The sequence below is a fragment of the Salsuginibacillus kocurii DSM 18087 genome, assembly GCF_000377705.1.
Lineage (GTDB): Bacteria > Bacillota > Bacilli > Bacillales > Marinococcaceae > Salsuginibacillus > Salsuginibacillus kocurii.
On sequence record NZ_KB898629.1, the window covers coordinates 1 to 192,352 of the forward strand.

Annotated in this window: 176 protein-coding genes; 118 read left to right on the plus strand and 58 right to left on the minus strand. The window is 44.4% G+C overall.

The window, feature by feature from the left end; translation table 11 throughout:
- The coding region (locus D469_RS0113465; RefSeq protein ID WP_018923921.1) for an IS3 family transposase at positions 1-257 on the plus strand (257 nt) is incomplete at its 5' end.
- A 177-nt stretch (positions 258-434) separates the two neighbouring features.
- On the opposite strand, the gene D469_RS0113470 is transcribed toward D469_RS0113465, so the two are convergent.
- The gene (locus tag D469_RS0113470) at positions 435-1,436 is read right to left on the minus strand and encodes an LLM class flavin-dependent oxidoreductase (protein ID WP_018923922.1); all 1,002 of its coding nucleotides are present in this window, start codon (positions 1,434-1,436) and stop codon (positions 435-437) included.
- Between the two features lie 143 nt (positions 1,437-1,579).
- Between D469_RS0113470 and D469_RS0113475 the strand changes: the two genes are divergently transcribed.
- Positions 1,580-1,816: a hypothetical protein gene (locus tag D469_RS0113475; protein ID WP_018923923.1), complete on the plus strand. Its 237-nt coding sequence runs from the start codon at positions 1,580-1,582 to the stop codon at positions 1,814-1,816.
- Positions 1,817-1,939: 123 nt separating this feature from the next.
- Here D469_RS0113475 and D469_RS0113480 read toward each other — a convergent pair whose 3' ends face one another.
- Positions 1,940-2,740, minus strand: coding sequence for an SDR family NAD(P)-dependent oxidoreductase (locus tag D469_RS0113480; RefSeq protein WP_018923924.1), 801 nt, complete (start codon positions 2,738-2,740; stop codon positions 1,940-1,942).
- Positions 2,741-2,890: 150 nt separating this feature from the next.
- On the opposite strand from D469_RS0113480, the gene D469_RS0113485 reads away from it, so the two are divergent.
- The 8 genes from D469_RS0113485 to D469_RS0113520 all read left to right on the plus strand — a co-directional run bounded on the left by D469_RS0113485 (position 2,891) and on the right by D469_RS0113520 (position 10,184).
- Complete coding sequence (locus D469_RS0113485) at positions 2,891-3,967, plus strand: ethanolamine utilization protein EutH (RefSeq protein ID WP_018923925.1); 1,077 nt, start codon at positions 2,891-2,893, stop codon at positions 3,965-3,967.
- Positions 3,968-4,140: 173 nt separating this feature from the next.
- Entirely contained in the window at positions 4,141-4,287 is a 147-nt protein-coding gene (locus tag D469_RS22130) for a hypothetical protein (RefSeq protein ID WP_018923926.1), read from the plus strand.
- Between the two features lie 395 nt (positions 4,288-4,682).
- Complete coding sequence (locus D469_RS0113495; RefSeq protein WP_018923927.1) at positions 4,683-5,483, plus strand: hypothetical protein; 801 nt, start codon at positions 4,683-4,685, stop codon at positions 5,481-5,483.
- 221 nt (positions 5,484-5,704) lie between these two features.
- The gene (locus D469_RS21260) at positions 5,705-6,226 is read left to right on the plus strand and encodes a hypothetical protein (protein WP_018923928.1); all 522 of its coding nucleotides are present in this window, start codon (positions 5,705-5,707) and stop codon (positions 6,224-6,226) included.
- A gap of 524 nt (positions 6,227-6,750) precedes the next feature.
- Entirely contained in the window at positions 6,751-6,921 is a 171-nt protein-coding gene (locus D469_RS22135; RefSeq protein WP_018923929.1) for a hypothetical protein, read from the plus strand.
- Positions 6,922-7,029: 108 nt separating this feature from the next.
- The gene (locus D469_RS0113510; RefSeq protein WP_018923930.1) at positions 7,030-7,899 is read left to right on the plus strand and encodes a hypothetical protein; all 870 of its coding nucleotides are present in this window, start codon (positions 7,030-7,032) and stop codon (positions 7,897-7,899) included.
- Positions 7,900-8,650: 751 nt separating this feature from the next.
- Positions 8,651-8,806 (plus strand): hypothetical protein, encoded by a 156-nt coding sequence (locus tag D469_RS22140; RefSeq protein WP_018923931.1) that lies wholly within the window; start codon positions 8,651-8,653, stop codon positions 8,804-8,806.
- A 328-nt stretch (positions 8,807-9,134) separates the two neighbouring features.
- Complete coding sequence (locus tag D469_RS0113520) at positions 9,135-10,184, plus strand: tetraprenyl-beta-curcumene synthase family protein (protein WP_018923932.1); 1,050 nt, start codon at positions 9,135-9,137, stop codon at positions 10,182-10,184.
- Between the two features lie 441 nt (positions 10,185-10,625).
- Here D469_RS0113520 and D469_RS0113525 read toward each other — a convergent pair whose 3' ends face one another.
- From D469_RS0113525 to D469_RS21265, 8 genes are all read right to left on the minus strand, one after another.
- Positions 10,626-11,324 (minus strand): cytochrome c biogenesis CcdA family protein, encoded by a 699-nt coding sequence (locus D469_RS0113525; protein WP_018923933.1) that lies wholly within the window; start codon positions 11,322-11,324, stop codon positions 10,626-10,628.
- 256 nt (positions 11,325-11,580) lie between these two features.
- Positions 11,581-12,006, minus strand: a complete 426-nt coding sequence (locus tag D469_RS0113530; RefSeq protein WP_018923934.1) for a PH domain-containing protein — start codon at positions 12,004-12,006, stop codon at positions 11,581-11,583.
- A 186-nt stretch (positions 12,007-12,192) separates the two neighbouring features.
- Positions 12,193-12,606, minus strand: coding sequence for a GNAT family N-acetyltransferase (locus tag D469_RS0113535; RefSeq protein ID WP_018923935.1), 414 nt, complete (start codon positions 12,604-12,606; stop codon positions 12,193-12,195).
- Positions 12,607-12,822: 216 nt separating this feature from the next.
- Positions 12,823-13,158: a PTS lactose/cellobiose transporter subunit IIA gene (locus D469_RS0113540; RefSeq protein ID WP_026286243.1), complete on the minus strand. Its 336-nt coding sequence runs from the start codon at positions 13,156-13,158 to the stop codon at positions 12,823-12,825.
- A gap of 10 nt (positions 13,159-13,168) precedes the next feature.
- The gene (locus D469_RS0113545; protein WP_018923937.1) at positions 13,169-14,485 is read right to left on the minus strand and encodes a PTS sugar transporter subunit IIC; all 1,317 of its coding nucleotides are present in this window, start codon (positions 14,483-14,485) and stop codon (positions 13,169-13,171) included.
- A 25-nt stretch (positions 14,486-14,510) separates the two neighbouring features.
- Positions 14,511-14,828 (minus strand): PTS sugar transporter subunit IIB, encoded by a 318-nt coding sequence (locus tag D469_RS0113550; protein ID WP_018923938.1) that lies wholly within the window; start codon positions 14,826-14,828, stop codon positions 14,511-14,513.
- 23 nt (positions 14,829-14,851) lie between these two features.
- Positions 14,852-15,103, minus strand: coding sequence for a hypothetical protein (locus D469_RS0113555; RefSeq protein ID WP_018923939.1), 252 nt, complete (start codon positions 15,101-15,103; stop codon positions 14,852-14,854).
- 179 nt (positions 15,104-15,282) lie between these two features.
- Positions 15,283-17,976, minus strand: a complete 2,694-nt coding sequence (locus D469_RS21265) for a sigma 54-interacting transcriptional regulator (RefSeq protein WP_018923940.1) — start codon at positions 17,974-17,976, stop codon at positions 15,283-15,285.
- Between the two features lie 292 nt (positions 17,977-18,268).
- Between D469_RS21265 and D469_RS0113565 the strand changes: the two genes are divergently transcribed.
- The 10 genes from D469_RS0113565 to fba all read left to right on the plus strand — a co-directional run bounded on the left by D469_RS0113565 (position 18,269) and on the right by fba (position 31,727).
- Positions 18,269-19,204 carry an NADP-dependent oxidoreductase gene (locus D469_RS0113565; RefSeq protein WP_018923941.1) on the plus strand — a complete coding sequence of 312 codons (936 nt, stop codon included), beginning with the start codon at positions 18,269-18,271 and terminating at the stop codon, positions 19,202-19,204.
- A 179-nt stretch (positions 19,205-19,383) separates the two neighbouring features.
- A complete protein-coding gene (locus D469_RS0113570) occupies positions 19,384-21,168 on the plus strand; it encodes a S9 family peptidase (RefSeq protein WP_018923942.1) in 1,785 nt (594 codons plus the stop codon).
- A 471-nt stretch (positions 21,169-21,639) separates the two neighbouring features.
- Positions 21,640-22,698, plus strand: a complete 1,059-nt coding sequence (locus D469_RS0113580) for a LacI family DNA-binding transcriptional regulator (protein WP_018923944.1) — start codon at positions 21,640-21,642, stop codon at positions 22,696-22,698.
- Positions 22,699-23,005: 307 nt separating this feature from the next.
- Positions 23,006-24,466, plus strand: coding sequence for a CoA-acylating methylmalonate-semialdehyde dehydrogenase (locus D469_RS0113585; protein WP_018923945.1), 1,461 nt, complete (start codon positions 23,006-23,008; stop codon positions 24,464-24,466).
- 257 nt (positions 24,467-24,723) lie between these two features.
- Positions 24,724-25,545 carry a 5-deoxy-glucuronate isomerase gene (iolB, locus tag D469_RS0113590; RefSeq protein ID WP_018923946.1) on the plus strand — a complete coding sequence of 274 codons (822 nt, stop codon included), beginning with the start codon at positions 24,724-24,726 and terminating at the stop codon, positions 25,543-25,545.
- Between the two features lie 62 nt (positions 25,546-25,607).
- Positions 25,608-26,594 carry a 5-dehydro-2-deoxygluconokinase gene (iolC, locus tag D469_RS0113595; protein WP_018923947.1) on the plus strand — a complete coding sequence of 329 codons (987 nt, stop codon included), beginning with the start codon at positions 25,608-25,610 and terminating at the stop codon, positions 26,592-26,594.
- A 13-nt stretch (positions 26,595-26,607) separates the two neighbouring features.
- Entirely contained in the window at positions 26,608-28,521 is a 1,914-nt protein-coding gene (iolD, locus tag D469_RS0113600; protein WP_018923948.1) for a 3D-(3,5/4)-trihydroxycyclohexane-1,2-dione acylhydrolase (decyclizing), read from the plus strand.
- A gap of 116 nt (positions 28,522-28,637) precedes the next feature.
- Positions 28,638-29,537, plus strand: a complete 900-nt coding sequence (gene iolE / locus D469_RS0113605; RefSeq protein ID WP_018923949.1) for a myo-inosose-2 dehydratase — start codon at positions 28,638-28,640, stop codon at positions 29,535-29,537.
- Positions 29,538-29,643: 106 nt separating this feature from the next.
- Positions 29,644-30,489, plus strand: a complete 846-nt coding sequence (gene iolI, locus D469_RS0113610; protein WP_018923950.1) for a 2-keto-myo-inositol isomerase — start codon at positions 29,644-29,646, stop codon at positions 30,487-30,489.
- A gap of 365 nt (positions 30,490-30,854) precedes the next feature.
- Entirely contained in the window at positions 30,855-31,727 is an 873-nt protein-coding gene (gene fba, locus D469_RS0113620; RefSeq protein WP_018923952.1) for a class II fructose-1,6-bisphosphate aldolase, read from the plus strand.
- Between the two features lie 57 nt (positions 31,728-31,784).
- Here the strand turns inward: fba and D469_RS0113625 are convergent, their stop codons facing one another.
- Together D469_RS0113625 and D469_RS0113630 are read right to left on the minus strand one after the other, a co-directional pair.
- Positions 31,785-32,591: a TatD family hydrolase gene (locus D469_RS0113625; protein ID WP_240473343.1), complete on the minus strand. Its 807-nt coding sequence runs from the start codon at positions 32,589-32,591 to the stop codon at positions 31,785-31,787.
- 186 nt (positions 32,592-32,777) lie between these two features.
- Positions 32,778-34,106 carry a 6-phospho-beta-glucosidase gene (locus tag D469_RS0113630; protein WP_018923954.1) on the minus strand — a complete coding sequence of 443 codons (1,329 nt, stop codon included), beginning with the start codon at positions 34,104-34,106 and terminating at the stop codon, positions 32,778-32,780.
- 386 nt (positions 34,107-34,492) lie between these two features.
- Between D469_RS0113630 and D469_RS0113635 the strand changes: the two genes are divergently transcribed.
- The 6 genes from D469_RS0113635 to D469_RS0113660 all read left to right on the plus strand — a co-directional run bounded on the left by D469_RS0113635 (position 34,493) and on the right by D469_RS0113660 (position 41,322).
- Positions 34,493-36,424 carry a BglG family transcription antiterminator gene (locus D469_RS0113635; RefSeq protein WP_018923955.1) on the plus strand — a complete coding sequence of 644 codons (1,932 nt, stop codon included), beginning with the start codon at positions 34,493-34,495 and terminating at the stop codon, positions 36,422-36,424.
- A gap of 300 nt (positions 36,425-36,724) precedes the next feature.
- Positions 36,725-37,036, plus strand: a complete 312-nt coding sequence (locus D469_RS0113640; protein ID WP_018923956.1) for a PTS sugar transporter subunit IIB — start codon at positions 36,725-36,727, stop codon at positions 37,034-37,036.
- Between the two features lie 73 nt (positions 37,037-37,109).
- Positions 37,110-38,432 (plus strand): PTS cellobiose transporter subunit IIC, encoded by a 1,323-nt coding sequence (gene celB / locus D469_RS0113645; protein ID WP_018923957.1) that lies wholly within the window; start codon positions 37,110-37,112, stop codon positions 38,430-38,432.
- A 182-nt stretch (positions 38,433-38,614) separates the two neighbouring features.
- The gene (locus D469_RS0113650; protein ID WP_018923958.1) at positions 38,615-38,920 is read left to right on the plus strand and encodes a PTS sugar transporter subunit IIA; all 306 of its coding nucleotides are present in this window, start codon (positions 38,615-38,617) and stop codon (positions 38,918-38,920) included.
- 18 nt (positions 38,921-38,938) lie between these two features.
- Positions 38,939-40,336: a glycoside hydrolase family 1 protein gene (locus D469_RS0113655; RefSeq protein WP_018923959.1), complete on the plus strand. Its 1,398-nt coding sequence runs from the start codon at positions 38,939-38,941 to the stop codon at positions 40,334-40,336.
- 101 nt (positions 40,337-40,437) lie between these two features.
- On the plus strand, positions 40,438-41,322 hold the full coding sequence (locus D469_RS0113660) for a vanadium-dependent haloperoxidase (RefSeq protein WP_018923960.1): 885 nt from the start codon (positions 40,438-40,440) through the stop codon (positions 41,320-41,322).
- 184 nt (positions 41,323-41,506) lie between these two features.
- Here D469_RS0113660 and D469_RS0113665 read toward each other — a convergent pair whose 3' ends face one another.
- Positions 41,507-42,520 carry an LLM class flavin-dependent oxidoreductase gene (locus tag D469_RS0113665; protein ID WP_018923961.1) on the minus strand — a complete coding sequence of 338 codons (1,014 nt, stop codon included), beginning with the start codon at positions 42,518-42,520 and terminating at the stop codon, positions 41,507-41,509.
- A 144-nt stretch (positions 42,521-42,664) separates the two neighbouring features.
- On the minus strand, positions 42,665-42,835 hold the full coding sequence (locus D469_RS22145) for a hypothetical protein (RefSeq protein ID WP_018923962.1): 171 nt from the start codon (positions 42,833-42,835) through the stop codon (positions 42,665-42,667).
- Positions 42,836-42,975: 140 nt separating this feature from the next.
- Between D469_RS22145 and D469_RS0113675 the strand changes: the two genes are divergently transcribed.
- Complete coding sequence (locus tag D469_RS0113675) at positions 42,976-43,227, plus strand: YkuS family protein (RefSeq protein WP_018923963.1); 252 nt, start codon at positions 42,976-42,978, stop codon at positions 43,225-43,227.
- Positions 43,228-43,455: 228 nt separating this feature from the next.
- Here D469_RS0113675 and D469_RS0113680 read toward each other — a convergent pair whose 3' ends face one another.
- Positions 43,456-44,688 (minus strand): helix-turn-helix domain-containing protein, encoded by a 1,233-nt coding sequence (locus D469_RS0113680; protein WP_018923964.1) that lies wholly within the window; start codon positions 44,686-44,688, stop codon positions 43,456-43,458.
- Between the two features lie 425 nt (positions 44,689-45,113).
- On the opposite strand from D469_RS0113680, the gene D469_RS0113685 reads away from it, so the two are divergent.
- The 14 genes from D469_RS0113685 to D469_RS0113750 all read left to right on the plus strand — a co-directional run bounded on the left by D469_RS0113685 (position 45,114) and on the right by D469_RS0113750 (position 60,907).
- Entirely contained in the window at positions 45,114-47,402 is a 2,289-nt protein-coding gene (locus tag D469_RS0113685) for a beta-glucosidase (RefSeq protein ID WP_018923965.1), read from the plus strand.
- Between the two features lie 238 nt (positions 47,403-47,640).
- Positions 47,641-49,050 (plus strand): MFS transporter, encoded by a 1,410-nt coding sequence (locus tag D469_RS0113690; RefSeq protein ID WP_018923966.1) that lies wholly within the window; start codon positions 47,641-47,643, stop codon positions 49,048-49,050.
- A gap of 455 nt (positions 49,051-49,505) precedes the next feature.
- Positions 49,506-50,081: a biotin transporter BioY gene (locus D469_RS0113695; protein WP_018923967.1), complete on the plus strand. Its 576-nt coding sequence runs from the start codon at positions 49,506-49,508 to the stop codon at positions 50,079-50,081.
- Between the two features lie 54 nt (positions 50,082-50,135).
- The gene (locus tag D469_RS20380; RefSeq protein ID WP_018923968.1) at positions 50,136-51,653 is read left to right on the plus strand and encodes an AMP-binding protein; all 1,518 of its coding nucleotides are present in this window, start codon (positions 50,136-50,138) and stop codon (positions 51,651-51,653) included.
- Complete coding sequence (locus tag D469_RS0113705; RefSeq protein WP_018923969.1) at positions 51,646-52,797, plus strand: thiolase family protein; 1,152 nt, start codon at positions 51,646-51,648, stop codon at positions 52,795-52,797. The genes D469_RS20380 and D469_RS0113705 overlap by 8 nt, the downstream gene beginning before the upstream one ends.
- A 14-nt stretch (positions 52,798-52,811) precedes the next feature.
- Positions 52,812-53,276, plus strand: a complete 465-nt coding sequence (locus D469_RS20385; RefSeq protein WP_018923970.1) for an FAS1-like dehydratase domain-containing protein — start codon at positions 52,812-52,814, stop codon at positions 53,274-53,276.
- A 2-nt stretch (positions 53,277-53,278) separates the two neighbouring features.
- Entirely contained in the window at positions 53,279-53,680 is a 402-nt protein-coding gene (locus D469_RS20390; RefSeq protein WP_018923971.1) for a MaoC family dehydratase, read from the plus strand.
- Between the two features lie 218 nt (positions 53,681-53,898).
- Positions 53,899-54,711: an energy-coupling factor transporter ATPase gene (locus tag D469_RS0113720; RefSeq protein ID WP_018923972.1), complete on the plus strand. Its 813-nt coding sequence runs from the start codon at positions 53,899-53,901 to the stop codon at positions 54,709-54,711.
- The gene (locus tag D469_RS0113725; protein WP_040606882.1) at positions 54,696-55,562 is read left to right on the plus strand and encodes an ATP-binding cassette domain-containing protein; all 867 of its coding nucleotides are present in this window, start codon (positions 54,696-54,698) and stop codon (positions 55,560-55,562) included. The genes D469_RS0113720 and D469_RS0113725 overlap by 16 nt, the downstream gene beginning before the upstream one ends.
- Complete coding sequence (locus D469_RS20395; RefSeq protein WP_018923974.1) at positions 55,562-56,380, plus strand: energy-coupling factor transporter transmembrane component T family protein; 819 nt, start codon at positions 55,562-55,564, stop codon at positions 56,378-56,380. Before D469_RS0113725 ends, D469_RS20395 begins: the two co-directional genes overlap by 1 nt.
- A 789-nt stretch (positions 56,381-57,169) precedes the next feature.
- Positions 57,170-57,925, plus strand: coding sequence for a metal ABC transporter ATP-binding protein (locus D469_RS0113735; protein WP_018923975.1), 756 nt, complete (start codon positions 57,170-57,172; stop codon positions 57,923-57,925).
- Positions 57,925-58,794, plus strand: coding sequence for a metal ABC transporter permease (locus D469_RS0113740; RefSeq protein WP_018923976.1), 870 nt, complete (start codon positions 57,925-57,927; stop codon positions 58,792-58,794). The genes D469_RS0113735 and D469_RS0113740 overlap by 1 nt, the downstream gene beginning before the upstream one ends.
- Positions 58,795-58,845: 51 nt before the next feature.
- The gene (locus D469_RS0113745; RefSeq protein ID WP_018923977.1) at positions 58,846-59,817 is read left to right on the plus strand and encodes a metal ABC transporter solute-binding protein, Zn/Mn family; all 972 of its coding nucleotides are present in this window, start codon (positions 58,846-58,848) and stop codon (positions 59,815-59,817) included.
- A gap of 187 nt (positions 59,818-60,004) precedes the next feature.
- Positions 60,005-60,907 carry a cupin domain-containing protein gene (locus tag D469_RS0113750; RefSeq protein ID WP_018923978.1) on the plus strand — a complete coding sequence of 301 codons (903 nt, stop codon included), beginning with the start codon at positions 60,005-60,007 and terminating at the stop codon, positions 60,905-60,907.
- Positions 60,908-60,993: 86 nt separating this feature from the next.
- Here D469_RS0113750 and D469_RS21270 read toward each other — a convergent pair whose 3' ends face one another.
- From D469_RS21270 to D469_RS0113770, 4 genes are all read right to left on the minus strand, one after another.
- Positions 60,994-61,830 carry an STAS domain-containing protein gene (locus D469_RS21270; RefSeq protein ID WP_018923979.1) on the minus strand — a complete coding sequence of 279 codons (837 nt, stop codon included), beginning with the start codon at positions 61,828-61,830 and terminating at the stop codon, positions 60,994-60,996.
- A 155-nt stretch (positions 61,831-61,985) separates the two neighbouring features.
- Positions 61,986-62,564 (minus strand): MEDS domain-containing protein, encoded by a 579-nt coding sequence (locus D469_RS0113760; RefSeq protein ID WP_018923980.1) that lies wholly within the window; start codon positions 62,562-62,564, stop codon positions 61,986-61,988.
- 68 nt (positions 62,565-62,632) lie between these two features.
- Positions 62,633-63,427, minus strand: coding sequence for a helix-turn-helix domain-containing protein (locus tag D469_RS21705; protein WP_018923981.1), 795 nt, complete (start codon positions 63,425-63,427; stop codon positions 62,633-62,635).
- A 750-nt stretch (positions 63,428-64,177) separates the two neighbouring features.
- Positions 64,178-65,299 carry a DUF418 domain-containing protein gene (locus tag D469_RS0113770; RefSeq protein WP_018923982.1) on the minus strand — a complete coding sequence of 374 codons (1,122 nt, stop codon included), beginning with the start codon at positions 65,297-65,299 and terminating at the stop codon, positions 64,178-64,180.
- 648 nt (positions 65,300-65,947) lie between these two features.
- On the opposite strand from D469_RS0113770, the gene D469_RS0113775 reads away from it, so the two are divergent.
- Positions 65,948-67,255, plus strand: coding sequence for a hypothetical protein (locus D469_RS0113775; RefSeq protein ID WP_018923983.1), 1,308 nt, complete (start codon positions 65,948-65,950; stop codon positions 67,253-67,255).
- Between the two features lie 404 nt (positions 67,256-67,659).
- Here D469_RS0113775 and D469_RS0113780 read toward each other — a convergent pair whose 3' ends face one another.
- Entirely contained in the window at positions 67,660-67,938 is a 279-nt protein-coding gene (locus tag D469_RS0113780) for a hypothetical protein (protein ID WP_018923984.1), read from the minus strand.
- 431 nt (positions 67,939-68,369) lie between these two features.
- Between D469_RS0113780 and D469_RS0113785 the strand changes: the two genes are divergently transcribed.
- The 3 genes from D469_RS0113785 to D469_RS0113795 are packed head-to-tail and all read left to right on the plus strand — an operon-like array spanning position 68,370 to position 71,417.
- Positions 68,370-69,326, plus strand: coding sequence for an ABC transporter substrate-binding protein (locus tag D469_RS0113785; protein WP_240473344.1), 957 nt, complete (start codon positions 68,370-68,372; stop codon positions 69,324-69,326).
- A 49-nt stretch (positions 69,327-69,375) separates the two neighbouring features.
- Positions 69,376-70,386: a FecCD family ABC transporter permease gene (locus D469_RS0113790; protein ID WP_026286246.1), complete on the plus strand. Its 1,011-nt coding sequence runs from the start codon at positions 69,376-69,378 to the stop codon at positions 70,384-70,386.
- Positions 70,383-71,417, plus strand: coding sequence for a FecCD family ABC transporter permease (locus D469_RS0113795; protein WP_018923987.1), 1,035 nt, complete (start codon positions 70,383-70,385; stop codon positions 71,415-71,417). The genes D469_RS0113790 and D469_RS0113795 overlap by 4 nt, the downstream gene beginning before the upstream one ends.
- Positions 71,418-71,905: 488 nt before the next feature.
- On the opposite strand, the gene D469_RS0113800 is transcribed toward D469_RS0113795, so the two are convergent.
- Positions 71,906-72,349 carry a GNAT family N-acetyltransferase gene (locus tag D469_RS0113800; protein ID WP_018923988.1) on the minus strand — a complete coding sequence of 148 codons (444 nt, stop codon included), beginning with the start codon at positions 72,347-72,349 and terminating at the stop codon, positions 71,906-71,908.
- A gap of 140 nt (positions 72,350-72,489) precedes the next feature.
- Here D469_RS0113800 and D469_RS0113805 point away from each other — a divergent pair, with 140 nt between their 5' ends.
- On the plus strand, positions 72,490-73,074 hold the full coding sequence (locus tag D469_RS0113805; protein WP_018923989.1) for a DJ-1/PfpI family protein: 585 nt from the start codon (positions 72,490-72,492) through the stop codon (positions 73,072-73,074).
- A gap of 263 nt (positions 73,075-73,337) precedes the next feature.
- Positions 73,338-74,117, plus strand: a complete 780-nt coding sequence (locus D469_RS0113810) for an alpha/beta fold hydrolase (RefSeq protein WP_018923990.1) — start codon at positions 73,338-73,340, stop codon at positions 74,115-74,117.
- A gap of 68 nt (positions 74,118-74,185) precedes the next feature.
- Here the strand turns inward: D469_RS0113810 and D469_RS0113815 are convergent, their stop codons facing one another.
- The gene (locus tag D469_RS0113815; protein WP_018923991.1) at positions 74,186-74,476 is read right to left on the minus strand and encodes an MGMT family protein; all 291 of its coding nucleotides are present in this window, start codon (positions 74,474-74,476) and stop codon (positions 74,186-74,188) included.
- Between the two features lie 219 nt (positions 74,477-74,695).
- On the opposite strand from D469_RS0113815, the gene D469_RS0113820 reads away from it, so the two are divergent.
- From D469_RS0113820 to fosM, 6 genes are all read left to right on the plus strand, one after another.
- A complete protein-coding gene (locus D469_RS0113820) occupies positions 74,696-75,124 on the plus strand; it encodes a GNAT family N-acetyltransferase (RefSeq protein ID WP_018923992.1) in 429 nt (142 codons plus the stop codon).
- Between the two features lie 73 nt (positions 75,125-75,197).
- Entirely contained in the window at positions 75,198-75,395 is a 198-nt protein-coding gene (locus D469_RS22605) for a DUF6007 family protein (protein ID WP_026286247.1), read from the plus strand.
- A gap of 76 nt (positions 75,396-75,471) precedes the next feature.
- The gene (locus tag D469_RS0113830) at positions 75,472-75,720 is read left to right on the plus strand and encodes a MazG nucleotide pyrophosphohydrolase domain-containing protein (RefSeq protein ID WP_018923994.1); all 249 of its coding nucleotides are present in this window, start codon (positions 75,472-75,474) and stop codon (positions 75,718-75,720) included.
- Positions 75,717-75,899: a hypothetical protein gene (locus D469_RS0113835; protein WP_018923995.1), complete on the plus strand. Its 183-nt coding sequence runs from the start codon at positions 75,717-75,719 to the stop codon at positions 75,897-75,899. Before D469_RS0113830 ends, D469_RS0113835 begins: the two co-directional genes overlap by 4 nt.
- Before the next feature lie 193 nt (positions 75,900-76,092).
- The gene (locus D469_RS0113840) at positions 76,093-77,727 is read left to right on the plus strand and encodes an AMP-binding protein (protein WP_026286248.1); all 1,635 of its coding nucleotides are present in this window, start codon (positions 76,093-76,095) and stop codon (positions 77,725-77,727) included.
- 382 nt (positions 77,728-78,109) lie between these two features.
- Entirely contained in the window at positions 78,110-78,532 is a 423-nt protein-coding gene (gene fosM / locus D469_RS0113845) for a FosM family fosfomycin resistance protein (RefSeq protein ID WP_018923997.1), read from the plus strand.
- 144 nt (positions 78,533-78,676) lie between these two features.
- On the opposite strand, the gene D469_RS0113850 is transcribed toward fosM, so the two are convergent.
- On the minus strand, positions 78,677-79,111 hold the full coding sequence (locus tag D469_RS0113850; protein WP_018923998.1) for an SRPBCC family protein: 435 nt from the start codon (positions 79,109-79,111) through the stop codon (positions 78,677-78,679).
- Positions 79,112-79,258: 147 nt separating this feature from the next.
- Between D469_RS0113850 and D469_RS0113855 the strand changes: the two genes are divergently transcribed.
- Positions 79,259-79,780: a GNAT family N-acetyltransferase gene (locus D469_RS0113855; protein ID WP_018923999.1), complete on the plus strand. Its 522-nt coding sequence runs from the start codon at positions 79,259-79,261 to the stop codon at positions 79,778-79,780.
- 213 nt (positions 79,781-79,993) lie between these two features.
- Here the strand turns inward: D469_RS0113855 and D469_RS0113860 are convergent, their stop codons facing one another.
- Positions 79,994-80,662, minus strand: a complete 669-nt coding sequence (locus D469_RS0113860) for a type 1 glutamine amidotransferase domain-containing protein (protein WP_018924000.1) — start codon at positions 80,660-80,662, stop codon at positions 79,994-79,996.
- Between the two features lie 195 nt (positions 80,663-80,857).
- Between D469_RS0113860 and D469_RS0113865 the strand changes: the two genes are divergently transcribed.
- Positions 80,858-81,346, plus strand: a complete 489-nt coding sequence (locus tag D469_RS0113865; RefSeq protein ID WP_018924001.1) for a metallophosphoesterase family protein — start codon at positions 80,858-80,860, stop codon at positions 81,344-81,346.
- A gap of 114 nt (positions 81,347-81,460) precedes the next feature.
- On the opposite strand, the gene D469_RS0113870 is transcribed toward D469_RS0113865, so the two are convergent.
- The gene (locus tag D469_RS0113870) at positions 81,461-83,737 is read right to left on the minus strand and encodes a CocE/NonD family hydrolase (RefSeq protein ID WP_018924002.1); all 2,277 of its coding nucleotides are present in this window, start codon (positions 83,735-83,737) and stop codon (positions 81,461-81,463) included.
- A gap of 331 nt (positions 83,738-84,068) precedes the next feature.
- Between D469_RS0113870 and D469_RS0113875 the strand changes: the two genes are divergently transcribed.
- Positions 84,069-84,449 carry an FAS1-like dehydratase domain-containing protein gene (locus D469_RS0113875; RefSeq protein ID WP_018924003.1) on the plus strand — a complete coding sequence of 127 codons (381 nt, stop codon included), beginning with the start codon at positions 84,069-84,071 and terminating at the stop codon, positions 84,447-84,449.
- 174 nt (positions 84,450-84,623) lie between these two features.
- Here D469_RS0113875 and D469_RS0113880 read toward each other — a convergent pair whose 3' ends face one another.
- Positions 84,624-86,084, minus strand: coding sequence for an aldehyde dehydrogenase family protein (locus tag D469_RS0113880; RefSeq protein WP_018924004.1), 1,461 nt, complete (start codon positions 86,082-86,084; stop codon positions 84,624-84,626).
- A gap of 387 nt (positions 86,085-86,471) precedes the next feature.
- On the opposite strand from D469_RS0113880, the gene D469_RS0113885 reads away from it, so the two are divergent.
- A complete protein-coding gene (locus tag D469_RS0113885; RefSeq protein WP_018924005.1) occupies positions 86,472-87,422 on the plus strand; it encodes a glycine betaine ABC transporter substrate-binding protein in 951 nt (316 codons plus the stop codon).
- A gap of 451 nt (positions 87,423-87,873) precedes the next feature.
- Here D469_RS0113885 and D469_RS20410 read toward each other — a convergent pair whose 3' ends face one another.
- The 3 genes from D469_RS20410 to D469_RS0113910 form a co-directional block, all read right to left on the minus strand.
- On the minus strand, positions 87,874-88,449 hold the full coding sequence (locus D469_RS20410) for a phosphatase PAP2 family protein (RefSeq protein WP_018924007.1): 576 nt from the start codon (positions 88,447-88,449) through the stop codon (positions 87,874-87,876).
- A gap of 698 nt (positions 88,450-89,147) precedes the next feature.
- A complete protein-coding gene (locus D469_RS21275) occupies positions 89,148-89,885 on the minus strand; it encodes a copper amine oxidase N-terminal domain-containing protein (protein WP_018924008.1) in 738 nt (245 codons plus the stop codon).
- 650 nt (positions 89,886-90,535) lie between these two features.
- Positions 90,536-91,828: a globin-coupled sensor protein gene (locus D469_RS0113910; RefSeq protein ID WP_018924010.1), complete on the minus strand. Its 1,293-nt coding sequence runs from the start codon at positions 91,826-91,828 to the stop codon at positions 90,536-90,538.
- Positions 91,829-92,214: 386 nt separating this feature from the next.
- Between D469_RS0113910 and D469_RS0113915 the strand changes: the two genes are divergently transcribed.
- The 14 genes from D469_RS0113915 (at position 92,215) to D469_RS0113980 (ending at position 110,166) form a co-directional block, all read left to right on the plus strand.
- Positions 92,215-93,048 (plus strand): AraC family transcriptional regulator, encoded by an 834-nt coding sequence (locus D469_RS0113915; RefSeq protein WP_240473345.1) that lies wholly within the window; start codon positions 92,215-92,217, stop codon positions 93,046-93,048.
- 214 nt (positions 93,049-93,262) lie between these two features.
- Positions 93,263-94,414: a Gfo/Idh/MocA family protein gene (locus D469_RS0113920; protein WP_018924012.1), complete on the plus strand. Its 1,152-nt coding sequence runs from the start codon at positions 93,263-93,265 to the stop codon at positions 94,412-94,414.
- An 18-nt stretch (positions 94,415-94,432) separates the two neighbouring features.
- Positions 94,433-95,614 carry a dihydrodipicolinate synthase family protein gene (locus D469_RS0113925; RefSeq protein ID WP_018924013.1) on the plus strand — a complete coding sequence of 394 codons (1,182 nt, stop codon included), beginning with the start codon at positions 94,433-94,435 and terminating at the stop codon, positions 95,612-95,614.
- Positions 95,611-96,432, plus strand: coding sequence for a sugar phosphate isomerase/epimerase family protein (locus tag D469_RS0113930; protein ID WP_018924014.1), 822 nt, complete (start codon positions 95,611-95,613; stop codon positions 96,430-96,432). Before D469_RS0113925 ends, D469_RS0113930 begins: the two co-directional genes overlap by 4 nt.
- A gap of 33 nt (positions 96,433-96,465) precedes the next feature.
- On the plus strand, positions 96,466-97,509 hold the full coding sequence (locus tag D469_RS0113935) for a Gfo/Idh/MocA family protein (RefSeq protein WP_018924015.1): 1,044 nt from the start codon (positions 96,466-96,468) through the stop codon (positions 97,507-97,509).
- A gap of 14 nt (positions 97,510-97,523) precedes the next feature.
- Positions 97,524-98,762, plus strand: coding sequence for a Gfo/Idh/MocA family protein (locus D469_RS20420; RefSeq protein ID WP_018924016.1), 1,239 nt, complete (start codon positions 97,524-97,526; stop codon positions 98,760-98,762).
- Positions 98,759-99,970 carry a cupin domain-containing protein gene (locus D469_RS0113945; RefSeq protein ID WP_018924017.1) on the plus strand — a complete coding sequence of 404 codons (1,212 nt, stop codon included), beginning with the start codon at positions 98,759-98,761 and terminating at the stop codon, positions 99,968-99,970. The genes D469_RS20420 and D469_RS0113945 overlap by 4 nt, the downstream gene beginning before the upstream one ends.
- A gap of 203 nt (positions 99,971-100,173) precedes the next feature.
- Positions 100,174-101,196 (plus strand): TRAP transporter substrate-binding protein, encoded by a 1,023-nt coding sequence (locus tag D469_RS0113950; RefSeq protein WP_018924018.1) that lies wholly within the window; start codon positions 100,174-100,176, stop codon positions 101,194-101,196.
- Between the two features lie 58 nt (positions 101,197-101,254).
- Positions 101,255-101,761 carry a TRAP transporter small permease gene (locus D469_RS20425; protein WP_420834857.1) on the plus strand — a complete coding sequence of 169 codons (507 nt, stop codon included), beginning with the start codon at positions 101,255-101,257 and terminating at the stop codon, positions 101,759-101,761.
- Complete coding sequence (locus tag D469_RS0113960) at positions 101,761-103,068, plus strand: TRAP transporter large permease (RefSeq protein WP_018924020.1); 1,308 nt, start codon at positions 101,761-101,763, stop codon at positions 103,066-103,068. The genes D469_RS20425 and D469_RS0113960 overlap by 1 nt, the downstream gene beginning before the upstream one ends.
- A gap of 796 nt (positions 103,069-103,864) precedes the next feature.
- A complete protein-coding gene (locus D469_RS0113965; RefSeq protein WP_018924021.1) occupies positions 103,865-104,914 on the plus strand; it encodes a LytTR family transcriptional regulator DNA-binding domain-containing protein in 1,050 nt (349 codons plus the stop codon).
- A 113-nt stretch (positions 104,915-105,027) separates the two neighbouring features.
- Positions 105,028-105,867, plus strand: a complete 840-nt coding sequence (locus D469_RS0113970; protein ID WP_018924022.1) for an ABC transporter ATP-binding protein — start codon at positions 105,028-105,030, stop codon at positions 105,865-105,867.
- Complete coding sequence (locus D469_RS0113975) at positions 105,864-106,577, plus strand: ABC transporter permease (RefSeq protein WP_018924023.1); 714 nt, start codon at positions 105,864-105,866, stop codon at positions 106,575-106,577. Before D469_RS0113970 ends, D469_RS0113975 begins: the two co-directional genes overlap by 4 nt.
- 514 nt (positions 106,578-107,091) lie before the next feature.
- Positions 107,092-110,166: an efflux RND transporter permease subunit gene (locus D469_RS0113980; RefSeq protein WP_018924024.1), complete on the plus strand. Its 3,075-nt coding sequence runs from the start codon at positions 107,092-107,094 to the stop codon at positions 110,164-110,166.
- Positions 110,167-110,312: 146 nt separating this feature from the next.
- Here D469_RS0113980 and D469_RS0113985 read toward each other — a convergent pair whose 3' ends face one another.
- The 4 genes from D469_RS0113985 to D469_RS22150 form a co-directional block, all read right to left on the minus strand.
- Positions 110,313-110,540: a serine hydrolase family protein gene (locus tag D469_RS0113985; protein ID WP_018924025.1), complete on the minus strand. Its 228-nt coding sequence runs from the start codon at positions 110,538-110,540 to the stop codon at positions 110,313-110,315.
- Between the two features lie 210 nt (positions 110,541-110,750).
- Positions 110,751-111,083, minus strand: coding sequence for a hypothetical protein (locus D469_RS0113990; RefSeq protein WP_018924026.1), 333 nt, complete (start codon positions 111,081-111,083; stop codon positions 110,751-110,753).
- A gap of 45 nt (positions 111,084-111,128) precedes the next feature.
- A complete protein-coding gene (locus D469_RS0113995) occupies positions 111,129-111,452 on the minus strand; it encodes a hypothetical protein (RefSeq protein ID WP_018924027.1) in 324 nt (107 codons plus the stop codon).
- 76 nt (positions 111,453-111,528) lie between these two features.
- Entirely contained in the window at positions 111,529-111,681 is a 153-nt protein-coding gene (locus D469_RS22150) for a hypothetical protein (protein ID WP_018924028.1), read from the minus strand.
- A 242-nt stretch (positions 111,682-111,923) separates the two neighbouring features.
- Between D469_RS22150 and D469_RS0114005 the strand changes: the two genes are divergently transcribed.
- Positions 111,924-113,468, plus strand: a complete 1,545-nt coding sequence (locus tag D469_RS0114005) for a PTS transporter subunit EIIC (RefSeq protein ID WP_018924029.1) — start codon at positions 111,924-111,926, stop codon at positions 113,466-113,468.
- Positions 113,468-114,166 carry an N-acetylmannosamine-6-phosphate 2-epimerase gene (locus tag D469_RS0114010; protein WP_018924030.1) on the plus strand — a complete coding sequence of 233 codons (699 nt, stop codon included), beginning with the start codon at positions 113,468-113,470 and terminating at the stop codon, positions 114,164-114,166. Before D469_RS0114005 ends, D469_RS0114010 begins: the two co-directional genes overlap by 1 nt.
- Positions 114,167-114,212: 46 nt before the next feature.
- Here D469_RS0114010 and D469_RS0114015 read toward each other — a convergent pair whose 3' ends face one another.
- Positions 114,213-115,019: a MurR/RpiR family transcriptional regulator gene (locus D469_RS0114015; protein WP_018924031.1), complete on the minus strand. Its 807-nt coding sequence runs from the start codon at positions 115,017-115,019 to the stop codon at positions 114,213-114,215.
- 160 nt (positions 115,020-115,179) lie between these two features.
- Here D469_RS0114015 and D469_RS0114020 point away from each other — a divergent pair, with 160 nt between their 5' ends.
- A complete protein-coding gene (locus tag D469_RS0114020; protein WP_018924032.1) occupies positions 115,180-115,866 on the plus strand; it encodes an AIM24 family protein in 687 nt (228 codons plus the stop codon).
- 99 nt (positions 115,867-115,965) lie between these two features.
- Here D469_RS0114020 and D469_RS0114025 read toward each other — a convergent pair whose 3' ends face one another.
- Positions 115,966-116,853, minus strand: coding sequence for an SDR family oxidoreductase (locus D469_RS0114025; RefSeq protein WP_018924033.1), 888 nt, complete (start codon positions 116,851-116,853; stop codon positions 115,966-115,968).
- Between the two features lie 492 nt (positions 116,854-117,345).
- Here D469_RS0114025 and htpG point away from each other — a divergent pair, with 492 nt between their 5' ends.
- Positions 117,346-119,229 carry a molecular chaperone HtpG gene (gene htpG / locus D469_RS0114035; RefSeq protein ID WP_018924035.1) on the plus strand — a complete coding sequence of 628 codons (1,884 nt, stop codon included), beginning with the start codon at positions 117,346-117,348 and terminating at the stop codon, positions 119,227-119,229.
- A 68-nt stretch (positions 119,230-119,297) separates the two neighbouring features.
- Here the strand turns inward: htpG and D469_RS0114040 are convergent, their stop codons facing one another.
- The gene (locus D469_RS0114040; RefSeq protein WP_018924036.1) at positions 119,298-120,539 is read right to left on the minus strand and encodes a pyridoxal-phosphate-dependent aminotransferase family protein; all 1,242 of its coding nucleotides are present in this window, start codon (positions 120,537-120,539) and stop codon (positions 119,298-119,300) included.
- Between the two features lie 14 nt (positions 120,540-120,553).
- Positions 120,554-121,786, minus strand: coding sequence for a Zn-dependent hydrolase (locus tag D469_RS0114045; protein ID WP_018924037.1), 1,233 nt, complete (start codon positions 121,784-121,786; stop codon positions 120,554-120,556).
- 275 nt (positions 121,787-122,061) lie between these two features.
- On the opposite strand from D469_RS0114045, the gene D469_RS0114050 reads away from it, so the two are divergent.
- From D469_RS0114050 to D469_RS0114060, 3 genes are all read left to right on the plus strand, one after another.
- Positions 122,062-123,702: a PucR family transcriptional regulator gene (locus D469_RS0114050; protein ID WP_018924038.1), complete on the plus strand. Its 1,641-nt coding sequence runs from the start codon at positions 122,062-122,064 to the stop codon at positions 123,700-123,702.
- A gap of 423 nt (positions 123,703-124,125) precedes the next feature.
- A complete protein-coding gene (gene allB / locus D469_RS0114055; protein WP_018924039.1) occupies positions 124,126-125,451 on the plus strand; it encodes an allantoinase AllB in 1,326 nt (441 codons plus the stop codon).
- A 146-nt stretch (positions 125,452-125,597) separates the two neighbouring features.
- Positions 125,598-127,064: a YfcC family protein gene (locus D469_RS0114060; protein WP_018924040.1), complete on the plus strand. Its 1,467-nt coding sequence runs from the start codon at positions 125,598-125,600 to the stop codon at positions 127,062-127,064.
- A 537-nt stretch (positions 127,065-127,601) separates the two neighbouring features.
- On the opposite strand, the gene D469_RS0114070 is transcribed toward D469_RS0114060, so the two are convergent.
- Positions 127,602-127,955 carry a hypothetical protein gene (locus D469_RS0114070; RefSeq protein ID WP_018924042.1) on the minus strand — a complete coding sequence of 118 codons (354 nt, stop codon included), beginning with the start codon at positions 127,953-127,955 and terminating at the stop codon, positions 127,602-127,604.
- A 157-nt stretch (positions 127,956-128,112) separates the two neighbouring features.
- Positions 128,113-128,679 carry a DUF2812 domain-containing protein gene (locus D469_RS21280; protein WP_018924043.1) on the minus strand — a complete coding sequence of 189 codons (567 nt, stop codon included), beginning with the start codon at positions 128,677-128,679 and terminating at the stop codon, positions 128,113-128,115.
- A gap of 717 nt (positions 128,680-129,396) precedes the next feature.
- On the opposite strand from D469_RS21280, the gene D469_RS0114080 reads away from it, so the two are divergent.
- From D469_RS0114080 to D469_RS0114140, 12 genes are all read left to right on the plus strand, one after another.
- Positions 129,397-130,107 carry a phosphoadenylyl-sulfate reductase gene (locus tag D469_RS0114080; protein WP_018924044.1) on the plus strand — a complete coding sequence of 237 codons (711 nt, stop codon included), beginning with the start codon at positions 129,397-129,399 and terminating at the stop codon, positions 130,105-130,107.
- A gap of 31 nt (positions 130,108-130,138) precedes the next feature.
- Entirely contained in the window at positions 130,139-131,275 is a 1,137-nt protein-coding gene (gene sat / locus D469_RS0114085) for a sulfate adenylyltransferase (RefSeq protein WP_018924045.1), read from the plus strand.
- A 21-nt stretch (positions 131,276-131,296) separates the two neighbouring features.
- A complete protein-coding gene (locus tag D469_RS0114090) occupies positions 131,297-132,376 on the plus strand; it encodes an inorganic phosphate transporter (RefSeq protein ID WP_018924046.1) in 1,080 nt (359 codons plus the stop codon).
- Positions 132,377-132,394: 18 nt separating this feature from the next.
- The gene (cysC, locus tag D469_RS0114095) at positions 132,395-133,003 is read left to right on the plus strand and encodes an adenylyl-sulfate kinase (RefSeq protein ID WP_018924047.1); all 609 of its coding nucleotides are present in this window, start codon (positions 132,395-132,397) and stop codon (positions 133,001-133,003) included.
- 1,093 nt (positions 133,004-134,096) lie between these two features.
- Complete coding sequence (locus tag D469_RS0114100; RefSeq protein ID WP_018924048.1) at positions 134,097-135,206, plus strand: acyltransferase family protein; 1,110 nt, start codon at positions 134,097-134,099, stop codon at positions 135,204-135,206.
- 319 nt (positions 135,207-135,525) lie between these two features.
- On the plus strand, positions 135,526-136,509 hold the full coding sequence (locus D469_RS0114110; protein ID WP_018924050.1) for an MBL fold metallo-hydrolase: 984 nt from the start codon (positions 135,526-135,528) through the stop codon (positions 136,507-136,509).
- 378 nt (positions 136,510-136,887) lie between these two features.
- Positions 136,888-137,883, plus strand: a complete 996-nt coding sequence (locus D469_RS0114115) for a LacI family DNA-binding transcriptional regulator (RefSeq protein ID WP_018924051.1) — start codon at positions 136,888-136,890, stop codon at positions 137,881-137,883.
- Between the two features lie 236 nt (positions 137,884-138,119).
- The gene (locus tag D469_RS0114120) at positions 138,120-139,415 is read left to right on the plus strand and encodes an ABC transporter substrate-binding protein (protein WP_018924052.1); all 1,296 of its coding nucleotides are present in this window, start codon (positions 138,120-138,122) and stop codon (positions 139,413-139,415) included.
- 79 nt (positions 139,416-139,494) lie between these two features.
- Positions 139,495-140,355: a carbohydrate ABC transporter permease gene (locus D469_RS0114125; protein WP_018924053.1), complete on the plus strand. Its 861-nt coding sequence runs from the start codon at positions 139,495-139,497 to the stop codon at positions 140,353-140,355.
- The gene (locus D469_RS0114130) at positions 140,355-141,173 is read left to right on the plus strand and encodes a carbohydrate ABC transporter permease (RefSeq protein ID WP_018924054.1); all 819 of its coding nucleotides are present in this window, start codon (positions 140,355-140,357) and stop codon (positions 141,171-141,173) included. Before D469_RS0114125 ends, D469_RS0114130 begins: the two co-directional genes overlap by 1 nt.
- A 23-nt stretch (positions 141,174-141,196) precedes the next feature.
- Positions 141,197-141,886, plus strand: coding sequence for a YesL family protein (locus D469_RS0114135; protein WP_018924055.1), 690 nt, complete (start codon positions 141,197-141,199; stop codon positions 141,884-141,886).
- Between the two features lie 14 nt (positions 141,887-141,900).
- The gene (locus D469_RS0114140) at positions 141,901-143,571 is read left to right on the plus strand and encodes a glycoside hydrolase family 13 protein (protein ID WP_018924056.1); all 1,671 of its coding nucleotides are present in this window, start codon (positions 141,901-141,903) and stop codon (positions 143,569-143,571) included.
- A 146-nt stretch (positions 143,572-143,717) separates the two neighbouring features.
- Here the strand turns inward: D469_RS0114140 and D469_RS22155 are convergent, their stop codons facing one another.
- Positions 143,718-143,882 carry a hypothetical protein gene (locus D469_RS22155; protein ID WP_018924057.1) on the minus strand — a complete coding sequence of 55 codons (165 nt, stop codon included), beginning with the start codon at positions 143,880-143,882 and terminating at the stop codon, positions 143,718-143,720.
- Positions 143,883-144,307: 425 nt separating this feature from the next.
- On the opposite strand from D469_RS22155, the gene D469_RS20435 reads away from it, so the two are divergent.
- From D469_RS20435 to D469_RS21710, 4 genes are all read left to right on the plus strand, one after another.
- On the plus strand, positions 144,308-144,703 hold the full coding sequence (locus tag D469_RS20435; protein WP_018924058.1) for a hypothetical protein: 396 nt from the start codon (positions 144,308-144,310) through the stop codon (positions 144,701-144,703).
- Between the two features lie 76 nt (positions 144,704-144,779).
- Positions 144,780-146,945, plus strand: coding sequence for a DUF1430 domain-containing protein (locus D469_RS0114155; protein WP_018924059.1), 2,166 nt, complete (start codon positions 144,780-144,782; stop codon positions 146,943-146,945).
- A complete protein-coding gene (locus D469_RS0114160; RefSeq protein ID WP_018924060.1) occupies positions 146,942-147,565 on the plus strand; it encodes an ABC transporter ATP-binding protein in 624 nt (207 codons plus the stop codon). The genes D469_RS0114155 and D469_RS0114160 overlap by 4 nt, the downstream gene beginning before the upstream one ends.
- 16 nt (positions 147,566-147,581) lie before the next feature.
- Complete coding sequence (locus D469_RS21710; RefSeq protein WP_083910821.1) at positions 147,582-147,764, plus strand: bacteriocin-like WGxF protein; 183 nt, start codon at positions 147,582-147,584, stop codon at positions 147,762-147,764.
- A 503-nt stretch (positions 147,765-148,267) separates the two neighbouring features.
- Here D469_RS21710 and D469_RS21715 read toward each other — a convergent pair.
- From D469_RS21715 to D469_RS0114180, 4 genes are all read right to left on the minus strand, one after another.
- Complete coding sequence (locus tag D469_RS21715; protein ID WP_083910827.1) at positions 148,268-148,483, minus strand: helix-turn-helix domain-containing protein; 216 nt, start codon at positions 148,481-148,483, stop codon at positions 148,268-148,270.
- Between the two features lie 748 nt (positions 148,484-149,231).
- The gene (locus tag D469_RS20440; RefSeq protein WP_051081201.1) at positions 149,232-149,726 is read right to left on the minus strand and encodes an NUDIX domain-containing protein; all 495 of its coding nucleotides are present in this window, start codon (positions 149,724-149,726) and stop codon (positions 149,232-149,234) included.
- Positions 149,727-149,869: 143 nt separating this feature from the next.
- Positions 149,870-150,247: a fluoride efflux transporter CrcB gene (gene crcB / locus D469_RS0114175; RefSeq protein WP_018924063.1), complete on the minus strand. Its 378-nt coding sequence runs from the start codon at positions 150,245-150,247 to the stop codon at positions 149,870-149,872.
- Positions 150,244-150,648, minus strand: a complete 405-nt coding sequence (locus tag D469_RS0114180) for a fluoride efflux transporter FluC (protein ID WP_018924064.1) — start codon at positions 150,646-150,648, stop codon at positions 150,244-150,246. Before D469_RS0114180 ends, crcB begins: the two co-directional genes overlap by 4 nt.
- A 350-nt stretch (positions 150,649-150,998) precedes the next feature.
- Here D469_RS0114180 and chrA point away from each other — a divergent pair, with 350 nt between their 5' ends.
- Positions 150,999-152,177 (plus strand): chromate efflux transporter, encoded by a 1,179-nt coding sequence (gene chrA, locus D469_RS0114185; RefSeq protein WP_026286252.1) that lies wholly within the window; start codon positions 150,999-151,001, stop codon positions 152,175-152,177.
- Positions 152,178-152,334: 157 nt separating this feature from the next.
- On the opposite strand, the gene tlp is transcribed toward chrA, so the two are convergent.
- Positions 152,335-152,565, minus strand: coding sequence for a small acid-soluble spore protein Tlp (gene tlp / locus D469_RS0114190; RefSeq protein ID WP_018924066.1), 231 nt, complete (start codon positions 152,563-152,565; stop codon positions 152,335-152,337).
- 270 nt (positions 152,566-152,835) lie between these two features.
- On the opposite strand from tlp, the gene D469_RS20445 reads away from it, so the two are divergent.
- Positions 152,836-154,905 carry a 5'-nucleotidase C-terminal domain-containing protein gene (locus D469_RS20445; RefSeq protein ID WP_018924067.1) on the plus strand — a complete coding sequence of 690 codons (2,070 nt, stop codon included), beginning with the start codon at positions 152,836-152,838 and terminating at the stop codon, positions 154,903-154,905.
- Positions 154,906-155,056: 151 nt separating this feature from the next.
- Here D469_RS20445 and D469_RS0114200 read toward each other — a convergent pair whose 3' ends face one another.
- Positions 155,057-155,569, minus strand: coding sequence for a GNAT family N-acetyltransferase (locus D469_RS0114200; RefSeq protein ID WP_018924068.1), 513 nt, complete (start codon positions 155,567-155,569; stop codon positions 155,057-155,059).
- Between the two features lie 346 nt (positions 155,570-155,915).
- Between D469_RS0114200 and D469_RS0114205 the strand changes: the two genes are divergently transcribed.
- Positions 155,916-157,070: a thiolase family protein gene (locus tag D469_RS0114205; protein WP_018924069.1), complete on the plus strand. Its 1,155-nt coding sequence runs from the start codon at positions 155,916-155,918 to the stop codon at positions 157,068-157,070.
- 277 nt (positions 157,071-157,347) lie between these two features.
- Here D469_RS0114205 and D469_RS0114210 read toward each other — a convergent pair whose 3' ends face one another.
- Positions 157,348-157,557, minus strand: coding sequence for a hypothetical protein (locus tag D469_RS0114210; protein WP_018924070.1), 210 nt, complete (start codon positions 157,555-157,557; stop codon positions 157,348-157,350).
- Between the two features lie 304 nt (positions 157,558-157,861).
- On the opposite strand from D469_RS0114210, the gene D469_RS0114215 reads away from it, so the two are divergent.
- The 9 genes from D469_RS0114215 to D469_RS0114255 all read left to right on the plus strand — a co-directional run bounded on the left by D469_RS0114215 (position 157,862) and on the right by D469_RS0114255 (position 167,402).
- Positions 157,862-158,434 (plus strand): beta-class carbonic anhydrase, encoded by a 573-nt coding sequence (locus tag D469_RS0114215; RefSeq protein ID WP_018924071.1) that lies wholly within the window; start codon positions 157,862-157,864, stop codon positions 158,432-158,434.
- A 55-nt stretch (positions 158,435-158,489) separates the two neighbouring features.
- Entirely contained in the window at positions 158,490-159,371 is an 882-nt protein-coding gene (locus tag D469_RS0114220) for a gamma-glutamylcyclotransferase family protein (RefSeq protein ID WP_018924072.1), read from the plus strand.
- Positions 159,372-159,533: 162 nt separating this feature from the next.
- Complete coding sequence (locus D469_RS21285) at positions 159,534-159,833, plus strand: TIGR04104 family putative zinc finger protein (protein WP_018924073.1); 300 nt, start codon at positions 159,534-159,536, stop codon at positions 159,831-159,833.
- Positions 159,834-159,896: 63 nt separating this feature from the next.
- On the plus strand, positions 159,897-160,412 hold the full coding sequence (locus D469_RS0114230; protein ID WP_018924074.1) for a GNAT family N-acetyltransferase: 516 nt from the start codon (positions 159,897-159,899) through the stop codon (positions 160,410-160,412).
- Complete coding sequence (locus D469_RS0114235; RefSeq protein ID WP_018924075.1) at positions 160,409-161,212, plus strand: class I SAM-dependent methyltransferase; 804 nt, start codon at positions 160,409-160,411, stop codon at positions 161,210-161,212. Before D469_RS0114230 ends, D469_RS0114235 begins: the two co-directional genes overlap by 4 nt.
- Positions 161,213-161,366: 154 nt before the next feature.
- Positions 161,367-162,101, plus strand: coding sequence for a futalosine hydrolase (locus D469_RS0114240; protein WP_018924076.1), 735 nt, complete (start codon positions 161,367-161,369; stop codon positions 162,099-162,101).
- The gene (locus D469_RS0114245) at positions 162,098-162,925 is read left to right on the plus strand and encodes a 1,4-dihydroxy-6-naphtoate synthase (RefSeq protein ID WP_018924077.1); all 828 of its coding nucleotides are present in this window, start codon (positions 162,098-162,100) and stop codon (positions 162,923-162,925) included. Before D469_RS0114240 ends, D469_RS0114245 begins: the two co-directional genes overlap by 4 nt.
- A gap of 81 nt (positions 162,926-163,006) precedes the next feature.
- Positions 163,007-166,270 carry a DEAD/DEAH box helicase gene (locus tag D469_RS0114250; protein ID WP_018924078.1) on the plus strand — a complete coding sequence of 1,088 codons (3,264 nt, stop codon included), beginning with the start codon at positions 163,007-163,009 and terminating at the stop codon, positions 166,268-166,270.
- A 235-nt stretch (positions 166,271-166,505) separates the two neighbouring features.
- Entirely contained in the window at positions 166,506-167,402 is an 897-nt protein-coding gene (locus D469_RS0114255) for a helix-turn-helix domain-containing protein (protein ID WP_018924079.1), read from the plus strand.
- A gap of 211 nt (positions 167,403-167,613) precedes the next feature.
- Here the strand turns inward: D469_RS0114255 and D469_RS0114260 are convergent, their stop codons facing one another.
- The 3 genes from D469_RS0114260 to D469_RS0114270 are packed head-to-tail and all read right to left on the minus strand — an operon-like array spanning position 167,614 to position 169,465.
- Positions 167,614-168,303, minus strand: a complete 690-nt coding sequence (locus D469_RS0114260; protein ID WP_018924080.1) for an ABC transporter ATP-binding protein — start codon at positions 168,301-168,303, stop codon at positions 167,614-167,616.
- Positions 168,296-168,679 carry a GntR family transcriptional regulator gene (locus D469_RS0114265; RefSeq protein WP_018924081.1) on the minus strand — a complete coding sequence of 128 codons (384 nt, stop codon included), beginning with the start codon at positions 168,677-168,679 and terminating at the stop codon, positions 168,296-168,298. Before D469_RS0114265 ends, D469_RS0114260 begins: the two co-directional genes overlap by 8 nt.
- Positions 168,680-168,682: 3 nt before the next feature.
- Positions 168,683-169,465, minus strand: coding sequence for a hypothetical protein (locus D469_RS0114270; protein ID WP_018924082.1), 783 nt, complete (start codon positions 169,463-169,465; stop codon positions 168,683-168,685).
- 288 nt (positions 169,466-169,753) lie between these two features.
- On the opposite strand from D469_RS0114270, the gene D469_RS0114275 reads away from it, so the two are divergent.
- Together D469_RS0114275 and D469_RS20455 are read left to right on the plus strand one after the other, a co-directional pair.
- Positions 169,754-170,305 carry a GNAT family N-acetyltransferase gene (locus tag D469_RS0114275; RefSeq protein ID WP_018924083.1) on the plus strand — a complete coding sequence of 184 codons (552 nt, stop codon included), beginning with the start codon at positions 169,754-169,756 and terminating at the stop codon, positions 170,303-170,305.
- 41 nt (positions 170,306-170,346) lie between these two features.
- Positions 170,347-171,507 (plus strand): CapA family protein, encoded by a 1,161-nt coding sequence (locus tag D469_RS20455; protein ID WP_018924084.1) that lies wholly within the window; start codon positions 170,347-170,349, stop codon positions 171,505-171,507.
- 154 nt (positions 171,508-171,661) lie between these two features.
- Here D469_RS20455 and D469_RS0114285 read toward each other — a convergent pair whose 3' ends face one another.
- The 3 genes from D469_RS0114285 to egtB form a co-directional block, all read right to left on the minus strand.
- Positions 171,662-172,102, minus strand: a complete 441-nt coding sequence (locus tag D469_RS0114285) for an OsmC family protein (RefSeq protein ID WP_018924085.1) — start codon at positions 172,100-172,102, stop codon at positions 171,662-171,664.
- Positions 172,103-172,261: 159 nt separating this feature from the next.
- Positions 172,262-172,873, minus strand: coding sequence for a flavodoxin family protein (locus tag D469_RS0114290; protein WP_018924086.1), 612 nt, complete (start codon positions 172,871-172,873; stop codon positions 172,262-172,264).
- A gap of 249 nt (positions 172,874-173,122) precedes the next feature.
- Entirely contained in the window at positions 173,123-174,379 is a 1,257-nt protein-coding gene (gene egtB, locus D469_RS0114295; protein ID WP_018924087.1) for an ergothioneine biosynthesis protein EgtB, read from the minus strand.
- 374 nt (positions 174,380-174,753) lie between these two features.
- Here egtB and D469_RS0114300 point away from each other — a divergent pair, with 374 nt between their 5' ends.
- From D469_RS0114300 to D469_RS0114310, 3 genes are all read left to right on the plus strand, one after another.
- Positions 174,754-175,203, plus strand: coding sequence for a MarR family winged helix-turn-helix transcriptional regulator (locus D469_RS0114300; RefSeq protein WP_018924088.1), 450 nt, complete (start codon positions 174,754-174,756; stop codon positions 175,201-175,203).
- 78 nt (positions 175,204-175,281) lie between these two features.
- On the plus strand, positions 175,282-178,647 hold the full coding sequence (locus tag D469_RS0114305) for an efflux RND transporter permease subunit (RefSeq protein WP_018924089.1): 3,366 nt from the start codon (positions 175,282-175,284) through the stop codon (positions 178,645-178,647).
- Between the two features lie 695 nt (positions 178,648-179,342).
- A complete protein-coding gene (locus D469_RS0114310) occupies positions 179,343-180,695 on the plus strand; it encodes an alanine/glycine:cation symporter family protein (RefSeq protein WP_018924091.1) in 1,353 nt (450 codons plus the stop codon).
- Positions 180,696-180,751: 56 nt separating this feature from the next.
- Here D469_RS0114310 and D469_RS0114315 read toward each other — a convergent pair whose 3' ends face one another.
- A complete protein-coding gene (locus D469_RS0114315; RefSeq protein ID WP_026286253.1) occupies positions 180,752-181,972 on the minus strand; it encodes an MFS transporter in 1,221 nt (406 codons plus the stop codon).
- 209 nt (positions 181,973-182,181) lie between these two features.
- Between D469_RS0114315 and D469_RS0114320 the strand changes: the two genes are divergently transcribed.
- The 3 genes from D469_RS0114320 to D469_RS0114330 all read left to right on the plus strand — a co-directional run bounded on the left by D469_RS0114320 (position 182,182) and on the right by D469_RS0114330 (position 183,727).
- The gene (locus D469_RS0114320) at positions 182,182-182,475 is read left to right on the plus strand and encodes a hypothetical protein (RefSeq protein ID WP_018924094.1); all 294 of its coding nucleotides are present in this window, start codon (positions 182,182-182,184) and stop codon (positions 182,473-182,475) included.
- 62 nt (positions 182,476-182,537) lie between these two features.
- Positions 182,538-183,146 (plus strand): nucleotidyltransferase family protein, encoded by a 609-nt coding sequence (locus tag D469_RS0114325; RefSeq protein WP_018924095.1) that lies wholly within the window; start codon positions 182,538-182,540, stop codon positions 183,144-183,146.
- Positions 183,147-183,175: 29 nt separating this feature from the next.
- Entirely contained in the window at positions 183,176-183,727 is a 552-nt protein-coding gene (locus D469_RS0114330; RefSeq protein WP_018924096.1) for a GNAT family N-acetyltransferase, read from the plus strand.
- Between the two features lie 520 nt (positions 183,728-184,247).
- Here the strand turns inward: D469_RS0114330 and D469_RS0114335 are convergent.
- Complete coding sequence (locus D469_RS0114335) at positions 184,248-184,703, minus strand: MnhB domain-containing protein (protein WP_018924097.1); 456 nt, start codon at positions 184,701-184,703, stop codon at positions 184,248-184,250.
- Positions 184,704-184,945: 242 nt separating this feature from the next.
- Here D469_RS0114335 and D469_RS0114340 point away from each other — a divergent pair, with 242 nt between their 5' ends.
- Positions 184,946-185,284 carry a hypothetical protein gene (locus tag D469_RS0114340; protein ID WP_018924098.1) on the plus strand — a complete coding sequence of 113 codons (339 nt, stop codon included), beginning with the start codon at positions 184,946-184,948 and terminating at the stop codon, positions 185,282-185,284.
- A gap of 48 nt (positions 185,285-185,332) precedes the next feature.
- Here the strand turns inward: D469_RS0114340 and D469_RS20460 are convergent, their stop codons facing one another.
- Positions 185,333-186,112, minus strand: a complete 780-nt coding sequence (locus tag D469_RS20460) for a M50 family metallopeptidase (RefSeq protein WP_018924099.1) — start codon at positions 186,110-186,112, stop codon at positions 185,333-185,335.
- Positions 186,113-186,536: 424 nt separating this feature from the next.
- Here D469_RS20460 and D469_RS0114350 point away from each other — a divergent pair, with 424 nt between their 5' ends.
- Positions 186,537-187,982 (plus strand): aldehyde dehydrogenase family protein, encoded by a 1,446-nt coding sequence (locus D469_RS0114350; RefSeq protein ID WP_018924100.1) that lies wholly within the window; start codon positions 186,537-186,539, stop codon positions 187,980-187,982.
- A gap of 81 nt (positions 187,983-188,063) precedes the next feature.
- On the opposite strand, the gene D469_RS0114355 is transcribed toward D469_RS0114350, so the two are convergent.
- Entirely contained in the window at positions 188,064-188,693 is a 630-nt protein-coding gene (locus tag D469_RS0114355) for a hypothetical protein (protein ID WP_018924101.1), read from the minus strand.
- Between the two features lie 1,088 nt (positions 188,694-189,781).
- Positions 189,782-190,723: a DUF6612 family protein gene (locus tag D469_RS0114365; RefSeq protein WP_018924103.1), complete on the minus strand. Its 942-nt coding sequence runs from the start codon at positions 190,721-190,723 to the stop codon at positions 189,782-189,784.
- Between the two features lie 470 nt (positions 190,724-191,193).
- On the opposite strand from D469_RS0114365, the gene D469_RS22790 reads away from it, so the two are divergent.
- Both D469_RS22790 and D469_RS20465 read left to right on the plus strand, forming a co-directional pair.
- Positions 191,194-191,376, plus strand: coding sequence for a VOC family protein (locus D469_RS22790; protein WP_083910826.1), 183 nt, complete (start codon positions 191,194-191,196; stop codon positions 191,374-191,376).
- 144 nt (positions 191,377-191,520) lie between these two features.
- Positions 191,521-191,901: a DoxX family membrane protein gene (locus D469_RS20465; RefSeq protein ID WP_018924104.1), complete on the plus strand. Its 381-nt coding sequence runs from the start codon at positions 191,521-191,523 to the stop codon at positions 191,899-191,901.
- The last annotated feature ends 451 nt before the right edge of the window (positions 191,902-192,352 follow it).

The window sequence follows — 192,352 nt, forward strand, 5'->3', positions numbered from 1 at the left end:
ATAAACAAATTGAAGACACATTACACACCTTCGGTATAGAACGTTCTTTAAGTCATAAAGGAACTCCCTATGACAATGCTGTAGCTGAAGCTACATTTAAAACCATTAAAACAGAATTCGTACATAATCAAACGTTCCCTAACCAACAAGAACTTGACCTCCAATTGTTTGATTATGTTCATTGGTTTAATCACATTCGTTTACACAGCTCATTAGGTTATCAGTCTCCCATGGAATTTAAAAAAGCAACTTTATAAATGTGTCCAGTTTGGTGTTGACATACCACGGAGACGCGGCACTCAAGAGGAGCGACGCCACAACAGAAAGGAGTGACACTGCACTCAAGAGGCACGACGCGGCACTCCTTTGATCCTTTCAACCATGCACCTCTGTTTCCATCCCATGTTAAACCTCCCCCTCCCCCCGGTTACCATCTAGTCGTCGTTTAATCCAAAGGCCTCCGCGAGCAATTGGTAGGAACGGATACGAGCTTCAAACCCGGCTATATTGGTAATGACCAAAAAATCATCGGTCGCGTACCGTTCGCTTAGCTTAAGCAATTCTGCTTTTACTTCCTCCGCCGTTCCGACTACCATGCGTCTGCGGTTTTGCTCGATTTTTTCCTGATCCTCCGGCTTGATTTCTGTACGGTGCACGTCTTCTAGGGAGGGGATTTTCGTGTTTCCTTTTTCCACCCCGAGCAGCCAATGGTCCAGGGTAGTGGCCAGTTCCTCTGCCCGTTCACTTGACTCGGCACAAACGACGAAAACACAAACGGTGACGCTCGGCTCTTCCTGTTGGGAGGAAGGTATGAACTGGTCCCGATAAGCAGTCAACGTTTCTTGCCAGCGGTCCGGTGAAATGAAATGGCCGAAAACAAGCCCCAGTCCGTTCGCTGCCGCCACTTGGGCGCTTGGCTTGGATAAAGCAAGAATGGAAAGAGGCGGAGCTTCCGCGAAACGAGGAGAAGTTTTCACGGTGCGAAACGAGTGCTGGCGGGGCAACTCATCACGCAAGAATCCGTACAGGTCTGTTACTTGCTGAGGAAACGCCTCAAGATTATTTTCAGCGTCATTGGTGAGTGCACGCCTTGTTCGTTCACTACCACCCGGAGAGCGGCCGACGCCAAGCTCAATTCGGCCCGGGAATAGCGCTTCAAGCAGCTTAAAGTCTTCAGCTACTTTAAAGGGGGAGTATTGTGGCAGCAGCACGCCCCCGGAACCGACTTTTATGGAAGTTGTAGCGGAGGCTAAGCGAGGAATCATAATTTCAGGAGAAGTGCTTAACAGGCCATTTGTGTTATGATGTTCAGCTAACCAATAGCGCCGATAGCCAAGACGTTCGGCTTCTTTTGCGAGCTGGATTGTATGTGTGAACGTCTCATCAACGGAAGAGCCGCGTGGGAGCGGGATTTGATCTAGAATCCCTATATTCATAACAGTCACCTCATTTCTTTCTCTTCATAAAGTGTCTCATATTCCTTTCTAATGCGCAGATGATTTGTTTGTTTGATTTCAAAATACTGGATGTACATGTTAACATATAGTTAAGATAAGTTTTGCTAGAAAGGATGCAAACGATGTTTATCTTTCCAGAATGGAAGAATGTGAGGTTTGTTAAATTAGCCTTTCATTTTGTGTTGTTTACGATGATATTCACTTTTATGGTCGAATTCGGTTCTGATTTAACCACGTGGTTGCTTGGCTATCACTTGGAAAGCAGCGGCACCATTATCATGATGCTTTCGCTCGTCTGGCTCCTCTATGCGATGCAGCGGCCCGGATATCAGAAAGAAGAGACAGGGACATATTCATAAGGAAAAGAAAAAGCTGACTTCTCACCTGTGATGTGAGTCAGCTTTTTCTTATGTCAAATTGGCTCCTCCCGTTGCATAGTTACCTATTTTGATTTAAACGATCGTTTAAAACTCTGAAAACAGTTAGCGCATAACAGCGCCTCCGGAGATTTTCATCGATTCTCCGACGATGTTTTCGGCAGCTGTCGTTAGTAAAAAGAGAATGCTAGTTGCGACTTCTTCGGCGGTGGTGATGCGTCCGGAAGGGAGGTTGTCTTCGACTAGCTTCACTTGCTCGTCATATGAGCGCCCGGCTTTCTCCGCTTTTCGTTCTAGGATGTCTCGAGCCATTTCAGTATTTACAAAGCCTGGACAAACCGCGTTTACACGGATGTTATGTTCAATTGCTTCTAGCGCAAAGGATTGTGTGAAGCCGATCAAAGCAAATTTAGAAGCGCTGTAAGCTGTATTGCCGTAAGTGCCGCGCAAGCCAGATAGCGAGGAGACATTTACGATTGAACCGGTTTTTCGCTCTTTCATGGAACGATAGACCAACTGGGTTAGTAATACGGTGGCGGTATAATTTAGTTCCATTACGTGCCGCAAGTCTTCAGCTTGCACGTTTTCCACAATATCACCGCCGGTAATTCCGGCTGAATTGACGAGGCCAGTGATTGGTCCTGCTTCGTTTTCGGCAGCCTCCACTAGCATTTCCCGGCTTTCATCTTTCCTGATATCTGCAGGGCAAACAAAAACGTTAGCCTTGTCGTTCGTTTCAATACATGCTGCCTTTAATTGCTGAAGTTTTTCTTCATTTCGGCCTGTTACGGTACAAGTGGCGCCAAGCTCCACTGCCTTTTGGGCCGTAACATAGCCAATGCCGCCGGTAGCACCGGTAATCAGAATATGTTCATTTTCTAGGGCCTTACTATTGAAGATAGTCATTGTTTTTACCTCCTGTTTCCCTGATGGTTACCTTTCCAGGTTTACCCGTCCTGCTTGCCTTCTAACCTATCTCTAAAGAAGATGGACGGTTCATCCCTTTGCTACTTTCGCCAGGTGACAATTTTCTTCCTTCTGGCGTACACTAAATCTATGAATATCAATGACCTTATTTTACTTATACTTACCGTTATACTTGCCATAAGTGCTATAGATTACATCATCGGCTCGAAGTTCGGCCTGGGGAAAAAATTTCAGGAAGCGTTTCAAATGATGGGGTCGCTCGCTTTAATTATTGTTGGGATTATGACGATTGCCCCGCTGCTTGCTGAAGGTGTGTACTGGTTTAGTAGCCCCGTTTATCAAGCAGTTGGCATTGATCCGGCGGCGCTGATTAATACGATATTGGCATTGGATATGGGCGGGCATGCCTTGGCAATGGAAGTCGGCGAAAGTGAAGCAGCTGCGGTCTTTGCCTGGGTGTTTATCGGTACGATGTACGGACCGACGATTACGTTTACCGTGCCCATCGCATTTGGTATGCTCTCGAAAGAAGATAGACCGTATTTCACGAAAGGAATTTTACTCGGCCTGGTTTGTGCGCCGCTTGGCTGTTTAGCTGGAGGGCTGACAGCAGGACTGCCGCTTGAGCTGATGCTTCTCAATTTAGTGCCGGCGCTTTTCTTTTCCTGCCTGACTGTATTTGGGCTCACCTTTTTTCACCTAAGGACCCTTTACGTATTTACGACTATAGGGCAAGTCGTTACAAGCCTTGCCGTCATCGGGATTGTACTGCTTGCATTCGATACCTTGCTGCCGTTCACACTGGTTGCTGGCCTGACTCCGCTTGCCGAAAGCATGTCCATTATCGGGCAAATTGTGCTAGTACTTGCTGGAGCGCTACCGCTCGTTCATTTGTTAAGCCGGTTGCTCGAACGGCCGCTGGCACGCTTCGGCAACATCATATCAATCAATGGTAAAGCAAGCGCTGGCTTAATGGCCTCACTTGCTCATACTATACCAGCGTTTTCTCTTTTTCCAGAGATGAATCCGCGTGGAAAAACAGTGGTGGCTGCATTTTGCGTAAGCGGCGCCTTTGTGTTTGGTGGGCATTTGGGGTTTGTTGCCGGAGTGGATGCCAGTTACGTATTTGCGATGATAGTGGGGAAACTAACAGGTGGCGTGTGTGCTATACTGCTTGCAGTTTTCTTCAGCAAAGAAGGGAAGTAAAATATTGAGAAAACAAGATGGGGCAAGGGAGCCCCATCCACCGTTGAAGTAGAGTTGTACGACCACCTTTACTCATCTTACAAAGGTCTACTTCGTCCAGCAGCACGTGACGCACATACTGGATCTAAAAAACGGTTAAGCTTTTCTTTCTAAAAAAGAGAAATGAAGGTGAAATGGAAGAGGGCACCGTAGATCTGCTGGCGCTGGAACTGGAGATGGCCGAGGTGATGAGCCGGCTTCAGGGTACGGCTGGCGAGGAGAAAGACCGGTTGGAAAGGTTTGAAGAGTTAGTGAAGGTAAAGCAGAAGCATAAACGTTAGCTTCAACAGCAAAACCCCCGGGGAATTCGGGGGCTTTTGCATGGGCTGAACAATTCGCAGCCTCCTGCCTAGTAATAAGGAAGAGACCTTTATTAATGGATAGTCCCCGCTCTTCTCCTCTGTCTATGCAGGCTTCAAGCAGCTCAAGCAGAGGGAATATAAAGTTAACCAGACTTATTAACTAACAGGGGTCCCACTATTTAAGTGAAAACAGGTGGTTTGGCGAATGTTACGGGCCATATTTAGGAGATATGATAGGGATTGGACCAGAAACAAATGAAGTTTGAAAAGCAATATTTGAAAGAAATCAGCTATATCAATAGTTTACCATTTTTTGTCGAATGTACGTTTGATATAATGGAAATATGTTGAAGTAATTCCAAGGGGGTACATACATGAAAAAAACCTTCATGACCGGAATGTTTGCGATTTCATTGTTACTTGCAGCTTGTGACACAGAGGAAGCTAATGATCAAGAAGCTCAAGCAAAACCTATGAATAGCAATGACAAATCCAACGTTGAAGATTCTGTGTTTACAGAACAAGAACAAGAAATTGGGCAAACATTAGCTTCTTTTGAATTACCGCAGGAAGGTCGTTTATCTCATGAAGAAGCTGTAGAACAATTTCCAGGAGGGGAAGGTTTTGAACCTCAACCCGATGAGATCGCTTTTGACAACTTCTTTCGCTTTGAGGAAGATACAAATAAAGCAGTACGAATTAGACGTGTTAATTATGAAGGTCTTGGATATGAAAAACCAGCTGATCCGTATGGAACGCAAGCTTTAGGGTTATTCATGTCTACTGTTGAGCATGTTTCTGAAATCATGACCAATGTTCATGGAGAACAAGGCGGCTCATTTGAAGATCTTACAGAAGAAGATCATGAATTATTACAAATTGAAGATGAAGATAAATTAATAAGTAGAGAGGCTAGAAAGCCTGTACAAGCAAAGGGATGGCCTGCGCTTGAAGGAAACCATGGGGCTGTTGATTACTATTTCGGTAGGATAGATCCGTATCTTACGGATTATGAAGAAATTCATGAATGGACGCAGGAAACACGCCAATATTTTAAAGAGATGAAGGATCTTGGCCAAGATAACTATGAAGATGCCTATGAAGTTCTTCTAGATGGTAAAGAAAAGGTTGATGATATGGTTAAAGTGATTGATCATTACGTTGATGAAAAATAACACATAAGGCCGTTCTTTATACCATGACCTTGATATTCATGGATGACGCCATATTTGGTGTTACTTATTATGGAGAGGGAAACTCAATTGATTTTGTAGAGTAAGAAGGCAGCGATTTATCTGCTGCCTTCTTTCTTTGTTTAATTATAATATTAAGGCTGTTTGTACAATGATTTCCAGTAATGATAGGAATAATTTATACACTGTCTGGGGGAATGTTCATGAAGAAAATAATAGCTCTTACATCTATGTTAATACTTAGTTTAGGTATTGGTTTAGGTTTATATATAACCAATTTGGTTTTAGGAGAAGACCCAGGAGCTTCAGAAGGTAACGAACAAGAACAAGAAGAAGAGAAAGCAACTCAAGAAGCTGAAACAAATGTAAATGAATTTATAGAAGAAAGACACGAACGATGGAATGAACTTGTTCTACATGGGCATATTAATGTATTTCATACTGGTTTAGTTAGGGGATTAGAAGATAACATTGAAAAAGCTCGATCTTACTATGAAGAAATAGGCAGTGAGGATTTACAAAAAGACCTTAAAAACATTATAAATCATAAAGAAAAATTAAATAGTAATGATTTAGATGAAGAAGAAGAACAAGATATAGCAAAAAAACTCCATCGCCTTTATCATGATCTAGATATTCACAGAAATGGTTATTCAGATCATACGATCTATGGAGTTACTCATTATGAAGATGATGATATTGAGGTTGATGATGAATATGAGTAAAGAGTCAGCAGAGTAATCTGATGCATGACCAGAAGATAATGAAACAATACATTTAGTACCATTGAGACATACATTGAGAACTTAAACCGGAAACGTTTATTTGATAGCATTTAAGATCCACACATGGGTATTTATGTAGGTTTATTACAGTAGATCGTAGAAATTATGGAACCATCAGAATGTGTAAGAATATAAGGTACTGAGTAGATAATAATGAGGTTGTTTTTACTACTCCTGCTAGACTTCTAAACTAGGAACGATTTATATATAGGTCTATTATTTATAAACTTTCCAGAAAATCCTTTATTTGTTAGTATAATAATGGTTCTAATCATGCAGGTTATAGATATCTATCAAACGTAACAGAGGCTCAAAGTAATATTATAAGTGAAGTCTTATCTGTAAGTGGTGGTACGGATTACACATAGTAGTGGTTCTATTACCTATTGGGGAGCTACTTTTCACCGATACATTGGAAACATGATCCGGGTTTATGGGGAGGTTCATAAGGAAAGGAGATAAACATGATAGAAACGGTAAAAGACGGAGGTAAACTCCTTTTGTTTTTCGGTTTACTTGCAGGAGTATTTCTATTATCTATTTATCTATTTCAGGAATTTACCTACTTTCTTCAAGATTATTCACGGCATTGCGGAATCGCTGCAGACCCGCCATGGTATTGTCTTCCGTGGTAGTAAGTGATAAATAGCCTCTTATTTTTCCTCTACAGAAAATATAAGCATGGTAATAGTTAAAATGAATGAAGTTTATTTTTGAATAATGCGGCAAAAGGAGAGTCTTACATGAAAAAGATTTTGATTCTTTTTTCATTTCTTTCAAGTTTATTAATTTTATCAGCATGTAATGAAGGAAATGAACAAAGTGCAAATAGCAATGAAGTTAATGCTAAAGAGGTAGGGTCAGAAGCACAAGTTAACTCTAGTAATCTTCAAATACGGAATCAGGAAAAATTTGAAGAAGACGCTGCTAATAATTTCATGGAAAAAGATGAACGTATTGCAGAAACTTTAGCTGAATTTGAATTACCAGAAGAAGGGCGCATATCTCACGAAGAGGCAAAAGAAAAGTTTGACCATCGTCCATATCTTCTAGACAGTAATAGTATTGCTTTTAATAATGCCTTAGTATTTAATAAAGAAACGAAATTGTCAGAGAATTATATTGATGTAATAACTGCGGGAACGGGGATTAACTCTTCTGATCATCCTTATAATGAACAAGGTGGACTTTATGAGACACAGGTATTAGGTGCGTTTATAACAAGCGTAAAATCACTGTCTGAATATAGAAGCACTGTATCTGGAGAACTTGGTGAGTCGCTTGAAAAGTTAACAGAAGAAGAGGAAGAATTGCTAAACATTGAACCAGGGTCAGAGGAATTGAGAGTTAGCAATGAAGGAGAACAACCATCTGTAAAAGGTTGGAGATCGATTGAAATGAATATTGCCCAGGCTCAAACATATTTAGGTGAAGTTCAGGAGCACTCCGATGAATATGAAGATATACAAGAGTGGACGGAAGAGACAGTGAAGTATTTTAATGAAGCAGAGGAATTAGGATATGAAAACGTTGAAAAAGCATATGAAAAAACACGAGTAGGCATGAAGAGAATTGATGATATGAAAGAAAAGATTGAAAATAACGTTTTATAGAATGAATGAACCGTGCCTTCCGAGGTTACGGTTTTTGTTTTCAAACTCCTGAACATTATGTCTGCCAGCTATAAAATTCATACAGAAAGTGGAAAAATAGAGGGTGACTCCATTCAGTTGTTCGTTTTCAAACTTATAACGATAGTAGCTTAATGAAACATCATTAAAACGAGTTTAGAGTTGCCGACAGAAAATAAGAAGAAAAAGCGTCGGAAGCACATGCCATAAAACTTTAACATGGGACATGCTGCGCCCGTAATAAAATTTTTATCTTGAGCAATTATGCTCTTAATCCTTTCATAAGTCACATCATGGTTTAGACGTTGATGGTATTGGACAGATCTTTACTAAAGCGTTTGATTCAAATTTTACAGACGAAGAGTGTTTGCCTGTGGCCAAAAAAATATGGAAAAAAACCAAACAGCTATAATCAATTTCATCATGACGTTTTAGGAGCAATAAAACGAATACGATCTATTTACTTTTTATTTACTATACGGAATTTCAAAAGTGACTGAAACGTAAGACGGCGACTCCCAGAGGAGAAAGCGCAGTCTGAATATCCACTTTTTCGCATGGTTACATCGAAAAAGGTAGCTGAAGACAAGCCCTCGGGAAAGCGTCCGTCTAAAGTGAAGGTCATATTCATTATTCGGATTTGAGTATCTTATTTTGAATGATGAAATTGATTCAGATAAAGTAATTTTTTCTTAAATTAAAGGGGAGTTAGTTCTAAAGAGGGGGAGCATTTGTGATTTATATTCTGCTATCATTTGTTACTATTGGATTGGTTGTTTGGGGGATATATGATTCAAAAAAGAAAAATGAAGTAAAACTTGAACAAATTAAATTAGAGCGAGAAAAAATAGCCTTAGCACAAAAGCGTTTAGAAAGGGAAAATAAATAATTTAAAACAAATTCTTCAACTAACGGGTGCGTAGTTTAATATGGGAAGAAAATATGAGTGAAAACGCACAGCTCTAATTTATGGGCGTTTTTGTAGGTTACTTGTATTGTTAATTCTTTTATGGTTGGAAGGCTAAATATTCTGCTATTTCAGTTGAGAATGAACGTTTTCCCTCCCAAAACTGAATCTATTAGGGGAAAACATGTGTGTGTGTTTTTTTTACAAAAAAAGTTCCAATATTTAGAATTTTAACCTATATTAGTATATAGCATGTACAACTAAGAGGTGCATACACTATTTAAAAATAATCTAAGTGAGGCGATCTATTATGAAGTTGCCTACGAAGCCGTGGACCTTGTTATATCAAATTTATCGGCAGGTACTGCCTCAAGTTCGAACGGAGCTTGCCGCATGGGAAAAGATCGCGACGCAAATTCCGGATGAAGAATTGCGCAATCAGGCCCTGGCCAGTTTGAAAGACAAACGGTTTCATTGTGAAGGGGGAGCGGTATATGGCTTGTTAGCTAGGAATAAGCAAAAAGATATCATTCGTTTTATTGTAGCGTACCAAACGATTAGTGATTACTTAGATAATTTATGTGACCGCAGTACTTCGTTAAGCGAACAAGATTTTAGGCGGCTCCATGAATCTCTTCTACATGCCCTTGACCCTGAGGTGGAGCCGGGCAATTATTATGCATTTAGAGAGGAACAAGAAGATGGGTACTTATGTTCTTTAGTTACGACTTGTCAGGAGGTCTTGCGGAATTGTCCGGGTTTTTTGAACGCACAGCCATATATGCAGCAGTTGGCAGGGTATTATTGTGACTTGCAAGTTTATAAGCATGTGGCTGAGGATAAACGGGAAGCCCTGCTTGAAAGTTGGTTTGCTCGGGTAGAACAGGAAGTGCCGCAGATGAGCTGGTACGAGTTTTCGGCGTGCGCTGGTTCAACCCTTGGTGTGTTTTGCTTGGCAGCTTATGCAGCAGAGGATGGGAGGAGCGGGACCGATTTTGAGCAGGTGAAAGAAGGGTATTTCCCGTGGCTTCAGGGTCTTCACATTATGCTGGATTATTTTATTGACCAAGAAGAAGATCGCATCGAAGGCGACTTGAATTTCGTTTCTTATTATCAATCGGAAGAAGAAATGACGGAACGGATGCGTTATATTAAAGAACAAGCAGACCGCCATGTGTTAGCCTTGCCGGATGCTTCCTTTCATCGCATGATAAATAAAGGGCTACTCGCGATTTATTTGGCAGACGAGAAAGTCCAGGCCGACCCAAAAGTCAAACGTCAAGCTAGACAGTTTATCCGATTTGGTGGCATGCCAACTGTATTCTTTTACATGAACATGTGGATGTATCGCGGTGCGTAAACGAAAAAGGTAGGTACAATGACGTGGTCTAAGCAGTGGAAAGATAGAAAGAGTAGACCCTTTTCGTTAAAAAGACCAGCCGCAACAGAGCGGCTGGTTTCTTATGACACCGTAAGAATGTACAAATAGTTGAAGGGAACGGTATACGTGCAACGAAGGTTCAGCCACGCCGTAGGCTGGGCTTTGGCAAGTTTTCTTTATAAGTCAGTCGGTAATTGAATGTATAGCTCCCGGCTACACATTCTTCCGTCTTGATCTATATTGTTGTTCGATTTTTTGTGGAAGCACCTTTGTAACGGATACTGTTCCGCTATCCCCACGCAACCGGGGCTTTGCCTCTTCTTTTCGTGATGTCCGCTATTGTTTGAAAAACGCTGAAAACAGCAGTGAAATGGAAAAAGGACCGTTTGCTCATTGAACTCCATAACCTACGTGATGGAATTAACCTAAGTTAAACGGTAGTTGGTTGCTCCAAATATTGAGGTAATACATCAAGTCAAAGAAGACCATGAAGCCAATGATGATGATAAACACACCGCCGATCTTCATTAGAAGACCGGAGTATTTTGTTATCACTGACACTTTACCGAGCGCAAAGCCCATTGCGATAAACGGGAGCGCAAAACCAACGGAGTATGAAGTGACGTTTATAAACGTTTGCTCAGGCTGGGCAGCACTTTGCATCATGATTGCGCCAAAGATTGGTCCGATACAAGGGGTCCAGCCGGCCCCAAAAATGAGACCGATAAGCAGGGTGTTGAAGGCACCGGTTTTTTTCGGCGTGTAATTCAGTTTTTTACTGCTCATCAGCAGGCTCGGCTTTATTATTCCAGTTAAGAAAAGTCCAACTAGAATAAGGAAAATTCCACCCAGCTGTTGGATTAACCCTTGATAACTGTAGAAAATGTTTCCAATCGCCCCTGCTGAGAAACCGAGAATATAGTAAATCACAGAAAAGCCTAAACAAAAGAGAATCGAATGCTTAAGTGTCACCGGCCATAAGCTTTTGTTTGTTTTAAGTTCGTTCACCGACACCCCTGTAATGTAGGAAATAAACGAAGGGTACAAGGGGAGGGTGCATGGCGATAGAAACGCCAGCATGCCGGCTCCGAACGCGAGTAAAATAGTAACTTCGGTCATACTTTACGAACCGCCTTTTTATATTTCACATATGTTCTTGCTGAAAGTGTAACATGCCACGGCAAAAAAAGGATTGAGGAATTCGTGAACAATCCGTTTATTACAATGATATGAAAGAAGAGCTAATCGAAGGACAAACAAATTTAACATTGAAGCTTTTCGAACTTACAGCCCACGAAAATATTTGGGTAATGCTACTATCATACCATAAATGACTGGCGTGATGCTTTTGCAATCCATAAGGTATACAGGGTAGTTACGTTTCTTTATGCTGGTGAGGATATTCGACCTGAATGCCGGCTTGGTCCATTTGCATAAAAAAGTCAGTTTCAGGCTTTGGTTTTGAATATAAGCAATATTCACTGGTGGTAGTAATTTTAAGCCGTGTAAATGTCCAGGCATAAGCGTTAATAAGGTTGTTCGTATAATTAACCTGTCTGATCTCTTGTAAGGGAATCGTTTTTTTATACCAACCATAACGAATGACTAACATCTCGTCGGTAAGAATGAAATAGGATGTAAACAGAGCATATAATAGCATACTACCGAAAACAGCAAGGGTAATGCTGATAAGAAGCGTTAAGAAAGAAAAGCCTTCATCAACCAATATAAACCCAGCCAGGAATAGAAACAAATAGGGAAGGATAACAAGAAAAGGGTTCTTTTGGGTGTTAAATTTCACTCGTTTCTCCTCCTCCCTTAGGTTGCCCGTGTAATTATGTACGGAAGCAAAGGGAATTTGTTTCACTTCAAGCTTGTATAGTAACATATTAATCAATGCCGGGGGTTTTATGCAAAAGAAAGATACTCAAAAGAGTTAGCTTTAAAAGAAGAGATTTTTATACAGGGGAGGTAGATGATAAATACCTTAGGCTTTTAAGTTTACAAAAGCGACTAAATCGCCTTGGTCACAAGAAGAGAAGTCTTGCTTTTCGTAAAAGGCGCGTACACTCGGGTCTTCTTCAGTAAGCAATACGTTTTGCCGGACGTGGGCATAGCGCTGAAGCAGGCGCTGAACTAATTCCGAACCGATGCCTTGATGTTGATAGCTTTTTAAAACGAGAAGATCCTGGATATAGAGAATGGTAAGCCCATCGCCGACGGCACGAATCAGACCGACTAGTCGGTTCTCCTCCCAGGCGGTAAGCACGGCCAGCGAAAGGTCAATCGCATTCATTAATAGGTCCAAATCTTCTGTATATGCAGCCCAGTTAGCGTCTTCATATAACGCAAAAACCTGATCAGGTGGAAGCGGTGCATCCCACTTAAATTCAGTTGCCATTCTATGTACCTCCAACTTATCTTATCTTATAAAGGATAGAATACCGCAATGAAAGGTAACTCGTCCACCTTTTGCCTAGAGTGACCGTAAAGTTGTTGGTGGCGAGGAAGTGTAGGAGCAACCAGAGTATCTGAATGAACGTCTGGGGTTTTCTTTCATTTTTGGCGCATGCCACAAAACGGCCCGCTCTCATGATGCAAGAGCGGGCCGTTGTTATCATTCCACTGCTTCTAATCGTGCTTCAATAGCTTGTGTTTTTTTAAGTTGAACAATTAAGCGTTTAATAAGCGCAAGTTCTGCTTGAGCTGTCATGAGGTGATCCTGGGCATGAATCATAAAGAAGCTTGGGACTGTACCGTCATTTTCGTTTTGTATTAGCTCAGTCTGATATTTGTGTCCTTTGAGAAATTCATCGTTGGCTTCCTCTAGCTTACTTTCTGCTTCTTCAAACTTATATTCTTCAGCCTCATCTAATGCTTCATATGCAGCACCACGAGCATTCCCCCCATGCAGGATCAGCTGCATCATTGTTTCTTCATAATTCATAGAAATCCCTCTCTTGTTACGTAATCTGTGATTCTGCGCTCTCTTCAGATTCTTCTTCACGTTCCTGCTTGGCAAGTTGCTTTTCATATTGCTTAAAGAATGGATAGTAAATGAGGGTAGCGACAATGACATTACCAATTTGTACGAGCCCCGCTAAGAGTGAACCGCCAGTAGCTAAAAATCCACCAAAGAAAATCGGCAACGTAAATGGTGGTTGAACAACGACTGGAGGTAAGATCCCAGATGCAAACAGGAAGTAATTTGAAGTTACAATTACGACCGGAGCAATAACAAATGGAATAAAAAGTATTGGATTTAGCACGATCGGCAAGCCGAAAATTAACGGTTCATTAATGTTAAACAAAGAAGGAATAATCGCTGTTCGGCCGACCTGTTTGATCTGCACTGAAATCGAAAACATTGCAAAGATGGCTAACCCTAACGTGACCCCAGAACCTCCAATGTGTGTAAACATGTGGAAAAAAGGTTCTGTTACAATTCCATCCGCCTGCTCCCCGGCGTTAACAGCTTCCGCGTTAGCCACAAGCTGACTCGTCCAGAAGGGATAGACTACTGAGGAAACCACGTTCATCCCGTGAATTCCCATTCCCCACAGCACCATCATAATTAAAATCATGCCGAGCGCTGCCCAGTATGTGTTGGATGCAGCTACAAGCGGTTGGAAAATTTGCAGAACACCTTCCGGAATGGTTACGCCTGTATTGGCATATATAATCCAGGCTAAAATCCAAACAAGCGGTAATAGGATTAAAAATGGCAACAAGGCACGAAAGGTTCGCATAACATAAGGTGGCACGCCGGCAGGCATTTCTACCGTCACACCTTTATTAATTAAAAAGCGCATCGCTTCCGTCACGAGAATTCCCAATATGATTGCGACGAAGAGTCCTTGCCCTCCGAGGTTCTCTAAAATTTCTCCGAAAGCTACTTCTTCAATATCAACGACTGGAAATGTTGTCATGAAAAAAGCAAGCATTGATAAGATACCGGCCATAACAGCATCGATTTCCCGACGCTGCCCCAAACTATATCCGATACCAAAAGCCACCATCAATGCCATCAGGCCAAAGGTTAAATGATGGGGGAACAACAGTTGTGCTTGTATTGGCTCTACGGCGTTCACCCATGCATCAATAATTCCCCAATTTAATGTGTCCGGTGGATTCGCTACGATAAGAAATAAGGAGCCAGTTATAATAACCGGCAGCGCAAAGATAACGAACGCATCACGAATGGATTGTAAGTAAATGTTTTGCGCGATTTTACTCAAAGGACCCATTAAATGGTCCTCGAGCCATTGCACAGCATTCATAGAAATCTCTCCTATTAGCTTTGAATTATTGTTTCAACTTAAGGACTTGGTCGAGGACTTTGTCACCATCCATCAAGGCGAATGCACGCTGGTCCACAAGTTCAATCGGAATGTTGTATTCATCGGCTACCTTCGTCATTTCTTTACGTAGATGCCTGACTTGGGGCTCTAGCAAAGCGACATTGTATTGCGCGGCTTTTTCTTTAAACTCTCCTGTGCCACCCGCATAGGCTTCCAGGTTGACTTCGCGCTTCTTAGCAGCCTCCTGAACTTTTTGAGCAAGCTGGCTGGAAGTTGCTCCCCAGCTGCATAGAATGACAAGTTTAATTGGTTCGTTTGACATTCGTTCATCTCTCCTTTTATGAGTTAGTTTCTACCTTTATTGGCAGTGGCTTGAGCTTTCTTTGCTAAGATTTCTTTTGCTTGTTTGTCTACATGCCGGTAATGCTTCATGAGCCAGTTGGAAAACCAGGCTGTAGCAAATAATACGAGTGTGAATCCAGCGCCAATGGCTAGAATCAAATAAGCAGATGGCTGATTCGTTAGTATTGAATAAAGACCATAGCCAAGCCAAATTACTGCAAACGCTAAAGCATACCATATAGGTACACGTGTCATAGTCATCCCTCCTTTTTAAATGAATAAATATTGAATAAAAGTAGCAAGGAGTATATGAGCTTGCTTGCCTAAATAAAATGCAAAAGGTGTGCCAACTTATATAAGGAACAAAAAAACCCTTGCGGACAAGGGTTTTAAGAAATCTTGCTTTTAAAATCAGTTTGCACAGATTGCACACATTATCTTGATAAACCGGCTAAATGTTTTTTAAGAAATTCATCAAATGAAATGTGAAAGGAGGTTTCCAACTCTTCTAGCAGTGGAGTCCAGACGGTTTCTTCCCGGGTTGTCAACGGCTGCGGTTCATCTTTAAGGTGAAAAGAAAAGAGGTCGGCTGATTGTCCATGCAATCGCTCTAAGATCAGACGGTCGACAACGCCTCCTAAATGCATACCCATACCTAGTTCGCGCGCTTCATCCCAGGCGTACAAAGCTGATATGTCCGGGAAACGCTTTTCTAAGATGGAACAAAACAATATAGGATTTAAGCAGGTAACAATTTGTGCTAACCCTTCACTCAACAAATGAAATGAGCTATCTTCTGAGTCTTCATGTAGTGAGCTAAGCTCTCGGGGCCTTGTCACTTCAAGTAATTTTAGTAATCGCGATAAACCTTCTTGATTTAATAGTTCCCAAGCAGGGATAAATGGAATTTCTTCAATTTGAATAGGTACAGTGCCAATGATAGCAATCAAATCATAATAATCGCGTAGATGCTGCAAAAATGAAGCGTCCTTAGAGACGGGGTCAATTCGTATCGAGCGAATTAACACATCTTCATCAAAATTAGATATCTGTGTTTCGATCCAGCCTTCAAGGAGTTGGGCAGCTCCTTCACCTGTAAAACAAACGGTAGCAATTAAGCGTTTTTTTCGTGGGACGGCACTTTGATCACTTTCTTTAACAAAAGCGGACATAGCAGCTTTACTAGATTGATAGATTTCTTGCAGCGAATTCTCTGGCACAAGAGCCTTCCGTCCAGCTTCAAGCACCATTGGCAGATTTACGCTTGAAAGTGTGCGGATCGGCATGTCGAGTTCACGGGCTAAGGTTTCTCCCATTGTTACGAGTGAACCGATGTCTACAAGCAGCAAAATACCGGTGCTTGCTTGAGCGGAGATGATCTGGTCACGGACTTGCTGATACGTTTCTTCAGCAGAGACGTGCAGCGGCATATCAATGCCGGTAATAATGTGTTCTCCGAGAAGGTGATTTGTAACCGCTGCCATCGAACTGGCGGTTGCGTCGCCATGATTGATAAGAAAGATCGTAATTCGTTCTTCATCTTCGCTGGAGAAGAATAGTGGTGTGAAAAAATACGCGATTAAATTAACTTCTTCCTCTGGTAAGCACAGCTGAATGTCTTGTTCGAGATGGAGAGCTAATTTTTCTGAAAGCTCACTGTACTCACTTTTATTCTCAGATATAAGAGGCAATTTCGCTGGCTTCAGATGATATTGATGTTGATGACGGTAGGTTTGTAAATGTAAGCCAATAATATACAGCTGATTTTCATCAAAATGCGGTGGGAATTGATCTCTCATGGTGTTGTATGCCTGCTGCAGGCTTTCGAGTAAGTCGGCATCCAATAGTTCGCGCCACCCTTCAAGAGCAAGAGTGGGGTGCTGAGAATTTTCCAGTAGTTCGGTTACATAGGTGTTAACCACAGTTTGCAAGGCTTGTTCAACTTTTTTTGGCGACTGTTCTTGCAGTTCTTGGCTTTTTTCATCGAGCTGTTGATAAATATTCGGGAAGACTATGCTATTCTTATTCGCATCTGTTTTATCCGCACATTTATGTTCAACATTTAATGTATGTTCTTTTCGCATAGCGGTTTTGATGTGTTGCTTTACTTCATCTGGAAGGTCCTGCGGCTTAATGATGACGCTTTCTTCATTGTGATTGACGAAACGCATAAATGCGCGGGCACATGCTATTTGTACATCGCTTTTTAATTGGCCCACGTTGCCAGGGCAAGGATAGTGTAAAAATGCATTGCGACAATCTTCTTGGATGAAGAGGCCTCGTTCCATCTTTTCCGATTCTTCTTCAAGCAACCGCTCTAACAGGTCTTTCCTTTCATTGATTGAACGTTCGCGTAAAGGGGGAACCGTCAGTTTAACTGAAAACCGGCGCAGGAGTGTAGGTAAAAGAGAGGTGCTAGGTTCTTCCGTCGTAGCACCAATAATATTAATAAAGGCTTCACGCTCATTTGAAGATTCTCCAAGTCGACGATAGTGACCTTTATCAATTAAATAAAAGAGCATTTCCTGACCGGACGAAGGCAGACGATGAATTTCATCTAAAAATAATATACCGCCATTTGCACGTTCTACAAGACCGGGTTGGTCCTGTTCAGCCCCTGTGAACGCTCCTTTTTTTATACCGAAAATATGTCCCATTAATAGTTGTGGATTTTGCGCATAATCTGCACAATTAAACGATACAAACGGGGTCCCTTCACTAATATAATTTTCTGTTAATGCTGTTTGATGAAAAAGCTCTGCTAAATAGGTTTTCCCAGTTCCCGTCTCTCCAGATAAAAGAATCGGAAGCGGCTGAGATGGGTAAAGTAGGGCAGCAAGTCCTTTCTCGAGTAAGGGCTTTAAACTTTCGTTAACGCTAGCAGAAGTCGGAAGAGGGCCGGAAGCTAAGTTATCAACTTGCTCGTTAGGTTCCTGCAAAGCAACGTACTTAACAGGTTTTCCTGGTATCTTCTTTGCTTTGTGCTCATGAACTAATTGATTTAAGTAGCGGCTGGTAGTAGATCGATTTAAATTCAATTTCTTTGAAAGGTCTGCTGCTGTTACACCCGTTTCATTTGATTGACTAAGTTTACGTAATAGAGTATGTACATGATCTATTGCTTTCAATGTTTCACCTCAGTTCACTTGAAAAAGGTTTACTTTATTTCCAACGTGCCACTCTTTATTATGCAAATATTGTACCATTTTCTGAAAGCCACATGCTCAGGTGAATAGGTGGCCTACGAAGGAAGTGTGTAAGCTGATAGCCGATGTGTGCAACTCAAATTGCACACATTTCAGTGCTTATTTAGGCTTCTTTTGCGAAAGAAACGCCCTCTTTCACGTTATTGTTTACGAGGGGGAAAACAGGGGAAACTAAGGAGCGGGCTCACTGATTGATAAAGAGGAGGCATTTACAATGAAAGCGATCGTTATAGATGAATACGGTGGACCAGAAACGTTGCAAGAGCGAGAGGTTGAAACGCCGGGCATTGACAGCGACCAAGTACTGGTGGAAATTCAGGCGACTTCGATTAACCCGATTGATTGGAAAGTACGCAGGGGATATCTCAAGCAGATGCTAGGTTTTCAATTTCCTATCATTCTCGGCTGGGATGCGGCTGGCATCATTCGGGAAGTGGGAGCGAATGTTAAAGACTTTGAAGTAGGGGACCGGGTGTTTACGCGTCCGGAGACGACGGATAAAAGCACATACGCTGAATATGTGGCGGTGGATGAGGAGCTGCTTGCGAAAATGCCTGAGAGCATGAGTTTCGAACAGGGAGCGGCTATTCCGCTGGCCGGTTTGACAGCTTATCAATGCCTGATGGACTTTGCCGAAATGAAAGAAGGCGACCATGTCTTAATTCATGCCGGCAGCGGCGGGGTCGGCCACCTCGGCATTCAGCTTGCTAAATCGTACGGTGCGTATGTCTCCACCACCGCGAGCAGCAAAAATGTAGACTTTTTAAAAGAGCTTGGCGCCGACCACGTGATTAATTACGAAAACGAAGACTTTAGCGAAGTGTTGTCAGATGTTGATTTTGTCCTTGATGGTGTGGGCGGCGACGTTCTAGTAAAAAGCTATGAGGTTTTAAAGCCTGGCGGCAAGCTCGCTTCCATTGTGGAGCCTCCGAATGAAGAGGAAGCCAAAGAGAGGGGCGTGAAAGCAAGTTTCCAGTGGCTCGAGTCGAACGGCAAGAAGCTGGAGGAGTTTGCCCGCCTGTTTAAAAGCGGCGAAGTGGTGCCGACTATTCAAGAAACCTTGGAATTTACGGAACAAGCGTTGCAAGAAGCGCACCAGAAAAGCGAAGACGGGCATGTGCGGGGTAAGCTTGTGGTAAAAGTAAAATAAAGCAGCAGCGACCTGGAACCGCTCTGTCGCCGGCAGAGCGGTTTTATTATCAAAAAAGCCGAACATGGCCGCTTTTTTTACAAAAGAAACGGTTGAAATGTTATAGTTTAAGCAGGATATTTCGCAAGGCGAAGAGAATAACCAACGAGAAGTCATTACATGCGAAGGAGAGATCAGGTGTGGATTTTCCAAAACCGAAAGTAGAACAATTTTTTCAAACGTTAGTCATTCAAGATTTTGCCGTTTCTCCGGATGAATCACAGCTTACGTACAGTACAAATATAAACGGAGCTTTTAATTTATGGGCGCTGGACCTGCCGCATACATATCCGTATCCGCTGACCACCATTAATCAAGGTTCTCACGGGATCCAATATGATAAAAATGGTGAATTTCTCGTTGTCGGTTTTGATAACGATGGTGATGAAAATGGCCAGCTCTATGCGATGGCTCCAGCCGGGGAACCGCTTAAGCCGTTGCGCGTAAAAGAAGGCGAGCGCCATATGCTCGGAGAACTTACAAAAGACGGGAAACAGCTCTATTACACCACGACAAAAGAAAACCCGACCTATTTGAATATCAACCGTTACGATATTGAAAAAGACGAGGAAGACACCGTTTTTAGCGGGAAAGATGCGGGCACCTTTTTTTATAAGCTGAGCCCGGAAGAAACCACCTTCACATTTGTGAAGCATTTTGCTAATACATATGTGTTGGGCTATGTGTACCAGGACGGCCAGCCTGTACGGCTCACCCCGGAAACAGAAGAACAGCATACGGTGAGCGACATCGTCTATACAAGTGACACAGACATTTATTTCTTAACGAACTATGACGCTGACCGTTCGTATCTAGCGCATTTTTCCTTAACGGACCATACGTTTTCGAACGTGCTCGAACTCGAACGTGGTTCGGCTGAGGGGCTTAAATATGACAAATCAAATGACCTGCTCTATATTATTGCGACTGAAGGCGTCGTTGATGTGTTATACAGCTATGATCTAAAGGCGAACAAGCTGCAGGAGGTCCAAACCCCGCTTGATGTGCTGGAGAAACTGGTGGTAGCTGAGAGCGGCACGCTTTATCTTTTGGGGCGGGGCGCCACGCTTCCTTTCAACATTTATCAAAAGAAAAGCGGCGAAGGCTGGAAGCAGCTGACCAATCACGGTGTGCCGGGCGTGAATCGTGAAGAAATGGTGGAGCCGGAAGTGATTACCTATCCTTCCTATGACGACCTCGAAATTGAAGCGCTTTATTTTAAAGCAAAGCCGGAAGTAGATAACGGACACTTGATTCTCTGGCCGCACGGCGGGCCGCAGGCATCTGAGCGGAAAATGTTCCGCTCGCTCTTTCAGTTTTTAGTCTATCAAGGCTATAGCATTTTAACGCCGAATTTCCGCGGCTCTTCGGATTACGGCTTGTCTTTTATGAAAATGGTCGAAGGCGACTGGGGATACGGGCCGCGTTGGGACAATATAAAGGCGCTTGATTACTTTATCGAAAACGGATATGTCGACCGCGATAAAATTCTCCTTATGGGCGGAAGCTACGGCGGTTATATGGCGCTGTTGTTACACGGGCGCCATGCGGATTACTTCAAAGCAGTCGTTGATATTTTCGGAGTTTCGAACTTATTCAGCTTCGTTAAATCAGTACCGGACCACTGGAAGCCGATTATGCAGCAGTGGGTGGGCGACCCTGAAGCGGATTACGACCGCTTCGTCGAAGACAGTCCGATTACGTATTTAGACGGGATGACCAAGCCTATGCTCGTCATCCAAGGAGCGAATGACCCCCGCGTCGTTAAAGAAGAATCCGACCAAATCGTCGAGGCTTTAAAGGAAAAAGGGACCGATGTAGAATATCTCGTGCTGGATGATGAAGGCCATGGCTTTTCGAAAAAACAGAACGAAATCGAAGTATATAAGCGCGTGCTGAACTTCTTTGACCGTTTTATAGATTAACAGAATGATTAAGACAGCTTCTCTTTACGCATGTTGGGGGAGCTGTTTTTCTGTTTCTTAAGGTGGGATCTGTGTAAAAAATTATTCAGAAAAATGTTTACAAAGGCAAGCTGGTAGTATAGGCTAAGAAATATTAGGGGAAGCGCTTGTACACCTTTGGTGATAAATAGTGATATATTAAATTGGAATTCGATTTGTAATCGATTGCAACGACACTTTCTCCGTGTAGGGTGGGGTGGTTGAATGAAAACTTATGCAGCTTTCTGCCGGCATTAAAAAAGAAGGAGACGGGTGGGGTCGCTGTTCTACGGTCAGCCAGGCTTTTTTTATGAAAAATCCTTTATTTTAAACGCCGCGTTAGCAGCCACCTTTATTGCTAAATTGGGAAATTACGATTACTATTAAGGGAGAAGAAGTTCCGGAAGTCCAAATACTGTAATCGGTTACAATAAAGGTGCGTGAACAGAGCCAATGAAAATGCAGGATGTAGCCAAACGGGCGAACGTCTCTACCGCTACGGTGTCCAGAGTTCTCAGCAACCCGGACAAAGTGAGCGAATCGACCAAAAAAAGAGTACTTGAAGCAATCGATGAATTGAATTATCAGCCACATGTCGTGGCCAGACAGTTTCGGACGATGCAGACAAAAATTATTCTTGTGGTCGTGCCGGATATTACGAGCGCGTTTTTTTCCCAGATATTAAGGGGGATAGAACACGTAGCGATCGAACACGGCTACCAGGTTATTCTGGCGGATACGGAAAATAAAACCGAACGCGAACGGGAGTATATGAATATTCTTCACCAAAAACAGGCAGACGGCATGGTTTTGTTAACCGCCCGGATGAACAAGCATGAACTCGAAGAAATTTCTGATGCTTTTCCGGTGGTGCTCGCCTGTGAATACATGGACGAACTGAACACGCCCACTGTTTCCATTGACAATATTAGCAGCTCCCGAAAAGCGATCCAGCACTTTATCGACATGGGCCACAGGAAAATTGCCCATATTACCGGCCCCATGGATGTCATTTTAAGCCGGGACCGGCTGAGAGGGTACCAGCAGGCCATGTACAGCAATGACCTCCCCATGGATTCTCTGTATATTCAAGAAGGGAACTTTACTATAGAATCCGGATACAACCAAATGAAGAAACTGCTTTCCTTGGATGAACCGCCGACAGCCGTATTTGTGTTTAATGACGAAATGGCGATAGGGGCGATTAATGCTGTTCGCGACCAGGGCTTGTCCGTACCGGAAGATATAGCTGTCATTGGCTTTGACAATATTAATATGGCGCCGATATTCACGCCAAAATTAACAACGATTGACCAGCCAAAGTACGAAATCGGGCAGAAGGCGATGAATTTATTATTAAGCTTAATAAATAAAGAACCGCTTGAGAAAAGAAAATTTGTATTAAAAGATGAGCTTGTGATTAGAGAAACATGCGGCTACACACTGAGCAGAAACAATGACAGCCGAGACAAAGACGGCAATGCGATAAGCACCAAGATATTAGAGCATTAACCGACCTGATAAAAAATATAATGACTAGTCAATTCATCATAAGCTTATCGACAAAAAAATCAAAAAATTTATAGTGAAGCGTTTACACAAAGGGAAAAATAAGTTAGTATTCAGTATATAGAGAAAACAATGCAATCATTTTGCAATCGATTACATCGAAAGAGAGCAATTAAAGGGATTAAATGCTGTAAATGATCTTTTTTATCAAGAGTTTTGCAATCGTTTTCATGTTCACCCTCGGCTTCCCATGGTCTTTGAAAAGTTGAAGCTGAGAAACTCTTATTATTTAAGTGGAAGGGGTTATCATATGGCACAGATGCAAACAGCTGAAAAACTGAAAAATTACATTGGCGGCAAATGGGTGGAATCTACATCAGGGAAAATAGATGACATTCCAAATCCGGCCACTGGTGAAACGATTGCCCAAGTGCCAATTTCCAGCCCCGAAGAACTTGACCGCGCCGTCGAAGTTGCCCAGGAAGCATTTAAAACGTGGAGCAACACCGCGGTACCGCGCCGAGCCCGAATTCTATTTAAATACCAGCAGCTACTCGTAGAAAACTGGGATGAGCTGGCGCGCCTGGTTACGTTGGAAAACGGCAAAAGCTACAATGAAGCGTATGGCGAAGTTCAGCGCGGGATTGAATGCGTAGAATTCGCGGCTGGCGCTCCTTCTCTAATGATGGGTAAACAGCTGCCAGATATCGCGACTGGCATTGAATCCGGCATGTACAGATACCCGGTCGGCGTTGTAGGCGGAATCACGCCATTTAACTTCCCGATGATGGTTCCTTGCTGGATGTTCCCGCTCGCGATCGCCTGTGGAAACACCTTTGTGCTGAAGCCATCCGAGCGGACGCCGCTGTTAGCGAACCGATTAGTTGAATTGTTCACGGAAGCAGGCCTGCCGGATGGCGTTTTAAATATTGTCCACGGCGCTCACGACGTGGTAAACGGGCTGCTCGAACACCCGCAGGTAAAAGCAATTTCTTTCGTCGGTTCCCAGCCGGTAGCTGAATACGTGTACAAAACGGGTGCGAATTACGGCAAGCGCGTCCAGGCGCTCGCAGGAGCTAAAAACCATTCCATTATCATGCCGGACGCTGACTTAGACAATGCGGTACAGCAGGTGGTAAGCGCGGCATACGGATCGGCCGGGGAGCGCTGCATGGCTGCGGCTGTTGCGGTAACCGTGGGCGATGTTGGCGAAAAATTCGTGGAAAAGCTAAAAGAAGAAGTAGCCAACTTAACGATTGGAAACGGCCTCGATGAAGGCACCTTCTTAGGCCCGGTCATCCGCGAATCACATAAACAAAAAACGGAAGAGTACATCGAGATTGGCAAGCAGGAAGGTGCGGAACTCGCTTATGACGGGCGCGATAGAACTGTGAATTTAGAAGAAGGCTATTTCTTAGGACCGGTTGTGTTCGACCATGTGACAACGGATATGACGATCTGGAAAGAAGAAATTTTCGCGCCGGTTCTTTCAGTTGTGCGCGTAGATACATTAGATGAAGCTATCGAACTTACCAATCAATCTGAATTTGCGAATGGCGCCTGCATCTACACAGACAGCGGCAGCAGTGTCCGCCAGTTCCGCCAGCAGATCGATGCCGGCATGCTCGGTGTGAACCTGGGAGTGCCAGCCCCGATGGCTTTCTTCCCGTTCTCCGGTTGGAAGAACTCCTTCTACGGCGACCTGCACGCAAACGGAACAGACGGCGTTGAATTCTATACGCGCAAGAAAATGCTCACCTCTCGTTGGTAAAAACAAGGAAAAAATACATCCGCCCAATTTTACGTTAGAAATCATCAGTAAAAAGATTGACGATACTAAAGACAAACTATTATAGTTGAAATATAATCCAATAGCATGAATGTTGTGCAAAGAAATAATATGCTGACTTTAAGGCAAAAAACAGGAAGCAGATACATTCTTTGCACTTCTTTTTCTCTTTTATGTAATCGATTGCAACCACAACCACAGAATTTGCTTTTTTTTAAATTTTGCTAGGAGGTTTTACTTTGAGTCATTTATTAAAAAAACCGCTGCTGGAAAAAGAGGCAGACGGTGTAACGCTCGTACATGAAGTGACGAAGGAAAATTCGGAACTTGAATATGTAAGCTTTAAAATGATTGACCTTGCATCCGGAGCAACGATCAATGAACAACTGACTCAATTAGAATGCTGCATCGTTGCAGTAACGGGAAAAATCACGGTATCAGATGGATCGGAAACCTTTGAACATATCGGTACCAGAGAATCGGTCTTCGAAAAAAAACCAACAGACAGCGTCTATGTCTCTAACGACCGTGAGTTTACGGTGAAGGGAGAAACAAATGCACGGGTAGCTTTATGTTATTCCCCATCAAAAGACCAGCGGCCAACAAAGCTTATCTCTGCAACTGACATCAATGTGGAGCACAGAGGGCAGGGTACCAATAAGCGCATGGTACACAATATCCTCCCTGATTTTGACCCGTCCGCAAACAGCCTCTTAGTGGTGGAAGTATACACACCAAGCGGCAACTGGTCCAGTTACCCGCCGCATAAGCACGACCAGGACAATCTACCGGAAGAATCCATGCTTGAAGAAACGTACTATCATGAGCAGGACCCGGGCCAGGGCTTTGTGTTTCAACGCGTCTATACCGATGACCGCTCTCTGGACGAAACCATGACAGTAGAACATGGCGATATGGTAGTGGTGCCAAAAGGCTATCACCCCGTGGGCGTACCGGCCGGGTATACGGCTTATTATTTGAACGTAATGGCAGGGCCGGAGCGGGTCTGGAAGTTTCAAAACGACCCGGACCATGAATGGGTACTTAATGCTGAGAGCTGATAGTTTGTCAGGTTAAGCGCTTAATTAAAATTTGCAAAGTTTAAAGGAGTTGTTTAGGTCCTATGACGATTTCATTTCAGGAAGGAAAAGAATTTGACTTGATTGCTATCGGCCGTGCCTGCATTGATTTAAATGCCGTTGAATACAACCGCCCGATGGAAGAAACGATGACCTTTCAAAAATACGTCGGCGGCTCGCCTGCGAACATAGCCATTGGAAGTTCGAAGCTTGGCCTAAAAGCAGGATTCATCGGGAAAGTTCCTGACGACCAACACGGACGCTTCATTGAGCAGTACATGAGCGATGTGGGCATCGACACTTCCAACATGGTCACAGACACAGAAGGCCGCAAAGTAGGCCTTACCTTTACTGAGATTAAAAGTCCGGAAGAGTGCAGTATTTTAATGTATCGTGAAAACGTGGCCGACCTCTATCTTGAACCAAATGAAGTAAGCGAAGAATATATCACGCGTACGAGAGTATTGCTCGTCTCGGGCACAGCCCTTGCGCAAAGCCCTTCCCGCGAAGCGGTTTTGGAAGCGGTTAAATTGGCGAAAAAGAACGAAGTGAAAGTGGTATTTGAACTCGACTACCGCCCGTATACGTGGCAGTCCCAACAAGAAACTGCCGTCTATTATACGCTCATTGCCGAGCAGGCGGATGTAGTCGTTGGCACCCGTGATGAATTTGATGTGATGGAAAACCTAGAAACTGAAGGCAACAACGAAGATACGGTGGAGAAACTGTTTAAGCATGAACCGGAACTTGTCGTCATCAAACACGGGGCCGACGGTTCGTACGCCTACACCCGCACTGGCGAAACCTTCCGCGGCAGGGCATACAAAACAAAAGTGTTGAAAACGTTCGGTGCCGGGGATTCATTTGCTTCTGCCTTTCTTTACGCGCTGTTAAATGGAAAGGATATTGAAACAGCACTTAAATTTGGAAGCGCTTCGGCCTCCATTGTGGTAAGCAAGCACAGCTCATCTGACGCGATGCCGTCTCTTGCAGAGATTGAAGCCTTGATTACTGAAAATGTCACAATCTAAGGAAGTGTATAAAATGGAAAAATACCGATTAACGACCTCACAAGCCCTCGTGAAATTTTTAAATCAGCAATACGTATACATTGATGGCGAAGAAAAACCGTTCGTGGAAGGTGTTTTTAATATTTTCGGCCACGGCAACGTGCTCGGCATCGGGCAAGCGCTCGAACAAGATGCCGGTCACTTGGAAGTCATCCAGGGAAAAAATGAACAAGGAATGGCCCACACTGCCATCGCTTACAGCAAACAGATGAACCGCCAGAAAGTGTATGCTGTCACGACTTCTAGCGGACCGGGTTCAGCTAATTTAGTGACAGCGGCGGCGACCGCGCTTGCAAACCAGCTTCCGGTGTTGTTGCTTCCATCAGACACCTATGCAACAAGACAGGCCGATCCGGTGTTGCAGCAGATTGAACAAGAATACAGCACTTCGGTCACCACTAATGACGCCTTGCAGCCGGTTTCCCGCTATTGGGACCGGGTGACAAGGCCGGAACAGCTGATGAGTGCATTGATTCGGGCGTTTGAAGTGATGACTGACCCAGAAAAGGCGGGACCGGCCACGATTTGTATATCCCAGGACGTGCTTGGTGAAGCATTCGACTTTGAAGCTGAATTCTTTCAAAAGCGTGTTCACTATATGGATCCAAAACTGCCAACTCAACGTGCTCTTCACGAGGCAGCATCGCTTATTAAAACAAGCAAAAAGCCGCTGATCGTTGCAGGCGGCGGTGTGAAATACGCAGACGCACGGGAAGCGCTCATGCAGTTTTCGGAAAGTTTAAACATTCCCATCACGGAAACGCAGGCTGGCAAATCAGCGGTGGAACATACCTTTAAAAACAACCTTGGAGGTCTGGGCATTACCGGTACTCAAGCTGCTAACAAAGCTGCTGCAGAAGCCGATCTTATTATCGGTATCGGCACGAGGTACACCGATTTTGCCACCTCTTCGAAAACGCTGTTTAACTTTAACAATGCTAAATTTTTAAATATTAATCTCAGCCGCATGCAGGCCTACAAGTTAGATGGCTATCAAGTGGTGGCGGACGCGAAGGAAACGCTTGAACAGCTGCACCCGCTGCTTGAAGGATATGGAAGCGAGCACGGCAAGAATATTCAAGCGCTTAATGATGAATGGATGAAAGAAAGAGAGCGTCTCGGGAAGATTGAATTTTCCAGGGAAGATTTCGATCCTGAAATCAAAGGGCATTTTTCTCAGGAAACAATGAATGAATATGCTGATACGCTAGGGACGGAATTTCCGCAAACCAATGCACTACTGACGATTAACGACACCATTGATAAAGACAGTATTATCGTTTGTTCGGCGGGTTCGCTTCCTGGTGATTTGCAGCGGCTCTGGTATACGGAACAGCCGAACAGGTATCACGTTGAATACGGTTACTCCTGTATGGGCTATGAAATATCCGGCACCCTCGGAGCGAAATTGGCAGAGCCGGACAAAGAAGTATATGCCATCGTCGGAGACGGCAGCTTCTTGATGCTTCATTCTGAACTGATCACATCGATTCAGCATCAGAGAAAAATCAATATTTTGCTCTTCAATAATTCTGGCTACGGCTGCATTAACAATTTACAAATGGACCATGGCGGGGGGAGTTACCATTGTGAATTCCGCACTGCCGGCCAAAACGTATTAAATGTCGATTATGCCAAGGTCGCAGAAGGTTATGGAGCCAAGACCTACCTTGCTACAAATGAAGAAGAATTAAAGGCAGCGATCGCAGAGGCGAAGAAACAAGACACGTCGACTTTGATTGAGATGAAAGTACTGCCTAAAACAATGACCGACGGCTATGAAGGCAGTTGGTGGAACGTTGGGGTCGCCGAAGTATCGGAGCAGGAAAGCATTCAAGAAGTATACGCTGAAAAAGAAAAAATGCTTGCCTATGCGAAAAAATATTAAGCGAGGGCTGTAAACCGTGGATGCGGTGCGCGGTAGAAGAGCAAACCAGTTCTGCCGCAGCCTTTCCGTTTGCCGACAGGGTAAACTCATTGTACGGATTTATAAGGGGGGGTTGCATGAGCACCGAAATGATTAAATGGGGTATTGCGCCGATCGGCTGGCGCAATGACGATATCCCTGAGATCGGCAAGGAAAACACACTCAGCCATGTGCTGGGCGACGTCTATATTTCCGGGTTTCAAGGCACGGAAGTGGGCGGTTTCTTTCCTGAGCCGGACATTTTAAATAAAGAAGTACAGCTTCGGAATTTACAAATCGCGAGCAAATGGTTCAGCAGCTTTATTGTTGAAAACGGGATTGAGCAAACCGCTGAAGAATTCCATGAGCACTGTGCGTATTTGCAAGCTGTGCATGCTGATTGCGCGGTGGTATCCGAACAATCCTACAGCATTCAAAAAGAAGATAAAAACGTCTTCACTGAAAAGCCTGCTTTCACAGATGAAGAATGGGACCGACTTTGTTCAGGCCTTAATGAGCTGGGGGAAATTGCAGACAGTTATGGTTTGAAACTGGTTTTTCACCATCACCTTGGCACAGGCGTGCAGACGTTGGAGGAAGTGGACCGGCTGATGGACCATACCGACCCGGCTCATGTACACCTCGTGTATGATACAGGCCATATTTACGTCTCAGATCTGGATTATATGACGATGCTCAAAAAGCACATGCCGAGAATTAAACACGTTCATTTTAAAGACGTGCGCAAGGTAGTTATGAAAACGTGTGAAGATGAAAATAAATCATTCCTCGATTCATTTTTGGCCGGCATGTTTACCGTTCCGGGAGACGGGGACCTAGATTTTGTTCCTGTCTATGAGGAACTTTTAAAGCATGACTATGAAGGTTGGATAGTCGTAGAAGCTGAGCAGGACCCGGCTAAAGCCCATCCGTTGGAATACGCGCTGATGGCGCGCGACTACATTGACACCAAACTACTAATACAATCGCAAACTTAAATGCTATTCTTGGTCGGCTTTTCGCTCAGTTGCCGACCCTGCGTATAAGCCTAAGAAGATGACTGAATTGCAGACGAGATTAATATAAAAATGAAGGAGGCATGTGATGAAACTGTGTCATAATCAAGCAACCACCTTGGAAAATTCGAATCTTGAAAAAGACTTGGAACTTTGTGAAAAGTACGGCTACGACTATATAGAGATCCGGACGGAGGACAAACTCCCGGAATATCTCAAGAGTCATTCATTGAAAGACTTGCAAGCTTTTTTTGCAAATAGCAGCGTCAAGCCATTAGCTATGAACGCGCTCGTCTTTTTCAACAACCGAAATGAAGAAGACCGCCAGGCACTCCTTGACGAATTCAAACAAACGCTTGAAGCAGCGGATGCCATTGGGGCGTCTTACATTGTCGCCGTTCCGCTCGTGACAGAAGCCAAGATCTTAAAGGAAGATATAAAAACGAGCAGTGTAGACATGCTGACTGAACTCTCCGACCTGGCTCGTCCGTATGGCATTAAAGTAGCGCTTGAATTCGTCGGCCATCCGCAGTGCACGATCAATACGTTCGGACAGGCCAATGAGATTGTGGAAGCGGTAAACCGAGACAATGTTGGTCTCGTGCTCGACTGCTTTCACTTTCACGCGATGGGGTCAAAAATGGAAGATTTACAGAAAGCAGACGGTTCGAAAATTTTCATCGTCCATATTGATGACACCGATGATTTCCCGGTCGGCTTTTTAACAGACGAAGATCGCGTCTGGCCGGGGCACGGCGCAATTGATTTAGACGGCATTCTCTCCACCGTGTTCGAAAAAGGTTATGACGGCGCCATCTCCGTTGAATTGTTCCGCCCGGAATATTACAAAATGGACCCGGATGACGTAATAAAAAAAGCAAAAGAAACGACCGAAGAAGTATTGGAAAAAGTGGGAGCTGACGCCCGCGCGTAAAAACAGCACCACAAACCACTCAAATCTGGAGTTCTCCATTCCCTGCATTGAGTGGTTTTTAATTGGGGGAGATTATTAACAAAGTACAGAGCAGGCCGGAAGGTTATAATAGTCCTTTAATAAACTGGCCTTCGCCCATGACGGAACTCCAGTCCGCTGCTGTTATTTTCTATAACATTTATCATTACGTCCCCCGGCGCGATTCCGCAGTCCGCTTCCAGCCGTTCCACAATATAGCATTAGAGCAAGCTGTCCTCGATTTAGTGACAAATGTAGATCATTTGTATAGATACGGGCACGGCAACGGTCTATGTGGCGGAATATTTGAAAGAAAAAACAAATATATGAGCAAAGGGTGAAGGCACATGGCACTTGTATCGATGACAGAGATGTTGAAAACGGCCAAAGCAGAAGGATATGCTGTCGGACAGTACAACATTAACAATCTCGAATTCATTCCGGCATTCCTGCGGGCGGCCGAAGAAGAAGAAGCGCCGATTATCATTGCCGCTTCGGACCGTCTGGTTGATTTTTTGGGAGGGTTTAAAAACATTGCCGGCATGGTAAAAACGCTGCATGAAGAAGTTGAGACCACCGTTCCGGTAGTGCTTCATTTGGATCACGGCCAGAGCGTGGAGCGCTGCAGGCAGGCTGTGGAAGCTGGTTTTACTTCCGTCATGATTGATGGATCGCACCATCCGATTGAAGAAAACATTGCGATGACCAAAAAAGTGGTGGCTTTTGCCCACGCGGCGGGCTGTTCAGTTGAAGCGGAAGTAGGCACAGTCGGCGGTCAGGAAGACGGCATGGTTGGCGGGGTTACATATGCCGATGTCAATGAATGTGAGATGTTAGTCAAAGAGACGAACGTCGATGCATTGGCGGCCGCCCTTGGTTCTGTGCACGGTCCTTATCAGGGAGAGCCGAAACTCGGCTTTAAAGAAATGGAAGAAATCGCAGAACGTACCCAGATTCCACTTGTGCTACACGGCGGTACCGGCATTCCGGAATATCAAATTCAACGAGCCATTAAACTGGGACATGCGAAAATTAACGTAAATACAGAAAGTATACAGGCTTGGACGAACTCGGTCCGGGACGTTTTAGCCAATGATGAATCCGTTTACGAACCACGCTTGATTTTAAAACCGGCGATCGAAGCAGTCGTGCAAACCGTGAAAGAAAAAGAACGGGAATTCGGAACGAGCGGGAAAGCAAAAGGCGCGGTAAACAGCTGAAGGAACGCATCGGTGCAGAAGTAGTGCGCGCTTTTGATTTAAGCGCGCCGCTCCTTTTTAACCACCATAAAATTGAACGGCATTTACCTGGAGCTGGTGAGAGGCATCAGCTAGTGCCACGCCTTTGACTTCCGCTATTTTCTCAATTAATGGGATAAGCAAAAGAGGCGTGGTTTCTTTATTGGAAAAGGGCCCATTAAACGGCCACGGCCCGTCCGTTTCTACTAACAGCTGTTTCATGGGAACTTGAGCCGCTAAGCGCTGGTCACGTTCACGGTAGCAGGCTTCAGGCGTCACAGAGACCATATAGCCGGCAGCTGTGATTTTTTCCAGAGCTGGACGCGGCGCTTTCAGCCAATGAAAATGGGCGGGGGTGTTCGGAGCGTATGTTTGTAAACTGTCATAGACGAGCTCGGCTTTGTTGTGGACCGCATGGAGAGCTACCGGCAGCTGTTCCTGTTCAGCTGTCGTAAGAAATTCAGCCAACCGTTCCTGGTAGCTTTCGAGCGGTTGGGGGAGATTCGCTGCTTCATAATGCGGCAGGCCGATCTCGCCGATGCAGGAAAGCAAAGCACGTTCAGCGCGGACCAACCGCCGCCATTCATCAACCTCGCTTCTTGTCGGCATTTGCTGCTCGGGATGGAAGCCGATAGCCACGTAAATAAAGTCTGGATAGTTCGTTTTAAGTTCAAGCGTGCGGTAGGACGAAGCGAGATCATCGCTGACTGCCACCACACCTTGAATCCCGGCCGCCTGCCAGGCTGGGATTCGCGTGTCTAAATCATTATAACGGTGAAGATGTAGGTGAGCATCAATCATACGTTGGATCGCTCCTTTACTCAGCGTATGTCTTGACTGTACCATACCTTTGAAGCGCTCCCAAGGAAGTGTGCTATGCTTGCACTAAGCCTATTGATCGAAAACAGGACAGAGCTTTTGCTAGCGGATGTCTATTCCGTTATTTTGCTAAAATCAAGCTTTTTCAAAACTAGCAGAATCAGTGTCCGTTACGTGCAATAAAGCCAGCCACAAAAAATGTGGCTGGCTTTTTTAGGCCCGTTCTGTTGCGAAGAACTGCGGCAAATGCTCTTTATGTGCTTCTAACATTTCATCAAGCAGTGGTTTGGCTACCGTATCAGATGGAACGAGCGGATTAATAGTCATGGCGCTCAGTGCTGTGTGATAGTCCCCGGTTACGGCTGCTTCGCAGGCCACGCGTTCGAATGATTTGATTTGTTGGACAAGTCCTTGTACAGCCACGGGTAATTCGCCGACAGCCAGCGGTTTAGGGCCGTCTTTTGTAATAACACAGTTTGCTTCAATAGCCGAATCATACGGAAGGGAAGCGATGGCTCCAGCATTTAACGTATTCACAGGCTGGATATCTCCTTGATCCGTATAAATCGAATGGATGAGGTTACAGGCCGCTTCACTGTAGTAAGCACCGCCGCGTTCTTCTAGTTGCTGTGGTTTATGATCAAGCGCTTCATCTTCATACAGTTCAAATAATTCTTTTTCTACTTGTTGCACGACTTGGGCACGAGTACCTTTTTCAGAAGCAGCTTGTTGTTCTTCGGCGAGCATGTCGCTTGTTTTGTAATAATAGCGGTGGTACGGACAAGGTATAACGCCTAGGCCTTGAATAAAGTCTGGCTCCCAGCCTAATGCTGTTATGTTTATCATCGATTGCTGATTGTCAGGATCACAAATGGCGGCGAGGGCTTGATCTTTAATACTTGTACCATCTAAAAAGACATCCAGACCGTAGACCATATGATTTAAACCGGCAAATTGTACGTCTAATCGCTCTGCGTTGACCCCCAAGCTTTCAGCTACGCCCATTTTCATGCCGAGCGGTACGTTGCAAAGGCCAATTATTTTCCGGTGGGAAGTGTAACGGAGAACGGCTTCTGTCACCATGCCGGCAGGGTTGGTGAAGTTAATCAACCATGCCTTTGGACAACGTTCTTCCATTTCACGCACAATGTCCAGAATCACAGGGATGGTGCGCATGCCTTTGAATAATCCGCCTGGCCCATTGGTTTCCTGGCCAATCACACCATATTTTAAAGGAATGCTTTCATCTTTCGCCCGGGCGTCTAATAGACCGACCCGAAATTGGGTGGTGACAAAATCGGCGTCTTGAAGCGCTTCTTTCCGGTCCAAGGTTAAATAGATTTCCATATCAATTCCTGCAGTTTGAACCATTCGTTTTGCTAGTCGACCGACAGTTTCTAATTTCTCTTTTCCTTCTTCTACATCTACCAGCCATAATTCTTTTATTGGAAGGGTGTGATGGCGTGCAATCAATCCTTCAACTAATTCTGGTGTGTAACTGGACCCTCCGCCTATGGTAGCTACTTTAAGCGAGTGACTCATATTCCTACCTCCTTACTTTCTTTTAATTCCTATTACTTTACCAAGAAAGCGCTATCATTTACAGCTAATTTATTTCCTCTCCTCTCCGGAAATAATATATTTACATGTTAGCTTCTTATTAGTTTAAAGAATGATAGGATAGGCTTAACTGGGAAGGCATAAAGCATAGTCGCAAAAGTTATGGAGCAGTAGCGGGCAAACCTGAGCTGGTTAAAGCTTCATAAAATGCTTGCGCATCAATTTTGTGTCTTGTACTGTATATAACTAACTCTGACTGTTTACCCATTTAAGGGAGGCACCAACAGATTACTAAAAGGTGGAAAAATGAACGGATACAAGTAGTGCATGAAATAAAGGAGCGCTTCAGCAGGGAAGGAGGGAAGACGATGGAACCACGGTTAATTGCTTTATTGCGGGAACTAATGGCATCAGAAACACCTTTGACCAGTACGTACTTGGCCAATTTAAATCAAGTGACCTCACGAACTACGCGCGAAGATATTAAAAATTTGAATGCCCACTTAGAAGAGCACGGGGCTTTAATTAAATCGCAGCGAGGAAAAGGTTACATTTTTGAAATTGAAAACGAGCACTTATTTCGGGCATTTGTAGAAGAAGTGATGGAGGAAAGCAGTAGAAATCAACTTAATAATCCTGCCCTCCCGGAAGAACGTGTTCACTATTTGGTCAAGCGCTTGCTACTTTCAAACGATTATGTGAAGCTAGATGATATGGCAGATGAAATGTTGATCAGTAAATCAACCATTCAAAACGATATACGTGCCGTAAAAGATATTCTAGACGCTTATGATATTAAATTGGAAAAACGGCCGAACTATGGCTTAAAAGCTATTGGCAGCGAAGTGAAATTACGTTTTTGCATGTCAGAATATATTTTTAATCGCAGTGAAAAAAGCGGAGAAGAGCTTTTCCATAAACAGCTGCCATCATTTATTTCTGAAGATTTGCATGACGTGTGGACGATTATCCTTGAACAAATTAAGGATCATCACATTACGCTCTCTGATATTGCTATTAATAATTTGTTTATTCATATCGCTATCACGTATGAACGAGTCCAGTCCGGGCATTATATCTCGTTATACCCAAAAGAGTTTGATGAAATTGTCGAGCAGAAAGAGTACCAAGTAGCTAAACAGATCATTGAAAATGTAGAAGATAAGCTAGAAATGACGTTTCCCGATGTGGAAGTTGCCTACATCGCCATTCACTTATTAGGCACAAAAATGCTGTCGCAAACGAACCTCTCCCATGAAGGGGTCGAACACGTATTGGACGAAAGCGTCTATCATATGACGCTTTCTATTCTAGAAACGATAGAGAATAAGTTACATCTTGGTATTAAACAAGACCAGGAACTCATTGTCGGTCTAGGCCTGCATTTGAAGCCAGCTGTTAATCGTTACCACTACGGTATGAACATTCGCAATCCAATGCTTGATGACATTAAGAAAAATTACCCGGTGGCCTTTGAAGCGGCGATTATCGCCGGCATCGTACTTGAAGACATTGCCGGTGTTATGATCGAAGAAAGCGAAATTGGCTATATAGCCCTTCATATCGGGGCAGCGATGGAACGAAAAAAGCTGCAGAAAGGGCCGCAGCGTTGCATGGTCATTTGCGCATCGGGTGCCGGAAGTGCCCAGCTTATTTATTATAAACTAAAAGCCCAGTTTGGCTCGAAGCTTGATGTCGTAGGAACAACCGAATATTATAAGCTCGCGCAAATGAGCTTTGAGGATCTCGATTTTGTTGTCAGTACCATTTCGTTACCTGATGAGCTGCCAATCCCCGTGATTGAAGTGAATACGATTTTAGGGGAAGGAGACTTGCAAAAGGTAGAAGACTACGTTCAAGAGAGTAAGGAAAGTATTTTCGAGTTCATAAAAGAAGAATTGGTGTTTTTGAACCAATCCTTTCAATCGAAAGAGGAAGTTTTAACCTTTATGAACGACAAACTGCTACACTTAGGTTATGTCGATGAAACGTATTTAGAAAAAGTGTATGAACGGGAAGCAGTCGCTCCTACAAGTTTTGGGAATCTAGTCGCTATTCCGCATCCCATCAGCCCCCATACTTCAGAAACACACCTTGTGATTTGCACACTGCAAAAGCCTATTATGTGGGAAGATAAGCGCGTACAGTTTGTTTGTTTCTTGAATGTGGAGAAAAACAGCAGTGCAGATTTGCAAATTCTATATAAAGTACTAGGAAGTATTGTCGATGATCTGGAGAGGGTGCAGCAATTGCTTAAGTGTAAAACGTATGAAGATGTATTGCGGCTGCTCGTGCGATAAAGGATACCTTTTGACCTTAAAAACAAGCTGTGGTTGTAGAGCATATCAGCCTATGATCTCGGCTTGTTTTTGTATGTAGAGAAGGGTACATAATCATCGTGACGTAAAACTACCAACCATAGCTCTTTCTTATCCCCTCTTTATTCAAGCACATGCTATATTCAAGCATTCGCGCCAAATGAAGAAGGGGGGACACAATCTATTTCCACTTCGAAGCGGAAAAAGTATGCGTTTTCATGAAAGCGGTTTTACCATACACTAAATTTACACAAACGAAGCCAAACTTTGGGAGGAAATAAAATGACTAAAATTTTACTAGCGTGTTCTGCGGGAATGTCTACAAGTCTACTTGTTACAAATATGCAGGAGGAAGCAAAAGCAAGAGGGTTGGATGCTGAGATCTGGGCTGTTGCTCAAGATAAAGCAGAATCCGATATGGAAAAAGCGGATGTCCTGTTAATTGGGCCGCAAATGAGGTTTATGAAACGAAAGTATGAAAAAGTAGCAAAAGACGTCGGTATTCCGCTGGACGTGATTGATGCCCAAGCGTATGGAAGAGTGGATGGTAAAGCGGTCATCGACCATGCCCTTAACTTAATTGAGTCGAAGTAATTGTTATAAAAGAGAAAAAGCCCCATCTATTAAGGGGCTTCTATCATTTTTATGAAATTGGGGGAGGGTACGCATGAATAATAGTAAATTTATGGATCTATTAGAACGGATCCTCATGCCTATCGCGGAAAAATTAAATAATAACCGCTATTTAACGGCATTAAGAGATGGATTTTTAGTCGCACTTCCACTTATTATTTTCGGTTCTATTTTCGTAGTTATTGCGAATTTTCCGTTCTTAGATCAGATGATTAGTGAAGAAGCATTTGCTGCCTACCAGGAAGCCTTGGGCCCTGCATCCGATGCGACTCTTACGATAATGGGAGCCTTTGTTATCGTGGGGATAGGGTATAAATTTATAGCGAATCAAGGCGGAGAAGGAATTTATGGTGGAGTTGTGGCCCTGGCTGCCTTTCTTATTTTAACGCCACAAGTGGTTGAGGATGTTGAAGGTGGAATTCCAATCTCAGCACTAGGGGCAGAAGGTCTATTCGTTGGAATTATTACAGCTTTTCTAGCATCAACACTTTATCAATATTTTGTAAATAAAGATTTAACCATCAAGATGCCTGCGGGTGTCCCGGATGCGGTGAGCCGCTCATTTAGCGCTCTTTTCCCAGTATCCCTGACACTTACTCTGTTTTTAGTCATCCGTATTATTTTTGAATTTACCCCTTTTGAAACAGTTCAGAACTTTATTTATACGGTTTTGCAGGAACCGTTAACAGCTCTTGGTGGCGGACTGCCGGCTACTATTATCGCTGTATTAATGATTCAGCTTTTCTGGTTCTTCGGTCTGCATGGGCAAATTATTGTCAATTCAGTACTCGACCCAATTTGGTATACGTTAAATAACCAGAACTTAGAGGCCTTTCAAGCAGGCACAGAACTACCTAATATTGTAACCAAACAATTTATTGATACGTTTATTGTAGGTATTGGTGGTTCAGGGATGACGCTTGCCGTCATTATCGGGATTTTCCTAATCGGACGCAGCCGTCAGTTAAAACAAGTTGGTCGTGTTGGTGCTCCAGCCGGTATCTTTAATGTAAACGAACCCATTATTTTTGGGTTGCCGATTATCTTAAATCCACTCGTTATTGTGCCGTGGTTATTAGCGCCCGTAGTGGTAGCTGTAGTCACTTATTATGCGATGTTCTTTGGACTGGTGCCAAGGCCGGCTGGAATTATTGTACCGTGGACGACCCCACCATTGCTCAGTGGCTTTTTAGCAACCGGTAATGCGTGGCAAGGTGCCGTCATGCAAGTGGTGAGTATGGTAATCGTCTTTATGATCTGGTGGCCGTTCCTAAAGGTTATGGATAAGCAGTACTACGAACAAGAAAAAGAAGAAGATAATAGCTCTTCAGCAAGCAGTAATGGTACGGAAAGTTAAAAGACTCCCTCATTTTAGAGTCTGCTAACTTTCATGAAGGGTGACAATGTTCATCTGCGTTGCGGGGCGGGCTGCAGTTCTGCCTGCCCACTCTGCGGCGACGGATGCAGGTAGCCACAACCCATCCATTCATGAGCTGAACGTAAACTTACATTTTGGACCCCAGGAGAGGATCGGTTTTCATGGAAAAAATAACAGAAATCGCTTTTCAAATTATACTTTATGCAGGCAACGGTAAATCGAATGCAATGGAAGCCATACAAGAAGCAAAAGAAGGGAATTTTGAAGCTGCAGATGATTTGATTGTGCAGGCGGGAGAAGAATTAAGTAAATCGCACCACTATCAAACGGAGCTTCTGCAGCAAGAAGCAAGCGGAGAGGAGTCCCCGGTGAATGTGATGCTTATCCATTCGCAGGACCACCTTATGACCTCAATGACAGTCCGTGATCTGGCAATCGAAATTATCGAAATTTATCGGAACAAGTAAGAGAGAGGAGACTAACGAATGGTTACAGAATATACGTTTCCTGAATATTTTTGGTGGGGAGCAGCTACTTCGGCTACTCAAATCGAAGGCGCAGCTGACAAAGACGGGAAAGGAAAGAACATTTGGGACAAATGGTTCGAAGAGCAGCCTGAACGTTTTTTCGACCAAGTAGGTCCTGGGCAGACGTCTGATTTCTATCATTTGTATAAAGAAGATATTGAGCGCATGAAAGATATTAATTTTAATAGTTTTCGTCTATCGATCTCCTGGTCCCGCTTAATTCCGGATGGAGATGGTGAGGTGAACAGCGAAGCGGTGGAGTTTTACAATAACGTCTTAGATGAGATGATCGCACAGGGTGTTGAGCCATTTGTCTGTCTTTATCATTTTGACATGCCGCTTTCGATGCAGGAAATTGGGGGCTGGGAAAATCGGAAGGTTGCGGAAGCATTCGCCCGCTATGCTGAAATATGCTTTGAAACGTTTGGCGACCGGGTGAAAAAATGGTTCACTCACAATGAACCGATCGTTCCAGTTGAAGGCGGTTACCTTTACAATTTCCATTACCCCAATGTTGTCCACTTTCAACGAGCTGTGCAAGTCGCGTATCATACGATGATTTCTCACGCCTTAGCAGTGAAAAACTTTCGCAGAGTGGCAAACGGAGCAGATGGGGAAATAGGCATTATATTAAACTTGACCCCATCTTATCCGCGCAGTAATCATCCAGCTGACTTGAAAGCATCGCGAATTGCCGACCTTTTCTTCAATCGCAGCTTTTTGGACCCGTCTGTCTTGGGCGAATATCCGCAAGAGTTGATTGATTTGCTCGGGGAGTATGAAGCACTTCCGCAGGTCGAATCTGGAGATGCAGATTTATTAAAAGAGAACACGGTGGATTTGTTAGGGGTTAATTATTATCAGCCACGGCGGGTAAAGGCTAAAGAAAATCTGCCGAACCCAAACAGTCCAATGATGCCTGAATGGTTCTTTGATCATTATGAAATGCCGGGGCGGAAAATGAATCCGTACCGTGGCTGGGAGATTTATGAAAAAGGTGTTTATGACATCATGATGAATCTAAAAGAGAACTATGGTAATATTCCATCCTTCATTTCCGAAAACGGGATGGGCGTGCAGAATGAAGAACGCTTTCTTGAAAATGGCGAAATTCAAGACGATTACCGAATCGATTTTATTAAAGAGCACCTTAAATGGCTGCATCAAGCGATAGAAGAAGGGGCTAATGCAAAAGGCTACCACTTATGGTCGTTTATGGACAACTGGTCCTGGATGAATGCCTATAAAAATCGCTACGGCTACTTTTCGGTCAATCTTGAAACAATGGAACGTACACCGAAAAAGAGTGCGCATTGGATACGAGAAGTAGCAAAGCAAAATGGTTTTTCAGAGTAACTATTCATTATGCGTTAAAAGAAAGAGAAGATAAATTTGGAGATGTCCTTTAGTAGGACATCTCCTTTTTGCATAGAATGGCAGCAAAGGAGGGGAAAGCTGTGACAGATGAATACTTGCGTTGGTCAGAAGTGCCTTACGCTGGTGAAAAGGAGCCGCCAACGAATCCAGTTACGCTCGATGCTGGCTCCTGGCCGCTTTTCTTTTTAAAAAGGGGAAGTGACGGCTCGCTTCTGAAGCCGGATGGGGAAAAGCTGCAACTTCCTATCGTGACACCGGACCGCGTTGACTTTCTAGCAGAGCTGGAGGTTGTGCAGCATTCCTTGAAACATTTACGTTCGAATCAAGAAGAGATTGCGAAATATTATGGGACCGGAGTGCCAACAAAGCAGTGGACCCCGGTGATTGACCGGCTCATTGATACGTACGGCAGGTCTCCTGTAGAAGCAGCGCGCATTCTGGCGGTAGTGCAGGCAGCCATTCAAGATACAATGGTTGTGGTCTGGGATATTAAGTATAAATATGATGTAGCCCGGCCTAACCAATATGACCGGAATATGGAAACGGTGATCTGTACGCCCCGCTTTCCAGCTTATCCTTCCGGCCACGCGACGATGTCTGGCTGCAGTGAAGTTGTGCTAAGCTACTTTTTTCCTCCGGAAGCAGAAAAATTGTATCAAATTGCAGAAGATAATGCGGTAAGTCGTTTGTTCGGTGGTGTACATTTTCCGGTTGATAATGACGAAGGGCTTCGCTTAGGGCGTTATATAGGAAGCTTGGTGGTAGAGGAACTGGAAATTCAAAACGAGTACCGTTCTGTACCAATAGACGTGGCTCCGAGGGAGTACCGGGACGCTGACCTATTTCCATATTACTATCGTCAATTTATTCCTTTTGCTTTCCCCAGAGATTGTACCTCGCTGGTTCGTGACCAGAAACGGCGGAAGCAGGATGTATCGGCTTCTAAGCCAAAATTGTATTTGTAACTAAAGGTGAAGATGGTTATAACGTACAAACTAGAAGACATTAGATCAGGAGGGCACGGCTAGGGCGAATGGTCGCAAAAGCTGCAACAGAGGAAGAGGGTCAAAAAAACAGGAGCTGCCTTTTAAGACGGCTCCTGCGTGTATATTAAAGGGATTTACTACCTCTACATACCGAATTCTGCTTTTATGGATTAAACAAATCAGAGACAAGCTCAAATGATTTGAGCCGGGCATTGTGGTCATAAATCTGGGCAGTGATCATCATTTCATCAACCTGCGTCTCGTCCAAGAAGACCTGAAGCTGTTCTCTTACTGTTTCTTTGCTGCCAAATATGGAAGAACTAAGTTGTTGATCGAGCGCGATTTTTTCTCGCTCTGTCATGAGCTCATCAATGTTTTCAATCGGTGGTTGCAACGGTTCTTCGGTGTTACGGATCAAGTTCAAGAATTGTTTTTTGAGCGTGGAGCCTAACCAGTTTGCTTCTTCATCTGTTTCTGCTGCAACCACATTTAAACCTACCATAGCGTATGGTTCATCTAAGACCTCTGAAGGCACAAATGAGCGGTGGTATAAATCAAGCGCAGGGATCGTATTGTTCGGTGAAAAGTGACTGGCAAAAGCAAACGGCAGGCCGAGCTGGCCGGCAAGCTGGGCGCTGAAGCCGCTTGAGCCAAGCAGCCAGATTGGCACGTCTAAGCCCTGGCCTGGAATGGCGCGAATCGGCGCGGCATGTGGAGAATCGGCCGGCTCAAAGTACGCACGCAATTCATTTAATTGTTGCGGGAAGTCGTCCCCTCCGCTCATATTGTTGCGCCGCAGTGCCTGCATCGTACGTTGGTCGGTACCGGGTGCGCGGCCAAGGCCAAGGTCAATCCGACCCGGGTGAAGGGATTCAAGCGTGCCGAACTGCTCTGCGATAACAAGCGGGGCATGGTTAGGCAGCATAATGCCGCCTGAACCAACGCGAATATGGTTCGTATGTGAAGCGACATGGCCAATCAGTACAGAAGTAGCTGAGCTTCCAATGAAAGGCATGTTGTGATGCTCAGCCATCCAATAACGGGTATAGCCTAAATTTTCCGCGTGTTGTGCTAAGTCAACGGTATGTTGAAATGACTCTGTTGCACTACTTCCTTCTAGAATCGGTGAAAGATCCAGGAGGGAGTAATTAATATCTGTAAGCTGTTTATCGCTCATGTTCTCAACTTCTTTCTATAATTAGGATTCGAGATAGCTCGTATACATATTAGATTGTATCAATCCTGTTTCGAGAACCATAATAACTTGCTTATAGTCTGCCTGAACGAGATATGAGACAACTGCTTTTACTAGTACTATGTACTATTGGACGGAATCATCATCGAAACTTTCCGTGTGCTTCTTTTTATCGTTAATGCCAAGTTCTTTTTTGATTATAGCAAGCTCTTCTATAATAAATTTTGTGTTGAGCCAAGCGGCAATGGAACCAATAATAGCAAGCCCCAAAATAATAAGAAGTACTATTTCAAACATTCGAGTCCCTCCCTATGTACGTTTTAACTTAGTGATTGCAGATTTTCCCCCTTTTCTCATAGAGGCAAAGCCAAACAAATGTATAAAGATGGAATTTGTGTACATAGTAAAAGAGAAACCGATTATAGGAGGGTGATTGCATGGCACGAGTAGGTGTAGAAGAGTCGCTTACCGATGTACGTCAAGGTTTGATGGAAATGGGAATGGACGTGAAAACCTTAAAGGAAAATAACGATGCCGAAGATTGTGATTGCTGTGTGGTGTCAGGCCAGGATGAAAATATGATGAACATGCAGGGAACCAATTTCCAAGGTTCTGTCGTAAACGCGGATGGTGCTACTGCGGAAGAGGTCTGCCAAGAAGTAAACACTCGTTTAACGGAAGGCCAGTAACTAGCAAAGAGTTGCACTGAATACGTGGGCCACACATATGAAAACCAGCCGTGGGAGCGATCGCGGCTGGTTTTTTGGTTTGAACGCAAATAAGAGTAGCCCGAAACGGACTTCTGTTCGTCTGTTCAGCTTATCATTGGTTTAGCAGAACGTAACGAACTTTTGTTCCGCTTCTCGTCTTCCCGCATCTCTCTTATACCCTGATTGGCCCAGTTAATGATTTCTTCACTAAAGCAAATCATCGCCGCTGAATGATTGCTGTTTCCGATAGACGGAAGGAGTCATTCCGGCGCTACGCTTAAATATCTTTGTAAAATAGCTTTGGTCGTGAAAAGAAAGCATTGCGGCGATTTCAGGAATGGAATGTTCGGTTAGATGGAGAAGCTTTTTTGCTTCCTCTATTTTTTCTTGGTGAACATACTCAATGAGCGTCTGGCCGACTTCTAGCTTAAAAGTAGTGGATAAATAACTGGGGTGAAGATTGGCGACTTCAGCCAGCTTCTCTAACGTGAGCTCCTCGTACAAATGCTGATAAATGTAAGTTAGGCATTGATTTATACTACGGGAAAACTTCTTCTGCTTCACCACGCGTACCCTGCCCGCGAATTCTCCAATAGCTTCAGCTAACACCTTATTCGTATCGTTTACGTTATAGGTGTCTTCAATATGCTGAATATACAAATCACTAATGGAGTAGGCCAATTCATAGTGAAGGCCGCCCTTCATCGCAGCTCGGCATGCTAAAGTGATTCCACTAATAGCTAAGTTTTTTTGACTGCGGACGTAACTATTACGGGCAAGCACACCCAGATCTCCTTCAGGAGGCGGGGCTAATATTTGCTCCATCGCCGCTTCTTTCCTTCCTTCTTTTACAAGCTGCAATAGGATCTGCTCATGAAGCGGATCAGCGTGAAAATTTAATTCTTTTCGTTTGGAAGCCACATGAAGGTCAGCTTCTGTCTTCGCTAGCATTTCAACTTGTTCATTTTTTAACACTTCACTCGTTTCAAGAGTTTTTTGGTACAAGCTGTAGTATAGTAGCTTTCCTGCCTGGACGAGTTTATGGCGGGAAACGACTGGGAGCTGTTCATAATACGCACGCACGGTATCGCCACTATGTGAAAAGGTGTAATCATTCATAAGGCCGGAGATCAGCTGCTCTGTTATTGGTGAAAATAAAACAGGGCCAAGGCCAATCCAGCTGTCATTTATAAGCTCGTCAGTCTTTAATACCAAACTGTTCTCGATCGAATAGGAATGAATCAGAGCAGGGAGCGCTGTACCTTCCGACTTTGCAGCCATGTATTTAATACTTTGTTCCATGAGCGGATGTTGGCCGCCAACGGTTAATGGGGCTGAGAAAAAAGCTCTTGTTTCATTGTTGCTCACATAAAAAAAGACTGGCAAATCAGTGCTTTCAGCCATGATTTTACATAGATAAGATAGTTCATCTTTATTCATTTCCGCACATGCCCCTTTGTTTTTGGCTATTTTCTAAAAGGCTGGTGTTTTTTAAAGGAAGAGTGAACGTCGTCAATTTGCTCCAGGAAGGCATTTACTACTGGCCTACGTGCGGCATCGGTTGCATTCACTTCGTTTGAGGCGCCACCTCTTCTTTGCCGAGGAGGGCGTATCAGCCTCCGTGAGAAAAGACCTGCCTGTGGAACCAGGAGTTTTGCTTTTCCCGCTGGATCATTCCGGAGGTCGTCGCAGTACTTGCTCCCTGCAGAGTTTAAACAACACAACATCGTTTGCGAAAATAGATTTGCATGTAAAATACCTTAAGAAAATTATAAATATATAAATATTATACCATAAATGCAAAGTGAAAACGGATACAATATATTCATGTTGAAAGCGTTTTAGATATGAAAGAGGTGGATGTAATGGTTGAAAAGATTGAAGCAGTCATAAACGAAATGACCCTGGAGGAAAAAGCGAGCCTGTGTTCAGGTTCTCATTTTTGGTATACCCAGCCGCTTGAAAGGCTGAATATTCCTCGCCTTATGGTAACCGACGGACCGCATGGGCTCCGCAAGCAGCCGGAAGGAAGTGACCATCTCGGTGTTCATGACAGTGTGCCGGCTACATGTTTTCCATCAGCTGCCGGGCTTGCTTGTACGTGGGACCGTGAGTTGATTGCAGAGGTCGGTCGCGCACTGGGGGTAGAATCTCAAGCTGAAAATGTCTCTGTGCTGCTGGGACCGGGCGCTAATATTAAACGTTCCCCGTTATGCGGCCGTAATTTTGAATATTTTTCTGAAGATCCGTATCTATCCACGGAAATGGCGGCTCATCATATCCAAGGTGTGCAAAGCGAAGGGGTTGGAGCATCGCTTAAACACTTCGCGGCTAATAACCAGGAGCACCGTCGCATGTCGGTAGATGCAGTGATTGATGAGCGCACGTTGCGCGAGATTTATTTGGCCAGTTTTGAAGGCGCCGTTAAAAAAAGTCAGCCCTGGACGGTTATGTCTTCGTACAACCGGCTAAATGGCGAGTATTGCTCCGAACATCCTGTTCTTTTGACGGATATTCTCCGTGAAGAATGGGGATATGACGGCATTGTCGTTTCGGATTGGGGTGCGGTGAATGAACGCGAAGCTGCTTTAGCAGCAGGATTGGAACTGGAAATGCCGCCGGGAGATAAGTCCGGAGACGATAAAATTGTAGCTGCTGTAAAGGACGGTTCATTGCCGGAAGAGACATTAAATGAAGCGGTGCGCCGTTTGTTAAAACTCGTTTACCGCGCGCTTGAAAACAAGCAGGAAGGTGTAACGTTTAACGAGGAAGACCACCATCAGCTGGCCCGGCAAGTAGCAGGTGACAGCATGGTGCTGTTGAAAAATGAAGATGATATTTTGCCGCTTGAAAAGAATGAAGACGTGGCAGTTATTGGTTCTTTTGCAAAGGCGCCCCGGTACCAGGGCGGCGGCAGCTCGCATGTGAACCCGACAAAGCTTGATGAAGCGCTAAATGAGATAAAGCAGCACACATCCGCAGGCATCACATTTGCGCAAGGTTTTGATGCCACAACAGATGTAATTGATGAAACGCTTATGCAAGAAGCGAAAGAACAAGCCGAAAAGGCGGAAAAAGTCGTCATTTTTGCCGGCCTTCCCGACCACTATGAATCGGAAGCTTATGACCGCACGCACCTCCATTTGCCGACGAATCAAGTAAAGCTAATTGAAGAAATAAGTGCCATTACCTCCGAAGTAGTGGTCATCTTAAGTAATGGTGCCCCGGTGGAGATGCCTTGGATTCATAATGTAAAAGCAGTGCTAGAAGGCTACCTTGGCGGCCAGGCTGTTGGAGGGGCTGCAGCTGACGTGCTTTACGGCGCCGTTAATCCTAGCGGCCGTTTGGCGGAAACCTTCCCAGAAAAATTGAGCCACACACCAGCTCACCTCCACTTTCCTGGAGAAGGCGATAAAGCGGTTTACAGTGAAGGGCTGTTTGTGGGCTACCGGTATTACGATGCAAAAGAAATTGCGCCACTATTCCCCTTTGGCCACGGTTTAAGCTATACGACCTTTTCTTACCGGGATCTGCGCGTCTCGCAAACGGAGATAACGGACCAAGATGAGCTGGATGTTTATGTAACAGTGAAAAATACAGGGGACCGGGCTGGTAAAGAAGTCGTTCAGTTCTATGTTAAAGAAGTTGACAGCCCTGTGATCCGGCCGGAAAAAGAACTGAAGCAATTTACGAAAGTTCAGTTGGATCCGGGGGAAGAAAAAGAAGTGAAAGTCACACTCGATAAACGGGCCTTTGCTTACTACGACACTGACCGCAAAGACTGGATAGTGGCAAGCGGCGAGTTCCAATTGCTAGCGGGACATTCGGCAGCGAATATTGCCGAGCAAGCGAGTGTTCAAGTAACGTCCACCGTGCCAAAAAGCCGCCCGGTGTTCCACCGCAATACGACCATTGGTGATATTTTGGTAGACCAGGAAGCAGCAAATACGTTCACGTCTTATTTAGCTTCCTTAGATTCAGACTCGGGGCTCCTTGGTGCGGTAAAAACTCAAGAAAACCGGGATGAGATGATGGATGCTATGGTTCAATATATGCCGCTGCGCGCGTTAATTCCATTTAGCCAGGGGGCATTCAACGAAACACATCTGAAAACGCTGCTTGAAGAATTAAATGCGTATCAATTAAGTTCATAAAACTATAATGTGAGCGGCCGCTGGAGGCTGGCGGCTGCCACGCTTTCAATTGTCCTTTTCTATGGAGCTCTGTTAACCAAGAGGATGAGAAAGCTGGCTTTAGGCGGGTGTGATGCAAACGGACCGAAGTGCATGATCTTTAGACAAGGCGTAGGCTTTCTTTGGCTCGAATGTGACAGGTCTTAATTTTCGAACGATATGAAAGCGCTTTAAAAAAGAAAGAAAGGTGGTTATCGCAATGGAAGCAAAAGTAAAAAAGGAAATAGAAAGCGGAGGCCAACCACCTGTCCAGGGAACAACAATTGGGTTCGGGGAGCGGCTGGGTTATGGAATGGGAGACTTCGCCAGCAACATTGTGTTTGCGGCAATCGCAACATTTTTGACGTATTATTATACCGACGTGGTCGGAGTGTCTGCTGCGATTGTCGGTACTATTCTATTATTTTCGCGCGTGTTTGATGGCGTTACTGATATCGGAATGGGTTTTGTCGTCGATAAAACCAAATCAAAGCACGGAAAAGCGAGGCCTTGGCTGTTATGGCTGGCTCTTCCATTTGCTCTTCTAACGGTTCTTTTATTCAGCGTTCCCGAGATGGGCACAGCGGCGACTATTATTTATATTGTGGTTACGTATAACCTTTTAAACCTTGTTTATACAGGTATTAATATTCCTTATGGTGTATTGAACTCATTGCTTTCCCAAGATCAATACCAGCGTTCAGTCTTAAACATCTTCCGAATGTTTATGGCAATTGCTGCGACGCTTTTAATTAGTGTAATGGTTCTGCCGATGGTCGATTTTTTCGGCGGCGGCTCAATCGGCTGGCAAATCACGTTCGCGCTGTTTGCACTGCTGGCTTTTGGCTTTTTTCTTACAACCTTCTTTACGACCAAGGAACGAGTACAAGCCGCTGACCCAAGTAAGGAAAGTCAAAACATTCCTTTGAAAAAAGGATTAAAAGCGTTATTTAAAAATAAATACTGGTGCCTGATGGTTTTCTTTATGATTGCTACTTATTCTCTCCAGGGCCTTAACACAGGCGTAAATGTATATTACGCTGAATATATTTTAAATGACCCCGGTCTAGTTGGATTATTGACCGCAGTCTCTCTGGTTCCAATGCTTGCGACGATGCTTGTAATGGCTCCATTTATAAAACGTGTTGGCAAACGGAACGCAATTATTTCAGGCTGTATCGGAATTGGGATTGGAACGGCCGTGATTGCGGTCAACCCTGAAAGCTTGACTTTCGTCATTATTGGTACGATTATACGTGGAATTGCTATGGCTCCAGTCACCGGCTCGATGTTTGCCATGCTTGCGGATACGATTGAATATGGGGAATGGAAAACCGGAGTCCGTACCGAAGGACTTGTTTATAGTGCAGGGAGCTTCGGGACAAAAGTAGGGAATGGCCTGGGCGCGGCTATGATTGGTTGGATTCTGGCGTTCGGTGGCTATTTAAGTGGGACAGCAGGAGGACAACAGCCTGAATCGGCCTTAATTGCAATTGAATTCATGTTTATCTACATGCCGCTCATTTTCGCGTTGATTCAACTCGTGCTTATGCTGTTTTACAAACTTGATAAACTTTATCCGCAAATTGTTTCCGATTTGAAAGATCGTTCAGAAACGATACGAGAATAAATGTCGTAGAAAAACCAATGAGACAGTGGCTTTGAAAGAGAAGGCCGCTGTTTTTTTGGTAGAAAAAGAAATAAAGAAAGTAGAGGGAAGGCATGGAGCACCTCTCATCACAGCTAACGGATCCATATGTTCCGCTAATCTTTAAAAATGCCAAATTGGAGCAAATAACGACATAAATGTCCATCACGAAAGCATGTCTGCTCGGTGCGGCATGTTTTTTATCTTTGTCATAACATTCTAACCTCATCTCATCGATCAACTCGCTGCATCCTTTAATTCTTTGCTCAAAATAGTTTATTTGCAATTGACAGTCTACTCAAAATCTTTTATTGTCATAAAGTACAAACGTTAACTTGTTCGTTTTTTAGGTTAACAAATGGGCTGTGTCCTTGCCACCTTAGTCTTGGTCATTATACGCCTATTTACATAACTTTTTTAAAAAGGTGGGTCTACATATGACAACAAAAGAGATGGTATTGGCTGCGTTGTTTGCTGCAATTATTGCTGTGTTAGGATTGCTGCCGCCAATCCCGCTTCCGTTCACCCCGGTTCCGGTTACAGCGCAGACGCTCGGCGTTATGTTGGCAGGAAGTTTCTTGGGTATGAAGCTAGGCGGGATGAGTACGGGGTTGTTTGTTTTGCTCATCGTTCTTGGCGCCCCGATTTTAGCTGGTGGACGAGGGGGGCTCTCTGTGTTTGCGAGTCCGTCTGGTGGCTTCGTGCTTAGTTATCCATTTGCTGCGATGCTAATGGGGTATATGGTTGAACGTTTATGGGTTTCGTTGAAAATATGGAAGCTTTTATGCGTCCATATTTTTGGTGGGATTTTGTTTATTTATGGAATTGGAGCTCCGTACCAAGCCTTTATTACTGATGTGCCGATTGAAGTTGCCTTTCTGGCCTCAGCTGGATTTTTGCCAGGGGATTTGCTTAAGGCTGTGTTGGCAGCCGTGGTTGTTTACCAGATTCGTTCCTTCAGTCCAATCGAAGAAAAGCGTTGGCTTAAAGAGCGAGAACAGCAGGCTGCGTAAAGCAGCAATGCTAACGTAGAAGTTAGAAAAAGTAAGCGTCTGGAGGGAAGCATCGTGAGCATCACTGCCCTTATTACGAGAAGTAAAGAAGTGTCTCCTCATAAAATAGCCCTACAGCTTGGGGTACAAATGCGAACATATGCTGAGCTGGAACAAGAGATTAACCAGGTGGCAAATACTCTTCACAACAGGGGGTACAGGCCCGGTGCGCATGTGGCATTGCTGCTTGAAAATTCGATAGAGTTTGTCACGATTTTTTTAGGAGTGGTCAAAGCAGGCGCTGTTCCGATACCGTGTGATCCAAAGTGGAGCAGCCGAGAAGTGACAGCTGTACTCGCACGTTGTGAACCTGACGTTCTAGTTTGTGATCAGCCCGAGCGGTTTTCCGGTCAAAAAAGTGTGTCAACAAGGGGACAGATTCATGTTTATCACCTCGGGCCATCAGGAGAGTTTGGGGCTGGGGCACCTTTCAAGGACTGGCTGAACCAAGCTTCTGCCTGCTTCCCAAATCAGTCCAACACCACGGACACTTTATTTATTGGTTTTACCTCAGGAACAACTGGGCGTCCGAAAGGTTATGTCCGCTCCCAGCAGTCGTGGCTGGATAGCTTTGATGCGGCCAGGCAAGAACTAGGTCTCCATTCCGAGCATACGATTATCGCTCCCGGGCCACTTGTCCATTCGCTTACACTATTTGCTGTAATGCATGCGTTAACAATGGGAGCAACGGTTCGATTAATGGCTTCATTCCAGCCGTTTCAGCTCCTTAACCATCTTCAGCGCCATAAGCAAACGGTGCTGTTTATGGTACCAACGATGACCGAGGCCTTGCTTCAGATAATCAAAAAGAAAAAGCAGGACGTGTCCCCACCTAAGAAACTAATCTCTTCTGGAGCGAAATGGCCGGCCCCTTCAAAAGAAGAAGCACGCAAGCACTTACCGGGCGTGCAGATCTATGAATTTTATGGCTCGTCTGAAGCGAGCTTTGTCTCCCTGTTAAACCCGGCAGATAATCAAACGAAACCTAATGCCGTCGGCCGTCCGTTTCCCGGCGTCCAGCTGTCCATCCTTGCTGAAAACGGAAGAGAAGTCGAAACAAATGAGGTTGGCCGCTTGTACGTCAAAAGCCCGATGATCTTTTCTGGCTACTATCAGGAAGCGCTTGCTACAGCAGAGGCCATTAATGGGGACTGGCTTAAGCTAGAAGACTACGCGCGCATCGATGAAGACGGTTTTCTATATATCGTCGGCCGGGCCAAACATATGATTATCAGCAGTGGGTTGAATATTTATCCAGAAGAAATCGAAACGGTGCTTCGCTTGCGTGAAGAGGTGGAAGAAGTGGTGGTGACAGGAGTAGCTGACACAAGTCGCGGCGAGAAAGTCGTCGCTTATGTCAAATGGAGAACCGAGCCGCTTTCGCTGAAAGAAATCAAAGACCATTGCCGGATGTATCTAGCTTCCTATAAGGTTCCGCAGGCTATTGAACAGGTGAGTGAATTTTCATATACGTCCAGTGGGAAAATCGCGCGCGAGCATGTAAAGAGAAAGGGGGAGGACTCCTATGCGTGAAGCCGTAGTCGTCGCAGCGAAGCGTACGCCGGTTGGAAAAGAAGGCGGGGCGTTGAAACACGTAGAACCTGAAGAGCTGGCTGCTTCGCTGATTCAACATATCTTAGAAATGAATGAGATTAATGGTGGTGAGATCGATGAAGTTATCCTCGGTAACGCTGTCGGCCCAGGAGGCAATATCGCCCGGAAAACTGCCTTAAAAGCAGGGCTGCCTGAGAGTGTGCCGGGCGTTACTATCGATAGACAGTGTGGATCGGGGCTAGAAGCGATTACAATAGCAGCTCGACTTATCCAAGCCGGGGCTGGCGATCTTTATTTGGCCGGAGGCGTGGAAAGCACGAGCCGCGCCCCGTGGCGCATTCATAAGCCTCGCTCGTTGTACGGACAAGGGCCGGAATTTTATATGCGGGCACCGTTCGCACCTGAAGAGACAGGGGACCCGGAAATGGGCGAGGCTGCTGAAAATGTAGCTGAGAAATACGGTATTTCCAGAAGCGAGCAGGATCGGTTTGCGGCCAATAGTCATGCCAAGGCATGGAGCGCCCAAGCAGACGGACGTTTTGCATCAGAAATTGTCCCCGTACCTGGCGTATCCGCTGAAATAGATGAAGGGCCGCGCGCGAATATGAGTGAACGCAGGCTGCGCCGTTTGCCGCCAGTATTTATTGAACAAGGTACAGTGACGAGCGGGAATGCCTGTCAAATAAACGACGGCGCTGCAGTAGTGCTGCTGATGTCTAAGGAGAAATGCAGTGATCTTGGACTGAGTCCCTTACTTACGTTTGTAGATGCAAACACTCAGGGAGTGGACCCTAATTATTTAGGCATCGGCCCCGTTCCAGCCGTGCAAAAACTATTAGAACGCCAACAGCTTACTAGTACTGATATTGACCTGGTCGAATTTAACGAAGCCTTCGCTTCTCAAGTGCTGGCCTCATTGCACGAGCTTAAGATACCGGAAGAAAAAGTGAACGCAGGTGGAGGGGCGATAGCATTTGGTCATCCGTACGGGGCTTCGGGTGCGATTTTGGTGACACGGTTGGTGACAGAAATGAACACGCGGGCAGGACTGAATTACGGACTGGCAACCCTCGGAATTGGCGGAGGTATGGGCAGTGCAGTTCTTTTTCAAGCAAGTGAATAGGAGAGGATGCTGAGATGATAAAGATTACCCCAGGTACACGCACTGAGCGTTTCAAGGTGCATATCACCAGAGAAGACATCCAGCTCTTTGCCCGCAGTATAGGGTTTATGAGCGGCATTCATGTGGAAGAAGACGCGGCTCAAGCAGCAGGGTTTAGCAGTCTTGTAGCCCCGCCTACATACCCGGTCCTATGCTGGCACGAAGTTGAAGTGCCATGGCTTGCACGAATTACAGAACCACTTCTGCATGGCAAACAGTCGTTTCATTATGACTCTCCCATAACGGCAGGAAATACGTATGTTTGTCAATTACAGCTTGTAAACGCTACCCAGCGTTTCCGCGGAGAAGGGCAGTTGATGACAAGGCTTGAACAGCGATTAGAAGGGTTTAGAAAAGATGAACAATCGGAGCGGGTATTTACGGCTGATTCAACGTTTATTTCGTTTCAGCAAAACCTGAAGATTGAAAAGGAGATGTAGCCATGGAGCAGCTAGAAAAAGAAGCCGTCATTGGGCCGCTCTACAGTGAGGCGTTTGATAAGAAGCAACTGAACGCGTATGCGTCAGCATCGGCTGACAAGAATCCAATTCATCTCGACGAAAAAGCCGCTCAAGCGGCAGGTTTTGATAAAGAAATAGCACACGGCATGCTCGTAATGGCAGCAGCCCATGCCGCGTTGAATCGGGAACTTAACCGTGTTTCAATTGTGGATTCGTATGAGACCCGCTTTTATAACCCGCTTTATGCCGGGGGGCAGCTTACGTTCTGGTTTGTGGTGAAAGCAAGCGAAGAAAACAACGCTCTCGTTTCGTTTCAGTATGTTGGCAAGGACCAACAAGATAGACGAATTGTCACTGGCAAGATCGTACTCCGCTTTTTATAAAAAACTCTCTTAAAAAGACGTTATTGCTTACGGCCGTTACTATGCAAGGAATGGCCGAGCTTCCTGCGAGCAGCACGCCGAACGAGCGGCCATGGAAGGAAGAGTACTACTACATGTAATAGGGCCATGTGAAACCTGTCGTTCAGGCAAGCGGCGTTCCCGTGCATAAGAGCTGGCCCGCCGGCCGTCATGCTATAACTATAAAGAAGGTTGATACCGTGCTTACATTTACAAATGTATCATTTACCTATCCAGGAGGCCGTCACGTACTGAATGACCTGACATTTCATGTCCAAAAAGGGGAATTCATCAGCATCGTTGGGCCGAACGGGTGCGGCAAATCAACAGCAGCGAGATTAATGAATGGGTTGTTACTGCCGACAAGCGGAAGCATCCATGTAGACGGGTTTCAGCTAACAACAGCAAGTCTACAAGACGTTCGGCAAATGGTGGGCATGGTGTTTCAAAATCCAGAAGACCAACTCATTACGACCACCGTCTTTGATGAACTCATTTTCGGACTTGAGAACATAGCGTGTCCGCGCGAGGAAATGGATGAACGGGCAGAAAGAGCGCTACGGCAGGTAGGAATGGAGCACTTCAAAGATCGACAGCCTCATCAGTTATCAGGCGGCCAAAAACAGCGGGTAGCGATTGCTGCAGTACTTGCCATGCGGCCAAACGTACTCATTTTTGACGAAGTTACTTCGATGCTGGACCCAGCCGGCAAACAGCAGGTGATGGAGTTGATGAAAGCATTGCATGAGGACGGGTTTACCGTTATCAATATTACACATTGCATGGAGGAAGTGCTCTTTTCTTCGCGTGTGCTGCTTTTGGACCAGGGAGTTGTACAGGTAGACGAGCCATCCAAAGAGTTGCTGCAACAACCTGGCACCCTGCGTGAACATCAGCTGGAAGCTCCATTTGTTGTTCGAGCCAATGAATCGCTGCGGCAAGCAGGTCTGCCGCTCCCCGTCGGCATTACGACATACGAAGGATTGGTGGAAGCATTATGCAACTTGAATTAAAAGAGGTCAGCTATTTCTATCATGAAATGGGGGCAGAAATGAAGGGGCCGGCGGTAGATGCCATTTCTTTAACCATTCCACCGGGGCAGTGGTTGTCAGTGATCGGTCATACCGGCTCCGGAAAGTCAACGCTCGTTCGCCTGCTAAAAGGATTGCTTCAACCTGCGGCAGGTACTATTTCACTTGACGGGGACGTGGTCGCTTCAGCGCAACAAGGGAATATCCTTTCAACGATCGGCTTTGTTTTTCAACGACCGGAACATCAATTGTTTGAGTCTACCGTACACAAAGATCTCAGTTTTGGCCCCAAACAGTTGGGCTGGAAGAAGAAACGAATTGAACAAGCGATCCGTGAAGCTCTCCTGGCAGTGGGCTTACATGATGCATACCTTGAGCGGGCACCATTTCATTTAAGTGGTGGGGAAAAGCGGCGAGTTGCGCTGGCTGGTGTTCTGGCGATGGACCCGCGCGTTCTTATTCTAGATGAACCAACCGCCGGCCTGGACCCAAAAGGAAAAACTGAAATGTTGCAAATGATTGATAACTGGCGCCGGCAAACGAAGCGGACCGTCATATTGGTCTCTCACCATATGAATGATGTGGCTGAGTTCTCCGATTCTGTTGCTCTTTTACAGAATGGAACACTAATGGCACACGCCGATCCGGTCACGCTGTTTCTAAAGCAGGGTGAACTGCTCCGGCAGGCCGGCCTGAATGTGCCCGACTGTGTGAAATTGATTAAAGGGCTGGAACAGGCAAGCGGGAAACAAATCCCGCTCCGTACGTTGCAAGAACAACACGTCTTTACACAAATCAAAACGATATTCAGCAAGCAAACGAGGCATGCGTAATGGCAAACGTATTAGTTGGACAATATGTACAAGGACAATCAGTTTTTCACACGCTCGACCCGCGCACGAAAGTGATGAGCATATTTTCGTTTATGGTAGCCATTTTGTTTGTCGATGATGTTGTGGGCTATGTAACAGCCGCTTTAATTGTAGCGGGGGCTGTTGTAGCGAGCCGTATTCCACTTCGCTTTTTCTTCAAAGGGCTGCGCCCGATGCTATTCTTTTTGCTCGTTCTCGTTATGTTTCACATCGTATTTAGCCAAGGGCAGCAACCGCTTTTTACCTTGGGTTGGTTTACAGTATATGTGGAAGGGATAAAGTCCGGGATGGAAATGCTCGTGCGGATTGTGTTGTTAGTAGTTATGGCCTCCATTTTAACCCTTACGACAAAGCCGCTCGACTTATCTTTTGCGCTTGCCAAGCTGTGGCAGCCGCTCGAACGTCTCCATCTGCCCGTCCAGCAAATCTCTCTCATGGTCTCGCTAGCGCTTCGCTTCATTCCTACGCTGCTCCAAGAAGCTGAAAAGATCATCGAAGCTCAAAAAGCACGGGGCGCGACGTTTGCTGACAAAAATCTGTTCAAACGAGTCTATCTTTATGTTCCCGTATTGATCCCGCTGATTATATCTTCGCTGCAGCGAGCGGAACAATTAACGGATGCCATTGATTCCCGTGCGTACGGGACGGGGGCGAAACGTACGACTTATCGTACTCTTCAGTATACGCGTTTGGATTATATGATGTTGGTTTTATTTGCTGGGTTTATTGTTTTGCTTGTAGGTGATTCAGTTCTAGAGGCCTGGTTTTTGAGACGGTAGGCGTTTCTCCCTGTAGTGGGTAAAAAATAATACATGAAAAGTTCATTTCTGTTTTCTCATACACCTCTTCGCCCTTGGGCGCATACAGTAGATGAAAAGCTTTAAACGAAGCACAGATGGTTGAACAGAAGGTGGTGATATAAGCCAAAGCCCAACGTTTAAGCACGATTGTTGTTTTTTACTAACTATTGAATCAATGTCATAATTCAAAATAATGTATTCAAATCGGAAAAATGAATGTGATCTTCACTTCAGACGGACGCTTTCCCGAGGGCTTGTCTTCAGCTAACTTTTTCGATGTAACCATGCGAAAAAGTGGATCTTCAGACTGCGCGTTATCCTCTGGGAGTCGCCGTCTTACGTTTCAGTGACTTTTGGAATGCCGTATAGTAAAAAATTTGTATTATTCGTTTTATTGTTCATGAAACGTCATTATGAAATTGATTCTATTTATAAAAAATTGTGCTAGACATAGGAGGTTGCCATCATCTATAATGACACTAGGTTTTGCACAAGGGAAAAACTTCATAGGAATCTCTTTCTAAACAAGAAGGTAAAACAATTGCCTGCATCAACAAAGGGAACATAATTGAATGTTTAACTTTTTTGTATCTAAAAGTTGGTCTGGGGCAAATTACTTCGCTCTGGACAAAACTAGGTGCTATGTAATATAAATAATGGTTTGAACCTATTTTTTTTCGATAAAAGTTGCCTTTGCGCAAATTACTTGTCCTATACAAAAAATAGCTGACTTTTATTGACGAAGCAGGCGAAAAAGGAGGCTTTATTATGACATCTGCAGTGCAAGTAAAAAACTTGTCCGTTACGTATCACGGGCATACTGCGCTTGAGAATATATCTTTTGATGCTTCTCCGCAACAATTAGTAGGGATTATTGGACCGAATGGGGCCGGTAAATCAACCCTGATTAAAGCGATGTTAGGCATGGTTCGTAAAAACCATGGAGAAGTGACGGTTTTTGGAAAGTCGATTTCCAAAGTGAGAAAGCAAATTGCTTATGTTCCGCAGCGCAGCATGATTGATTTTGATTTTCCTGTATTGGTAGAGGATGTTGTGCTGATGGGAAGTTATCCTCATTTAAAATGGTGGAAACGACCGGGCAAGAATGAGCGCAAACAGGCGCTGGACTCGTTAACGCAAGTTGGCATGATCGATTACCGGAAGCGCCAAATTGGTGAATTATCCGGAGGCCAACAGCAGCGCGTCTTTTTAGCCCGGGCTTTGGCGCAGGGAGGAGACATTCTCTTTTTGGATGAACCGTTTGCCGGCATTGATATTTCTTCAGAAAATATCATCATTGAATTGTTAGGAAAGCTGCGAGACGAAGGGAAAACCATTTTTGTCGTTCACCATGACCTCAGTAAAGTGGATAAATATTTTGATAGCCTGATGTTATTAAATAAGACACTGATTGGCTTTGGGGAAAAGGAGAAGGTCTTTCAGCCCGAGTTGGTGAGCAGAGCATATAACGGCAATATTGCGTTGTTGTCTGATAAAGATGGCAAGGTGGTGGTGACCGGATAATGGAGGAGCTCAGCTACTTTTTAGAAGCAGTAAGCACGTATACCTTTTTACAAAATGGCTTGATTGCAGGGGCCTTAGTAGGGGTTCTTTGCGGTGTTGTCGGCTGTTTTATCATTTTAAGAGGCATGGCGTTAATGGGCGAAGCGATCTCGCATGCCGTCCTGCCCGGTGTTGTCATCTCTTATATGTTAGGAAGCAGTGGGTTTTTTATCGGTGCTGTAGCTACCGGGGCTCTGGCTGCTTTAGGGATTGGCTTTATTAGTCAAAACAGCAAAGTAAAAGATGATTCCGCCATCGGGATTTTGTTGACGGCTACATTTGCCCTTGGAATTGTCATGGTAACCACGCTCAGCGGAACCAGTATAGATGTGTGGCACATTTTGTTCGGAAATGTTCTAGCTGTCTCACGCCAGGACCTGTGGGTGACCTTAGGGATCACGGTCGTTGTCCTGCTGGCTATTATGCTGTTTTATAAACAATTAGTATTAAGTACATTTGATCCCACGATGGCACAAGCAATTGGTCTGCCAACCAAACTTATTCATTATATTCTTATGATTGTGCTCTCTCTTGTTACGGTCGCATCTTTAAACACAGTGGGAATTATTCTGGTCGTTGCCATGCTGATCACTCCAGGGGCGACTGCCTATTTGCTAACGGAACGGCTGCCGGTTATGTTGGTGTTATCCTCGTTGTTCGGCGTTATTTCAGCCGTGAGCGGCGTCTATTTCTCCTATATTTATGATGTAGCAACAGGAGCATCCATTGTTGTTGTGGCATCGATCTTATTTACGCTGGCCTTTTTCTTCTCACCGAAGCAAGGCGTGGCACTTCGGTGGTACAAAAAGCTATCTACAGGTAGAGCTTAACCGCTCGCCTGTTGTTATAGAAAAATAAGCAGTAAGGAGAGGAGAATCAACATGAGTAACACAAAGCCTTTTTTTAAGATGCTCGGGTTACCACTTGCCTTGAGCTTCATTCTTATCGGGTGTGGAGAAGAAACGGACAGCCCAGAAAATGAAGAAGTGGACGAAGGCGAAGAAGAAACTGGAGAAGAAGGTGAAGAAGCCGCGGAAGAAGAGCTTCAGATCACCACCAGTTTCTCTGTATTAGCCGATATCGTAGATCAGGTAGTAGGGGAGCGCGGAACGGTAGACTATATTGTCCCGCGTGGCGAAGAGCCTGAAGAGCATGAACCAACGCCTAGTGACTTTGAACAAGTAACTGATTCTGATCTGTTTATTCTTAATGGTCTTGGTTTAGAAAGCTGGTTAGAATCGTTAATGGATAATGTCACCGACACCTCGGCGGTGGAAGTGTCTGAAGGGATTACCCCTATTCCATTATCTGACGGAGACGTGGATGACCCACATGTATGGCTGGATCCAACCTTAGTAAAAACACAAGTTGATAACATTGTGGAATACTTGGTTGAAGAAGATCCAGAAGGAGAAGACACATACACGGAAAACGCCGAACGTTTTAAAGAAGAGTTGGCGGAATTAGACGAGTGGATAGAAGAAGAGACTGAAAACATACCAGAAGAACACCGTTTCATTGCTATTAGTGAAGATGCTTTTGTCTATTTTGGCGAAGCATATAATTTTGAAACCGCAGGCATTTGGGAATTGAATGCTCACGAAGAAGGAACGCCGCAACAAATATCTAGGCTTGTTGATAGCTTAGAGGAGCAAGACGTGCCGTACGTCTTTATCGAAACGAGTGTAAGTCCTGACTATATGGAGTCCGTTTCGGATAGCTCCGGGGTGCCGATTTATGATGATGTTATTTATTCTGAAGCACTTGGTGAAGAAGGAAGCGGTGTAGATACGTACATTGATATGATGGAACATAATGTCAATGCATTTGTGGATGCACTAGGAGAGGAATAAACAAATCTTGTTATGTTAAATAAAAAATAAGAAGTGAAACAGACCGGGGAATGCTATGCACCGGTCTGTTTTTTTATGGGGAAGTGTTACTACAATCAGGGAGCCGAGCAGATTCTTCTAGTTGAACGTACACTTTCAGCAGCTAGGCATATGATAGCTTTAGCACATTGAATAGGAGATGATGAGAATGTACTATGTTCCTTACATGGATCCTTATTTCGGCCAAATGGTCCCAGCGCCAGTTCAGCCAGAGTATATGGCGCGAACTCATCAAGAAGAAGGTCAACAAGTCGAAGCTGCTATACTTGCTGGGATCGAACGAGAAGCTTCTGCCATTGATCTCTATCGGCGCTTGGTTTCTCTTGCCCCAAACCAAACGCAGCGAAATGCCATACTCCATACGCTTGAAAACAAAACTAATCAGCTTCAGCAGTTTCAACATCTCTATGTCACACTTACAGGAAGAGCTCCAGACTATCAAATTGAACAAGAAACGTTTCATTCCTTCAGGGAAGGTCTACAAAAGGCTAATCAAGCTGAAGCAGAAGGTCAGGAAGACTATCAAAAGGCTTGTTTACTTACACAGCACCCCCTCGTGCGAGATGTATTTGTGCGAGCCTGTACAGCTGAAACCGACTATGCGGACCGCTTCAGACCTTATCACGAGCAAGCCTTGAAAGACTATGGAAGCGCACCGTTTGTCGTGGATATTGAAGAGGCTACGACACAAAACAATACGTTTCGTACAGCATTATGGACAGGGGATCATTTACAATTAACAGTAATGAGTATCGAAGCAGGTGATGATATCGGGTTAGAAGTTCATCCAGACCATGACCAATTCCTGCGGGTGGAAGCAGGGCAAGGATTTGTACAAATGGGGGAACGTCAAGATCAACTGGACTTTGAAGCAGAAGTATATGCAGATTACGCCATCTTTGTCCCGGCGGGAAGCTGGCACAACCTAACGAATACGGGATATAGCCCGCTTAAACTGTACACGATTTATGCGCCGCCTGAACATCCCTACGGCACTGTTCATGAAACGAAAGCTATTGCCATGGCTGCAGAAGAAAATCACCACTACTAGGGAGAAGGCGAATGTTCACGTTTCTCATTATAAAGAAACCCCGCTGGAAGCTCGGGGTTTCTGTTTGTTATTCAGCCTGCTGTCAGTTAAAATGTATAGTTTAGTTTTGATAATGCGGTTGATAGGGTTGAATAGATCTTAAATCGGCTGTTAATAGGTAGTTCTAGATTGACGGATGTTTGGGCAACCGCCGGGGAAATACCAGTTAAAATCACTTCAATTCCTACTAACTTTAAGGCGTTGCTTAGTGTAAATATATGCTGTGCCACCATTGTATCAATATGAGAGATACCAGAAAGCTCAACAATTAAGGTGCTGATCTCTAAATCTTGAGCCCGTGCTAAAATCGTAGAGTCATTTAACAAAGGTGGGATATCCGTTTCTCCAATTAAGGGCAAGATCGCTAAATCCTTAGATACTGGAATAAGTGGAGCAGATAACTGCTTAATTTTTTCTTCAAAAGTGGAGAATATACTTTCGGTATCTTCAAGGAATTTTGTATCAAATTGATTTCTTATATTCTCGACACAATCATCCACCTGTTGAACAAACGTAAAAACATCGAGAACTGCAGTTTGTTCTTCATTTATTTTATTGTAAGCATACTTCCAAATCGCTTTTTTACAAAACGGTAACACTTCTACTAATATTGAAGCAATTTCCCGGCTGTTCAACAAGTGAAAACCAAATTCTTTCTCCCAATCAATCGGACATTCATGTTCATCTGCCTGAGGGTCGCCGAGTAATCTAATAATCCCAGAAATAAAGGAACTAGAGTGATGAATAAACGCCTCTTCCCCCAGGTCTCCTTTTAGCATAGAATGTTGCTGTTCACGTGCAAGGTGGTAAGCCTCAGTTACTATTTCATTTACATTTAACTCTAAATTTTCGCGCAATCTTTCGCTTTCATTTCCTTTAAGCATTCCTGTCACCAACTTTTATCAAGGTTACTGCTTCTTTGTGTTCTGTATTTTTTAAAACGTAAACTAGACTATGAATAGAGTCTGATATCCCGCTTCTTGTATGCGTCGTCTTTCATTATAGGAAGTGAAAAAGCTTCGACTGGATGGAAAGATTGCTACTTTCTTAAACTAGGCTTTTTGTATAAGGAAGACCGGACCAACTCTTTATCAGTCATCAAGTATTCGTGACTGCGCATCATTGCCGTCTGCAGCGAGGCAGAAACAGCTGAAGCAGGATAGGCACAGACTGAGACAAGCCCCATCTCGTTCACACTACAATCCGCCAATTGCTCAAATTCATCAAGTTGACGTTCGATATCCTCTTTTGCCTCCCATTCAACATGAGCCCACGTGCGAACGGTAACATTGCTGGTTAAAAAAGGTTCTAAGGTATTATGAAAATGTTCTACTATACTATGAATATGATAGTCCTGATGGTAGCTGTAAAAGGAGTGGTTATCGATATAATGAATATATGTTAACTGCTCCTCTGAGAACATTTCGGTTGCTTTTTTCTCTATTTGTTCGTAAATCACATTGTTTTCTATAATAAGAAGATGATCTCCTTTTTCGATCCCTCTGCAAATATAAGCCAAAACATTCTCGATATAATCGTTCTCGTCTTCAAAAAAATACACGATATGTGCAGCGTCCGGCACTTCTATATATTTTGTTAAAGGAATTTTTCGTTTCATTGCTGGTACGTCCCTCTCTCACGTTAGTTTATAAAATTCCTGTGAATAGCCTTCGTAACAACTAGTTCTTATTCCATGTTCTCTTGGATATAAAATGATGGGAAAACGTAAGATTTATTACTCGTTGTACAGAATGGGGAGTCTACGATCTCCGTATCAGTCATAAGATATGGATAGTTTCGCATCATTTGGATGTGGGTGCCTGCTGAAATCAATTCAGCGTCATATGAATGAATAAATAAAATGTTTCGATTGCTCAAGTTTACAGCTTGTCTATTTAGGAGGTTTCCTAAATCCAGTAGCGCTTGTTTGTAATCTGTATCTTTTTCTGCCAGCCAAATACGCAGAGGCTTGTCAACAGCGTACTGATCTCTTAAAAAAGGAATCACGTTAGCAGGCATGTCCAAGTTCATGTCTTCTTTATTTATAAAACATATCTTATTTTTTATTATGTCTTTACTTAAAAGGTTAGATAACTTTTGTTGAATATCGAGAATATTCTTTGTCGAATCAATAATTACACAATAGCTGCCTCTTTCTATACCACTGGAGAGAAATATTAAGATGTGATGAACTTTGACCTCAAAATTATCGTAAAGGTAAAGAATTTCACCTATATCCTCGTTCTTAAAGTATTCATTTATTTCATTCTGGAGTGTTTCCTGGTTCAAATGTTCACTAAAAAACAAAGTCGGTTCAAAGTCCAGCGCCTTAGCAATATTGATGGCAATACTAAGCCCAGGATTTCGTTTTCCTGTTTCAATTTGTGAATAATAACCTCTGTTAATGAAAGCTTTCGTGGCTACTTGTTCTTGTGTCAATTGTTTATCAATTCTCAGTTGTATTAACCAATCTCTTTTCATAGATCCCCACCATGTACTAACAATCTTTGTTTACGGCTGCGGTGCATACGTGTGATCCTTGCCTCATCGTTCACATAAGGGTCGATATGTGAAGTTTTTTTACTAATGCTTTTCCAAGGTCGTATATAATTTTACCTTTTTAAAAGGTGATATTCAGATATTGTGGCAATTTGACGCATTTTTTCATCACTGTCCGTTAAACTTTTTTACTTTGTAAGAAAATCAAGGTCGTTCACTTTAGGAACTGTCAGTAAGTTGTTTGAGCAGGAGGGTTACAAACCTTCCAAATACGAAGTCACAAATGGGTTAGTGGCACGTGTAATGAAGTGTAGAACTGTTGGGAAAGAGCTGCATTCAAGTGGACAAACACTATGTTGAAGTACATGGCGATAAAGGGAAGATGTACCTTTTGTTTTTTCGGTAGCTTCTACAACGTTTCGCTGTGTAGTGTTTCAGTTTTGTATGAACAGTACGTAATGTCTACTAAGTAAACTACCAAAAACAAGCCACGGTCCGGTATAAACACCTGAAAGGCAGCTGGGTTAACGTTCAAGATCGAGGAAGCCCGGTTAAAGCTAGCTGTTACTTGCTAAAGAGGGCGAGGTGCTTGATGTAAGAGTCAAGTGGAGAAATATGATGAGTAGATAGGCTAGGTCGTTAGGGTGCCGTATATGCTGAGTGCTGAATCCTTTTCATACTCATTTTTCTTCGATGTCGCCCTCTATTCACTTTGTAACCGGTCTTCAATGGTTAGTTTTTTCGTCTTAATGCCACATATCTTCCATGTGTTCCGATTCGCCATATCCATTCAAGCGGGCCGTAATAAAACATTTTAAGCCAGAGATGACTGAATATCATTTGTACAATAAATAGAGAGATGCCTAGACCAAGAGCAAAATAGTAGCTTGGTTCCGTCCATAGGCCGAGCTCTTCAAAAATAGATTGGCCGCTAAGGGAGAACAGGCTGACAAATACAAGCGATTGCATCAAGTAATTGGTAAATGCCATTTTGCCAATTGCAGTAAATGGTACTAGCGCTTGAGCTGCGATCGTTTTAGTCGCCCCTAACAGGACTATGATAAGTACCATTCCGAGGGTAACAAGGAACTGATAAAAAACATCCAGACCATTCACTAAGACCGAGTCAACATTGTAATAAAGAGCTGTTTTACCGGACAGTCCCACTGCGAGAAGAATGGTTGCAAGCACCCCGGATATCATTTTACGTTTTTCGACGGCTGAAAAGATGTGCATGCGATAGGCGTACATCCCAAACAGGAAAAACCCTAAATGAGTCACTACAGAAGAAAATTCGCCCATCAGATGCTCGGTGCCCATAGGTTTTTCTCCAGAGCCGAACCATCCTAAAAGCCATTGCTCTAAAGAAAAGTCAAACGCTGTGTAAAAGCCGAGAAGGTCCTTCCCTACCGTGTAGCCGAGCCAAAACAACAAGGCCGATAGAAGCAGCCATGTACGAGATAAACTCACAAACAATAACAATACAAAGCCGGCACTGGCATATAACAGTAAGATGTCGCCGGACCAGATGAGATACCCATGCACAGCACCAACAAAAAACAGTAACAGCATTCGTCGAAACAACGTTGGGTATGGATTGATGCCTTTGTCCTTCAGCCGGTCATAAATCAGTATAAGACTGATCCCAAACATAAAGGCAAACAATGGTCGTGCACTTTCGTTTAACAGAATATTAACTACATCATTTGTGGAGATGATAGAAGCTGTGTCTGTCGTAATTGCAGCAGACAAACTCGGTATATTGACTAAAAATATGGCAAGTAGTGCCAACCCGCGCATTTGATCTAAAATTTCGATTCGCTGAATTTGATTACCACTTTTCATTGCTGACATGTGAGAACCTTCTTTCCTGGAGAAGAACTGACGTTGTACAAGCGTTATTCATTAAGAAAACAAGGTTAGAGGAGTTTTTCTCGTTTTCGTTGAATGTCAAGATAAGCTCATTCTCTATTGGAAAAACAGATAAGCAAATGAATACATTCTTTATTCGAACGTTTCCTCCAAGCATTTTTCTACCAAAAGACATTGTAAATTAATATGTATAACCAGATTACCCTCGTTAAAATGCTTTAAACGCCTAAGCTACAATTTGACGCTTGTATGCATGATTTCAATCTAAATTACGAGAAGCAGTGTAGAATGTCAATATCCTGTCTTACAAGCAAAAATACTAGTTCCTTACGTTTTGAAAATTTAAGGTCCACTGTTTTATAGAAACCGCTATGACCGCTACCGGCCGCGGAGATATACAATCATTCAAACTGCTGTCACAATATAAGTAAGCTCATCTGTTTTAATCTCTTTTCGAAACAAGCAGGTTGAGAATTAAGCTTAGAAAAACCGGCCATCTATTTAGCCAAGGGGAAGGAACCACCAATGTATAATCTGTTGTTGCGATATGGATTTACCGTTTGTGTGCTTAGCTACGCACTGTTACATATATTTTCATTGATGATAAGTGCAGCGTGGGTGTTTCACCTTATGTCAGCGGCAGGACTTGGGGCGTTAGTACTTGCATTGATTCATCTTGGCCCGGCTAAAGGACCCGTGCCTTCCTTATTGACGTCCGCTTCTTTAGTTATCGGTTACGCCGCGCTTGGAAATGAATTGTGGAGCATGATGTGGGAAGGCATACGCGAGATGAGCAGCGTCATATTGCTGCTTCTTGTGGTCCCTGCTATCGGCTGGGTGCTGCGGGAAGAACATTATATTGAAGCGCTCGTCGGCTCAGCCAAACAGTTATTTAATACGAGCAAACGATTTTATGCCGGTTTAATGTTTATGACACAGTTCGTCGCATACTTTCTTTTATTTGGTTCCATACCGATGTTGTTTCAATTTGTTCAAGTTTTGCTCGGGGACAAAAAAGGCGAAGACTGGGAGTATTTTAAAGGAACGGCCTTGCTGCGAGGCTTCGGCGTTAGTACGATCTGGGTTATCAGTATTCCAAGCGTCGTTTTTATCATTGAAAGCACGGGAGCGTCTCTCGGTTTCACCTTAATCCAAGGTTTTTTCATCGCGGTTTTAGGAGTGGGACTTTCCTTATTATTTCTACTGATTCATGAAAAACGAAGCGGGATTGATTATACCACCGGAATTTTAGCAGAGCTGGAAGAAAAGATGGCTGCATCTGATTCATCGCGCCACCAGTCTCTGGCTAAAGAATTTATCATCTTATTTCTCACGTTGTTCGGTCCGATTCTTGTCATCAATAGTATAGTGGACTGGGGATTGCTCCTTACGATTTCCATGTGGGTGCCTGTCTGGTCGCTCAGCTATTACTGTTTGAAAAAGAAGAGCCGCCCGTTCGTCAGCAAGACGCGTACGTATCTTCAATCTGGCTTACTTCAAAAATCGCAGGAACTAGGGATCATGCTTTCAGCAGGCATGCTTATTACGATTGTGCATGAATCGGGAGGCGGTACCTGGGCAATCAACATGATAGTAACTATTTCGGAGACGACATTCCTGCACATATTGTGGATTCTTCCATTTTTAGTGATTTTTTTAGGCTTTGTCGGACTTGGTCCGTTGACGGTGATGGTTCTTGTCGGGGGAATACTTGAAGGCGCCGGGCTGCCTTATCCGCCGGAACTCATTGTGCTCAGCTTGACGCTTGGAAGTGCCATTACCGTCTTTTTATCCCCATTAATCTTACCTTTAATCGTCTTAAGCCAGTCGAACGGACTGAGTATGTGGAAAAATGGACTTCGCTTTAATCTCGGCTATTCGATTTCATTTTACGTGCTCGTGCAAATCTATATGATGATCATGCTTGCAATTTGGTAGCAGGACCAGAGCTTTAATAGGTAGAGTTTTAACAGCGCGCACCTAAACGTGGCATGTGAATGCCATACTGCACCTTTTGCGGAATCGAATCTGAAACGGGCAGCTGAACTGCTAGCTAGCGCTGGACCTTTCTAAAAGAAGGTTCAGCATTTTTTATGTGAAAATCTCTGACCATGCCAGAGGTTCGAAGATTATCAAGTCAGGAATTGAAAGTCGAAAATTCTCTCGTTCTTACATGAAAAGGAAACGTAGAAACGTGAAGGCGAGGTGAGGAAAAGCGGTAGCAGAGGCAGCAGCAAAAGGTAGGACGTATTTTCCGCCAAATTCTGATAGCTCCTCGTCATTTTCTTGCTCAACTTTTTTGATATGTGGTACTTCATAAGTCTATGAATCTGCTCTACATGTTAGCTTCCCTTTTCTTTAAAGAGACCGATTATTAATATAATAAGTCCCGTACCGAAAATAAGAGGGAAGATATAAAATATGGAGCCAGCAGCCCACATGTTTTCTTCTGTTCTCGCAATGCTTCCGCCAATGGCAAGAGACAATAAGGGTGCTATCACTAGCATTGTCGTTACGCCCCAGATGATGAACCTCAGTTTTTTCGTTTGATTTTTTAGCAATAGGAAAGCTGTTACTATCACAAGCAGAGAAGCGAGATACAAACCAAACATCACATCCATAAAAGAAGGTTCCTTTCATTCATTAAGTTTAAGAATAAAAGCAACAATTAGTAATCGTGACAATAGTGTTACTGTACCATGCAGAGCTTTATTTGTTAATAATTTCCTTGCGGGGGCCATTTAGGTTTGAGTTGTAATGTTGTTTGTGGAACATGAGATGAAAATGCAAGCTGAGCAGCTAATAAGTGCTGAGCCTCTCTACTATAAAGGCTCAGCATTTTGTCGTATCAAACATTTAAAATGAAGTGGGACAAGGTTTCAAATACATTCACAAGTTAGTACTTGAATCAAATAGAAAAAGAGTGGTACAATTCCAACATAAAGTGATAATGATTATCATTATCACTTTATGGACGGAACAAAGGAGGTACAAAATGCAGTCTTTTATAAAAAATAAAAGGAACAGGCGAGCCTTTATATATATAGGAGGAGTGATATTAGCCACACTTGCTGCTGGTTGTGGAAATGAAGGAGCTGAGAATGAAGAGGAGGCTTCAGGTGAAGAACAAACCGATACCATAGTAGTGGAACATGAAATGGGAACCGCCGAAATTGAAGAAGAACCTGAGCGGATTGTAACACTTCACCAGAGTGCTACGGATACTGCTGTTGCGCTTGATATACAACCGGTAGGGGCGGTGGAATCATGGGTGGAGCAACCCATGTATGAATACTTAAGAGATGACTTGGAAGGAACAGCAATAGTTGGAGATGAAATTCAGCCCAACCTTGAAGAACTTGATGCGTTGGACCCGGATGTAATCGTTGGAGGACTAGTACGCCATGAAGAAGTCTACGAACAGCTCGAACAAATTGCTCCTACCGTTATTACTGATCCTATTAATGACTTTGAACATACGCTTGAAATGGTCGGTCAAGCCGCTGATAAAGAAGAAGAGGCAGAAGAACTCCAACAAGACTGGGACAATCGTGTAGCTGAGTTCCGTTCGCAAGCAGAAGATGAAATGGGAGAAGAATGGCCCCTTTCTTCCTCGGCACTAAATATTCGATCGGACCAAGTGCGGATGTTTATGGGAGGTTTCCCGGGGAAGGTTCTGGAACAGGCTGGCTTTGCTCAGACCGATATTCAGGAGGAAGGCTTAGAGAATGAAGAAGAGTTCATCGAATTTACGAATACAGAATCTATTCCAGAAATGGATGCTGACGTGTTCTTTATCTTTACCCAAGGCAATCAGGAAGATGATGAGATCGAAGAAGCGATGGAACAATGGACGGGTCATCCTTTATGGGAAGAGCTGACAGCAGTGGCAAATGAACATGTATACATGAAGGATGAAGTAATTTGGAGCATGGGCGGAGGCATCATTGCTGCTAATCACATGTTGGATGATTTATATGAAACATTTGATTTCGACATGGATGAATGATGAGAAGGAACGAATAGATAGAAGCTTATGAGAAAGTGGGGAGTGGAGTTTGGCATATTTATTATCATCAACGAAAGGAAAGTTTTGGGGATTGCTGCTAAGTCTTTTCCTTTTCCTCCTCGCTTTTTTTCTAAATGTCCGATTAGGCCAGCTGTCTGTACCAGGGGCGGTAATGGGTGAGGTGATACTGAACTTTAATGCGGACTCAGCGGATCATGTCATTATATATGAACGGTTCTCGCGGGCGGTTACAGCTGCGATTATTGGGGGTAGCTTGGCTGTTTCCGGTGCCCTTCTGCAAGCATTAACGCGAAACCCGCTTGCTTCTCCTGGAATTTTTGGTATTAATGCCGGTGCTCTTTTTTTTGTTGTGTTTGCAGTTGTTTTCTTGTCGGTCTCTTCGCTCTCAGCGCTTATATGGATTGCATTTTTGGGAGCGGGAATAGCTGCTGCTATTGTGCTTTCTTTAGGGTTCGTAGGTAAAGATACTCTTTCTCCTATACAGATTGTGTTAGCAGGAGTGGCGATTACCGCGCTTTTTACATCAATGACTCAGGGTATGCTGGTAGTGGATGAGGCGAATTTAGACCGGATGCTGCTTTGGATGGCTGGAACAGTATCAGGGCGTACGCTTGATGTGTTGCTGCCACTATTACCTATACTAATGGGGGCTTTAATCTGCGCGTTTTTGCTCGCCAAACCGGTAAATATTTTAGTGACAGGGGATGATATTGCCAAAAATCTTGGACAGAAAACCATGCTGGTCAAGCTCCTGGTCGTATTGATTGCTGTACTGTTGGCAGGCGGGGCAGTGGCTATTGGCGGGTTAATTGGTTTTATCGGCTTAATTGTCCCTCATATGGTCCGTGCATTGGTCGGAGATGACCATTCCTGGCTTATTCCTTATTGTATTTCTCTAGGCGCTACGCTTCTTATTTTCGCAGATTTAGTCTCCAGGTTTATGATTAGACCACAGGAAATACCCATTGGGATTATGACCGCTATCATTGGCGCTCCTTTCTTTATTTACTTGGCTAGAAAGGGGTTTCGCAAAGAATGAACAAATATATGATATTTCGCAATCGCTTTGTTTCAGGCAAGGTTGAAAAAAAACCTGTAGCATTTATCGCACTTCTTGTTCTCTTTCTTTGTTTCTCCATGGTTATTGGATTGTCGGTAGGAAGTACATGGATTTCCCCGCTTGAAGTTTTACAACACTTGTTCGGGGCAGAAAGCATAAACCATGCGTTCACTATTGATGTTCTTCGGCTGCCTCGTATGGTTCTTGCACTCTTGGTAGGTGCCTCATTAGGAGTGGCAGGCTTGATATTGCAGGAAATGGTGCGCAATCCATTGGCTGCGCCAGATATTATTGGGATTACAAGTGGTGCCTCTGTAGCAGCAGTAACCTATATTGCACTATTTAGCGGTGTGTTTTCTTTAGGTTATTTGCCACTTGCAGCTATGGCAGGGGCCGGCCTTGTTTCAATTATGATATATTTATTGGCATGGAGAAATGGTGTGACGCCGATAAGGCTTGTTTTAATAGGGATTGGGGTTGCAGCTGTAATGGATGCGCTAACGACGATGATGATCGTTTTCAGTCCAATTAATACGACGAGCCAGGCGTATACGTGGCTAACAGGAAGTGTTTATGGTACGAGTTGGGAAGATGTTACCGCAATGGCACCGTGGGTACTTATCATTATGCCACTTGCTTTTTTATGTACACGGGCCGTTTATGTTCAGCAATTTGGGGATGATGTAGCCATGAGCCTTGGTGCAAAAATTCAAGCGCAGCGGTTTTGTATGATTTTAATCAGTGTCGGGCTGGCAGGTTTGGCGGTGGCCTATGCAGGAGGGGTAGGTTTTGTCGGATTAATGGCTCCTCACATCGGCAGATTTTTCGTGGGACGATCCTTTGCAGCCCTTGTGCCTGTCTCTGCTCTCATTGGAGGCTGGATGGTTATCTCAGCTGATGTCATTGCTCGTACTGCTTTTCTTCCTCTCGATTTGCCTGTAGGGGTTCTTATTTCAGGAATTGGTGCTCCGTTCTTTTTGTATTTACTATACAGAAATCGTCGCAGGTAGGACAAAAGGGAGTGTGAGTAGATGGCAGGGCAAACATGAACTGAGAAGAAGATCAAGAGCTATTGATAGCGCCGACCTCGACGTGTTCTTGCCTGCCGTGGAGATTACCGCTTTTGTCGGTGGTCATGGATGCAGCAACTCCCTTTCTATGCCTCTTAGTCCAGTTTGTTATAACCACTAACTGAAGAGGTTATGCTGGCAAAGCAACTACTCCATGACATGTGAATGACATTGTAAAGCAACAACCATTCGTCCCCAAGGCGCAGTGGGTGGCTATGGTGTATCAGCCTGTAAAGTAAGGTGGACCTACCTCCAAGCACCAGTCATGAAGCACAAAGGAGGAACAGTATGTAAAACAAACATGAAACGCTAATCAGACTGATTACTAAATTGAGATGCTATTTCAGAAGCTTACAGAAGAGCAAGCCTAGCATGTTTGGTTTCTATGTCATTAAAAATTCCTGGTACCTCTATCGCCCTGGTGCTTTTTAAGCAAGTGCTAATTCATAATGATAAAAGTCCACATCTTTCACAAAGCCCATCTTTTCATATAACGCTTGTGCGCTGATATTGTTGGTGGCTGTACTTAAACTTAAGCTGGCTGCATTCAGCTTTTGCGCGTATGTTATCGCCTCTTTTATCAGTAATTCTCCCGCACCTTGGCCTCTAGCTTCTTTATCTACATATAAGTCATTTAGAATGAGATCTTTCGACATCGAGATAGAAGAATAAGTAGGGTATAATTGCGTGAAACCTATGTACTTATCAAGGTCCTTTGCCACTATAATAATAGAATCCTGCTGTTCCAGCCGCTCTGCTAAAAACTCACGGGCTCCCTCTTCATCCGTTGGCTGCTGATAGAATTCTCTGTATAAATTGAATAAGCGTGTGATGCCGTTTAAATCGTCATTTCTCGCATATCTAATCTCCATGAAAGCCCCTCCTTCGAATTATCAATACTATAAATCTTCTGTTGTTAAAAATCAACAGAACATAATCTTTTTACCAATGTTTTGTTATGAAAAAGAAACAAATATGGTTTAATAGATAAAAAGGCAAGGAGTTGCGCGCTATGAAAGAAATAGGTATATACATATTTGACGAAGTGGAAGTGCTCGATTTTGCCGGTCCATATGAAGTGTTTTCGGTCGCATTTGCTTCACCAGAAGAGAAGGAGAAGAAATTGTGCAATGTTACGAACATCTCAGAAACGGGCGAGATGATTACTGCTCGAAACGGTCTCCAAGTCGTACCGGATGTAAACTTAGAAAGTGCGCCAGAGCTTGATGTTATTATCATTCCCGGCGGACGGGGCGCGCGGGAAAACGAAATGCACAATGAAAAGCTTTTAGCCTGGATCCGTGAACGCGAGCAGACTGTCGACGTTTTGGCCTCTGTTTGTACCGGCGCTCTTGTCTTGGCGAGTGCTGGTATATTGGATGGAAAGAAAGCAACGACGCACTGGGGTTCCTACGAACGATTGGCTGCATACGAAAGCGTTCAGGTTGAACGAGACGTTAAATTTGTAGACGAAGGGCACATCATTACATCAGGTGGCATATCAGCTGGCATCAATATGTCGTTTCACCTGCTTGAACGATTCGCAGGAAAGCAAGCTGTGCAAGAAACAGCGAAATGGATGGAGTATGATGTGTAGAGGGTATTGTCGGGGGGGGGGGGGGAGTGAGAAGGACGGTGATTGTTCCAGTATAAGCATTTATCGCCAATCCTTTGCGTTATCAATGGGGTATTGTTTCCCCAAATACTCCGTCTAAAAAGTGGATGATGGTCTTAGATCCACAGCATAATCACCTATATAAGACTACTCTGCCGAACTTTAAAATGGGAAGCAGGTGTTCACCTACCTTCACATAATTGAATATCTTAGGCTTAAAAGATACATCTAGTGGAGGGATCGTTGTGGGCTACTATGTGACCGTTGAGGACGGCGTAAACTTATATATAGAAGATATCAATCCGAAAGGAAGCAAGACTATTGTGTTTATACATGGGTGGCCGTTAAGTCATAAACAGTTTGAATACCAATTTAATGTGTTGCCAGCTAAGGGATACCGCTGTATCGGTATAGATTGGAGAGGGTTTGGCGATTCGGATAAACCGTATCATGGGTATACGTATAACAGGCTAGCTGATGATATTCGAACGGTTGTGGAGACCCTTCGATTAGATCATTTCACGCTTGTTGGTCACTCTACAGGAGGAGCGATTGCGATTCGGTATATGTCTAGATACAACGGTTTTGGCGTAGCTAACCTTGTCCTCGTTGACGCAGCTGCTCCTATCGGTTTTTCCAAGTCGACCGCTGCTCAATTACTTAATGAGACGTTAAATGATCGTCCTAAAATGATGCGTGGGGTAACGGAAACCTTTTTCTTTCAATATATTTCTGAACCGTTTTCAAATTGGTTTATTCAAATGGGATTGGAAGCTGCTAGCTGGTCAACCGCGGCTGTGATCACGTTACTGCGAGATGAAAATCTGTATGAAGACCTGCCGCAAATCACAGCTCCGACCCTTATTATACACGGGGTTCATGATCAGGTTATTCCTTTTTCGCAAGCAGAGGAAGTGCATCACAGCATCGAGAACTCACAGCTCGTGCCGTTCCAATATAGCGGCCATGGTGCTTTCTGGGAAGAACGTGATATGTTTAATCAATTATTAATGCAGGTAGTGTAAAAGCTCTAGAGATTGATACGTAGCTAGTTGACAGTGCCAAAGAGTAAGAACTAGCGTTTTGTGGTCTGCTAGAGTTCCCAATTGTAAATATGCATCAATACCCGGCCTTTCTTGTCAAAAGCAACGCCTTCTCCTTCCAGAAGGCTTCTTTGTTCGCTGAAGCCTGGAGCCAGCTCTCCGCTTTTTTTCACGACCCGGTGAGCGGGCACATGCGTTGGCGCTTGCCGCATCGCCCAGCCTACCACCCGTGCATTATGAGGCTGTTCAAGGCGCGCAGCAATCTGGGAATAACTCGTTACTTTTCCGGTTGGAATTTCATTTACGAGTTGATAAACTTGCTCAAAAAATCCATTGCTCATTCGAATACATCCTTTTTTGGGTGCAACTCATATATACATAAATAGATAGTTAGCTCTTCTAACAGAAAGCACCTTTATAGATTTATAATGTGACAATCTATTGTTATATCATATCAAAAAATAATCGACCGGCGAAGCTTGTGAATGAGAGGTTAGCATGATTAAGATTAGGTTTAGTTTTTCTTACAACATATAGCTTTTAGGGAAGGAAAGAGATAAATGCTAATACGAGAAGCAGGTGAAGAAGATGTACCTTCGCTAGCTGGGTTAATGGGAGAATTAGGTTATGAAACGACGAGTGAAGAAATGAGAAACAGATTTAATAAAATTCAGGAGACCCCAGGTTACTGTACATTTGTAGCTGATCATTGTGGGAAAGTGGTTGGTATGATTGGTTTATGTACGAGTTATTTTTATGAAAAAGAGGGGCAATATGCCAGGATCGTAGCTTTGGTCGTTGACTCGCGCTATCGCAATAGCGGAGTGGGCAAAAAATTAATTCAGCAAGCGGAACAGTGGGCCAAACAACATGATGCTGTTACTATCGGATTAAATAGTGGCATACGGGAGGAACGTACGAATGCTCACAATTTCTATCTGAACATGGGTTATAAAGAGGTGAGCAAAGGTTTTTTCAAATCGTTATAAAGCTGTTTTGTGTTTAGGGAAGTTATAGAGGAACGTATTGACGGAGAAGAAGGATGGAAAAAAAGGAGAAAAAATGACCTTGCACAATGTATTTAAGGAAATGACAGTGTATGACCTCGCTTTTTTAATTCCGGCAGCGTTTTTGTATGCTTATCTGCCTGTTTATAATACGTTTAGCATTTTTTTGAATGCTCTACTTATTATTTGTTGTACGGCAGGGTTGTATTGGATTACGCATGGTTTAAGAAAGGCATTTAAGGGTTCAAAATAGCTGTGCTTTAGCAGATTTGAAAGAAAAAGCAAAGAGGTAGTTCCTAGTTAGCTAGACGTAAAGAGGGGGAGAATAAATGGGTTGGAAGGAAGAACAGAAAAAAGTAGAAGAATTCAGCAAACAAAAAGGGTTTGAGGTGACTTTAGAAGAGAGGTTGGCTTATTTAACGGCAGAAGTAGGAGAGTTGACGGAGGAAGTGTTGAAGTATCGCCGCAAGGAATCATCTAAGGAAAATGTTGGTGCTGAAATTTATGATGTTGTTTGGAATGCGATAGATTTGGCATCGCTAACTGGTATAGATATTGAAGAAGCATCAGCATTATGAAAAGAAACACCGTAACGATGATGACGATAAAAAGAGAAAGAACAAAAAAGCAATTTGATCAGATGATTGGCGAGATGGATAAATCACATCGCCCGCACAATCACAAAACTGAAGATATGCGTCCTAAAGAAGTTAAAGAAGAGAAAACTCAAGATAAACCATGGATTTTATCATTATAAAAAGCAGTGGATACTACCGCTGCTTTTTTACGCCGTGGGAATGTATAAAGGGGAAATACACTATTCTTGTAAGCGGTTTCTTATCGAGAGGTAAAGTGATAACATATAAAGTATGAAGTGGAAATGACTACCTTATTTTTATAGGGAAAATGTTATTTTCTAAAAGACTAGCAGGGGGGCTCTCAGGGGAGAGATTTTAAACATAACGGTAGGTGAACTGTTGGAGCAAACTAGTGCCCAGTATGGCAGTAATGAAGGAATGGTCTATAATGACCGAGGGCTTCGTTATACGTATAGCGAATTTAACGAAGCATGTGATCGCCTGGCCCGAGGATTTATGGGGCTTGGCATTGAAAAGGGAGAGCATATTGCGATATGGGCTGCGAACAAGCCGGAGTGGTTGCTCTCGCAATTTGCTACAGCCAAGATGGGCGCGGTGCTTGTAACGGTGAATACAAATTACCGTGCGGCCGAATTGGAGTATGTATTGAAGCAATCGGATGCTTCCACATTAATTTTGCAAAAGTCTTATAAGGCTCTCTCCTATATTGATGAGTTATATGAGGTATTACCGGAGTTAAAAGAGGCCAAGCCTGGTGAGTTAAGGAGTGACACGTTTCCGTATTTAAAACGTGTCATTTTAGTAGGGGATGAACGGAAGCCAGGCATGCTGTTATGGGAAGAAGTTGAACAAGCAGCCGTGGCTGTTAGTGACGAAGCTTTGCACGAACGAAAAGCAACGCTTGCCCCGGATGATGTGATTAATATGCAGTATACGTCGGGGACGACTGGTTTTCCGAAAGGGGTTATGCTTACGCATTCGAACCTCGTCAACAATGCCAACAATATTGCCGACTGCATGAATTTAACGGCTGAGGACCGCTTATGCATCCCGGTGCCATTCTTCCACTGTTTCGGATGTGTATTGGGAACTATGGCTTGTGTTTCCAAAGGGGCAGCGATGGTTCCTGTTGAAGAGTTTAATCCGCAAGCAGTACTGAAGACGGTGGAGGCTGAACGTTGTACCGGCTTACATGGTGTGCCGACTATGTTCATTAGTGAATTAAATCAGCCGGATTTTTCAGCGTATGACCTAAACAGTCTGCGAACAGGCATCATGGCTGGTTCAAATTGTCCAAAAGAAGTCATGAAATCCGTCATGGAAGAGATGGGGGCAAGCGAAATCACGATTGCTTACGGCCAGACAGAAGCATCACCTGTCATCATGCAGACTCGGGTAGATGACTCGATCGAGCGCCGCGTAGAAACGGTGGGGCGGGCGCTACCTGCAGTTGAAGTAAAAATAGTGAACCCAAAAGACGGCAAAGAACTACCGGCTGGTGAACAGGGAGAGTTATGCACACGGGGTTATCATGTCATGAAAGGGTATTATAAAAATCAAGAGGCTACCCAAGCCGTTCTTTCAGCTGATGGGTGGCTCCATACAGGAGATTTGGCTGTAATGGATGAACATGGCTATTGCAGGGTCACTGGCCGATTAAAAGACATGATTGTTCGGGGTGGTGAAAACGTCTACCCACGCGAAATCGAAGAATTTCTATATGCGCACCCGAAAGTTCAAGACGTGCAAATTGTAGGGGTTCCAGACCCTAAGTACGGAGAAGAAGTTTCGGCCTGGGTGCAAGTAAAAGAGGACGAAGTGATGGATGAAGAAGAATTGCGTACGTACTGCCAGGAGCGTATTGCTCGTTATAAAGTGCCACGCTATATTGCTTTTGTAAATGAATATCCGATGACGGCTTCTGGCAAAGTGCAAAAATATAAATTGCGTGAGCAAGCAAAAGACAAGTTCGGCATTACCGTGTGATAGGTTTTGGTGCAGCCTAACCCAGGCTGTGTTCGGCTCCATCTCTGTCTGTTCCAACGGACCGAAGGCTAAAGCCAGCTCGGTCCGTTATTTATCGTTGTCGCTTCACTCGTATAAACTTGTAGCTTTAGCATAAGTGGTCTTATAAAGCCTCTCTGGGTAGTTTTCGGGAAAAATACCCCCGATCAGTCATGCTTGCTATCAGTACTCTTGTGACCAATATACCAACATCGGCAGCAGCAGTCTGTAGAGTAGGTAGCCGCGCAAACGTAAGGGAGAGACGGCAAAATTACGTGGATTAAAATAGAGATAAGTAGCGGGCACATAACGTTTAATAGGTTTAGCAAGAATCTATAGGAGTGGGAGAGGAGCAGTGGAGCAAATGATTAAAGGCTTAAACCATTTCTTGTTTTCCGTTTCTGATCTAGACCGGTCAGTCGAATTTTATGAGCAGGTATTTGAGGCGAAGCTGCTTGTAAAAGGAAACCAAACCGCTTATTTTGATTTGGCTGGTATGTGGCTGGCACTAAATGAAGAGAAGCATATTCCCCGCCGTGAGATCTGGGAGTCCTATACCCATACCGCTTTTACTATTGAAGAGGAAGAGATTGAACAGATATATGAAAAGTTAGAGGCGCTCGGTGTAAACATTTTAACAGGCAGGCCGCGTGATGAACGTGATAAAAAGTCAATTTATTTTACTGATCCAGATGGCCATACATTTGAGTTTCATACCGGGACGTTGGCTGACCGCTTATCTTACTATAAAGAGGAAAAGCCGCATATGGAATTTTTCAACGAATGAAATGAAGTTTCTACAGGTAGTAGCAACCAAGAATGACCTGTATTTGACAAAATGTTCCTTATGCGTTTGAGCAATCCTTCTATTTAAGTGCAGCAGATAAGTGGCTCAGCAACAGTCGTCCTTTCGCTTACTAAGCTAGAGCCATTATGCTTCCACTACTTTGCGCAGATCTTCATAAACGATTGAGTCCCAGCCGTTATCCATACGGTTGCGGATTTCCTCGTTCGTTTGGTCCGGCCCTGGTCCGGGAACAATGTCTTCTGCTGCGCCCCAGCCCGAATGAATAAGTGTGAACTCTGTTTTACCATTGAGTTCTTTTAATAAAAAGCTGACTTCCCAGCCGTTGTCATTCCAAGAAAAGGTAAGCTCATGCGGAGGGTTGAGAGTAAGTACTTTGCAAGGTGTCGGTCCGAAAGGGGACTCGAGTGTGAATTCAGCGCCTTGTTCGCGGCTGAAATCATTTGGCATAAACCAAGACGCAATGCCCTCGGCTGTGGCTACGGTCTCCCACACCTTATGAATGTCAGCGTTTAAAACGAGTTGTTTTTGAATGTCTGCTGGTAATGGGTTTACATCCATGTGATTTCCTCCTTCATATGTAACCATGGGTATTCATCCTAACAATACGTAACTTTTAGGTTAGGTGTCAATTACTATTGTAGCATGTGGTGGGTCTATGCAAAGAGAGATTGTTAAGTAACCGCCTTTACCTAAAGGAGGAGCTATATGCAGATTGAATTACGTCCATTTACGAGAGATGATTTCAGCCAATTGATCGCCTGGGTTGATTCACCCGATTTATTGCTGCAATGGGGTGGGCCGATGTTCACCTACCCGTTGGATCATGAACAGCTGCAAGACTATTTAACGCTGCCAGATAATCAAGTGTATAACGTCGTGCAGTCCGAGACAGGCAGGACGGTAGGGCACATTTCATTAGGGAAGATTGATCACGTAAACTCTCGGGCCCGGGTGGGGAAAGTGTTGGTGGGAGAACCTTCAGCTCGTGGGAAGAAAGTAGGGGAGCAAATGATGGAGAAGATTACGCAGCGGGCGTTTGAGGAGTTAGGGTTGAAGTGGCTCACCTTGGCTGTATTTACAAGGAATACCCCTGCCATCGTTTGTTATGAAAAAGCAGGCTTCAAGAAAACGGCCTGTCGCCTGGATACGTATCAATTATACGGGGTGGAGTCGCGACTGTGGGAGATGAGTCTGTCTGTACACGATTGGAGGGAACACCGGGCATAGAAAGTGCAATCGTTTGTTGCTTAGTTGCACGCCTCCTTTCAACGAAAAGGGCGACGTTTAGACTACCATCTCCTGCGTATCCCTTTATAGTTGGACGGGTTTACATCTACTTCCTCCGCGAGTGAGCATCCATTGCGTATTTCTTTGAACCTAAAAAAGGCTGCCATAAGACAGCCTTTTCTAAAAAACCTTATAAAATAGTGCCGTTATTCCCTATGAATTGGTCATATACTGAAGAGCTTGCACCATTTTTTCAGCCGTACTTTTACTGGACTGCGGGTTCTGGCCGGTGACAAGGTTGCCATCTGCTATCGAAAAGTCTGTCCATTTTTCCCCGCGTTCAATATTAGCTCCTTTGTCGCGCAGCTTGGTTTCGAGCATAAAGGGCATGTGCTGGTCTAATTGCATTTCAATCTCTTCTTCATCCGTAAATGTAGAGACGTTTTTCCCTTGTACAATCGGGGTGCCGTCTGCGTACGTGGCGTTGACTAAACCAGCCGGCCCGTGACACACTGCACTGATGACTTTATTATTTTCCACAAAGTGCTGAAGTACGGTTTGCAAGGTTTTGTTGTCTGGGAAATCGAACATGGTTCCATGCCCGCCCGGGAGGAAAATCCCATTAAAGTTTTCCGTGTCGTTTTCACTTAATTTGGCAGTATTTTTCAGTTCTTCTTCTGCCTGTTTCCATTCTGCTCGGTCTTCGATGCTGTTAGGGTCAAGCGGAACTTCACCGCCGTTAATGCTTGTTACTTTTACGTCATAGCCTTGTTCTTTAAAGACGTTATACGGAACGGCAAACTCTTCAAGCCATAACCCAGTTTTGTGGTCGTCGGTGATGGTGGTGTGATTGGTTACTACCATGAGAATGCTTTTTGACAAAAGAAAAACCTCCTTAATAATATTACGTTGTGTATGGTGTCCACACGGCTAGAAATCCAAATTCCAACCATCTTCAGCTTAATACACAACGGATTCCGCTGTAAAAACATGTGCTCAGGTTCTGCAGCATGAATCGTATTCTGTACTATATTATTTCTGTTAGTATGCTAAACTAAACGGAAGAGAGGTTAAAAAATGAAATGGCTTGTTATATCTGACACACACATGCCAAAACGAGCAAAGCAGTTCCCCGACACGCTGGAAGATGAATTAAAAAAGGTAAATCACATCATCCATGCTGGTGATTTTCAGACGATGGATGTGTATGAAAAATTAAGCCAGTACGGCAAGCTTCACGGAGTATACGGCAATATCGACGAGGAAGATTTGAAGGAGCAGCTACCTGCGAAAAAAACATTAGAGATCGAAGGATTCAGAATCGGCCTTGTGCATGGCCATGGTGAAAAGAAAACGACCGAAAAGCGAGTGCTAGAAGCCTTTGACGAAAAAATGGATATTATTATTTTCGGACACTCGCATATGCCCCTGCTCCGCTATGTTGGAAAAACACTTCTATTTAACCCTGGATCTGTGACAGATAAACGGAAGCTGCCTTACTATTCGTTTGGCCGTTTACATATTGGTGAAGAACTGCAGGCAGAGCATGTGTTTTTCAATAGATAAGGAGAAAACGCACGTTGTGAGGTGTATTATGAATAAATGGCGATGCGCCCACTTTTGAAAAAGCGGGAGGCTGAACGTAGCCTTCCGCTTTGTTTAATTGCAGGTGAAGTCCCGTTACTGTACCCGCTCATATCTAGAAGCTGCTTCGATTTCTTCAAAGCCCCAATAGTCAAAAGGAACGTCTTCCCACCGTTCGATATTAATAGTACTTGGAGGCTCAATCTCCAGCATTTCATTAATGATGCTTACTGCTTCGGCCCGGTTGAGGTCATTATTAGGGCGAAACGTCCCATTTGGGTAGCCATTAATAATTCCCGCTTCATAGCTGGCCTGAATTCCGCGTTCTCCCCAGTGCCCCGTAGCATCATCAAAAGGATGCGTATATGGAGTAGAGGAAGAGAGTTCAAGGAAACGCGTAGCAATTGAGGCCATTTCTACTCGGGAAATCTCATCATTTGGCCGGAAATTGCCATTTGGGTCACCGCTCATCAGTCCGACACCTTGCATGAAGGTAATGGCACTAGCCGCCCAGTGGGAACTGTCTACATCATTAAAAGAAGTATACGAGCTGGTTTTTTCATCTTCTTCATTGATGGTTCTGGCAAGCATCGTAGCAAGTTCTGCCCGGGTGGTGGAGGAACTTGGCTGAAACGTGCCATTGCTGTATCCACTAATATACGGTGTACGGATTTCTCCTTCTTCAGTGGGCAAGAGTGCTTCACCAATTACGGGAAGGTCAAGCTTGGAAGGGTGCTCCCTGTCATGATGAATCGTTACATTCGCTGCATGTTCATTTAGACCGGGGCCTTGCGGAGAACGCTGCTCTGCTAATGCTTTTGTGCCGCCGGCTAGGCTGAGTCGTAGTTTATGTCCTTGGGGTATCACATAAGAAGTCGGCAGTATCTCCATTTCATACTGCTTGATCTCACTCGCTGTTACCGGTTGTGCTGTCTCCCGTGTGTCCGAGCGTCGCGCGTTTAAATAACCGGCAGTAAGCTGAGTGGAAGTACCATCCGGTGCTACAGATGAAAGTTGCGCTACGAAATCAGCATCTTCCCCAGCGATTTCTGCAAAAAAGGCAAAGCTGATCTCTCCGGTAATCTCAGTCGGTGCAGCAAACGATTCGGTCGTCCAGGTTACGACTTCTTGTTCGCTGCGTGTTTGGTCTGCTTCCGAGCGGCCACGATATTGTTCAAGTAACGTATGAAGGAACGGGCCATTTGCTTCAGCATACTGATAGCTGGTGTTTGCCGCCTCCTCAGCCGGTTTTGCAGCTTGGAGGGTGCCGTCATTTAAGCTGTTGATACTGCCGCTTGGCTGTTCGCTTAAATAAAGCGATGCTTTGCGCGTGTCTGGAAGTGGCCAGTCTTGTTCAAACCGCCATTCTTCAGCTCCTTGCACATATAAAAGAACATCTTCGTCGTCTTCAATGCCATTCTCTTCTTGGAGTAAATGATGGTCAAACCACATTTTCTCCAAGTCTTCAAAGGCATAAGGTTGTAGATCTGCCACATTGCTGTGGGCATTAGGTCCAATCACCATTCGGCTGTCACCATCTGCTTGACGGAGGCGGGCAAAGCTGTCGATATTGCCGGGTGTAATATAATCTTCCCAACCGCCGGAAACTAACACTGCAATGTCACCCGCTGCAATCTGTTCGTAGTCCTCGGGGCTAAGAGAGCGTTCTTGCCACCACTCGTTCAAATCTCGGTTCTCAAGAGCTGCAGAATAACCGGCTCCGCCGAAAGCGGTGCGCCCGGGTCCAATGTTCATCCCGCCTGGATACCAAAGATATTCATAACAATTCCCGCAAGCGAGCGCTGGACTGATCGCTTTTAAGCTCGGCGGCGTTTCCTTTGCTGTCAGCCATTGACTAATCCCTTGGAGCGACGGGCCTATCATCCCGACATCTCCATTACTCCAAGGCTGATCGGCCGCCCATTCTACCAAATCATGCCCATCTTCTGCATAATGGTTGTACAATGTCGACGTGCCTTCAGAACCGCCCACCCCTCTTGTGCTAACGTGAAGAGCTGCATAGCCCCGTTCAACATAATCTTCCAAGCGGGGATCATAGCTGTTACCAGTTGAGCCGGTATGTCCATATCCGTTAAAGATAATGAGCACTGGAGCTGTTTCAACTCCGTCTGGCAAAAATAAACGGGCATTTAAGCTGGTACCGTCCCGCATCGGAATAGAAATGTCTTCTTGTTTTTCAACAGAGTAGCTGTTTGGAACGAGGCTTGGGCTTTTTTCGGTGGTCACCCAATCACGGTCTTCGGTATCTATCCCGATTGAAGAAGCAAATGTCTCCTGCGGGGGTAGTAAAAGTAAAGTTAAAGCAACTAGTATGATAACTGTTCTCGTAAAATTAAAGTATGTAGTTTTCAATGTCTTCGGCTCCCTCGTGAAATATGATGTTAAAGTGTAATGACCTGCATCCCATACTTTAGAAATGGATTGAAAGATAATATTGGAAATCACTATTGTATATTAGCAGGTATTATAGTAAGAATATAGGAAATACGGCATTTGTAATCGTATTGTTAAGAACGTCATAAAAGCCCACGAATTTACCTGCTATAAACATGAGAGACGTGCTTATTGTATGCACAAAAGGCTGGTTTGAAACAGGAACGTAAACGAATAGAGGCTTACGTCCATCCGCAAACGTGATAGCATAAAATAAATGGCTTGATCCCACTAACGAAGGAGAGAGATGATGACACTTCAAATTGGAGAGGTTTTTAGCTGGTCGAAGTCGTTTACCGAAGAAGAGACACTTCAGTTTGCAGAGTTGTCAGGTGAGAAAGGCCGGCATCTCATGGAGCGTGATGAGAATGGACGTTTCATGGTGCCCGGGCTGTTCACTGCTAGTTTAGGGGTAAAAATCGGAGGCGAATTGAACGTCGTTATAAAAGAAATGGTTAACGAGTATATCCGTCCCGTTTATACAGGGGACACCATCACGTGTAAGCTGACTGTTACAAATGTAGAACAAAGAAATGGCTATCAAGAGGTGACTTTCTCTGCGCAAAATTATAATCAACAGGGAAAAGATGTACTGCTCGGCTCTAGCCAGGGGATTATTTGGGACAAGTAGTATAAAAACCAAACGATCGTTTAATTTAAGAAGCATATGGTGTCTATATTGCCTGGGTAAAGCTGCTATTGCATCTTACCCATGAAAAAGAGGCTCGTTTCCGAAGGGAACGGCCTCTTTTTACGTGTGATTAAAGCTTATGCTAGCTTGTTGACGTCCTCCTAAAGCACCTGCTTAAAATGGAAATTCCCGATATTCTTCTTGAACTGACACCCACTTCGTTGTCGTGAATTTATCAACGATCCATGGATTGCCGAAACGCCCCATGCCGCTTTCTTTCGTACCGCCAAAGGGTACGGTTGGGTTGTCATTTACGGTTTGGTCGTTGATATGAGTCATGCCGCTGTTGATTTCTAACGCCAGGTTTTTGCCTCTTTCAATATCTTCAGTGAAAATAGCTGAGCTTAAGCCAAATTCTGTGTCATTAGCCAGTTCAATCGCGATATCATCAGTTTCTGCTTTTATCATCACTGCGATCGGCGCGAATTGTTCTGTCTGCGCAATTTCACTATCATTTTTAACATCTCCGAAGACATACGGCGTGATCACTCGGCCTTCTTGTTTCCCTTCGAGCTTCACATCGGTTCCTACTTCTTTCGCTCTGCTGATTAATTTTTGTGCTTCTTCAACTTGCGTATCATTAATGAGCGGACCAATGATGGTCTCGTCATCCCGCGGGTCCCCGCACGGAATCTCGCTCGCTTTTTCGACGAACTTCTTCACAAATTCATCGTACTTGCTTTTATGAATAATAAAACGGTTAATAATCATGCAGATTTGACCTTGATGAATAAACTTCCCGAAAATAGCTGCTTCAACGGCTCGGTCAACGTTTGCATCCGACATGACCAGAAACGGGTTGTTGCCACCTAGTTCAAGAGCAACACGTTTTAATTTGCTGCCGGCAATTTCTCCGATATGTTTTCCGACTGGGGTGGAGCCGGTGAAACTGACTAAGTGTGAATGTGGGGTGGTCAGCATATCATCACCGATTTCTTCTAGGTCGGTTTGGACCACATTTAGCACGTCGTTTGGGAGACCGGCGTCTTCGAAGGCTTTTGCTATTATAATTCCACCAGTATAAGCCACTTGCAGATCAGGTTTATGAACGACGCAGTTCCCGAGCGCGATAGCTGGGGCAATCGTGCGCATCGACAAATTGAGGGGAAAGTTAAATGGAGAGATGGAAGTAATGACCCCGAATGGCAGGCGGATGAGACGGTTTTTCTTTCCTTCCACTTGAGCGGGAAGTTCCTCTGCCTGGAAGATTTCATTTGCCATTTCGGTAGCTTCCTCCACAATCCCGACGGTTAGGTCAACTTCTACATTGGCTTTTATTTTGCTGCCCCCGGTCTCATGAACAATCACATCTACGATTTCTTCTTTGTTCGTTTTTAAATATTCGGCTACTTTATTTAAGATATTTACTCTTGTATCCGCCGTCGATTTTGCCCATTTTTTTTGTGCTTTTTTTGAAGCAATGTATGCGTCTTCTAGCTGCTGTTTCGAAGCAATCGACATCGTTTGAATCAACGCATCATCGTAAGGATTCGTGTTCTCATACGATCGGCCACTTGTCCCTTCAATCCATTCCCCGTGTAGAAAACTGTCCTTATAGTTTATGAATTTTTCCAACAACATCACCCTTTGTGTATGCATTCGACTATATTTTGTACCACAAGTGTTGAGAATATCAGAAGCAATAATGAAAAATATGAGGTGGGCAATAGAAGCAGAAGGTGGGATGGCAATCCTATGCTAATCATCAGGTAGCATTATCAATGTACGTGTAGTAGAGAAATCACTATCTTTCCTTCATTGGTTAACGAGGAAGGAAGAGGCCTTGACATAGAAGGGCGGAGCGATAGTATGGAGAAGTAGAGGGTAGTTAACAATAGCTCCATTGCCAAAAATCCTCTCGTCAATCTTTGACAAGAGCAGAGAATATGTTATAGTTTTAGTTAAGGATGTTAAATTTATATTTAACAAATAGTACATTTTTAATTTTGTGGGAGGATGAACATGTTAGCTATGTATATGAAAAGAAAAGCAGTACTTCCTTTAACATTAAGCGCGTTGGTACTTGCAGCCTGCGGTGAAGCAGATGATCAAGAAGAAACGGGCGCTGACGAAAATGGCACGGAGGCTGAAACAGAAGAAGCTGAAGAAGACGGAGAGGGAGAAGCTAGTGGAAATGTAGAAGGAGAAGAGATTGAGCTTGTGTATGTTGCCTGGGAATCTGAGCTTGCTTCTACGAATGTTATCACTCAAGTACTTGAAGAATACGGGTATGACGTCGAAATGACTCAATCTGACCAGTCACCAATGTGGCAGGCAACAGCCGATGGAAGTGCAGATGGATTTGTTGCTGCATGGCTTCCATCTGATATGGCAGACGATTACGAGCGTTATGGCGACGAGGTAGTTGACCTAGGGGCTAACCTTGAAGGTGCGAAAACTGGCCTGGTAGTACCTGAATATATGGAAGATGTAAACAGCATTGAAGATGTAACGTCAGAACATTTTGATGAAATCACCGGAATTGATGCTGGTGCGGGTGTGGTAATAACAACTGAAGAAGTCATTGAAGAATACGACCTTGATGTGGAAATGACTACAAGTACAGATGCAGCCATGACAGCTGAACTTGATTCCCGCTACCAAGAAGAAGAACCTGTTATTGTTACAGGCTGGGAGCCGCACTGGAAGTTTTATGAGTATGACTTGAAATTCCTCGAAGACCCTAAAGAGGTTTATGCCGATGGGGAAGAAATCCGCACGATGGTTCGTGAAGGACTAGAAGAAGACCACCCAGAAGCCTATCAAATTCTAGATAACTTTCACTGGACACCAGACGACATGAACGAAGTCATGCTTGATATTTCTGAAGGCGGTATGGACCCAGAAGAGGCTGCCGCAGAGTGGATTGAGAACAACCGTGAGCAAGTCGACGAATGGCTCGATATTGATTAATGGTATATTAATAAGAAAACCACCGACCGAGTGTCGGTGGTTTTTTCGTGCATTATGTAGAGAACAAGGAAGGAGCGCCGTTCGATTTATCGACTACTAGCAGTGGAGGGAGAGCTTCATTGCTATTTTCAGTTGCCGATCTCAAGGCAGAAGTTCACGCAGGGACGTGTAACGGACATGAGGCACGATATTTTAGCCAAAATAGGATATTTTTAAAATTTTTAAAATAAACGGACATAAGTGCCACTAGTTGGGGGAAACAGCCGATATATGGTTCGGATGTATAAATAGAGGAACAGGTGTCTGTTAATTTGTGAAAGCCCTAGATTTTGAACAACTAACGGAACAGATGTCTGTAAGCCAGTCAGGAGTGGGGCAGCCAGCTTCTAAGAGCCTGCATGTGGGGGACACTGTCCGAAAAGGGCCCTCTGAAGTTACTATGCGGATGCAGCTATGAACTGAGCTTTTCTTCATGATGGAAGGTAGTTTTAACTAGGGTGCCTTCTTTAGCGATCCACCCTTTGCGCAAAAAGGAATGATAGACGGCATAACTGATTAAGCCTGCAATGATTACACTAGCCAATACATCGAAAGGGTAATGATGCCCTACGTAAATTCGAGAAATGCCAGTTAGAAATGCTGCTGCCAAAAAGAGCCGCCCCATGTTTTTATGCATGAACCAAACGGCAAAGGCGAGAGCAAAGGCCGCCAGAGTGTGATTGCTCGGGAAAGAAGAAGCCCCGTTATGAGTTAAAAGCAGCTCCATTTCCAGGTCGGTCATAAAAGGACGGGGACGAAAGAACAGTGTTTTGATAAGAAATCCCGCCGCCATCGAAGCGGCCACCGTAATAATTCCGATCAAGCCAGTATGTAACCACAACCTTTTTTTAATGCCAGTAACGAGCATAAAAAAGAGAGCTATTAAAAAAAAGGTAAGGGAATACTCCGTCATAAAAACCATGAAGTTATCTAAAAATGGAAAACGTCCTGCCAACCCATTAATTTCTTTAAACACAAAGGTATCCATGTCTCGTTACGCTCCTTCAGTACATTCTTTGACCAAAAGTGGGCAATTACCAGTATACAGTAGATATGTACAGATAAATTGAAGGTTTTGGCCATGCTTGTTTTTACTGAGATATATTTATAAATTGAAATAGTATTCCCAAGAATAGAGGAATGGTAAAGGTTATCACCGGAAAGGTCACTACCTCTGAGGCTTTGGATAAAGGGAATAGAAGCCCTGGCAAGCCGTCGAAGAAACACGGCATACCGCTGAGGTTATTTAACTGTCGTCAACGAAAGGGAAGAAAGCAATTAATCTCAGCGGAATGTTCGGTAGATTCATTGTCGAATTATTGCTGAAATATAAACGACTTTAGTTTACAGGGGCGGGGCAGTGCAGCGAAAAGTCGTGCGGCTTCCAAAAAAAAGCAGTTCCACCTCATGAATCTCCTGGCCGCGAGTCACCAGGAGATGACCAAAAAAAAGCGCTCAAAAGAAGAGCGGCAAATGAGTAAGAACTATTAAACTTGTCATTTAGATAAACCGGCTACCAATCCGCCGAAAAGGTTCAAAGTGCCAGGACAGGCGCGGTGTTTTTCATTTCGGTATGTGATGTCCTCCAAAGCAGTTGAGTAACTAAGCCTGCATCTTCACCGAGAGGAATGGCGGGGATTTAAAATCAAAGATGTTGTAAAAGAGATTGTATTGAATATGGAGGGTCTACCCAAAAATTCCTTGTCTAAGACGGTCTACATAGTCATAAAACTCCTGTTGTGTTAAGTCGTCATCAAACAGCCAGTGCCTTATTTTGAGAGGCTGATGCTCATAAGACCGTCCTACAATGGCCCGGTCTACCACAGGTGCCAAACCATAATCCGTGTTCACCCTGACCTCGACTAAATAAAATATTTCAGGATACAATTCTTCGACTTCAAAATAATGGTCCGGTTGATCAATTTCTTCAGCTACCAAGTCTGCAACGCGGTCGCGAGGGTCCATCGGGGAGCCGTGATACGTATCGCTTTCAATTTCCACTAAAGAAGCCTCGGGCACATAATTCACATTTACACCGAGCGCATCACCAACAACCCGTAACGGAACCATCGTACGACCGTTTATGATTTGGCTTCCGACATCCAATTTAACCGTTTCCCCATTAATGACAGCGCTGTTTTGTCCCACTGGGAGCACAATCTCCCGGCCGTCTTTTTCACCTGCAACTTGATGATTCGCACTATCCCAGGTGACACTTGCGCCTAGCGACTCAAAGATCCCACGCATCGGGACCAACGTCCGTCCATCATGGACTACAGCCGGTTCATCGTATGTCTGTGTCTCATCGTTAATAGCCACCCCAATGTGTGGTGAACTGTCCGCATCCGCAATCGTTGGCACCGCTATGATTGCTAACAGTCCTGCCGTAACCGAGCCTACGATTTTCTTCTTTAACTGCTTCACAAATTCGCCCCCCCATTGTTTTATGCACAGTAAAATTTTAACATAAAATTTTGTATATTGTTACTAAAAGACTACTGACCAACCAAAAAAACCCTGTCTTTTATAGAGAAGGACAAAGGCTTTTGGAGATCACGTTGACTCTTCATTTATGTGTAGTGAAAGCGTTACGCTTTTCATGTCCAGCTGCGGCGCCTAGAGGCTCGAGGTTTTTTCTGCCCCTGACTTCGAGGAGCAGGGTCCTCTGCGCAGGTGCTGAAAAACTTGTCGCCTCTAAGCCAGGCGCCTCCGCTTTTCTGTCTAGCTCCGGGCACCATTGGCTTGTGATCCCTTTTCCCCGCCCTGCGGCGGCAACAGCCTCCTCGGCGATGAAGAAGGGCCCTGCGCCAATGGTCAGGCGCCCTCCGCTTTTCTGTCTAGCTTCGCGGGCTAACGACTTGAGATCTCTTTCTCCCACCCTGCGGCGGCAACAGCCTCCTCGGTGGGAGAGAAGAGCTCTGCGTCGTTAAGCAAGCCCGCTCCGCTTTTCTTTGTCCAGCTGCAAGCGGCAGGGGCTCGAGGTCAAAAGTCGCGCCCTTTCAAAGCCAAAAAGCGGCTTTGGCAGCGCTCGCCTTTTGCTTGACGCCCCTGAGCGCCGCTTTCCGCTTTTCTTTCTATATATCTTTGATGGCGTGGTTTAGTTGGTCCGCTCGGTTGGATAGTTGGTCGATGGTGCCGTTTATTTCATCGATAATGGTGGAAACTTGTTTGATTTCTTGTTCTACGTTGGTGCTTCTAGAGGAGGCTGTGTTGGTTTTAGCTACGATTTCATTGAATAATTCACTTGTTTCATGTAAACCGCTCGCGCTATGTTTAACGAAGTTATCAATGTTGCTCATATGGGTAGAGACTTTTTTGATTTGTTCATTTGTTTGGTCAATCAGCCCAGTTACGCGGTCAATCGAATCTTTCGTTTGCTCTGAAAGCTTGCGGACTTCTCCGGCTACGACGGTGAAGCCTTTTCCAGCCTCGCCAGCACGGGCAGCCTCAATCGCTGCGTTTAAAGCAAGCAGGTTGGTCTGGTCGGCGATGGCTTCGACAATGCTTACGACTTCATGAATTTCTGTCGCAGCATGCTGTAAGGTGTCAATCTCAGTCATCATCGTTTCCATGTCGGTGTTTAATTGACTGACGCTTTGATTTTGTACATGTAACTTTTCTGTGCCATCTTTAGAAAGGGTGGCGATTGCTTTTGTATCCTGATTGCTTTCTTGGCTGTATGTTACAACATCGCTAGCTTTTTGATTTAATTCTTCCGTTGAAGCACTCGTTTCTTCAGAGATTGCTGCTAGTTCTTCTGAGGTTTCACTTACCTTCTTGATTAATTCCAATTTGTGTTGTTCCTGTTCGTTTCGTATTCTTTCATTTTCTTGTTCGAAGGCTTCTAACACCAGTTGTTGTTCTAAGTTAATGAGTTTTGACACGGATTCAAGCGCATCCATTGCCACGTACGGATCCTGAACGTTCGTCCGAATATGAGAAGAAATGGATAAAAGCATGTCCTGAAACGCGGATAAGTACCATTTTGGCTGCAGACCGATTCGCACATGAGTTTTAGCAATTTGTAGGCGTTTCTCCACGAAGGCAGTATCAATAACCCCATTAAACAGTTCTTGAATATGGACTGTTAGTGTTTGCTTTAGCCGTTCGGTTGAACTATGGTCATCGATAATAAATTGTAAATCTGAGTTTTTTGCTAAGTTATCATAAAATTGATCGACAACCTCCTCAATATGTTCGGTAATAATTGGCTGTAATTGTTGGATATGTGCTAAATCTGCTTTTGTTAGATGGATCATATCTAGTTGCAGTTGAAGTTCTTCATCTACATCTATGACGGCCGTTGAGCTGTCGATCGTTACTTCAGCGTTAGTCTGTTCTTGTCGTTTTTTCGTAAATAACCCCAATCCTTAACACCCCTAATGGTAACTAATAAAGTCTTTAGTTTTAGGATAAAGGAAACAGGAATGTAAAGGAAGAGGATTATACGATCTTCCCTAAAAAAGTGTAAAGGACCTACTAGTTAAATAGTGTCATTCCAAAGGTTCGGGGTAGGAGAAGTGAAGAATTTATGGGTAGTCAAGTTCCTGAAAGTGTAATATCAACATTATGTTTTTGAATTAAAATGAAATATTTTTGTTATGCGTATAATCTTTCATCAAAATAAAAAATGCTATATAATAAATATAACTTAATATGCGTAAAGGGCAAATTTTTCAAAAATTAAAACAAAAGAGTGTGCACGAAACTGTAAGTACTTATTTGGCAGGTAACCTTTTATATGGAGGGGTTAATGATGTATGCGCACAAGGCTGAAGTTAATTTGGAAGGGATCCACCTTTATGAAAGCAAGCATAAAGAAAACTATACGATTGACAACCACTATCATAAAACTCACCAGTTGCTTTATGTATTGGAAGGGGAAGGCAGCTGTAGCCTAGATGGAAAAGACTATAATTTGGAAGCAAATAATGTAGTGTTAATAGCACCGTATTGTGATCATTCCATTCATTCGAAAACAAAGATGACTAATCTAGTGTTGGAATTTAATGAAAATGCTTTGGAACAAGATGTCCGAGATGCCTTGCTTCCGAGCATATTTAACCTATCCCGTGTGTTAAAGTTAAGTATCTTTGATAGTAAGGAATTACGTCAGCTGCTTCGTAAAATGTTGTACGAACAGTCTCATGGGGATGAGCTTTATTTATTAGCAAAAAAAATATTTTTATCAGAAATATTATTTATGTTGTATCGCAGCCGTACTACTTCCAATACGAATGATACGAATTCACTACGGGCAGAATGGCTTCGAAACTATATTGATTCTCATTATTTTGAGATTGAAACCTCAGCAGACCTGGCCGCTAAAATGGGGATGAGCACTCGCTATATTGATAGTATTTTCAAAGACCATTATCAAATGACACCTATACAATATGTAACTAAGGTTCGGCTTGAATTAGTTGAAAAAATGCTTGTTGAAACAAAAAAAGATGTAGTTTCTATATGCTTTGAGGTAGGATTTGAGTCTGTATCAACTTTTTACAGAGTATTTAAAAAGCATACAGGTCTCCCACCAAGTCGATATCGTATGAAACATCAGGTTTTAAACCCTCACCCTCTATAATCAAAAAATGCGCGGAAAAGGTTGAGTCCTTTTCCGCTTTTTTGATAACTCTATTTCGTTCTTTTTTTACAAAAGTAGAGCGTATGTTGCTAAATTACAATGCTATCATGATTTATTTCTAATTTTGAGAGCGTGTTGCAATATTTAATAAGACAGTGTGGCTGTTCAGCTTTACGATATAAGTGCATCACAAACTTGGAAGGAGATATCGTAAATGGCTGAAATAAAGATAGGCATAATCATGAATGGCGTAACTGGACGGATGGGCACGAATCAACACTTTAAACGTTCAATGGTGGCGATTATTGAACAAGGTGGCGTGGACTTAGGAGATGGAGATGTCCTTATGCCTGACCCCATTTTGGTAGGGCGCAACGCTGATAAGCTTAAAAACCTGGCGGAAACGCATAACATCGAACGCTGGACGACAGATTTGGAAAGCGCTTTAGATGATCCATATAACCAGATTTATTTTGATTCCCAGACGACAACACGACGGGCAGAAGGTATCAAACGGGCGATTGAAAAAGGTAAGCACATTTATTGTGAAAAACCGACCGCAACCACGATGGAAGAGTCGCTGGAACTTGCCCGCAAAGCAAAAGAAGCAGGAGTTAAAAATGGCGTCGTGCAGGACAAATTGTTTCTTCCCGGCTTAATGAAATTAAAGCGGGTGATTGATTCAGGCTTTTTTGGAGATATTTTATCGGTCCGCATGGAATTTGGCTACTGGGTATTTGAAGGAGATTGGCAGGAAGGGCAGCGTCCGTCTTGGAACTACCGAAAAGAAGACGGTGGCGGCATTATCGTTGACATGTTCCCGCACTGGAGGTATGTGCTTGACGGGTTGTTCGGCGATGTTCGCTCAATGACGTGCCACGGCGAAACCCATATCAAAGAACGGGTGGATGAAAAAGGAAAGCCGTACAAAGCAACGGCCGACGATGCGGCTTACGCGACTTTAGTGCTCGATGGCGGGATTGTCGTGCAAGCGAATTCCTCCTGGGCGGTACGGGTCAACCGCGACGATTTGCTTACGATCCAAGTAGACGGCACGGAAGGCAGTGCGGTGGCAGGATTGCGTGACTGCAAGGTGCAGCACCGCGTGACTACGCCGAAGCCTGTCTGGAATCCGGATATTGAAAATCCATTTGATTTTGAAGACCAATGGGAAGATGTGCCGAATAATCAGTTGTTTGACAACGGCTTTAAAGTGCAGTGGGAACAATTCCTTAAGCATGTGCACCGCGGAGACGAGTTCCCATGGGATCTGTTAGAAGGGGCGAAAGGAACTCAACTATCTGACCTTGCCCTGCAGTCCTGGGATGAAAGACGCTGGGTCGATGTGCCGGAATTAAAATTGTAAGAGAAAGGATGGTAGACGATGGTTGATTCTATAATTTTGCCAGAAGAAGGCGGCACTTTAAAAACGTATACGTTAAGCAGTGCTTCTCCTGTAAAAGCAGAGAAAATAACTACCTTTCAAACACGCACAGCTTATTCGGCCGCTCATGTGGTAGCCGACCCGTTTGCTAAAACCGACCCTGTGGGCGCCGGAGTTATCGACTGGGAACAGACCTTATCCTACCGCCATTATCTCTGGTCGATGGGACTCGGCGTAGCCGAAGCGATGGATACCGCCCAGCGCGGAATGGGGTTGGCGTGGGAACAGGCGCAAGAGCTCATTACCCGCTCTGTGCGTGAAGCCAACTTGGTAGGAGGCAGAATTGCGTGCGGGGTAGGGACTGACCAATTGGCACCGGGACCTGATGTGGGCTTGGATGATGTCATCAAAGCGTATGAAGAACAGTGTGAACAGGTGGAAAAAGAAGGCGGGCAGCTGATTATCATGGCCAGCCGCGCCCTGGCGCGTGCTGCTTCTTCCCCGACCGACTACGAATATGTCTACCGCCGTATTTTACAGCAAGTCAAAGAGCCGGTGATTCTTCATTGGCTTGGGGATATGTTCGATCCCAATTTAAAAGGCTACTGGGGACATGAAGACCTTGATCAAGCGATGGATGTCTGCCTGCGTATCATTCGAGAAAACGAAGCAAAGGTAGACGGGATTAAAATTTCTTTACTAGACAAAAACAAAGAAATTACGATGCGCCGCTTACTTCCCTCTCATGTCAACATGTACACAGGCGACGATTTTAATTATCCAGAATTGATTCACGGAGATGAAAAAGGCTACAGTGACGCTTTATTAGGTATATTTGATGCCATCGCCCCTGCCGCTTCAGCAGCTATACAGGCATTGGATAACGGAGATGTCAAGCGGTTTCATCAAATTTTGGACCCAACCGTTCCGCTTGCCCGCCACATTTTTGAAAAGCCGACTTATTTCTATAAAACGGGCGTCGTTTTCATGGCTTACTTGAACGGCCACCAAGACCATTTCAAGATGATTGGCGGCGCCGAAAGCGGGCGTCCCCTTATCCACCTGTCAGACCTCTTTCAAATGGCAGACCAGGCCGGGCTCCTGCTGGACCGCGACCTGGCGGTTGAGCGGATGAGCGACGTTCTGCGTCTAGCCGGGGTGAAACAGGGGGTGCAGGTATGAGCGGTCAATTGGAGCTGAATCGTTTAAGTTTAAATCAAATCACTACCGAACAATGGAACTTGGAAGAAGCGATCGAAGGCTGTGTGCGCCACGAGGTTCCTTCCATCTCTGTGTGGCGCCATAAATTACAAGAATTCGGACTGAAAGAGACAAAATCGATGATTCAGTCAGCCGGCCTGCATGTGTCGAGTTTGTGCCGGGGCGGGATGTTCCCGGCTCTCCATCAGGCAGAACGAAAGGAACGAATCGAAGAAAACAAACGGGCGATTGAAGAAGCTGCTGAGCTAAACGCTGATGTGCTCGTTTTAGTGTGCGGCCCGGCGCCCGACAAAGATATTGCGCAGGGAAGAAACTGGGTGAAAGAAGGGATCGAGGAAATCCTCCCTTATGCTGAAGAGCACGGCGTGAAACTGGGCATTGAGCCGCTTCACCCGATGTATGCGGCGGACCGGTCTGTAATTACCAGCATGGAAGAAGCGAACAGCTTAATAGAGACGTTGCAACATCCGGCGCTTGGAGTCGTGGCTGATGTCTTTCATATCTGGTGGGATCCTTTGGTATATCAGCAAATCGAACGCGCCTCAGGAAAGATTTTAGGTTTCCATGTTTCAGACTGGTCCGTTCCTCTCCCCGACGTATTTAAAGCCCGCACGATGATGGGCGATGGCGTGATTGAACTGAAAAAACTGCGCCAGGCCGTGGAACAGGCCGGTTATCACGGGCCGATCGAAGTAGAGATCATTAATCAGGCGATTTGGGACAGCAATCCTGATGAAGTGATGCAGACGCTGAAAGAACGTTTTATTCAATACTGTTAAGAACACTTGAGTTATCGAAAAGGAGTAATATGCATGACGCTAAAAACCGATGCTCCGTTTTTAATTGGCGTAATTGGGCTTGAGCATGGCCATATTTATGCGATGTGTGAAGGATTGGAGCAAGCTGGAGCGCGCATTGTAAAAGTGTTTGACCAGGACCCGGAAAAGGTGAAGGCGTTTACGGCCAAATTTAAGCACGCTAAAGCCGTAACGAGCGAAGAGGAGATCTATCAGGACGGGAGCATTCGCATGGTCTCTTCCGCGGCGATTCCGTCTGAACGCGCAGGGGTCGGACTGACAGCCATGGCTAACGAAAAGCATTTCTTCTCTGCGAAAGCCCCTTTTACAACACGTGCTCAATTGGAAGAGGCGAAGAAAAAAACAGCAGCGACCAATCTGATTTGGGCAGTGTTTTACAGCGAACGCCTGCTGGAAGAAAGTGCGATCTATGCTTCCTCTTTAATTGAAAAGGGCGAGATTGGCGAAGTGGTGCAGGTCATGGGCACGGGACCCCACCGGGTCAATGCTCCCACCCGTCCGGACTGGTTTTTTAAGAAAGAACAATATGGCGGTATCCTTTGTGATATCGGGAGCCACCAAATCGAACAATTTCTTCACTTTACCGACTCCACCGCTGCAGAAGTCCTGCACAGCAAGGTGGGCAATTACGCTCATCCTGACTTCCCGGAGCTGGAAGACTTCGGAGACGCCACCTTAGTCAGTGAAAAGGGAGCCACCCACTATTTCCGCGTCGACTGGCTGACGCCTGACGGCTTGTCTACATGGGGGGATGCACGCACCATTATCCTCGGCACGAGCGGCTATATCGAGCTACGCAAAAATGTAGACGTGGCAAGAAATGAAGCAGGGGACCATCTGTATTTGGTGAATCAATCAGGCGAGCATTACATCAATGCCGAAGGAAAGACCGGCTACCCTTATTTTTCTGCCCTTTTATATGACTGTGAATATGGGACTGAAACGGCGATGAGCCAGGAGCACGCATTTAAAGCTGCTGAGCTTTCACTTATTGCCCAGGAGCAGGCAAAGGAACTGAAAGCAAACGTTAGAGGGTGAAAGGAGCGAACCGTATGCAACAAGAGGTGTCTGTGCTGTTAATTGGAATTAAAGGCTACGGCCAGCTGTTTCTCGAGGAGCTGCTGGATAAGGATCTACCAGCCTCCATTGCGGGGCTGGTAGACTCCCGGCCCCACCTGAGCCCGCATTACGATCGGTTAGTGAAAATGGGAGTGCCGATGTATAAATCGATCGAAGAATTTTTTGCTAGTCATACGGCAGACTTGACGATCATTTCAACGCCGATCCATGTGCACACCAAGCAAACCATCACAGCCTTAGAACACGGAAGCAACGTGTTGTGCGAAAAGCCAATCTGTACGACAGAAGAAGACGCCCGGCGCATTATTAAAGCGAGAGACAAAAGCGGAAGGTTTGTCGCGATCGGATTTAACTGGTCATTTTCCACTCCGGTCCAGCAATTGAAAAAGGATATGATGAATGGACTATTCGGTACTCCAAAGCGTTTGAAAAGTTTAATTTTATGGCCAAGACCCCACGAGTACTACAACCGCAGCCCCTGGGCGGGAGAAGTGTTCAGCGCGGAAGGGGATTATATTCTCGACAGCGTCGCTAATAATGCCACTTCCCACTTCTTGCACAATATGCTTTACGTATTAGGGGCGGAGGAAGACAAAAGTGCTGAAATAAAGGAGCTTACTTCCGAACTTTACCGGGCGAATGACATCAAAACCTTTGATACCTGTGCCGCGCGTATTGAAACCAGCGCAGGGACCGGGCTATATTTTTATGCTTCGCATGCGGTCGAAGAAGAGGAAGGTCCGGTATTTGAATTTGAATGCGAGAAGGCGACTATTTATTATTCGGCTGAAAAAGCAGACGAAGGCATCCGTGCTGTTTTTCATGACGGCATAGTAAAGAGCTACGGAGATCCAGAAGCAGAACATATGAAAAAAGTAGAAGTAGCCGTGAAAGCGGTGGCTGACGGCCATCAAAATATTCTTTGCGGACCGGAAGCTTCGCTTGCCCAAATGCGTTCTATCCATGCCATGCATGCTTCGACGCCTGACGTGCAAACGTTTTCGCAAGTGAAAACTGCAGGCGAGCCGACGCTTACATCCGTACCCGGGCTTGAAGAAGAACTACGCGCGTGCTACAGCCGCTGTGAACTTCCTTCGGACAGAGAAGCGACTTGGAGCAAAAAAGGCAAGGCGGTCCCTGTGCCTGTTGACGAAAAAGAATGGAAAGAAGCAGTCGCTAAAGCAAAAAAGCAAGAGGGGCGATTTTCATGATGAATGAGCAACAACTAAAGATGCTTAACGAAGAAGTAGAGCGGACGGAAGGAATACTACGGCTGGCTCCGACCTGGGTACCAAGAGCTTTTATGGTGCCTGGGCGTCGCTTGAAGCTTCATCCCGATGATTTGTATGCATTCGGCAAAGAACGTGGAGGAATCAATGAACGCTGGTTTGCTTCGACCACCCCTGCCGATAACGGGCCGGACGCTGAAGCAGACGAAGGATTGAGCTACATAGCCATCCCCGACGGCGACAACTATCAGTACGCGCTTTTTAAAGACGCCATTGCTTCTTTGGGGGAAAAGTGGCTCGGAAAAGAAGTCATGGACAAGCATGGAGGCTGGACCGTATTAACGAAGTTTTTTGACAATAAAGGACCGATCCCTTTTCATATCCATCAACGAGAGCAGCATGCAAAGGATGTTAATAAAAAAGGAAAATCAGAAGCCTACTATTTCCCGCCTGCTTACAATCAAATCGAGCAGACCTTTCCGTATACGTTTTTTGGCTTGGACCCTTCGACCACAAAAGAGGACATAAAGACGTGTCTACAAGCATGGGAAAAAGGAGACAACCAGATTTTGGCCCACTCTCATGCCTATCGGCTGGAACCCGGAACCGGCTGGGACGTTCCGGCAGGCATTTTGCATGCCCCGGGTTCACTGGTAACGTACGAGCTGCAAAACAATGAAGATATTTTCGGAATGTATCAATCAGTAGTAGAAGACCGCCCGGTGCCAAGGGACCTGCTCGTAAAAGATGTACCCGTGGACAAAGCGTATGACTTCGATTATTTAATCGATATCATTGATTGGGAAGCGAACACGAACCCTTCCTTTAAAAAAGATCATTTCAGGCCCCCTGTACCGGTTCAATCCGAAACGGAGCACAGCCAAGCCTCACAGGGAGAAGAGGCCTGGGTTGTCTATGGAACGTCAAACTATTCGGCCAAACAAGTCACTGTCTATCCTCAATCGACTTATACCCTTTATGAGAACGAAGCCTTTGGGTTTATCTCAATGCAGGGAAGAGGCTTTATCGGCAAACAGCGAGTTGAGACGCCGATAATGCTCAGGTTTGGCGATATGAGCGCGGATGAAGGCTTTGTCATAAAAAATCGGGCGAAGCTGGGAGTCGAGCTTTATAATGACAGCATGGTCGAACCGTTAGTGTTGTTGCTTCATTTTGGACCTGACGCTTAAATGTATAAACAATTTCAGAACACTCGTCAGATGACTTCTTTCCAATTATGAGAGTTTCATTCTAAAACTAACAAGACGAGACTTTCGCTAAGCTGTATTCTATACTCATAGTCTTTAGATTGTTTGTTTTGTAATCGCTTACGGAAATGGACGTTGTCTTTCTAACCCTAATGGTAAAACGTGTGAAGAGAAAGGAGATAAAAATGAAAAAACAGCTAGTAAAAACAACAGGCTTGTTAAGTATAGTAGCTCTTATTACTGCTTGTGCTCAAGAAGCTAATGTGGCTATGAATACAAGTGAGGGTTCGTCCGATCAAAAAACAATATCAATGGCTCATATCCATGGGGAAGCAGACACCGTCTATGGAAGTATTGAACTATTAAACGAGGGAATTGAAGAGAAAACAGATGGCCAAATAAAAGTGGAAAATTACGGTGAGTCGGTGCTCGGGGATGAAAGGGAACTGCTAGAATTAATGCAAAATGGTGTCGTTGATATGGTGAAAGTGAGCGGGGCGGTCATGGAAAACTTCTCTCATGAGTTTTCTGCTTTTAGTTTGCCGTATGTCTTTGAAGATGAGGATCACTTTTTTGAGGTGATGGATTCGGATTATGTTGATGAACTCTATGCTGGCTTAGAAGACGTTGGGATGCGAGGGATCACTTATTATGATGCTGGAGCGCGTAGTTTTTATACCGTTGATACACCAATTAAACATCCTGATGACATCAATGGACTGAAAATTCGGTCAATGAACAGCGCTACTCAAATAGGAACAATGGAAGCTCTCGGTGCTTCTCCAACTCCCCTTCCTGCTCCTGAAGTATATACAGGGATGCAGCAAGGGATGATAGACGGGGCTGAAAGCAACCCAGCTCCGATGACTGAAGCGAACCACGGAGAAGTGGCAAAGCATTATTCCTTTAACGAACACACGCGAGTTCCTGACTTTGTAGTGATGAGTGCAGATACATGGGACAACCTATCAGCAGAGGAACAAGATATCGTCATGGAAGCTGCCCAAGAATCAACGGAGGCACATAATGAGGCATGGAGTGAGGAAATGGAGGCTAACGTTGAACAAGCGAAAGAAGAGTTGAATGTTGAATTCCACTATCCAGAGCTGGAGCCTTTCCGCGAAGAAGTTGAGCCATTGATTGAAGAGTATAGGGAAGATCCTGAAGTTGCTGAAATTTTAGATGAATTCGAACGAATGGCGCCATAACAAGAATGGGAGGTAGTTGTAAGCTCACACGACCATACGATAAATGTGATATAGGAGGGTGAATGTTTTGAAAGCGCTTAAAAAGTGGATGGATCGAATCTTATTAACTGTTAGTTACCCCTTGCTTGTCATTTTAATTATAGGAGCGCTTTGGCAGGTGTTTACTCGTTACGTTTTGGATAATCCAAGCATATTTACAGAAGAGTTAATGACGTTTTTGTTGATTTGGATCTCTTTATTAGGGGCGACATACGCATTTGGAACCAATCAACATTTATCATTAACCTTTATTAAAGATCGGTTAACAGGTAGAAAGAAGAAATGGATCTATACGTTTAATCATACCTTGATTATGCTTTTCTCATTTGTTGTGTTGTTGTGGGGAGGTATAAGTCTAGTTATTTCTTCATTAACTCAAAACTCTCCAATTATGAGTGTCCCGATGGGGTATGTGTATCTTATTTTCCCACTTTCAGGGGTGTTAATTATCCTATATCAACTCATGCACTTAGTAGATTTGAAAGATTTAGACACAGAAACTGACATTGAAGGGAGCGAGACATAATGGAGATTACCACGTTGGCTAGTATCATTTTATTTGTCTTGTTCTTTTTCTTTTTATTTTTAGGAGTACCTATTTCAATCAGTCTTGCAACCGCTTCATTTGCTGCGATTGTTTTGTTTCTTCCACCAGGACCAGCTTTATTTGCGGCAACCCAGCAAATTGTGACCGGAATTGACGATTATATATTGCTTGCTGTCATCTTTTTCATGTTAGCAGGAAGCATTATGAATAATGGCGGCATTGCTTTACGATTAGTGAATTTAGCTAAATTAATTGGAGGAAGAATGACAGGTTCACTGGCTCACACAAACGTGTTGGGGAACATGCTCTTTGGCTCCATTTCTGGTTCAGCAATTGCTTCTGCTGCCACGATGGGTAGAACAATGAGTCCGATCCAAAAAAAAGAAGGGTATGATCCAGGCTATTCGGCCGCAGTTAATATTTCCTCTGCCCCAATGGGCCTCATTATTCCTCCTAGCGGCATGCCCATTCTCTTTTCTCTGCTAAGTGGAGGGACTTCGATTGGGGCACTCTTTTTAGCTGGTTACCTACCTGGTATTTTAATGGCTGTAGCAGTAATGATGATGGCTTATATCCTTGCCAAACGAGCCAATTACCCAGTTTCAGAAAAGTTTAAGTTGAATGAAGCCATGCGTGTAATTTGGCAAGCTGGACCAAGTTTACTTCTGATTATTATTGTAGTAGGTGGAATTGCAGGAGGGATTTTTACAGCGACAGAAGCCTCTGCTGTAGCCGTTTTGTACTCACTTGGACTATGTTTAATCTATAGAAGTTTATCGTGGTCAGACGCTCCAAAAATATTAAAAGAGACCTTTGTATTCACGGGAATAATTATGTTTTTGGTAGGCGCTTCTGCCATTATGTCATGGGTCCTCTCCTATGCTGGTATCCCACAAGCATTTGCAAATACGCTGCTTGCTATCTCTGATAATTATTTTGTTTTAATATTAGCCATGGTTGTCATTTTATTGGTGATCGGAACCTTTATGGATGTGGCTCCAGCTTTGCTTGTGTTCACACCTATTTTATTGCCGGTAGCTACAGAAATGGGGATGGACCCTGTTCATTTTGGCTTAATGATGATGATGGCATTAGCGATTGGGGTAACAACGCCACCGGTAGGGACCGTGTTATTTATTGGCAGCAGTGTTTCAAAGGTTAGTATTGAGCGCATCATACCACCGCTATTGAAATTCTATACACCGCTTGTGGCGGTTTTGCTATTGGTAGCTTATATTCCATCTATCAGTCTGTGGCTCCCTGGAGTATTTGGTGTGTTGGAATAAAAGAGGAGTCGATAAGGCAAGGTTTGCTTGAAGAGGATGGGAGAAAAGTTTAGAAGACGGTTTAAAAACGGAACAATAACGGAGTAAAGTCAAAATGATAAGACCCCTGCAGGCCAGCATGAGCTGAAACCTAAACCGAACGAGAGGGAGTTTTAGGAAGTTGAAGCCGTGCCTGCGGAAAGCGAAGCACGTCGACCATGCACATTACCATATTACTAAACCCGTACTATGATTAACGTTTTTAAAATCATAGTACGGGTTTTACTTATTTTAAAAGGTTATGTACCAGCCCCTTTTTTGGTTTTACTAGCTTATCCCGAATTCATATAGCCAACACCGTAGTACTAGGGTATGGTAAACGTAACAATAATTTACTTAAAAAGGACAGGTTCATGTCTGCTATTCATCCATATATAATATATGCAGGGCAAGCAGATGACTGAAGAAGCGATAAAGGTTTATACTTCTATGTTTGACCGGAAGTAGGGCCGGAGTAGTTTTTAACATCAATAGACAGCCCTTTATGTGTACAGATCGTGTTATTTTACAAAGCCTCAGTTCAGGCGAACGAATTCTTTCTTGGTGCTTTATACGATGAAGAAGAAACCGACCAAGCTTATAGATGCCTGTCAAGCGACGACATATTGCTTTCTTTAAGTACCTATCCATGAAGTGAAGAGAAAAAGGTGCTTGAGAGTTGGTCCTTTTTGCGGGGACCTCGAAGCTGGGCTTAAGCTCGACCAGGATGTAAATGATGATATAGCAGTTTAATACGGGTTAGAAAGAAGGATGAAGAATGGCTACTCTGCATATTAAGCAGATTGAGAAGCACATGGGAAATAAACGTATTTTTCCTTCGTTTGATTTTGAATTACGAGCAGGTGAAATGGCTTCTGTGTATGCAGCGAGCGATATTCGCACCATGTTAATGAAGGTTTTAGCCGGGGATGCAGCTGTATCAAACGGTTCTATTCACGTAGGTGATATTCCGGTCACGCTTGGGGGGGAAGAGCACCTTACAGAGTTGGGTCTCTTGTTTTTAACTGAAGGTCACTATGGGCGCTTGCGCGTAAAAGATCATCTTTTATTTTATAAGCGGTTGTATCAGGCCGATCTTTCCGTTGATGAGGTATTGGAACGCCTGCAGCTAGTACCGGAAAAGCATAGTCAGGTTCAGCACTTATCATCGTCTGAGCAGCGCAGGGTGCAGTTGGCGCGTTATTTTTTTCAAAATCCGGAAGTGCTAGTGATCGAAGAGCCCTTTCAAAATATGGACATGGAAACAAAGCGTATCTTTATGAACGTTTTTAAAGTCTTACAGGAAGAAGGAAAATCAATCTTGGTGCTTACGGAAAACCTCGAAAGTGCAATTACTCTATCTGAGAAGGTCTATCGGTTAGATGAGCAAGGTTTAAGTTTGGTGCAGATGGAAGAAGACAGGGAGCATCACACCGAAGAGGACGAGGAAGAAATGAATACAGAACCTGTTGAAACAACCGAACCCATTCCTTTTAATAAACTTCCGACCAAAGTTCAAGATAAGCTTATTTTATTTGACCCGCCTGAAGTGGATTATATTGAAAGTCAAGATGGGCAATCTCATTTATACGTTAGAGGGGAAGCTTTTCCTTGTGCATTTACATTAAATGAACTAGAAGAGAAATTACATAGTTATGGGTTTTATCGCTGCCACCGTTCATATATTGTAAACTTGCAAAAAGTTCGTGAAATCATTACCTGGACACGGAATAGTTTTAGCTTGCGGTTAAATGATACCGACAAGTCTGAAATTCCACTTTCAAAAGCAAAAATGGCTGATCTACGTGAAATGATGGGGCTCAAATAATCTCCATTCACCTCAAAATGAACTCCATTCAGCCAAAACATAAGGCAGTCTCCGTGTTTTTCACTTACGCTAGAAGCGTACATTGAAAAACGAAGCAGGGAGGCTGCAACGAATTGATACAAATTGAACAGGTGTCAAAATGGTTTGGAAATGAGAAGGCGCTGGGGCCCTTACAGTTAGAAATAGAGTTTGGAGAAATATTTGGCTTTTTAGGACCAAGTGGAGCAGGCAAAACGACCACCATTAAACTACTTACCGGCCAATTGCTGCCAACAGAAGGAAAGGCATATGTATTTAATCAGCCCGTCCATGAAATAAGAAAACAAAAATACCGTAAAAAGATGGGCATTATGACAGACAACAGTGGACTTTATCAACGACTATCTATTTATGATAATTTGAAACTGTATTGTGATTTATACAGTGTGAATACTCGTCGTATAAAAGACGTACTAGAAATGGTGAATTTGCAAGATAATGAAAAAAAGCTTGTATCAACGTTGTCCAAAGGGATGTTGCAGCGGGTAGCCTTAGCCCGGGCATTCTTGCATGAACCGTCTCTTCTGTTTTTGGATGAGCCGACTGCAGCGCTTGATCCCGTGAATTCCCACCACATTCATGAAGGCTTGCGACGTTTAAAGAAGCAAGGTGTTACCATTTTTTTAACGACGCATGACATGAATGAAGCGGAAGAGCTTTGTGACCGAGTTGCTTTTTTATCTGAAGGAGAAGTGAAGCTGCTTGGCACACCAAAACAGCTACGGCGGCAGTTTTCTGACGCCACAATAACCGTGGAATTAACCGATGGCAATACACTCACCTTGCAGCAGTATAGTGAAGGGGCAAGTCAGCTGTATGAATTAATGCTGCAAAAAAAAGTGGTATCTATCCACACCAATGAACCAAATTTGGGCGATATCTTTAGAGATGTAACGGGGAGGACGTTGGTATGAGCTTTTCAATAAATCGAGTGTACGCGATTTTCCAAAAAGATGTGAAAGAGTTAGCCAAGAATTTAATGGTCTTATCTACTATTATTATGCCGCTCTTCTTCGCGCTATTGTTTGGCCGTGAGGACCCTGTTGTTCTTGAAATTCATTACCTGATCATTAATCTGACACTTGTTAGTGTGGCCGCATTTGTTCAATGTGCAATTATCGCTGAAGAAAAGGAAAAAAATACATTGCGCGGCTTAATGATGTCGCCTGCAAGTGTCGTAGAGATATTGACCGGCAAAAGTTTGGTAAGCATTATTCTTACTGGTGTCACGTTTTGGGTTTGTATAAACATTACCGGCTACCAGCCTGAAAACTGGGGCGTTATCAGTACCGCGTTAATCATCTCTTTAATATTTTATTTGGCCTTAGGGACGTTGTTAGGACTTGTGACACGCACGCTCATGGAGGCTTCTGTGGTGATTGTTCCGTTTATCTTAGTATTTGGTATGGGGGTGCTCTTTACTGAATTGATGGGTGACCTCGCGTTACTGGAAATTCTGGAGTACCTGCCTAATATTCAACTCGAACAACTGGCTGCTACAGTGGAGAATGGAGGCGGATTCGCCGAAGTCGGCAGTGAACTGGCCATTATCTCGGGCTGGACGCTAATCACGTTGGTGGCTGTCCAGGTTGTCTATCAAAAGCGAAAAGTAGACGGAATGTAGAGAGAAAACAAGCGGAAGCGTCATCAAAACGTTAGTAAAACGATGAAAAGTTCCCTGCAAGCAAATGGATAGACTTCAACGAATATAGTGAATAGGTGTTGCTTATAAGTAGGTTGACTCGTTGACTGCAAAAAAGAAGACTCAGTGACAGCCAACGTTGGGGCAGGGAAAGCGGTGTCATGCCTCTTCCGTGGAGAAAGTGAAAACTCTCGCGACACCTATGGCCTGCCCCCTTCGTTTGTTTTCTTTTTACGGCAGATGGATAAGATGTAGTCCTCAAGAGCTCTAAGTTGTTGCCCCCTGTACTAAAACGTTTTGCATTTTTCATCCTGTCACTATGAGTATTCAAACCATGGGGGTTCTGCTCCTACATCAAAGACATCTGTACCATTTTATAGTTAGTAAAGCAATTTGGTTGATTGGTGTGAGCGCATTTGCTCATGTTCTTAACGACAAAAGATGAACGTATTGATATTGGGATGTGCTTTTACATACAAAGGAGTTGAATCGATCTATGGCTTGGCTGCGTTTACTGTTACAACGAAAGCTTATTGTGGGTTTGTTTATTGTGCTCGTCCTCTTTGTAGGGCGTTTCGGTCTGACGGAGATGGACGTTGAAATTATGCCGGATATTGATTTAGATATGGCAATCATCTCAGTCCCTACGTCCGATCTATCGGTTCTTGATGTGGAAGAGCAGGTCACGGATCCGATCGAGGACCGTTTGGCATCGATTGACGGTATTGATGACTATTCATCGGACACAAGTGCCGGGAATGTCAGCTTTAACGTCATGCTTGAAGAAGATGGTAGTGACGAGTCATTTCGCGATCTTGAAGTAGCGATGACGGATATGGAGCAGCTGCCGGCGGTTCAGGACATTTCCACCTTCCGCTTTGGCACGAGTGGCGCCGAGTTGTTTTTGGAAGTGTACGGTGGGGATACGAATGAGATGTCGCGCTTCACCGAAGAAGTGGCCGTGCCGCGGCTTTCTGCGCTCGCTGAAGTCGGCACGATTGATGTTAGCGGTGTGCAGGAACAAGAAGTGGCCGTTTCCATCGACCAAGAAGAGCTCGCCGACAACGGCTTAAGTCTGCCGGACGTCCAGCAGGCGATTCAGGATCATAATCAAAACGCGACCCTTGGCAGCTTGGCCGCTGACGACGGCGATGAGCGCGTCCGCTGGGATACGTCCCTTGATAGCGCGGAAGCCCTCGAAGATGTGACCCTGCAAACACCAGACGGTCTTGTCGCCTTACAAGACGTCGCAGATATTGAAATGACGCCGGCTGAAAACGGTTCAGCCGCTTGGAAAAACGGCAGCAGCGATGTCATTTCCTTGCAAATTGAAAGTGCCAGTGATGTCGGGGAAATTGAATTAACAGAAACGGTGCGAGCCGAAATGGAGCAAATACACGAGGAAGATTACGTAAGCGGCTTCGCCTTTGAAGAGTTAATTTCGACCGCTGATTTTATTCAAGACTCGATTGACAGTATCCAGCAAAATGTGGTGATCGGCGGGTTGCTGGCGCTTATGGTTCTGTTTTTATTCACGTTAAAGTTTCGTCCGACAATGATCATTGGAGTTTCGATTCCACTCTCCATTATGCTCACATTCTCTTCCATGTGGTTTCTCGGCTACAGCATTAACATGCTCACGTTAATTGCGCTTGGTCTTGGGATCGGTATGATGGTCGACTCGGCGATCGTTATCTTTGAGTCGATTTACCGCAAGGTCCAGCAAGGCATTGAGATTACAACCGCTGTTATCCAAGGGACAAAGGAAGTCGCCACGGCTGTCATCGCAGCGATGCTGACCACGGTTGTGGTACTGCTTCCTCTCGCGATTATGAGCGGCGATATCGGTGAGTTCATCATGACGCTCGCAATGGTGGTCATTTTAACGCTCGCAAGCTCTTTGCTTGTTTCATTCACCGTCATTCCAGTGTTATCAAGTAAACTCTTAAAGAATGCAGCGCAAAAGGCGAAGCCGCGGCCGGATGGATGGCTTAAGCGCGGGTACGGCCACATGATTGGCTGGGTGACAGCGAAGAAACTGCGAAGTATTGGTGTATTGGTTGGGTTTTTAGCGTTGTTTATCGGCTCATTGTTTCTCATCGACCGGATTCCTATGAGTGCGATGCCGGATGTGTACGATCGCGAGACGGAGCTTGTCGTCATGCTTGAATCAAGCGCGGACGATGAAGCTAAAGAGGCGATCGCAATGGATGTGAACGAACACCTTCAAGACGTGCCGGATGTAACAGATAACACTGTCACGATGTTTGAAGACGAAATGATGTGGCTGTTAATCAACATGACGGATGAAGAAGATGCGACGATGGAGCAAAGCGAGATTAACGCCGAGATTCTCACCTCGCTTGAACCTCTTGAAGACGATCACCCCGTAGAATCGGTGATGGCTGCAACCGGTGGAGATATGGGCGGGGAATCCGGACTCACGCTGAATGTGTATGGAGAGGAATATGACGAAATGGCTGCAAGCGCTGAACGCCTCGAGGATGAGCTCGCCGCGCTTGACGGTGTCATCAACATTAATCATGACTTTGCTAACATGACTACGGAGAACCAACTCGTTCTCCACGACGATGAGTTGACCGACTACAGCCTCACCGCAGCTGATGTTCGAAGTCAGATCGGAGCGGTGTTTATGCGTGACGAAATCGAGCAGTTATCGGTTGGAACTAACCAAGAGGTTCCCGTATTCCTGGAGTTTTCTCATGAGGTTGACGACATGGAGGCACTGCTCGATTATGAATTAAATACAGCGGCCGGAAGCATCCCGCTTTCAGATATCGCTTCTCTGGAAGAACAAGAAATGCCCGTGAAAATATCTCGAGAAAACGGTGAACGTATCGCCTCGGTTACCGCAGATCTCGATGGTCAGGACTTAGGGACTGTGAACCGCGAACTTCAAGATGTAGCCGAAGAAGTGACAGCCTCGACAGATACGACAGTACAAGTCGGCGGCGCACTTGAACAGCAGCAAGAAGCCATGACAGAAATTCTCTTCGTCTTAGGTATTGCGGTTCTGCTTGTGTATATCGTGATGGCGGTTCAGTTTAACAGTTTCATCCATCCACTTGTCGTTGTTTCCATTCTGCCACTCACCTTCGTCGGTGTCATTCTTGGCTTACTTATCACGCAGATGGAGCTGAACATGATTGCCGCAATGGGCGTGGTCATGCTCGTGGGGATCGTCTTAAACAATGCCATCTTACTCATTGACCGCTTGAATAAACTTCGAACCGTTGGAGGAATGCCGCGGACGGAGGCCATAATGCAAGCAGGTAAAGACAGGATGCGACCCATCTTTTTGACAACATTTACAACAATTGCTGGCATGCTGCCACTGGCTCTTGCTGTCGGCGGGGTCAGCGATTTCCAGGCACCGATGGCAACCGTCGTCATCTCCGGGCTGCTATTTGCGACACTTATCACACTCATTGTCATCCCAGTGGTGTATGTACTGCTTGAAGATACGCTCCACTGGCCGCGGAAGCTGTGGCGAAGGCGGCAAGAGAAACGCCTTTCTAGAAAAGAACTTCCACAAAAGGAAGTTGGTTAACTGGATGCCCTAATGCATCCAGCATGCAACTAAGCTACAGGCTTTCAGTCGTGAGCGGGTAAGCAGTTAGTTAAAGGATGAAGGTTTATTATGAAGGGGAAGCTGACGAAGGCACAAAGCAAGGGACCGTCGGAAGAATATACAATTCATAGAACGCTATAAACCTTCGATGAGACAGGGAAACAAGTGAACTCCCAAACAATAAGTTCCTGAATGCTTACCACTTCATCTGGCTCGATTTTACCTGCTCCGATCTGCTCAGCAAACCCATTGGCACGTATGATCTTATATGTACTGGCAAGCGGACGCTTTGTCTCTTCTTGATATCTACTCTCTATTTCTCCGTTAATGGCGTAAAGGAAGCCTGCAGGCAAAGCTGCAGGCTTCAGCTTCTATTGCGAGTGGGTTTTGCTCATTAAGAGACTGAAGCGTTGCCTGCAGCATTGAAGGTACGGGTAAGGGAGAGGAAGCTGCTTCGACCGTGTATTTGTAGGAAAGTAAGGGTTTTCGAAATGTTTTTGCCGCGAACTAACTGTTAGGACAACCTCTCTATTAGCCATTTTCCTGTAGAAAAGAAGATAACTCTATTCTTCGTCTTGCAAGGTTTCCTTTACTTCTTTTCTGAAAGTTTCATTGTAAAGTATTTCACTACTAAACTCATTCAGGCCAGCTTGCATCCGCCTGCGTTCTAGTGTTGAGAATCCTTCAGTAAAAATAATAAGTTCTTCCTTCGTGCCGTCAGGCTGCTCTGTATAGAGCGCCTCGTTTAAAATGAATAGGGTGGACCCGCCTTTCGCGCCCATATGTGAAAAGCGGGCTTGGTTCTGCTCATTTACGCGCAGAGGCCATTCCAAAACGTCACGAAGTATGGCGTTGTCGACTTCAACCGCCAATTCCTCGTTAGAAATGGCATGCAATAGCTCCGCATATTCAGCGGCTGTAGATCCAGGCAGACGCTCAGACTAAACGCGTTGCAGCTCATTAGGGAGGTTTAACTCTCCCTGAACAACAGGGAGAGTTTCTGCTTCGAGTTGCTCATGAACCTCCCAAGCCATTTGTCCGTATGTTTCCATATTCCAGTCCTCGAGCTCCGTCACCATCTCCTCTGTGGAGCGTTCGTGTTGATCTTGGTCTGCCAGATAGGTTGGGAGTAGTAAAGCGCTGACCACAGGGTAAATGGTGTCATGATTCCTGGCGTTCAACTCCTCCATAAGATCCTGAACTGTATCATTTCCTAATTCCCCGAGCAAATAATCTGTATTGGCATTCGAGCTAAATTGAATCACCCTTTTGCCACTTCATGTATGGGGCTTAACACAGTCGCTGCGATTAGAATGATAAGGCCAAATACGAGCGTCACGTCTAAAAGTTCCACCAGAATGATGACATATAAGGCAACTCCAGCTTAATACCTGCATGCATTTTCGCAAACGTAGTTCGGTTTTCTTTTTTAAGAAGCGGGAGGACGGCAAATAAGACAATAACTGTAATTGTAAATAAGATCCAACTAGTCATATCGGTATCTCCTTTGAGACAGGCTGCAATTTACTGGGAATAATGGCAGCGCGGTTTAGAATGATTGGTGTTGTCTACGCATCAGGTTGGAAAAAGTTTCAACCTTCATTATCTACAATGTTAAGAGATTAGCAACTTCCAAAATAATTTTTTGAAAAATTCAAACATTAGCCTTGATTAAACCCGTTTACTTTTTTACAATATATATGAAAACAATTTACATTATGGAGAGGGGAATGAAAATGGCTTCCGCTTTTTTTGAAAAGGCTCAACGGTTTGGTAAATCGTTCATGCTTCCGATTGCTGTACTTCCTGCAGCAGGACTTTTGCTAGGAATTGGGGGAGCGTTTAGCAATGAAGCCACGATTGAAGCGTATCCATTCTTGGATCAACCGTGGTTGCAAGCAATCTTTACCGTAATGAGCAGTGCAGGGAACATTGTCTTTGCCAACCTTGCCTTGATTTTTGCGGTTGGTGTTGCCATTGGGTTAGCTCGTAATGATAAAGGAACAGCTGGCTTGGCTGCTGTTCTTGGTTATTTAGTGATGAATGCAACGATTAATGCTATGCTGACGATCACTGGCAATCTAGCTGACCCCGAGCAGATGGCAAATGTCGGACAAGGGGAGATTCTAGGGATTCAGTCGTTAGAAACCGGTGTTTTTGGTGGAGTTGTGCTCGGGGTTTTAACGTATTGGCTGCATCAACGTTATAACCGTATTGAACTCCCGCGCTTCTTAGGGTTTTTTGGAGGATCTCGATTCATTCCAATTGTCACTGCTTTTTCTTCGATCTTGCTTGGCGTGGCGTTGTACTATATATGGCCGACGATTCAAACTGGCATTTTTTCTTTAGGCGGTATAGTGGAAGCCACGGGTTATATTGGAACATTAATTTACGGTTTTATTTTACGCTTATTAGGGCCTTTTGGATTGCATCATATCTTTTATTTACCGTTTTGGACCACCAGCTTAGGAGGAACGATGGAGGTTGGCGGCAGTGTGATTGAAGGCACACAGCGAATTTTCTTTGCTCAGCTGGCTGAAGCTGATGTGGAACAATATTACATTGGGACGGCTCGCTTCATGTCAGGTAGACACATTACAATGATGTTTGGACTGATCGGAGCTTGTCTGGCTATGTATCACATGGCAAAACCAAAGCATAAGAAAAAAGTTGCTGGTTTAATGCTTTCGGCGGGATTGACTTCCTTTTTAACGGGCATTACCGAGCCGATTGAATTTTCATTTTTGTTCATTGCCCCGCTATTATATGTTATTCACGCCTTTTATGACGGGCTTGCTTTTATGTTCGCTCATATCTTTGAAATCACGATCGGTCAGACATTTTCAGGCGGTTTTATTGACTTTCTGCTATTTGGCGTCTTGCAAGGGGCTGAGCAGACGAACTGGTTTATGGTACCCATTATCGGTATTCCCTGGTTCTTCCTGTACTATTTCACTTTCCGCTTTGCTATTTCAAAATTCGATTTGAAAACACCAGGTCGTGAAGCAGAAGATGTACAACTAGAAGAAGTTTCTGGCACAGAACGCGCCGAAAAAATTGTAGAAGGACTAGGCGGAAAAGAAAATGTAAAAGACGTGGACGCCTGTGCTACTCGTCTTCGCGTAACGGTATTCGACGCAGAAAAGACATCGAAAGAAACGCTTGAACAGACCGGAGCCAAAGGGGTGGTAACATCTGGGAATGGCGTTCAAGTTATATATGGACCCGAAGTGACTACAATAAAAAATGAAGTTGAAGACGTGATAGGAGAGATTAACTAATGGAAGCTGGTATGCTGCAAGCACTAAAAGGAAAACTCGTTGTTTCCTGTCAGGCTTTAGCTGAGGAACCTCTGCATTCTTCTTTTATTATGGGAAGAATGGCGAAAGCGGCAGCAGAGGGGGGAGCCTCTGCGATCCGCGCCAATTCTGGAGTAGATATTAAAGAAATTAAAGGGCAGGTCGACCTGCCCGTAATCGGTATTGTCAAAAAGGATTATCCCGATAGTCCCGTATTTATTACCCCAACTGCTCATGAAGTGGATGAATTAATTGAAGCAAACGTGGAAATGATCGCCATGGATGCGACTAGCCAGCCAAGGCCGCAAGGTGAAAAACTGACTAATCTTGTGGAGAAAGTAAGACAGGAAGCGCCGTCGATAGCTTTAATGGCAGACGTCTCTACTATTAAGGAAGCAAAACAAGCAGAAGAGCTTGGCTTTGACTGTATTTCAACCACGTTGGCAGGCTACACCAGCTATACAGAGGGGGCGAGCCTTATGGCTGATAATTTTTCGTTGTTAAAGGAAATGATACGCGCAGTTTCAGTCCCGGTTATAGCAGAAGGGAAAGTTTCCACACCAAGCTTAGCTCAATCTGCATTAAAAGCTGGGGCTTACTGTGTAGTCGTTGGCTCAGCCATCACAAGGCCTCAAGAAATCACAAAAACATTTACTGCCTCTTTAGAAGCGGAACGTTAAACTTCTGGAGAAAAGTAAAAGCATCGAAGCAAGATTGCTTCGATGCTCAAATTTTTTTGTGTTCATCCAGCGCCTCCAGCGTTTGCTTGTGATGATTTGAAGCATCTTCATCAAGTAATAGCATCATACTCAAAATATCGAGCAGATAAACAATAGATAGCTGCGAATTCATTAGGCCCTTTTGTTCGTAGACTTTTAAAGAAGAAGAAAATAGTAAAAGGTCCGAGCTGTCACTTAACTTGGTTTCTTTATAATTCGTGAACGTGATCACCCGTGCGTTTTTTCGTTTTGCTAGTTGAACCGCATCAATGACCTCTTGCGTTTGGCCTGAGTTTGAAATCGCAATAACCAGGTCTGTTTCTTTTAATATAGAGGCATTGATCAACATCGTGTGCGAGTCAGTATGAGCATCTACAGTATAGCCCATGCGTAAAAGCCGAGTCTTTAGCTCACGTGCGGTAAGCCCGGAACTGCTAAGGCCATAGATATGAATTGTGCCGGCCTCCTGAATCCATTCACAGGCTGTCTTTAAATCTTGTTTGTTTATCATGGAACGGCTTGCTTGAATGACGGACTGATACATCGAATCTATCGAATCCGCTACGTCATCTGTTTCACTCGCCTTTTCAACCACATCTCGCAACAGAATTTTGAATTCAACAAAGCTCTCACATTCGATTTTTTTACAAAAGCGGGTGATCGTGGCAACTGACACACCTACGTTATCTGCTAATTCTTGAATATGTATGTTCAATAGCGTTTCTTTGTTATGGATCACATAATCAGCGATCCGCTTTTCCATTTTACTAAAGGCAGGGTAGCTTAATTGTATTTTTTCAATGATAGAACCCATCTCCGACCTCCAAATAGAAACTTACTTATCCACCCTTTATTTTACCATATGCACTGGCAAGGTAGAGCAGCTTGTCACAAGAGAAGAGTCGGCATATGAAACGTACTTCAAAGCAAACCGTATATCGTAGTAGTTGAAAAAGAGAAAGGGTGGAAGAGCTGTGAGTGACTATTCGATTAATGAATTTATTCAAAAGACGAGACAGAAAGAAGTGCTAAAAGACGATTTTGATTTGGAAACGGACCGCATATTGGAAATCAATTTAAAAGGAGAGATTTGGGCGAAGTTAAATTCGATGATTTCGTACACGGGTGAGATCAAGTTTGAGCGAGAAGGCGTGTTAGAACACGGAGTCGGACGGATGATGAAAAAGTCCTTTACAGGCGAAGGCGGGGAGTTGATGAAAGCGACGGGCAGAGGAAGCCTGTTCCTCGCCGATAATGGTAAAAAGATTACGATTCTAGATCTAAATAACGAAACAATTACCGTCAATGGCAATGACCTCTTAAGTTTTGAAAACGGAATTGATTGGGATATTCAAATGATGCGAAAAATGGCTGGTATGGTGTCAGGCGGCTTGTTTAATATTACATTGGAAGGTAGGGGGAAAGTGGCAATTACTTCATACTATGAGCCGTTAACGTTAGTCGTTGAGCCTGGGAAGCCCGTGCTAACAGACCCTGCGGCGACTGTTGCCTGGTCTGGTCATTTAGAGCCTGAGTTCCGCACCGATATTACGTACAAAACATTCTTAGGGCGTGGCAGCGGAGAATCCATTCAGATGGAATTTAAAGGAGACGGTTTTGTCATCGTACAGCCTTGTTTTGAAGGATTGTCGAAAGAATAGAAGGCCATCCCGTAGAGCGACTGATCAGTATTTTCCATTTTCTAAAAAACCCATCGTTGCGAAAAAGATTGCTTCGATGGGTTTTCTTCATTTCTCTTATTAGCCGTTCACGATTTGTCCGCCATTGACGTGGATCATTTGTCCAGAGACATAGGAAGAATCGTCGCTTGCTAGGTAGACATAGCTTGGTGCCAGTTCTGCTGGTTGGCCGGGGCGTCCCAGCGGGGTATTTGAGCTGCCGAATTCTTCTACGGAATCTTCTGGGAAAGAAGCCGGAATGAGCGGTGTCCAGATTGGTCCAGGCGCGACTCCATTGACCCGAATCCCTTCAGGCGCAATATTTTCAGACAGGGAGCGGGTAAGTGCAACGATCGCCCCTTTTGTGGCTGCATAGTCCATTAATACCGGCATGCCCTGGTATGCTACCACTGAAGCTGTATTAATAATAGAGCTTCCTTCTTTCAAATGCGGAAGCGCGGCTTGAATAAAGTAAAAGTAGCCGTAAATGTTCGGTTGGAAAGTGCGGTGCATCTGTTCTGATGTAATGTCGCGGATATCTTTTTGATAATGCTGTTCGGCGGCGTTATTGACCAGTACATCCAGCTGTCCAAATGTATCCACTGTTTGCTGGACCGCGTCGTGGCAAAAAGATTCATCTCCTACATCACCGGAAATCAGCAGGGCAGAAGCGCCTTTTTCTTCAACAACTTGCTTTGCTTCTTGGGCGTCTTCGTGTTCATCCAAGTAAACGATCGCTACATTGGCGCCTTCTTTTGCGAATGCGACAGCAACAGCGCGGCCAATCCCGCTGTCGGCACCCGTAATGAGTGCAGTTTTTCCTTCTAATTTTCCGCTGCCAATATAGCCAGGATCATCATAAATCGGACGTGGGTCCATCTCTTTTTCAAAGCCAGGTTGGCGATCTTGCGTTTGTCCCTTTTGTCCGTCGGTCTGTTGGTCTTTAAAACGGTCGTAGCGATCTGTCATTTATGCCGCCTCCTTCATATAATTCTTCGCTTGAAATACGGTGATTATCCTAAGCGTGCTCTTCTACATTCGCTACAACAATTGATGGTAAAGGTGTTTTTTCTAAGAGTTTCTTAACGAGCAGTGATCATTTGTCCATGGCCTCCCTTTCCGCGGGCGCACATAGAGCCTCCTCGGCTTAGTGCGCTGTGGGGTCTCGCCCAGCTTGCTTGTCTCGCAGGAGCGCTCCCGGCATATAACGCACATGATCAACACTTTTCCTTTAACCTAGCCTTCTAAAGAAGCGTGTGGTTTATTTTACCTTGGGGGAAGGTTTTTTAAACATTTCTACCCAATGTACCTTTTAAAGGGTGTCCAGCAGAATGCGAAGAGAGATATTGACATCTCGTCAACGATTAGTAAAATTAGAGAAGGAAAACTTAGCACTCAGGAACCTAGAGTGCTAAAATATAAAAATGTAAGCATACCAACGGGTCGAAAGGAGTAGAACATATGGCAACAAAAGAATTTCAGGCTGAATCCCAGCGCCTTCTGGAAATGATGATCAATTCGATTTATTCCCAAAAGGAAATTTTCCTGCGTGAATTGATCTCCAACGCGAGTGATGCGATCGATAAAATGTATTACCGCGCCCTTACGGATGAATCGATTACGTTTAACCAAGAAGATTATTATATCAAGGTAAGTGCCGATAAAGAAAACCGCACACTAACCATTGAAGACAGCGGCATCGGCATGACCGAAGCAGAAGTGGAGGAAAATCTCGGAACGATTGCGAAAAGTGGTTCCTTAGCCTTTAAAAAAGAAACAGAAATTAAAGACGGCCACGACATTATTGGCCAGTTCGGGGTAGGCTTTTATTCAGCATTCATGGTGGCAGACAATGTCACGGTTTACACAAAGTCAGCCGACAGCGACCAGGCATATAAATGGGAGTCGAACGGAGCCGACGGCTATACGATCGAGCCGGCTGAAAAAGACAGTGTCGGTACGAAAGTAATTATTAAACTGCGTGAAAACACTGAGGACGAGCAGTACGACGAGTACTTAGAAGAACAGCGCTTAAAAGCAATCATTAAGAAATACTCCGACTACATTCGCTACCCAATTAAAATGGATGTGACGATTCAGCAGCCAGCTGAAGATGAGGAAAGCGAAGCGGTAGAGGTGGAAGAAGAACAAACCATCAACAGCATGGTACCGCTTTGGCGCAAAAACAAGAACGAGCTTTCCGACGAAGATTATGAATCCTTTTATCAAGAAAAACATTATGGCTTTGACAAACCGATCAAACATATTCATTTAAGCGTGGACGGGGCCGTTCGTTATCAATCCATCTTGTTCATTCCGGAACAGCCGCCGTTTGACTTTTACTCTGCTGATTATGAAAAAGGACTCGAGCTTTATTCAAGTGGGGTACTGATCATGGAAAAATGCGCCGATCTCTTGCCTGACTACTTCAGTTTCGTGAAAGGGATTGTCGATTCAGAAGATCTCTCGCTAAACATTTCCCGCGAGATGCTGCAGCATGACCGGCAGTTGAAGCTGATTGCGAAAAACATTAAAAATAAAATCAAAAGCAATTTGCAAAGCATGTTAAAAGATGAGCGGGAGCAGTATGAGCGTTTCTTTGAGTCGTTCGGGCGCCAGTTGAAGTTCGGCATTCAAATGGATTTTGGCCAGCATAAAGATGATTTGAAAGACTTGCTCTTGTTCTATTCATCTAAAGAAGAGAAGCTTGTTACGTTGAAAGAATACGTCGAGCGCATGCCGGAAGGCCAGCCGTATATTTACTACGCCACTGGTGAATCGTACGACCGGATCGACAAGCTGCCGCAAACGGAAAAAGTACACGATAAAGGCTATGAAATTCTTTATTTCACCGAGGACATCGATGAATTTGCGATCAAAACATTGATGAGTTATGAGGATAAAGAGTTCAAGTCAGTGGCCAGTGGTGATTTAGGCATTGATTCCGAGGAGGATAAAGAGAAAGAAGAATCCGAGGAAAAAGAAAACCAGGAATTGTTTAAAGCAATTAATGAGCTTCTAGGCGATAAAGTAAAAGATGTGCGCCCGTCGAAGCGCTTAAAAACGCATCCAGTCTGCCTGGCAACAGAAGGAGAAATCTCCATTGAAATGGAGAAAATTCTCCAGCAGATGCCGGGGCAGAATCAACAAGTGCAAGCTGATAAAGTTCTTGAGATTAATATGAACCATGATATTTATGGGTCACTCAAGCGCGCGTATGATGAAGATGAAGAGAAATTTAAGCTCTACGCTAATCTCCTTTATAATCAGTCGCTTCTAATTGAAGGACTGTCCGTTGAGGACCCGGTAGAGTTTACGAACGATATGTGTAAAGTGATGGCTTAATGTAGCAAAAAGGAGAGACGGGACCCCGGGAAGGGAACCGCCTCTCCTTTTTTGTACAGGTAGCTCATTTACACGCCAGCTGCTTCAGCTTGCTCAGTAGTAAAAACTTCTCGTGCTGCCTGCACAGCTTCTCCGTGCGCTATATCGACCCCATGCGCTACTAAGGCTGCTTCAAACGCGAACAGCACGTGATAAATATTCTCTTTCCGGCAGCTGTAGCCCATCGTACCGATGCGCCAGATTTTCCCTTTTAACGGCCCGAAGGAAGAGGCGATTTCAACGCCGAATTCATCAAGCATCATTTGGCGCACACTGTTTTCTTCCACATGATCAGGCACTTCGATGCAAGTAACTACCGGAAGCTTATGGGCGAAATCATTATAAATGGAAACTCCCATTGCTTTCAGCCCGGCCACGAGCGCTTTTTCGTTTAATTGATGGCGGTACACCCGGTTTTGAAGCCCTTCTTCTTGAATCACACGCAAGCTTTCATACAGAGCATACAGCATGGAGGTGGCTTCTGTGTGGTGGTTCAAGCGGCGCGGACTCCAGTAGTCCTGTAATTGCGTCAAGTCAAAGTAATTGCTCTGGATGCGGCGGTCATGGTCGTCTTCGTCCTGGCCGGCATCACGGATCCCTTTTTCGACTTGTTTGCGGGTGTTGATTTTTTCTTCAACCCGCTCGTTATAGCAGATCGGCGCCATGCCTGAAGGGCCGGAAATACACTTTTGCGTCCCCCCGATGATGGCGTCGATACACCAATCATCAGTTGGTATGTCAACGCCGCCGATAGTAGCAACCGCATCTACGATAAACAGCTGGCCATTTTTCCGACAGAATTGACCGATGTCCGCCAGTGGCTGCATGCATCCTGTTGACGTTTCACCGTGCACCATTGCCACGATTGTTGGCTGCACCCGTTCCACCGCCTGAATCACGTCGCCAGGGTCAAATACTTGTCCCCATGGACATTCAATATTGTGAACAACGCCCCCGCATCGCTCAGCAATTTCAGTAAGCAGATAACCGAAGCGACCGAAAATTGGAATTAACAATTCATCTCCGGGCTCGATCACACTGCTTAAGACTGCTTCCAAGCCGGCACGGGATGTTCCGTCAATTGGGTAGGCCCAGTGGTTGTTTGATTGAAACAATTTACGGGTTCCTTTCATCGTTTCATTCATCAGATTGGTGAACTCAGGGTCGAATTGACCGACAATCGGATAGCTCAATGCTCGCAGCACTCGGGGGTCGGCTTCGACTGGTCCAGGTGTCATGATCGTTCGTTGAGATGGAATAAACGGCTTCATTGCTTGCTGCCTCCTTAGTATTTATAGCTCCACGTTCGTAACGCATGTTTTAACACGTGATACCCCTTCTCCAGTTCGTCCGTTGCGGTGAATTCTAGCGGTGAATGGCTGATGCCGTGTCTGCTTGGTACGAATAACAGTGAAGCCGGAACTTTTGTGCCCAGTACTTGCGCATCATGGCCGGCGCCACTGTACATACGCTGGTAATTCACGTTTTGCTCGTTGCAAATGCGCTCCAAGTCTTGATTCATCTCCTCGTCCATTGCGACAGGGTCTACCGCCATGAAAGGTTCTATGGAAACTTCTACGTTCATTTCTTCTGCAATTTCTTGAAAACGGTGTTCCATACCTTTACATGCATTTTCCAATTCACGTTTGTCAGGATGCCTGACGTCTACAGAAAAGCGAGCTTGGCTTGGTATCACATTGACAGAATTGGGGACAAGTTCCATTTGACCGACCGTTGCTACTAAAGGGTCGCCTTTTGCACGTGTGAGCTTTAACAGAGACTGGACCATCTCGCTCGCTCCTTCCATCGCGTCCCTGCGCAATGGCATCGGAGTGGTTCCGGCATGATTGGCTTCACCGTTTACATAAATAGTAAAGCGGCGCTGGCCGACGATGGCGTCTACAAGGCCAAGTTCATCTCCAGCCGTCTCTAGCACTTTGCCTTGTTCAATATGAATTTCAATAAAGCGCTCAATCTCTTCGTGCTTATGTGGAGCGAGTGGGGAAGTGAAGCCCGATTGTTCTCTCGCTTCAAGCAGAGAAATGTCATTCTGGTCTTTAATACCTTCAAGGTCGTCTGCTGCCACAGCCCCGGTAAGGTATTTTGAGCCTAGGTAAGCAAACGGAAAGCGACTGCCTTCTTCTTCACAAAGCGCTACAATTTCTAAGGTCTGCTCCGGCTGTCCGTATTCCTGATACAATTCGCTTGCTGCAAGGGCGGAAGCAATGATGCCATAAGCTCCGTCAAAGTGCCCGCCGGAACGGACGGTGTCGATATGTGAGCCGGTAAGAATAACGGGACCATCTGTTTTTCCTTCCAAGCGGCCGAACAAATTGCCCACTTCATCATAGTAAACAGAAAAGCCTAAGTTCTCCAGCCAGGAAGCCAGTTCTTGCTGAGCTTTCTGCCATGACTCTGTATATAGAAGACGGGTAATTCCCTCCCCTTCTTTTCCGAACTGGGCAAGCCAGTTAATTCGTTCTTCAATCATAGAAGCTACTTTAGTCGATGTGGTCATGTAAGATCTCCTTTCAGAAAATATGTAGCGTTAATATTGACTATAGAGTAGTAGAGTGGTAAAACAAAGTCATTAGTTAAAATATATAATTTATGTTTATCATTTGTTTATGAAGCACAATGTATTTACAGATGAACGTGACAGAGCAGGTATGAAATTTGATGGAGAAGTCAGTTGTTCTACTAATATTGTCAGGAAATCTACCAACGTTTTGCACGTTGTTTCATTTAAGTCAGAATTTATGTACGATTTTGAAAAGGGAAGGAAGAATGGTGATGGAACTTAGTAAACTTATTCAACAATCTGAACTTCTTCACGCTGAAATTATCGCTGGAAAAAAAGGCTTAGGCCGTACGGTGCAATCAGTAAATATGATGGATGCTCCAGATATTGTTCCATATCTGGATCGGAATCAACTCCTTTTAACCACAGCCTACTCGATTCGGGAAGAACCCGAACAATTGGTCACCATTATTGAAGAAATGCATGAAAAAGGGTGTGCAGGCCTGGGGATCAAGTCAAAACGATATTTAGGCAGAATTCCGGATGCTGCAAAAGAAGCAGCGGAACGATATCAGTTTCCACTGCTTGAATTACCGGCAGAGGTCTCCCTTGGCCAGATGTTGAACGAGGCGCTCGCGCTTGTATTGCAAAGCCGGGAAGATGAACTGCGCGAAGCGAAATCTTTTCACGAAAAGTTGAGCACACTCCTCCATCAAGAAGATGGCCTGCGCCGCGTGATGAGAGAACTGGCAAAAAAACTGCGCAAATCGGTGGCGCTCGTTAATGCACGTGGGGAGTTCTTGTACATTGAATCATCGACACAAAAAGAACAGCTGCAAGATGTGCTTAAACAACGAAAGCAGGAGGCAGACTTAGGTCAGCAGCCAAATGAACTTACCCTTTTCTATAAAGAAAACGAAGAACCTGTTACGTTCTGTTCAATCGAAACGAGCGGAATGAACAATGGTTACTTGATGATTGAAGGAGAAATCAACCAAGAGCAGACGCAGCCGATGATTGTCTCACAGGCGGCGAATGTCATTTCCTTTGAGTTAATGAAGCAAGAGGCATTAGAACAGCACGAACGAATGATGAAAAATGCTTTTTTTAACGATGTGCTAGAAGGTCAATATACATCCAATCAAGACATATTAATGCGCGGTAAGTATTTTGGGCTTGAAGAAGAGGCTCTCTACATGGTCGCTGTCGGCCAAATTGAGGAAGGTGCGGTGTTAGAAGGTAATTGGTCGATTCAGCGGGAAATGGACATTCATCGCAGGAAAAGTGAAACGTATGATGAGCTGGCTAAAAATTTAGAAGATATGTTTCCTTCTCACGTGTTGTTTTCGAAAGGAGAAGTATTTGTGATCCTGGTAGGGGTGAAATTTTTTAATGAACAAGTGGAACGCTTTTTCATTGATGGACTGGCCGATATTCAATCGAATTGCGCAGAGTCAGGCGGAACCCACCTTTCATTTGGGATTGGCAATGTGACCTATCAATTAACCGAATTGCCACGATCATATCACGAAGCGCTCGAAGCTCTTCATGTTGGTTTCCAGCTGCATGCTCATTCGTTTATTCAAACCGGCCGCACAAAAGATGTAAAGGAACTGTTGCAGATGGTGCCTGAAGAAAAGCGCCGGTCTTTTGCCCAACATGCATTACAGCCATTACTCGCCATGGAAAATGAAAAAGACAAAGAAGTATTGTGCCAAACGTTAAAGGTATACTTGGATTCTCATTGCCACGTAGCGGATACAGCTCATGCACTAGGCGTTCATCGCAACACTGTATTGTTTCGCCTGCGGAAATGCGAAGAAAAACTAACAATCGATGTGAAAGATGCGGAAACGTCTTTGTATCTCCGGCTGGCGTTATACATTAAGCATGAGCTAGAAGGAGAGTTATAGAACCTTTTTAAACTGAATTAAGAATGGAATTCCCACATGAGCAGGCCGTAGTTATGGTCTGCTTTTTTTATGTATAAACAGAGATGAAGGAGAGAGCAGGTAATCAAAGAGTCTTTTGAATAAGAGGGGGTAGGATAGTAACGGATGATGAGGTGCTAATGGCAGGTTCCTATTATTTCCTTTCGAAAAGTATGTCAGGTTTGCTTACATACTCATGTTGAACTACTTTCTGAGCTGATAGATTAAAAGAAACAACAGGAAAAGCGAGTCTCTGGTGATAGTTAGGAATGGAAGAAATTATATTGTTCAGATTGTTTCGTTTCTTCATTCGTGATTGTGCATTTCAACTAATGTGTATAAACATTTCTTCTTTTACAGTGTAGCCAGATAAGCAACACAGGAACGAAATGAGGGGGGAAGGATATGGATTACGTCATCCAAAATGGTCAACTTGTGATGAATGATTACACATTAGCTGCAGATCTTGGCATTGAAAATGGAAAAATTACTGCGGTCACTAAACGAGGTGAACTTACGCCTGAAGTTGCAGGCCAACGCATTGATGCTGGCGGCTTGCATGTCTTTCCCGGTTTTATTGATGTTCATGTCCATTTGAACGAGCCAGGACGGACAGAGTGGGAAGGCCTTGAAACAGGCACTAAAGCGCTGGCAGCTGGGGGCATTTCTACATTTTTTGATATGCCTTTAAATAGCAATCCGCCTACTACAACAGCAGAGCGCGTCCGGGATAAAAGAAAACTTGCGGCTGAAAAAGCGCAGATTGAAGGATATTGGTGGGGGGCCCTTGTCCCAGATAATATTGAGCAATTACAAGCTTTAAAGGACGAAGGCGTGATTGGATTTAAAGCGTTTATGACACCGTCAGGCACGGCAGATTTCCAGCATGCTGATGACGACACCCTGCTTAAAGGAATGGAAAAAATCGCAGCTATGGATAAGGTATTGGCTGTGCACGCCGAATCGAAGGCGCTGATTGAACATTTAACGAGCAAATCCATTGCTGAAGGAAGACGAACGATTCGAGATTATGAACGTTCAAGACCGATTGAGTCAGAAATTGAAGCGATTAAACGGATTCTGACTTATGCAGAGTGGAGCGGTTGCAAGCTCCATATTTGCCACATCAGCAGTCCAAAGGTGTTAGAGCCCATTATGCAGGCGCGGGCGAAAGGCGTGGATGTGACAGTAGAAACATGCCCTCATTATTTATATTTTTCATTAGAGGATTTCGAACAAATTGGACCTGCAGCCAAATGCGCACCGCCGCTTCGTACCTCTTACGAAGTAGATGGCTTATGGGAAGCGTTGTTAGCTGATGAAATTGATATCGTCAGTTCCGATCATTCGCCGGCACCATTTGCATTAAAAACAGAAGCTGAGTCGATATTTGAGAGCTGGGGAGGCATTGCTGGAGCGCAGAACAGCTTAGATGTCCTACTGACAGAAGGATATCATCGCCGGGGTGCAACGCTTTCGCAATTGGTGAACTGGTGTGCTGTCAACCCGGCGAAACGATTTGGATTGTATCCAAGCAAAGGACAACTGGGTGTAGGAGCAGATGCTGACCTCACCTTAATTGATTTAAATAAAACCTGGACGCTAAAAGAAGAAGATTTAAAACAGCGTCACAAAGAAACACCGTACGTCAACCAAACGTTTGCAGGAAAGGTTGAAATGACCTTTTCCCAAGGCAGCATCAAGCACCTGGCGGACCGGACTCTTGTTTAATTGAGAGACATTTTCCATTAAATGAAACTGTTGAAACGCCATTATATAGAAGCCAAGGGCCAGCTAGTACGGAGTGGCGTCTTCAGCACCCCATTCTATCAACGGTTTTTGTAAATGGACGAGTTTTATAAAGAGGAGTGGAGAATATGGAACAATCATCAGCAATGAAAGAAGAATATTATGAAGAATACGAAGAAGAAGCGCAGCCGCCTGAGCCCGAAAAGCCGAAAAAGAAATTTAAATTTCCACATATTTATGTATTGCTCGTTGGCTTGATTGCTCTTATGACGCTGGTTTCTTATGTGATTCCAGCTGGGGAGTATGAACGTATTGCCGGACCGGATGGCCAAGAGATGATTAACGCAGAAGAGTTTTCATTTATCGAAGCAGCACCGCTCGGTATTATGGATGTGCTCACAGCGATTCCGGCTGGAATGATTGATGCGGGGCCTGTGGTCTTTTTCACCTTTATGATCGGTGGAACATTTATGGTCTTACAGTCAACGGGTTTAATCCAGTTTGGTGTACAGCGGCTCACGACTACGTTTATGCACCGGAAAATTCTTATTATTCCGATCTTAGTGACAGCTTTTGCTTCTATCGCAGCATTTGTAGGAACACCTGAACTTAGTTTGCTTTATGTTCCGATTTTGATCCCGCTTATGATCCAACTAGGCTATAATAAAATGATGGCCGCGGCTATTGCTTTAATAGCAACCTCTGGTGGGTTTTTGGGCTCTATTACCAATCCAGGAACAGTAGGGTTGTCGCACGAATTAGCGGAGCTTCCTATGTATTCAGGAGCTGGTTATCGTTTCCTTGTGCTTTCAACCATTATTTTGGCAGGTATTTTGTTTCTAATCCGTTATGCTAAAAAATTAGAAAAACAGCCGGAACTTGTCGAAGCGGATGCCAGAGAGTATTACGAGAAAAACGGACAGAAAGAAGAAAAAGTGTTTAAACTCTCAGGGCGGGGCAAAGCAGCTGGAGTGGCAGCTATTCTCATGTTCCTCGGGATGATCGCCGGTGTTTTGACTTTCCAATGGGATTTTGTGCAACTTGCTGGTTACTTCCTCGCTATGGGGATTGTTGTAGGGGTTATTGCTGGTTTGTCCGGCGAAGAATTGAGTGAATCTTTCAACGATGGCTTCCGCCAAGTATTAATGGGCGCGATGATTATCGGTATTGCCCGTGGCGTAGCGGTTGTCATGGAGGAAAGTCAGATTATTGACACAGTCATCTTTGCACTTTCTACCATAGTAAGCCAACTGCCGTCATCAGTCACGATTTTAGGGATGCTTGGTTCCCAAGGTTTCTTTAACTTCTTTGTTCCATCTGGTAGTGGACAAGCGATGATCACGATGCCAATTATGATTCCTTTGGCAGATATTGTTGGAACGACACGGCAGACTGCGATTCTTGCTTTCCAACTGGGTGACGGAATCTCTAACATTCTTTTCCCAACGTCCGGTTACTTTATTGCAACCTTAGCAGCAGCAGGCATCTCCTGGTGGAAATGGACGAAATTTATCTTTCCATTGCTTATTGCCTGGACGTTGATTGGCTGTGTCTACTTGATGATTGCCCACTTTATCGGCTGGGGCCCATTCTAAGTAGAGAGGCAATTTGATTTCTATATAAAAAGCTCTTTCATCCGCTAACATCAGCGATGAAAGAGCTTTTTTGTTGCTGGAAATCTGGGAAGGGGCTGGAGCTGCCTAGGGTCTGTGTACCCCTCTTCGCCGGTTAAGAAGCGTGCTGCGCTGCTGACCAAACGTCCTCCGCTTTTCTATGTCTAGCTTCAAGCGGCAGGGGCTCGAGGTCAAAAGTCGCGCCCTTTCAAAGCCAAAAAGCGGCTTTGTCAGCGCTCGCCTTTTGCTTGACGCCCCTGAGCGCCGCTTTCCGCTTTTCTATGTCTAGCTTCGCGGGCTAACGACTTGAGATCCCTTTCTCCCACACTGTGGCGGCAACAGCCTCCTCGCCGGTTAAGAAGCGTGCTGCGCCGCTGACCAAACGCCCTCCGCTTTTCTGTCTAGCTGCGGCGCTTAGATGCTCGAGGTTTTTTCTAGCACTGACTTCGCGTTGCAAGCAACGCTGCACAGTTCTAGAAAAACTTGTCGCATCTGAGCAAAGCGCCTCCGCTTTTCTGTCTACATTTGGGTGAGGCGGGTTAGCATGTACCAGAGAGCGAAGATAAAAGAGCTTAATAGAAAGGTGTTAAAAGCTAGTAGTTTTGAGTTTCGGTAAAGGAGAGCGATTAATGCTACAAGTATGCCGATGCTAGCTGTGCCGATCCAGTAGATTTCTTGCACAACTGTATTCCACGTACCAAGAACGCCCAAGCCGTCCGTAAAGAAGAGGATGAGCCAAAGAATTTGTAAAGTAAAGGCTGTGTTCAAGACAAAACGTAATTTGGGTTGTTTGTTCCGTACTGGTTTTAATCCAACCATGATAAGAAGAAGGCCGGTAACGATGACGGCCCAAACTAATATAAATAGCATCATTTGGCGGAGCTCCTTAGAAAATAATAAGCGGCTACGAGTTTACTATACGAAGTGAAGTGTCCCACTTAGTGAAAGGTAATAGAAGCAGCTATTCTCCCCTTTAGTGTAATACGTCTCTGTCTTTCTTTTAAATAGAAAATATGTCTCATCTTGCTTTTTACGAACGCGCGCTGGCTTGTTCTGCTTTCTTACGCTCTTGCTTCATTTTTGCGCGAAACGCGAAAAAGGTCATCGTCGATGGCAAGGCAAAGGAAAGTGCTAAAATGAGGGCGATTTGCAAGCTCATATCAAGAGCGAGCGGGGTGTTGGTGTCGATAAAAAGTGCATAGAAGAATGCTAGGAGAATAAATAGAGAAGAGGTTAGAAGAGAAGTTGTTCCCAATTGCTGCTTGCCTCGTTTGTATTTATCACTAGTTGTAGGTGTTTCCCGAAAAAAGGGCCCGGCTTCTTCTACCGCAGCTCGGAAAATATGAATGTGGGCAGTTGAAGTAACATATGTCCACCCATTTTCTGCATGGATCTTTTTAGTATCTTCTAGCTCTTCCTCACTTTGCTGGTAATCTACTTTGTAGTAAATTTCCTCTCGTTTGCCTTTCACAAGCCAATATCCGAGCGGAGCAAATGAATACAGATGCCATCCTTTTTTGGCCTGTTTCTCGAGCTTTTTCATATCTCTTTCTTCTGTAAAAGCCATGCCTCCTGACATCATGTACCGTTTAGCCATCAGTTGGATGCTCCTTTCATCCGCCAGCCTTCTTCCACCTTGCCTGGTAGCGCATTTGTCTTGAACGATTAGTCCATTAGCCTGCTGCGTTTATTTAATGAGGGAAGATATCGGGCTGAGCTGAAAATATAGCTGTGATCTAGTAAAGATTTATTACTTTGGATGATAGCGTAACCGTGCTGAGATCTCAGTAATTGAAGTTATGTAATATCGAGGGGACTTACGTATTCTGGGTGCGTTGCAATCGTTGCTAGATTCATAGATCAATTATGGTTATAATAGCTGACCACGCGAGTTGTGTCAATTCTTGGCAAGGTCCTCCCCTTTGCCTATTAGTGTCCCAATAAAAGGTTCAACCTTCAGCCACCCTCGGCTGTTCTTGCCTCATTTTTTAAGTTAAGGACCTGCTGCCATCATAAATTCTGAAAAATACAACTCATCTAAAAAAACCGTTGACATTTTTGGTAAAGATACATAAAATACACTTAAACATATAATGTTTATAAAAATACTCGGAAATAACGTATCAACTTTGTAAGCATGGCGGAGCTGACCAGACGACTGGAGGCGGCGCTTAAGTGTATCCTCTCGCACGGGGTAGGCTTAAGGGTCGCTTTTTGGGCTCAAAACGCCTAAAATGACTAAGTTTTATGATTCTTGTTAGTTAGAAAATGAAATGAACTTACGAAAACTTACTTTTTATAAGGAGGGAAGTTCATGTACACGTATGAAACGTTGGATATACAGAGCGCAAGTGAATTAAACGAAACCACTCTGGCAGGGAAAACAGCTAAAGAAGTTATTCGCTGGGCTTATGCAACGTACGGAAATGATTTGGTATACGCGTGCAGCTTGGGTGCTGAAGGCATGGTGCTGCTTGATTTGATTGCCAAAGAAAAGTCAGATGCGAACGTTATTTTCCTCGATACTGATTTTCATTTTGATGAGACGTATGAGCTGCTTAATCAGGTACGCACACGTTTTCCAAGTCTTAATATCCAAGCGCTGAAGCCGGCTTTAACGCCGGAAGAGCAAGCCGACCAACACGGCGAAAGACTCTGGGAAACGCATCCCGACCAATGTTGTGCGATTCGCAAGCTTGACCCGCTTGAAAAAGGGTTGAAGCCGTATAACGCCTGGATGTCAGGACTTAGAAGAGCGCAAGGCCCAACACGCGCAGAAACTCCTTTTGTTGGACGCGATGAACGCTTCCAATCCGTAAAGATTTGTCCGTTAATACACTGGACATTAGACGATGTATGGGCGTATATCGAAGTCAATAACTTGCCTTATAACAAATTGCATGACGAAAATTACCCGAGCATTGGCTGTACACATTGTACCGCGCCAGTCGCCCCCGGAGAAGATGAGCGGAGCGGGCGCTGGAGCCAATTTGGAAAAACAGAATGTGGTTTGCATCGCGCGTAATTAAAACCAACCTGAAAGGACGGGATTTGACATGTCATTATTACCGCCGCATGGAGGAGCGTTGATCAATCGGAAAGCGCCTGAGGATGTTAGCAATGTAGCAGCTGATATTGAACTCGACGAGATTGCACTCTCAGACCTTGAGTTAATTGCTAACGGGGCATTTAGCCCGCTTACTGGTTTTTTAAATGAAAAGGATTATCACAATGTAGTAGAAAACATGAAGTTGGAAAATGGCAACACGTGGAGCATTCCGATTACGCTCCCGGTTTCTGAGGAGAAAGCAGAGGAACTAAAGGAAACCGAGAAAGCTCGTCTTGTGTACCAAGGGGAAACGTATGGCGTTATTAATATTGAAAGCTTGTATCAGCCTGACAAACAGAAAGAAGCCGTACAGGTGTATCGAACAGACGATGAAGCTCATCCAGGAGTGAACACATTGTATTTGCGCCCTTCTGTATATGTCGGCGGACCGATTACACTTACGAACGAAATCAATCATGACGCTTTTTCTTCTTACTATTTGGACCCTGCAGAAACGAGGGCCACATTTGAAGAACGAGGCTGGAAGCGTGTGGTTGGCTTTCAAACGCGAAACCCGGTTCACCGCGCTCATGAATACATCCAAAAGGCTGCCCTGGAAATTGTCGACGGACTTTTTCTAAATCCATTGGTTGGAGCAACTAAGCCAGGGGATATTCCAGCAGATGTAAGAATGGAAAGCTATGAAGTGCTGCTTGACCAGTATTATCCAGCGGACCGGACGTTCTTGGCGGTCTTCCCGGCTGCTATGCGTTACGCGGGCCCTCGTGAAGCCATTTTCCATGCAATTGTCCGCAAAAATTACGGTTGTACTCATTTCATTGTTGGTCGCGACCATGCGGGTGTTGGCGACTATTACGGCACCTATGACGCTCAGGCCATTTTCAACGATGTAGACCGCGAAGACCTAGCAATTGAACCGCTCTTTTTTGAGCATAGCTTTTACTGCCGTGCCTGCGAAAATATGGCGTCACATAAAACGTGCCCGCATGACAAAAGCCAACATGTCATATTATCCGGTACAAAAGTGCGTGAGATGCTTCTTAATGAAGAAAAACCACCAGCTGAATTCAGCCGGCCAGAAGTTATTGAAGTGTTAATTAACGGAATGAAACAAACCGTCTAGTCTAACGAAGGACGTGAAACCATGATCTGGATCCTCGCAGCGTATGTGATTGCAATCTTTTTCGCCATGAATATAGGAGCCAGTGGTACAGCCGCTGCGATGGGTCCGGCATACGGAAGCGGAGCGGTGAAGACAAAACGGCGCGCGATGCTTTTAGTGGCAATTAGTGCCTTTGCAGGGGCGTTAGCTGGCGGCGAAGTGGTACAGACGATCGGGGGAGGGATTGTTCCTGAAGCGAACATGACCACTCAAGTGGCAGTCATTATTTTATCATCAGCCTGCTTAACTTTATTTATCGCAAACTTAATGGGGATCCCGCTTTCAACCAGTGAAGTGATTGTCGGTTCCTTAGCCGGGGTTGGGGTGGCCTATCAAAGCTTAATCGTAAACAACTTACTGCTCATCGTCTCGTTTTGGATTATTATTCCATTTGCTGCCTTTTTTATCGCGTTTGTGCTGGGACATGTGATTCGGTGGGCGGAAGCGAAATGGCCTGTTTTAACCGGCAATGGCAAGGTGAAAAAAGGGCTTGGCATTCTGCTTATCATAGCCGGCATGCTTGAAGCATTCGCAGCCGGCATGAACAATGTGGCAAATGCGGTCGGTCCGCTTGTCGGCGCCGGGTTAATTGACGTCCAAGTTGCCGTGATCGTGGGCGGCGTTAGCCTTGCACTTGGAGCATTGCTTCTTAGCAGCGGCGTATTGGAAACGAACGGCACCAAAATTACACGGCTCAGCTATATTCAGGGCAGTGCCGTCTCTGCTACCGGTGGATTTCTTGTGATCGGTGCCTCTATTTTTGGTTTTCCCGTTCCACTCACGCAAGTGACGACTTCAGCTATAGCAGGTATAGGCACCGCTGACCGCGGCTTTCAAGTCTGGCAGCAATCCATTCTTAAACGTATTGTGAGTGTTTGGATTTTATCACCGATTGTAGCGCTCGTCCTTTCTTACACGCTAATGACTGTATTTATCCTGCATGACTTTTTCACATTTATCATGCTCGTCTCTGTTTTTATTGCCACGTTAGGGACCATTCAACTGACACAGCTAATGAAAAAAGAAAAACGCAGCTTTCAAGACCATGGAAGCGGTATTTAACTAGTAAGGAGGCTGACTATGAGCAAACAAGAACATATTGTCTGGCACGACCAGAGTGTAAGCCGAAGCGAACGGGAAGAAAAACAAGGCCATCCCGGGCTTGTCCTTTGGTTCACAGGCCTTTCCGGCTCAGGAAAATCAACGCTTGCCAACGCCCTTGACCGGCTATTATTTGAAAAAGAAAAGCGAACATACGTCTTAGACGGAGATAATGTCCGGCACGGTCTTAATCAAGACCTTGGATTTACTGCAGAAGACCGGCAGGAAAACATTCGCCGGATTAGCGAGGTGGCGAAGCTGTTTGCCGATGCGGGTACAATCGTAAGTACGGCCTTTATTAGTCCGTACGCTGCTGATCGTGAGCAGGCTAAGCAGTTGATTGGAGAGGAAACGTTTGTGGAGGTTTTCGTTCAGTGTGATCTTGATACCTGTGAAGAACGGGATCCAAAGGGGTTATACAGAAAAGCACGCACAGGAGAAATCCCATCTTTTACAGGAATAAGTGCTCCATATGAAGAGCCCGAAGCGCCAAAGATTGTCGTAAATACAGCTGAACAGACTGTAGAAGAGACCGTGCAAACGATTATACAAGAGTTACAATCAACATATAACATTACGCTTAACTAACAAGTTCAAGTTACATGAGAAAACAAGGCGGGGTTGGTCCCCTCCTTGTTTATTTTTATACCGTAAGAATGTATGTATAGTTGAAGGAAAAGATCTACGTACAGTGAAGGCTCAGTCAACGCCGCAGGCTTGGCTGAGCCGAGTTTTCTTGATGTAAAGCTCTAGTAACGAGTAGTATTGCTCTTCCGGCAGAAGCCATTCCTTTGGTATCAACGATCTTTATCAAAAACAACGTTTAACATCGTCTTAAGTAACAACACAATTTCACAAGTAGTGAACAATGAAACGGTTAGAACGTTCAGTTCGTGTAGAAATCATCCCTCTGTGTTAGTAACCTGTTACTACTCATTTGGTATTGTTATAAATTACCGGTATTTGCACAAAAGTTGTGGTGAATAAGAAGTTTTTTAGTAAAAGGAACAGGGAATAAGCGGAACATGTTTGTGATTAAATTTGTTCTTTCCCGTTCTTTTTTGTTTGATTATAAGTCTTCATGAGATGGCTAAGCTAGCATTATTATGGGGAGGAAGAAGAAGCTTTCCTAGTCATTAAAGCTTAGGTTCACACTTCTACTAAAGGCTTTACCAATAAGGGTCTTGTCTTAAAATAATAGAGGATGCCTGACTCTTTATTAACTATTTGATCTACGAAAAGGCGAGTGTTTGTGGGCTACTAGTGATAAGGGTAATAGGAGCGTGCAAACTAGTAATACTACTTTTCAGCTAAAGAATTATTTTAAATAAGCGATTGAAGACCTGTTCTTTTTTCTATGCTTATATGAGCTTAGTTCTAAGAGAATTGGTAATTTGTTAGTTAGGTGTAGGAAATAATCCCTTTACTTAATGGAATAAGATTCATAACAAAGGTGGAGTTAAATAAAGGGCTGTGAGAGGGTATAGTAGTGATTAGCACCTAGCAATATGTGTGGCTTTTTGTCATGACATGTTGCAATGAAGACTAAGAATGAGTGATTTTTCCTCACATTTTTGTCGAACGGGAGCAACTTATGCAGAACAATCTAAAGCCACCAATAATAGTTAGCAACCAGACGCAGAGTTCGCGGGGGGTTTCTCGGGTGAGGGGATGAGTGTTTATGAAATCTCAATCAATTATTTATGAATTGTTTTGGGTGCGAGCGATTGCTTGTTTAGCTGTCGTATTAGTCCACAGTGTATTTGTAACGCTTGAGCAGTCTATGATTTCAATGTCACAGCTTGAAGAATACATATTAATTGCCTTGCGTTTTATCGCCTTTTTTGGCACGCCGGCTTTTGTGTTTATTTCTGAAGTATTGTTGGCCCGGGCTTATCCAAACGGAGTACCAAACGATTTTTTTAAAAAACGTATTCACTTCTTGTTATATCCATATATATTTATTGGCATTCTTTTTGCTGCTGGGCAAGCTGGTTCTTTCCAACAATTCACCACCGAAGCGCTGATCAATGTCTTTCTTGGTGGTTACACCGGTTATTTTATTTTAATTATTTTTCAGTTTTATATTTTACATGTGCTATTGCATAAAAAACTGCAGCGTTGGTCGCCGTGGTATGTGATTCCTACTTCCTTGTTGATCACGATACTTTATCTATCGTTCTTTCATGTAACATCGCCACCGGGAACGTGGCTGGGAGAATATATTTGGGAACGTGGGCATTGGCTGCCATTTTTCGGATGGGTGTTTTATTTTGTAGTTGGATATTATGTTGGAAAAGATTATGAACGGGTGAAAGCATGGATCATTCGCCGGCGAAAAGCCTGGTTTATTTTAACTCCGGCTACCTTGTTGCTTATTCTTCTCTCAGTCCGGTTCGACATTTTAACGGTCGTTTCCTCGAAGCGAATCGACAATATCTTTTTTACCGTTAGCATAATCTTTTTAATGATCTGGTTAGCATCCAGGTTTAATCATGTACCACGGGCGATTATGTTTATTAGTAAGTACTCGTTTAATATTTACTTGCTTCATAACTTACTGTTACTCTTTTTTCCAGCGATGCCTTGGCTTAATCCATTCGTATATATGGGGCTTGCGTATTTATATGCTTTAGTAGGAGCAATTTTTATTGCAAAAGCATTAGAACCTTTTCAGTGGAGCAATTACTTGATTGGAAAAGTGCTGCCCGACCCAAGGGAGAAAGTTTCCACAGGCCCATCCTCGGTAAATACGCATAATACTGCTACCGGGTTGGAAGAAAAAGGGTGAATGTTGCTGGAGGCTGTTATTCTTTGTTTCTTCTACATGTTAGGCTTGAGTTTGTGATCAGGTTCATTGAAGCCAGCCGCCCTGCTTTTTTGGGAAAAATGGGCAAGAAAGAGGCCGCGGGAAACCGGGAAGCTGCGGGTCGCCCACAGCAGCAAACACAGTAAAGACGGAGCCGGTCCTACCCTCATCCTAGTGGTGAAAGCGGGGAGCCTGGCACAATTTTCAGCACCGTTCAACAATGCATTTGCTTTTAGATTAATATAGAGAACACTCTCTTAAACTGTTATGAGAAGCGATATTTACGTGAGGATGAAATGACATGAAGAAACAACGCTTTGACAATTACGACCAATACAACAAAGATACAACGATCCTTGACCTCATTAATTGGCACCGGGAACGGAGATCAAAAACAAAAGATTTAACGCAGTCGATCCCTCATGCAAAGCATAAAGCAATCAGCGATGTGCAGCTGAACCGGCAGGAATTAAGCATCACCTGGATCGGCCATTCCACCTTTTTGATCCAGTGGAAAGGGCTGAACATATTAACCGACCCGGTCTGGGCGAAACGAATGGGTCTGCAGAAACGGCTGACAGAACCGGGCATGGCGGTCGAACAAATGCCGGAAATTGATGTCGTCTTGATTTCCCACGGGCATTATGATCATTTAGACTTTTTCACGCTGCGCAAATTAAAGGGGGACCCGATCTACTATATTCCGGTGGGATTAAAGCGGGCTTTTGCCAAGCGCGGTTACCGCCGCGTGACAGAAGCCAACTGGTGGGACGGCTTCACCTTCCAGGACAGCGGATTATCCTTTCACTTTGTCCCCGCCCAGCACTGGAGCCGCCGCACCCCATGGGATACAAATATATCCCATTGGGGCGGCTGGGTGATTGAGGAAGAAGAGAGCGGAGAGACGATTTATTTTGTCGGCGATAGCGGGTATTTCCGCGGGTTTAAAGAAATTGGCGAGCGTTTTTCCATCGGGACGGTCTTAATGCCGATTGGAGCCTATGAGCCTGAATGGTTTATGCATCACTCCCACATCAATCCCGAGGACGCCATTCAAGCTTTCCTGGACTTAAACGCCCAAGAAATCGTGCCCATGCATTACGGAGCGTTCCGCCTGGCCGATGATACCGGTCCCGAGGCGCTCGGCCGCTTTTTAAAAGAATGGGACCGTTTGCAGCTTCCGGTTGAAAAGTTGCGCGTATTGGCTCTGGGCGAAACGGTTTGGCCGGATCGAGAGAAGCAAATGAATACCATGGTTGAGAAAGAAAGTGTCCCAAAATCATAAGGTTTTGGGGCACTTTTTTGCCGCGAGGCCCCATAGAAAGCGAAGAAGCAAGGCCGAAGGATCGTTTGTAGTTAGGTCCTCTGCCTGCGGTGGGGGAGCACTGCCCGTCCCCGCTGCACTTCAGCCGGTTAAGGTTCACAGCTGCATACCGGCTGCACCACCTTTCATATGTTAAAAAGCTCTCGCCGGCGGCTTTTGATGTGCTTTTTAACATCGTTTGCACCTACAAGATTTATGGCCCTTATTTCAAGGCCTTGCCCAGGGGATATCCCCTCTCACATAAGAATTCGCTTTGCAATACATAACAAACGTGCGTAAAATAAAAGTGATTGCAACTGATTTCAAAATTCAATGCAGATCATCAAGAGGGGTTTTACTATGCCAACGATTTCAGATGTCGCTAAACTTTCCGGGCTTTCCAAATCGACCGTATCACGTGTGTTAAATAATTATCCCCACGTTTCAGAAGAGAAGAAAAAGCGTGTACAAAAAGCGATGGCAGAGCTTGAATATACGCCTAATCCTTCGGCACGGAAAATGCGGGGCGCTTTAACAACGACGATTGGTGTTGTTGTTACGCGTATTGTGAACCCATTCTTTTCGTACTTAGTTAATGCGATTGAACAGGTTGCTTATGAGCAAGGATATCAAGTCGTTGTGTTTCAAAGTAATGAGGATAAAGAGAAAGAATTATCTTTTTTGCAGTTGATGCAAAATAAACAGCTCGATGGCATCATTATGGCGTCAATTGAAAATGATGAAGAAGTGATAGAAGCGTACTTAGCATATGGACCGATCGTGTTTGTGAATGAATACATCCAACATATGAACACTATACCGAGCGTGCGTATTGATCACCTCTCAGCGGCGTATGAAGGTGTGAAGCACCTGCTGGCTCAAGGTCATCGCAGAATTGCCTACTGCACAGGTGGTTTGTTTGAACACCGGGGACAGTCGGATGATCGTAACGTCGGCTATCAAAAAGCGTTGGCTGAAAAAGGGATAGAAGTAGATCCACAGCTTGTTTTTGTCAATAAACACACCATCGAAGACGGTGAAAGTGTAGGCCGGACAATTTTTCAAATGGAGAAGCAGCCAACTGCTGTGTTTACCGGAAGCGATGAAGTCGCGGCCGGCGTGATTGCTGCAGCCCACGATTTAGAAAAGCATGTGCCAAAAGATTTAGCTGTCGTAGGTTTTGACGATCAACCGCTTGCAAAAATCACCAATCCAAAGTTAACAACAATAAAACAACCGGTCGATGACATGGGGCGCTTAGCAGCTAATCGAATGATTGAGGCGTTAAATGGGGGAGAAGCTTCAGAAAATCAGACGGTTCTTGAAACAAAGTTTATTGAGCGGGGGACGACATGAGTCGAATATCACGTTAGAATTTGAAACCGATACCAAAAACTTTTACTATGAACAGGCGTCAGCTCAGACTTTTGACATTTTCAATAAAAAAATTTGTAAAAAAAGTATTGAAAACGATAATAAAAGCATTTAAACTCATTCATAACAACTCCCCGGAAGGTTGACCATTTTTTTTGCTCATCTTTGAAACCGTTCCCAAAATTCCGGGGGAGATTTGAATTAGGGGGAATTTACTTATGCGCTCGATGAAAAAACTAAACGGTTGGCTGTTGCTTGGCTTGGCTGGAATGATTCTTACAGCTTGTAATGGAGAAGATGAGGCAACAGAAGGTACAGATGAGGGCGATGTCGTGGATGTTGAAATATTTCAAGGGAAAGTTGAATTCCGCGATCATTTCATTGAACTTTCTGAATTGTACGAAGAAGAGAATCCTAATGTAAATATTGAATTTTCAGCTGTTGGCGGCGGAACGGATTACTTTTCGGCATTAAGGTCGCGATTTTCTTCTGGTGATGAGCCTGATGTTTTCAGCTTGGCCGGTCCTTCAGAATTAAATGATTACCAAGATAATGTGCTCGATTTATCAAATCATGCAGCAGTTGATGAAGCTATTGAGGGGACACTTGAAGGCGCTATAGATGAAGATGGTAACGTCCGAGGAATTCCGTTTCAACAGGAAGGGTACGGCCTCCTATATAACAAACGAATTTTCAATGAAGCAGGGATCGATGCAGATGAAATTTTGACGTATGAAGATTTGGAAGAAGCGGTTGAAACTTTGGATGATCAAAAGGACGAGCTTGGCATAGACGGTGTATTTGCACTGCCGGGCGCGGAAGCCTGGGTGATGGGAGATCACTTAGCCAATACTTATTTATCACCGGAGTTTAACGGCGATATGATGGAAGCTTATGAGAGTGACACCGTAGACTTTGAGCGTGCGGATGAGATGGAGCGGATGCTGAGGCTGCAAAACGACTATTCAATTGAACCGGTATTAAATATGGATTATTCGCAGCAGGTGGAAGAATACTTCTCCTTAGAGCGGACAGCGATGATTCAGCAGGGTGATTGGGTTCATCCGACGTTAGAGCAAATGGATCCAGACTTTGCAAATGAACATGTCGGTGTGCTGCCACTACCGGTTGATGGTTATGAAGGTCATATCCCTGTGGATGTGCCGAACTACTGGGCTATTAATGATGGTGTAGAAGATGAAGTCATTGAAGAGGCAGAAGCTTTCTTTGAATGGATGTATACCGATGAGGAAGGGATCGCCGCAGTGCAGGATAAACTTGATATGATTCCGGCTCATGAAGGTTTTGACGTGGAGGAAATTGATGCCCCAATCCAGCAGGAGATTTATGAATATGTGCTCGAGGATAACACACTCGGCTGGATCTTTACCGGCTATCCACAAGGATTTGGTAACGACTTTGGCGCTTATATGCAGGAATACCTTGCCGGTGAACGCGAGTGGGACGACGTTATTGAAGCTGGACAAAATGAATGGGAAGAAACCCGTCAGTAGTTGACTGCATCATTAGATCGGAAAGACAGCCGTGCATGCGGCTGTTTTATCCGAAATCCATAGCTTGGAGGCACCGTGTATGGGAAACAAAAGTCCGGTATTCTGGTTATTTATTGCACCTGTACTCGTAGCTTTACTACTCGTTGTCGGGATTCCGCTTTTTATGGGATTTTTCTACACGTTCACAAACTGGAACGGGCTCGGTTTTGACCAATTCGTCGGGTTTGAGCATTACAGCCGGCTGCTTGATGATGAGCGTTTTCTCAGTTCGTTATGGTTTACCATTCAGTTTTCTGTTGTTTCTGTTGTTTTATTAAATATTATAGGTCTTGGCTTAGCTTTAATTGTGACGCAGAAGTTAAAATCAAGTAATTTTCTGCGAACGATCTTTTTTATGCCAAACTTAATTGGCGGCTTAATCCTCGGCTTTATCTGGCAGTTTATTTTTATTAATGTGTTTGGTCAGATCGGTCAGCTTATGAATATTGAAGGACTTCAAGGCTGGCTGTCCACGCCTGCTACTGGTTTTTGGGGGCTTGTCATTTTAACTGTTTGGCAACTTGCAGGCTATATTATGATTATTTACATTGCTTATTTGCAAAACGTATCGGGTGAGCTGATCGAAGCCTCACAAATTGACGGTGCCGGTCCGGTGCAACGGTTTAAAAATGTCACTTTTCCTTTAATCGCACCCGCATTTACTGTCAGCATGTTTTTAACGCTTTCTGTGTCATTTAAAATTTACGATCAAAACTTATCTTTAACTGATGGTGGACCATTTAACTCAACGGAAATGGTGGCGATGAACATTGTTTATACTGCCTTTGACAGTAACGAAATGGCTTATGGCCAGGCAAAAGCCGTTGTATTTTTAATCTTTGTATCAATTATTGCGATCTCTCAAGTTTATTACAACAAGAAGAGAGAGGTTGAGATGTGATGAAACAGCGTAAAAACAACACCAATTGGGTCGAAATTTTAGGCATTTTTCTCGCGTTAACTTGGCTCGCTCCTTTTTATTTAATGGTTGTAAACTCTTTTAAAACAAACCGTGACATTTTTGAAGATGTGCTCGGACTTCCACCGGATGCTGTGTTTGCAAACTATGCCCAGGCGTTTCAAGACCTTGATTTTGTAAATGCGTTATGGAATTCAACCTTTATTACAGTAACAAGTATCGCATTCATCATTGCGTTTTCCTCAATGGCGGGTTACGCGCTGGCACGAAATAAAAGTAAGTTAAGCGGTACCCTTCTATTAATCTTTGTATCTGCGATGCTCATTCCCTTTCAAGCCGTGATGATTACACTCACATCATTTTTCAGCAGTTTTAATATGTTGAATCAGTATGGCTTAATCTTTATGTATCTCGGCTTTGGCTGCAGTCTTGCGATTTTTCTTTATCACGGGGCGATGACCGGCATTTCATTAACACTGGATGAAGCAGCTACAATCGACGGAGCGAACCGTTTTCAAACGTTTTGGTATATCATCTTTCCGCTTCTTAAGCCAATTTCAGTAACCGTTGCGATTTTAAATGTCATCTGGATTTGGAATGATTACTTGCTGCCTTCATTAGTTTTAAGCTCTGAGGAAGCGACCATCCCGATTAATATGTATTACTTTTTCGGAGAATACACGCGGCAGTGGGACCTCGCCTTAGCAGGCTTAACGTTAGCGATCATTCCGATCATTATCTTTTACTTTTTTGCCCAAAAACAAATCATCTCCGGGGTGACCGATGGCGCTGTCAAATAAACGGTTGAAGCAGGAGGAAGGTGATGACAATGATTTCAGCAGCGGGATTTTACAAGACGTGTGAATGGGTGACGAAGTTTTCGCTCGTGAATGTATACTGGCTTGCCACTATCAGTCCGCTTTTATTTCTCGGCGGGGTTACTGCACTTACCGGTGGAGGTGCACTATGGCTGGCTGCCCTTGCCGCAGCGTCCATGCTCGCGCCATTCCTTTTCTTTCCGGCGACAGCAGCACTGTTTGCTTCCGTACGTACATTTATTGTCGATGAAGATAAAGGCGATTCTCTTAAGCAGTTTATTCGCTACTTTAAAGAGAATTACCGGCAGGCATGGCAGGCCGGTCTCTTGTTAACGACGCTGTGGGTGATCTGGGGGATTGATTATTTTTACTTTTTTATCACGGATCACTTTCTACTCGTTACCTTTTTATTGTTCGGTATTCCTTTATACTTATTTACGATTTATGTATTTATGGTCATGTCTCATTTCCGCATTACATTACGTGACATTTATAAGCGGGCTTTTTACTTCACCTTTGGCGCCCCATTAACGAGCTTTTTTATTTTATCGTTAACATTCATGCTCATCTTTATCGGTTTGAGCGGATGGACGTTTTTACTCATCTTTTTTGGCGGTTCATTAATTGCATTTGTCTCGTTCTCGACATTTTACAAAAAGGTACTAAACCTACAAAGTAAGCAGGCATCAACTTAAATGGAGGTAAAGATATGACTACAAAATGGTGGCAGAATTCAGTCGTTTATCAAATTTATCCGCGAAGTTTTAACGATTCCAACCAGGACGGGGTCGGTGACATCCCCGGTATTATCCAAAAGCTGGACTACCTGTCCGATCTAGGCATTGATGTCATCTGGCTCAGCCCGGTGTATGCCTCACCGATGAAAGATAACGGTTACGATATTTCCGACTATGAAAATATTGCGGAAGTGTTCGGTACGATGGAAGACATGGATCAGTTAATCGCGGAAGGGAAGAAGCGGGGAATTTCGATCATCATGGATTTAGTCATCAATCATTCATCGGATCAGCACCCGTGGTTTCAAGAATCGCGACGCAGTAAAGACAACCCCAAACGGGATTTCTACATTTGGCAGGATCCACGGGAAGACGGTGGTCCGCCGAACAATCTTCGGGCGGTGTTTGGCGGTTCCTGCTGGGAATATGACGAGCGTACCGGGCAGTATTATTTTCACTCTTTTGCAAAAGAACAGCCGGACCTCAACTGGGAAAATCCAGAGCTGCGCGAGCATTTGTACAAGATGGTACGATGGTGGCTTGATAAAGGGATTGGCGGCTTCAGGATTGATGCGATCACCTTTATTAAAAAGCAGCCATTTTACGATGATTTCACACCGGATGGACCGGATGGCCTGCAGGAAGTGGCGCCGAATCAGCCTGGAGTCGGCGAATTTCTGCAGGAATTAAAGCGGGAGACATTTGATCACTATGACATTTTTACGGTAGCAGAAGCTCCTGGGGTAGAGCCGGAGGAGATCCCGGACTTTGTCGGTGAAGACGGCCACTTTGATATGCTGATTCGTTTTGATCACGTTGACATTGACATCGGACCGCATGGACGTTGGTTCCCGACTAAAGACTGGAAGTTGCAGGATTTCAAACAGGCGATCACAAACGCGCAAAAAGCAACGGAAAGTGACGGTTGGATGGCAAATTATTTGGAAAATCATGATCAGCCACGGGCGATCAGCCGGTTTATTCCGCAAGAAGATCAGAGTGAATTTACAGGTAAGATGCTTGCGACTACGTACTTCTTCCTAAAAGGAACGCCGTATATTTATCAAGGACAGGAGATTGGTATGCTAAACACTGATTTTCAAAGCATCGATGAACTAGATGATATTTCGTCAATTGATCAGTATGAAGCTGCGCTGCGGCACGGTCATACGAAAGAAGATGCGTTCCGCTGGATAAGCCACCGGAGCCGGGATAATGCCCGGACACCGATGCACTGGAATGCCACTTACGCGTCTGGGTTTAGTGAAGCAGCACCTTGGCTAAAAGTAAGCCGTGATTACGAGGAAATTAACGTGGCAGAAGCTGAAAGCCGACCCGACTCGCTTTTTCAATATTATAAATACTTGATCTATCTCCGACACAACAGCTCTTACAGCAGCGTGCTCATTTCTGGAGATTATGAAGAGCAGTTTGCGAATCATAAGCAAGTGTTTGTGTACACACGTACATTGGAAAACGAGCGCGTGATCATACTTGCCAATTTTACGAACGAAGAAGCAGAGCTTACTTTCGACACGCACCTTGGCACCTGGATTTTCGGCAACTTGGATAGCACGTGTGTAAACGGTAAAGAAGTAAAACTTCGTCCCTACGAAACCGCCGTCGTAGAATGGCCAAAATAAAAAAATAAATGAGCGATAGTCCGTGCAGTGCGCGGATAGTAGCCCCTTACTCAGCAGTTGCTTGTAGTAGGGGGATCTTTAATTCTGCGATGAAAACATTTTCATTGAGATCCTTAAACCACTGAAACGATGCCTTACTAGCATATTTATTTGAATAAAGCAGCCAGCGGCTCGAGGTCAAAAGTCGTGCCCCGGAGAAATGTTATTAACTCGCCAAGAAGAGCAGAAAAATAAGCAATCCCCTCTCCTAGAAGATCAACAGTGGGAAGAGTTAAGTTGGATCGTACATGAAGCATTGGAATGGATAACACCTTTATTGATCCCCTTATCAAAAAAAATGTTATTTTTATCCAGTGTGACCCCTCAATCTTCGAATCGTTTCCGTTTTAGAATATATGATCAATATTAAACGGAGTTTATCAGGGATTGGCGCGGAGAAACCACTGATCGAGTAAAAGTATAGTATAGCATAGAATTATTTATTAAAGGACGGCAGTTACACACTGCTTCCGTGGTCATCGTTATTCCTCCTGTTATGTTGGGTGTTTGGTTACTTTCATCATAACGGAATAACGATGGCTTTAGCTATACCTTTAGCTGTTGCATTTAATTTTATAATCAAACGTCGGAAATATTTTTAATTTATGGTAATTTTTACTTTCCGTTAAAGATTTATAATGTTAGCATAACTATCATGGTTTTTTAAACCTGAAGAACTATCTGTGAGGAGAGGCTTATGAAAAAATTATTTCTATCTATTCCTGTTGCAGCTTTGTTCGCAATACCCGCACATGATACTTTAGCAGAAGATGATATCACAGAAGGGGAAGGTATCAATTTAGACGAGTTGATGGAAGAAAACGAATCTGGTGAAATCGGTCCTGGATATAATGAAGAAGTTAGTGTTAATAGTAACCCAGGAAATGGCCCTGATGGTGGAGGATATCATAGTGTAAACTGGCACGGAGATACTCATACATCAGTTTATGACCATTACGAATTAACCCATAGAGCAAGTGCTGGCAATTCAAGATCAAATGTACGAAGTGCATGGGAAAGACAAGGAACAACAGCAAGGGCCACGATAATATCAACTCTAACAGGAAACACAGCAAATTGGGCTACTAGGTAATTCCTAAACGAAAAGATAATAGGCCAAAATATGCCTATTATCTTTTTCATCCGAAGGAGACTAAAGGAGACTAAATGTGAACAAAATCATATATTGTTTATTAGGGACAGTTTTCATATTAATAAACATATTTGGTTTTAATTTATTTAATGAGAAACTATCCTACAATATTTTATACAACGATTCGGATATTCTGACAGTAGATTTTAATGGTAATGAAAATTTAAATATCGAAGATATTCAAAGATTTTCAGAGAAAGAAGAAGTTAACATATCTCAATATAATTTCTTTACTGAGGACAGAGTGAATATATATTCAACTAACTTAAATATTGATCCAAACCTTCATATCCATGAAGGTTCGCTCCCTCACGATAGTGAATATATATCTAATATCAATAATTACTCGACTGAGCAATCTGGTGTTATCACATTTCCCTTAACAAACATGGAAGTGCGTTATTATAACTACCAAGATATAGTGAATGTTGGAGTAGATAACAGATTCTATATCAATGGAGATACCTCTCCAGAAAGCTTAGAACGTGTAAAGGAGTTCTTTTCTCAATATGGAGAGGTTTCATTTGTAAACGATCAAGTAAGTCTTCTACAATTGTTGAATTTCCCTTTATTACTAATTTCATTTTTATCATTAGTTCTTTATGTTATTGGGCTATTTTTCTTTTTAATACAAAATAGAAAAATGTACATTCTTCTTAACTTATGGGGTAGTTCTAATGTCAGAATTATCCTTGTGACAATTAAGCTTCTTATAAAACCCATTTGTATTATTTTTAGTGCTTTATTTGCAACGTTGCTGATTATAATTTTATATTTAAATCAAACTGAATACTTATTAAGCTATCTATCTACTTTTCTAGCATTTAATATGTTTATAATTACTGCAATTATTACATTGACAGTGATGGTTTCTGCTTCTCTCATTTCGATGATTAATATGAATACCATAAAGGGAGACTTCCCTTTTCGAAAAGTACACTGGGTTGCTGTAGCAACTAAAGTTACAACATCATTAATCTTCTTTACTATGATTGGCTTTTCAATAAACAGTTTCTTAGATTTAAATGAGAAATTGGATAGTTTTGATTACTGGAATGAGGCACAAGATATTTATAGATTGCAGTTAACTGCAGGAATAGAATATTTAGAGGAAAATTTGGAACAAGATAGAGATTTTAATAATAGAATGGACCGTCTCTACAAACAGTTAGAGTCCGAACATAATGCTTTTCTAATGGGTTCAGAGAACTTTTATCCACTAGATAATGACACCGAATCTGAACCTGAATACATTTACACCCTTAATGCTGGAGAGGAAGAATTTTACTTATCATCTGGGAGAAGAGTAACTATAAATGAGAATTATTTAAACTATAATCCTATAGAGGACGTAAATGGTGATAGTGTAGTCTCTCAATTAACTTCAGATTCAAATACTTTGGATATTTTAGTTCCAGAACAATTTTCAAATCTAGAAAATGAGATTTTAGATGAGTATTTGGATTACTTCTACTTCCAAAAAGTTGAAGTTGATGACATTTATAATGAGGAATTAAATGAACCCTTAAATGACACATCTGTGCAAGACCTTTCTATTAATATTATATATACAGAAGAAGGTCAAGATTATTTCACTTATAAAAGCAACACAGGTGATAATCAAAATAACATTACAGATCCAATTGCTATTGTATATGACAATAACTTTGATAATTCTTATATAAGTGCATTATCAAGCACATCCTTATATTTCGAGGATTATTCGTCTGGAAACGCATTCAACAACATAGAACCTTATCTAATGGACATTGGCGTTCCAGAGGTCGGCTCAGTTACTTCTGTTTTCAACGAAGCCAGTGATGAAATTGTAGAGCATTCAAGGCTATTACTACAACAATTAATAGGTTTGATTGTTATTTTTACCTTTATCATCATATTTTTAAGTCTATATATATGGACGTATGTCGCGATAAATATGAAAAAGCTCAATCTAAAGTATATCTTAGGTTATTCGTTTTTTAATCGTAATAAACACTTGTTATTAATTAGCTTTTTAACAACTATTATTATAGGATTATTGTCTTCCCTGATTCACGATATTCTTTTAATCATACCCATTGCATTTCTCTTCTTTGCTATTGAATTTTTGATAATTTATGGGCTAAGTACTAATTTTGTAAAAAAGAATATAAATAAGGTCTTAAAAGGGGATTATTTATGATCGAACTTAATAGGATAACCAAATCTTTTGGTGACGAGATTATATTCAATAATTTTTCTTTACATGTAGAAAAAAATGAATTTGTTGCTATCCTGGGTAAGAGTGGTTCTGGTAAAACCACTCTGCTTAATTTAATGGGTTCTCTTGAAAAACCAGATAGTGGTACCATCTCAATAATGGGGGTTACTAACCCATTTGGAAAAAAGTTAATGTTGTTGAGGAGATACAACATAGGGTATATATTTCAACATTATTTTTTATTGGAAAATGAAACAGTGTATGAAAACTTAAAAATGGGAGCTATTTATAATAAAAAAATAGATAAAGATAGAATTGATAAAATTATTACGGAGGTTGGCTTAGAACCATCTTTCTTGGATAAAAAGGTTTATAAGCTAAGTGGTGGGCAGCAACAAAGAGTAGCATTCGCACGGATAATGTTAAAGCCTTGTGAGATAATATTGGCAGATGAGCCCACAGGGAACTTGGATACTAACAATAAAGAGTTAATTATCTCCCTTCTAAATCACCTTAAAGACAGTGGCAAAACTATAATTTGTGTAACCCATGACAAAGAGGTTGCTACGAACTCGGATAGGATATTAGATATTTCCAATTAGTGAGGTGCTTGCACTTATGAAGATTTTTACCTTAACGGCCATAAATTGTATATTAATATTACTTACAGTCTTTATACACAAAATAATATACCGTATACTTCTATTAGATTATGAGAGTTTGGTTTTGTATTGGGGATTATTTTTATTAGTATTTTTTCCTATGAGTCTAGTTGTAAATATAATATTTAACAAGAAATAATCACAACTGAATACGGCGGACGATTCTTACCACCTTTTGCGAGGAAATGTACCACTCAGGAATTCTTTACCACACATGAAAAGAATGGATTAAATATTACCATTACCATTGGATAGAGCCGGTTGTGCCATTTGTAAGCCACTAAAAAGGAAGTCATCGCATTAAATATCGTGAATCGTTGTTTGAAGCAAAAAGTGTTCAAAATTAACGAGCAAAAATTGTTCATTTCTACTTGACGGTTACAATTGCACAATAACGAGTGCAGAAAACCCTTTTTCTTTATGGATAGTGGATTGATTCAAAAACGATCTTGGTATAGTATGACTCCATTCCCCATGACAGTTCTAAACTATCAGTTGTTGCTTCATAGGAAACTCTTTCTCCTGATTCTGCGTTCGAAACGTGAGGAAGAGCAACCCCGAGAGATTAGCTTCGTGCTGATCCATTGCCATATACATCAAGTCATCAATAATAACGAGATTTGCTTCACGGGTGCTGATAAATCAGGATGTTCCCTTAACCAATCCAATATATATGATTGATACGGGTATAACTTTTTTTGTTCTTGTTTTCAGTGTTTTTACCCATTCGACCGTTTCATCGAATTGTTTCTCTAAATAAGCATATACCGTGTTTCTTGAGAGTCCACATTTCCTCGCAATAGCAGCAATACTAAATCCTTCTTTTTTTAACTGATGAACATAAACATGTTTTCCAATTTACTCACCTTTCGTAGCCCCCTGATCCCCACTCAATATTTCCATTAAGTGTACATGATCAAAAGGAAGTAGTAACGAAAAGTGTTCAATTCTATCAAGCAGAATGTGTTAACTTTAATCTAGCAGTTACATGAGTATGGGTCTGCTTCAATCATAGCTTGTCCAGCTGCGAGCGCCATTGGCTTGTGATCCCTTTTCCCCGCCCTGCGGCGGCAACAGCCTCCTCGGCGGGGAAGAAGGGCCCTGCGCCAATGGTCAGGCGCCCTCCGCTTTTCGATGTCTAGCTTCAAGCGGCAGGGGCTCGAGGTCAAAAGTCGCGCCCTTTCAAAGCCAAAAAGCGGCTTTGTGCAGCGCTCGCCTTTTGCTTGACCCCTAGCGCCGCTTTCCGCTTTTCTGTCTAGCTTCGGGCGTTAGCGGCTTGCAATCGCTTCTGGACCGGACTGCGGCGGACGCGTCCTCCTCGCCGGTTAAGAAGCGTGCTGCGCCGCTACCCAAACGCCCTCCGCTTTTCTGTCCAGCTTCGCGGACTAACGGCTTGAGATCCCTTTCTCCCACCCTGCGGCGGCAACAGCCTCCTCGGTGGGAGAGAAGGGCTCTGCGCCGCTGAGCAAGCCCGCTCCGCTTTTCTGTCTAGCTGCGGCGCCTAGATGCTCGAGGTTTTTTCTGCCCCTGACTTCGAGGAGCGAGCTCCTCTGCGCAGGTGCTGAAAAACTTGTCGCCTCTAAGCAAGGCGCCTTCGCTTTTCTGTCTACCTGATCCAGCCGGGGTGCCATTGGAAATGGGTGTTGGTTGGTTCGGAGGGAGGATCGAAAATAAATGATGGGTAGGGTAGGGAGAGAGCGGGGGTGTAGTCTGGTGAGATGAATTTGAGTGATTTCAAATCTGGGTTGGTTGGGAAATGTTCATCGCTGTATACACGGCATTCAAAGACGATCAGTGTGTACTCCACTTGATCGCCGTTTGGATCTTCGTATTGAAAGTCTTCGCCGCCGAAGACACCGGTCAGCTGGGTAGGGACTACGTCGAGCCCGGTGTCTTCACGTACTTCACGGATTAGAGCTTGGGCAGGTGCCTCTCCGGGTTCAATGGCCCCAGATGGCAGGCTCCATCCTTCAATTGTTCCATTATCTTTAAATAAAATTTGTCCTTCTTCATTACGGATGATAGCGGCGACACTTGGCATAAACACTCTTTCCTGGCCGATTTTTTGACGCAGTTTTTTATAATAGCTTGACATGTGCATCACTTCCTCCAGTTAAGGGTTTAGAGGGGCGAAACAGTTATCTGTTGGCAAGGACACGCCGTTGGTCCGGTCGCCTCATTTACACCGATTCGCGAGAAATTCAAAATGTCCTTTAATCTGACGCAAATTCCGCGCAGTGTCGATCAGCTTACTAAAAAAAAGCCGACCGCAAACAGCAGCAGGGATCCTGCAAAGGAGAGCGTAATATAGGCGAAGCAGGCGCCTAACCTGCGTTTTTCTAAAAGCTGAAAGGCTTCGACACTAAAGGTGGAGAAGGTGGTAAAAGCGCCGAAAAATCCGAGTCCGATGGTAAGGTAAAGGGTGTCGCTGTAAATGTCAAAAGGGACGCTGCTGTAGTTGAATCCAATAAAAAGGCCGAGCCCGAGCGCGCCGAGGATGTTTACGACGAGCATGGCAGTTGGAAAAGGAGGATTCGGCACTGCTGACATCACGGCTTTGCCGAGCAGGTAACGGAGAATGGAGCCGGCAGCGCCTCCGAGCATGAGGAGGGTGATGTTCATAAGTGTTGCCCCCTTTGTGGCTGCTTGGAACTCTTAGCAATACGTTCGCCGAGCAAAAATCCGGCGAAGGCCAGGAGGACCCCGCCAAATAATGTAATGGTTATGTACAAGGCCACAGCGCTGGTGGAGCTGGTGTCGGCGAGTAAAAAGGTGTCGGAGGCGATGGTGGAAAACGTTGTATAACCGCCACATAAACCTACGCCGAGTCCAGCCTTCACCCATTCTTTCGGGGTACGCAAGGCAAAAAATCCAGTGAGAGCGCCGAGCAATAGGCTGCCGCTTAAATTTTCAATGACAGTCCCTAGCGGCAGACCGGTGGCAAGGGTGGAGAGATTGATGCCATAACGAAGGAGGGTACCAAGCGCGCCTCCAATCCCTATGGCTACTATAATTTTAAACATAAGCATCGCCTCAGTTAAGGAAAGATGTCTCCCAAATGGTAACACATTACAGGTTGTACAGTTACATAGAATTTATTAGTCTGCCAAAAGAATTTGGCAAAACTCTTGCAATCGACAGGCTGCAATCGTACATTGAGATTGTTTCAGCGAATGATGTAGAAATATCGGAGTAGAAAGGTGGGTTGCGCAAACATCAATCGTTTTGCTCAACCGTGAGAAGAAGTACGTGTTCTTTCACTGGGAACGGGTCCGGAGCTCTTCTTAAGAAGCATAGGCACTGCGCAAAGGAATAGTTCGTCTAATGTAATGTAAAAGGAGTAGTGACTGAAAAAGAGAAAGGAATTGTACATATGACAACGAAACAAGGCAACGGTTCAAAATGGGAGATTTTAAAAGTATCAACTCGACTGGGGTTTACGTCATTTGGGGGGCCGGTCGCGCATCTCGGTTATTTTCATGACGAGTATGTCAAGCGGCGCAAATGGCTGGATGAACAAAGTTATGCTGATTTGGTTGCTCTATCTCAATTTTTACCTGGTCCGGCCAGCAGCCAGGTTGGGATTGGAATTGGGGTAATGCGAGGGGGGATAAGTGGGGGCTTATTGTCTTTTTTAGGCTTTACGCTACCTTCCATCCTCTTGTTGATGATTTTTGCATTTATGTTTCAAACCACGAATGTAGCAGGGGCAGGCTGGATTGATGGCTTGAAGCTTGTGGCGGTGGCAGTGGTTGCTCATGCCATTGTTGGAATGGGGAAAAAACTAGCGCCTGATAAGGAGCGGGCGACCATTTCGTTTGTCACGTTAATGATTTTACTCGTTTGGCAGACGGTGTATAGTCAAGTATTATTAATCGCGTTGGCTGCTTTAGTGGGCTTATGGCTTTACCGGAAAACAGCAGAGACAGAAGACTCATCGTTTATTGTACCTCTCACCCGCCGGTTTGGCGCCATATGTTTAGGTCTTTTTGGGGCTCTTCTTGGGCTTTTGCCATTGCTTCGTGCTGTCTTTGATGTTTATTTTCTTGAGCTTTTTGATAGCTTTTATCGTGCGGGTGCGCTAGTTTTTGGCGGAGGTCATGTGGTGCTCCCGCTTTTAGAACGGGAAATGGTCCCTGCCGGATTTACAACAGCAGAAGAATTTTTGGCTGGGTACGGGGCTGCGCAAGCAGTGCCTGGTCCGCTTTTCACATTTGCATCGTACCTTGGGGTGATTGCTGATGGCTGGGTCGGAGGTGTTGTAGCAACGGTCGCTATCTTTTTGCCTGCTTTTTTATTGATTCTGGGGGCCCTTCCATTTTGGTCAGAGATGCGCCGCTATCCAAACATGCAAGCAGCCTTGTTTGGTGTGAATGCGTGTGTAGTTGGAATTTTGGCTGCAGCTTTTTATAATCCCATCCTAACCAGTGCGGTTACAACTGGTCTTGAAGCAGCTATCGCCGTTGGGCTCTTCGGTTTGCTTGCATATTGGAAAATGCCGGCTTGGGGCGTTGTTATCGTCGGTCTTCTTAGCGGTATTTTGCTATTGTAAAAAAGTGAAGAGATATAAATTTGAAAACAAGATTTTTGTTTAATAAAGGCTGGTTGCTCCATTGAAACACCGCGGGGCAGGGAGTGCTAATCAAAAAGGAGCTGACCTTCTAGGCCGGCTCCTTTTTGAGTGCATTCCTATTATGAGCATAGCAGTGTTACTGGTGTTTTTGCTGATCATGCACTTCGTCTTTTAACTCTTCACGAAAGCCTTCTACCGCTTGCTCGCGACGTTCGTTTTTCGATTCGATCTGTTGTTTTTGTTCCTGGCTCATCTCTTCATCGTGTGCTTTTTCATAATCATGCGCTTCGTTACGGTTTTGAAGGGTCTCGTCAATCATTTCTTTTAAACGTTCCGGGTTGTTTGATCTGTCATCAGGTTTTGCCATGCTATGAACCTCCTTCACCAGTGTCGGTTTGTAGTTTGAGTGGAAGGGGAAGAAAATATACCTATCTTTTTTAACATCCAGAGTGATGTTTTACCCTGGGAAATTGTCTTACTCTCATGGCTGAATTTCCATAAATGTGGCGATTTTATGTGTCAAAAAGAGTGTTTACGAATTTTTTACATATAATTAATTTTCCTAATATTGAAACGATGTTTTCTTCCGTTTATAATTTTTTGTGTAATTCACAATATACGAACAGGAGGCGGTTGGATGAAAAAAATAAATCGGAAACGATGGGTAAAGTTGGGGGTGATGTCTTTATCAGCAACGGTGGCGTTCGGAATCACTCAATCTCCTGCTCAAGCGGAGAATGAAACCGAGCTTACGATTATACATACAAACGATATTCATTCTTCCATTGAAGGCTTTGCGGAACTTTCTGCGTTACTTGATGAAAAACGGGCGGAGAGCGATCATGTGCTTTTCTTAGACGGGGGCGACATTTTTAGTGGTGATCCAGTTGTAGACCTTCAAGATGGAGAACCAATAATCGAGCTTTTGAATGAAGTAGGATTGGATGCGTTAGCAGTTGGCAATCATGAATTTGATTACGGTCAGGAAGCCTATGCGTCGAGCGTGGAACAGTCTGGTTTCAGCTGGCTTTCGGCAAACACTGAAGTAGTAGACGACTCTATTCCGATTGAACAACCGGATGCTTATGAGGTATTTGAACTTCCGGACCTGGACGTGGCCGTGCTAGGTTTAACCCAGGCGCCTCCAGCCACAGCTCCTGCTGGCATTGAAGGACTTGAGTTCCATGAATACGCGGAAACAGCTGAAGAATATGAATATTTACAAGAAGAAAACGATGTCGTGATTGGTTTAACACATATTGGACTGTATGATGATGTTCCGCTGGCTGAAGAGATTGAGTATTTTGATTTGCTTGTCGGTGGCCACAGTCACACGGTCCTTCATGAACCACAGGTAGAAAATGGAACACCGATTGTGCAGGCAGGAAGTGATTTAAACTACATTGGGGAAGTAACGCTTACCATCGATGAAGATGCAGGCGAAGTGACCAATGTAGATGGCATGCTGCACGACATGGAAGACTTGGAAGCAGCCGATGAAGATGTCCAGGAGATGATTGATACGTACCTTGAGGATGCGGAAGAGATCTTAGAAGAAGTGGTAGGCGAGACGAATACTGGACTTACTCGAGACGGGCGTTATGAGCGAGATGTCGGATTGGGCAACTTCTGGACGGATGCTATGGCAGAGGCGTTTGGTGCTGACTTAGCCGTTACCAATAATGGTGGCATTCGAGCAAGCATTGACCCAGGAGAAATTACCGCCAATGATATTTACACGGTCGAACCTTTCGGAAATGAAATCATGGAGATTGAAATCAGTGGAGAAGTGCTGCGCGACGTGATTGAATTTTCGTACACAAGAGAAGATCGTAATCAAATTGACCTGCAAACATCAGGGCTCCATTATGAAATTTATGTTGACGATGATGGAGAGTATGTTGACGCGGAGCTTTGGATTGATGGTGACGTAGTAGAGGACGACGAATTATATCGGGCAGCAGTGCCGGACTATATCGGCACAGGGGGATCTGGTTATGATTTTGATGGTGAAGTCATTCAAGACGGCGCCGGCGAAATTGCTACTTCTTTGATGCTGTATGCTGAACAGCTTATGGAAGAAGAAGGAACCATTGATTTTGAAGATGAAGGAGAAGCCCGCATTTCTATTGAACCTGCCCCAGAGGAGGAAGACGAGGACGAAGAAGAAATTCCAGTTCCTGAATTCACGGATATTGAAGGAGACTGGGCAGAAGCAAACATTGTAACGCTTGCTGAAGCAGGACTTGTCACAGGGTATGAAAATGGTGAATTCCGCCCGGAGAACGATATGACACGGGCAGAATTAGTAACTCTGCTTGTGCGGGCAAGTGACCTTGAAGAAAGCGATTATGAAGCTGACTTTTCCGATGTTGAAGGTGACGAGTATTACGCCGGCTACTTACAAGCGGCGGCAGACGCAGGGTATGTACAAGGGCATGTAGATGGTTCTTTCCGGGGAAGCGCAGAAGTGAATCGACTTGAAGCAGCTCTATTACTTGCACGCTTTGCTGGCATCGATACCGATGAGTTTGACAGTGAAGTTTCTTTTGAAGATATCAAAGACATTGCAGAAGAAGCTCAGCAAGCGATTGAGTGGTTAGCAGCAGAAGGTTATATTCACGGCTATCCAGATGGCACTTTCCAGCCAGGCGCTAGCTTACAGCGCAACGAAATGGCAGCGATGCTCTCTGGGTGGGTAGAGTAAAGCGAACTAATCCTAAGCACACCCTATTCCGGGGTGTGCTTAGATTTTGGTGGAAACAGTAGTGTTTGTGTAAACCAGAGAAGATATTCGATGAGGCTAGACCCTTACCTGGAGCATGGATTAAACGCGCCCGAGAGTCGAAGAGTCCTATTTAATGCCGATAAATAGCATATCTTATGTAAGCACTAGTTTCGAGTAATCCTTTATACTCAAGTCCAATCTTTTCTGCAACTCGAATAGAGCCTTTATTCATTTTATTAATGTCAGCAACTATTTCTTCAATTTCCAGGCTTTCAAAAGCATAGTGTAAGATGACTTTTGCTGCTTCTGTCGCGTAACCCTTCCCCCAATATTTTGGTTTTAACCTCCATCCAATCTCAATTTCTGGACCCACCGCATCCATTGGAATTAACAATATCCATCCTATAATTTGTTGCTGGTCGTCTTTTGATTCAATCATCCAGTACCCCATACCTGCTGGATACTGAGCTTCAGTTCTTTTCACAATAAATTCTCGGTGTTTTCTTTCATTACCTACAAGCGTTTTTATCTCTGGAACATATTTCACAACCTCTGCTTCACGATCCATTTCCATACATAGTTCCACATCATCAAGAGTGCGTTCTCGTAGAATTAACCTATCTGTTTCAAAAGTCCTCAACATCACACAATCCCCTTTTCAGTACGGAATGAGTTGAAGGAATTTTCTCATAAATAACTTACTAGAGCCAGTGGCAACAAAATGATTGTTAAGAGCTGAAGTAGAGCTAATAGAAAAGATCTATTTGTACCTTTTTATAACGTTTAGGAATTAATCCTTCGTTGTCTTCTTTTTGACGGCAAGGTAAAGCTATGCTACATTTTATAAAACTATGAAAATTCTTCCTATAAAATGAATGAGCAATCATTCTCTTTTGACAAGCCACATGAGCGGGTATGAGATATATAAGTTTATAGTAACTCACGTTAAGGAGAAAACGATTGATGGTGATTAAAAGGGGGAAGGAAACATGAGAAATGTAGTGATCGTCGAAGCATTCCGCACACCAGTAGGTCGACGGAAAGGGTTGCTTTCGAGTAAGCGGCCCGATGAAATGCTGGCCGCTACCTTGAAAGAAACAGTGGCCAAAGCGGGGATTGACCCGGCTGAAATTGATGATGTAATTGCTGGATGTGTAACACAAATCGAAGAGCAAGCACCTGATATCGCTCGAACGGCTGCCTTAATGGCCGATTTTCCAATTACGGTGCCTGGTGTAACGCTTGATCGTCAATGTGGGTCGAGTTTACAAGCCATCCATTTCGGGGCGCAAGCTATTATGAGTGGAGATATGGATACGGTGATTGCATGCGGTGTAGAAAGCATGACAAGAGTCCCAATGTTTAAAAACCTAGGAGAAGACCCTTACAGTCCTGATTTAACCCGTCGTTATGAGATGATTAACCAAGGCTTGTCTGCTGAGCGGATTGCTGAACAGAACGGCTTTTCACGCCAGGACTTAGATGCATACGCAGCAGAGAGCCATCGCCGTGCTTTACTTGCGCAAGAAGCAGGCTATTTTGATGACGAAATGTTGCCGATGGCTGTATTAAATCATGAAGGAGAACATGAAATTGTTAGTGCTGACGAAGGTCCGCGCCCAGGCTCCAATGAAGAGGTACTCGCCGGACTTCAACCGGCTTTCCGAGAAGATGGCGTCATTACCGCAGGCAATGCCTCACAGATGAGCGACGGGGCAGCAGCAGTCCTATTAATGGCTGAAGAACATGCGGAATCCCTCGGGTTAAAGCCGCTTGCCCGCCTTAAATCAAGAGTGGTGGTTGGCTCAGATCCAACGATGATGTTGACCGGGCCAGTTCCAGCTACTCGGCAAGCGTTGAAGAAGGCAGGGATGGAGTTGGAAGCTATTGATCTCGTTGAAGTCAACGAAGCATTTGCACCGGTCCCCCTCCATTGGCTCAATGAATTAAACGGAGACCGTGAAAAATTAAATAAATTAGGCGGGGCGATTGCACTCGGGCACCCACTTGGCGCAACCGGTGCTCGGATTACCACAACGCTCGTCCATGAAATGAAACGAAGCGGTGCGGAACACGGCTTGATTGCAATTTGCGAAGGGTTAGGCATGGCAAATGCGACCATTCTCGAGAATTTGCGCCGCTAAGTTTAAGCGAAGATAGGAGACTGTTGGCTGCTTCGAGGATCCAGGTTGGCTCCTACATGACGAAGCACTAAAGGGAGGCGACGCCGCATTCAGGTTTTGTCATGCGGCACTCGCGCGGGACTGCACTCCGGTAGTGCAATCCCGCGTATCCTCTGCACAGCCGCACGTAACCTACGCGCATGCCGCTTAACATGCTAGTATCCGCGCTCTTCCTCCGCACCTCCCCTTTTCTCTCTTTTTGCTGGTGGGCACCTTTTTCAGCCCAATTCGCTTTGTCCTATTTTGACTTTGAGGCGTTGCCTTCTTCTTTTTCAATCGAACGCTTGATGTTGCGCGCAAAAAGATAACACGAAAGGACCATCCCAACAAAAATCGTTGTCATTAAAGGGTCAAAGCGCAAGGGGACGGTTATGATGGCAAATATGCCTGCGAGAATACAGAAGAAAATGTCACTTTTTTTAGCGTGTTTGCGAATGTTTTGAAACAATGGTGTACACTCCTGCCTGACGTATGTTTCTTTTAGGTCCCAGTTTATCATAAGATAGACAAATGGTCTTACTAGGGTCTTTGTGGCTGTGAATTTTCTTTCAACTTGACAGAATGCAAATCTCGGCTTAGATTTTTATCAATATCCTTTTTATGAAATTCAGAATCTTGTTTACATCATGATGGCATTTTGTGCTGCTGATTTCGGTGGAGAGTGTTCTTCCGGTTCTTTCATTGTGCCAGCGTCTATGAAGGATTTTTTTTAATGATGCAAACTATTTTTATAATAATCTGAGGTGAATATGATGGCAAATTTATTGGATGATATTTTACGTTACAATCATACATTTGTAGAAGAGAAAGGGTATGAGCCTTATGTGACTTCTAAGTTTCCTGACAAAAAAGCTGTAATTCTAACTTGCATGGATACGCGTTTAACTGAATTACTTCCGAAGGCGATTCATTTGCACAATGGTGAAATGAAAATCATTAAAAATGCTGGGGCTGTTATTACGAATCCGAGTGACAGCGTGGTGCGCAGCATTCTCGTGGCTTTGTATGAACTCACGGCTGAAGAAGTGTTTATTATCGGTCATCACGGCTGCGGCATGACAGGACTGACCGGAGATAGAATTCTAGAAAAAGCGTATAAACGTAGTTCAGAGGCAGAAAGCATTCACGAACATTTTGAAAAAGAAAACGGTGCGGCTGAGTGGCTAACTGGTTTTGAGAGCGAAGAAGAGAACATCAAGGAAAGTGTGGACGCGTTACGTCGTCATCCACTACTCCCGGATGATACGAGAGTACACGGCTTACTGATAGACCCTGAAACAGGCAAGCTTGACCTTGTGGTTGATGGGAATAAAGAAAAGGCGTAGCTAGTAGAGAAACAGGACCTAAAGCTTGGGCACTTATCAAAGAGGGGGGCATCCAATGGCCTATTTATTTGTTTACGGTACGTTGTTGAAGCATGAACGAAATGACCACTTTTTGCGTGAAGCCACGCGCCTGGTGCGCCAAGCTTCGGTCCGTGGTCAGCTTTATGATACATATCGCAACTATCCGATAGCGACACTGGAGTCCGAGAGTAGGATCTATGGTGAATTATACGATGTTCCAACTCCCCTTTGGCCGGAGTTAGATAAATTGGAAGGTTATGTAGAGGATCCTTCCAAACGCGTCTTTGACCGTTCGCAAGTGCTGGTCTCTACTGATGTCGGCACAGTGACTGCCTGGGTGTATCATACGTATGAGGCAGATTTAAATCCTAACTGGCCTGCTCTTCCTTATAACGATTGGAAGCTGCATTTGTTTCATGAGCGCAAACCAGCATCTGTTTCTTATTTTGCTTACGGTTCCTGCATGGACCAAGAACGATTTAAAGATGCAGGGGTGGCTTCTTATTTTACTACTATTTCTTTTACCGGTACGCTCTACGGCTGCGATCTTCAGTATACGATTTACCGGCCTGACGGCGGCCGCGCGGATGTGGTGGAAACCAACAACCCAAAAGACTGGGTGGAGGGCTTGGTGTACCATTGCCCTCAAGCCGCTCTCGACTATTTATACAAACGAGAAGGTGTAGATCAAAACTGGTACCGTCCAGCGATTATTGACGTGGAAGATGAAAAAGGTCGTACTCACAGTCATGTGCTTACCTTTTTTGTCATTGATAAGGTGGAAGAAGCGGCGCCGCCCGCTCATTACTCGGAGGAGATTTTACGAGGGGCGTTGAACAACGTTTCACTTGATTATCAGACACGATTGCAGACAAAAATAGATCAATTAAATGAATCAATGAAAAAGTTGCCATAACACGGCAACTTTTTTACACCGTAAGAATGTACAAATAGTTGAAGAAACGGTATACGTGCAACGAAGGTTCAGCCTACGCCCCAGGCTTGGGTTTGCCAAGTTTTCTTTACGAACCTGCTCCCACGTTTTAAAAGGTTCTGTGACAAAGAGGAGGGAACAGAAGTGAAACTTCCCCGCTGCTGGAAATGTGCCCACATCTTTTCCTGGAAGCAAGCGTTTAGGCATAGAGACGGAGAAACGACATGCCCGGTCTGTGGTTCTGTTCAATATTTACAGCAAACAGCACGCTGGCGTTCTAACTTTGTGCCATTAATCGGCGTGGTACTCATCTTAGCATTAATCAATATTGAAGAAGTGAGCGGGCTCTCCTATTGGCTCGCAGTAGTGGGCACATTTGCTGTATCGTTGTTTGCTTACCCGTTTTGCTATCGGTTTACTGAGCAAAAAGAGGATCTATTTTAGAGGAGCTCTTGTTGTTTCGTCGATGGGTTATTAGACAACAACATAAAAAGGGGAGTGGTGGGTATGCATGTACGTATGGCTGGTCCGGGGGATGAGTCGGCATTAGCTGAGCTTTTAAATAAAATTGACAGCGAAAGTGAATATATGCTCTATGAGAAAGGTGAGCGAAATTTGACTGCCGCCCAAGCCGGACGGATGATTGAACATTTTTGCGAAGAAGAGAAGTTAACTATTTTTGTAGCTGAACAGGCAAAGCACTTGGTAGGCTATGGCTTGCTGCTTGGTGAAAAATTGAAGAAAAACGAACATCGCGCAGCCCTTGTCCTCGGGGTTAAACAAGCGGCTCAAGGCAAGGGGACGGGGATGGCTATTATGAAGGCTCTCGAAGACCAGGCTCTAAAAAATGGGGTGAAGCGCTTAGAATTAACGACCTTACAGAGCAACGCACCTGCCTTACATCTTTATAAGAAATGCGGGTTCAAAGAAGAAGGTGTACGTAAGGGCTCTTTATACGCACGAGGGCATTTTGAAGATGAACTCTATCTCGGCAAATGGCTTGAAGAAGAGGTGACTCGATGAAAAAAGCTGCTGTAAATTTTGGCAACGTCTCCAAAGCATATGCTAAAGGGCGCAATGATCTTCCAGCAGACGTTATTCCACGGTTAACACACCGTGGAACCAAGTTAAGAGGCAATACAGTCGTAGACCTGGGAGCTGGAAGCGGTGTGCTGAGCCGGGAGCTTTCTAAAAGTGGGGCGCGGGTTTACGGGGTAGAACCTTCGAAAGAAATGATAGAAGAGGCTGTGAGACTAGAAGAAGAAAGAAGCGGTCCAGTGAAGTATATTCAGGAATACGCAGAGGATACGAGGCTTCCGGGAAAAATGGCAGACACGGTAACCGTCTTGCGGGCCTGGCATTGGATGAACACAACAGCTGCAAGTAAAGAAGTAAAACGGCTATTAAAGCCAGGCGGGGAGTTCCTCGTGATGGATTCAGGCTTTAGTAAAAGAAGTCCACTACTGCAGGCAACGTTTCGAATAGTTGAATCACATATGACAAGTGGAAAAGCAGCACCGGCGGGGTCCAAAGCTTACTCCAAACAGTTTATTCATAGTTTTCCGGTGGAGTGGTTTGAAGAATGGAAGAATGCTAGCTTTGATTTGCAGGAAACGTTTAAATGGCCCTATGATGTAGCCTTTACAGCGGATACGTGGTGTGACCGAGTCGCGTCTTTATCGTGGTTGGCTGCGATGAACGAATCACAGCGGGAGGCGGCGTTGGCAGAATTAAAACAATATATGAACGAGACGTACGCCCTTGATACAGTGCATACCATAGCGCACAATTTTTACGTAGCCAGACTGCGAGTAGATGCGTAAAGGAAGGGACAAACAACTGGCAGATGAGCGCTACTGCTCAATTTGACTTTATGCAGTTTACCGGAGGGCTAACAGGTCTCAAGTTAAACGTGCGTATAAACCTTTGGCATGATACGATGAAAGGTAGATAACAACGCGGAAGGGAGAATGTGGTATGCTTCTGCCGGAAAATAATTTTGACAGTAGCCAAGAGCCGCTTCGCAGCCCTAAGCATATTGCTATATTAACTGCAGTCGATGTAGAAAAAGAAGCAGTTGAACGTGGAATCAGCCAATCTCAAGCACGGACGCCATTGGTGAGTGACGCACCTTCTATTGATGTGGCCGCAGTTGGTGTCGGTCCGATTGAAGCAGCGGCGCGGGCGTCCAGTTTTCTCGCTAAAACTCAAGGTACGTATGACCTCGTTATTAGCGCAGGAATTGGCGGTGGATTCAGGGGGCGAGCACCAGTTGGCTCGGTTGTGTTGGCGACAGAGATGGTAGCAGCTGATTTAGGGGTGGAAACGAATGGAGGATTCCAGCCGGCAAGTGAGCTAAACCTCGCGCAAACACGTATCCCTTGTGAAACGGCCCTGGCCTCAGCCTGGCGAAAACAACTTGTCGCTACCAATGTGGAAGCCGTACTGGCCCCGGTGTTAACGCTGGCGACGGTCACGGGTTCTAAAGCAACAGCTGACCGACTGGCAGCAAGAGAACCTGAAGCAGCTGCTGAAGCGATGGAAGGCTACGGTGTCGGCACCGCAGCAAATCACTATCACATCCCTGTCCTGGAAATCCGGGCGATTTCGAACACGGTTGGACCACGTGACCGTGAAAATTGGCAGATAAAAGAAGCATTAGAAGCACTTGAACAGGCGATACAAGCGTTACAGGAGGTTCTCACAACATGAAAATAGCTTATTCTCCTTGTCCAAATGACACATTCACTTTTTATGCGTGGGCGCACGGACGAATTGAAGCCCCGCTTCCTGAGGTGGTGTATGCAGACATTGATCAGACGAACCAATGGGCCGAACAAGGAACAGGGCCGGAAATGATGAAAATTTCGTATGGTGCGCTGCCGTGGGTGTTGGACCAATATCAGCTTCTTCCGTGCGGCGGCGCTCTCGGCCGTGGCTGCGGGCCGCTCGTCTTAACAAAAGACACATACACTGAACCTGTGCAGCTTAGTGGGAAGACGGTGGCAGTGCCATCTGAACGTTCGACTGCTTATTTACTGTTCCGATTGTGGGCTGAAGAGCATGTGCCGGGGGGGTTAGGGCACGTACTTGTCATGCCTTTTCATGAGATTATGCCAGCGGTGGCAGAAGGGACAATCGATGCCGGCCTCGTGATTCATGAAGCACGTTTTACATATCCCGAATACGGGTTGCATGAATTGCAAGATCTCGGTTCCTGGTGGGAAACAGCAACCGGACATCCGATCCCATTAGGCGCCATTGTGGCGAAGCGGTCACTCGACGCTGCACCGCTTGCCTCCTATATTCGCGCTTCACTTGAATACGCCTGGGCCTATCCCGACGAAACCAAGTCTTACGTGCGTGAGCATGCGCAGGAAATGAACGATGAAGTAGCGAAACAACATATTGACCTATATGTCAATGAATTTACCCGAGATCTGGGCGAAAGCGGCTACCAAGCCATCGAAGAGTTATTAGGGCGAGCGGCTGAAAAAGGCTTAGTTCCTTCGTTTAAAGAAACGTCCCTGTGGTGACCATAAGATAGCGATGATGGATAAACGCCCTGTCTGGACCCGAGACATTCAGCTTTGTGATATTAGTCAGGAGAGACATGTATGTTTCCACTTACAAGACAAGCAATACGAAACCTCGTACCGGAACGGATTTTTCAACGTGGCACTGGAATTGTTGAGATGGGCCAAGTAATGGACATAACAGTGATGGATGAAGGCAACCACTTTGTCGTCCAAGCTGATGTGATGGGCTCAACCATGTATGAAGTTGATATGGATGTCTATGCCAATGGCGAACTCGGCGACCGTTACTGTTCGTGCCCGGCTGCGCGTGATATGCCGGTCTGTAAGCATATGATCGCTGGATTGCTTAAGGCAACCACAAAAAAACCGAAAAAAAACGATGTGCCCACTACGTCTGCAAGTAAAGGAGACAGCAGTTGGCGGAAATCGTGGGAACACGAGCTTAAACGCATCGATGAACGCCTTACTCATAAATTAACGACGCAAATTGTCGATGCCTGGACGGAAGCTCCTGTAGAGGAAGAGGCGTTCGAAGGGGAAAGTGAATTAAACCTCCAGTTTAACCTCAAGTTTTCACCAGACCGTACGCTTCCTAAAGCAGCTTGTGCGCTGCGAATAAAAGCTGGAACGGAACGTCTTTATTTTGTAAAAGATGTTAAAGGATTTCTTGATGCGGTAGCTAACCGCGAGCCGTTTATGCTGACCACCCGTTTCACCTTTGACCCGGCCCAACATGTTGTGTCAGAAGACACTGCCAGGCAGCTTGCTTTTTTCAAACGATTGCAGGACCACAACGAGCAATTTGAATATAATCGCATGTATGGCCTTACGACACCGCAAGAACAAATCGATGTGGTGCCTCCCTTCGTAGATGAAACGTTTGCTGTCCTCAAGGAAGCCGAACAGGTTTATGTCGAAGACAGCTCTGAACTCGTGCCGCTTTCCTTTCATGAAGAAAGCTATCCAGATCCGTTTATTTTGTTTGAAAGCGACAATACGCTCTGGCTTAGCCAGCTTCACCCTGAGCTTGAGGTTGAAACGATTCCAGGCAGTGATTTGCTTCATACGGATGCAGCCGTCTACCAGTTAAACGATGAACTCAACCAGGCCGCGCGCCCGTTGCTTGATGCAATCAGTGCTTCTTATTCAAAACGACTGCCGCTGGACCGCAATCAGCTGGAAGTGCTGGCCGGAACGATTTTCCCGGTTCTTGATCGATATCATCTCCTGCTTACCGACGGCTCCTTAGAAGGCAAGCTCGTCACCGACCCGTGCGAACCGGTATTGCATTTAGCACGGGAAGAGGACACACTGCTTGCCGCGTTGCACTTCACCTATGGGCAGACTTCAATTGACCCTTTTTCCGAAGAACGGTCGGAAGGGGTTTATATAGCGCGCGACGTGAAGGCGGAACAGCGGGTGATGGGGTTGATGGAACAGGCAGCTTTCCGCTTTAACGGTACCCGGCTTGCGTTGTCGGGCGGTGAGAATCTGGGTCGCTTTTTTGGACGGATTCTGCCGAAGCTGGAAGAGCTCTGCCAGGTGACGATGACAACGGAAGCGCAGGATATGTACATTGAAGACGTGCCGGATTTCACGGTAGATTTTGCGATTGATGAGAGCGGGGGTTGGTTTGACGTACAGTTTCGTACCGACGACATTTCACCGGATGACCTGGATGATGTGTTAAAGGCCCTGGAGACAAAGCAAAGCTACCACCGCACGAAAAACGGACGCTTTCTTTCACTCGAAGGCGAAACGATGCAAAAAATCCGTGATGTCATGGAAGGAAGCGGCGTCTCCGCTGATGAGTTGATGGACGGCCGGGCCCTTCTTCCGAAATACCGCGCTTTAGAAGCAGATAACGCGGATGCGGCGGCGAATATGGTGCAGCGCTCAGCTCTTTACGACGAGCTCATTCGCGCCATCAAACAGCCGGAGACAGTAGATGCAGACGCACCTGAAAAGTTACAGGCCGACTTGCGTGACTATCAGCTCCGTGGTTTCCGCTGGTTCACATCACTCGCCCGTTACGGCTTCGGCGGCGTGTTGGCAGATGACATGGGACTCGGGAAAACCTTACAGGCCCTAACCTATATCCTTCATGCCCGTGAGGCTGACCCGGAAGCCCAGCCTTTTCTCGTCGTCGCACCATCCTCACTGGTTTACAATTGGGAAAAAGAAGCCCGGACCTTCACGCCTGCTTTGAACGTACAAGTCATCGACGGACCGAAGCACGTCCGGCGTGAGGCGCTCGAAGCTAGTAGAGAGACGGTTGATCTATATATCACCTCCTATCCGCTCTTGCGCCGCGATGTGGATTTATACGAAGGTTATGTGTTTCAAGGCGTGTTTTTAGACGAAGCACAGACGTTTAAAAACAATACGTCCCTTACGTTTAAAGCGATTCGCAGCTTGCGTGCGGCCCAGGCCTTTGCGCTGAGCGGCACGCCTGTCGAAAATCGGGTAGAAGAATTATGGTCATTATTTGCGGTTATTATGCCGGGCATCTTTCCAGAACGGAAGCAATTTAAACAGCTGCCGATGGAAAAAATACAGCGCAAAGCTGCCCCATTTATTTTGCGACGCACAAAAGGCGAAGTGCTGACTGAACTGCCAGAGAAGATTGAGCATGAACGCTATACAGAGTTAACGAAAGAACAGCGCAAGCTTTACCTTGCTTATTTAGAACAAGTGCAACAGGATACAGCAGCAAAAATGGAAACGGAAGGCTTTCAAAAAAGCCGGATGCACATTTTAAGCAACTTGACGAGGCTGCGCCAGCTCTGCTGCCATCCCGGCTTGTTTATTGAGGATTATCAGGGTGATTCCGGCAAGTTAGAAGAGCTGAAGGAAACGGTCGATACGGCACTTGAAAACGGCAGCAGGCTGCTTGTCTTTTCCCAGTTCACCGGCATGCTCGACTTGATTTCGCAAGCTTTTGATGAACGGGAGATTGATTACTTTTATTTGGATGGCAGCACGCCGGGAGCCGAACGGGTAGAGCGTACGACCCGCTTTAACGCCGGCGAGCGAGACGTATTTTTAATCTCGCTTAAAGCAGGCGGCACCGGTTTGAATTTAACCGGTGCGGATACGGTCGTCTTGTTTGACTTATGGTGGAATCCGGCTGTCGAAGCACAAGCAGCCGACCGCGCCCACCGCATTGGGCAAAAAAATGTCGTAAACGTAATGAAGTTGATTACGAAAGGTACGATCGAGGAAAAAATCCAATCGCTGCAGTATAAGAAAAAAGATATGTTCGACAAGTTAATCCAAAGCGGCGAGACCGATGTCGGCGCGATGAGCGAAGAAGATATACGCGAGATTTTAAATATATAAGTAGTGGAATTGGATAAGAGCAGGAAAAGCCTTGTCATTTTAGGCTCAGGGGAGTACCTGCACAACAAAGGAGCTGATCCAAGTGGATGGCTCCTTTAGCTTTTCAATGAAATGGCCGTCCGGTGGGCAGTTTATCATTTCCACTCTCCCTAGGTATACATAAAACGCGTGCAATTCTGCTTATAAAGATGTAAAATGTAGGATAAATGACTCATGCAAAAAGGAGGCGGGAAGGATGTTTATTCGCTCTCTCGGAGAAGAAATCACCATGCTTCGCAAACAACAGAAGATGACGCAAACCGAGCTCGCCTCTAACATCTGTTCACAACCGGCAATCAGCCAAATTGAAAAAGGAGAAGCGGTGCCGGCTTTAGATACTTTATATCATATTGCGTTAAAATTAAATGTGCCGATGGACCACTTCCTGCAGGTGCTTGAACATAGACGCCCGGAATATGTTGAAGAAACGATTCGAATGATTGAAGATGCCAACACGGCCCACGCATACGAAGATGTCTATGAAATAACCAAAAAAGAACTAAAGGCAGGCGCCATTGAAAGCTCGTGGATGCATGCGTATTTGCTGATGCATCAGACAATTACTAGCTATAAAACTGAGAAAATAGAAGCAGAAGAGGCCATTCAGAAGTTGAGGGCTCTTTTTGAGCAAACAACGGAGCTGGATATAAAAAAAGAAGGCTTAGATATGCGGATTTATAACGCGATTGGAGCGATTTATGGAGAACAAAATGAATTTGATCAAGCAGAGAGATACCACACATTAGCTTACGAAGCGTATGTTCCAAAAGAACCAGCTAACCGCTCCCTTTCCGTTTTTCATTTGCGTGTGCTCTATAATAAAGTCATGACCCTCTCGCGCCGGGCTAATTATGAAGCATCTTTGTATTGGGCGGAAGAAGGCATTAATCGCAGCCTGGCGATCGAAAATATAACCCTGCTCGGGCAGTTTTATTATTATTATGCCCAGTCTATGGAACGGCTTGGCGGCTATCGATTTGAATCAATCCAACAAGCGTATGAACGAGCGCTTTTTATATTCAAACTGCTTGATAAGAAAGTGTATATCGATTTGCTGCTTAAGCAAAAAGCCAAATATGTTGGTGAAACCTAAACTGTAGATCAGCAGAGTCAAAGTAGTAATAATGGTACATAAAGAAGCTGTATCCTTTGGGGAACAGCTTCTTCGTAATGATTATGTGATGCATGTTGAACATTGCATACCATTAGTAAGCGTGTTAGCACAGGGGTGCATAGGTAGCTGTCCAGCCATGTGCCTTTCATTTTTTCAGAGGTATATACTGCACCGTCACGTAGCATTTACCTTAATTGTATTGTTCGGTCATCCAGTCGATGATGCTCATTCCAGTTTCGAAACGCAAATCATCAACGTTGTGGTGCCCAATGATATCGCCCTCTTTCAAGGCAATGATCTCATCAAGGACGCTTTCTACTTCTTTAATTTCATGAGTAGTGATTAATACAAGTTGATTGTCCAAATCAATGAATGAAAGCATGCCTTTCACAATGGAATCACGGACCATGGGATCTAATCCGGAAAATGGCTCGTCGAGCAGGAGGACTGGGACTTCCCGGGCGAGAGTGAGTACCATTTTCAGGCGGCCGCGATTCCCTTTAGAAAGGTGTTTAATTTTTGATTTTGGTTCTAGGTTCATAAAGGAGCGGATGTCCGCAGCCTTTTTCGTATTAAAGTCAGTGAATTGACTGGCATAAAAGTCAATCATGTCCTGCACGGTGTAAAAAGGATAATATTCATCGAGCTCTGACAAGTAAGCAACTTCTGTGGCGATGCGGCGGTCCACCTCTTTTCCATTCACCGTAATGGTCCCAGCTGTCGGATGGTTTAACCCGGCAATGAGTTTTAAGGTGGTGGATTTACCACTCCCGTTTTCCCCGATCAATCCGTACATTTTTCCTGTCTCAAGAGTGAGAGAGACGTCCTTTAATGCTGGTCTGGAGAGAAAGGTTTTGCGTACATTTTGCAATTCAATCATCGTTTTCCTCCTTCGTACGATTTAGAAACGCCGCCAAACTTGTTTGAATTTCCTGGTCTTGAAGCCCTAATTCATGCATAACACGTACAAATTCTTCGATTTCTTCACGTTTTAAATTTTCTTTCAGCTCTGTAAACATATGAACATCCTCTCTAACAAATGTTCCCTGGCCACGTCTGCTTTCGGCGACGCCCATTGCTTCGAGTTCACGATAGGTTCGCTGCACAGTGTTGGGATTAACGTTGGATTCAATTGCCATTTCACGAACCGACGGCAGTTTATCCCCAAGTTTTAAATCACCACGTACGATTTGGCGGTTGATTCGGTCTGCTAGTTGCAAATAAATGGGGCGGGTGGATGCAAAGGACTCAGTCATGAACTACACCTCAACTTTTCGGTCAATGATCCAGGCGGTTAAAAAGAATAAAAGGATCGTCAGGATAAATTGATAGACATAATGACCAGCGTAAATGGTAAAAGCTTCGGCCCCTGCACTTAAATTTCCCAATGTAATATTTAGAGACAGTAAGAGATTCTCTACATTGATCGCACCCCAGTGGGTAAGGGCCACGTAAACGCCCGTGGTAGAAAACCAGCTGTACAGTGCAAAAGCAGCCATGGCGAAAATCACGGTAAGAACTACGCTTAAAAACGTAGGAGCTGCTCGTTTCACCCAGAGAAACAGGCTCCAAAAGACTAACAGCCATACACAAAAATGAAGAGCAATTAAGAGAAGGTGGATAAAGATAAATAGATATGTTGCCCCCCAGTCAAACCAGCTGCGAAACTCAATAATCTCTGGCGTCAGAATGACTCCTATCAAGACAGGAATGCTGATTAAAACGGTCGTAATGATTTGATACAGGACCCCACTTGAGATTTTAGAAAGTAAAAGTGCGCTGCCGGGCAATGGATGGTGCAGCCATAAATGCAGTCGTTTTGTTTCACGTGCTAAGCTGACCAACAAGTAATAAGACATGTAGAAAATGGTCGATAGCATAGCCAGTACACCGAAAATAAGCAATCCTTCAGCGAAAAAATCTCCGCGGGCACTCTGATAGACGGTTAATATTAAGGTAATGAACATAGCAGAAAGTGCGATAAGAAAAGGAAGCCAACCGAGCCTCAATTCCTTCTTGGTCAATGCAAGCCATGTAGCCACGATGAATCCCTCCGTTTTGTTTTGTATCAGTGTTATAGTTAAATAGTACACTGGTTCAATGTGAATAGCAAGTAGTTTAACATTTATTTTTTTAGGACAGGGAAGTGACTAACGCTGACAAACAAAACCGAGAAGTGTGCTCGTTTATCGGCGTAACTGCCTATGTTAAAGCAGGGACCAAACAGAATATCATCGTATTTGCGGAAATAGTGGCCAAAACCTTCCATTCTACTCCTTTTTATGTAAAAATAAATATGTTTTAAACGAGAATAGCAGAGGAGAGGGAGTATGTTTGACATAAAAGTATCAGATGATCTGACGTTAAAACGAATTGAAAAAGAGGATGCCTCTGACTTATTTTCGGTGATCGACAACGCTCGCAATGAATTGCGCACCTTTTTACCATGGGTTGATGGTACGGAAGAACAAGCAGATACAGAAGTATTTATCGAACAAGCGTTAGACGGTTACGAAAAGCAAACTAGCTTAACAGCTGTGCTTGTCTCTCACGGCCAGAAGATTGGCTTAGTTAGTTTTAATCTCATCGACCAGGCAAATAAATCAGTACATATTGGTTATTGGCTTTCACCTATTTATCAGGGCAAAGGATTAATGACTCAAGCAGTGAAAGCAATGATTGATTATGCCTTTGCTGAGCTGGATACGCGCCGCATTGATATACGGGCAGCTACAGAAAATGTGAAAAGTAGAGCGATTCCAGAAAGGCTTACCTTTGTTCATGAAGGCCGGCTGCGAGAAGCGGAACAAGTAAACGGGCAATTTTTTGACCAGGAAGTATATAGTATGCTCGTAAGCGAATGGACCAAGCAGAATCAGTAACGTTCAATTATTTTAAGAGTAAAGGGTAGAGAGGGAATAACATGAAACGGACAGGAATTCTTCTCCTTCTGTTAATGAGTTGGTTAACAGCTTGTAATGAGGGAGAAAAGGAAGCCGGAAAAGCAGAGCAAAAAGAAACTGCTGCAAAAACGTGGGAGACAGAGGAAGAGATTTATGAGGAACGTGAACAAGAGGAGGCCGCTCAGCCTCCAATGGAAACAGAACAGGCTGTGGATGAAGCAGCAAGTACAGAAGAAGATCAAGCTTCGACCGAATTAGTTTTTGTCGGTGACGTCATGTTTGAGTGGTCGCTTGAGGAGACCATAGCCGCACATGGCTCTTACTATCCGTTTAAACACGTGAGCAAAGCGATTCATGAGGCCGACTATGCGGTTGCCAACCTGGAGACGGCTGTCACCACTGCGACAGATCCATACGACAAGCAATATACATTTAAAACAGACCCTGAGAATGTAAAAGGAATCGCAGAAGCTGGTTTTGATCTTGTCTCGCTTGCTAACAACCATACGATGGACTACAGAGAGAAAGGCTTGGTTGATACGATTGAAGCACTCGAGCAATCACCGCTTGCTCATACGGGTGCAGGACGTAATAAAGAAGAAGCGTATACGCCTCACCGTGTAGACATAGATGGGGAAACGATAAAAATTCTTGCTTTTTCACGCGTGTTACCGACTATGAATTGGTACGCAGGTGAAGAAAAGCCGGGCATCGCGAGCGGTTATCAGGAAGAGCGGGTCCAAGACATTATTCAAAAGCATGAGCAAAAGGCCGATTATCTCTTTGTGTATATGCACTGGGGCACTGAAGGGGAGCCGTGGCCTGAACCTTATCAGCGTACGTATGCTCAAGCGATGGCAGAAGCAGGAGCAGATGCAATTATCGGAGCTCATCCTCATGTGTTGCAAGGATTTGAGTTTTTTGATGAGGTGCCTGTAGCTTATTCGATTGGCAATTTCCTTTTCCCTGATTATGTGAGCGGGCCGAATGCAGAAACGGGACTGCTTCGTTTTAAGTTGGAAGAAGGGGACGTCTCCATGGGTTTTGAACCATATTATATTGATGATGATGTCATCATAGATCAAGGGAGTGACTACCAGCACAAGATTTGGCAGCGGCTGGCGGACCATTCCTATAACGTAATGATTGATGAAAATGGAAATATAATGCCTTTAGAGTAGTAGAAAGCCAAAGCCGAGAGCCTTTCAGTGCAAAGGACTCGGCTTTTTTTTGCGCAGCTATTTGGATTGGAGTTCTTTTTAACGTGTTGGCCGCTCCAACTGCCTCACTTTCATGGCGGAAGCTGGTAGAGCGTCCGAAAGTATCGTATATGGCTCATGCTTTCGTCCAATTGGTTTTTAACTCCACCCCCGCTGCTTCCAATGTCGTATAAACCGGGCAGCGGGCATCCACTTTTTCACGAAGCTCGTCAATCCGTGCTTGCGACTCACTCGTGTTCACTTCAGCATCAATATAAACCGTGTGAAAGTATGGTTGAACGCCTTCTTGTCCTAAAAGACCGCGTGAATCGAGCTCACCTTTTACTGTAAAACCAATCGATTTCAAATCAAAATCGATTTCTTTTGCGACCATATTTGCGATAACATTTTCACACCCAGCTAGCGAGGATAAAAAGGTGGATAGCGGGTCGAGTCCTTCATCTTTTCCACCCATATCCTCTGGTTCGGAGATGACAATGGTATGCCCATTTGCGTGCAGCTCAGTCTTCATCTGCTCGGCACTTCCCTCGACCTCAAAGCTCCAGTTAAAGCTCATAAACATCCTCCTTATTTTTAAAGCTTTGTTAAACGACATGGAGATTTATCTCTTCACTTTTGGCGGACGCTTTCATCACTGACACAAGTGAAATACAAGCTCCGTGTGGCAAGACTGACCGGCAGTTTCGCCGCTGATTTCATTAAAAGAGGATAAACGTTATTCTGCGTTTCCTTTTGTCGGGATAGGCAGCTCTTTTAACATTCGGGCAAAATGAATTAAATTATAAGCCATCATTTTCGTATTTTTTTGCGTGAATTCATTTTCTTTGCCAGCTTCCATGTAAGAGGGACCGGGGCCGGCCTCTCCCACCCAGTATGCATCTGCATTCGGAGGGATGGTATAACCGATGTTGTGAAGGCTGTACAGAAGCGATTTTGAAGCGTCTTTAGCGCCGTCTTCGTTGCCAGTGATAATGGCGCCGGCTACTTTGTTATAGTAGATCGCTTGTCCTTTATGATTCGTTTCGCCACTGGAGGCATATAAGCGTTCTTTCACCAACGTAGAAAGACTGCTCTTTTCTCCCAGCCAAACAGGAGAGCCGATGATTAAGATCTCAGCTGCAAATACTTTCTCCCTAATCTGCGGCCATTCATCGCCCCCTCCCATGTCACGGGAAATGCCGGGTTCAATGTGGTAATCGGCAATTCGAATTTCTTCTGTTTCGACATGCTCTTGTTGCAGCCAATACCGTACCTTATCTAACAACGCACTTGTGTTTGATTCGTCACTGCTTGCTTTTAGTGAGCAATTTAAGAATAGAGCTTTCATTTCGATTGCTCCTTTCTATGGCAGGAGTTAACTGACATTTACATATGCAAAAATTAAACGAGAGGGAAAAGGATTCCCTATATTTGAGGTCGTTTACTTTGGAGAAGTCGGCTAGCCGCTTTGAGTATTGTTCGGAATGGTCTCGTCTTACCTTCTTTTTCCACATGACGAAGGCGAGATCGACCAGGTCTTCACTTCATGAACGACCGAATTTATTACCGGTAACTCAGCCTTCTCAAATCCCCAGTCTTACACTCGGCCGTCTTTTGCCAAGCGAATCCCGCTAAACTGCCAACGTTTATCCGGGTGAAAGAAATTCCGGTACGTCGGGCGAATATGTCCTTGGGGTGTGGCGGTCGAACCACCGCGTAGGACCATCTGGTTGCTCATGAATTTTGCGTTATATTCCCCTAATGCCCCGTCTGGTCTGGCGCTTTCTGGATAAGGGCTGTAAGGACTACGAGTCCATTCCCACACGGTACCAAAAACTGTGTTGTGCTGAGCCCTGGATTCATCATAAAGGTACGTCTCTAAAAAGTTTCCTTCGATGTTTTCTGTCTTAAAGGCGTGTTCCCACTCTTGTTCACTAGGTAAACGGCAGCCTGCCCAACGAGCAAAAGCATCTGCTTCATAATAACTTACATGGCTTACTGGTTGCGTTTTATCAAGCGGCTGCGCTCCGGCAAGCGTGAAGTGATACCACGTTCCGTCTTCTTTCCACCAATAAAGCGGAGCATGCCATTCTTCCTCCTGCACTGTACTCCATCCTTCTGATAACCAGTAATCCGGGGTGGTATAGCCGCCATCTTCAATAAATGCGATATATTCTCCATTCGTTACCGGCCGATTAGCAATTTGAAACGGGTAGAGATAGTGCTTGTGTTCAGGCTGCTCGTTATCAAACGATCCGCTGGCATCGTTCGTACCTACCAGCGTAAGCCCTTCTTCAAACGCTTTCCATTCTACTGGCTGGTGGAAGGTTATGCCTTCAGTCTCTGCCCGTCCTTCTTTATAAACAGGCAAAAGTGGATTCACTGAAAAATTGTATTTCATATCCGTAAGCAGCAGTTCTTGATGCTGTTGTTCATGCCAAATCCCAAGACGAATGAAAAAGGTTAGCTGCTCGTCAACCTGGCCGCTCTCGTTTAATAGCTCGAGTACTTGTTCTTCTACCTTATTGCGGTAATCAAAGATTTGTTGAACGGTTGGGCGTGAAATCAGACCGCGCTGTGATTTTGGAAAAGGTTTGCTTAACGTTTCGTAATAGGAGTTAAACAATTTGCGCGTATCTTCAAATACATAATTGTAGTTTTCTTTATATTGTTTAAGTATAAAGTCTTCATAAAACCAAGTCGTATGAGCTAGATGCCATTTAGGCGGACTAACATCAGTCATAGCTTGAATGCCGAAATCTTCAACTTCTAGTGGCTCAACAATTCGGCGGGTTAAATCACGTGAATACGTAAAGTCTTTAACTAAGGAAATATTTTGTTCAACGGTAGACATAAAAAGCTCCTTTCCGGTGAAAAGAAAAATCTGTTCAGAGAGACTAGCAACGAACTGAACACCGAAGCATAATTTTCTATCCGATTACCTGAATCCCTTTTGATTAAACGTGAAATTGGGGGAAGGGAGTAGAATCCATTCCTACCTGAGCAGTAAGTGAAACATGATCCTTAGCGCGAACGTATATCATCAACCTGGCTATTAAGAGCGGTCTTCAAAAAACATTCACACAAAATCGGGTTTAAATAAAGACAATGAATGATTAATCTGTTAGTGTTTAAACTGTTAATTTTCTTAACTATTCAATTGTTAATTAGTTAAATGTTTGAAAAGTTATGGTTTCTTAATGGTTAAAAAGAAAAGAGGAGATATGCATGCATGAACATCAGCAAGCTTTTAATGAAATTACTGAATCGCTAACTCGTATTAACCGTCGTCTGTTAAAGAAAATGCCAATAAGTGAGATCAGCTTAACAAAGCGGCAAGAAGCGATCTTAATGTTCATTTTTTATAGTGAAAATGTAACGATGTCAGGTATAGCTGAATACTTCGATATTTCCAAAAGTGCCGTCAGCCAAGCCTTAAACAAGCTGGAAGAACAAGATATAATCGTTCGAACTATTAATAAAGATAATCGCAGGGAAATGGACCTGAGTGTTGGAAAGAAAGGAGAAAAAATAAAAGAAGAATTTAAGCAAGCGGAAGATATGATTGTTGAAAAATATTTAACCAAATTAAATATTGAAGACTTGCATCAGATAAGAGACTTATTCGACTCTTTTGAAAATATCATTATTGAGGAAGAAAAAAAGGAGGATGAGTAAGCACGGAGAGGAGTGTTTTTGAACATAGCATGTCTTTTGAATACATGGTTATAACAAGAGAAAGAGAGGAACATACGCATGAAATTATCTAGTTTTTCTATAAATCGGCCTAAGTTCACGATTGTTATTATGCTTGTCTTGCTTATATTAGGCCTGGTGTCTCTTACACGACTTCCTTTGCAGTTGTTTCCGGACGTAGAAGCACCGGTGGCAGCAGTGGCTACAAGTTATGAAGGAGCAGGCCCGGAAGAAGTAGTAAATGATGTAACAGAAGTACTAGAAGAAGATTTATCTACTATTTCTGGTTTGAATGATATGACCTCACAGTCTAGTGAAGGGTCTTCAATCGTTATATTAGAGTTTGATTGGGATACTTCAATTAGTGATGTCGAGACAGAAATCGTCTCCACGATCACACAATCAGACCTGCCAGAGGACGCAGGACAACCTTCTTTTATAGAATTTGATCCTTCCATGTTTCCAAGTATGCAAATCGCTGTTTCGTCTGACGGGGATGACGTGATCGACTTTCAAGATGACGTATTTGATATGCAACGGGAACTTTCACGTATAGACGGGGTGGCCGACCTTAGTGAATCTGGCTCTATGACTGAACTCTATGAAGTCGAATTAAACCAAGAAGAAGTAAACGATGCGGGCGTTTCTCAAGAAGATATTGTCGAAACGATCCAAAGCCATGATATCGCCGTCCCCGGAGGTGTTATTCAAGACGGGGAGCGCAACATTTCCACTCGCGTTCTGAGTGAACTCACCTCTCAAGAGGACATCGAAGAACTCGTAGTAGGACAGGACCCTGAGACAGGGGAGCAAACGACAATCGCTGATGTTGCTACTGTCTCTTTCACCGTAGAAGATGAAGATGTGATTACGAGAGTCAATCAGGAAGCAGCGATTCAACTAGATCTTATGCAAGAGTCAGATGCGAACACGACCCAAGTGACGCAAGACTTTGAAGAAGAACTAGCAGAGCTTCAAGAAGATGAACCTTATGATGACCTCTCTGTCGTGACACTCTATAGCGAAGGCGAATACATTCAAGACGCAATTGACAGTGTCATGCTAGCCCTCGTTGGCGGGGGAGTTCTTGCGATGCTGGTGCTCTTTTTCTTCCTTAGAAACGTAAAGACGCCGCTCATTATTGGGATTGCGATACCATTTTCCATCATTGTAACATTTGCGCTCTTTTTCTTCACCGATGTAACACTTAACATGATGACCCTTGGTGGTCTTGCTCTTGGTATCGGCATGTTGGTCGATAACTCAATTGTCGTTATTGAAAATATTTACCGGCATTTATCAATGCGCAAACCAGCCAAACAAGCAGCCTTTGAAGGCACAAAAGAAGTGGCCTCAGCCATTACGGCTTCGACTCTTACAACCGTGTCAGTCTTCTTGCCGATCGTATTTGTGACGGGACTTGTCGGTGATTTGTTTGCGCCACTCGCTATAGCTGTTTCCTTTAGTTTATTTGCATCGTTGTTTGTTGCACTGACCGTCGTGCCAATGATTGCAAGTCGAATTTTAACAGCACCTGAAGAAAACATCGAAGAAAAACGCCGCAATTCTCGTTTTATTAAAATCGTGGAAAGCGGTGTGAAATGGGCGCTCGGACGCCGTGTTGTGGTGATTCTTTTAACCCTTCTTCTATTAGGAGGCGGAGCAGCTGGTCTAACGACAGCAGGTGTTGAATTTATTCCGGATTCAGATGAAGGGACCTTTATCGTTGAAGTAGAGCATGATCACGGTACGAGTCTCGACGTTACGCAAGAAACAGTTGAAGAGATCGAAGACGAACTTGACGATCATTCAGAAGTGGAACATTATTTAAGTACCGTCGGCTCAAGTGCAATGGAAGGCGGCATCAGTGATGAAAGCCATATCGCTGAAATTATGGTAAATATGGTGCCGGGCTCTGATCGCGATGTGACTACGACCGAATTCACGGAAACGATCGAGAGCGACATTGAAAATATTGATGATAATGCTGAAATTAATGTTAGTGTCATGGCACAAGCCGGGATGGGAGAACCGAATACATTTGCTTTTTCAATAAATGATCCAAACCGTGACCGTCTGCAAGAAACGACAGATGATCTTGTTGAAGAATTAGAAGATGAATCTGTCATTCGCAATGTAGACACGAGTGTGGAAGATACCGCACCAGAATTGCAGGTGCTAGTTGATGAAGAAGCTGCGCAAGATGAAGGCCTAGTGCCCGCTCAAATTGCTCAAACTGTTAATGAAAAAACGTCGGGGCAAGTCGCGACGACGATCCAGACAAATGATAATAGTCTTTACCAGGTTAATGTCGCCTTCGACGACGAACTGACCGAAAGCGTAGAAAACTACGAGTCCATTACGATTGAAAACCAAGCAGGGGAACATATCCCGCTTTCAGACGTGGCAGAAATTGAAGAAGGTGAAGGACCGGCAACCATTGACCGAGCTGATATGATCCCTTCGATCGACTTTGATGTCGTCTATACTAGCTCTTCCAATTTAGGTGAAGTCTCAGCCCTCGTTGATGACATCGTCGAAGACTATGAACTCGACGACGAAGCTGAGTATGTAGTAGGCGGAGACCGAGAGCTATTAGATGACGCTATGGAAAATATGGCATTGGCCTTTGGATTAGGGTTAATCTTTATTTACCTCGTCATGGCAGCCCAATTTGAATCGTTTAAATACCCATTTGTGATCATGTTCTCTGTGCCGCTCTTTGTAATCGGTGTGATGCTGGCTCTTACGTTAACGCAGACGCCAATAAGTGTGATTGCCTTAATCGGGGTGATCGTGCTCGCAGGAATCGTCGTAAATAACGCGATCGTGCTAGTAGATTACACCAACCAGAAAAAAGAGCAAGGCATGCGTTCCTATGATGCAATGGTTGAAGCAGTGAAAGACCGGGCACGCCCTATTTTAATTACTGCGCTAACAACCATTCTTGGGGTAACACCACTTGCCCTTGCTATCGGGGAAGGAACTGAGATCCAACAGCCAATGGGAATCGTTGTTATTGGCGGCTTAATCAGCAGTACGTTCTTAACCTTGTTCGTCATCCCGGTGATTTACAGTCTGTTTGACCGCGAAACACGCAATATGAACAAAAAATATATGACTCCGGATGGGGAAGTCATCTATGCAAGAGACTTACCTCAGAACTCCCGCCTCAAAGAAGGAAGGGAAGACGAAGTCATCATAGAACCAACCGAAGAATTCACAGAACAAGAGCTTGCCTTGGAAAAAGAAAAGCAGGCGCAGCGAAACGAAGACTCTGCTTCTGACAAAACGCAAGCAGATGAACAGACAACAAAAGAAACGAAGGAGGACCTCTCAACAGAAGAAATCGTAGATCTCTTAGAAGAAGTTGTCCGTCGCAGTAGAAAAAGCAAAAAATCAGATCAAGAACGTGAAGAAGAGTAACTAAACGAAGTGCCCCGCGGCCGATTGCTAGCCGCGGGGCACGTTTTTACTCGGGCGCTTATTAGAGAATGATTCGTAAATCTGCTGGCGCTTCTGAGCACAGCGCCTCCGCTTTTCTCTGTCTAGCTGCGGGCGTTAGCGGCTTGCAATCGCTTCTGGACCGGTCTGCGGCGGCGACAGCCTCCTCGCCGGTTAAGAAGCGTGCTGCGCCGCTACCCAAACGCCCTCCGCTTTTCTGTCCAGCTTCAAGCGACAGGGGCTCGAGGTCAAAAGTCGCGCCCTTTCAAAACCATAAAGCGGTTTTGGCAGCGCTCGCCTTTTGCTTGACGCCCCTGACCGCCGCTTTCCGCTTTTCTGTCTAGCTGCGCGGGCTAACGACTTGAGATCTCTTTCTCCCACCCTGCGGCGGCGACAGCCTCCTCGGTGGGAGAGAAGAGCTCTGCGTCGTTATCCAAGCCCGCTCCGCTTTTCTCTGTCCAGCTGCGGCGCTTAGATGCTCGAGGTTTTTTCTAGTCCTGACTCCGCGCAGCAGGCTGCGCTGCGCAGTTCTAGAAAAACTTGTCGCATCTGAGCCAAGCGCCTCCGCTTTTCTCACTTTTTTATGAAAATAAATAGACAGGTATCATTTAATTTGTTAGAATTTTCTCATTCCCGGTTCAATAAATTTACATATATGAACAAGAGAGGGTGGTCAAATGGAAGCAGTTGAAGGGATTATTGACACGATAAGCGGCTTTGTCTGGGGACTTCCGCTTATTATTTTGCTTGTAGGTACTGGTCTTTATTTAACGATTCGGCTTTTATTCTTTTCTTTTCAACAATTGCCTTATGCATTAAAGCTTGTTTTTACGAAACGGGATGCGACGGAAAAAGGAGACATCAGCCATTTTCAGGCTCTTATGACGGCCTTGGCTGCTACGGTCGGTACTGGTAACATTGCCGGGGTCGCGTCTGCCGTGGCGGTTGGTGGCCCGGGTGCTGTATTTTGGATGTGGATTACCGCGTTTGTCGGGATGGCCACGAAATACAGCGAGGCGATTCTCGGGGTAAAGTATCGTTCGGAAGACGCAAAGGGTGAAATGGCCGGCGGACCAATGTATTATATTGAAAAAGGATTGGGATGGAAGTGGTTGGCTGTCATCTTCGCTCTCTTTGCTTCAGTGGCTGCATTTGGAATAGGGAACATGGTGCAGTCCAATGAAGCTGCCGGGGTTGCAAGCTTAAACTTCGGTATTCCGCCCTGGGCAACAGGGCTTACCTTAAGTGTTTTAACCGGGCTTGTGATTATCGGCGGGATTCGGAGCATCGGAAAAGTAGTGGGAGCGATCGTTCCAGCTATGGTTGTCCTCTATGTAGTGGCAGGTATTGCGATTGTGCTCATTAATTTCCCACTCGTTCCGGAGGCGTTCGCGTACATTTTCACTGATGCCTTCACTGGCCAGGCTGTTGCCGGCGGGGCAGTTGGTGCTGTGATTCAACAAGGTGTGGCCCGCGGGATTTTCTCGAACGAAGCCGGTCTTGGTACAGGGGGTATTGCGGCAGCGGCTGCAAAGACCGATGTTCCTGCGCGCCAGGCGCTTGTATCTATGACCCAGGTATTTATCGATACGATTATTGTATGTACGATCACGGGTCTCGCGCTTGTGATGGGGCAGATGTATCTTGAAGACCATGAAAGTGCCTCCCAGCTGACGTCGATGGCGTTTGAAAATTATTTGCCGGGCGTGGGCGGGTATATCGTCGCGATCGCACTTCTATTCTTCGTATTCTCGACGATTCTCGGCTGGTCTTACTTCGGTGAAAAATGTTTCACCTACTTGTTTGGTTCAAGATTCTCCATGCTGTACCGGATTGTATTCGTGGTTGCGCTCTTTGTCGGTTCTGTCGTTACGCTTGATATCGTTTGGGGCTTTGCCGACGTCATGAACGGACTTATGGCCTTCCCGAACTTGATTGCACTCTTACTTCTATCTGGGGTGGTAGTACGAGAGACGAACAAATTCAAGAAATTGCGACAGCAAGAAAAAAGCCCGTATCACAACGACTAAGCTATCCGGATTGGTATAGAAGGGTAGTTTGGCGACAGTTCAGTGTAAGAGAACCTTCACGCAGCTTGCGTGAAGGTTTTTGCTTTCAAAAAAAGCCAAACGCTACAGAGAAAACCAAGTAAAGCAGCTGCTGTCAAAACGGTCGAAATCGTCCATCCCAGTCCAACTAAGACAGAAACGAGGGCAAACGCAACGGGCGCAAACCCTTCTGAAGAGATTGTAACGATACTCATAACGCGACCGAGACGGTCTTTAGGCGTGTTTTCTTGAATGATGGTAAGTGTCGGTAAATAGACAAGCATACAGCCAAAACCAGTGATAGCAGCGAGGACAATTAACCCGGCCAAGGTGTCCAGGAGGCTGAATACGAAAAAGGCGATCATTGAGGCGACGAGCGTCAAGAGTACGATCCGCCCCCGGTTTTTCTTGCCAGCAATTAAATAAACGACAAAGCTTGCGAGAAAGGTTCCGATAGACAGTCCGACTTCGAGCAGGCTGAGGTCAAGCGCGGTACCGTCTTGGGCGTCGACGATAAGCGGAAAACTGACAAGCATTGGTCCGATCACAAATAAGTTAACGAGGATGATGGCAAGAGTGCCGGACGTAATGATTTTCGAGTTGCGCACATAGCGGAGGCCCAGGGTGATGTCTGTTTTTACGCTGGTCGCTTCGGTCGTTTCGTTTGCTTTTTGGTCCCCGATAAAGGCCGGGTAGACAAAAACGGTGGAAAGAGCGACTAGGGCAGCGGCTGCGCCGAAGGTTATTGTAAAGGTAGAAACGGTAAGTAGAAGGCCGGCAATAAGCGGTCCGAGTAAAAACATCAGCTCTGTCATGCCATGAAAGAGTGAATTTGCGCGCTGGAGGTTGTGTTCGCCAACCAGCACGGGGATGAGAGCCATAACCGCTGGGTAAAAGAACGCATCAAAAACACCGAATAAAAACGTAAGTAGTAAGAGTGGCAGCATATTGAGCTCTCCTATCGCTACAAGGTAGGCAAGTGTAGCAATAAGAAGTGTTTGGAGCAGGTTTGTCGTAAACATGATAAGAGACTTTTTGGCACGGTCAGCTATAACCCCGCCCACGATCATCATAATTACGCGGGGCACGGTAATTACCGTTAGCACGACGCCCACAAAAGCAGGCTCTTGGAGTACTTCGATTATGTACCAGGAAGTTGTCAAAAAAAGCATGGAAAAACCGAGCACGGCAAATATGCCGGCACACCAAACCAATAGGAAGGGGCGGTTTGACCAGAGGCTGGGGCTAGTTACCGTCATTGTTATCGAAATCCTTTATTTATAGTAAAGTTCTTCAACTTCCTCCTTGCCGTGGGAAGTGCGCAGCTTCCGGATAAGAAAGGTGAAATCTTAGCCAGTGTAATAAAAAGAATGAGGACTGTAAACCGCTGTGCTTAGAGTTACATACTGTTGGGAGTGAAGCCGATGTGGTACGATTTGGTTAATATGGAGAGAGATGAGGTGTTTGCATGCGCTTTGTAGCAGTGCTTATTGTTTCGACACGGGTGCTTGCCGCGATTGCTATTGCAATTGGTGGTTCCGGCTTACTCTTGTCACTCGCAGCAGGAGAAGTTACGCTGCTTCCAGTTTTATTGTGGATTGGTGGGGCAGTGTTCATTGCTGTTTTTGGTGAGTTGTTGCGAATCTTGGATGGAATCGCGAGAAAATGGGAAATTTCCACGACTGAATGGAGAAAACGAACAGTAGAATTGGACAGGGCAGAAGAGGAAAAAATGTCTCCTAATACTGGTTCAGAGCAGTAAGCTTTTACCCGCGAAAGCTTTTAATAAAATGCAGAAACTGTTCAATGAAGGGGGAGAAGAAGATGAGGCTGCAGGGGCGAGAAGAGCAATTCATTGAGATTATAAAAAATAGTCCGATTATACCCAAAGTTATGAATACGTTACGTTTGGAAAAGGAAACGTATTACATTGGCGCAGGGGCTCTGGTGCAAACCGTATGGAATGATGTAACCGAGCGTCCCCTAACTTATGGCTTGCAAGATATCGATGTCGTTTACTTTAATGCAGCTGAACATAGCCATACGAACGAACAAGCTTTGGAAGAGAAGCTTACTGCGAATGAAAGTGAAACTCCAATTGCGATCGATGTGAAAAATCAGGCGCTTGTTCACCATTGGTATAAAGAGAAATTCGGATTTCCCATCGCACCTTACACCTCTCTGCAAGCAGCGGTCGCCACGTGGCCGACCACAGCTACAGCTGTCATTATGCGAAAGCAAGCAAACGGAAGCTATGAAGTAGATGCTCCCTTTGGCTTGGAAGACTTGTTTCAAATGGTAGTACGACCCAATAAACGACTGATAACAAAAGAAATCTATGAACATAAAGTTGCCAAATGGCGTAGTTATTGGCCAGAGCTTACGGTGGTGGAGTGGGAAAAGACGGAACATGATATAAAGCGGGAAAAGTAATTAAAGAAAAGGAGGTCTCTCCCGCCCCTGTGCAAGCAAGTGATCTGTCTGTAGTAGAAGCAAAGGATGTGTTAGCAGTGAAAATACGACTATTAACGCCGCGCGATGCAAAAAAATATATCCAATTACGGCTCGAATCCTTGCAAAAAGACCCGACTGCATTTGCGATGACGTATGAGGATGAAATAGGTAAAGAAAATTTGACAGGGCAAATGAAAAAGAAATTATCCAATCCCCATGCGTTAACTTTTGGAGCTTTTAAAAAGAGAGAGTTGGTAGGGGTGGTAACGTTACATAGAGAATCTGCCAGTAAACTTCGCCACAAGGCCCATGTATTAGCCATGTATGTAAGTCCTGAACACCGGAAAGAAGGGGTGGGCTTTGCCTTATTAAGCCGATTAATAGAAGTGGCTCATACCTTGCAGCTAGAACAGCTCCAGCTCTCAGTCGTAGCCACAAATGATTCTGCCAAAGCTCTGTATGAAACGCACGGTTTTGAAGTGATGGGGATTGAACGGAGAGCGTTAAAGAAAGAAGACGAATACTGGGATGAAGCACATATGGTGAAGTTTTTAACGTAACTCGTGCTTTTACGTTAATTTATTTACCTGAATCAATTTCATCTTGCAACAAAAGTAGTGAACATTCAAATCAAGAATGTGGCCTTCCCTTCAGACGGACGCTTTCCCGAGGGCTTGTCTTCAGCTAACTTGTTCGATGTAACCATGCGAACAAGTGGACCTTCAGACTGCGCGTTACCCTCTGGGAGTCGCTGTCTTACGTTTCAGCCACTTTTTTATTCCGTATAGTAAGTAAAAAATAAATAAATACCATTCGTTTTATTGCTCATAAAACGCCATTAGGAAATTGATTCACCTACGAGGCGGGGTGGTCTTCTCTTCTGGCTCTGAGGGAGGACTATAATAGCGTAGAACGCTACGAAAGTGAATATGAAGCCGCTGCTAACGCCGTGGGCACAGCTAGTAGGCTACGAAGCGAAATGTTCTCGCTCGTTCAAGAGAACTAGCGCAACACGCTTTTGTCTATCCTATAAAAAAGCCAGAGTCAGTTGGTTGAACTGATTCTGGCTTTTCTTCTCTTTTATTGGGGACTTTCTTCTGCGGCATTTTCAAATTGAGCTTCCGTTAATTCAGCCACAATTAACATGATGACACATGTAATGGTTAACGTCAGGCCATATTCAAAAATGAGCTGAGACGATAAATGAATTTCTCCTAAAAGCGGCAGGGCTGGATAAGCATGGTAGTTGGTGAACAGAGGGTCACCAAGGAACAAGTTTACAATCCCTGGGCTGAGTCCAACTACAAGACCTAATCCGGATAAATAATCAAAGCGCACCTTGCTGAAAATCCATTTAAACGTCGAAAATCCGAAGAAAAAGGCTATGCCAAGAAAGCCAAGCGCCGCCATTAAAGCAGCCGGGAACTCGCCTCCGGAATCATTGTGTCCTGCAAAAAGTAAGTAAACGGCGAAAATCAGCACAATTGGCGAAATAATGCGGCCAACTGTTTTAATCATTAGATCATTTGTTTTCATATCCTATGTCTCCTCGTTCTAAAATCCTTATAAACAAAGCCAAATAAAAAACATTGTACCCCGTATTATAGCAAATGCCTCGAAGATGTTCCAAGCGATATTCATCATTTAGCATACCATAAAAAGCAGCAGCTATGAGAAGATTTTTTCATTTGTCACATACATAGCTCTAGCATGTTAAACTAGGATTGAGCCTGAACGAAACCGTATGACTTACTAACCAAAAAGAGGGGTGATGCACAATGGCTAACGCCAGCAAAGGGCTTGCCTTCGGACTTATACTCACCATACTACTAGCTATTATCGCGATCATCCTTGAAAGCTCAGCCTTTTTCGTATTAACAAGCGCAGGCTTAGGAGCACTTGCTCTTATTCCGCTTGCCATCGCCATCTTTAAAACACCGGAAATGCCTAAACCTACCATATATGGAACGAGCCGCCCTGGTGAATTCACGACCGTCCCCCGGGAAGAAAAAGACTCGCCTCTAAAAACACAGCAGTTCCAGCGCGCTTTCCTCTTCGTGTGGAGCGCCATTGTATTGTTCATCGCATTTTTTGCAGCCGGCCTTTACTTCATGTAAATAAGAAAAGCGTAGAGCGTCGTGCTTGCTGAGCCTATCATTCGTTCGTTATCCATCCCCCCAATTTCTAAGCTGGTCAACCATCCAGGCAACTTCTACGCCAAAGAAGAGAGCTGTTCCAATCAAAAAGAAGAAGCTAGCCTGGATAAAAAAGAAACTTCCCCACAAAACAGCCGGCACCCGCGTGTATTCCGCTAAAATGGTCGCATCTCCAGCCCGTTGCTTACGTTTCACACTTAAACTAAAGATCACCCAGGCACTTACCCAGGCTTGAATGAGCAGGATCAAACTTAATACAGTAAGTGTAAGTTCAAAGTAAAAGGGATTTGCGTATACATAAAAGACAAGCAACAGGCCAATGACAGACAAAACCCAGAGCCAGCCAATTAAATTCCGTACCCAAAGAAACAAATTAGCAAGTAAAAGTAAGGCTAGAACAGCGGCTGCATGGGCGCTGAATCCCGCAGACAGAGCATATATGAACAAAACACTCAACAACGAAGCAAAGGGGTAACCAGCGAGCGCTGTCAGCACTTGACCGACCCAGCTCGTATGACTCGTTTGCGCCACTCCTTCAGTATTACTGAAAAGGGAAATGGAACGGACTCGGCCACCGGTAAGCCGGGCCATTGTCGCATGCCCAGTTTCATGAATGAGCGTGTGAAAAAGCGATACGTACGGCCCAAGCCCTGGTATGTAAGATAAACTGGCGACTACTGCAAATAAGAACACGAGCGCCAACATTGGAATATCGGTAAGGATAGGGATGGTATGTAGTTGCAGCGTCGACAGATTTAGCAGTTGAGAGATGGAGCCCTCCATCATCATCTTCATCCTCCTCATGATAGCTATCCTTTTTAATTGTAGCAAGAAAACGAAGAAGTAGTCGAAGTAAAAAAAGAACGATAGTTGGACCGTTCTTCATGTTCATGCAATTCTGCTTTATTAGCAGGGAAGCGTTAATACTAGCGCCGGGAAAATCTTCGCTGGTTCGTAATGCTACTCTTTGAGCACGCGTTTGATTTCGTAACATAAAGGTAACCGGAAATAATAAAATGCTGGCGGACTGTATAAATTCACTGTTCTCGGCTAACAAAGCTTCACAGCGTGGGCATGCCAGGGGGGGAGGACCAAAATTAGCTTGCTCAGCGGGCAAAGCAAGGCATACGTATTAACTGCGTGTGGTTTAAAACACCTTTACAATTGGGAATTACACTAACGTCTAAGTTTTAAAGTGAAGGGGGTTTGCCAAGTGGATTTTTCAACCCAATATATTAATGGGGAATGGGTTAAAGGAGCGAGTGAGAAAACAGTAGAAAATATTAATCCATATAGCGGAGAACAACTTACTACGATTTATTCGGTAAATGAAGACGACGTTGACAGGGCGTATCAAGCAGCAAAAGAAGCTCAGAGTAAGTGGGAAAAAGAAGCACCTGCTGTACGACAAGCCTATTTAGAAAAGCTAAAGGAAGTAGTAAAACAAGAGAAGCAAATGATTGTAGACTGGCTGATTAAAGAAGCGGGAAGCACTCGTTCAAAAGCAGAAGTAGAAATTGAGATAGCTTTAGGTATCATCCAAGAATCGATTTCTTTTCCGAATCGAATGAAAGGTCAAATCTTACCATCTCAAATAGGTGGAAAAGAAAACTATGTCTACCGCATGCCCAAAGGAGTAATAGCGATGATCGGTCCTTGGAATTTTCCGTTTCATCTTTGTATGCGCACGGTCGCTCCGGCGTTCGCTACCGGAAACACAGTAGTTATCAAACCGGCGTCAGAAACGCCTGTTACGTCTGGTTTACTACTAGCTTATTTGTTTGAAAAAGCAGAATTTCCAGCCGGGACGGTAAATGTTACGGTGGGAAGAGGCTCAGAAATAGGTGACTCTTTTGTTACTCATCCTGTTCCTGAGTTGATTTCGTTTACCGGCTCAACAGAAGTCGGAAGTTATTTAGCAGAGCTTGGCGGCAAACACTTAAAAGACACGACACTTGAACTAGGCGGCAACAATGCTATGCTTGTTTTAAACGATGCGGATATCGAACAAGCTGTCAATGCTGCAGTGTTCGGTAAATTTTTGCATCAAGGACAAATTTGTATGTCTATAAACCGCATTATTCTAGAAGAAGAGGTTTATGAGGAATTTGTGCAAAAGTTTGTCGAGAAGGTGAAAACCCTTAAAATAGGAGACCCAGCTGCTGAAGATACAGTTATCGGCCCGCTTATCAATGATGATCAAATTGAGCGAATTCAAAACGAAGTGGAAGAAAGTCTCAAGCAAGGAGCTCACGCAGAGGTAAAAGGGGAAGTGAACGGTCGGGTAATGGGACCAACGGTGTTAACAAATGTTACAAATGAGATGCCGATCGCGAGAAATGAAATCTTCGGCCCGGTAGCCCCCATTTTAAAAGTAGAATCAGTTGAAGAAGCCATTGAGCTTGCTAACGATACACCTTATGGCTTAACCGCTTCTGTTTTCACAGCCGATCGCTATTACGGCATGGAAGTTGGCCGCAAGATTGAAACAGGAATGGTGCATGTCAATGATCAACCGGTTAACGATGAAGCCCATGTAGCCTTTGGCGGTGAAAAAGATTCCGGCCTTGGCCGTTTCGGAGGGGAATGGGTATTAGATAAAATGACCACAGACCAATGGATAAGTGTTCAGGCAGAAGACCGCTCTTACCCCTTTTAAAAGACAACATCGTCTTGATAGACGAGTAGTCTTTTATAAATAGCAAATAAGACTGGCTGAAGGTACAGCCAGTCTTATTATTTAGTTTTCGTCTATATCTTCTAAAGGTTCTTCAAATATCTCTACACCAAAAAGGACTACTTGCTCGCCGTCTTCAGATATTCGGGTAACATGATTATCTTCATACCAATCTGTACGCAACGAAGTGGAAGTAGTGAAAAGAGCAAGGTCACTTTTTTCGCCTGGTTTTAGAGTGGAGTTGCCACCTGGGGTAAAACTATACGATTCTTGGCCCAACATTTCAATATATTGGCGGCCCGACCCGCCCGTACCTGCTTCACTTTGGGTTACTTGTCCCAGCACTTGCATCTTTTGCTGGTCCTCAGGATCATCAGCCGTGTAATTGGCAGCCATCTTAATCATGTCTACTTGCTCATCTAGTTCTATGCTGAATAAAGGGTTGCTTTTTTCTTCGACTAATTCACCATCTTCATATACATCTACATAAAGCTGAGCAGCTTCTGCTTCGTCCGCTGGTAAATTCACATCGAACGCCGCTGCATGTTCATTGCCAAATTCCAATAATGCATGTTCCTCTTCATTAAGGTCAGTCAGTTCTACTGTGCTTGCTGACGTATCATCGTTTGCACAACTACTAAGTATAGATGCCGCAAGTCCTAACAAAATAATACAATGCCATCGTTTATCCATTTGTGACGCTCCCTGTTTCATAAAAGATTTAAGCATTGGAAATCATAGGTAAATTGTAAAGGAGAGAGGGCTGGTTATCAATAAGAGAAGCATAAAACGGGAAATAGGTCATGAGCGTTGCCACACTGTCCACAAGTACTTCGATCGATCGTTAGAGAAACATTCAGAATAGTGCTATCAGTTCTTCACTCCAGGCTGACGCTTTCACCATAGGCACAAGCGCGACATCCGCTTGATCTTCACTTTGTTTGAGACTTGACGTGTCTTCTTTGCCGTAAGCAACGCGTGCATCCGCTGAAAAAAGTCCACGCGCTAGGGGCCAAGGTGGTTTGTCCGCGGAAAGGGAGCGGGTGTTGGCAAGACGCTAAACAAACAATAACGGGAGCGTATGATTCCCAGTACTTCTTCTCGGGGAGACAGTATAGTTGCAACGTTAGTGAAAATAGGTCCTCTCTCCTGTCTTCAAGTGTTCTCTCGAAATGAGAACGTATGTTTGGTATACTGAGGTTGTACAGCTTGAGATAGATTGCAGGGTGGTGGCTCACTTCCAAAGAGGGAGGGGGTGAAGCCATGTGGGGGAGACAACCATTGCACTAGCTGCAGCCATGTTTCTGGTTGCATTCATTCAGCTTGTGATCACACTCATTAAAGAAATAAAAAAATAATCCACCCTGCATTGTGAACGAAACTCACAAGAGGTGGATACGAGAGAATCAACTTCGAGCCATCGCTTGAGTGACCTGAAGCTGTATGCGCCTTCAGGGTGTGCCCGCACCCTGAGGGATCTTTTTTGAACTGATCTATCTTAAGTATACGTGTTGGTAGTGTGGTAATGCAAGCAAAGGGACGAGGCAGGAAAACATTTCATGTCCAAAAAAGCGGGCTAAGGTAAAACGGGACAGCTTTAGCGTAGCTTGTGTGTTTATGCGTATCCGAATTGCGTTCATTCTTTTCTCGTATGAACATAGGTGAATGAAGTGAGTAAGTCGAATAAGGAAGGAACAGACTTTAAAAGGAGCTGCACTTTCAATCTTACAGCTCCCTCTTCCTGTAATGAGGTTCCTGAAAAGGAATGAATCGAGGAGTAATTAATCGTCTTCTAGCTCAAATTCATGCTCTTCCAAGTCGTTCCATTCTTGCAGGCCATCCATGTTGTCGTCAAAAAGCGAATCCATTTCTTCAGCGTTTTCTTCAATTTCTGCAGGAATTTCTATTGGTTCTACTTCATTAAAGTTAGAAAACGCAAGATGAGAGTCTTGCACAATCCGAAAATTGGTCATCATCTCACCAAACATCTCATCTGTCTCACCTAAGTCGAAATCAAATTCCATATCCACATTCATGACAAGGTCCGTTAAATAATAGCTTTCTTTGTCAATGAACATTTCATAATCAAGGGAGTGTAGCTCAATCTCATCAAACATCTCAAACATTAAGTCATCGATTGTTTCTCCACCCATAGCCTGCATTAACTCTTCCTCAGCCGTTTCTAGAAATTCATCTTCATCGCCTTCGAATTCAAGATGATACTGGTCATTGTCTTCACTTAGGCTAAATTCATTTGCCATCTTTTCAGCTTGAATGGTCTGAGTGGCAGGGTCTTGCATCATTTCTTCAATGTTTCCCATTCCTGCTAACGCTTCACCTGTAAGTTTAATCCATTGTCCGCCCATTTCTTCTTGATAAAAGGTGTCACTGGTCATATACGCTTCTTGGCTCATCGCCTCTGCTTGGTCGGGCATGTCAAAGCTAATGTGTTGATACATTTTTAAAGGGTCCAGCGTAACATCCTGCTCGCTTGAAATGTCCATCGTCATGTCGCCGCTTTCGTTTTCGCCCATCATCAGGTCAGGCATTGTTTGTTCAGAATCCATAGCGATAGAAAAGCTGTCTAGTTCTTGCATGAGTTCATTTGATTCTTGTAATACTTCAGCAGTAGTTGCAGATTCCCCAGCACATGCACTTAAACTTAAAAGACCGGCTGCCACAATCAATGGAAAGGTTATGTGCTTTCTGTATTTTGAATTCATCTTTTGCACCTCTTCGTCTAAATTTCTCTTCTGATATACGATGTGAATAACAAAATGTGTCATATAAAGGAAGAGCACTTGTATGAGTATGTATTTTGTTTATAGGAAAGAACGTGATGTATGTTAAGGCTTCGTTTAAATTGGCAGGGAAAGAGTGTCAATTCATTTAGGGCATATGATGTTTAAAAGTGAATACTGTTTCATCAGCATAGTTTTTTGTCGTTACATATTGCCCGATTACGGTGATATTACATGTTTTATTTTAACAGGAAACATACGGCAGTGACATGGTTATTTGCCTATTTCTGCGGCTATAAAGGCCACTTTTCACATGAATATAAGAGGGGATCTCTTTGTCATCAAGGAGGTTTTCTCCAGTGGTTGAAGAAGCGTATATATACACCAAGGCATGTTGAAATTGAGCTGAGAACAACCTCATAACCGTATGGCGAAGCTGAGAAGGGAAGGAGATATTTGAACGAGTCGACACGTTTGTGCTTACAGTCATTCATCTCGACCGAGCCGTAAAGTGGTATGAGGAGGTTATAGGATTTAAACTCGTATTTTCAGGAAATGCGTATCGAATCTTGAATACCGGAGAGGGAGCAATTTCATTAATGACATCTTGGGACTGCTCATTTACTTTTCAATAGCCACATCCCTCTTGCATTAATTATAGTTATTGTGAACAGTCGCATGGTTATCTTGCATGCGGCTTTTTTTATGCTTAAAATAAAAGCGAAAAAACCTGATCGCTATATCAGAAAAAACAGTAGAGAAAGGGGCTACATACAGTTATGCTCAAAGGCTCAATAGATATAGTGTTTGTCATATTACGGGTGCTGTTAGGGTGTACTCTTTTGCTTTTAGGGGGAGAGAAGCTATTTGATGTCGGAGCCATACGGGAGTCATTCGCTGAAACTGGTATTCCCGGTCATCTCTCGTATTTCCTGGCCGTCATCGAAACAATGCTCGGTTTCATTTTAGTACTAGGCTATTTTACGAGAGTGACAGCCGTGCTTGCGGGCATTATGCTTTTACTATCACTTACCTGGTTCCCTATTACAGAAAATGCTTTTGTAATCACTGAAGGACTGCTTATTATCATGATGTTTACTGCCCTCTTGGTATTAATAAAAAAAGAACACCGGTTCAGTGCGCCGGTGCCAAAACTGTAAGCAGAAAGGTAAAGGTATAGGAATAAAAAAGAAGCCGGCTTGGCTTCTTTTTTTGATTTATAAGAAGGACGATGGAAAAGGGGAGCAAGCAAGGTCGTCAGGGGAAAATGCTAGTTTGCTGAGTTGTTGGAGCTCGAGGTCATAAGCCGTTCGCCTTCAAAGTCAAAGAGCGACTTTGGCGCCGCCCGTCTTATGCTTGACGCCCCTGAACGCTGCTTTCCGCTTTTCTGTCTAGCTGCGGCGCCTAGAGGCTCGAGGATTTTTCTGCCCCAGACTTCGAGGAGCAAGCTCCTCTGTGCAGGTGCTGAAAAACTTGTCGCCTCTGAGCAAGGCGCCTCCGCTTTTCTGTCTAGCTTCGCGGGCTAACGACTTGAGATCTCTTTCTCCCACCCTGCGGCGGCGACAGCCTCCTCGGTGGGAGAGAAGAGCTCTGCGTCGTTATCCAAGCCCG

What these genes read in the sequence shown, in the direction of transcription:
- D469_RS0113470 (WP_018923922.1), bottom strand. Translation starts at nt 1,436, where the DNA reads ATGAATATAGGGATTCTAGATCAAATCCCGCTCCCACGCGGCTCTTCC.
- D469_RS0113475 (WP_018923923.1), top strand. Translation starts at nt 1,580, where the DNA reads ATGTTTATCTTTCCAGAATGGAAGAATGTGAGGTTTGTTAAATTAGCC.
- D469_RS0113480 (WP_018923924.1), bottom strand. Translation starts at nt 2,740, where the DNA reads ATGACTATCTTCAATAGTAAGGCCCTAGAAAATGAACATATTCTGATT.
- D469_RS0113485 (WP_018923925.1), top strand. Translation starts at nt 2,891, where the DNA reads ATGAATATCAATGACCTTATTTTACTTATACTTACCGTTATACTTGCC.
- D469_RS22130 (WP_018923926.1), top strand. Translation starts at nt 4,141, where the DNA reads ATGGAAGAGGGCACCGTAGATCTGCTGGCGCTGGAACTGGAGATGGCC.
- D469_RS0113495 (WP_018923927.1), top strand. Translation starts at nt 4,683, where the DNA reads ATGAAAAAAACCTTCATGACCGGAATGTTTGCGATTTCATTGTTACTT.
- D469_RS21260 (WP_018923928.1), top strand. Translation starts at nt 5,705, where the DNA reads ATGAAGAAAATAATAGCTCTTACATCTATGTTAATACTTAGTTTAGGT.
- D469_RS22135 (WP_018923929.1), top strand. Translation starts at nt 6,751, where the DNA reads ATGATAGAAACGGTAAAAGACGGAGGTAAACTCCTTTTGTTTTTCGGT.
- D469_RS0113510 (WP_018923930.1), top strand. Translation starts at nt 7,030, where the DNA reads ATGAAAAAGATTTTGATTCTTTTTTCATTTCTTTCAAGTTTATTAATT.
- D469_RS0113520 (WP_018923932.1), top strand. Translation starts at nt 9,135, where the DNA reads ATGAAGTTGCCTACGAAGCCGTGGACCTTGTTATATCAAATTTATCGG.
- D469_RS0113525 (WP_018923933.1), bottom strand. Translation starts at nt 11,324, where the DNA reads ATGACCGAAGTTACTATTTTACTCGCGTTCGGAGCCGGCATGCTGGCG.
- D469_RS0113535 (WP_018923935.1), bottom strand. Translation starts at nt 12,606, where the DNA reads ATGGCAACTGAATTTAAGTGGGATGCACCGCTTCCACCTGATCAGGTT.
- D469_RS0113545 (WP_018923937.1), bottom strand. Translation starts at nt 14,485, where the DNA reads ATGAATGCTGTGCAATGGCTCGAGGACCATTTAATGGGTCCTTTGAGT.
- D469_RS0113550 (WP_018923938.1), bottom strand. Translation starts at nt 14,828, where the DNA reads ATGTCAAACGAACCAATTAAACTTGTCATTCTATGCAGCTGGGGAGCA.
- D469_RS0113555 (WP_018923939.1), bottom strand. Translation starts at nt 15,103, where the DNA reads ATGACACGTGTACCTATATGGTATGCTTTAGCGTTTGCAGTAATTTGG.
- D469_RS0113565 (WP_018923941.1), top strand. Translation starts at nt 18,269, where the DNA reads ATGAAAGCGATCGTTATAGATGAATACGGTGGACCAGAAACGTTGCAA.
- D469_RS0113580 (WP_018923944.1), top strand. Translation starts at nt 21,640, where the DNA reads ATGAAAATGCAGGATGTAGCCAAACGGGCGAACGTCTCTACCGCTACG.
- D469_RS0113585 (WP_018923945.1), top strand. Translation starts at nt 23,006, where the DNA reads ATGGCACAGATGCAAACAGCTGAAAAACTGAAAAATTACATTGGCGGC.
- iolC (WP_018923947.1), top strand. Translation starts at nt 25,608, where the DNA reads ATGACGATTTCATTTCAGGAAGGAAAAGAATTTGACTTGATTGCTATC.
- iolD (WP_018923948.1), top strand. Translation starts at nt 26,608, where the DNA reads ATGGAAAAATACCGATTAACGACCTCACAAGCCCTCGTGAAATTTTTA.
- iolE (WP_018923949.1), top strand. Translation starts at nt 28,638, where the DNA reads ATGAGCACCGAAATGATTAAATGGGGTATTGCGCCGATCGGCTGGCGC.
- iolI (WP_018923950.1), top strand. Translation starts at nt 29,644, where the DNA reads ATGAAACTGTGTCATAATCAAGCAACCACCTTGGAAAATTCGAATCTT.
- fba (WP_018923952.1), top strand. Translation starts at nt 30,855, where the DNA reads ATGGCACTTGTATCGATGACAGAGATGTTGAAAACGGCCAAAGCAGAA.
- D469_RS0113625 (WP_240473343.1), bottom strand. Translation starts at nt 32,591, where the DNA reads ATGGTACAGTCAAGACATACGCTGAGTAAAGGAGCGATCCAACGTATG.
- D469_RS0113630 (WP_018923954.1), bottom strand. Translation starts at nt 34,106, where the DNA reads ATGAGTCACTCGCTTAAAGTAGCTACCATAGGCGGAGGGTCCAGTTAC.
- D469_RS0113635 (WP_018923955.1), top strand. Translation starts at nt 34,493, where the DNA reads ATGGAACCACGGTTAATTGCTTTATTGCGGGAACTAATGGCATCAGAA.
- D469_RS0113640 (WP_018923956.1), top strand. Translation starts at nt 36,725, where the DNA reads ATGACTAAAATTTTACTAGCGTGTTCTGCGGGAATGTCTACAAGTCTA.
- celB (WP_018923957.1), top strand. Translation starts at nt 37,110, where the DNA reads ATGAATAATAGTAAATTTATGGATCTATTAGAACGGATCCTCATGCCT.
- D469_RS0113650 (WP_018923958.1), top strand. Translation starts at nt 38,615, where the DNA reads ATGGAAAAAATAACAGAAATCGCTTTTCAAATTATACTTTATGCAGGC.
- D469_RS0113655 (WP_018923959.1), top strand. Translation starts at nt 38,939, where the DNA reads ATGGTTACAGAATATACGTTTCCTGAATATTTTTGGTGGGGAGCAGCT.
- D469_RS0113665 (WP_018923961.1), bottom strand. Translation starts at nt 42,520, where the DNA reads ATGAGCGATAAACAGCTTACAGATATTAATTACTCCCTCCTGGATCTT.
- D469_RS22145 (WP_018923962.1), bottom strand. Translation starts at nt 42,835, where the DNA reads ATGTTTGAAATAGTACTTCTTATTATTTTGGGGCTTGCTATTATTGGT.
- D469_RS0113675 (WP_018923963.1), top strand. Translation starts at nt 42,976, where the DNA reads ATGGCACGAGTAGGTGTAGAAGAGTCGCTTACCGATGTACGTCAAGGT.
- D469_RS0113680 (WP_018923964.1), bottom strand. Translation starts at nt 44,688, where the DNA reads ATGAATAAAGATGAACTATCTTATCTATGTAAAATCATGGCTGAAAGC.
- D469_RS0113685 (WP_018923965.1), top strand. Translation starts at nt 45,114, where the DNA reads ATGGTTGAAAAGATTGAAGCAGTCATAAACGAAATGACCCTGGAGGAA.
- D469_RS0113690 (WP_018923966.1), top strand. Translation starts at nt 47,641, where the DNA reads ATGGAAGCAAAAGTAAAAAAGGAAATAGAAAGCGGAGGCCAACCACCT.
- D469_RS0113695 (WP_018923967.1), top strand. Translation starts at nt 49,506, where the DNA reads ATGACAACAAAAGAGATGGTATTGGCTGCGTTGTTTGCTGCAATTATT.
- D469_RS0113705 (WP_018923969.1), top strand. Translation starts at nt 51,646, where the DNA reads ATGCGTGAAGCCGTAGTCGTCGCAGCGAAGCGTACGCCGGTTGGAAAA.
- D469_RS20385 (WP_018923970.1), top strand. Translation starts at nt 52,812, where the DNA reads ATGATAAAGATTACCCCAGGTACACGCACTGAGCGTTTCAAGGTGCAT.
- D469_RS20390 (WP_018923971.1), top strand. Translation starts at nt 53,279, where the DNA reads ATGGAGCAGCTAGAAAAAGAAGCCGTCATTGGGCCGCTCTACAGTGAG.
- D469_RS0113725 (WP_040606882.1), top strand. Translation starts at nt 54,696, where the DNA reads ATGCAACTTGAATTAAAAGAGGTCAGCTATTTCTATCATGAAATGGGG.
- D469_RS20395 (WP_018923974.1), top strand. Translation starts at nt 55,562, where the DNA reads ATGGCAAACGTATTAGTTGGACAATATGTACAAGGACAATCAGTTTTT.
- D469_RS0113735 (WP_018923975.1), top strand. Translation starts at nt 57,170, where the DNA reads ATGACATCTGCAGTGCAAGTAAAAAACTTGTCCGTTACGTATCACGGG.
- D469_RS0113740 (WP_018923976.1), top strand. Translation starts at nt 57,925, where the DNA reads ATGGAGGAGCTCAGCTACTTTTTAGAAGCAGTAAGCACGTATACCTTT.
- D469_RS0113745 (WP_018923977.1), top strand. Translation starts at nt 58,846, where the DNA reads ATGAGTAACACAAAGCCTTTTTTTAAGATGCTCGGGTTACCACTTGCC.
- D469_RS0113750 (WP_018923978.1), top strand. Translation starts at nt 60,005, where the DNA reads ATGTACTATGTTCCTTACATGGATCCTTATTTCGGCCAAATGGTCCCA.
- D469_RS21270 (WP_018923979.1), bottom strand. Translation starts at nt 61,830, where the DNA reads ATGCTTAAAGGAAATGAAAGCGAAAGATTGCGCGAAAATTTAGAGTTA.
- D469_RS0113760 (WP_018923980.1), bottom strand. Translation starts at nt 62,564, where the DNA reads ATGAAACGAAAAATTCCTTTAACAAAATATATAGAAGTGCCGGACGCT.
- D469_RS21705 (WP_018923981.1), bottom strand. Translation starts at nt 63,427, where the DNA reads ATGAAAAGAGATTGGTTAATACAACTGAGAATTGATAAACAATTGACA.
- D469_RS0113770 (WP_018923982.1), bottom strand. Translation starts at nt 65,299, where the DNA reads ATGTCAGCAATGAAAAGTGGTAATCAAATTCAGCGAATCGAAATTTTA.
- D469_RS0113775 (WP_018923983.1), top strand. Translation starts at nt 65,948, where the DNA reads ATGTCAGCGGCAGGACTTGGGGCGTTAGTACTTGCATTGATTCATCTT.
- D469_RS0113780 (WP_018923984.1), bottom strand. Translation starts at nt 67,938, where the DNA reads ATGGATGTGATGTTTGGTTTGTATCTCGCTTCTCTGCTTGTGATAGTA.
- D469_RS0113795 (WP_018923987.1), top strand. Translation starts at nt 70,383, where the DNA reads ATGAACAAATATATGATATTTCGCAATCGCTTTGTTTCAGGCAAGGTT.
- D469_RS0113800 (WP_018923988.1), bottom strand. Translation starts at nt 72,349, where the DNA reads ATGGAGATTAGATATGCGAGAAATGACGATTTAAACGGCATCACACGC.
- D469_RS0113805 (WP_018923989.1), top strand. Translation starts at nt 72,490, where the DNA reads ATGAAAGAAATAGGTATATACATATTTGACGAAGTGGAAGTGCTCGAT.
- D469_RS0113815 (WP_018923991.1), bottom strand. Translation starts at nt 74,476, where the DNA reads ATGAGCAATGGATTTTTTGAGCAAGTTTATCAACTCGTAAATGAAATT.
- D469_RS0113820 (WP_018923992.1), top strand. Translation starts at nt 74,696, where the DNA reads ATGCTAATACGAGAAGCAGGTGAAGAAGATGTACCTTCGCTAGCTGGG.
- D469_RS22605 (WP_026286247.1), top strand. Translation starts at nt 75,198, where the DNA reads ATGACCTTGCACAATGTATTTAAGGAAATGACAGTGTATGACCTCGCT.
- D469_RS0113830 (WP_018923994.1), top strand. Translation starts at nt 75,472, where the DNA reads ATGGGTTGGAAGGAAGAACAGAAAAAAGTAGAAGAATTCAGCAAACAA.
- D469_RS0113835 (WP_018923995.1), top strand. Translation starts at nt 75,717, where the DNA reads ATGAAAAGAAACACCGTAACGATGATGACGATAAAAAGAGAAAGAACA.
- fosM (WP_018923997.1), top strand. Translation starts at nt 78,110, where the DNA reads ATGATTAAAGGCTTAAACCATTTCTTGTTTTCCGTTTCTGATCTAGAC.
- D469_RS0113850 (WP_018923998.1), bottom strand. Translation starts at nt 79,111, where the DNA reads ATGGATGTAAACCCATTACCAGCAGACATTCAAAAACAACTCGTTTTA.
- D469_RS0113855 (WP_018923999.1), top strand. Translation starts at nt 79,259, where the DNA reads ATGCAGATTGAATTACGTCCATTTACGAGAGATGATTTCAGCCAATTG.
- D469_RS0113865 (WP_018924001.1), top strand. Translation starts at nt 80,858, where the DNA reads ATGAAATGGCTTGTTATATCTGACACACACATGCCAAAACGAGCAAAG.
- D469_RS0113875 (WP_018924003.1), top strand. Translation starts at nt 84,069, where the DNA reads ATGACACTTCAAATTGGAGAGGTTTTTAGCTGGTCGAAGTCGTTTACC.
- D469_RS0113885 (WP_018924005.1), top strand. Translation starts at nt 86,472, where the DNA reads ATGTTAGCTATGTATATGAAAAGAAAAGCAGTACTTCCTTTAACATTA.
- D469_RS20410 (WP_018924007.1), bottom strand. Translation starts at nt 88,449, where the DNA reads ATGGATACCTTTGTGTTTAAAGAAATTAATGGGTTGGCAGGACGTTTT.
- D469_RS0113915 (WP_240473345.1), top strand. Translation starts at nt 92,215, where the DNA reads ATGATGTATGCGCACAAGGCTGAAGTTAATTTGGAAGGGATCCACCTT.
- D469_RS0113920 (WP_018924012.1), top strand. Translation starts at nt 93,263, where the DNA reads ATGGCTGAAATAAAGATAGGCATAATCATGAATGGCGTAACTGGACGG.
- D469_RS0113925 (WP_018924013.1), top strand. Translation starts at nt 94,433, where the DNA reads ATGGTTGATTCTATAATTTTGCCAGAAGAAGGCGGCACTTTAAAAACG.
- D469_RS0113930 (WP_018924014.1), top strand. Translation starts at nt 95,611, where the DNA reads ATGAGCGGTCAATTGGAGCTGAATCGTTTAAGTTTAAATCAAATCACT.
- D469_RS0113935 (WP_018924015.1), top strand. Translation starts at nt 96,466, where the DNA reads ATGACGCTAAAAACCGATGCTCCGTTTTTAATTGGCGTAATTGGGCTT.
- D469_RS20420 (WP_018924016.1), top strand. Translation starts at nt 97,524, where the DNA reads ATGCAACAAGAGGTGTCTGTGCTGTTAATTGGAATTAAAGGCTACGGC.
- D469_RS0113945 (WP_018924017.1), top strand. Translation starts at nt 98,759, where the DNA reads ATGATGAATGAGCAACAACTAAAGATGCTTAACGAAGAAGTAGAGCGG.
- D469_RS0113950 (WP_018924018.1), top strand. Translation starts at nt 100,174, where the DNA reads ATGAAAAAACAGCTAGTAAAAACAACAGGCTTGTTAAGTATAGTAGCT.
- D469_RS0113960 (WP_018924020.1), top strand. Translation starts at nt 101,761, where the DNA reads ATGGAGATTACCACGTTGGCTAGTATCATTTTATTTGTCTTGTTCTTT.
- D469_RS0113965 (WP_018924021.1), top strand. Translation starts at nt 103,865, where the DNA reads ATGGCTACTCTGCATATTAAGCAGATTGAGAAGCACATGGGAAATAAA.
- D469_RS0113975 (WP_018924023.1), top strand. Translation starts at nt 105,864, where the DNA reads ATGAGCTTTTCAATAAATCGAGTGTACGCGATTTTCCAAAAAGATGTG.
- D469_RS0113980 (WP_018924024.1), top strand. Translation starts at nt 107,092, where the DNA reads ATGGCTTGGCTGCGTTTACTGTTACAACGAAAGCTTATTGTGGGTTTG.
- D469_RS22150 (WP_018924028.1), bottom strand. Translation starts at nt 111,681, where the DNA reads ATGACTAGTTGGATCTTATTTACAATTACAGTTATTGTCTTATTTGCC.
- D469_RS0114005 (WP_018924029.1), top strand. Translation starts at nt 111,924, where the DNA reads ATGGCTTCCGCTTTTTTTGAAAAGGCTCAACGGTTTGGTAAATCGTTC.
- D469_RS0114010 (WP_018924030.1), top strand. Translation starts at nt 113,468, where the DNA reads ATGGAAGCTGGTATGCTGCAAGCACTAAAAGGAAAACTCGTTGTTTCC.
- D469_RS0114015 (WP_018924031.1), bottom strand. Translation starts at nt 115,019, where the DNA reads ATGGGTTCTATCATTGAAAAAATACAATTAAGCTACCCTGCCTTTAGT.
- D469_RS0114025 (WP_018924033.1), bottom strand. Translation starts at nt 116,853, where the DNA reads ATGACAGATCGCTACGACCGTTTTAAAGACCAACAGACCGACGGACAA.
- htpG (WP_018924035.1), top strand. Translation starts at nt 117,346, where the DNA reads ATGGCAACAAAAGAATTTCAGGCTGAATCCCAGCGCCTTCTGGAAATG.
- D469_RS0114040 (WP_018924036.1), bottom strand. Translation starts at nt 120,539, where the DNA reads ATGAAGCCGTTTATTCCATCTCAACGAACGATCATGACACCTGGACCA.
- D469_RS0114045 (WP_018924037.1), bottom strand. Translation starts at nt 121,786, where the DNA reads ATGACCACATCGACTAAAGTAGCTTCTATGATTGAAGAACGAATTAAC.
- D469_RS0114050 (WP_018924038.1), top strand. Translation starts at nt 122,062, where the DNA reads ATGGAACTTAGTAAACTTATTCAACAATCTGAACTTCTTCACGCTGAA.
- allB (WP_018924039.1), top strand. Translation starts at nt 124,126, where the DNA reads ATGGATTACGTCATCCAAAATGGTCAACTTGTGATGAATGATTACACA.
- D469_RS0114060 (WP_018924040.1), top strand. Translation starts at nt 125,598, where the DNA reads ATGGAACAATCATCAGCAATGAAAGAAGAATATTATGAAGAATACGAA.
- D469_RS0114070 (WP_018924042.1), bottom strand. Translation starts at nt 127,955, where the DNA reads ATGATGCTATTTATATTAGTTTGGGCCGTCATCGTTACCGGCCTTCTT.
- D469_RS21280 (WP_018924043.1), bottom strand. Translation starts at nt 128,679, where the DNA reads ATGGCTAAACGGTACATGATGTCAGGAGGCATGGCTTTTACAGAAGAA.
- D469_RS0114080 (WP_018924044.1), top strand. Translation starts at nt 129,397, where the DNA reads ATGTACACGTATGAAACGTTGGATATACAGAGCGCAAGTGAATTAAAC.
- sat (WP_018924045.1), top strand. Translation starts at nt 130,139, where the DNA reads ATGTCATTATTACCGCCGCATGGAGGAGCGTTGATCAATCGGAAAGCG.
- D469_RS0114090 (WP_018924046.1), top strand. Translation starts at nt 131,297, where the DNA reads ATGATCTGGATCCTCGCAGCGTATGTGATTGCAATCTTTTTCGCCATG.
- cysC (WP_018924047.1), top strand. Translation starts at nt 132,395, where the DNA reads ATGAGCAAACAAGAACATATTGTCTGGCACGACCAGAGTGTAAGCCGA.
- D469_RS0114100 (WP_018924048.1), top strand. Translation starts at nt 134,097, where the DNA reads ATGAAATCTCAATCAATTATTTATGAATTGTTTTGGGTGCGAGCGATT.
- D469_RS0114110 (WP_018924050.1), top strand. Translation starts at nt 135,526, where the DNA reads ATGAAGAAACAACGCTTTGACAATTACGACCAATACAACAAAGATACA.
- D469_RS0114115 (WP_018924051.1), top strand. Translation starts at nt 136,888, where the DNA reads ATGCCAACGATTTCAGATGTCGCTAAACTTTCCGGGCTTTCCAAATCG.
- D469_RS0114120 (WP_018924052.1), top strand. Translation starts at nt 138,120, where the DNA reads ATGCGCTCGATGAAAAAACTAAACGGTTGGCTGTTGCTTGGCTTGGCT.
- D469_RS0114125 (WP_018924053.1), top strand. Translation starts at nt 139,495, where the DNA reads ATGGGAAACAAAAGTCCGGTATTCTGGTTATTTATTGCACCTGTACTC.
- D469_RS0114130 (WP_018924054.1), top strand. Translation starts at nt 140,355, where the DNA reads ATGAAACAGCGTAAAAACAACACCAATTGGGTCGAAATTTTAGGCATT.
- D469_RS0114135 (WP_018924055.1), top strand. Translation starts at nt 141,197, where the DNA reads ATGACAATGATTTCAGCAGCGGGATTTTACAAGACGTGTGAATGGGTG.
- D469_RS0114140 (WP_018924056.1), top strand. Translation starts at nt 141,901, where the DNA reads ATGACTACAAAATGGTGGCAGAATTCAGTCGTTTATCAAATTTATCCG.
- D469_RS20435 (WP_018924058.1), top strand. Translation starts at nt 144,308, where the DNA reads ATGAAAAAATTATTTCTATCTATTCCTGTTGCAGCTTTGTTCGCAATA.
- D469_RS0114160 (WP_018924060.1), top strand. Translation starts at nt 146,942, where the DNA reads ATGATCGAACTTAATAGGATAACCAAATCTTTTGGTGACGAGATTATA.
- D469_RS21710 (WP_083910821.1), top strand. Translation starts at nt 147,582, where the DNA reads ATGAAGATTTTTACCTTAACGGCCATAAATTGTATATTAATATTACTT.
- D469_RS20440 (WP_051081201.1), bottom strand. Translation starts at nt 149,726, where the DNA reads ATGCACATGTCAAGCTATTATAAAAAACTGCGTCAAAAAATCGGCCAG.
- crcB (WP_018924063.1), bottom strand. Translation starts at nt 150,247, where the DNA reads ATGAACATCACCCTCCTCATGCTCGGAGGCGCTGCCGGCTCCATTCTC.
- D469_RS0114180 (WP_018924064.1), bottom strand. Translation starts at nt 150,648, where the DNA reads ATGTTTAAAATTATAGTAGCCATAGGGATTGGAGGCGCGCTTGGTACC.
- chrA (WP_026286252.1), top strand. Translation starts at nt 150,999, where the DNA reads ATGACAACGAAACAAGGCAACGGTTCAAAATGGGAGATTTTAAAAGTA.
- tlp (WP_018924066.1), bottom strand. Translation starts at nt 152,565, where the DNA reads ATGGCAAAACCTGATGACAGATCAAACAACCCGGAACGTTTAAAAGAA.
- D469_RS20445 (WP_018924067.1), top strand. Translation starts at nt 152,836, where the DNA reads ATGAAAAAAATAAATCGGAAACGATGGGTAAAGTTGGGGGTGATGTCT.
- D469_RS0114200 (WP_018924068.1), bottom strand. Translation starts at nt 155,569, where the DNA reads ATGTTGAGGACTTTTGAAACAGATAGGTTAATTCTACGAGAACGCACT.
- D469_RS0114205 (WP_018924069.1), top strand. Translation starts at nt 155,916, where the DNA reads ATGAGAAATGTAGTGATCGTCGAAGCATTCCGCACACCAGTAGGTCGA.
- D469_RS0114215 (WP_018924071.1), top strand. Translation starts at nt 157,862, where the DNA reads ATGGCAAATTTATTGGATGATATTTTACGTTACAATCATACATTTGTA.
- D469_RS0114220 (WP_018924072.1), top strand. Translation starts at nt 158,490, where the DNA reads ATGGCCTATTTATTTGTTTACGGTACGTTGTTGAAGCATGAACGAAAT.
- D469_RS0114230 (WP_018924074.1), top strand. Translation starts at nt 159,897, where the DNA reads ATGCATGTACGTATGGCTGGTCCGGGGGATGAGTCGGCATTAGCTGAG.
- D469_RS0114235 (WP_018924075.1), top strand. Translation starts at nt 160,409, where the DNA reads ATGAAAAAAGCTGCTGTAAATTTTGGCAACGTCTCCAAAGCATATGCT.
- D469_RS0114240 (WP_018924076.1), top strand. Translation starts at nt 161,367, where the DNA reads ATGCTTCTGCCGGAAAATAATTTTGACAGTAGCCAAGAGCCGCTTCGC.
- D469_RS0114245 (WP_018924077.1), top strand. Translation starts at nt 162,098, where the DNA reads ATGAAAATAGCTTATTCTCCTTGTCCAAATGACACATTCACTTTTTAT.
- D469_RS0114250 (WP_018924078.1), top strand. Translation starts at nt 163,007, where the DNA reads ATGTTTCCACTTACAAGACAAGCAATACGAAACCTCGTACCGGAACGG.
- D469_RS0114255 (WP_018924079.1), top strand. Translation starts at nt 166,506, where the DNA reads ATGTTTATTCGCTCTCTCGGAGAAGAAATCACCATGCTTCGCAAACAA.
- D469_RS0114260 (WP_018924080.1), bottom strand. Translation starts at nt 168,303, where the DNA reads ATGATTGAATTGCAAAATGTACGCAAAACCTTTCTCTCCAGACCAGCA.
- D469_RS0114265 (WP_018924081.1), bottom strand. Translation starts at nt 168,679, where the DNA reads ATGACTGAGTCCTTTGCATCCACCCGCCCCATTTATTTGCAACTAGCA.
- D469_RS0114275 (WP_018924083.1), top strand. Translation starts at nt 169,754, where the DNA reads ATGTTTGACATAAAAGTATCAGATGATCTGACGTTAAAACGAATTGAA.
- D469_RS20455 (WP_018924084.1), top strand. Translation starts at nt 170,347, where the DNA reads ATGAAACGGACAGGAATTCTTCTCCTTCTGTTAATGAGTTGGTTAACA.
- D469_RS0114285 (WP_018924085.1), bottom strand. Translation starts at nt 172,102, where the DNA reads ATGAGCTTTAACTGGAGCTTTGAGGTCGAGGGAAGTGCCGAGCAGATG.
- D469_RS0114290 (WP_018924086.1), bottom strand. Translation starts at nt 172,873, where the DNA reads ATGAAAGCTCTATTCTTAAATTGCTCACTAAAAGCAAGCAGTGACGAA.
- egtB (WP_018924087.1), bottom strand. Translation starts at nt 174,379, where the DNA reads ATGTCTACCGTTGAACAAAATATTTCCTTAGTTAAAGACTTTACGTAT.
- D469_RS0114300 (WP_018924088.1), top strand. Translation starts at nt 174,754, where the DNA reads ATGCATGAACATCAGCAAGCTTTTAATGAAATTACTGAATCGCTAACT.
- D469_RS0114305 (WP_018924089.1), top strand. Translation starts at nt 175,282, where the DNA reads ATGAAATTATCTAGTTTTTCTATAAATCGGCCTAAGTTCACGATTGTT.
- D469_RS0114310 (WP_018924091.1), top strand. Translation starts at nt 179,343, where the DNA reads ATGGAAGCAGTTGAAGGGATTATTGACACGATAAGCGGCTTTGTCTGG.
- D469_RS0114315 (WP_026286253.1), bottom strand. Translation starts at nt 181,972, where the DNA reads ATGACGGTAACTAGCCCCAGCCTCTGGTCAAACCGCCCCTTCCTATTG.
- D469_RS0114320 (WP_018924094.1), top strand. Translation starts at nt 182,182, where the DNA reads ATGCGCTTTGTAGCAGTGCTTATTGTTTCGACACGGGTGCTTGCCGCG.
- D469_RS0114325 (WP_018924095.1), top strand. Translation starts at nt 182,538, where the DNA reads ATGAGGCTGCAGGGGCGAGAAGAGCAATTCATTGAGATTATAAAAAAT.
- D469_RS0114335 (WP_018924097.1), bottom strand. Translation starts at nt 184,703, where the DNA reads ATGAAAACAAATGATCTAATGATTAAAACAGTTGGCCGCATTATTTCG.
- D469_RS0114340 (WP_018924098.1), top strand. Translation starts at nt 184,946, where the DNA reads ATGGCTAACGCCAGCAAAGGGCTTGCCTTCGGACTTATACTCACCATA.
- D469_RS20460 (WP_018924099.1), bottom strand. Translation starts at nt 186,112, where the DNA reads ATGATGATGGAGGGCTCCATCTCTCAACTGCTAAATCTGTCGACGCTG.
- D469_RS0114355 (WP_018924101.1), bottom strand. Translation starts at nt 188,693, where the DNA reads ATGGATAAACGATGGCATTGTATTATTTTGTTAGGACTTGCGGCATCT.
- D469_RS0114365 (WP_018924103.1), bottom strand. Translation starts at nt 190,723, where the DNA reads ATGAATTCAAAATACAGAAAGCACATAACCTTTCCATTGATTGTGGCA.
- D469_RS20465 (WP_018924104.1), top strand. Translation starts at nt 191,521, where the DNA reads ATGCTCAAAGGCTCAATAGATATAGTGTTTGTCATATTACGGGTGCTG.